We start from the raw sequence: 229,327 nt of genomic DNA, 5'->3' as shown, positions 1-229,327 counted from the left end.
TCGGGATCGAGGTAGCGTCCGCCCTCGGTGACCGGCCGCATGTCGTCGTCGAGCTCGTAGAGCAGCGGGATGCCGGTCGGGATGTTGAGCTGCGGGATGTCGGCATCGCTGATCCGGTCCAGGTGCTTGACCAGCGCGCGCAGCGAGTTGCCGTGCGCGGCCACCAGCACGGTCTTCGTGCGCAGGTCGGGCACGATCTCGTCGTACCAGTAGGGCAGCATCCGGACCACCACATCGGCCAGGCACTCGGTCAGCGGCCGGGCCTCCGGCGGCAGCCCGGCGTACCTCGGATCGTCGAACTGGGAGAACTGCGCATCGGGCTCGATCGGCGGCGGCGGGGTGTCGTAGGAGCGGCGCCAGATCATGAACTGCTCCTCGCCGTACTTCTCCCGGGTCGCCGACTTGTCCAGGCCCTGCAGCGCGCCGTAGTGCCGCTCGTTGAGCCGCCAGGACCGCTTGGTGGGGATCCAACTGCGGTCGGCGGTGGCGAGGGCGGCGTTCGCGGTGGTGATCGCCCGCTTCAGTACCGACGTGTGCACGACATCGGGCAGCAGATCATTCTCGGCCAGCAGCTCGCCGGCGCGGATCGCCTCCGCCCGGCCCTTGTCGTTGACGTCGACGTCCACCCAGCCGGTGAACAGGTTCTTGGCGTTCCATTCGCTCTCGCCGTGGCGCAGCAGGATCAGCTTCGCGGTCATGGACGGAGCCTAGCGAGACCGCGGTCTGCGCCGGCATCTGGTTGTTCGCCCCGCGGGACGGCGATCGCGACCGCGACCAGGGCGATGCCGAGGCCGGCGAACTGCGGCAGGTCGGGCCGCTGACCCAGCATCAGCCAGGCCCACAGCACGGTCACCGGCGGTGTCAGGTAGAGCAGCGTGCTGGTCACCGTGGCGCCCAGCCGGCGCAGGCAGGCGAGGAAGGTGGCGTACCCGCCGATCCCGGAGATGATCACCAGCCAGGCCAGCGCGCCGGCCAGCCGCGGACCGGGCTCGAGCGCGAACTCGCCGGCCGCGAGGGCGTAGGCGGTGAAGACGCCGGCCGACAGCACCACCTGGATGCACAGCCCGGTGAGCAGATCGGTACGCGGCCGCCAGCGCCGCTCCAGCAGCGCCGCGCCCGACAGGCCCGCCAGAGCGACCACGGGCAGCGCCAGCAGCCAGCCGGGCCCGCCGACCCCGCCGACGGTGATGGCGACCGCGACCAGACCGAGCCCCAGGCCGATCATCATCCGCGGGCCCAGCCGGTCGCGGAAGGCGACGGCGCCGATCACCGCCACCAGCATCGGCTGCAGCGCGCAGACCAGCGCGACCGTGCCCGCATCCACCCCGGCCGAGGAGGCGCCGAAGACCGCACCGAGGAAGATCACGTGCGCGAGCAGGCCGAGCACGCCCTGCTGCACGAGTTCGGACGGGCGCACGCGCACGGCGCGCGGCGCCACGATGGCGACCAGCAGCGCGGCGGTGATCAGATAGCGCCAGGCCAACAGACCCGCGGGCGGCGCGAGACCGGCCGACCACGCCGCCCCCACGAACCCCGAGCTCCAGCAGACGACGAACGCGGCGGCGAGACAGATGCGCTTCACGGTCGGAGGTAACCATACCGGTCTGTATACTCGCAGTGCACCCACGCCACCGGAGGCATTCCATGATCGACGCCGTCGCGCTCGCGCCCCCACCCGTCGCGGACAGCACGCCCGCCGGCGAGCGCGTGCTCGCCACCGCCGGCGACCTGTTCTACCGGGTCGGGATCAACCGCGTCGGGGTCGACCTGATCGCCGACACCGCGGGCGTCACCAAGCGCACGCTCTACCAGCGCTTCGGATCCAAGGACGGGCTGGTGACCGCCTATCTGGACCGGCGACGGCACCGCTGGCAGACCCATCTGCTGTCGGAGCTGGGCACCGCCGACGATCCGGCCGTCGCGGTACGCACCGTGTTCGCCACCGCGGCCGCGTGGGCCCGCGACAACCCCCGCGGCTGTGCCTTCGTCAATGCGTGGGCCGAGATCTCGGCCAGCCCGGAGCATCAGGCCCTGGCGGTGATCCGGGAGGAGAAGCGCTGGATGCGCCGGCTGTGGCGACAACTGCTCGGCGACGACCGGCTGGCGGAGTCGGTGCATCTGCTGTACGAGGGCGCCCAGACCCTCTACACGATCCTCGGCGCCCCCGGCGCCTTCGACGACGCCGCCCGGGCCGCGCTCGAGTTGGCGGGGGCTCGGAGCTGACGCCGGGCCGCGGTTGCCATGATGTGGCCATGGACGAACAACGACTGGCCGTGGTCACCGGGGCGAGCAGCGGGATCGGCGAGGCATCCGCGCGGTCGCTCGCGGCCCTGGGCTTCCGGGTGATCTGTGCGGCCCGGCGTACCGATCGGATCGCGAAGCTGGCCGAGGAGATCGGCGGCCTCGCGGTCGAGTGCGATGTGACGTCCGACGGTGACGTCGAGCGGCTTGCCGAGGCCGTCGGCGAGCGCCTCGACCTGCTGGTCAACAACGCCGGCGGCGCGCTCGGCCAGGAGCCCGTCGCCGAGGCCGACCTCGACGCCTGGCAGACGATGTATGCGACCAATGTGTTGGGCACCGCGCGGGTGACCAAGGCGCTCCTGCCGGCGCTGCTGCGCGCCGAGGGCGAGATCATCTTCGTCACCTCGGTGGCCGCCGACGCCGGCTACGAGGGCGGCGCAGGCTACTGCGGCGCCAAGGCCGCCGAGCGCTCGATGGCGCAGTCGATGCGGCTGGAGCTGTACGACCAGCCGGTCCGGATCTGCGAGCTGGTGCCGGGGATGGTGAAGACCGAGGAGTTCTCGCTGACCCGCTACGGCGGCGATCAGGCGAAGGCCGACAAGGTCTATGCGGGCGTACCCGGACCGCTCGTCGCCGAGGATCTGGCCGAGTGCATCGCCTGGATCGCCACCCGGCCGAGGCACGTGAACATCGATCGGATGGTGGTACGCCCGCGCGCGCAGGCCGCCCAGCACAAGGTCTACCGGGTGAGCTGAGGCCTCACTGCTGGCGTCGGCAGACCATGTCGCCGACCTTGGTCGGCAGGTCGTCGCCGGTGACCTTGATGTAGTAGTTGCGCCACTGGTTGAACCAGTCGAGATTCGAGGTCTCGGTCCAGCCGCCGGAGCGCCAGATCATGTTCGCCAGCTCGGCGTCGTTGGGATACCTGAGGATCCGCAGGGCCTCGGCCTCGGCGGGCTCGTTGAAGGTCTCGTCCAGCCACCGTGGGTTGTCCTTGAGCACCCGCTGGAAGTCGGCGAGCCGGGGGGCGCTGCCGAGTTCTGGCCGGTCGATGCCGCGCTTCTTCAGCGACGCGGCCAGGATGGTCGCGGCGTCGATCCGAACCTGCTGCAGCTCGCCGGCGTTCAGGCTGAGGACCGCGTTGTAGGAGCCCGGCGGGATCTCGGCGCGGTCGTCGCCGTAGGCAAAGTTGTAGTTCTCCACCTCGTCGGCAGACAGCCCGGTCTGGCGGAACTGGAACCGGGACTTCTCGGGTACGCGGGCGCCGCTGGCGTCGTACTCCTGGACCTGGGAGTAGGTGTCGGGCCCGACGCGGCGGGTCACCTCGTCGACCTGGCGCCCGTCGGAGTACACGGTCACCAGCACCGAGTGGTCCTCACCGTCGGTGGTCGACTTGGCGCCCTGATCCCCCGCCTTGACCTGGACGCCGTTGCGGCGCGCGTACTCCGACCCCATCACCTGCGCAATGTTGCTGACGCCCGGCTCGTCGCTCGTCGGCAGCTTGCCGCCGAAGACGGCTGCGTTGTAGGCCCGGCGCCCCTCGGGGGTGCCGAGGTCGAACTCGGCCTGCCGCATCGCCTTGTCGGTGACCTTGCGGCTGTCGAACAGCCCGAGGTTGTAGCTCGGCGTACCGAAGCCCAGGGAGACGGCCTGCTCGACGAAGTCGGTGCTGCCGACCATCACACGGACCTTGTTCTCCCCCGGCTTGCTCGGCGGCAGCTTGGTCACCGCCACCGTGGCGCCCGAGCCGGAGCCGTCGGTCTCGTTCGCGACCAGACCGCGGTAGGCGGCGCTTGCGCCGACGGAGGTGTAGAACTCACCGTCCAGATTGACCGTGCCGCCCGGCGGGATGTTGTCGGGATCGAACGGGTTCGGCGGGATCCCGTCGGTCAGGTTCGGGGTCGAATCGGTCGGGCCCGAGTATCCGTAGGTGGTACGCCGGCCGGTGTTGAAGTCGAGCTTGACCCCGACCTTGCCCAGCTCCGCGGCCTTCTCCGCGCTCACGCCGCGCTGCCCCTCCAGCACGATCGACATCTTCTGCGAGTTGGTGGCGTCGCCCTCCACCTTGGCCGGATCGATCTTCACCGTGATCGACGTGGAGTCCTTGATCGGTCCGCGCCTGGCCGGCTTCGGCGTCAGCTTGACCTCACCCGGCGGCAGGCCGGGCCTGGTGGAGCCCTCCGCGGGCCGGCAGACCGGGCTGCGCGGCGGGACGACCTTCGGCGGATCCATCGGCGGGCTGTTGCCGTCCGGACGCCGGTCGCGGGGCCGGTCCCGATCATCGGGCGGCTGGGCGCCCGGGGGCTCACCGGACGGCGGCGGGGCCACTGAGGAGTCGGGCGCGCAGGTGGGCGGCTCGCCGCCGGCGGCCTGCGCCATGGCGCCGGTGGCGCGGCAGTAGAGGCCGGCGAGCGCGTTGCTCGGGCCACCGATCATGGTCAGCAACAAGACGACCACGAGCCCGGAGGCGGCCACCATGCCGACCGCCTCCAGGCTCGCCGCGCCGGAATCGGCACGAGACGACGCCGTGTGGTTGCGATCCTTGATCATTCTCGCCACCACACCCCTCCCGAGACGCATCGCCCTCGCCGAAGATAGGGCACGGCCGCGGGTACAGGACAGGGCCAGCAACGGAATTGGGCCGGAATTGGGCCCAGCATGGGGTCCCCGGGCCCACCGCGCCCGCGGGCGGGGTCAGTCCTTGGGCCTCAGATGCTCGAATGCGGCGAGGTTGAAGGTGGGCTCGCCGCGGTCGAGCCGCCAGCGCCACTCCTTGCGGATGGACTCGGCGAAGCCGAGCTCGAGGATGGTGTTGAACGAGTCGTCGGCGGTCTCGGCCAGCTCGCCGAGCAACGCGTCCACTGCCTCGGGGGTGACCATCGCGAGCGGCAGGCTACCGATCAGGTGGATGTCGCCCAGCCGGTCGGTCGCGAACGCGATCCCGCGCAACCGCAGATTGCGCTGCAGCAGCCAGCCATAGGTGCCGGCCAGGTTCTCGTCGGGGCGACGGGCGACGAAGGCGCGCGCCTGCATCGAATGCCGGCCGACGACCAGCGCGACCTCGGTCTTCAGCTTCCGGGTCCCGGGCAGCGTGACGGTGAAGCCGCTCTCGGTACGCCCGGACTCCAGCTCCAGGCCCGCCAGCGCGGCCGCGATGGCCTCCGCCGCCGCCGTCATCGCTGCCGTTTCGGTCACGAACGCAGGCTAACGCGACCGGGCGGCTAACATGTGCAGGCCCCGACGGGACGCGCACAGGCTGGAGGACCATTGAGCATTCGTCTGGCAATCGCCGGCGTCGGAAACTGCGCCAACGCCCTGATCCAGGGGCTGAGCTACTACGCCGACGCCCGCGACGAGGACTTCGTGCCGGGCCTGATGCACACGCGGCTCGGCCCGTGGCGGGTCCGCGACATCGAGCTGGTCGCGGCGTTCGACGTCGTGCAGGGCAAGGTCGGCGCCGACACGGCCGAGGCGATCTGGGCGCCGCCGAACGACACCCTGCGCTTCGCCGACGTGCCGCCACTCGGGGTGGAGGTGCTGCGCGGGCCGACGCTGGACGGGCTCGGCCACTACTACCAGGGCACCGTCGAGGAGGCGCGCGGCGAGTCGGTCGACGTGGCGCGGGTGCTGCGCGAGACCGGCGCGGACGTGTTGATCAGCTACCTGCCGGTCGGCTCGGAGGAGGCGACCAAGAGCTATGCCGAGGCCGCGCTCGACGCGGGGGTGGCATTCATCAACGCGATCCCGGTGTTCATCGCGAGCGATCCGGCGTGGGCCAACCGATTCCGCGAGGCCGGCGTACCGATCATCGGTGACGACATCAAGTCCCAGCTCGGCGCGACGATCACCCACCGGGTGCTGGCGCGGCTGTTCGAGACCCGCGGGATCCGGATCGACCGGACCTATCAGCTCAACGTCGGCGGCAACATGGACTTCAAGAACATGTTGGAGCGCGAGCGGCTGGAGTCGAAGAAGCTGTCCAAGACCCGGGCCGTGACCAGCAATATCGACATCGACCTGCCGGCCGACGATGTGCACGTCGGCCCGAGTGATCATGTGCCGTGGCTGACCGATCGCAAGTTCGCCTTCGTCCGGCTGGAGGGTCGCGGGTTCGGCAATGCGCCGGTCAGCCTGGAGTACAAGCTGGAGGTCTGGGACTCGCCGAACTCGGCCGGCATCGTGATCGACGCGGTACGCCTGGCCAAGCTCGCCCGTGATGCCGGGCTCGGCGGCCCGATCGATGCGGCGGCCTCGGCATTCATGAAGTCGCCGCCGATCCAGCTACCGGACGATGTGGCTCATGATCAACTGGAGAAGTTCATCGCCTCGGCGAGCTGAGTCACTGCCCGGTGTGGACCTCGGCGTGCTGGGGCCGGTCGTCGGTGTGTGAGCGTACCTGGCCGAGGAAGTAGAGCATGATCCCGACGAAGCAGGCCGCGGAGACGACGAAGGACATCTGCAGCGAGCCGAGGGCGTCGGAGACCGCACCCTGGACGACCGGGATCACCGCGCCGCCCACGATGGCCATCACCAAGATCGCGCCGCCGGTCTCCTGGTAGCGCTTGTCGGTGATCGTGTCCAGGGTCTTGCCGAAGATCGTCGGCCAGCCGGGCCCCATCAACAGATTCGACCCGACGACGAACCAGATCGCGATCGATGCCGGCCCGAAGGCGGCGATCAGCAGGATCACCGCACCGATCAGGCAGTAGATCACCAGCACCCGGGATGCCGAGAACCGTGCCATCAGGAAGTTGGCGGGCAACTTGCCGACCAGGAAGCAGATGAACCCGATGATCATGAAGTTGGTCGCGTCCCGCTCGTTCATCCCGGGATTGAGCACCAACGCCAGCCGGATCGTGAACGACCACACCGCCGTCTGCAGGCCCACATAGAGGAACTGGGCGGCGATGCCCTTCCAGTACGCCGGCTTGCCGGCCAGGTAGCGCAGCGTGGCGCCGAGGCCGGCCTGGTCGCGGGCCGCGGCGTCGTCGCGCGGCTTCGCCTTCGGGTAGGAGGTGATCAGGAACAGGATCAGCAGGCAGACCAGCACGACGAGGATGTACTTGTAGGGCAGCAGAGTGTTCTGCAACAGCGCCTCGCCGAGCGCCTGCCGCTCCTGCGGTGATCCGGCGGCTTCCAGTTGCGCCTCGATCGAGTCACCCGAGCTGAAGATCAGGTACTTGCCGAGCAGCACGCCGAGCAGGTTGCCCACCGGGGTGAACGTCTGGGAAATGTTGAGCCGCAGGGTCGAGGACTCCTTCGGCCCGAGCATCGAGGAGTAGGTGTTGGCGCTGGTCTCCAGGAAGCTCAGCCCGACGGCGATCGCGAAGATGCAGAACAGGAACATCCCGTAGGTGGCGAGCGTGCTCGCCGGGAAGAACAGCCCGCAACCGATGATGTAGACGCCGAGCCCGATCAGCACCCCGACCTTGTAGGAGGTCTTGCGGATGATCCGGGAGGCCGGGATCGCGATCAGGAAGTAACCGCCGTAGAACGCCGACTGGACGAAGGCGCTCGCGGCATCCGTCAGCGAGAAGACGTGCTTGAACTGCGCGATCAGGATGTCGTTCAGGCCGGCGGCGGCGCCCCACATCGGGAACAGCATCGACAACAACAAGAACTGGAACCACGGCGTCCGATCCAGGTACCCGGAGTCGAGCTGCTTCGCGGGGTTCTTGATCAACATCGATGTGTCCTCTCGGTACCTGCGCTGGCCGACCGAGCCATTTGACCACATGTCCCCAGCACCACCGCACGGGGCGCGGGTCAGTCGGACAGGAAGTCCCGCATCAGCGGTCCGGCATCGCGGGCGCCGGATCGGCCGTCGGCGACGAAGACCGCGACCGCCAGGTTGTCGCGGGTGGCGACCAGCCAGGCGTGCGTACCGACCGGATCCGCGCCGTACTCGGCGGTGCCGGTCTTCGCGCCGACCTCGCCCGGCAGGTCATCCAGCATCCGGGCGCTGCCGTCCGTCACCACCGAGCGCATCAGGCCGCGCAGGGTGTCGGCCTCCTTCGCGGTCAGCGGCCGCGCGGGCTCGCCCAGCGGCGGCACCTCGGCGTCGGTGATCAGCCGCGGGGTGACCCGCTCACCGGCCGCGACCGACGCTGCCACCGACGCCATCCCGAGCGGCGTGGCCAAGACCTCACCCTGGCCGATCATGGCCACTGCCTGATCGAGCCCGGGCCCGGTCGGCGGCGCCTCGCCGAGCCAGAACGGGTAGCCGAGGTCGGCATCGTGATTGAGTCCGAGCGCCTCTGCGGCCGCCCGCAGATCGTCCGAGCTGATCTTGGCCGAGGCGTTGATCAGCGCGGTGTTGCAGGACTGGGCGAACGCCTCGCGCAGGGTGATCGTGCCGAGCGCCGACTCGGGGTAGTCGGAATAGTTGCCGATCTTTCGGCCGTCGATGCTCGCCTGCCGTGTGCACTCGACCGGACTGTCCGGGCTCAGCCCGGCGCGGAGCAGGGCCAACACCGTGACGATCTTGAAGGTCGACCCGGGCGGGTAGCGGCCCATCGTGGCGGTCGACTCTCCGTCGCCGCCCGGGCCGGAGGCGGCCACCAGGATCTGTTGATCCGACGGCCGGATCGCGACGATCGCGGATGCGCTGTCGGTCTCGGCCAGCAGTCGCTCGGCCCTGGCCTGCAGGTCGGCATCCAGGGTCACCTTGAGCGGCTTTCCGCGCGCCGCCTCGGCGGTCCACAGCTCCGGCCCGTCGGCGATCCGCAACGAGGTCTCGGGAACACCCCGCAGACGTTCGTCGTAGCGGCGCGACAACCCGGAGAGCCCGACGATGTCGCCGGCATCGATCCGGCCCTTCGACTCGGCGACGATCTCGTCGGTGGCCGGCCCAACGGTGCCCAGGAGGGGCCGGGCGAACTCCCGGGTCGGGGCGAGATAGGCATCGTCGAGCTCGATCCGCCCGCCGCGGATCTTCTCGATCCGGGCCGCGAGGGCGTCGGACACATCCTCCTCGCGCAGCACGATCGCCTCGACGAAGGCCTTCGGGCCGGCGGCGCGCAGCTTCTTGACGAAGGTGTCGGGGTCCACGTCGACGGCCCGCGCGAGGGCGCGCGCGGAGTCCTCCTGGGCGTCTGCGTCCACGCTCGGCTTGTCGATCCCGATCCGCTGCACGGTCCGCCTGGTGATCAGCTCGGTGCCGGCGCGGTCGACGATGGGGGCGCGCTCGGCGGCGGACCGGCGTACCTCGAACCGGTCGGAGGTCGCGGTCAGTTCGGGATGGAACTGGGGCATCTGGAGGTTGGCCCGCCACATCTTGCCGTCCTGGATCAGGTCGGCCCGTGTCGAGTAGGTCCACGGCTGCGCGCCGGGCACCACATCCCACGACCAGTCCAGTCGCACCGCGGTCCGGGTGCTGAACGCGCCATAGGGATCGATCTGGCCGACAGTCACGGTCGGGAAGGCGCCCGCGGCGCTCATCACGAGTTCGGGGTACGCCAGGGCTGCTGGCTCGGACTCGGCGGTGAGCGGCACCTCGCCCCAGACATGTCCGGCGGACAGATAGCTCGCCAACTGGGCGGCGACCTGCCGCGGATCGCTCTCGGGCTCGGGCGCGCTGCATCCCGCGACCGCCAGTAGCAGCGCGACGAGACCCGCCAGCACTGCGGGCGCGCGCCGCACGGGGACGAGCCGCGGGGGGACAACGGGGATCCTCACGAGCGCACAGTCAACGCCGCCGGGTGTTCGGGGTCCAATACCGCGGCGGGATGGGTCAGCCGCGGAGTGCATCGACGGCCAGCCGGCCGGCGTGGCCGATGGCGAACTCCGCCTCGAGTTGCACCGAGGCCGGGATGCTCGACCGGGTCAGGGCAACCACGGCGACCCGGTCCGGTCCGGCCTCGACCACCCCGGCCTCGTGCCGCAGATCCAGGAAGGTGCCCGTCTTGGACAGCACGCGCACCTCGTCGCTGGCCAGCTCGACGGCCAGGCGGTGTCGGGTGAGCTGGTGGCCGAGAGCGGCGCGAAGCCGCGCGCAGGCCGCCGGGGTGGAGATCCGATCGGTCCACAGCCGGTCGAGCAGATCCAGCAGAGCGCGGGCGGTGCCGACATTGGCGCGGTGCGGGTCGAGCTCGCCGATCAGGTGACCGCCGCCCGGGGTGGTGGCTCCCGCGGCGAGGCCGAGCCCGACCTCGGCCACGGCGCCCGACATGCCATAGATCGCCCGCATCGGGTGGCGCAGGACGATCTCGGCGAATCCGAACCCGGCCAACCGCTCGGTCACCGTCTCGATCCCGATACGTTCCAGCAGGGCGTCGGTCGCGGCATTGTCGCTGACGGCGAGCGCCAACTGCATCAGGTCCTCCGCGGCCACCCGGCTCGGGTGCCGGAACAGCGAGACGCCGGTCGGGCCGCTGGTCGCCCGATCGGGGTCGAGCTCGAACGGCTCGGCCGGGTCGAGTTCGCCCCGCTCGAACGCGTCGTGCACCACCACCGCCAACGGCAGCTTGATCACCGAGGCCAGCGGCCAGGCGATCCCGGCACCGAAGCCGAGCTCCGCGCCGGTGTCGAGATTGCGGGCGAGCAACGACCCGCTGAGCCCCGCTGCCGCCCAGTCCCGCTCGATGTCGGCGATCAGGGCGGCGTGCTCACGCAGCATCGCGCCCCCTGACCCGTCCGCCGAGCCCGGACGCGAGCCGGCCCAGCAGGGCGGCTCGGTCGCCGGCGGTCAGCTCGGCCGGGCCTGCCAACCGGTAGCCACGGGCGAGGTCGAGGCGCCCGGGCGGCGACCAGGCGAGCTCCTCGCGGTCGGCCTCGGCGGCGCTCGCCACCACCACGTCGCCGCGCTCGTGCACGCGGGTCCAGGCCTCCGCGGCGGGTGTGGAGATGATCAACTGGTCGGCGCGGAGCCCGGCGGCGAAGACGGCATCGCGCAGCCGGTCGCGGACCGCCGGGACGTCGTCCTCGGCGAGCAGGTGCAACGCCCGTGGCGGGTGGGCGCGCTCGCGTACCGGCCGACGCAACTGGTCGAGGAAGAACGCGCGCGGGGTGCCGGCCGGGCTGTGCTGCGCGATGCCGAGTGGTACGCAGATCTCGGCACCGTCCGGCGCCACCGGGACCAGCGCCAGGTGCGCCGAGCCCGCCTGCAGCAGCTCCGCCCGACCGGCCGGATCATCGGCCACGAAGACGACCTCGCGTCCGGCGAACCCGCGCCGGATCGCGGCCCGGGCCCGGGCGGTGACGCCCGGCGGGACGCCGAGCACCAGCACCGGCCCGTCGTCGGCGAACAGCCGCTCGATCCGGTCGGCCCGGGCCAGTAATTCCTGGGCCAGCGGCTGCAGCCGCTCCCCGTCGGGCGTCAGCTCGACGCGCCGCGACGTGCGGATCAGCAGCGGTACGCCGAGGCGCTCCTCCAGCCCCGCGATCCGCCGGCTGGCGACCGGCTGCGGCTGACCGCAGCGCTCGGCGCCACGGGTGAAGCTGCGCTCGGCGGCCACCGCGCAGAAGCTGCGCAGCGATTCCAGCAGGTCCATGCGGGCAACAATACGGTTCGCGCATGAATGGCGGGGTGGCTGTCTTGGCGTACCCGCGCACCCTCCGGCCACGCTGTCGATCATGGAACCGAACGAAACCAGCCCAGTCCGATCCACCCAGATCGCGCGCCGGACGGTGCTCGCCGGCGCTGCGGCAGCCGCCGCTGCCGCCGCGGTCGGCGGCGCAGGTGCACCGGCGGCCGTCGCCGCGGGCTCCCCGATCGCGGAGCTGGAGGGCCGCTACGACCGCCGGATCGGCCTGTACGCCGAGAACCTGCGCACCGGGCGTCGGATCGCTCATCGACCGGACGAGCGCTTCGCGATGTGCTCGACGTTCAAGCCGTTCGCGGTCGCCGCGGCGCTGGACGGGCGCCTGGTCAGCCCGGACCCGAAGTTCCTGCAGCGCCGGGCGTACTACCCGCCGTCGCTGGTTCCGGACGGCCTGTGGGCGCCGCGGACGCGGGAGTGGCTGGAGCGTGGCTATGCCCCGACGATGGCCGAGATCTGCGAGGCGTGCACCCGCGAATCCGACAACGGAGCGGCGAACCTGCTGCAGCAATACATCGGCGGCCCCGGCGCGGTGACCCGGCTGTACCGCGATCTCGGTGACCGGGTCAGCGTGCTGGAGCGCTGGGAGCCGGAGATGAGCGACTGGGATCCGTCATCGATACGCGACACCAGCACCCCGCGAGCGATGGGCAACAACTACCGCGAGCTGCTGCTCGGGCGTACCCTGCGGCGGCGGATCCGCGATCAGCTCACCGAATGGTTGCTCGGCAATCTGACCTCCGACAACACCTTCCGCAAGGAGCTCCCGGTCGACTGGCGATTGGCGGACAAGACCGGCTCCGGCGGGGACTACGCGACCAGGAACAACATCGGCATCGCCTGGACCGGCACCGGCGTACCGATCGTGATCAGCGCGATGACCAGTTCTTCCGACATCGATGCCGAGACCCTGGACGCGCCGCTGGTCGACATCATGCGCCTCGTGGTACGAGAGCTGGGCTGATCATGGAACAGATTGCTCGGATCGAGGAGCGCTACGACCGCAGGATCGGCCTGTACGCACAGAATCTGCGCACCGGTGCCACCGTCGATCATCGTGCCGACGAGCGGTTTGCCATGTGCTCGACCTTCAAGACGCTCGCCGCGGCAGCGGTGCTGGACAACCGGTTGATCTTCCGCGATCGCCTGATCATGGACCGGCGCCAGCACTTCCCGCCGTCGCTGGTGGACGGAGCCGGGTACGCCGCGGTGATGGCGGCCTGGCTGGAACAAGGACACGTGCCGACGACTGCCGAGGTGTGCGAGGCGGCCGTCGCCGATTCGGACAACGCGGCCGGAAACCTGCTGTTGCAACTGATCGGCGGGCCGGGTGCGATCACGGCGCTGGCGCGTGACCTCGGCGATCGGGTGACGGAACTGACGCGGTGGGAGCCAGCGCTCAACGAGTGGGCACCCGGCGACCTGCGCGACACCACGACTCCGCGCGCGATGGGCGAGAACTACGGGCAGTTGGTCGCCGGGCGGGCTCTCGGGGGGGCCGCCCGGCGCCGGCTGACCGGTTGGCTGTTGGCGAACCGGACCGGAGCGGACGATCTTCGCAAGGGCCTGCCGGCGGGCTGGCGGCTCGGTGACAAGACCGGCAGCGGGGCGTACGGCACGCGCAATGACGTCGGGATCGCCTGGACGCCGGCGGGCGTACCGATCGTGATCAGTTGCCTGACGAATGCCGATTCGGCGGACGCCGAAACCCGCAAGGAGCCGCTGGCCGAGGTCGGCCGGCTGTGTGCGGAGCTGCTGGGCTGACGCCGAGACGGGCGCCCGGCGGTGCGCCGGGCGCTCGCTAGCATGGCCGCATGGCTCGAGTACGGACGCTTGCGCTCGTCCTCGCCGGCGGTCAGGGCAGCCGGATGGACGTCTTGACCCGGGAACGGGCGAAACCTGCCCTGCCGCTGGCCGGCAGCTTCCAGTTGATCGACGTGGCGATGTCGAACCTGCACCACAGCGGCATTGACGACGTGTGGCTGGCGGTGCAGTACCAGGCGCGCTCGCTCGACGATTCGGTCGGCAATGGCCGGCCGTGGGATCTGGACCGGACACGCGGCGGATTCCGGCTGCTGCCTCCCCAGGAGGGCGATTCGGCGGTCGAGGACGGTTTCGCGACGGGCAATGCCGATCAGTTGTTCCGGCTGCGCAGCGAGATCACGGCGCACGGCGCGGAGGAGGTGATCGTGCTGAGCGCGGACCATGTGTACCTGACCGACTATGCCGACGCCCTGGCGACCCACCGCCGCAAGGGCGCCGGGTGCACGATCGTCACCTACGACCTGGGCGCCGACCTCGGCATCGAGGAGGCGAGCAACCACGCGACCGTCGAGTCGAACCGGCTCGGCCGGGTGACCGACTTCGCCTACAAGCCGGAACGGCCGAGCACCGGGGTGGTCGCCACCGAGGTGTTCGTCTACGACACCCAGGTGCTGGTGGACACGCTCGGGGACCTGCACCGCGAGCTCGATGGTCGGCAGGAGGACGAGGACGACTCGGGTCTGGGCGACTTCGGCGAACATCTGGTGCCGCGGCTGGTCGAGCAGGGCCGGGCGTACGAGCACCGCATCGGCGGCTACTGGCGTGATCTTGGTCGGCCGTCGACCTATCTGACATCGCACCGGGATCTGGCGCGCGATGATCATGGCGTGCTGAATCGCACCGACTGGCCGCTGCTGACGCGACAGATCCCGGCGGCCCCGGCCCGGTTGTCCGGCGGCGCCCGGGTCGACGAGTCGCTGATCAGCGGCGGTTGCCAGGTGGACGGTGAGGTACGCGGGAGTGTGCTCGGGCCGCGGGTGCGCGTCGCGGCGGGCGCGAGCGTGCGAGATTCGGTGATCTTCGCCGACTGCGAGATCGGGCCGGATGCGGTGGTCGAGGCAACGATCATGGACACCGGGGTACGCGTCGGCGAGCACGCCCGGATCGGCGGTGAGCCGAGTCGGCCCGACAGCCCGGATGACGACGAGATCACCCTGGTCGGTGCGGACACGACCGTGCCCGCGGGCGCGGAGGTGGAGGCCGGAGCGCGACTGGAGCCCGGCACCAGCCGGGTCGGGGGCGAGTGAGGTGTCGCAGTGGTTCACCGACGCGTTCCGGGCCGAGTATGACAAGCAGTCCGACGAGATCGGCCGGTTCAATCTGGCGGTGTTCGGCAAGACCGGGGTGGGCAAGTCCACGCTGATCAATGCGGTCTTCGGTGAGCCGGTGGCCGCGACCGGCATCGGCGAGCCGGTGACGAAGGACTCACATCTTTATCTTGATCGGCGTGGGCGCCTCGGCATCGTGGACACTCGCGGGCTGGAGATCGGCCGCGACGACAAGACACTGGCGGCCGATCTGTCGAAGTTCGTGAAGGAGTATCGACGCAAGCCGATCAACGAGCAGGTGCATGCGGCGTGGTACTGCGTACGACCGATGGATCGACGATTCGAGGAGTCCGAGGCGCAGTTCATCCGCAATCTCGTTGATCACGGACTGGGCGTGATCTTGGTGTTCACCCAGGTGCCGTCACGCGACGGGGTGGTGCATCCGGACGTGATCGAGCTGGCGCGCCGGATCGAGCAGCTCCGGTTGCCGATCTTCGGCGAGCGGCCCGTGTTCACCAACGCCATGAGGGATCCGTTCACGGGTCAGCCGGCCTTCGGCTTGATCGACCTCGTCCAGGCGACCTTTCGCATTGTGCCGGAGGCAGCACATGCAGCCCTCGTCGCCGAACAGCAGGTGGACCTTGCGTCGAAGGCGCGCGAGTCGCACAAGACGATAGGGGCGGCAGCGGCCGGCGCGGCGGCGGCCGCGGCGACGCCGATCCCGTTCTCGGATGCGGCGGTGCTGGTGCCCATCCAGTTGGCGATGATGGGTCGGCTCGCGATCATTCACAAGCTGCGGTTCGACCGCGCGGCCATGCTGGCGGTCGCCTCGACCGCTGCCGCGACCACCGGTGGCCGGGCGGCGGTGACCGGGCTGTTGAAGTTCATCCCCGGGGCCGGCACGATCGCCGGCGGGGCGATCGGCGCCGGGGTCGCGTCGACCTTCACCTTTGCCATGGGACAGGCCTGGCTGGTGGTCTGCCAGCGGGCCGCATCCGGGAATCTGCCGATGATCGGCGGGGTCGTCGATTCCGATGCCGTACGCGAGGTCTTCCTCGGCGAGTTGGGCAAGCGGATGCCCAAGATCAGGCGGGAGTAGCCGCGCGTTTCTTGCGTTCTTGGCAACCCTGCTGAACAGCGGGGCTTGGTCATACGGTCCCGCTATCTTGCAGACATGACTTCCGGAGGCGCTGAGAAGGAAAAGCCCCTGAGTTCCACCCGTGCACTGCACGACCTACTCCGTACTGTTCGGGCCGAAGCCATGCAGGGCGGACGCTCTGTACTGGAGGCTTGGTCAGGAGCGCTCGGGGTAGGGCACGGATCGCCGGAGTTCGTCAGGGGCCACATACGAGCAACCGACCTGTTCAGCGAGATGCTTGCCGAACTCGACACCTTGGACGAGCCCGCCAAGCGCCGCTATGAGTCACGGCTGTCGATTTGGTGGGATGCCCTCGTCGAGCCAGCCGGGTGGTCAGAGCCGGTCCCCAATCGGGACGACCCGCTCGATCACCTCGACTCCATGGCCGACATCGTCGAGGCGCAGAGCGTCGAGCTCCGCACGGCGGCACAGAAGCTCAGGGATGCCCTTACCACGGCTCGCAGGATCGTTGTCCAGGCGGTCAACGACGGGGAGGTTGAGGAGTCCGCCGGCTCGCGGCTCATCGACTTGATCGATCGCCTCCTGCATGAGATCGATGATCCCCAGAAAAGCGTATTCCGCCTGAAGGATGTTGCCGCGACGTTCTTGGGCGATCTCCAGATCTTCCTCATCCGTTACCCACAGGCCGTTGGTGTGTTGTCCCGAGTAGTAGGAACGGTCATTGTCGGAATCACGGTCCTGATTGACCCGGTCGCGGCCGCTGGCCTCGCGAGCGCCGTCGCGGCTGGGTCATGGACTGCCGACAGAATCCTTGCGAGCGCCGAGCCAGTAATGCCCAAGGCATTGGAGTCGGGCGCGACGAGGGAGCTCGAGTCCGGGTCAGGCGACAGCGAGGAAACCGACAGCTAGTCCCAGTCCAATCAACGACCCGTTGCATCCTGCTGGTGCGACCGGGACATCTGTGGGCACTCGAACTGTCAGTCGGTTCGCGGCGTCGACGCCGCGAGCAGCCGCGAAGCACTTGCTGTGAACAACGCGATTCGTTGCGCGGGAGATTGTCAGACCTCCTCCCTAGAGTTGGTTTCATGAATCGGGGGGCGATGAGCACGGCGGGCGCGCTGCTCGGCGCGGTCGCCGACCTGCGCCATGATCAACTTCGCGCCGAGGCCGATATCCTCGACGCTGCCGCCGAGTGGGCCGTGCTGCATCCCGACCTCGATGATCAACCGGCGACCCTGTGGTCGCGCGGCGAGGACACGCTGATCCCGCTGGCCGGCGCCGGCGCCCCCGGGGTCGACCCCGCGTGCGTCGCCGAGTTCGCGGCGGTCCTCGGCGTCACGACCGAGTCCGGGCAGCGACTGATCGGCGACGCGCTGGAGCTCCGCCACCGGCTGCCGCTGCTCTGGGCCGACGTGCAGGCGCTACGGGTGCCGGCCTGGCGCGCCCGCACGGTGGCCGAGGCGACCCGCGCGCTGCCCCCGGCCGCGACCGCCTACGTCGACCGACAGGTCACCGCGGTCGCCGGCAGGATCGGCCATGCCCAGCTCGCCCGGCTGGTCGCCGCCGCGACGGCGCAGTTCGTCGCGGCCACCGAGGATCCGGCCGGCGGCCACCCGGACAACGCCGGCGGCCGCGACGACGACCTGTTCGTGGAGGTCGAGTGCGATGTCACGGGCGTCGACGGCCGGGCGTATCTGTCGGGGACGCTCGAGCTTCCGGACGGCCTCGACCTGGCCGCCGCGCTCAGCGCGGGCGCCGAGGCCCAGCGGGCCTGGGGATCCGACGCCCCGCTGCACGCCCGCCGCACCCGCGCCCTCGGCGACCTCGCCCGCCGCCAGCCCCTGCTCGATCCCTCCCATTCCGACCCGGCCGGCGACCCCGACCAGGCTCGACCGGCGGATCCGGACGGCGCCCGACCGGCGGGGCGCACGATCGTGCTGTACGCCCATCTGAGCGCCGACGGCGCGCGGGCGCCGTTCGGGCCGGTCGGCCGGCTGGGCAACACCGACTCCCCGATCACGCCGGATCAGGTCCGCGGCTGGTGCGCCGCGCCGGGCACGACCGTCGTGGTGAAGCCGGTGATCGACCTGAACCGGCCGCGGACGTCACCGCGCTACGCGATCCCCGATCCCATCCGCGAGCAGGTCATTCTGCGCGACCCGACGTGCGTGTTCCCGTGGTGTGCGAAGAACAGCCTGCGCGCCGACATCGACCACATCACGCCCTGGCCGCACGGCCCGACGCACACCGACAACCTGGCGCCGCTGTGTCGCCGCCATCACCGCCTGAAGACGCTCGCGGGTTGGCGCTACCGCCGCCTGCCCCGCGGCGGCTACCTGTGGACCAGCCCGAACGGGTGGACCATCGTCCGCGACCGCACCGGTACGCGGCCCGCCCGGCGCCCACCCGAGCGGCCACCGCCGGACAGCGGCTGATCGATCCCGGCGACCCCTGCTTGTCCGGCAACCCCTACTTCTCCGGCAACCCCTACTTCTCCGGCAACCCGTCCCGATCGGCCCACTCGAGCAACGGCTCGATGGCGAACGGATGATCATCGATGCCCGCATGCAGATCGCCGAGCTCGGCGAAGCGCCCCGGCATCGTGAGCACCGTGAAATCGTCCGGCTCGGCGTCGCCGACCTCGTCCCAGGTCAGCGGCGCCGAGACGGTCGCGCGCTGGTTCCCACGCACGGAGTAGGCCGAGGCGATCGTGTGGTCGCGGGTGTTCTGGTTGTAGTCCACGAACAGCTTCGCCGGATCGCGATCCTTGCGCCACCACGTCGTCGTCACCTCCTCGGGCAGCCGCCGCTCGACCTCGCGGGCGAACGCGAGCGCGGCCCGGCGTACCTCGGCAAAACCATGATCGGGATCGATCCGCACATAGACGTGCATCCCGTGGCCTCCCGAGGTCTTCGGCCAGCCGACCGCTCCCAGCTCGTCCAGCACCTCGTGCGTCACCTCGGCCGCCCGCAGCACCCGCGACCACGGGCACTCCGGCCCGGGGTCAAGATCGATCCGCCACTCATCCGGGCGCTCGACATCGGCGCGGCGCGAGTTCCACGGATGGAACTCCACCGTCGACATCTGTACCGCCCAGATCACCTGCGCAATCTCCGTCACGCACAACTCATCGGCCGTCCGCCCGAAGCGCGGAAAGAACAGCTCGACCGTGTCCACCCAGTCCGGCGCGCCCTGCGGCAACCGCTTCTGGTGCACCTTCGGCCCCGACAACCCCTTCGGGAAGCGGTGCAGCATCGTCGGCCGCTCGCGCAACGCGTTCACGATCCCGTCGCCGACCGACAGGTAGTAGTTGGCGAGATCCAGCTTGGTCAGCCCGAGCTCGTCGAAGTAGACCCGCTCCGGATTGCTGATCCGGACGGTACGCCCGCCCGCCGCCAGCTCGATCGCCTGACCCATGCGATCACGCTACCGAGGGTTGACCCCGAGATGCCCGCTGGCTAGCTTCGCAGAACGGCCCGATCCGGGCGCTCCCCCAGAAGGAGGTCGGTCGACGATGACCACCTTGACCCGTCCCGCCCGCCTGTTCGCGGCCGCTGTCCTGGCCGGGGCGCTCGCCCTCGCCACGGCCGCCACCCCGGCCCGGGCCGCCGATCCGGCGACCCGCTGGGCCGACGCGACCCTGCGCCGGATGAGCCTGGAGGAGAAGGTCGGCCAGCTCTTCGTCAACTATGTCTACGGCGCGAGCGCCGACGCCGCCGACAGCCGCAATACGGAGCGCTACGGCGTCGCCACCCCCGCCGAGGTCGTCGCCAAGTACCGCCTCGGCGGCGTGATCTACTTCGCCTGGTCCGACAATGTCGCCGACCAGTCCAAGATCGCCGGCCTGAGCAACGGCCTGCAGCGCGCAGCCCGCGACGCCAGCCCGCGTACCGACATCCCGCTGACCATCAGTACCGACCAGGAGACCGGGCTGGTGGCCCGGATCGGACCACCGGCGACCGAGTTCGCCGGTGCGATGGCGCTCGGTGCCACCCGCGATCCCGAGGCCACCCGCACCACATACGCGATCACCGGCCGCGAGCTGCGCGCCTTCGGCATCAATGCCGACTACGCCCCCGACGCCGATGTCAACGTCAACCCGGCGAACCCGGTGATCGGCGTACGCTCCTTCGGCTCCCGCCCCGACCTGGTCGCCGAGCACGTCCCGCAGGCGATCGCCGGCCTGCAGAACGCCAAGGTCAGCGCCGCCGCCAAGCACTTCCCCGGCCACGGCGACACCAATGTCGACTCCCACACGGGATTCCCGGTGATCAACCACACTCGCGAGGAGTGGGAGACCATCGACGCGCCGCCCTTCCGGGCCGCGATCGAGGCCGATGCCGACATGATCATGACGGCCCACATCTCGGTGCCGGCACTCGATCCCAGCGGCGACCCGGCCACCTTGTCCGAGCCGATCGTCACCGGCATCCTGCGTGATCAACTCGGCTACGACGGAGTGGTCGTCACCGATTCCCTCCGGATGGATGCGGTACGCCAGAACTATCCCGACGCCGAGGTGGCGGTGCGGGCCATCGAGGCGGGCGTGGACGTGCTGCTCGACGCGAACTCGCCCGACGTCCAGTACCGGGCGGTGATCGATGCCGTCCGCTCCGGCCGGCTCACCGAGGAGCGGATCGATCAGAGCGTCCGGCGGATCCTCGCCATGAAGTTCGAGCGCGGGGCCGTCGCGATGTGGCAGACCAATCCGAACCTGCGCGATCGCGTGGTCGGCACCGCCCGCAATCTCGCCACCGCCCAGGAGATCGCCGACCGCAGCATCACCCAACTCACGGACGCCGCCGACCTGGTGCCGCTCGGCGCCGGGCGCACGCTCGTCACGGGCGCCGGAACGGCCCCGGTCGATTCCCTCACCCGGGCGCTGCGCGACGGCGGCGCGGACGCCGAGGCCCACGCGACCGCGACCAACCCCGATGCCGCCGCGATCACCGCCGCCGTCGAGCGCGCCCGCACCGCCGGCCGGGCCGTGGTGATCACCAACAACACCAGGGCGAACTCCGGTCAGGCCGCGCTGGTCGACGCGCTGAACTCGGCCGGCGTACCGGTCGTGGTGGTCGCGGTCGGCGTGCCCTACGACATCGCCTACCTCGACACCGAGAGCTATCTGGCGAGCTATTCGCGCAATGATGTCGCCCTGCGCTCCGTCGCCCGGGTGCTCACCGGGCAGGTCGACCCGTCCGGTCGGCTGCCGGTCGACATCCCGTCGGCCGACGACCCGGACGAGATCATCTACGAGTTCGGGAGCGGCGAATGAGCCGCCGGCTGGGCGTGCTCGCCGCCCTCGCTATGGTCCTGATCATGGTTCCGAGCAGCCCGGCGAGTGCCGCCGACGGTGCGGCCCGAGGGCGCTTCGATCGCCCGCAGGACGGCTTCGCGCGGCCCACCACCTCGCTGGGCGAGAGCACCCCGCAGCGGATGCGGCTCGACCCGGCGCCGATCGCGGAGGCCTGGCGACAGGTGCAGTCCTATGCCGAGGCGCAGCCGGACGGCCGTCCGCGCTACCCCGGCGGCGTGCTCACCTACGGCTATCAGGGCAAGATCGTCTTCTCCGAGGCGTTCGGCGAGGCGGTGCGCTACGGGCCCGGCCAGACGGTGCTGCCGGCCGACCAGCGGATCGCCACCCGGACCGACACCATCTATGACCTGGCCTCGATCTCGAAGCTGTTCACCTCGATCGTGGTGCTGCAGCAGGTGGAGCGCGGCCGCGTCGACCTGGACGCCGCGGTCGCCGACTATCTGCCCGAGTTCGCCGCGAACGGCCCGGACGATCCCGATGGCAAGGCCTCGATCACGGTACGCCAACTGCTCACCCACACCTCGGGGCTGCCTCCCTTCCTGCCGCTGTGGCGTGATCAACCCGATCCGGACAGCCGGCTTCGAGCCGCCCTGACCGCCAAGCTGAGCAACCCACCCGGCAGCACCTACACCTACAGCGATCTGAATCTGATCGCACTCGGCGAGCTGGTGCACCGGGTGAGCGGCAAGACCCTTGATCGACTCGTCGCCGACGACATCACGGGCCCGCTGCGGATGACCGACACCGGATACAACCCCGACCCGTCGCTGCGTCCGCGGATCGCGGCCACCGAGGAACAGCGCGCCCCGGACCGCGGCGTCGTGTGGGGCGAGGTGCACGACGAGAACGCCTGGAGCCTCGGTGGCGTCGCCGGGCACGCGGGCGTCTTCTCCACCTCGGCCGACCTCGCCCGGCTGGCCCAGGCCATGCTGAACGGCGGCGTCCTGGACGGCCGGCGGATCATGCAGCCCGAGACCGTCGAGGCGATGATCACCAACGAGAACACCGGGTTCCCGGGAGACGATCATGGGCTGGGCTTCGAGCTGAACCAGCACTGGTACATGGACGGACTGTCGGGCCCGCGTACCGCCGGACATACCGGCTACACCGGAACCTCGCTGGTGATCGACTTCGACAGCCGGTCGTTCGTGATCTTGCTGACCAACCGGGTCCATCCGTCCCGCGAATGGGGCAGCGTCAACCCCGCGCGCACCGCCGCAGCCCGCGGGCTCGCCGATGCCCTGGCGGTGCGCGCGGTCGCCGGCAAGCGCGCCTGGGTCTCCACCCGGCCGAACAACGCGGAGACCTCGCTGCGCCTCGCGGTGCCGGCGGGCAGCACGGAACTGCGCTGGCAGAGCCTGGTCGACCTCGAGCCGACCGACCCGTTGATCATGGAGACCAGCCGCGACGGCTCGACGTGGCAACCGCTGGCGTACCGGCTCGGCGACGACGAGGTCGACGGCGAACTGACCGCGTCCACCGGGCGCACCTGGCGCGCGGGGCGGGCCTCGCTGCCCGCGGGCACCACCGCGGTCCGCTGGCGCCAGACCTTCGATGCCAGTGCGGCCGGTCGCGGCGTGTTCGTCGACGATGTCCGGATCGGCGCGGGCGCCTCCGCGCGGCCGATCGATGAGTCCGATCCGGCCTGGTCGGCCGACGGCTGGCAGATCACGGACCGCTGACCGCAGGTGACGAGCACATCTCGCTGCGAAGAACCCCCCTCACGCCCACGGGATTCTGGATACCGTCACCCCATGGCGGTTCGCACGATCGGCGGGCGAAGCCGCGGACTGCTGGGCGCACTGGCCGCGGCGGCGGTGCTGCTGGCCGGCTGTGCCCCGATGGGTCCGACCACCGGCACCGAGTTCGGCGAACGCTCCGTCGACGCCCGCACCCCCGGCCGGGGCGGCAGCGCGCAGGTCGCACTGGCCAGCGAACCCGACCTGCTCGACCCGACGCAGTCCTCGACCCTGGTCGCCCGTCAGGTCTTCGCCTCGATGTGCGAGAAGCTCTACGACTACGACGAGTCGATGACGATCGTGCCGCAGCTCGCGACCGAGTTGCCGCAGACCTCGCCCGACGGGCGCCAACTCACGGTGTCCGTGCGCCGCGACGCGCGGTTCGCCGACGGCACGCCGCTGGACGCGGCCGCGGTCAAGAAGTCGCTCGACCGGCACCTGCAACTGGAGTCCTCCAGCCGCACCGCGGAACTGGCGAGCGTCGAGGAGGTGACCGTCCGAGACCCCGGCACGGTCGTGCTCTCGCTGAGCCAACCGGATGCGTCCCTGCCGAGCGTGCTGGCCGACCGCGCGGGGATGATCATGTCTCCGCAGGCGCTCGATCGGCTCGGCGAGGACTTCGGTACCGAACCCGTCTGCGTCGGTCCGTTCGCCTTCGTCAGTCGAGCGATCGGCGACCGGATCGTGCTGCGCCGCGATCCCAATTACTACGCCGCCGACGAGATCGCCCTGGACGAGGTGATCTACCGGGTGATGACCGACTCCTCCGTGCGGTTGGCCAATCTCCGCTCGCGCGATGTGGTGGTCGGGGACCAGATGGCGCCGGTCGACGTGCTCTCGACGAGCGGCGACGGCGAGCTGCAGCTCTTCCGGAGCCCGTCGTTCGGCTACTACGGCCTGACCGTCAATACCCGCACCTCGGGCGGGCCGGCGCCCGGCGCGGTGGTCGACACCCCGCTCGCCACCCGCCCGGAGCTGCGCACCGCGTTCGCGCTGTCGCTCGATCGGGCGCTGATCAACAAGATCGCCTTCCAGGACATGTACGCCCCGGCCTGCGGGCCGGTGCCGCCTGCCAGTGCCTACGCCGACCCCGACCTGGTCTGCCCCGGTCGCGACCTCGAGCGGGCCCGCCGGCTGGTCGCCGAATCGGGTCTGCCGACGCCGGTGTCGGTCGAACTCAGCATTCCCAACACCGCCAACGATCTGCGCACCGGGCAGATCATCCAGGCGATGGCGAACGAGGCCGGCTTCGACGTCCGGCTGCGCGCGATGGAGTTCACCAGCCTGCTCGAAGCGGGCAAGAACGGGGACTTCGAGATGTTGCTCTCCGGCTGGTCCGGGCGCGTCGACCCCAATGGCAACATGGCCTCCTTCCTCCGCTCCGGCGCACCCAACAACTACGGCGGGTACGCCAATGACGAGGTCGATGCCCAGCTCGCCGAGGCCCTCACCATCAGCGATGTCGGAAAGCGGCGCGCGGCGTACCGGGCACTGCAGGAGAGACTGGCCGAGGACCTGCCGATCATCTACCTGTTCCGCCCCTCCAGTCTGGTGCTCGCCAGCAACCGGCTGGCCGGGCTGCGGGTCTATGCCGACGGCCTGATCCGGCTGCGGGACGCGGGGTATGCGACATGACCGTCACCGCACCGCCCGCCACCCAGCCGTCGGCGACCCGGCCGAACGCCCCGCGCGGCCGCGCGCTGCGCCATCTCGCCGGTCGCGCCGGCCAGGCGCTGGTGACGATCTTCTTGGTCAGCATCGCCGTCTTCGCGGGCATCCGGGCGATCCCGGGCGACCCGGCCCTGGTGCTGGCGGGCGAGGACTCATCCCCGGAGGCCATCGCCGCGATCCGCGAGCGGTACGGCCTGGACGATCCGCTGCCGATCCAGTACCTGAACTGGCTCTCCCACGCGATCCGCGGCGACTTCGGCACATCGGTCCGCACCGGCGAGCCGGTGATCGAGGCGGTCCTCGCGGCGCTGCCGGTGACCCTGGAGCTCGCGCTGCTCAGCATGCTCTTCGCCACCGCGATCGGCGTCGCCGCCGGCGTCGTTGCGGCCGTCGAGCGCGGCCGCCCCGGCGAGTGGCTGGCCAACGGCGCCGCCCTGCTCGGCCTGTCCATCCCGAACTTCTGGCTCGGCATCCTGCTGGTGCTGATCTTCGCGGTCGGGCTGCGCTGGTTGCCGGCATCCGGGTTCGTCCCGTTCACCATCGACCCGCTGGAGAATCTGTCCCGGATGATCATGCCGGCCTTCGTGCTCGGCAGCGGTCTGGCGGCCGTCGTCATGCGCCAGACCCGCTCGGGCATGCTGGAGGCGCTGTCCGCAGACTATGTGCGTACCGCGCGCGCCAAGGGGCTCACCGGCCGCGCAGTGGTGCTGGACCATGCGCTGCGGAACAGCCTGATCACGGTGGTCACCGTGCTCGGCCTCAATCTCGGGCAGTTGATCAGCGGGGCGGTGGTCACCGAGCAGGTGTTCACGCTGCCCGGCTTCGGCAAGCTGACCCTCGATGCGGTCTTCACCCGCGACTACCCGCTGATCCAGGCGGTGGTGTTGATCACCTCGGTCGCCTATGTGGTGATCAACCTGCTGGTGGACGTCTGCTACACCCTGCTCGATCCGCGGATCCGGGTCGGTGGTGTGTCGTGAGCGGCATCGTCACGCCGGCCCGCCGCCGATCGCGCGCCCTGAGCCGTCTGCGCGCCAACCCGCTCGCGGTCGCCGGCGCCGTCGCGGTCGGGGTCTTCGTGCTCGCCGCACTGGCCGCGCCGCTGCTCGCCCCCTATTCCCCGATCGCCCCCGATTTCGACGCCGTCCTCGCGCAACCCTCGCTCGCCCACTGGCTCGGCACCGACGATCTCGGCCGCGACCAGCTCTCCCGGATCCTGTTCGGCCTCCGTGCCTCGCTGCAGGTCGGGCTGCTGGCGGTGATCGGCGCCGCGGTGATCGGCATCGCGACGGGCATGTTCGCGGGCTACTACGGCGGCGTGATCGACATGATCGCCTCGCGGCTCACCGATGCACTGCTGGCATTCCCGTTCCTGATCCTCGCGGTCGGGTTGGCGGCGATCCTCGGCCCCTCGCTGACCAATGCCACCCTCGCGGTCGCGATCTCGCTGGTTCCCGCGTTCTTCCGGGTGGCCCGCGGCGAGGCGCTGCGGCTGCGCGGCGGGGAGTATGTGCAGGCCGCCATCGCCAGCGGCTCGCGGCCGGTCACCGCACTCGCCCAACACGTCCTGCCCAATGCCGCGTCGGCCCTGATCGTGCAGACCACCATCGCCATTCCCGGCGCGATCCTCGCCGAGGCCGTGCTGAGCTTTCTCGGTCTCGGCGTACAACCGCCGACCCCGTCGCTCGGCACCATGCTCTCCGCCGCGCAGTCCTTCCTCTACCCGGCGCCGTGGATGGCGGTCTTCCCCGGTCTGGCGATCGTCGCGCTCACGCTGGCGTTCAATGTGCTCGGCGACGGGGTGCGGGATGCGCTCGACCCGAAAGGAGACGGCCGATGACCGGCCCGGTGCTGCGCGTGCGCGACCTCGACATCACCTTCCGCAGCGAAGGCCGCACCGTGCACGCGGTCCAGGGGCTCGGCTACGACCTCGCGCCGGGCGAGGTCTTGGCGGTGGTCGGCGAGTCCGGCTGCGGCAAGTCGATCAGCGCCCTGTCGGTGCTCGGCCTGCAACCGCGTACCGCGACCGTCACCGGATCGGTACGCCTGGGCGAGGTCGAACTGGTCGGCGCGTCCACGGCGACGCTCCGCGACATCCGCGGCGATCGGGTCTCGATGATCTTCCAGGAGCCGTTGTCGTCGCTCAATCCCGTGCTGACGGTGCGGCGCCAGCTCACCGAGGTGCTCCGGCGCCATCGCGGCCTGTCCGGTACGCGGGCCCGCGAGCGCGCGATCGAGCTGCTGGGGCTGGTCGGCATCCCGGCACCGCGGCAGCGGATCGACCTCTACCCCCACCAGCTCTCGGGCGGCATGCGGCAGCGGGTGATGATCGCCATCGCCATCGCCTGCGATCCCGAGGTGCTGATCGCCGATGAGCCGACGACGGCGCTCGACGTGACCGTGCAGGCCGGCATCCTGACGCTGCTGGACCGGCTGCGCGCCGAGCTGGGCATGGCGATCGTGTTGATCACCCACGATCTCGGCGTGGTCGCCGACATCGCGGACCGGGTGCTGGTGATGTACGCCGGTCGCGGCGTGGAGACCGCGCCCGTGGCGGAGCTGTTCGCCAACCCCGAGCACCCGTACACGAACGGCCTGCTCGGTGCCGTCCCGCGGCCCGGATCGGTGGCCGACCGGCTGGCCGAGATCCCCGGCACGGTGCCCGCGTTGGCGGTGCAGCCCGACGCGTGCACCTTCGCGGATCGTTGCCCGCGCGCCGCCGACGACTGCCGGGCCGCCCGACCCGCGCTCGCCGGCCCGGGCGAGCATCTGGTCGCCTGCTGGCACCCGATGACGAACGCGACCGCGGGAGCGCAGCGATGACCGGTTCCCCCGCGCTGGAGCTGTCCGGGCTGACCCGCCACTTCGGCGCGGTCCGCGCCGTGGACGGCATCGACCTGGTGGTCGCCGAGGGGGAGATCCTCGGGCTGGTCGGCGAGTCCGGGTCCGGCAAGTCGACGGTGGGGCGGCTGGCCGTGGCGCTGGACCGGCCGAGCGCGGGCACGGTCCGGGTGCTGGGGACCGAGCTGACCGGCCTGCGCGGTGGGCGGCTGCGCGCCCTGCGGCGACGCTTCCACCTGGTCTTCCAGGACCCCGCCTCCTCCCTCGATCCCCGCCAGACCTGCGCGACGATCGTCACCGAGCCGCTGCGGCACCACGGCATCGGGACGCGCGCGGAACGCCGGGCCCGGGCCGCCGAGCTGTGTGGGCGCGTCGGCCTGCGCGAGGACCTGCTGGATCGCTACCCGCACGAGCTCTCCGGCGGGCAGCGGCAACGCCTGTCGCTCGCCCGGGCGCTGATCCTCGATCCGGACCTGATCGTCGCCGACGAACCGACCAGCGCGCTCGACGTGTCCGTACAGGCGTCCGTGCTGAACCTGCTCAAGGAGCTGCAGCGCGAGCTCGGCTTCGCCGCGCTGTTCATCACCCACGACCTCGGCGTGGTCGAGTACCTGGCCGACCGGGTCGCCGTGATGTATCTCGGCCAGCTCGTCGAGGTCGGCCCGACGGCCGAGCTGACCGCCGACCCGCTGCATCCCTACAGCCAGGCCCTGACCGCCGCCGCCCCCGTACCCGACCCGGTCGAGCAGCGTTCCCGCGAACGGATCGAGATCTCCGCCGACCTGCCCGACCCGGCCGATCCCCCGAGCGGTTGCCGATTCCGCACCCGCTGCCCGATCGCCGTGGCACGGTGCGCGACCGAGGTGCCGGAGCTGCGCGAGGTTGCGCCGGGGCGGTTCGTGCGCTGCCATCTGGTGACCGACGGTGCGGCGCCGGTCGCGCTCACGCCGGCCCGCGCCACGTGAGACGCTCCCCCTACCCGATCTGTCCCCCACCCGATCTGTCCCCCACCCGATCTGTCGAGGAGACGCCCGTGGAGTTCACCACCCGCCCCACGCTGGAGGGCACGTTCGGCATGGCCACCAGCACCCACTGGCTGGCCACCGCCACGGCGATGTCCGTGCTGGAGCGCGGCGGCAACGCGTTCGACGCCGCCACGGCCGGCGCCTTCGTGCTGCACGTGGTCGAGCCGCACCTGAACGGGCCGGGCGGCGACGCCCCGTTGATCATCAGCGAGCGCGGGGGCGCCCCCGAGGTGCTGTGCGGTCAGGGCGTGGCGCCGGACGGCGCGACCATCGCCCACTATCGCGACGAGCTCGGCCTGGATCTGGTGCCCGGCACCGGTCCGCTCGCCGCCGCGGTGCCGGGGGCCGTCGAGGCCTGGCTGGTGTTGTTGCGCGATCGGGGCACCTGGTCCCTGCGGGATGTTCTCGACCACGCGATCGCCCTGGCCAGCGACGGACACAGCCCGGTGCCCGCCGTCGGCGCGACCGTGGAATCGGTACGCGAACTGTTCACCCAGCACTGGCCCACCTCGGCCGAGGTCTGGCTGCCGGGCGGGGACAGCCCGCGGAACGGCGCCCTGCTCCGCAACCCGGCGCTGGCCCGGACCTGGCAGCGGCTGATCACCGAGGCCGAAGCGGCATCGGCGGACCGCGAGGCCCAGCTCGACGCCGCGCTGCGGGTCTGGAAGGAGGGCTTCGTGGCCGAGGCGATGGTGCGGACCGCGCGTACCCCGGTCATGGATTCGACGGGTACGCCGCACGCCGGCGTGCTGACCGGCGATGATCTTGCCCGACCCCAGGCGGTCTGGGAGCGACCCGCCGCCGTCGACTACGGGCCATGGACGGTGCACAAGTGCGCGGCCTGGTCCCAGGGCCCGTCGATGTTGCAGCAGTTGCGGCTGCTCGGCGACTGCGAGCCGGCCGATCTCGGCGCATTCGATGCCGCCGTCGTGCACCGGATCGTGGAGGGCGCCAAGCTGGCGTTCGCCGACCGCGACGCCTGGTACGGCGATGCCGCCGAGGTCGACCTCGCCGGGTTGCTCGCGCCGGGCTATGCCCAGCAGCGGCGGATGTTGATCACCGATGCCGCCAGCCGGGAGTTCCGGCCGGGTACGCCGGACGGCCGCGAGCCCGTGCTGGCCGAGCACCTCCGCCGCGTCGTCGCGGGCGAGGTGCGCTCGTCCGCCGCGGGGGGCGCGGGCGAGCCCACCGTGCAGAGCCACGCCGCGCCACGCGCCGACGCGGCCGGGCAGACCGGGGACACCTGTCACATCGATGTCGTCGACCGCTGGGGCAACATGATCGCGGCCACCCCGAGCGGCGGGTGGCTGCAGTCCAGCCCGGTGATCCCGGAGCTGGGTTTCCCGCTGGGCACCCGGTTGCAGATGTGCTGGCTGGATGCCGGCCTGCCGAATTCGCTGACCCCGCGCCGGCGCCCGCGGACCACCCTCTCGCCCAGCCTGGCCAGCCTGCACGGCGAGCCCACCCTCGCCTTCGGTACGCCGGGCGGCGACCAGCAGGACCAGTGGAGCACCAGCTTCTTCCTGCGGGTCGCCGCGACGCAGGCGCGTACCTCCGCGCTGGATCTGCAGGGCGCGATCGACGCCCCGAACTGGCACACGGATGCGCTGATCGCCTCGTTCTGGCCGCGCGGCTACCGGCCGGGCTCGCTCGTCGTCGAGGCGAATGCCGACGCCGAGCTGGTCGCGGGGCTGCGGGCGCGTGGTCACGACGTGACCGTGGGCCCGGCGTGGTCGGAGGGCCGGCTCAGCGCCGTGTCCCGCGACGCCGCGACGGGGCTGCTGCGCGCGGCGGCCAATCCCCGCGGGATGCAGGGCTATGCGGCCGGGCGGTGAGCCGGCGCGGATCAACCGAGCGCCTCGCTACTCCTCTCTCCGGGAAGCCAAAGCGGACAAACACGTGTGGTCGTCGTCCAATGTTTCACCGACACCAATTCTCGATTTCACTCATGAGAATGTTGCGAAGCTTGCCCGTCGAGCCCTCGAGAGCGCTTCCACGCCTTTACCGACGAAGTTCCTGGGCGCGGCTCACGAGGTCATTGCGGAGTCGATCCGCCCCGTCTACTCCGTGAACGAAGAACTTCCCGCATCCAGAGTGATCGGGCGCGGCTTCGGGTCGTGCAGTCAGCGACTGGCCATCCTGGAAGCCGTGGCAAGGTCGGCAGGGATTCCGACACGGGCACGGGGATTTGTTGTCCGCGGCGAGTTCTGGCGACCACGTTTCCGGGTGCCTCGCGTGCTGATGCCGCGCGAGGTGCTGCTCTGCTGGCCAGATTTCTGCATTGATGATCAGTGGGTGACGTGCGGTGAGATCTTCCGTGGGCCGGAAGACCCGTGCGAGACGCCTGCCTTCACCAACTCCGGGCCGGAGACGCTGTTCGAAGCCATCCGAAACCGCCAGGTGAGCTGGACGAAACCCGGCACCGGCAGCGCCACCGGAGATCTGAGCGCGTGGGTCATCCGCGATCTCGGCACCTTCCCGAGCCGCGACGCACTGTGGCAGGCACACAACCAGACCTTTGACGGAGTCGTCCTGCCGATTGTCGACGCCGCGCTGATTCTCGGCTCGCGGGCCGCAGGCTGGGCCAGGCGCGCACCGTCACCGGGGAGCCGCGGGCGGCGCCACCCGGTCAGTCCGACAGCCCCGCGCCACCCTGCACGGGCCGGTTGTTGCCCGCCGCCCGAAGGGCCAGGGTGATCGCCTCCGCGCGGGGCCACAACTGTGCCTCGGGCAGCACGTCCGGCCCGCACGAGCGCGAGCCGAGTCCGTGCACGTCGGCATCGACGAACAGCCAGGTCCGCTCGGGCGCCGGCAGTTCGTGACGGTGCGCCGCGGCAGCCACCTGCTGCGGTGTGTGCCGGGCGATCGTGAAGCCGGGCAGCCGGCCGGCCTCGGCGTACGCCTCCACGGTCAGCGCCCGCCCGGGGCCGCTGAGCGTCAGCTCGCGCAGTCCGGCGCGGTGCCCGCTCTCCTGGGGGCGGGTCGGGGCGAAGTTGAGTTCGTCGATGCCCGCGGCGAACCGACCGACCCGCACGGCGCGCCGGCTGTCCGGCCACGATTCGCCCGGCCCGGTGCCGAACCATGCCGCCTCGTCCAGCTCCGCCGGCAGCCCGAACCGCAGCCCGATCCGCGGCCAGGTGCAGTCCCAGTCGCTGGACGGCGTCACCTCGGCGCGCAGCATCAGCCGGTCGTCGGCCCACCACCAGCGACAGGTCAGGTCCGCATAGGCGCGGGTCGCCGCGGCGCCGACGCGATAGGTGGCCACGATCCCGTGTGCCGCGGCCCGGAACTCGACCAGTCGGTGCTTCAGCCGGTCCAGCCCGCGCTCGGCCCAGCGCTGGGCAGATGACGGGCCGGGTACGCCGTCACCGCCGGTGGTGGCCGGGTCGGCCAGCTCGAAGGAGCCGAAGATGGCGCCCCGGTCGTTGTCGGTCGGCGCGCGCCACAGCTCGAGAATCGGCCCGGTGACGGCCAGCTCGCCCAGGGCCGTGAGCAGCCCGGTGGCCGGGTCGAACTCGGCGGCCCCGAGCGGCGCGTGCTCGGTCGAGGTCGGGTCGAACTGCGCCGGGCGTGGCGCCTCGCGCGCCGGCACCGTCAGCGGCCACTGGCCCTCCGCCACCGGGTGTCCGGCGCCCGCCCACGGCTCGTCGGCGGCCAGCTCGGCGCGTACCCGCAGCCAGCACTCGCCGCCGGGCCGCGGCGCGAGCACCGTCTCCGGGAGCGTCACGGACACGGATTCGCCCGGCCCCGCCGCGGGCACGGCCACCTCGGCCTCGACCGGGTCCCCGCCGTCCAGCTCGCTGCACGCCACGAACCGGAGATGATCAAGCCCGCGGGTGTGCTGCCGGTTGCGGACGGTGAGCACCCCGTCGGCGACGGTCAGCGAGACGGGCGCGTTGACCGCGGCGAACTCGGCCAGACCCGGCGACGGTACGCCGTCGGAGCGGACCAGCCCGTCCAGGACGAAGTTCCCGTCGTGCAGCTCCTCGCCGAAGTCGCCGCCGTAGGCGTACCACTCGCCCCGTTCGTCGCGTCGCCGCAGACCATGATCACGCCATTCCCAGACGAAGCCGCCGTGATAACCCGGGTACGCCTCGACCAGCTCGTCGTAGACATCCAGCGCGCCGGGGCCGGTGCCCATCGCGTGGGCGTACTCGCACTGCAGGAAGGGCATCGCGCGCACCCGTGCCGCCTCGCCGGCGGTGCAGCCGGGCAGCGGTCCGGCGCCGAAGATCACCTCCACCTGCCCGGGGCTGGCATACATCCGCGAGTAGAGGTCGGTGTAGGCGCCGGTGCGGTCGCCCTCGTAGTGGATCGGCCGGCCGCCGTCGCGGCCGCGGGCCCAGTTGGCCATCGCTGCGAGGTTCTCGCCGGTGCCCGACTCGTTGCCGAGCGACCAGATGATCACCGACGGGTGGTTCTTGTCCCGCTCGACGGTGCGCGCGATCCGGTCCAGCAGCGCGCCGCGCCAGCGGCCGTCGTCGCAGGGGTTGTCCCGCCAGCCCAGCAGCTCGAAGCCGTGGGTCTCCAGATCGCATTCGTCGATCACCCAGAAGCCCAGCTCGTCGCACAGGTCCAGCAGGTCCGGGTGCGGCGGGTAGTGTGAGGTCCGGATGGCGTTCACATTGTGTCGCTTCATCATGATCAGGTCCGCGCGGGCGGCGTCGGGATCGAACACCCGGCCGCGATCGGCCAGCACCTCGTGCCGGTTGACGCCGCGGAAGATCACCTGTCGCCCGTTCACCGACAGCCGATCGCCGTCGATGCGTACCGTGCGGAAGCCGACCCGTTCGGTCAGCGTCTCGCCGGCCGCGGAGATGATCACCTGATACAGCCGTGGCTCCTCCGCGCTCCAGGGTTGCGCCGGCGCCGCCAGGTCGATCGGCTCACCGGGACCGGCGAGCTCCTGGCGCAGGCCCAGCTCGGCGATCTCGACCGTGATCGGGTACGCCTGGGCCGGCGCCGACACCTCGCCGGTGAGCAGGCCCATCCCGGTTCGATGATCGAAATCGGCGCGCAGGAAGACGTCGTCGATGCCGCCCACCGGGCGCTGCAGCAGCGTCACATCGCGGAAGATCCCCGGCAGCCACCACTGGTCCTGGTCCTCCAGGTAGCTGCCGTCGGACCACTGGTGCACCCGCACGGCGAGCACGTCGGTCCGGCCGCCGGCGACCAGCGCCTCGGTGACGTCGAACTCGATCGGCAGTCGGCTGCCCTTGCCGACGCCGATCTCGATCCCGTTCAGCCAGACCCGGAACGCGGACTCGACCCCGTCGAAGCGCAGGATCGCGCGGCCCGAGCCGACCCAGTCGGGCCGATCGAAGCGCAGCCGGTAGTCGCCGGTCGGGTTCTCGTCCGGCACGTGCGGCGGGTCGACCGGGAACGGGAACGCCACATTGGTGTAGGCGGGGTGGCCGTAGCGCCCGTCGCCGTGCAGCACCCAGTGCGTGGGCACCGGCAGGCTGTCCCAGGCGGTGTCGTCGAAGTCGGGCTCGGCGAAGCCGGTCGGCCCGTCGGCGCGGGGGGCGTACCGGAATCGCCAGGCCCCGTTCAGGCTGGTGGATTGCGCATCGCTGTGCGCCCGGGCGCGCGGCGGCAGCGCGCCCCGGCCGGGGGAACGATCGGTGAGGTATTCCGGAGTTGCCACTGACACCCATTCATCCAACCACGCGCGGCACGCCGCGCCTCCAATCACGCGCGGCCGGTTGCCGATCAGCCGTGCCTCGCGCAAACTTCGGCTCGTGTCGCCGACCGCCCTCGCACCGCCGCCCGCGGCGCCGACCGGGCAGCCCGCCCGTCGTCGGACCGAGGCGTTGGCGATCGCGCTGCTGGCCGGCCTGACCGCAGCCGCCGTCGCGGTGTCGGTCGGCTGGCTCGCGCCGCGACCGGCGGCGGGCCCGTTCGAGGAGTTCCTGGCCGCTGACGGGGCCACCACCCCCGTCGTCGCGGCGAACGGCAGCGGCGACACCGCGGTGCTCACCCAGACCCGGCCGACCAATTGGTACGAGCTCGGCAACACCCTGGCGCCGGCGCTGCTCGACGGGTTGAGCGCGCCGGACCGGGGCGACCGGCTGCTGGTGGCCCGGTTCACCGCGCCCGGGGCCGACGGGCCGACCGAGCTCGGGTTCTCCTTCGGCGAGGAGGTACGCCTGCTCTACCTGAGCGCCCCGGTCGGGCGGGTTGCCTATGCGCCGAGCGTGCCGCTGTTCACCGCGGCCACCCGGCGCGGCGAGACCGTCACCGCCCGCACCGAGCTGAGGACCGAGCTCGAACCCGCCGCGGCCGACCTGCGGGTACGCAACGAGCCGGCGCCCGGCCGGCCCGGGTGCACGAGCGCGGTGCTGACCCCGGAGGGCGGCGACGACCAGCGCTACACGTTCTGCCCGCGGGACAGCCCGGGCGGCGCGGGCCTGGTCGGGATCGAGTACGGCGGCGCCGACGAGGTGACCGGGTGGGTCGCGGCCGCGGGCCCTCGACCGGCGGTCTCGATCGGGGGGCGAGATGCTGCGGCACTGCCGGACTGGGCCCCCGCCGCGGGGACGGGCAGCGCGGCGGAGGTGGTCTGGTACCGCGCCGCGGCCGAGTTTGGACAGATCGTTCCGGACGTCCGCCGTCCGCTGGCGCCGGTCGGAAACCGTTGGCTGCTCGTCGGGCCCCGCGAGCTGATCGTCGCCGACCCGATGCCCGCCGCGGCCACCCGGGCGACCGACGGCGACCGCCTGGTCACCGACTTCGTCACCCCGGGCGGCTGGGTCACGGCGGCGGCCCGGACCGCCGGCCTGGTCGTGACGGCGACCGACCGCGGGGAGCTGTCGGCCCGCACGCTCGCCGGGGAACCGGTCTGGTCGCGGCGGACCGACTCGCCGATCAGCGAGCTGCAGCCGAGCGGGGACGCACTGCTGGCCACCGGGGCTCGCGGCGGCGTCGAGCTGATCGATGCGGCCACCGGGGCAACCCGCTGGCGGACCGCGACCGGCCGGCTCGACGCCGCACCGGTGGTCGACGACACCCGCATCGCCGTGCTGGACAACGGCACGCTCGTGCTGTTGTCGGCGGCGGACGGCGAGCAACTGTGGACCGTGCGCGATCGCACCATCATCGGCGTGGCCCTGTTGCCGGGCGGGGTCACCGTGGCGGCCGCCGGCGACGGCACCGTCCTCGGCCTCGGCGCGGACCGCGCCCTGCTCTGGTCGCAGTCGCTGCCGGAGCCCCCGCAGACCGTCGCCGGCGGGGGCGACCTGGCCGTGCTGGGCGGCCCGGACGCCACGGTGGCGCTGCGCGGCGACGGATCGACCGCCTGGCAGCAACCCGGCGTACTCGGCATCGCCGCCGGCCCCGGCTGGACCGCGCTGGCCACCGACGGCCGGGTGCTGGTGCTGGACGATGCCGGCGCGCCGGTGCGCGACCTCGCGCTGCCGAACGACACCACCCCCAGCCAGGCGATGACCTTCGGCAGCGGCCCGGACGGGCTGCTGGTGACCGGGTCCACGCGCGAGGACGACACCCGGGAGCTGTGGTGGATCCGGTGAGCCCGCGGCGCACAGGCGTCGGCGGGCTGGTGGTCGCCCTGGTCGATCGCGTCTTCGTCGAGCCGGTACGCCAGGGCGCGCCGCGGGTCCGCGACTGGGCGCCGGGGATGCGCGCGATCGGGCTGCTGGTCGCGATGATCATCGTCGCCGCCCTGGCCGCGGTGTCGCTGGCCGAGACGGAGCTGCTGCCCCTGCGCGGCTCGGCGTCCGGGTTGGCCGTGCCGCTGGGCCCGCAGTTGGTGCTGTTCGCGCTGACCGTGGTGCTGGCGCTGGCGCAGACGACGGCCCTGCACGCCCCGCTGCCCCTGGCGCTGGCCCTGTGGGGCTTCGTCGGGGCCGCACTGACGGTGATCGCGGCGCTGCCCGGTCACGTCTGGCCCGATCCGGTCTCGGCCGCCGGGCCGGTGACCTGGCTGGTGTTGGGCGGCCTGGCCGTGCTGCGCCGTCGGGCCGCGCCGCGTTGGTGGGAGTTCGTGGCGGTCTGGGCGCTGGTCCTCGTCACGACCTATCTGCCGCTGGCGCTCGCGGCGGCCCGGATCGCCGACGGTCAGGCGCGTCCGTCGGCGGGATCGGTGCAGATCCTCGCGCTGGCCGCCGCCTCCGCCGCGGTGCCGGCCGCCCTGCTGGCGGGGGCATCGCTGGCCGCGGTCGCGTGTTCGCTGTGCCTGTGGGTGGTGGAGCTGGGCACCGCGCGAGCGCGGGCGGCGGGCCGGCCCGGCCGGGTGCCGCGCGGCCTGGTCGTGGCCACCGCCGTGGTGGCGGTGGCGGCCGTGGGCGGTGCCGGCTGGCAGCTCGTGGCCGGGTCGCTGGGCTGGCTCGACGCCGCGACCGGCCTGGCCTCGGCCGCCGCGGTGCTGCTCGCCATCGCGATCGGCTGGGCGCTGCTGGACGCGCTCGCCGACGAGCGCTCCCCCGCCTCCACCGGCGTCGGGCAGCTGATCGACCACCTGCCCACCGTCGCGTGGCCGGCCGCGGTCGCGCTCGGCGCGGTGTCGGCGGTGCTGATCCTGCCGGTGGTGATGTTGGCGACCTGGCAAGTCACCTGGGCCGCCGTCCCGTTCAGCGACACGGTGGCCGGGGTCCTCACGGTCGTCTCCGCCAACCCGACCCTGGTCGGCTCGATCGGCGCGGTGGCGGCGGCGGTGATCTGCATCGGCCTCGGCCTGCGACTGGCGGTGCGCGGGGTACGCGGTCCGGCCGAGCTGTTGTTCGCCGTGGGCGTCGTGCAGGCGCTGCTGCAGTTCGGTGAGGTCTCCTCGTTCCGGATCGAGCCGGCCGCGGTCGGGTTGCTGGCCGGGCTCGTCGTGGCAGCGATGTTGATCATCACCGCCACGCGCGGCCGGCTCACCGGCCCGGTCGCCGAGGCGTACCTGACGGCGCTGCTGATCACGGTGGCGATCGCGAATCTCGAACTGCTGGCCGATCCCGTCGGGACCGTGCTGCAGTCGGTCGGCGGGGTGGTCGCGGTGCTGGCGCTGTTCTGGACGGTGCTGACCTCGGGCGATCTCGCCAACGGCGACTCCCCTCGCTTTCCCCGTTCCTCCCGGGTCATGCTGGTGCTGGCGAATCTGCTGGTGGCGGTGCTGCTGGTCGCGGCCACCACGCTCACCACGAGCACCGGGAACACGACCAGCTTCGACGGGATCGTCAGCTCCGGGGCGCGCGATCTCGGCGTACCGCTGCTGCTGGTCGTGCTGGCCTCCGTGCTGGCGGCGGCGCTGCGCGGCGCGGAACCGGGCGAGCCCGCGGCCCCGGTAGACTCGCCCGGTCATCCGCCCCACTTCCGACGGAGCCCGCATGCCCAACGACCTGTCCACCGCGCCTTCCGAGGTACGCCGCAGCCGTGACGATCTGCGCAATGTCGCAATCGTCGCGCACGTCGACCACGGCAAGACCACCCTGGTCGACGCGATGCTGTGGCAGTCCGGCGCCTTCCGCGACAACCAGTCCGTCGACGACCGGGTGATGGACTCCGGCGACCTGGAGCGGGAGAAGGGCATCACCATCCTCGCCAAGAACACGGCGGTCGAGCACCGCACGCCGGCGGGCGATTCCGTGACGATCAACATCATCGACACCCCGGGCCACGCCGACTTCGGCGGCGAGGTGGAGCGCGGGCTGGAGATGGTCGACGGTGTGGTGCTGCTGGTCGACGCCTCGGAGGGCCCGCTGCCGCAGACCCGGTTCGTGCTGCGCAAGGCGCTGGCGAAGAAGCTGCCGATCATCGTGGTGGTGAACAAGGTGGACCGGCCCGATGCGCGGATCTCGGCGGTGGTCGAGGAGACCTACGACCTGTTCATGGACCTGCTGGACGACGACGCCGCCGACGATGCGCTGGACTTCCCGGTGGTGTTCGCGTCGGCGAAGGCGGGGCGGGCGTCGCTGACCCAGCCGGGCGACGGCGATATGCCGGACAGCGACGATCTCGGGCCGCTGTTCGCGACGATCCTCGATCACATCCCGGCGCCGTCCTATGTCGAGGGCGCGCCGCTGCAGGCGCACGTGACGAACCTGGACGCCTCGCCCTATCTCGGCCGGCTGGCGCTGTGCCGGGTGGTCGCGGGCGAGCTGAACCGCAACCAGCTCGTCGCCTGGTGCCGGGCCGACGGCAGCGTACGCAACGTCAAGCTGAGCGAGTTGTTGATCACCAAGGCGCTGACCCGCGAGCCGGCCGACCATGCGGGCCCCGGCGACATCGTCGCGATCGCGGGCATCGACGAGATCACCATCGGCGAGACGCTGTCGGACCCGGAGAATCCGCAGCCGCTGCCGTTGATCACCGTCGACGAGCCGTCGATCTCGATGACCATCGGCATCAACACCTCGCCGCTGGCCGGCAAGTCGGGCAAGAACCTGACCGCGCGGCTGGTGAAGGCCCGGCTTGATCAGGAGCTGATCGGCAATGTCTCGATCCGGGTGAACCCGACCGAGCGTCCCGACACCTGGGAGGTCCAGGGCCGCGGCGAGCTGCAGCTCGCGGTGCTGGTGGAGACGATGCGACGCGAGGGTTTCGAGCTGACCATCGGCAAGCCCGAGGTGGTGACCCGCGAGATCGACGGGAAGCTGCACGAGCCGGTCGAGCGGCTGACCATCGACGTGCCCGAGGAGCACATGGGCACGGTCACCCAGTTGCTCGGCACCCGCCGCGGCCGGCTGGAGCAGATGATCAACCACGGCACCGGTTGGGTACGCCTGGAGTACCTCGTGCCGGCGCGCGGGCTGATCGGCTTCCGCACCGAGTTCCTCACCGAGACCCGCGGCACGGGCCTGATGCACCATGTGTTCGAGGAGTACCAGCCGTGGTTCGGCGAGTTGCGCACGCGGCCCACGGGCTCGCTGGTGGCCGACCGTTCCGGGGTGGTCACGGCGTACGCGCTGTTCAACCTGCAGGAGCGCGGGACGATGTTCGTCGCGCCCGGGGCCGAGGTCTATGAGGGCATGATCGTCGGGGAGAACTCGCGGGCCGACGACATGGATGTCAACCCGACCAAGGAGAAGAAGCTCACCAACGTGCGCTCCTCCACCGGCGAGGAGCTGGAGCGGCTGATTCCGGCGCGGTTGCTGAACATGGAGCAGGCGCTGGAGTTCTGCCGCGGCGACGAGTGCCTGGAGGTCACCCCGGACGGGGTACGGATCCGCAAGACGCTGCTCGCGGCGAACGACCGGTCGAAGGCGCGCAACCGCGCCCGCGGCTGATCAGGCCCAGCCGCAGCGGCTGGTCTCGGCGCGCAGGGCGGCGCGCTGGGCCGGCCGGGCCTTGCGGTAGCGGGCCCGCCCGGCGGCGGTGATCTTGACGAAGATGCTGCGCCGGTCCTGCGCGCACATCATGCGCTCGACCAGCCCGTCGCGCTCCAGCCGCGCGACCAGGCGGGACAGGGCGCTCTGGGTGAGGTGGCCGTTCTCCGCGAGCTGGCCGATCCGCAACTGGCCGCCGTCGGCGCCCGCCAACTGCTCCAGCGCGTCGAACTCGCTGCCGCTCAGCCCGTGCTCGGCCAGGGCGCGATCGAGCGCGCACGCAACCCGGTGGTACTTCGCCATCAGGTCGTGCCAGATGGTGGCCAGCTCGTCATCGTCCTCACAGCGGGCGTCGACGACCCGTCCGGCGGCGGCATCGATCGACATGCCGGCGATGCTACCACGGTCCCGCCAGATATTTGTTCACGCATTTGTTACTTGCGCATCTAATGCATATGCATAGAGTGTCCTTCATGACTGCTCCCAGGACGTGCTCCGTCGACGCCACGCCGCCGTCGATCCCGGCAACCGATCCGGACACCTCGAACACCTTCGCCATCACCAGCTCCGCCGGCTGGACCTCACGGACCTGGCTGCTGCTGGTCGTTCTGTGCGGCGCGCTTTTCCTCGACGGGCTCGACATCTCGATGGTCGGCGTCGCCCTGCCGTCGATCCGGGTCGCCCTCGGGCTCGACCCGTCCACCCTGCAGTGGCTGGTCTCGGGTTACGTGCTCGGGTACGGAGGCCTGCTGCTGCTCGGCGGGCGGGCGGCCGACCTGCTGGGCCGGCGGCGTACCTTCCTGGTCGCCGTCGCTGTGTTCGGCATCGCCTCGGTGATCAGCGGGCTGGTCTCCTCGGCGGAGTTGATCATCGCGCTGCGCTTCATCAAGGGTGTCGCCGCGGCGTTCACCGTCCCGGCCGGCCTGTCGGTCATCACTACCACCTTCGCCGAGGGCTCGGCGCGCAACCGGGCGTTCTCGATCTACAGCGTCTGCGGGGCGAGCGGGTTCTCGCTGGGTCTGGTCTTCGGCGGGCTGCTGACCGAGGTCGACTGGCGTGCCACGCTGCTCTTCCCGGGTCCGGTGGCGATCGTGCTCACCGTGCTCGGTCTGCTGGTCATCCCGCGGGCCGCGTCGAGCGCCTTCCGCCTCGCGCACTTCGACCTGCTCGGGGCGCTCACCTCGACCGGGTCGCTGCTGCTCCTGGTCTACGCCGTCGTCAACGCGCCGCACGCCGGCTGGGCCGCGCCGTCCACCATCGCCATGCTCGCCGGCGCGGCGCTGCTGGCCGTCGCCTTCGTGATCATCGAGCTGCGCCACCCGCACCCGCTGGTCCGGCTGGGCATCCTGCGCTCGGTGCTGCTGGTGCACGCCAATCTGACCGGCTTCGTGATGTTCGGCGGCTACGCCGCGTTCCAGTTCCTGGTCACGCTCTATGTCCAGGAGGCGCTCGGCTGGTCGCCGATGGCGATGGCGCTGGGCTTCCTGCCGGCCGGGATCCTGGTGGTGGCGTCGGCGACCAAGATGGACAAGGTGCTGGGCCGCGTACCGACCGTGGTGTTGATCACGCTCGGGCTGGCATTCTTCTCCGCGGCGTACCTGCTCTTCCTGCGCACCGAGCCCGGGATGAGCTACTGGAACTTCCTGTTCCCGACGATCCTGCTGCTCGGCGCGGGCTTCGCGGTGCTGTTCCCGGCGATCAACTCCCAGGCGACGGCCGGGGTCGCGAGCGCCGAGCAGGGGCTGGCCTCGGGGCTGCTGAACACGTTCATCCAGGTCGGCGGCGCGGTGATGATCGCGGTGGTCACCGCGATCGTGGCGAGCTCCGGTGCGGGCGCGGCGGCGGCACCCGGCCGGCTGCTACCCGGGATGCCGACCGCGATCGCCGTGGTGATCGGCCTGACGCTGGCCGGCCTCGCCGCGACCGGCGCGGTGCACCTGCTGCGCCGCCGCGCGGTCCGGGCGTGACCGGGCGGGTCAGCCGCCGACCCAGCGGGCCATGAACTCCGCGGCCCGGGCGTTGCCGGCGGCCTCGTCGGGCAACTCGTCGCGGGTGTCGGCACGCCAGTGCGCCAGGCGTTCTGCGAGCTCGTCGCGGATCTCGGCGTACCGCTCGTCCTCGGCGAGATTCGTTGTCTCGTAGGGGTCGTCGGCGAGGCGGTACAGCTCGCGGCGCGGGCGGGGCGCGCGGGCCGACTCGTCCAGCGCGGCCGCGCTCGGGCTCTCGGCGATGTCCAGCGGGAGCGCGATCCGCGGCCGTTCGGCATAGCTCTCCCGGTACGCCCAGTCGCCGGTCCGCACGGCCCGCATCGGGTCATAGTCGTCGTGATAGGTGCGCTCGGTGAAGATCGACTCGCGCGGCGCCGGCGCGTGCTGCGGGTCGCGGATGCGATCGGCGTGGGAGACCCCGCTGACCTCGTCCGGGATGGGTACGCCGGCCAGGCCGAGCATCGTCGGCAGCAGGTCGACCCCGGAGAACAAGTCGTCGCGAACGGCCGGCGCGATGCCGGAGGCTCCCGGCGGGCGGATGATCAACGCGATCTCGGTGCCGGCGCCAGCCAGGGTGGATTTGGCGCCGGGGAAGGCAATCCCGTGGTCGGTGGTGATGATCACCCAGGTCTTGTCGGCCAGACCGGAGGCGGCCAGCCGGTCCAGCAGGCGGCCGATCGCGGCGTCCGCGCGCTCCAGCGCCCCGTACATCCCGGCCAGGTCGTCGCGCACCGCCGGCACGTCGGGCAGGAAGCCGGGCGGGCGGATGGTGTCCGGATCGACCGGCTCGTAGTCGTCCCAGGGCCGGTGCGTCTCGAACATCCCGGCCACCAGCAGGAACGGCTGATCGGGCGCACGGTCAGCATGATCATCGAGCCAGGCACCGGCGCGCTCGACGACCCAGTCGCAGCGGTCGTCGCCGGTGTCCCACTCCGCGTAGCCGAGCGTGGCGGGGTCAAGACTCTCGTGTTGCATCCCGAACAGCGCCGTGGCGTACCCGTGCTCCCCGAGGATCGCCGGCATGGTGCGCACGCCGGGCGGGTAGCCGAAGCCGTGGTGGGCCAGGCCGTCCATGCCGACCTCGTGCGGATAGCGCCCGGTGAACAACGACGCGCGGGCGGGCGAGCAGAGCGGGGCCGTGGAATGGGCATCGGTCCAGCGGATGCCCTGCGCGGCAAGGCGATCCAGCCGAGGGCTCCGTGCGCCGACCGCACCGTAGCTGCCGAGCTGGCGGCCCAGGTCGTGCAGATGGACGAACAGGAAGCTCTCGGCCGGATCGCCCATCGATCAGGCCTGGCGGTTGCCGGTGTCGGTGTTCGGGTCGATCTCGTCGGCCAGCTTCTCGGCGCGCTCGGCGGCCTCGTCGGCCGCCTGCCGCGCGTCGGCATCGGCGGTCTCGGCACGCTGCTCGGCCTCGGCCTTGCCCTCCTTGGCGCCCTCGCGGACGCTGGTGGCGACCTGCTCGCGGACCTGGTCGATCCGCTCGCGCCCGCGGCCGGCCAGCTCGTCGAAGGCCTCCATGAACTTCTCCAACTGCTCGCGCAGGGTGTCCGGCAGCGCCTTGATCTGCTCCGGGGCGTCGTTCAGCGCCTTGCGCAGCCGGTCGGCCTCCTCCTGGCGCTTGTTCTCCCGCTCCGAGGCGCGCTGCTGGCGGGCCTCGCCCGCCGCCTCGGCCTGCTTGCGGATCTGCTCGGCGACCGCATCGGCGAGACCCGCGAGGGCGTAGAGGCTCTTCACACCGGCGTCGGCGATCTGCGCCGAGGTGGCCTTCAGGTCCTCCTTGACGTCCTCGCTCGGGCTGCCCGTGTCGGCCGCCGCACCGCCGCCTGTCGGGTCGGTGCTCGCGTGATCGGCGCTCGTCTGATCGGTGGTCGGAATGTCGCCGGCGGCGTGCTGCGGTCCGGACTCATACGGCCCGGTCGGCTCGCTGGTGTGCTCCTGGTTCGGATCTGAGGTCATGATCAACTCCCTTGCTCGGTCTGCGGGACAGATGCTGGTTGGGCCTCGGCCGGTCGGCCGGAGGCGTTGAGCTGCACGAACGCGGAGTAGACCTCGACCAACGCCTGCTTCTGGCGTGGGTTGAGCTGCTGGTCCGACGCGATCACCGTCACCACGTCCAGCGGAGCAGCGGCATCGTCGGGGTCGAGGATTCCGGCACGTACATACAGCGACTCCGCGGACACGCGGAGCGCTTTGGCGAGCTGGGCCAAGACCTCGGCCGAGGGCTTGCGCAGTCCGCGCTCGATCTGGCTCAGGTAGGGATTGGAGACCCCGGCCTGTTCGGCGAGCTGCCGCAGGGACAGCTCCGCCGACCTGCGTTGCGCCGCGATGAACTCCCCGAGGGAGCTGACATGCTCCCCCAGTTGCTCGCTCACCTTCGGCCGCGCAGGCATGGCCCCATCCTGCTAGCTGTAGCTAGCACTTTCAAGGGGCCCAGCTAGCAATCCTCAGGTCGCGGCCGGCCCCGAGGCGCCGAAATCCAGCCGGGTACGCGGCACGGTCGAGGTGATCGTGCTGCCGTCCTCGCGCTTGCCGGCCACCATCGGCAGGGTGCCGACATTGCCGCCGATCCGGTTGCCCTGCCCGTCGAGGGGGACCTCGCGGGGCGCGCCGGGCTCGACGGTGATCTTCTCGCCGCGCACGGCCAGGCGTACCGGCTCGCCGTCGGTGACGGTGAAAACGATCTTGTCCTGGGAGAGCTCGACCAGGATCCGCGAGTCGTGCCAGCGCAGCCGGAAGGTGAGCCCCTCCCACTCGCTCGGCAGCCGCGGGTCGAAGGTCAGGTCGCCCCCGAAATCGCGCATCCCGCCGAAGCCCGCGACCAGGCAGGACCAGATGCCGCCCGCCGATGCCACGTGCACGCCGTCGCTGGCATTGCCGTGCCGATCATCCAGATCGACGAACAGCCCGGCATAGAAATAGCGCAGCGCCAGCTCGTGATAGCCGACCTCGGCCGCCACGATCGACTGGACGACCGCCGACAGGGTCGAGTCGCCGGTGGTGATCGGGTCGTAGTACTCGAAGTTCGCCCGCTTCTCCGCCTCGGAGAAGTAGTCACCGCGCAGGTACATGGCCAGCACCACATCGGCCTGCTTGAGCACCTGGAAGCGGTAGATCACCAGCGGGTGGTAGTGCAACATCAACGGGCGTTGATCATCGGGCGTGTGATCAAGATCCCAGACCTCGCGCTCAAGGAAGTGCAGGTCCTGGGGATGTACGCCGAGCTCGGGATCGAACGGGACGAACATCGCGTCCGCGGCCCGGCGCCAGGAGTCCACCTCGGCATCGGACAGGTTGAGCTGCCGGGCGATCCGCTCGTAGGCCTCCGGATCGCGCTCATGGATGGCGGCCAGCACCTTCGCCGCCGCGTCCAGGTTGAACATCGCCATCACATTGGTGAACAGGTTGTCGTTCACCACGGTGGTGTACTCGTCCGGGCCGGTGACGCTGTGGATGTGGAAGGACTTGTCGCCGTTGGCGCGCCAGAAGCCGAGGTCCTCCCACAGCCGGGCGGTCTCGACCAGGATCTCCGCGCCCTCCCTGATCATGAAGTCCCAGTCCTGGGTGGCGGCGAAGTAGCGCATCAGCGCATAACTCACGTCGGCGTCGATGTGGTACTGCGCGGTCCCCGCGGCGAAGAAGGCCGACGCCTCCTCGCCGTTGATCGTCCGCCACGGATACAGCGCGCCGAGCTGGGCCAGCTCACCCGCCCGCTTCCGCGCGGCCTCCAGCATTCGGTAGCGAAAACGCAGCGCATTCCGGGTCACCCGCGGGGTCGTGTAGGTGAAGAACGGCAGCACATAGACCTCGGTGTCCCAGAAGTAGTGCCCGCCGTAGCCGGAGCCGGTCATGCCCTTGGCCGGTACGCCCTGGGTCTCGGCCCGCAGCCCCGCCTGCGCGAGCTGGAACAGGTTCCAGCGCACGGCCTGTTGCACCTCGGGCTGGCCGTGGATGATCACATCGGAGCGATCCCAGAAGCCGTCCAGCAGCTCGCGCTGCCGCTCGAACAGGCTCTCCACACCGTCCACGCGTACCCGGTCCAGTGTCCGCCGGCAGCGGTCGACCAGCTCGCGCACCGGAACGCCGCGCGAGGTGTGGTAGGTGACCACCTTGTCCAGCTCGATCGGTACGCCCTCGCGCGCATCGACCCGGAACACCGACTTGGCCGAATCGTCCTCGGCCTCGGAAAAGATCTTGTAGCTGTTCTCGGTGCGGATCAGGTGCTCGGCGCCGACGGCCAGGGTCATCTTCGACTCCGCGGTCCGGTAGCCGAGCAGCAGCCGGGTCTCGTTGACGACCTCCTTGAACTGCGGCTCCAGCACCCGACGGTCGAAGCTCTCGGCCTTGCGCGGGTCCGTGCCCTCACCCATCGCCGCCGACCGGACGTGGTACTCGTCCTTGCCGTCCTGGCGGTTCAGCACCTGGCTGGAGATCACGATCGGCGCGTCCCCGTCCAGCAGCTCGACGGTCATGGTCATCAGCGCGACATGGCGCTCGGCGAAGGAGACCATCCGTCGGGTCCGGATGCGTACCCGCTTGCCCGAGCCGGTACGCCAGATCAGCTCGCGGGTGAGCATGCCGTCGCGGAAGCTGAGGACGCGGGAATACTCCTCGAGATCGGCGTCGGCGAGCAGCAGCGGCTCGTCGTCGACGTAGATCTTCATCACCTTGGTGTCCGGCACGTTCACGATCGTCTGCCCGACCCGCGCCAGGCCGAAGGCATCCTCGGCGTGCTCGATCCGCCAGGTCTCGTGGAAGCCGTTGATGAAGGTGCCGTGGGCATAGGTGTCGCGGCCCTCGACCGGCGTACCCCGCATCCCGAGATAGCCGTTGCCGACGGCGAACAACGTCTCGGTCACGCCGAGGTCCTCGCCGCTGTAGTAGTCCTCGACCAGCCCCCACTCATCGACCGGGAACCGGGTCCGGTCCATCGGGTCGAGCGCCGGGGGCGGCGTGTGCGGGGAGGGGTACTTGTGCATCGCGGGTTCTTTCGCGGTGGTGGGTTGGCGGGAAGTCGATGGTGGCGGCCCGGCGGCGCTGCCCGGGCGAGCGTAGCCCCGCTGTCAAGCCGCCCGGTTCACTGTCGGGGCAGGAGTTCGGCGAGGTCGGCGACGACGACATCGGCCCCGGCATCGGCCAGCGCCTGAGGCCCGGCACCGCGGTCCACCCCGACGACGTGGGCGAAGCCGCCGGCACGGCCGGCGCGGACCCCGGAGATCGCGTCCTCGAAGACCGCCGCACGGGAGTTGGGTACGCCGAGCTGGCGCGCCGCATCGGCGAAGGTGTCGGGCTCGGGCTTGCCCGGCAGGCCGCGCTCGGCGGCCACGATCCCGTCGACGATCACCTCGAAGCGGTCCAACAGCCCGGCGGTGGCGAGCACGTCGCGGGCGTTCTTGGACGAGGAGACGATCGCGGTCCGCGTACCCTTCTTGGCCAGCTCGTCCAGATAGCGCACCGATCCCGGATAGGCCTCGATCCCCTCGTCGGCGAGCACCTTGGTGAACAGCGCGTTCTTGCGGTTGCCGAGGCCGCCGATGGTGTCGGCCTCCGGCGGGTCCTCGGGGCTGCCGTCGGGCAACTCGATGCCCCGGGCCTGCAGGAAGGAGCGAACCCCCTCGTAGCGGGGCTTGCCGTCGACGTAGTCGTAGTAGTCCTGCTCGGTGTAGGGCGCCTGGCCCGGGCGGGTGGCGAGGAACTCGTTGAACATCTTGTCCCACGCCCGCATGTGCACCACCGCGGTCGGCGTGATCACCCCGTCAAGATCGAACAGCACGGCGTCGACATCGTCGAGATTGAACGAGTGCTCGGTCATGGACCCACCCTAGGGGCGCGGGCCGGATCGTCGCGCCACCGGCGCCGGGGATGTTCCACTCGGCGAGACGCGGTGCCGACCCGATCCCGCAACGGCGCGGTTCGGCGCGCGCGACGCCGAGCCGAGAGGAACCTCCGACGCGCGCTTGCCGGGCAGGGCTAGGTTCGGGTGTGGATGCTCGCGACGGCTCGGGAGGTGCGATGCGGCGACGCCGGGGGCTCACCCCGCTGTGGGACTGGGTTGCGTTCGGCGCGATCATCGGCGCCGTGGCGGGGTTCGTCGTGGCGCTGGTCGCGCAGCTCCCGCTGCGGGACGTGTTCTTGTGCCGATACGTCGCCACGCCCGACGGGGCGGTGTCCTACCAGTGCGGGCCGTGGACCGGGCTGATCCCGGCCGTGCTGGCGATCATGGCGATCGGCGCGGTGATCGGTGGCCTCGTCGCGGCCCGGCGCCGACGGCGGCGCGCCGCGGAGCTGGAGCGCGAGCGCGCCGAACGCAAGCGCTCGGGGAGGCGCGGGCGCCGCTGAGCTCAGGTCAGGGTGCGGGTGAGCTGCCAGCGCAGGATCGCGCGCACGCGCCGGCGGTCGTAGGCGGCCGGGTCGTGCAGCGTCGCGACGGCCAGCCCATCGAGCACGCAGGCGAGCGCCTCCGCGGGCACGGCGGTGGCACTCACCCCGGCCGCGGCGAGCAGGCGCCCGGTGAACTCGCGGATGCCGCCCGCCATCTCGGTCGCGAGCCCGCCGATGTCGTCGTGCACCCGCGCATGCTCCAGGAAGGCCTGCCACAGCGCGGCCTCCTGGCGCCGCTCGGCATCGAGCGGGACCAATTCCTCGAGCATGTCGATGGCGATCTCCCCGCGCCGTGTCGCCGCGACGTCGGCACGGAGGCCGTCCGCATGCCGAAGCAGCCGGGCCGTCACCCGCTCCTGGAGACGGCCGACCGCGCCCCGCAGCAGCTCGGTGTGGCTGCCCACGTAGTGCCGCACGGAACCGACGTTCAGGCCGGCCTCGTTGGCCACATTGCGCAGCGAGGCGGCGGGTACGCCACCCCGCTCCACCAGCCGGAACACCGCCTCGTGGATGGTGGCAAGTCGCTCGTCCGCGTCGACGATCTTCGGCATCTGCTTATTGTGTCACGCCTGTGCTACGTTGCCTTCTATCTCATTTGTGATAAATAACGCTGAGAAGGAGACCCCATGGCTGACCGGATCCACGGGCTCGACATCGCCCGCGGGATTGCCATTCTCGGCACGCTGGGCACCAACATCTGGATCTTCAGCCACCCGGCCGGGATGCTCGGCTACCTCGGCTCGCCCACCACACCGGGCGCCCCGGCCTGGCAGGCGACCGCGGAGCGGGCGCTGCAGCAAGTGGCCAACGGGAAGTTCCTCGGCCTGCTGACGCTGATGTTCGGGATCGGCCTCGCGATCCAGGCCGACGCCGCCGCCCGCCACGGTCGGCGCTGGCCCGGCAGCTATCCGTGGCGGGCGGCGCTGCTGTTCCTCGACGGGGTGCTCAACTATCTGCTGGTGATCGAGTTCGACGTGTTGATGGGGTACGCCGTGACCGGGGTGATCGTGGCATACCTGTTGGCAACGAGCCCGCGCACGCAGCGTACCTGGATCCTGATCATGGGCGGCCTGCACCTGCTGTTGATCGGCTGGCTGTCGGCCGCCTTCGTGTCGGGGGTCGCGTCCTTTGGCTCGACCGCGTCGATCGACCCGAACCCCTACCGCGACGGCAGTTGGTGGGATCTGGTGGCGTTGCGGATCGACAATGCCGTGATCTTCCGGTTCGAGCCGGTGTTGATCGGCTTCGGCAGCATCGCGCTGTTCCTGATCGGCGCCAGGCTGTATCGGGCGGGCATGTTCGACCCCGAACGCGGATCCCTGCGCCGGCGCTGCATGATCATCGGAGCGGTCGCTCTGGTGGCCGACCTGACCCTCGGGATGATGGGAACCGGGTGGCTGCCGCTGACCCGCTGGGTGCTGGCGCCGATCGCCGCCGTCGGGCTGCTCGGCCTGATCGCCGAGCTGACCACCGGGCGGTCCCCCGGCTGGATCGGGCGCCGCCTTGCCGACCTCGGCCGGGTGGCGCTCAGCGGCTATGTGCTGCAGAACGTGATCGCCTCCGTCGCGTTCTACGGCTGGGGTTTCGGCCTCAACTCGATGCCGCCGGCCTGGCGATTGCCGGTGACCGTCGTCACCTGGCTGGCGATCTCGGTGATCATCTGCACCCTCGCCCATCTGTGGCTGCGGCGCTTCGAGCGGGGTCCGCTGGAGTGGCTGTGGGCCCGCGGGTACGCCGCCCTCACCACCCGCCGCAGGCCCGACCCGGTTGACGCGCGCTGACCTTGCCCCGATCGGGCCGGCTACAACCGCACCCGCAGCTCGCCGACCGGCTCGCCATGCCCCAGCACGGGCACGGCGAGCTGGGCGTCGAGGGTGGCATTGGCGTACCCCAGCTTGCGCAGGGTCGCCGCCATCAGCGGCGCCCGGCCGCGGAAGGATCCGTCGTCGATCTTGAGCGCCACCCCCCGGCCGTCGGGCAGCCCGACCGCATAGACGGCCTCGGCGCCGGCCTTGCCGACCAACCCGCGGATCGCCCGGTGCAGGGCGGCCTCGTCGCGGCGGGTGCCAGAGGCCCACTCCGGGTACGCCCGGAACGCCTCGGCGAGCTTGCGTTCCGGGCCGTCGGCGGCCGCGGCGGTCCGACCGAAGGCGCGGGCCAGGCCGGTCAGCGAGATCGCGAACAGCGGGGCACCACAGCCGTCCACGGCCGCCGGCCCGACCGGTTCTCGGGCCAGCTCCGCGATCGCGGTGGCGATCGCCACCTGCAACGGATGGGCGGGATCGCGGTAGTTCTCGATCGGCCAGTCGTTGATCACGCAGGTCCTGATCATGGCCGCGTGCTTGCCCGAGCAGTTCATCGCGATCACCTCAGGGCCGTGGCCCGCCCGGATCCATTCGATCCTGGCGTCGTCGTCGACCGGCCAGTCCGGGATGTTCTGCAGCACCTCCGGCCCCAGGCCGACGCCGGCCAGGATCTGCCGCGCACCCTCCCGATGGAAGTCCTCACCCGAGTGCGATGCCCCGGCCAGGGCCAGCAGCTCGCCGTCGAGATCAAGCCGGCTGCGCAGCATCCCGACGGCCTGCATCGGCTTGCTGCTGCTGCGCGGGTACATCGGCTCGGCGACCGGGCCGGCCGACCATTCGACCGCACCGCCGGGCGCGGTGATCACCACCCGCGCACGATGCTCGCTCTCGACAAGATCGTTTCGGACCACCTGGACGACGACCGGGGCAGACTCACTTCGCATCTGGCGAAGGTAACGCATCACCGATCAGAGCCGCGCCCGCACGTGCAGGCCGACCTCGGGGTCGACCAGGACCTGCTGGGCAGCGCTGATCTCGCCGGCGGCGAGCGTCGCATCCACCGGCACATTGCGCTTGATCAGTCCGAGCCCGATCGGCCCGAGCTCGTGATGGCGTACCGATGAACCGACGAAGCCGACCGTCTTGTCGCCCAGGGTCAGCTCCGCGCCCCGCTCCGGGAGCGCATCGACGCTGCCGTCCAGATGCAGCAGCACCAGTCGTCGGGGCGGGCGGCCGAGCGTGTGCACCCGCGCGACGGTCTCCTGCCCGCGGTAGCAGCCCTTCTCCAGGTGGGTGCCGAGCAGTCCGATCTCGTTCGGGATGGTGCGGTGATCGGTGTCGACGAAGACGCGGGGTACGCCGGCGGCGATCCGCCGTGCCTCGTAGGCCCAGGTGCCGGCCCGCTGCTCGGGCTGATCCAGGTAGTCGGACAGATGATCACGCGGGACGAACGACTCATAGCCGCCGAGCGAGTCCTCGCCCGATCGGGTGATCCGGCCCGCGGGCGGCGTACCCGGCTGCCAGACGATGCCGAGCTGTTCGGTGCGGTCGGTCACCTCGACGCGCAGCATGAACCTCATCGATTCGAGGAAGGCGACCAGATCACCGACCCGGCCGGGCTCGGTGTGGGCCCAGACGGTCTCGCCGTCATCGACGAGCTGCAGCACGTGCTCGATGTGCCCGGTCGGCCCGAGCAGCAGCGCGGTGCTGGACTCGCCCGGTTGCAGGCCCTCGAGATGCTGGGTGCTCAGCGAGTGCAGCCAGCTCAGCCGATCGGGGCCGGCGATGGTCAGCACGCCGCGGTGGGACAGGTCGACGATGCCGCTGCCGGATTCCAGCAGGCGCTGTTCGGCACCCGGGTCGCCGTAGTGCCACGGCACCCCGGCGTCGGGGCCGTCCTCGGCGATCACCGCGCCCATCAGTTGCTCCGGCGCTGCAGCCGCGCCCACATGTAGGCCTGCAGCGGCACCTCGGTGGTGGCCTTGTCCCAGGTCCACAGCAGGTCATTCTCGACATTGCCGTAGAGCCGGCTGCCGCCGGTGACGGGCTCGGCGTCCTGGGTGCGCATCACCGCATCCGTGGCGAGTTCGATCTTGGCGCCGTCGACCTTGCCGTACCAGATCTCGGCGTACCCCTGCGGATGGGCGAGGACCAGATCGACATTGCCGTTGCCGCCCGGCAGCCAGAACCCGGTCTCCATCGACAGCGGCCGGACCGCCTTGCCCTCGTCGTCGGTCTCGAAGGTCTGGGACAGGTAGTGCAGGTAGTCGCCGCCGTTGTGGGAGATGTCAACCTGTTGGCCGTACTCGAAGTCTCCGGTGCCGGGCCAGGTGCCCTTGCCGGTGCCCTCCCAACGGCCGATCAGCCAGGCCAGCGGCATCAGGTCGGGATTGAGGTTGTCGGGAATCTCGAAGGGCACGGGTCGGCCTTCCTCACTCGTCGCTCTCGGTCGGTGTGCGGAAGGCCCCGATCAGGAGGCGGACCAGCACCACCAGGATGATGATCGCCACCGCGCCGGCCGCCCCGGCCAGGAGCCAGGCGTGAACCACGGGCGCAGTTGGCATCACCCCACTGTAGCCAGCCCACGCGGCGCTAGCCTCGCGAGCGTGCGGGTGGTGGTGCAGCGGGCGAGCCGGGCGAGCGTGCGGGTGGGCGCGGAGGTGGTCGGCGAGCTGAACGGACCGGGGCTGGTGGTGCTGGTCGGGGTCACCCACACCGACGACGCGGCCACCGCGCGGGCCCTCGCCGCGAAGGTCTGGCGGCTCCGGATCCTGCGCCAGGAGACCTCTGCCGAGCAGGTGGGCGCGCCGCTGCTGGTGATCTCGCAGTTCACGCTCTACGCCGACACCGCCAAGGGCCGCCGCCCGTCGTGGTCGGCAGCGGCCCCGGGCCCGGTGGCCGAGCCGCTGGTGGCGGAGTTCGTCGCCGAGTTGCGACGGCTCGGCGCCACGGTCGAGACCGGGCGGTTCGGCGCCGAGATGGCCGTCGAGCTGGTCAACGACGGGCCCGTGACCCTGGTTCTGGACGGCTGACCGCACTTTCCTGGCCGGGAGCTCCGGTCCGTCCCAGCCGAGGCCCGCCGCCATGCGACATCCACCTCAAGGTGCAAAGCTTCTGCCCAGAAAAGTGCGGATCCACAGGGCAATCCGACCCCGTGATCTGTCCACAGATCCTCGCCCGAGTCACAGAACCGCGCCCGTGAAGCCCATGTATGGGCATGCACCCATTACTGAACGACGCCCTTGCCGACCACGGCTTTCTCGCCATCGCCGATCATCCGGACCTGCGCGATGTGATCAAACGCGCCAGCCGAGCGGGAGCACTGCAGCGCCTCCTGCCGGGCATCTGGGCCCCGCCCGGCACTCTCCACTGGGCGTTGTGCGCTTCGGCCCTGCATCGATTCGATCCCGATGCCGTACTCACCGGCGCCACCGCATTGGCGATCCTGCGACAAGACGCGCCGACCTTGCCTCTTGCCGTGGCGGCGCCCCGGCACCACGCCTCGAACGCCATCGCCCGATTCACCCGTCGACAGGTACCTCCGGAGCTCACCGCCCGCGGCGGGGGCCCGGCGTGCACCGTGCCCGCACTCACCGCCGTCGACCTGGCTGTCGGCGACGGGGGCGACGCGATCGACCAGGTCCTGCGGATGCGACGTGCCACCTTGACCCAGATGTGGCTCGCCTTCGAGACATGCGGGCGTCGGCACGGCGATCCCGTACGCCGCGCCGTGCTCCGAGCGTCCCGTGCCGAGCCATGGTCGCGAGCCGAACGGGTCGCCCACGCGATCCTGCACGCCGCCGGCATCACCGGCTGGACCGCCAACGCCGGGATCGAAGCCGGCGGTTCGCGCTACTACGGCGACATCGTCTTCCCTAAGCGCCGGGTGGTCGTGGAGATAGACGGGTGGGAGCACCACCGCTCGTGGGAGGCATTCGAGCGCGATCGGACCCGCCAGAACGCCTTGGTGCTCGCGGGGTGGACGGTCCTGCGCTTCACCTGGGCGACGCTGACCGGCCAGCCCGATCTGGTCGTCGAGCAGATCGTGGCCGCACTTTCCTGACCGCGAGCAGCCACTGGAGTGTCGCTCCGGGCGACACGGCGCGGCCCCGCCCGACAGCGTCAGCGCTCCCCGTCAGAAAAGTGCGCTCAGCCGCCCGCGAAGGGGGGAAGCACCTCGGCGACGACGGGGCCGGTCAGTTCGGCATCCAGATCGGCCGACCGGCGTCCATCGACCAGGATCGAGCTCAGGCCAACGATCCGGTCCAGCTCGGGCCCGCGGTCCAGCCCGGCCAGCGCCTCGGCGACCGAACGCGCACCGACCGCGATCTCGGGCGTGCCCGCGGCCGCCCGCGCTGCGGCCCAGAACCGGATCGTCACCTGATACATGCCATTATCCTGTGCCACGGTCGCCGGTCGATGCCAACTGAGGAGGTGCGGTGGCGCAGATCCTGCTGCTCGCGAAGCACCTCCGCGACGCGAACTCCGTCGACATCCTGCCCGCGCTCGGCCTGCTCTCCCACCAGATCCGTGTCATTCCCTCCGACGCCTCCCAGCTCGCCGAACTCCCCTCGGCCGATCTGATCCTGCTGGACGCGCGCAGCGACCTGGTCAACGCCCGCGCCATGTGCAAGCTGCTGTCGGGCACCAATCAGGCGCCCGTACTGGTGATCATGACCGAGGGCGGCCTCGCCACGCTGGCGGGCGACTGGGGCTTCGACGACTTCGTGCTGGCCGACATCAGCCCGGCCGAGCTCGACGCGCGGGTTCGGCTCAGCCTGTCGGCGAGCACCGCGGACGAGGTGATCTCCTCCGGCGGGATCGAGATCGACGAGTCCGCCTATGCAGCACGCCTGAACGGTCGCGCGCTCGACCTGACCTACACCGAGTTCGAACTGCTCAAGTACCTGGTCCAACACCCCGGACGCGTGTTCAGCCGCGAGCAGTTGCTGTCGGACGTGTGGGGCTATGACTACTACGGCGGCACCCGGACCGTCGATGTGCACGTGCGCCGCCTGCGCGCCAAGCTCGGGCCGGAGTACGAGCAGATGATCGTCACCGTCCGCAATGTCGGCTACCGGCTGGCGATCCGCTAGCGCCCGAGCCGCGCCGACCCATCGAGCAGCCGTCGGAGATGGGCCGGCAGCGTGCCGGGCGGCCCCGCCTCCCGCAGATACTGCACCGCCCCCGATGCCTGGGCGGCGAGCAGCCCCAGCGCCGCCAGCAGCCACAGCCAGAAGCCGAACCACACGGGACCGTCGGTGTTCATCGACACCAGCAGCGCGAACAGCCCGAGCAGCGCCACCAGATAGGACAGCAGGTGCGCCGCCCACGAGGCAGTACGCCACGACCACACCCCGTCGCCGCCGCGTCGCACCCGCCCCCACAACCTGAACTGCAGCCCGACGATCGCCGTCATGGCGACCGTCGCCGCGATTGCCAGCCACGGCCACGAGAAGGCATAGCCCGCGGCCGAGAACAGCGGCGCGACCAGCGCGGCGATCACCGACCCGACGGCCAGCACCAGACCGACCAGCGTCGCTCGGCGATTGCGCTCGGCCTGGCCCGGCTCGACCGCCGGCTGCTCGGGAACCGACCGGACGGGGTCGGGCTGTGATTGCGCGTTCGACATCGCAGCACAGACTAGTCTTGCCCGGTGACCGAGCAGCCCGTCGCGACCGTGCGCCCCCCGGATCCGGAGGCGGTACGCCGACTCGTGGCCGCGGCCACAGCCACCGACGGCACCCCGCCGCTGAACGAGGCGGCGCTGCGCGCGCTGACCCACCCGGACGGCGAGCGACATGCCACCCTCGCCGACGGCGACGAACTGCTCGGCTACGGCCAGCTCGCCGATGATCATGTCCAGCTCGTCGTGCACCCCCGGGTGCGTCGGCGCGGTCACGGCACCGCCCTGCTCCGTGCCCTCGCTGGTGATCGCGATCCGCGCGAGCTGCGCTACTGGTCCTTCGGTGATCAACCCGCGGCGCGGGCGTGGGCGCAGCGAGCCGGGCTGATCACCGAGCGGGAGTTGTTGATCATGGAGCGCTCGCTCACCGATCCCCCACCGGACGCGCCGGAGGTGCCGGCCGGGGTCAGCCTGCGCGGTTATCGGCCCGCGGACGCCGACGCCGTGATCGACATCAACGCCCGCGCGTTCGCCCATCACCCCGAACAGGGCGCGATGGATGCCGCCGATCTCGCCTCGCGGATGGCCGAGCCCTGGTACCGCGACGAGGATCTGCTTGTCGCCACCCGCGACGAGCGGTTGATCGGCTTCCACTGGACCAAGCGCCACGATGCCGAACTCGGCGAGGTCTACGTGCTCGCGGTCGACCCCGACGCCTCGTCCGGCGGCGTCGGCCGGGCCCTGCTGGGCGCCGGCCTCGCGCATCTGGCCGGCCTCGGCCTGCGGCGCGTCATCCTCTATGTGGAGAATGATCAACCGCGCGTTGTCGACATTTATCGCCGGGCGGGTTTCGTGGTCGCCCACCGCGATGTGGTTCTCGCGGCACCGGAGCCATCCGCGCCCTGATCGGACCGGGCCCGGCCGCGCGCGGTCGGCTACCTTTGATCACGACACCATCGGCAGGCAGAGACGCCCCGGAAATGTCGACACAGTTGAAGGGAGTCGAGGTGGCAGCCGGTCTGGAGCCGCGCACCGAAGAGTCGGAAGCGGGCACCTTCCTGCCCGATGATCGTTTCGCCGATCGGGAACTGTCCTGGCTGGCGTTCAACAACCGGGTGCTCGACCTGGCCCGTGACCGCGCGCGGATCCCGCTGCTGGAGCGCGCGAAGTTCCTGGCGATCTTCTCGGCCAATCTGGACGAGTTCTTCATGGTCCGGGTGGCCGGCCTGAAGCGCCGGATGGCCGCCGGGGTCGCGGTGCCGGGCGTGTCCGGCGTACTCCCCCGCGACCTGCACCGAGCGATCCTCGAACGCACCCGCGAGCTGGTCGGCGAGCAGTCGCGGGTCTTCGTCGAGCAGGTACGCCCGGAGCTCGCCGGCCACGGCATCGAGATCCTGCGCTGGGACCAGCTCCGGGCACCGGAGAAGGACCGGATGCGGACCCTGTTCGCCGAGCGGATCTTCCCCGTCCTGACCCCGCTCGCGGTCGACCCGTCGCATCCCTTCCCCTACATCTCGGGGCTGTCGCTCAACCTGGCCGTGCTGCTCAAGCACCCGACCACGGGCGCGCGCCAGTTCGCCCGGGTCAAGGTGCCGAACATCCTGCCGCGGCTGGTGGCCCTCGGCGACGGCCGGTTCGTCCCGCTGGAGGACGTCATCGCCCGGCACCTGGACCAGCTCTTCTCCGGGATGCAGGTGCTGCAGCACCACATGTTCCGGGTGACCCGCAACGAGGATCTCGAGGTGGAGGAGGACGACGCCGAGAACCTGCTCTTCGCGCTGGAGAAGGAGCTGCTGCGGCGCAAGATCGGCCGGCCGCCCGTGCGGCTGGAGGTCGAGGACGACATGGACCCGAAGATGCTCGAGCTGCTGATGGGCGAGCTCGACATCTCCCCCGAGGAGGTCTTCTCGGTGCCGGGGCCGCTCGATCTGACCGGGCTGTTCGGGCTCGGCGGGTTGGATCGCGAGGAGCTCAAGTACCCGGCCTTCCTGCCCTCCACCCACCCGGACCTGGCCGAGGTCGAGACCGCCCAGCCGGCCGATCTGTTCAGCGCGCTGAAGCGCCGCGACGTGCTGCTGCACCACCCCTACGACAGCTTCGCGACCAGCGTGCAGCGGTTCATCGAACAGGCCGCCGCCGACCCGCACGTGCTGGCGATCAAGCAGACCCTCTACCGCACCTCCGGCGACTCCCCGATCGTGGACGCGCTGATCGAGGCGGCCCAGGCCGGCAAGCAGGTGCTCGCGGTGGTCGAGATCAAGGCCCGCTTCGACGAGCAGGCCAACATCGCGTGGGCCCGCAAGTTGGAACAGGCCGGCTGCCACGTGATCTATGGCCTGATGGGCCTGAAGACGCACTGCAAGCTGTCGATGGTGGTACGCGAGGAGCCGGAGGGGCTGCGGCGCTACGCCCACATCGGCACCGGCAACTACAACCCCAAGACCGCGCGGATGTATGAGGACATGGGCCTGCTCACCGCGAATCCGATCATCACCGAGGACGTGGCGCGGCTGTTCAACCACCTGTCGGGGATGACCCAGGAGGTCAACTACCGCCGGCTGCTGGTCGCCCCGCACGGCATCCGGCAGGGGCTGCTCGCCCAGATCGAGGACGAGATCGCCAACCATCGCGCGGGGCTGCCCGCGGGCATCCGGTTCAAGGTGAACTCCCTGGTCGACGAGGCGATCACCGATGCGCTCTACCGCGCGTCGCAGGCCGGCGTACCCGTTGATCTGTGGGTACGCGGCATCTGCACGATCCGCCCCGGCGTGCCCGGGCTGAGCGAGACCATCCGGGTCCGTTCGGTCCTCGGCCGGTTCCTGGAGCACAGCCGGATCTTCTGGTTCGCCGCCGGCGGGCGCCCGCGGGTCGGGATCGGCTCGGCCGACCTGATGCACCGCAATCTCGACCGCCGCGTGGAGACGGTCGTGTCGCTGAACAACTCCGCCCACGTGCGCCGGATCGAGGAGCTGTTCACCCTCGCCTTCGACGACGGCACCGCGGCGTGGCGGCTGGTGGACGAGGAGTGGACCGAACGCACCCACGACGACGCCGGCGAACCGCTGCTCGACCTGCAGGAGCACCTGATCGAGCAGGTCGCGCGGCGCCGCGTCAAGGACGGCTGAGGTTGTCCGGATCGGGCCGGAAGATCCTGGCCGCGGGCGCCGCCGTCTTCGACAGCTCGGGCCGCGTCCTGGTGATCCATCGCCCCGGTCATGCCGACATCACGCTGCCCAAGGGCAAGCTGGAGCGCGGCGAGCATCCGGCCGTCGCGGCCGTCCGCGAGGTCGCCGAGGAGACCGGCGCGATCGTCGCACTGGAGGCCCAACTGCCGACGGTGCACTATCCGACGCCCGCCGGACCGAAGTCGGTCGACTGGTGGCGGGCGAGGCTGCTCGAGCAGAGGCCGCGTACCCCCGACGACGAGGTCGACCGCGCGTGGTGGCTGAGCCCGGCGGAGGCGGCCCGCGAACTGACCCACGACTCGGACCGGCAGACCCTGGCCGCGGCGCTGGCGGCCGGCCCCGGCCCCGCCCTGATCGTCCTGCGGCACGGCAAGGCGCTGGCCCGCAAGGCCTGGGACGGCACGGACCTGGCCCGCCCGCTGGCCCCGGCGGGGCAGCGCCAGGCCGACACGCTGGCGGACGTGTTGGCCGCCTACGGGGTGCGCACCGTGATCAGTTCGCCCGCCGAGCGCTGCGTGGCGACGGTACGCCCCTATGCCAGCCGCCACGGGCTCCGGATCGCGCTTCCCGCCGGTCTCACCGAACCCTGCGGGGAGCGGGATCCGGCACAGGTACGCCGGATCGTGGCCGACGCCGCCCGGGAGGCGGCCCGCACCGGCCGGGCGGTGGTGCTGTGCGGCCACCGGCCCGTGCTGCCCGACATGTTGCGCGCGGCGGGGCTGCCGGAGGCGGCCCTCGTCCCGGGCGAGCTGCGTACCCGGAATCTGTCCGCCGACCCCGCGTCCAGCGGGCCCGCGGAGCGTGATCCCTCCGGTATCGGCCGTTAACCCGCGGTTCACCCAAGGCGCACGGTCGCGTCACGGCGGGCGCTTAGCGTCCGAATCGGAAGTCAGCCGCCGGCTGAGCCATGAATCCGAAGGGATACCACTTATGAAGATGCGTGTGGGCGCCGCCGCGCTTGCCTCGGCGGCACTCCTGCTGTCGGCCTGCGCCGCGAACGAAGGCGGCGGTACGCCGGGTGGGGACGCGGGGGGCGGCAGCGCCCTCTCCGGCACCCTGGCCGCCGCGGGCGCCTCCTCGATGGCGTCGGCCCAGGAGGCCTGGGTCGCCCAGTTCCAGACCGCCAACCCGGACGTCACGGTCAACTACTCCCCGGACGGTTCGGGCGCGGGTCGTGAGGCGTTCACCGGTGGCGGCGTCGACTGGGCCGGTTCGGACCGCGCGATGAAGCCCGAGGAGGTGGCTCCGGAGGCGCTCGCCAGCTCGCGTTGCGCCGAGGGCAGCTCGGCGATGAACCTGCCGGTCTACATCTCCCCGATCGCGCTGATCTACAACATCGAGGGCGTCGACAGCCTGCAGTTGGACGCTCCGACCATCGCGAAGATCTTCAAGGGTGAGATCACCAAGTGGAACGACAAGGCGATCGCCGACCAGAACCCGGGCACGACGCTGCCCGATCTGCAGATCACCGCGGTGCACCGCGCGGACGACTCGGGCACCACCGAGAACTTCACCGACTACCTGAACGCCGCCGCCCCCAAGGTGTGGGACGCGGAGCCGGACGGTGAGTGGCCCTACAAGGGTGGCGAGGCCGCACCGCAGACCTCCGGCATGGTCGATGCCGTCACCAACGGCACGGGCACCATCGGGTACGCCGATGCGTCTCGCGCCGGTGACCTCGGCGTGGTCAAGGTGAAGGTCGGCGACAAGTACCTGGAGTACTCGCCGGAGGCCGCCTCGGCGATCGTCACCGAGTCCCCGAAGGTCGAGGATCCGGGCCTGTCGCCGAACGACCAGTCGATCGAGATCGACCGGAACGCCGAGGGTGACGTCTACCCGATCGTGCTGGTCTCGTACGCGATCGCGTGCGACCAGTACAAGGACCCGAAGACCGCCGAGCTGGTCAAGGCGTACCTGTCCTACATCGCCTCGCCCGAGGGTCAGCAGGAGGCGGTGAAGTCGGCCGGCATCGCGCCGCTGTCCGACGAGACCTCCCAGGCTGTCGCCACCTCGCTGCAGGCCATCAAGTGAGCATCGCGGGCGCCTCGCGTACCATTCCCGGGTGCGCGAGGCGCCCGCATGCACTCCCCGTCCCCAGCACGGCCGTGGATCGGGCCCGACCGACTGTCCGTCTTGTAGGAGAACAATGAGCAAGGTGACACCGGCCGCGCGCGCAGCCGCAGATCCGGCCCCGAAGGACCCCATGGAACCCGGCACCGTCACACCTCCCACCAGCAGCAAGCCGGTCAGCCGACTGGGCGACACCGTCTTCAGCGGCCTGGCCACCTGGTCCGGCATCATCATCCTGGTCGTGCTCGCGCTGGTCGCGGCGTTCCTGCTCTGGCAGGGCGCCCCGGCGCTGATCGCCCCGGCGGAGGAGCTGCCCTACGGGTCGTTCTGGCCCTGGGTCGGGCCGCTCGTCTTCGGCACCGTCTGGGCGGCGTTCCTGGCGCTGGTGATGGCCGTCCCGGTGTCGATCGGGATCGCGCTGTTCATCAGCCACTACGCTCCCCGCCGGCTGGCCGCCGGTCTCGGCTACGTGATCGACCTGCTGGCCGCGGTGCCGTCGGTGGTCTTCGGCCTGTGGGGGATCAGCGTGCTCGCCCCCGCGCTCCAGCCGGCCTACTCCTGGCTCGCCGACAACCTGGGCTTCATCCCACTCTTCGCCCCGCCGGCGTCCGGCACCGGGCGCACGATCTTCACCGCCGCCGTGGTGCTCGCGGTGATGATCCTGCCCATCGTCACCGCCCTGAGCCGCGAGCTGTTCCTGCAGACGCCACGCCTGCACGAGGAAGCGGCGCTGGCGTTGGGGGCCACCCGGTGGGAGATGATCCGTACCGCCGTGCTGCCCTATGCCCGGCCCGGTCTGGTCTCGGCCGCCATGCTCGGTCTCGGCCGGGCGCTCGGCGAGACGATGGCCGTCGCCATGGTGCTCTCGCCGGCGCTGCTGATCTCGTTCGCGCTGCTGCAGCCGACCAACCCGAACACCATCGCCGCGAACATCGCCCTGAGCTTCCCCGAGTCCTACGGGCTCGGCGTCAACCAGCTCATCGCCAGCGGCCTGGTGCTGTTCGTGATCACCCTGGCCGTCAACATGATCGCGCGCTGGATCGTCAGCCGGCGCAAGGACTTCTCGGGAGCCAACTGATGGCCGTCACCACCGCACCCCCCTCCTCCGACCCCTCGCAGGCGCCCAGCCTGACCGGCAACCAGTTGCGCTGGCCCGTGCTGGTCGGCATCGGGATCGCCAGCCTCGTCCTGTCCGCCGGCATCTGGGCCGCGGCCGGCAGCCTCAGCCCGGTCCGCACGATCATCGTCGCGTGGCTGCTGTTCGCCATCGGCACGGTGGTCGCCTCCAGCGTCGTCGAGGGCGGCCGCAAGGCCAAGGACCGGTTGGCCACCGTGCTGGTCAGCTCGGCCTTCGTGCTGGCGCTGGTGCCGCTGATCTCGCTGGTCGTCGCGACCCTGACCAACGGCCTGGCGCGCTTCGACGCGGAGTTCTTCACCTATTCGATGCGCAGCGTGGTCGGCGCCGGCGGCGGCGCCGTGCATGCAATCGTCGGCACGCTGTGGGTGACCGGGATCGCCACCCTGATCTCGGTGCCGATCGGCCTGCTCACCGCGATCTACCTCGTCGAGTACGGGCGCGGCAACCTGGCCCGGGCGATCACCTTCTTCGTCGACGTGATGACCGGCATCCCCTCGATCGTCGCCGGCCTCTTCGCGTACTCGCTGTTCGTGATCTTCCTCGAGCCGGGCACCAAGACCGCCATCGCGGGCTCGGTGGCGCTGTCGGTGCTGATGATCCCGGTCGTGGTCCGGGCCACGGAGGAGCTGCTGCGGCTCGTGCCGAACGAGCTGCGCGAGGCGTCGTATGCGCTCGGCGTACCGAAGTGGCGGACGGTGCTGCGGGTCGTCCTGCCGACGGCGCTGGCCGGCCTGGTCACCGGCGTGATGCTCGCCATCGCCCGGGTGATCGGTGAGACCGCGCCGCTGCTGGTGGCCGCGGGCTTCACCCAGTCGCTGAACAACGACCCGCTGGACGGCCCGATGATGACGCTGCCGGTGTTCGTCTACCGCTCCTATGTCGACCAGGGCAGCGATGCCGCGGCGTACCTGGAGCGGGCTTGGACCGGCGCGCTGACGCTGATCCTGATCGTCATGTTGTTGAACCTCGCGGGCCGGGCGATTGCCGCGCGCTTCGCGCCGAAGGGCCGCTGATCATGCCCGCCATCCCCCTGGGTGAAAGGAAAGTCCGTTGAGCAAGCGCATCTATGTCGAGGACCTGAACGTCTACTACGGCAAGTTCAAGGCCGTCGAGGACGTCAACCTGAAGATCGAGGCGCGTACCGTGACCGCCTTCATCGGGCCTTCGGGCTGTGGCAAGTCGACCTTCCTGCGTACCCTGAACCGGATGCACGAGGTGATCCCCGGCGCCTACGTCGAGGGCAAGGTGCTGCTCGATGATCACAATCTGTACGGGCCCAAGATCGATCCCGTGCAGGTCCGCCGCCAGGTCGGCATGGTCTTCCAGCGACCGAACCCGTTCCCGACGATGTCGATCAAGGAGAACGTGCTGGCCGGGGTGAAGCTGAACGGTGCGCGGATGTCAGGCAAGGCGACCGACGAGCTCGTTGAGCGGTCGCTGCGGCACGCGAACCTGTGGAACGAGGTCAAGGACCGGCTGAACCTGCCCGGCTCGGGCCTGTCGGGTGGCCAGCAGCAGCGCCTGTGCATCGCGCGTGCGATCGCCGTGCAGCCCGAGGTGATCCTGATGGACGAGCCCTGCTCCGCGCTCGACCCGATCTCCACTCTCGCCATCGAGGACCTGATCGGCGAGTTGAAGGAGAAGTACACCGTGGTGATCGTGACCCACAACATGCAGCAGGCGTCGCGGGTCAGCGACCAGACGGCGTTCTTCAACCTCGCCGCCCAGGGCAAGCCCGGCCGCCTGATCGAGGTCGGACCGACGGAGAAGATCTTCTCCAAGCCCGAGGAGCAGGCCACCGAGGACTACATCACCGGCAAGTTCGGCTGAGCCGGCACCGTCCCTTCGCACGCACACGCCCGTCGGTCTCCGGCGGGCGTGTTTGCATCTGCCCTGCCGATTGAGCCCGCGGATTCACCGGCAAGACCGCGGCACGCGGACGTTCGGCTCGATCCGGGTACGCCCCCGGGCCACCTACACTGAACCGCGTGAGTGGCCAGGCAGGGTGGTATCCCGATCCCGGGGGTCAGCGCGGCATGTTCCGATACTGGAACGGCTCCGCATGGTCCCACGAGCTGTCGCCGGACCCGGGTGCGCCGCCGCCCGGCCGAGGCGCCCCTGCCGGTCCCCCGCCGGCCCAGCGCGGCGCGTTCCCCGGCCAGCAACAGCCTGGCCAGCCCCAACCCGGCCAGCCGATGCCGGGCCGGGCGCCCACGGCGTACCCCGTCCAACGCCCGCGTTCCGGGGTGTTGTGGTGGGTGCTCGGCGGCGGACTGATCCTGGTGTTGATCATCGCCGGGGCGTTCATCCTGCCGGGCCTGTTCGGCTTCCGCGAGCAGCCGGGGCTGCCCGGCGGGCCCGAGCCGGATATCCCCACGCCGACCAGCGTCTGCCCGCCGTTCCCCAGCGAGGCGCCGACCCAGGCCCCGCAGCCCAACGACGGTCGCGTCCATGCCGGCAACATGTCCTACCCGACGCTCGGCTCCCCCTGGTCGTCGCCGGCGCCGGACAACCGGGTGCCGTTCGGTCGCGACACCCAGTACCAGTCGGTGACGATCGAGGCCAACTACGACGGGATGAGCAGTTGGGTCGCGTCCGTGCTGATCGCGGAGCTGGCAGCCGGTGACGGCTTCTTCTCCCCGGAGCAGGGTTCGGAGATCGTGGTCAACTGCATCGTCGGATCGTTCTACGGCGATGCCGAGGTGACCCGCGACGACCAGGTCAATGAGGCGCGGACGGTAGACGGCCGCGACGCGTGGCTGGTGGAGTCCCAGCTCAGCTTCGACATCCCCAACCTGAAGACCAAGGGCGAGCGGTTGATCGTGTTGATCGTGAAGACCACCGACACGACCTCGGCGCTGTACTACGCCTCGATCCCGGACACCTCACCGGAGCTGCTGGAGCCGGCCCGGCAGACGATGGAGCAGTTGCGCGTCGACTGAGCCACGGGCTCAGTTCCCGGCGGCGGGCGGGGTCGGCAGCGGACGTCCCGGACGGCAGTTGGCCCGGCCGACCTCGGACTTGAGCTCCAGCACCCGGGCGGCCTTGTCGGGCAACTGATTGGCGAAGGCTTCGTCGGAGACGGCGCGCTGGCGTACCCCCTCCATCATCGCCGCCAGGGTGTCGGGGTCGGCGGTGATCACCAGGTCGCCGCCGGCGCCCAGGAAGGCCGCCCCGCGCTCCACCACGGGCTCGGTCGCGGCCGCCTTGGCCACTCCAAGATCATCGGAGACGATCACGCCCGACCAGTCGAGCTGGATCCGCAGCATGCCAGTGATGATCTTGCGCGAGTAGACCGCCGGGGTGCCGGGATCGAGGTTCTCATAGACCGCCGACGACACCATCACCGAGTCGAGATTCTCGTATCCGACGAAGTCGCGCAGATCCTCCTCGGTGGTGGTGGAATCCACCACCTCCCCCTGCAGATCCGTGTTCCCGACCACCCGCCCCAGTCCCGGGAAGTGCTTGGTGGCGGTCGCAATCTCGGCCTCGTCCATCCCGTTGATGAACGCCTGCGCCTTCTGGCGTACCTGCGCGGGATCGGAACCATAGTCGCGATCCAGCGCACCGATCGGCGTATTGGTGTCCTTGTTGTCCGCCGGCACCACATCGGCAACGGGCGCCAGGTCGTAGTCGATACCCGCCTGGCGCAGCGCCTCGCCCCACTGCCGGGCGTTGACGGTGAGCTCATCGTCCGACATCGCGGCCTGCGCGCTGGCCGACGGCATCTCCGGGAATCCCTCGCCCTGCAGGCGTTGCACCCGGCCACCCTCCTGGTCGGCCGCGATCATCAACTCGACGCCGCCGGGCTGACGCGAGTCCCCGCGCAGGGAGGAAGCGATCTCGCTCACGCCGGCGACCCCGGCCTCGGAATTGCCGAGCAGCAAGACATTCCCGACCCCGGTGTCGTCGAGCAGGTTCGCCGTCGCCGGATCGATCTTGCCGCTGCCGATGTCGACGCCGACCATGAACAACTGGGCGATCTGCTCGTTGCGGCCCATCGCGTCGACCAGGTCCACGCACAGCGGCTCGGTCGGGGTGCTCGGGGCGAAACTCGGTGTCGTCGGCACCGACGGCTGCGGGCCCGGGGCGGGCGGAGGGGGCGTACAGGCGGTGAACAGCGCCGCACCCGCGAGACCTGCGGCTAGCAACCGCGTGGTGTTGATCATCGGTCACCGCCGAGGGGCAGCGCCAACAGCGCGTTCTCGACCACCTCGGTGAGGGCCGGGTGGATCCAGTACTGCCCGCGGGCCATCTCGCGGGCCGGCAGGCCGAAGGTCATCGCCTGCACCAGGGGCTGGATCAGAGTCGATGCCTGCGGGCCCATGATGTGACAGCCGAGCAACTGGCCGCCATCGGGATCGGCGATCAGCTTCACCAGGTGATCGGTGTCCTCCAGCGCCCATCCGTAAGCGACGGCACCGTAGTCCTGGATCGCGATCACATGCGGTACGCCGCCGCCGACCGCGTCCTGTTCGGTGAGCCCGACCGAGGCGATCTGGGGATCGGTGAAGATCGCGTGCGGGATGAATCGATGATCGGATTTGATCAGGTCATCCGGATGCAGCAGGTTGTGCTTCACCACGCGGGCCTCGGCATTGGCCACATGCTTGAGCTGCCACGGCGAGCAGACGTCGCCGAGCGCGTACACACCCTCGGCGGTCGTGCGCTGGTAGTCGTCGACGATCACATAGCCCGCATCGTCGACGTTGACACCGCCGGCGGCGGGATCGAGCTGCGCCGAATTCGGCGCGCGACCCGTCGCGACCAGCACGATGTCGGCCTGATAGGTGTAGTCCACGCCGTCCGCGTCGCGGGTGATCACGGCGGTACGCCCGTCCGCCCCCTCCTCGCAGGCGACGATCTCCTGATTCAGCCGCAGGGTGACCCGCTCGGCCGTCAGCTCGGTGAATCGGCGCGAGATCGTGATGTCCTCGGCGCGCAGCAGCGCGTCGGACCGGCTGATCTGGGTGACCTTGGCACCGAAGGCGGAGAAGATGTGGGCGAACTCGGCGGCGACGAACCCGCCGCCGATGATCACCACGCTGCCGGGCAGGTCGGGGATCCGCATCACCGTGTCGGACGTGTGTACGCCGGGCAGGTCCATCCCGGGCACATCGGGCAGCACGGGGCTGCTGCCGGTGGCCAGCACGATCTCGTCGGCACCGAACTCCTGGTCGCCGACGCGCAGCCGCTTCGGCCCGACGAATCGCGCCTCGCCGTCGAACAGCGTCAGGTTGTCGGCCTGCTGGCGCCACTGCTTGCCGCCGGCCGAGATCGGATCGATCCGGCCGAAGATCCGGTCCCGGATCTCGCCGAAATCGACCCCTTCGCGACGCAGGTCGACGCCCAGTCGCGCGGCGGTCGCCGGCGAGGCCGCGAGATCGGCGGGCAACACGAACATCTTCGTCGGGATACAGCCGACGTTGAGGCACGTCCCGCCGAAGACTGGGTTCCGCTCGACCAGGGCGACCGTCCGGTCCGCGAACGCTTCGTCGACGATCGTATTTCCCGACCCCGATCCGATGATCGCCAGGTCATAGTGGTCGCGCGGCCCGAGCATGGGCCCCATCGTTCCATGCCCGATCAACGCCTGCCGCGCACGGTCGCCGCGCGGCGCGCCCGCGCCTGGTGGGGTTGGCGGCGGACCGGAGGCGACGCGTACCGGGCGTGTGGCGCGGAGGGGTCGCCCGGCTCGCCGCGCGCTGTTGCGCGTGCCGGGCACCCAGGATCTGGTGCCGTCGTCACGATCCCGGGTGCGGCGTGGGTCCCGGATAGGGTCGGGCCATGACGGCGCGCTCGGTTGGCGGCGAGACCTCACAGACCCTCGACCGCGGGCTCGCGGTGCTTGAGCTGCTGGCCCGCGCCGACCGCACCGGCGGGTGGACCGTCACCGAACTGGCGGCCGAGCTGGGGGTCGGGCGGCCGGTGATCTACCGGCTGGTGGCCTCGTTGGGCGCGCACGAGCTCGCGGCCCGGGGCGAGGACGGCAGGATCCGCCTCGGCCTGGGCGCCGGCCGGATCGCGGGCGCCGTGCTGCCGGTGCTGCGCGCGACTGCCATGCCGGTGCTGCGCGCACTGGCCGACGACCTGGGCGTGACCGCGCATCTGACCGTCGCCGAGCACGATGCCGCCTACGCCCTCGCGGTCGTCGAGCCCCGGGTCGCCGATCTGCATGTGGGCTACCGGGTGGGGACGCGGCATCCGCTGGACGCCGGCGCCGCCGGCCGCGCGATCATCGCGGGCCGGGAGGCCGGGTGGTCCGAGCCGCAGCCGGAACCCGTGCGGACCAGCGGGGAGCTGCAGCCGGGCGCGCACGGACTCGCCGCCCCCGTCCTCGGCCTGCCGGGGATCGAGGCGTCCGTCGGCGTGGTGGCGCTCACCGAGCTGGATCGCCCGGAGTACGCCGCGCGCGTCCTCCGCGCCGCCGACGACCTCCGCCGCGCCGCGGGCTGAGCCGATCCGCCGGTTTGAGCCCGTCGAGTCACCGCCTGTCCAGCCCGTCGAGACCCCCGGCCGGTCGAGCCCGTCGAGATCCCCCGGCCGATCGAGCCCGTCGAGTCCACTCCTATCGCCGATACCGACCACTCGCCCCAGTTCTGGCCGCCACCGCACCCTCAAACCCGCCGAAACCCCGACCAGTGGTCGCTTTCGGCACGAGATCTCGACGACGCAAGGCCGGCGACGCAAGGTCTAGGAGGCACGAGGTCTAGGAGGCGCGAGGGGCGCCGGCACCGCTTCCTCGCCTGCCCCACCAACGCAGGCCCGACCAACGCAGGCCCACCGGGCCGAGCCCACGCCAGCCGCCAATACCGACCACTCGCCCGAGTTCTGGCCGCCACCTTAGCCGCAAACCCGCCGAAACCCCGACCAGTGGTCGCTTTCGGCACGAGATCTCGGCGACGCAAGGTGTCGGCGGCGCGAGAGGGCGCCGGCGCGCCGACGGATCGTTCACCCTCACGGTGATCGCCCCCCATCCGCCCCGGATCGGGGGTCTCGGCTGTGGCTGGTCAATGCCGCGGGTAGTGCGTCCGCGATCCAGGGCCAGATCAACGGCCAACCCGGGATCTACCTCTACGCCGGAGACTCCCTCGACCTTGTCTACGCCGACCCGGAACTTGGCTGGCGGATCTCCACGCAGAGCTTCGGCTCCCTCAACCGCTGGTCGGCGGACCTGGGAGACCTTACCGCCGATCCCGGCGGCGCCAACCCGGTCTACTGCCGCGGCGACCTCTGATCTCCGCCCGGCCGGCCGTCCCGACCGATCCCCACCACAACGCACAGGCACCGAGGGACCAGAGCAGGCGGACGGGCGAGACACCACCTAACGCGCACTCAGGTATGCCTCCAGGGCATCGCGCATGATGGCCGCTTCGGTCCGATGCTCGTCTCGAGCGGCTTGGGCCAGACGGTCCTTGATCGGCTGCGGCACGCGGAACGCGACCTGCGGCGAATGGACTCGCCCGCCGGTCAGCGACGGACGGCCGCGACGTGCACGGTCGATGGCCGCTTCGCCAACCTCGGCGGCTCGCGCTTCAGTGAGTGGCTGCCCGGCGTAGGTGTAGTCCTCGGTGTCGAGGTCGACGTCGCCGGCGTCGCGGTAGGGCTGGCCCTTGGTGATCATTGCTTCCTCCTGAGTGCGGTGGGCATGGCGTGCAACACGAGCAGGGATCATCGTGCCGGGGTTCTTCACGTCGTCGGTTTCAACGGCGGCGATCTCCAGTTCGACGTTGCGGTCGTCGGCGCCGATCCCAGACGTGGAGTTGTTCGCCGCGGTCGTTGGTCTCGGTTGAGACGGGCGGCAGGTTGTTGATCACGTGGGAGGTGTGGGCGCGGCCGACCTTGTGCTTGCGGGCGGCCTTGGTGAGCTACATCTCCATGAGTCAATTATGCACGACACAAACCAATTGTGTCAACCACAAAGGTGAGTTCGGGCAGCCCTCTCCGTCTGGGAACTCGGCGCCCGCCAGGTCGAGCAGCCCGCCCGGGCGAGACCCGTGCCTGCCAAGATGGGTGGGCCGGACCCTCGCTAGCTCCAATAGCGAGGGCCCGGCGCCCCGCCTGTACGTGGGAGGTGCGATGCCGAGCCTCACTACGGCCGATCGACCCGCCGCGTCAAACAACTCGCCGCCACCATCCGCGCCCGCCGCGAGCCGTGCTGCTATTGCGGCCAGCCCATCGACTACCAGCTCCCGCACAACGACAGCGCAGCCTTCACCGTGGCACACACCCTCCCGGTCGCCACGCACCCCCACCTCGCCGAGGACCCCACCAACATCAAGGGCGCGGCGCACCGTTCGTGCAACAGCTCGGCCGGCGCCCATACAGGACCGCCCGCCCTCGCCCCTACCTCACAGGACTGGTGACCAGATGAACCGCTACACCGCAACCGGCGCGATCAACGACGCCGCCTTCGGCAAGGCCGTGGTCCACGTCGCCCCCAGTTGGATGCAGACAGCCCATGCATTCAACGCGCTGGTCGCCGCTGCCCGCCGTACCGACTTCCCGGTCCGCGTCCACCGCGCACGCGGCAAGGAGCGCATCGACATCGGAGCAGGGAGCGTCCGCATGGACATCGCGGCAGACATCACCGGAGGCGCGCGCGCCGAACTGGTCCGCCCCGATTGACCCCCCGAAAAAATCCAGCCCGCCCCCAACGGCCAACTGACCGGCTCCTTCCTCGCTTGCCCAACGTAGTGATCTCGACCAGCGTGACGAGACCGGGTCAGGGACGTTCGACGGCGGCATGGACGAGCGGCAGCGTCCGCGTACCCAACAACTCGGCGAGCGCGATCACGGTGGAGGTCCGCACCACCAGACCGTCCGAGACGACTTGGTCGATGACGCGTTGCAGGTCGGCATTGTCGCGGGCCACCACCCGGGCGAAGACGTCACCGTCACCGGTGATGGTGTGCACCTCCAGCACCTCCGGAATCCCGGCCAGATGCCGGGTCACCCGGTCGTGCCCGTCGCGCTGAGAGATGGCGAGCGTGCAGAATGCCATCACCCGGTAGCCCAGGGCGGCCGGCGAGATCGTCGGCGCGAGGCTGGCGATCACACCGCGCTCCATCAGCCGGTCCAGCCGCGACTGCACCGTCGCCCGCGCCACCCCGAGGGTCCGCGAGGCGCCGAGCACACCAATCTGCGGTCGTTCGCAGAAGAGGGTGATCAGCCGGCTGTCCAGCTCGTCGATGCCGCGTTTCATGACCGCAAAGTGTATAGACGCAGCGCCTTTGTGCCTAGCATTTTGCGCACCGTGATCACATCGAGTCCGAGTGGTTGCCCAGTGACACGGACACCCCGACAGTTTGTGCCATGACTGACACGCTGAACCTCACCCCGGACGAGCGCGACGCCGAGCTCGACCTGAACCAGCTCAAGCAGCTCGTCGGCCTGGTCGAGTACGACGCCGCGACCGACCGCTTCCCGGTGACCGGCTGGGACGCGATCGTCTTCGATGTCGGCAATGCCACCATGACCGCGAACTACTACCAACTGGTCTGGGGCATGGACCTCGTCGCCTATGCGGGGCCCGAGACCGGTCAGCGTGACCACAAGTCCTTCGTCCTGAAGTCCGGCTCGATCCGGTTCGTGATCAACGGCGCCGTCGATCCGGACTCGGTCCTCGCCGATCATCATCGCCGGCACGGCGACGGAGTGATCGACATCGCGCTCGAGGTTCCCGACGTCGACAAGTGCATCGAGCAGGCCCGCCGCGCGGGAGCCACGGTGCTGGTCGAGCCGCACGACGCCTCCGACGAGCACGGCACCGTGCGGACCGCCGCGATCGCCACCTACGGCGAGACCCGGCACACCCTGGTCGACCGGAGCCGCTACGACGGCCCGTATCTGCCGGGCTACCGGCCGGCCGAGTCGAGCCGGGTACGCCGGCCAGGCGAGCCGAAGCGACTCTTCCAGGCCCTTGATCACATCGTCGGCAATGTCGAGCTCGGCAGGATGGACGAGTGGGTCGGCTTCTACAACAAGGTGATGGGCTTCGTGAACATGGCGGAGTTCGTCGGCGACGACATCGCCACCGACTACTCCGCGCTGATGAGCAAGGTCGTCGCCAATGGCAACCACCGGGTGAAGTTCCCGCTCAACGAGCCAGCCGTCTCCAAGCACAAGTCGCAGATCGATGAGTACCTGGAGTTCTATCGAGGCCCCGGCGCCCAGCATCTGGCCGTCGCCACCAACGACATCCTCGCCACCGTCGACGCGCTGCGCGCGAACGGGGTCGAGTTCCTCGACACCCCGGACTCCTACTACGAAGACCCCGAGCTGCGCGCCCGGATCGGCGAGGTGCGCGTGCCGATCGAGGAGCTGCAGTCGCGCGGCATCCTGGTCGACCGCGACGAGGACGGCTACCTGCTGCAGATCTTCACCAAGCCGCTCGGCGACCGGCCGACCGTGTTCTTCGAGCTGATCGAGCGGCACGGCTCGCTCGGCTTCGGCAAGGGCAACTTCAAGGCGCTGTTCGAGGCGATCGAGCGCGAGCAGGAGCGCCGCGGCAATCTGTGAGGCGTACCCCGCTGGTGTTGCGCGTCAGGTGATCACCAGATAGACGATCGCGGCAATGCCGATGATCACGATCAGGATCCGCAGCGCCAGCGGGGGAAGCTTGCGTCCGAACTTCGCGCCGAGCAACCCGCCGACGATCGAACTCACCGCGATGATCGCCACGACACGCCAGTCGACCGGCGCGACGAAGGCATAGATCACGCCGGCGACCAGATTGACGATCGCCGAGAGCACGTTCTTGATCCCGTTCAGCCGCTGCAGTGGCTCGCTCAGGAACAGGCCGAGCGCACCGACCAACATGATCCCCTGGGCGGCGGTGAAGTAGCCGCCGTAGATGCCGATCAGGAAGATCAGGAAATACACGATCGGAGAGGTACGCCGCGGCGTCGCATCCTCACCCTGTCGCTTCTTGGTCCAGCGCGAGATCAGCGGCTGCAGGGCCACCAGCAGCACCGAGAAGCCGATCAGGAACGGCACGATCGCCTCGAACCAGGTGTGCGGCAGCAGCAACAGCAGGGCGGCGCCGCAGATCGCGCCGAGGAAGGACGCCACGCCGAAGCGGATGATCCGGGAGCGCATCCCGGTCAGCTCGTGCCGATAGCCCCAGGCACCGGTCATCGAGCCGCTGATCAGCCCGATCGCGTTGGAGGTGGTCGCGGTCACCGGCGGATAGCCGAGCGCCACCAGCGCGGGGAAGGTGACCAGGGTGCCCGAACCGACGACGGTGTTGATCGCGCCGGCCCACAGCCCGGCCAGCGCGATCAGGACGATGTGTTCGATTGGCACCGGCCCAACCTAGGGGATCGCCGCCGCGGCGCTCACCCGGAGGTACGCTCGCCCGGCGCCCGCACCCTCCGAGCCTCCCGCCCGCCTCAGCGGGCCGGCAGGATCGTCCCGCTGACCTCGCCGAGGCCGATCCGCGCGCCGTCGGGGCCGGGCGCCCAGCCGGTGATGGTGACGGTGTCGCCGTCGGCGAGGAAGCTGCGGGTCTCGCCGCCACCCAGCTCGATCGGCTCGGTGCCGTTCCAGGCCAACTCGAGCAGGCTGCCGCGCTCGCCCGGCCGGCCGCCGGAGATCGTGCCCGAGGCGAACAGGTCGCCGGGCCGGATCGAGGCGCCGTTCACGGTCAGGTGGGCGAGCATCTGCGCCGGCGACCAGTACATCTCGGCGTACGGCGGCCGGCTGACCACCGTGTCGTTGATCCTGACCTCCAGCCGCAGGTCGAGGCCGAACAGCCCCTCGCCCCGCAGGTAGTCCAGGGGTTCAGGCTCCTGTGCCGGCAGCGGCACCCGGGCGTACCGCAGCGCCTCCAGCGGCGTCACCCACGGGCTGATCGAGCTGGCGAACGACTTGCCGAGAAATGGCCCGAGCGGCACATACTCCCAGGCCTGGATGTCGCGCGCCGACCAGTCGTTGAACAGTGCCACCCCGAACAGATGATCTTCGGCGGCGGCGACGCCGACCCGCGAGCCCAGCTCGGTACGCCCGCCCACCACGAAGCCCAGCTCGGCCTCGATGTCGAGGCGGACGCTCGGGCCGAAGACCGGCGCCGGGTCGCTCGGCGCCTTGCGCTGACCGACCGGCCGGGCGATCTCGGTGCCGCTGACCACGACGGTGCCGGACCGGCCGTGGTAGCCGATCGGCAGGTGCTTCCAGTTCGGCGTCAGCGCGTCGGCATCCGGCCGGAAGATCGAACCGACGTTCGTGGCATGGGCCTCGCTGGCGTAGAAGTCGACGTAGTCGCCGACCTCGATCGGCAAGATCAACTCGACCTCGGCCAGGTCGAGCAGGTGCGGCTCGATCTCCGCGCGCCGCGACTCGTCGGCGAACGCGGTGATCAACCACGCGCGCGCCGCCCGCCAGGTCTCGGGATCGGCGGCCAGGAAGGCATTCAGGCTGGGGTACGCCCAGGCCTGCGCGAACGGCGTACCCTCCGCCGCCCGGGAGGCATCGAGCACCCGATCGCCGATCCGCACCCCGACCCGGGGCTCCTGCCCCGGCGCGCGGAACACCCCGTAGGGCAGGTTGTCGACGCCGAAGAGATCGTCGGCGGGCAGGTCGAGCCAGGTCTTCACGAAAGCTCCTCAGGGGTGGGGATCAGGTCGAGCCGACGCAGCGCGCCGATCGGGTCGGCCACCTCGCAGCAGCCGTAGGAGGTGAATCGCGCGCGCACCGCGCCGGCACGCTCGGCGCCCAGGCCGGCCACCTCCGCGGCCAGCGCGCGGGCGTCCTCGCCGACGAGCGCCTCGGCCACATCGCCGCCGGTCAGCGCGGCGTCAACCGCCAAGATCAGATTCAGGAAACCGAACTCGTGGGTGCCGTCCGGCAGCAGGCGGTACGCCGGGTGGTGCAGCCCGCCGGTGAACTTCACCGTCGCGCCGCTGCCGACGGTCGCGACCAGGAACCGGGCAACCTCGCTCGCCGGGGGAACCGCGTACGCGGGGGTGGCGCCGAGTCGCAACTTCGCCCTGGCGCCGGCCGCGGCCAGCGCCGGCACGTGCTGCAGGTCCTCGGCGGCGATCTCGACGGCAAGCGGTACGCCGAGGTCGAGGCCACGCCGCCACTCCGAGTCCGCTGCCAGCTCGATGCCCGCCAGGGTGTGCACGGGCGAGCCGGCCGCCGCGCGGGCGGCGCCCAGCACCTCATCCAGGTCGGCGCCGGGCCGGCCGATCACGCCGATCGCCAGTGGTTCGGGGGCGGCGAGGGCGTCGGCGACCAATGCCGGCGGGAGCAGCAACGGCCCGACCAGCGCCGCGTCCGCCGTGCCCTGCCGGGCCAGCCACGCTCGTACCGCCTCGGGCCCGGGATGGTTGCCGGGCGGGAACACCGCGGCATCGTCCAGCAGCCTCGCGAAGAGGACGTCGTCCGGCGTTGACATGGCGCTCACGCTACTGCATCCTGACCGCGAAATCATTACAGCTTCGTCCGATTACCGGACACCTGCCGGGACCGGGCGATCACCCGAGGAGGGCGCCGTGGCCCACTACCTGACCCAGGGAGCCGTGCCGCCGAAGCGACACACCCAGCACCGCACGCCCGAGGGTGCCCTCTACTACGAAGAACTGATGGGCGAGGAGGGGTTCTCGTCGGACTCCTCGCTGCTCTACCACCGGGCGATCCCCTCGGCGCTGGCCGAGGTCACCGCATGGGACCTCGGCGACGCTCTCGCCACCACCCCGAACCACCCGCTCAAACCGCGCCACCTGCGCCTGCACGACCTGTTCGAGGTCGGCGACGACGGACCTGCCGATGATCATGACGTCGTCACCGGCCGGCGGCTGGTGCTCGGCAATGCCGACGTCCGGATCTCCTATGTGGTGGCGAACCGGCCGAGCCCCTGGTACCGCAACGCCATCGGCGACGAGTGCCTCTTCGTCGAGCGCGGCCACGCCCGGGTGGAAACGATCTTCGGCGCATTCGAGCTCGGCCCCGGCGACTACCTGATCATCCCGCGCGCAACCACCCATCGCTGGCTCCCGCGTACCCCGGAATCCGACGGGTACGCCGAGCCCCTGCGGGTGTACGCCATCGAGGCCAACTCCCACATCACGCCGCCGAAGCGCTATCTCAGCCGGTTCGGCCAGCTTCTCGAGCACGCCCCCTACTGCGAGCGTGATCTTCGGCTACCGGCCGGCCCGCTGCTCGCCGAGGACATCGGCGCCGACCCGGCCGAACCGACCGAGGTCCACGTCAAGCACCGCGGCAACGGCCCGTCCGGCATCGTCGGGTCGATCCACACCCTGCCGCAGCATCCGCTGGACGTCGTCGGCTGGGACGGCTGCCTCTATCCGTACGCCTTCAATGTCGCCGACTTCGAGCCGATCACCGGGCGGGTACACCAGCCGCCGCCGGTGCACCAGGTCTTCGAGGGGCAGAACTTCGTGATCTGCAACTTCGTGCCGCGCAAGGTCGACTACCACCCGCTGTCGATCCCGGTGCCCTACTACCACTCCAACGTCGACTCCGACGAGATCATGTTCTACGTCGACGGCGACTACGAGGCGCGCAAGGGCTCCGGGATCGGCAAGGGCTCGATCTCCGTGCATCCCGGCGGCCACCCGCACGGGCCGCAGCCGGGGGCGTACGAGAAGTCGATCGGCGTCACCGAGTTCGACGAGCTGGCCGTGATGGTCGACACCTTCCGCCCGCTGGAGCTGGGCGAGGGCGGCGCCGCCGCGGACGACGGGGTCTATGCCTGGAGCTGGGTCGGCGGCCGGTCCTGAGCGCGCCGCGAGGTGATCACTCGTCGACGTGGCTGACGATGTTGATCACGTTCCCGTCCGGATCCCGGACGAAGAACCGGCGTACCCCCCACTCCTCGGTGGTCAGTGGGTGGACGATCTCCAGGCCGAGCCGGCCCGCCTCCTCCCAGGCCAGATCGATCTTGTCCCCCACGTGGACCGAGATCACCGAGTCCTCCGTGGCTGTGGCGTCGCGGCTGACCAGTTGCACCGACGCGCGGCCGTCGGGGGTCTGCAGGTTCACCACCCAGCCCAGGTCGAAGGCGTCGACGTCGAGGCCGAGGAAGTCGGCATAGAAGGCTCGTGATCGGGCCGGGTCGCTCGTCGGCAGGTTCGCCACGATGCCGGTCGCGCGTACTCGATTGTTCGCTGTCGTGTTGTCGCTCATGGCCCCACTGTTCAACGATCCGGGGCCGCCTGCGTGGACATTTGGGCGCTCCGGCCGACGGATCGGCCGACGCTTCGGCATCTGCGCCCAGGGCCGCCGAAAGTTTCCTGTCGAGCGATTCATCTGGTGATCCGCGAGCTGTCGACGGTGTTCGTGGCGCATGTCACAGTGACCCGTCGTATCAGTGTGCGGGCGCCCGCCCGCTTGGCAAAGGAGCCGACAAGACATGACCGCTGCACCGTCCGCCGAGCGGGCATCGCACGACGCGGCGACGCCCAGCTCGCCGCTGTCCGCGCTGTGGAAGCGCCAACTCCCGCACTATCCGTCGAACGGCCGGCGCTACCTCTATCTGGGCGTGACGGTTCTCGCCACGATCATCTTGTACTACGAGCTCTACATCCAGGGCGCGGTCGCGACGCAGGTGATCACGGCCTTCGGGATGTCGTTCATGCAGTTCGTCTATGTCTCCGTGATCGGCAACTTCGTCGGCGCGTTCGGATCGCTCGGCGCCGGGCTCGCCGACCGCTGGGGGCGCGCCAACCTGGTGGTGGTCGGGCTGTTCATCACCGCCGCGATCGTCCTGTTCGCGTTGCCGCATGCGGGCAGCGCGGTCGTCTACACCTTCTGGTTCGCGGTGCTGAGCATCGTCGAGGGTGTCATGCTGGTGGCCACTCCGGCGCTGATCCGCGACTTCTCGCCGCAGCTCGGGCGGGCCAGCGCGATGGCGTTCTGGACGATGGGCCCGGTGCTCGGCAGTCTCGCGGTGACCATGATCACCAGCAGCACGCTGGGCGTCCTGCCGAGCTGGCAGACCCAGTTCTACCTGTGCGGCATCATCGGTCTGGTCGTCGCGGTGATCGCGGCGTTCACCCTGCGCGAGCTGTCGCCGGCCCTGCGCGACCAGTTGATGGTCAGCCTCCGCGACCGCGCCGTGCTCGAGGCGCGGGCGCGCAACCTGGACGAGACGAAGCTGCACCGCAACACCTGGCGGCAGATGCTGCGGCTGGACATCATCGGCGCGGCGATTGCCGTCAGCCTGTTCCTGGTCTTCTACTACATCGCGGTCGGCTTCCTGGTCGTCTACTTCGCCTCGATCTTCGGCTACTCGGAGTCCCAGGCGAACAGCCTCGCCAACTGGTATTGGATCGCGAACGCGGTCGGCATCTTGTTGGCCGGCGTGATCTCGGACAAGTTGTTGGTACGCAAGCCGTTCATGCTGGTCGGCGCCATCGGCAGCATCGTCACGCTGTCGATCTTCGCGATGCGGTCGACCGACCTGTCGACCTCCTACGACACCTTCCGGATCCTGTTCATCGTCACCGCGTTCTTCGCCGGCGTCGCGTTCTGCGGGTGGATCGCGTCCTTCACCGAGACCGTGGAGCGGCACAACCCGGCCGCGACCGCGACCGGCCTGGCGGTCTATGGCTGGATCATCCGGACCACCATCACGATCACCTTGATCGCGTTCGGCTTTGCGCTGCCGGCGACCACGACCCTGATGGACAAGGGCACCCGGGTGGCGGAAATCGCTGCGGTGATCGCCCCGGAGACCCTGGCCGAGCTTGCCGCCAACCCGGCCGACAAGGAGGCCGCCGCCGCGGCGATCGACGACCTGATGACCGTGCCCGACCCGAAGACCGGGCAGCCGCTGGCCTCCACCGTGGAGGAGGCGACCGAGGAGCTCACCTACTTCGGCGAGAATGCGGCCGAGGTCACCCAGGCGGCCAAGGACAGCCCCGGCCAGTGGCAGCGCTGGTGGTGGATCTCCGTGCTCTGCCAGGTCGTGTTCATCCCGTTCATCTTCGTGATGAACGGCCGATGGCGACCATCCCGGGCGCGGCGCGACGTCGAGGCCCACGAGGCCGCGATGGACATCGAACGCAAGGCGCTGGAGGAAGAGGAGGCGGCCAAGTCCTCCGGCAACACGAACGACTGAGCCCGGTCACGGGGCGGTCCGCGCGACAGGCGTGCGCGATGCCGCGAGCGAGGTCAGGATGCGTACCTGATCTCGCGCCACCGCGGACCGCCCCGGGTGCAGCACCACCAGCCGCTCGGCGATGAGCTCGCGCAGCCGCCGGTCGTCGGGGGGGCGGGCGATCGGATCGGTGAACAAGAACCTGGCCAGGTTGCCCTCCGGTTGCGCGACCAGCTCCGCGCCGCCCATGCCGCGGAGTGAGCGTGCCGCTGCCCTAGGCTGCGCTTCATGGACTTCGCTCTCGTGACCGGCGCCAGTGGCGGCCTCGGCGAACACTATGCGCGCTATCTCGCCCGCCGCGGCAACAACCTGATCATCGCGGCCCGCAGTGCCGAGCGGCTGGGCGAGCTGGCCGAGGAGCTGGCAACCGCGCACGGCGTACGCGTCGAGCCCGTCGCGGTCGACCTCGCCACCGCGGAGGGACGCGAGCAGCTGGTCGCACGGGCCGCCGAGCTCGGCCATGTGCACACCCTGGTGAACAACGCGGGCTTCGCCACGGTCGGTGAGTTCGCCGATGTCGACCCGGCCCGGATGGCCGACGAGATCACGCTGAACTGCGTCACGCTGACCCTGCTCACCCGTGCCCTGCTGCCGGCGATGATCGACCGCCGCGCCGGGGCGGTGATCAACATCGCCAGCACCGCGGCGTACCAGCCGATCCCGACGATGGCCGTCTACGCCGCCACCAAGGCCTACGTACTCAGCCTCACCGAGGCCCTGTGGTCCGAACTGCGCGGCTCCGGGGTACGCGCGATCGCCGTCTGCCCCGGGCCCACCGAGACCGGCTTCTTCGCCGCCGCCGGCGACGACTCGCTGATGTCGCGCAGGCGTACCCCCGAACAGGTCGTGCAGAGCACCTTCCGCGCCCTGCACCGCGGGGCCCCGAGCGTGATCGACGGCGCCGCCAACTCGATCATGGCCAACCTGGCCAAGCGGCTGCCGAGCCGGCTCGTCCTGCCGGTCTCCCAGCGGGTGATCCGGTACTGAACCCGGACGCACCCACCTGCCACGGATAGCGGTACGCCCGGCCGGCCGGGAACCGGCATGTACGCCCGCGCATCCGCGAACCCAACCGGCACCCGCGGACGATACTCAGCCCGCACCTGCTGACTCAGCCCGCGGATAGAGGTACGCCCGCGCGGTCAGATGGCGACCGTCACATGGCGTAGGAGTGGAGTCCCGACACCAGCAGGTTGATCCCGACGAAGTTGAACCAGAAGGAGATCGCGCCGATGATCGCGATCACGGCGGGCACCACCGTGCGCCAACCGGCGGTCAGCCGAGCGTGCAGATAGCAGGCATAGATCACCCAGGTCACCAACGCCCAGGTCTCCTTCGGATCCCAGCCCCAGAACCGGGCCCAGGCGTACTGCGCCCAGATCGCCCCGGCGGTGATCGTGAACGTCCACAGCGGGAAGGCGAAGGCCAGGCACCAATAAGAGATCCGGTCCAGCTTCTCCGCCGATGGCAGCCGCGACAGATAGCCCTTGGCCCCGCCCTTGGCGTCCGCGCGCCGGCGGAGCAGGTAGAGGATCGAGGTGATCGCGGCGATGTTGAATGCCGCGGCACAGATCGCCGCCGCGCTGATGTGGAACTCGAACCAGACCGACTGCAACGCCGGAATCAGCGGGACGATGTCGACGTAGAACCAGGTCACCGTCGCGCCCAGCCCCAGGGTGAGCAGCAGCGTCACCGGCAGTCCGAGGAAGGTCATCTTGTAGCGCAGGTTCAACACCAGGTAGAACACCGCGACCACGAGCATCGCCATCGAGCAGAACTCGTACATGTTGGACAGCGGCAGCCGCTGCGCCGCCACCCCGCGGGTGATCACCCCGGCCAGCACCAGCGCGGTCGCTATCAGGCTGAGCGCGAGGCCCATCCGACCGAACTTGCTGGTCCGCTCCTCCGCACCGGCCGGTTCCGGACCCGGGTCGTCGCCGCTGTCCGCCTCAGCACCCGGCGCGGAGACCGTCTCGCCCGCCCCGCCTCCGGCCGCGACCAGCGCCGGCTCCCGCAGGGCGGCGGTGCGGCGCTGCCGGCGTACCCCCGCCGACGCCCACTCGACGGCGTGCAACATGGCAGCGAACAAGAACACCACCGCGGCAGTGATCGTCGCCAGATAGGAATACTCCGCGATCATCGTTCTTCCTTCCCGCCCTCATCCTGCAGTGCGGCCCGCACGGCCGCCAGTTCGTCATCGATGTCGGCCCGACCACCGACGCGGTCCAGGCCCGCGACCTCGACCTCGGCGGGCCCGTCCCCGCCCGCCCGGGCGCGGACCCAGATCCGCCGCGGCCGGACGAACAGCGACACGCACAATCCCGTCACGGCCAGCCCGATCGCCCCGAGCATCCCCACGGCGGCGGGGGTACGCGAATACTGCAGCCGCACCCAGCGCGTCCAGCCGTCGAAGGAGATCCGGCCCGCGCCGTTCGGCAGGTCGTAGAACTCGCCGGGCTTCAACCGCAGCCGCAGCGGTTCGCCGTCGGCGCTGCGGAACTGTTCCAGGCCGGTCGGGTTGAGCTGGTAGACGTTCTCCGGGATGCCGGTCTCCACGACCGGGGGCCCGGACCACGCGTTCAGGAACAGTTCGGGTGAGTAGGCGTCCGGGAAGACCGAGCGCGGGCCCGCCTCGTCCACCGTCGCCGTCGGCAGGAAGAACCCCTGGAAGGCCAGCCGCTGCGGGCGGGCATCGGGGACCTTGATCACCCCGGCCGAGGTGAAGTTGCCGTCCTGGGGCAGGAAGATCACCGGGCCGGAGTAGCCGACATTGCCCCGGGCATCGGTGACGGTGACGATCGGGGCGTACCCGTAGCCGAGCAGGTGGACATCGATGCCGTCGATGGACAGCGGCTTGTTCACCTCGATCGAGGCCTGCCGGGGCGGTTCCCCCGGCCCCTCGATCACCGTGGTGTCCGCGCGGAAGGACAGTGGGCGGCCGGCGGTCGCGGGGTCCAGCCCGTACCTGACGTCGAAGCCGTCGACGCGCACGGTGAACGGCGGCAACTGGTCGGTGCGGAACAGCGCGCCGGCGCTGACATCGTCGTAGAAGCTCAGGTTGTTGGAGAAGCCGCGGCCGATCAGCGTCGCCGAGGTGCCGCGAAAACCCCACAGCACGCTGATCGCGACCGTGACCAGGATCAGCACCAGCGCGACGTGGAAGACCAGATTGCCGGCCTCGCGCAGATAGCCGCGTTCGGCGCTCAGCTCGTCACCGCGCCGCAGCACGCGGAACCGCTTCTTCCGCAGGTACGCCTCCGCGCGCTCGAGTGCCTGCGGGGCATCGGTCACGGTGCCCGCCAGATGCCCGGGCAGGCGGTTCAGATTGCGCGGGGCACGCGGCGGCTCGGCGCGCAGCGCGCGGGCGTAGGTGCCGATCCGCGGCACGATGCAGCCGACCAGCGAGATCAGCAGCAGCAGATAGATCGCGGAGAACCACGGCGAGGTGTAGACCGAGAACATCCCGATCGCGTCGTAGAACGCCCCGAGCTGCGGATTGTCGGCGATGAACTGGTCCACCTCGAACGGGCGGATCGAGCGCTGCGGCACGAACGAACCGGGGATCGCGGCGAGCGCGCCGAGGAAGAGCAGGGCCAGCGCGGTCCGCATGGCGGTCAGTTGGCGCCAGATCCAGCGCACCCAGTCCACCAGCCCGAACTTCGGGCCGGTCGGCGCGCTGCCGACCCGTTCCGGTGCGTCGACGACCATCAGATCACCGTCATCCCGAACGCGCCGACCCATTGCCGGACCAGGCCGAGCAGCCAGCCCCAGACGCCGCTCACCATCAACACCCCGATCGCGATCATGGCCACACCGCCGATCCGCTGGATCAGCCCGCTGTGTCGGCGCAGCCAGGCGACGGAGCGGTTGAACCTGGCGAAGGCGAGGCCGGCGATCACGAACGGTACGCCCAACCCGAGCGCGTAGATCGCCGACAGAGCGGCCCCGCGTACCGCCGAGGCCTCCGTATAGGCCAGCGTCAGCACCACCGCCAGGGTCGGCCCGATGCACGGGGTCCAGCCGAGCCCGAAGAGCACCCCGAGCAACGGCGCGGAGGCCAGCCCGATCGCGGGCACCCGGCTCAGCCGCAGGTCGCGCTGCCCGAACGAGACGAATCCGGCGAAGATCAGCCCGACGATGATCATCACCACTCCGAGCACGCGGGTGAGCGGGTCGGCGAAGCGCTGCAGCGCCAGCCCGACCCCGCCGAAGGCGGCTCCGGCGCTGACGAAGACGAAGGCGAAGCCCGCGACGAAGAGCAGGGTACCGACCAGGATGCGACCGCGCGGCGCCTCTCCGCGGACCACCTCGCTCGCCGACATGCCGGAGGCATAGGACAGATAGCCGGGCAACAACGGCAGCACGCACGGCGAGAAGAAGGAGACCACCCCGGCAAGCAGCGCGATCGGCAGGGCGACCAGCAGGCTGCCCTGCGCGAGCTCCTGGGCGATGGCGCCGAGCTCCATGATCAGCGCCCCGCCGCGGTGTCGTCGATCAGTCCGACCAGGGTCGCCTTGGTGGTCGGACCCAGCACCCGGGCGGCGATCCTGCCCTCGGCGTCGATCACCAGGGTGCTCGGGATGCCGTTCGGCGGCAGGGTTCCGGCGAAGCTGACCACCGCGACGCCGTCGCCGTCGAAGATCGACGGGTAGTTCAGCCCGAACGCGCGCTGGAAGGCAAGGGCGGCCTGCGGGGCCGGGTCGCGCGTATTGATCCCGATGAACTGCGCCCGGTCCTTGGTCGCTGCGGCTGCCTCGACCAGCTCCGGCGCCTCCTTGCGGCACGGCGCGCACCACGAGCCCCAGACGTTGATCACGATGATCTTGCCGGGATAGTCCGCGGTGGAGATCGGCTTGCCGTCGAGCGTGGTGCCGCTCACCACGGGCGCCGGCTCCCGCTGGCCCGGCGGCACGCGGGTCAGGCCGGGCTCGGCGGAGACGAAGCCGGTCGTGCCGGAGCCCGACGAACAGCCGACCAGCAGCAGGGCGGCGGCGACGGCGAATGCGGCGGCGCGGGAAACGATCGCGCTCATCAGGCTCCCGCGACGAACTTCCGCCGGGAACGCTTCACCGGCAACAGATCGGCGGCCGGCTCGGCATAGCTGACCGCGGCGATCCGGCCGTCGCGCAGCACGAAAGACGTGATCGAGGCCAGGCTGGTCTCGCGGCGGCGCGGGTCATGCACCAGCCGGCGGCCCTCGGCCGCGCTGCGGGCCATCCAGATCGGCAACTGGTGGGAGACGATCAACGCCTGCCCGCCGGGCCCGGCGGCGTCGGCCGCGTCACGGATCGCCGTCCGCATCCGGGCGACGATCGAGCGGTACGCCTCGCCCCAGGACGGGCGCAGCGGGTTGCGCAGGTGCCACCACACTCGCGGGTCGCGCAGCGCGCTGGCGCCGGCGGAGAACACGCGACCCTCGAGTCGGTTGGCCGCCTCGATCACCCGGTCGTCGGTGACCACCCGCAGGTCGGGGCGCAGGGCGGCGATCGGCGCCATGGTCTCCTGGGCCCGCTCCAGCGGCGAGCTGCGCAGATGGGTGATCGGCCAGTCGGCGGTGTGCTCGGCGACCCGCTCGGCCATCTCCCGACCCCGCCCGGACAGGTGGTAGTCCGGCAGCCGGCCGTAGAGAACGCCGTCGGGATTGTCCACCTCGCCGTGCCGGACGAGGTGGACGACGACGCGATCGCCGGCATCAGTCATGATCATTTCCTTGCTTCGGCTGGGGGTCCTCGGCGGCCCGGGCGGCCGCGCGAGCGGCCTCCGGCAGGGCGGTGATCACCTTGTCGATGGCCGCGTCGTCGTGCGCGGCCGACAGGAACCACGCCTCGAAGGCGCTCGGCGGGAGGTGGACCCCCGCGTCGAGCATGGCGTGGAAGAACGCCGCGAAGGCGGCGGTGTCCTGACCGCTGGCGCCGGCATAGTCGACGACCTCGTCGGCGTCGGTGAAGAAGACGCTGAACATGCTGCCGGCGGACTGCACGAGGTGGGGTACGCCGGCGCCGCGCAGCGCCTCGGAGACCGCCGCGCGGAGCTGGTCGGCCCGGGTCCCGAGGCCCGCATAGACCTCGTCGGTGGCCAGCCGCAGCGTGGTCAGGCCGGCGGCGGCCGCCACGGGATTGCCGCTCAGCGTACCGGCCTGGTAGACCTCACCGACCGGCGCCAGGTGGCCCATCAGGTCGGCCCGGCCGCCGAATGCGGCGCACGGGAAGCCGCCGCCCATCACCTTGCCGAAGGTCATCAGGTCGGGCTCGACACCGTCCAGCCCGAACTGCCCCGAGCGGGAGACCCGAAACCCCGTCATCACCTCGTCGGAGACGAACAGGGCGCCGTGCGCGCGGGCGGTCTCGGCGAGGAAGGCGTTGAAGCCCTCGGCGGGCGGGACCACGCCCATGTTGCCCGGGCTCGCCTCGGTGATCAGCGCCGCGATCTCGGGCCCGTGCTCGGCGAAGGCGGCGGTGACGGCCGCGCGATCGTTGTAGGGCAGCACGATGGTGTCGGCGGTGGTGCCCGCGGTGACGCCCGGCGTACCCGGGATGCCCAGGGTGGCCAGGCCCGACCCCGCGGCGGCCAGCAGCGAATCGGCATGCCCGTGGTAGCAGCCGGCGAACTTGACGATCTTGTCCCGCCCGGTGATCCCGCGGGCCAGTCGCAGCACGCTCATCGTGGCCTCGGTGCCGGAGTTGACCAGCCGGGCCTGCTCGACCGGCGTCCGGTCGACGATCTCGGCGACCAGGTCGATCTCGGCCGGCGTCGGCGCACCGTAGCTGGTGCCGCGGGCGGCGGCCTCGGTGATCGCCGCGACCACCTCGGGGTGGGCGTGACCGAGCAGCATCGGCCCCCAGGAGCAGATCAGGTCGACCAGCTCGTTGCCGTCGGCATCGGTCAGGTACGCCCCGCTGGCCGAAGTGATGAAGCGCGGCGTACCGCCCACGGAGTTGAAGGCCCGGACCGGCGAGTTCACGCCGCCGGGGATGACCCGGCGCGCAGCATCGAAGAGGGCTGCGGAGCGCGCGGTCATGGTCCCCATTTCTACGCGCTGTAGTGGAAAACGCCAAACCCGGCAATGACACCGGGCATCGGCTTCAGCGATGCGCGTCGGTGAAGGCCAGCAGGTCGGCGAGGACCTCGTCGCGATTGGTCTCGTTGAGGATCTCGTGCCGAGCGTCGGGATAGGTCCGGGACTCGGAGTCGTCCGGCGCGATCTGCTCCCAGCCGGCCCGGGTGGCCTCGATCGGGACGAGCTGGTCGTCGGCCCCGTGCAGCCAGATGGTGGGGACGCGCAGGCGGCCGCCGTCGTTGATCCGGTCCAGCGAGGTCTGCAGCGCGTCGAGCATCGGCCGCTTGAACGGGCCGTGGTAGACGAGCGGATCCTCGGCATAGGCCCGACCGATCTCGGGGTCGCGCGACAGGGTGTCCGGATCGATCGGAAGGTCGGGGATGTCGTCGACCCCGCGCAGTTGGTCCAGCACCGGCCAGGAGCCGAGCACCGGCCCGGTCAGCGCGGCGGCGGCGATGTCGTCGGGATGCAACTGCAGGTAGCGGGCCGCGATCATGCCTCCCATCGAGTGGCCGATCAGCACCACCGGCAGCCCGGGGTGCTCGGCGCGGGCGGTCTGGACCAGGCTGCGGACATCGCCCACGACGGCGTCGAAGTCATCGATCACGGCCCGATCCCCGGAGGACTTGCCGTGGCCCTGGTGGTCGACCCCGTAGACGGCGGCGCCGTGTTCGGCCAGCCGCCCGGCGACCCATTGGTAGCGGCCCAGGTGCTCGCCGTAACCGTGCACCAGGACCGCGATCCAGGTCGGTTCGTCGCCGTTGTGCCAACGGTACGCCGTGAGCTCCCCCGCATGCCCGTGCTGGCTGAACTCCATCGTTGCCTCCCCGTCGCGGCCGCGCCGGGCGGAGACGCGCCGCGCCCGGCGGGGCCCACGCTAGCGGGCCCGCGCCGGGCGCGGTGTGCGAAACGCTCAGGTCAGCGGCTCAGCGGTCGAAGCGCGCCCCGGCCGGGTTGGAGCCCATGGCCAGCAGGATCAGCAAGATGATGCCGCCGACGAAGGGGATCAGGCCGATCAGGATGAACCAGCCCGACTTGTCCGTGTCGTGCAGCCGGCGCACGGTCACGGAGAGATTCGGGATCAGGATGGCGAGGTAGATCAGACCGAAGATCCCGGAAACGGCAACCGCGGCCGCGGGCATCGCACCGTTCGACATCGCCTCGGCGTTGGTCGCCCCGGTCGCGGTGAGCAGAATGTTGAAGAGGATCCCGAGGAGGAGGATCGCGAGGAACACCCACCAGTACTCTCCGCGGCTGGCGCGCCCGGTGAACACGGCGTACTTGGCGAAGAAGCGCTTGATGGCGGCACCGAAGCCGATGCCGTACCACGGGAGAGCGAGGTTGCCCGGATCGCCGGTGGTGGCGGGCACGTCGCCGCCGGTGTAGCCGCCGTATGCCTGGCTCATGGTTTGTTTCTCCTTGATTGTCGGGACGTCTGGACAACGGTAGAGCGCGCCGGGGTCACCGGCGCCGGGCGTCAGCGCCAGGTCTCGGGACCGCGGCCCGGATCGCCTTGTCCGGGCTCGCCCTGCCCCGACTTCCCGTAGCCGGACTGGCCCGAGCCGTACTGCCCGTAACCGGACTGGTTGTAGTCCGCCGGCCCCGACTGCCCGTAGCCCGACTGACCCGAGCCGTACTGGCCGTAGCCCGACTGCCCGTAGTCCTGCTGCTGCCCGTAACCGGTCTGCCCGTAGTCGGGCTGCTGCCCGTAACCCGGCTGCTGGTCGTAGCCGGACTGGGCGTACCCCTGCTGGGCGTAGGGATCGCCGCCATACTGCGAGATCGCCCGGGTCGCGCCGACCGGATCGAACCGCGTACCGGCGGGATGGGTCGGCAGCAGGCCGAAGACGATCGGGGCGATGCCGCCGACATAGGGAATCAGGGCCAGCAGGTACAGCCAGCCGGACTGGTTCGCGTCGTGCAGGCGCCGGATGGTGAGCCCGATGCTGGGCAACACGTTCGCCAGGGCGAAGAGGATGAGCAACCCGAAGCCGAGCACGGCCCCGACCGGCATGTCGTCGGAGCTGCTGCTGTTGGCGGCGCCCACCGCCAACCCGATCATCGCCACGACATACAAGACGGTCATCACGACGCCGATGAAGAGCATCACCCACCAGAACTCGCTCTGGCTGGCGCGCCCGTTGAAGTTCACGTAGTTGCCGTAGTAGCGCTTGACCGCGTCCACCGGACCGATCCCGTACCAGGGCAGGTCACGGGTGCCCGGATCGCCCTCCGGCTTGAAGGGTGCCGACATCCCGTAGCCGGACGGCGGGTAGGCGGGCTGGGCCGGGTAGGCCGGCTGCTGCTGGTAGCCCTGTTGGCCGGGCTGTTGCCCGTAGGGGTCGAACTGCTGACTCACCGATTCCTCCAGATTGCGTGGAACGACACGAACACACTAGGCGCGCGGGGGTCCGCTCAGGGGCGATTCCGCAGGGCATATTCCAGCGCCCAATAGGTCAGGATGATCGAGGCGCCGGACCGCCGGATCGACAACAGCGTCTCGTCGATCGCGCGTTCGCGATCCAGCCAGCCGTTCGCGGCGGCCGCCTCGATCATGGCGTACTCGCCGGAGATGTTGTACGCCGCGACGGGCACGTCGACGTGGTCGCGGACCGCGCGGATCACATCCAGGTACGCCAGCGCCGGCTTGATCATGACGATGTCGGCACCCTGTTCGAGATCGAGGTCGACCTCGCGCAGCGCCTCCCGGGCATTCGCCGGATCCTGCTGGTAGGCCAACCGGTCGCCGGTCAGCGAGGAGTCGACGGCCTCGCGGAAGGGGCCGTAGAACGCGCTGGCGTACTTCGCCGAGTACGCGAGGATCACCGTGTCGAGATGACCGGCGGCATCCAGCGCCGCCCGGATGGCGCCGACCTGGCCGTCCATCATCCCGCTCGGGCCGACCACGTGGGCGCCCGCATCGGCATGCCGGACCGCCATCTGCGCATAGAGCTCGACGGTCGCGTCGTTGTCGACCCGGCCGTGATCATCGAGCACCCCACAGTGGCCGTGGTCGGTGAACTCGTCCAGACAGACGTCGCTCATCACCAACAGGTCGTCGCCGACCTCCTCGCGTACCTCGCGCAACGCGACATTCAGCACGCCGTCGGGGGCCAGCGCACCGGATCCGGTGGCGTCCTTGTGTTCGGGTACGCCGAAGATCATCATCCCGCCCAGGCCGGCCTCGACGCAGCGCCGGGCCTGCGCCCGCAGGCTCGCCATCGTGTGTTGGACGACGCCGGGCATGGACGAGATCGGCCGCGGTTCGGCCGCACCCTCGGCGACGAAGGCCGGCAGGATCAACTGCTCGGGCCGCACCGCGGTCTCGGAGACCAGCCCCCGCAGCGCCCGGCTGGTCCGCAGCCGGCGCGGCCGGATCGCCCCTTCCATGATCAGCGACTCGTCCATGATCAACGGCGGCGCTGGCGGCTGCTGCGGACCTCCGACGGCCGCAGCACCGGCTCGCCGTCGGCCACCAGCGCGTCGCGCCGCTCCGCCGCGAAATTGGCCAGGGCATCGGCCAGTTCGATCGCCGACGGCTTGCCCGCCATCACGTCGACGGCCAGCCCGTGCTCCTCACAGGTCTGCGCGGTGGCCGGGCCGATCGCGGCGATCACGGTCGACGGATGCGGCTTGCCGGCGATGCCGACGAGATTGCGTACCGTCGAGGACGAGGTGAAGACGACCGCATCGAACCGGCCGGTCTTGATCGCCTCGCGGACCTCCGGCGCGGGCGGCGCGGCCCGGACGGTGCGGTACGCCGTGATGTCCTCCACGGCCCAGCCGAGCCGGGTCAGCCCGGCGGTCAGCGTCTCGGTCGCGATGTCGGCTCGCGGCAGGAAGACGCGGTTGATCGGGTCGAGCACCTCGTCATAGGGCGGGAACTCCGCGGCCAGCCCGGCGGCCGACTGCTCGCCGGCCGGCACCAGATCGGGCTCGATTCCCCAGGCCTGCAGCGCGGCACCGGTGGTGTTGCCGACGACGGCGACCTTCAGGCCGGAGAAGGCGCGGGCATCCAGGCCGTAGGACTCGAAGCGCTCGCGAACCGCCCGGACGGCATTGGCGGAGGTGAACACGATCCACTCGTAGCGGCCCTCGACCAGCCCGCGTACCGCCTTGTCCATCTGCAGCGGGCTGCGCGGCGGCTCGACCGAGATCGTCGGCACCTCCTCGCTGTGCGCGCCGTAGGTGCGCAGCCGGGTGGTCATCGGGCCGGCCTGGTCCTTGGTCCGCGGAACCAGCACCCGCCAGCCGAACAGCGGCTTGGTCTCGTACCAGGACAGGTCCTCGCGCAGGCTGACCGCCGGCCCGACCATCACATGCACCGGATCCTCGGGATCGGTCCCGGCGTCGGCGATCGCGGCCGTGATGTCCTCGGCGAGCTCGGAGAGCACGCTGGTGATCGAGTTCTGCTTCGTCGAGCCGCCGTCGAAGGTGACCAGCACGGCGTCCTCGCCGGGTCGCCCGGCGGCCAGTGCCGATTCCGCCAGTTCGGCGACCAACCCGGCGACGGTGGAGACGACCATCGTGCCGGTCGTCGACCACTGCGCGGCCTGGGTCTTGGTGATCTTGTCCGGGGCGGAGGCGAAGTGGATGCCGCCGGCGTGCTGCATGGCGATGCCGGCGTACTCCGGCACGGCGGTCAGGCTGGACACGCCCGGGACCACCTCGAAGTCGATGCCCCCGCGGACACACGCGGCCGCCTCGTCGGCGATACCGCCGTCCAGGAAGGGGTCCCCGGCGACCAGCCGGATCACCCGCTTGCCGCCGGTGGCCAGCTTGAGCACGGTCCGGGCCCGCGCGGACGGCGGCTGGAGCTTGCCCGAGGGCTGACGGCCGACAACGGTGACGGCGATGTCGTCGGCGACCGTCACGGAGGGGTGGTCGAGGATCGCGCGCAGGTCGTCGTGATCGAGCACGACGGCATCGGCGTCGGCGATCGCGGCGACCGCGCCGAGGGTCAGCAGGTCGGGGTCGCCGGGACCGGTGCCGACGAAGATCACCCGGCCGCGGGCCGGCGGGGCCAGCGCGGCGTGGTCGGTGCCGGCCTTGGCCTTGCCGCGCGACGGCGTACCGTTACGGCCGTTCGCGGTCGAGGAACTCCTCGTCTGCTTGCGCGCCGCGGACCGGGAACCGTTCGAAGCCGCCTTGCGGGCCGTGCTGGTCACTTCAGGTCACGCTTCCTTTCGCCCGCCGGGAGGTCTCAGACCTCGCGCCGGATCACGGAGTTGGCCGGTCGAGTCGAGCCAGCAATTCGCCCGCAAGTGTTGCCCCCAGGGCGGTTGCCTCGCCCGCCGGCGCGGTGCCGTCGACCCGCAGGAGCGGATCGGCCGGGGCCGCCTCGTCGAACGTGCTCGGATACGTTCTCCCAATTACGGCGGCGAGAGTCAAATCGGGCCCACTATCACGCCGCCTGATGAGACTCGCGAGCACCCCCACCGGCGCCGTGCATCCCGCCTCCAGCGTCGCCAGCAGCGCGCGTTCGGCGCCGACCCGGGCGCGGGTCTCGGCATCGTCCAGTCCGGCGGCGGCCGTGGCGGCGGCGGTGCCGGGCGCCGCCTCGACCGCGAGCGCGCCCTGGGCCGCGGCGGGCAGCATCACCTGCGGCGACAAGATCTCGGCGGGTACGCCGGACACCTGCGCCCCGTCCTCACCCTCTGCCAGGTCCAGGCGGTCCAGGCGGCGCAGGCCGGCGGCCGCGAGCAGGGTCGCCGCGAGCTCGCCGTCGCGGACCTTGCCGATCCGGGTGTCGACATTGCCGCGGATCGGCACGATCTCGAGGGTGATGCCGCGCCCGGCCGCCCAGGCCGCGAGCTGTGCGGCGCGGCGCGGCGATCCCGTGCCGATCCGATCCCCGTCACGCAGCTCTTCCAGCCGGGCGCCGACCAGGACATCGCGCGGGTCCTCGCGGGCCGGGTGGGCCACCACCTCGAGTCCGGGCTCGGGGACCGTCGGCAGGTCCTTGGCGGAATGCACGGCGAGGTCGATCTCACCGTCGCGCAGAGCCCGGCGTACCGCCCCGGCGAAGACGCCGGTGCCGCCGATCTGGGTGAGTTCGCGTGGGTCGGTGTCGCCGTGGGTGGTGATCCCGACCAGCTTGGTGGCGATCCCGCGGTCGGCGAGCCGGTCGGCGACCCAGCGGGCCTGGGCCACGGCGAGCGGGGAGCGGCGGGCGCCGATCCGCAGCGTCCGGTCGGTCATCGCGGCGGGGGTTCTGCGTCGCTGACGGCGCGTACCGCGTCCGCATCCAGTGCGAACAACTCACGCAGCGCGCCCGCGTAGTCCATCTCCGCGGTGTCGGTGGCGAGCTGGCGGACCCTGACCGTCGGCTGGTGCAGCAGCTTCTCCACCACCCGGCGCATCGCCTGGGCGACCTCGGCGCGCTCGGTCTCGCCGAGACCACGGGTCCGCGCGTCGAGGCGGGCCAGCTCGGTGTCGAGGATCTCGCCCGCCATGGTGCGGAGCGCGACCACGGTCGGCGTCACCGCGGCCGCATGGCGGGCGGCGAGGAAGTCGCTGACCTCGTCGGCGACCAGGCGCTCCGCGTCGGCGAGCTCGGCATCGGAGGCGGTGTCGAAGCCGCCGTGGGCCAAGCTCTCCAGGTTGATCAACTCGACCCCGGGCAACTGCGCGACTGCCGGGTCGATGTCGGCCGGCAGGCCGAGGTCGATCGCATGGCGGACGGCGCTGCCGGCAAGATCATCGGGGCGCAACAGCGGATCGCGGCCGCCGGTGCAACTGATCAGCACGTCCGCCTCTGCGACGGCGGTGCGCAGCTCGGAGAGCGCGAACACCTTGCCGGCAACGGATTCCGCAAGGTTCTCGGCCTTGCTGCGGGTGCGGTTGACCAATCCGATCTCGGCGCCGCGGGCGTAGGCGGTGCGGGCGGCCAGGGAGGCCATCGCGCCGGCGCCGACGATCAGGACCCGACGGCCGGCGACGGTCGGCACCCGGTCGAGCGCGGCCGTGATCAACGATCGGCCGGCCGAACCGGCCGACGTCTCGTGCTGGACCCGCTTGCCGACGCGCAGGGCCTGCTGGAACAGGGCGTTCAAGGCGGTGCCGACCGTTCCGGCCTGCTGGGACTCGGTGAGCGCGGCCCGTACCTGGCCGAGGATCTGCTGCTCGCCGCGGACCATCGACGCCATCCCGGAGGCGACGGAGAACGCGTGTTGCACGGCACGCTCGTCGTAGGAGACGGCGCAGGCGTCCTGCAGGCGGTGCAGGGGTACGCCGGAGACGGTCGCGAGCGCGGTCGTCACCTCCTCGAGGCCGCCGTGGAACTTCGACACCGCCGCATAGATCTCCGTGCGGTTGCAGGTGGACAGGACCAGCACCTCGTCCACGAACTCGCTGGCATACACCTCGGTGGCGAGCTTGCCGCGGGCGGGCGCGTCGAGGGTGAGCGCGGAGAGCAGCTCCACCGACGCGGTGTGATGGGAGGCGCTGAGGACGAGGACGCTCATGGCTTCGGCACGCTCACGTTCTGGCTCGGTTCGACCTGGCTCGCCGCGACCGGCGGCAGGCTGGCGGTGATCGGTTCGACGGCGGTACGCGAGGCGGGGCCGCGCCGATGGTGGTAGGCGAGGATCTGCAGCTCGGAGCCGAGGTCGACCTTGCGTACCGTCACGGAATCGGGAACGGACAGCGCCGCCGGCGCGAAGTTCAGGATGCCCGTGATGCCGCTCGCGACCAGCCGGTCGGTGACCGACTGGGCCGCCTGCCCCGGCGTCGTGATCACGGCGATGCTCGCCCCGGTCTGGGCGATCAGCTCCTCGAGCGCGGACTCGGGCGCGATCGGCAGGCCCTCGACCCGCTCGCCCGCCAGCGCCGGATCCGAGTCCACCAGGCCGACCACCCGGAAGCCCCGGGACGAGAAGCCCGCGTGGTTGACCAGCGCGCGGCCGAGATTGCCGACGCCGACGATGATCACCGGGACATCCGGGCCGGCGCCGAGATGCTGGTCGAGCTGGACCAGCAGGTACGCCACGTCGTAGCCCACCCCCCGGACCCCGTAGGAGCCGAGATGGGAGAGGTCCTTGCGCAACTGCGCCGGGTTGGCGCCGGCCGCCTCGGCGAGCTCATTGCTGGAGACGGTGGTGACGCCCTGGTCGGACAGCCGGGTCAGCACCCCGAGATAGGCCGCGAGTCGGGCGACCGTGGCATCCGGGATGTGCGCATCCGGCTCGCTCACCCGGCGCCTCCTCGACCTGCTGACGTCACCCGGGTCATGGGCACCGGGCCGCTTGCCATGTTATGACCTTGTGAACGCGGGAACAAAGCAGGGCGCCCTGTCCCCCCGCCGCAACCGCGAACCGAACCGGCAGATGCGAACGTTGCACCACCCGCGGCTGCCGATCGAGCCCGCGGCTGCCGGATGAACCCGCACCTGCCGGTTGAACCCGCGGCTGCCGATCGAGCCCGCGGCTGCCGATTGAGCCCGCGGCTGGCACCAACCCGCCCCAACCGCGAACCGAAACGGCAGATGCGAACGTTGCACCACCCGCGGATGCCGCTTGAGCCCGCGGCTGGCGATCGAGCCCGCGTCGTCAGGGGCCCAGTGCGGCGCGCAGGCGGGCGGGGTCGACCCGCCAGTAGTCGTGCTGGGTCCCGTCGACGAAGGTCACCGGGACCAGATCGGTGAAGCGGTCCGCGAGCTCGGGGTCGGCGTCGATGTCGGTCTCGGCGTACCGCTCCCCCAGCTCGGCGCACACGTCCCGGACGATCGCCAGGGCGTCCTCGCACAGGTGACAGCCGACGCGCGTGAAGATCTCGACCCGGGGTGCCTCGCTCACGTTTCGCGAGGGTACGCCGGGCGCCGCCGGGTCAGGTGAAGGGGTTCCCGCGTTCGGCGAGCAGGACGTGCAGCCGGCTCTGCACCAGCTCCCGCACCCGATCGGTGGTCTCGAACACGGTCGACGGGTCGTCGGCGTCGGCCGGATCGAAGGCATCGCCCGGGAGCGGTTCACCGAACTCGATGATCCACTTCGACGGCAACGGGATCATCCCGAGCACCCCGAGCCACGGGAAGAACGGGGTGACCGGCAGATAGGGCAACCCGAAGGCGCGCGCCAGGGCCGGCGCGCCGGTGATCATCGGATAGATCTCCTCGGAGCCGACGATCGAGACGGGCACGATCGGTGAGCGGGTACGCATGGCCGTCGCCACGAACCCGCCGCGCCCGAACCGCCGCAGCCGATAGCGATCGGCGTACGGCTTGCCGAGTCCCTTGAATCCCTCCGGGAAGACGCTGACCAGCTCGCCCGTCTCGAGCAACCGGGTGGCATCGGGCTGGCAGGCCACGGTCGCGCCGATCCGACGGGCGAAGTCGTGGCTGAACGGGGTGCTGAACACCAGGTCAGCGGCCAGCACCCGCGGATGTCGCCCGATCGCGTCGTGCACCACCGAATGCAGGACGAGCGCGTCCAGCGGCAGCGCTCCGGCGTGATTGGCGACCAGCAGCGCGGAGCCGTCGCGCGGCAACCGGTCCAGCCCGCGCACCTCGACCCGGAACCACTTCTCGACCAGCGGCCGCAGCATGGGCAAGAAGAACTGCTCGGTGAACTCCGGGTCGAAACCGAAGGTGTCGACCGAATAGTCGCCGGACATCCGGGTACGCGCGAAGGCCAGCAGGTCCTCCCGCGACCGCTCCCACTGCACGCCGAGCTGCGTGGCGATCGCGGCGACCACCCCGAGCGGGTCGTCGCCCAGCCGGGCCAACTCGGCCGGCGGATGGTCGGCGACGTGTTCGGCGAGCCGCTGCCCCGCACGGACCAGATCGACCACCAGCTCTCCGAGGTCGCCCGGTTCGTCGACCGGCCGGGTGCCGTCGCGCTCAGCCATGGCCCCCATCGTTCCACGCGCCCGGCCGGCGCGTCCGCCCCGCCGCCCGGGCGAAATCGGCGACGGCCTCGCGAGAGCTGTAGCGCGGTCGCCAACCTGCCGCCCGGAGCGCGGCCGAGTCCAACACGGCGGGGCTGGCGAGTGCCTGCACCTGGGCCGCAGTGCTGCAGGTCAACCCGAGCCGGCGTCCGATCCCGGCCGCCAGTGGGGCCAGCGGCCCGGGCAGGGCAAGATCCCGCCGGCCGAGAATGATCAACGCCTGGCCGAGCGTGATCACGTCGTCGGGTGCCACGTTGTAGACGCCGTCCAGCTCGCCGCGCACGGCAAGATCAAAAGCCCGCTGCGCGTCGACCGGATGGAGGAACTGCAGCCTCGGCTCGAATCCCGCCACGCTCGGCACCGTGGCCTGGGTCAGATGGTCGGTCAGCGCCGTACGCACACCGGCCCCGATCAGGGGCGCGGGACGCAGGATGGTCAGCGCCACATCGCTGCGCCGCTGAGCAAGATCACGGGCATAGGACTCGATCTCCAACGCATCGCGCCCGTGTGCGCTCAGGCGTACCCGGGCCGACGGGATCGGCATCCCGCCCGAGCGGGCGCCGGCTGCCCCGGCGAGGTTCTCGGTGAAGACGGCCGGGGCGAGCGGCCCGGCCGGGTACACCTCGGGGCTCGAGGCCAGCACGACGCGCCGGATGCTCGGCGCGCGGTGCGCGGCGGCGAGCAACTGCATCGCGCCGATGACATTGGCCTCCTTGACGGCCGCGCGCTGGCCGCCGCCGACATGGCCGTGGCCCGTCGAGCCGTCGGCCGTGGCCAGGTGCACCAGGGTGTCGACATCGTTGGCGGCCAGCACCCGCCGCATGGCGGGGCTGCGGATGTCGACGCGAATCGTCCGGATCTCCCGGGCAGGGCCCGCGGGTGCGGCCAGATCGGCGCCGATCACCTCGACATCGGGCAGCCGCGACAGGGCGCGCGCGCAGGCCAGCGCGGCGGGACGCGCGACTCCGGTGACCAGGACTACCCGCGACATGGCCGCCCGCGAGGGGGAGTTACTTGCCGGCGCGGCGGCGCTGGATGCGGGTGCGCTTGAGCAGCTTGCGGTGCTTCTTCTTCGCCATCCGCTTGCGGCGCTTCTTGATCACAGAACCCACGTGGAGCCTCTTTCGTATCTTCGATGTGCGGGGTACGCCGGGATCGGCGCGCGCCGCAGGGTCGGTGTCGGCTGCCGGTGCCTCGCGCCGGGGTGCCCCGGGCGTCGGCGCCGACCGGCCGATGCGCAAGCGTACCCGCGCCCGGCGCGGATCGCCCAATCGCGGGCCGCTCTCAGCCGGCCGCGGCGGAGCGTCGCGCGCGATAGGCGGCGACATTGACCCGGTTGCCGCAACCGCTCTCGCAGTAGCGTCGCGACCGGTTGCGGGACAGGTCGGCGACCACGCCGGAGCAGTCATCGGCGGCGCAGAATCCGAGCCGGTCCCGCTCGCCGGCACGCAACACATCGGTCATTGCCATGGCAAGTTCCACGGCGATCCGGGCGGCCAGGGGGCGATCGGCGGCGGTGGCGTGGATGTGCCAGCCGAATCCGTCGTGGCGGGTCAGTTGCGGGAGCGCGGCGTACTCGGCCAGCACGGCGTTGACCCGCTCGACCAGCAGCTCCTCGTCGTCGACCCAGAATCCGCGCAGCACGGGTCGCAGCGCGCGGACCTCGCGCAGTTCGGCGTCGGTGGCGTCGCGCCGACCGGTGAACGGGTGCTGGGCCAGGAAGGCGTCCAGGTCGTCGAGGTCGGTCAGCGTGTCCGGCGGTTCGGCGGAGTTGACCAGCGCCGCGCCGGCCCGCAGCGCGAGCATCGTGTCGTGGGCGAATGTCATCGGTCCTCCTCGCCGCCCCAGCGTACCCGGCGACAGGGGCAACCCGCCCATTGACTCATGACCGGCGGCCGCCTAGCGTTAGCAGTCAACAACGGTTTTGCTCCTGACATCCGGCCCCGAACGAGACGAGGTGACCATGCGTGCGGCGTCCCCACACCCCGCGACCTGGCTGGTCGTGGCCCTGGTCTCGGCGGCCGGCTTCGGCACCGCGGGCAGCTTCGCCTCCGCGCTGATGGAGGCCGGCTGGACGCCCGCCGCCACGACGACCGTCCGGCTGGCGCTCGGCGGCCTGCTGCTGGCTCCGATCGCGGCCTGGCAGCTCCGCGGCCGGTACGCCACCCTGACCCGGCACTGGCGGACGATCGCCGCCTTCGGCCTGATCGCCTGTGCCGGCACCCAGTTGCTGTTCTTCCTGGCGATCACCCGGCTGCCCGTGGGCATCGCGCTGCTGATCGAGTACCTGGCACCGGTGCTGGTCGTCGGGTGGACCTGGGCGACGACGCGGGTCCGGCCGGGCGTGCTGGTCGGCGTGGGCACGCTGCTCGCGATCGCCGGCCTGCTCGGAGTGATCGACGTGTTCGGTGAGGTACGCGTGGACCCGCTCGGGGTGCTCTTCGGGCTCGGCGCGGCGGCCTGCCTGGGCGCCTACTTCGTGATCTCGGCCGACAGCCCGGTCGAGCTGCCCCCGCTGACGCTGGCCGCGGGCGGGCTGCTCGTCGGCGCCGCCGGCGTCGGCCTCGTCGGCGCGCTCGGGCTGCTGCCGATGCGTGCCTCACTGGACCCGGTGACGATCGCAGACACCACCGTTCCGGCCCCCGTGTCCGTGCTCGGGCTCGGCCTGCTCGCGACGGCGCTGGCGTACCTGACCGGGATCATCGCCACCCGGCACCTCGGCTCGCGGCTCGCGTCGTTCGTCGGGCTGACGGAGGTGCTGTTCGCGGCGGCGTGGGCGTGGTTGCTACTCGGTCAGTCGCTGCGCCCGACCCAGCTCGCGGGCGGGGTCGTGATCATCGTGGGCGTGTTACTGGTCCGCCTCGCGGAACCGCGGGCGCGCGAGACTCCGGTCGACGTTCAGCCGACGTCGTAGTACGCGCCGCGCAGGTAGGCGTCGACCGCCGTCTCGGGGACCCGGAAGTTGCGGCCGAAGCGGACCGCCTCGAGCTCGCCCGCATGGATCATCCGGTAGACCGACATCTTCGAGACCCGCATCAGCGATGCGACCTCGGCCACCGTGAGGAACTTGGCATTGATGCCACTCACGGGCTCACGGTCAGTCATCGGCTCCCCCTGGGTGCGTGGTCCGGATTGCATGCTCGTCGTGCAAGGCGGGCAGAGCCGGAACGACTCGGTCTGCAGGCGTGAGCCTAGTGGCCCGTGTGAACAGATGGAAGAGGAAAGATCACAGATTCGTCACGAACCGGCGTGTCTGCGCGATTCAGAAGACGTCCGGGTCCAGGCCGAGCTCCGGGAAGACCGCTCGGCGGGTCGCCAGGATCGCCTGATCGACCCGGCTCGACGGGTCCAGCCCCTCGGTGATCGGGGTGAACTCCGGCGCCGGATCGCCGACGGTCGCCGGCGGCGGGCCGGAGCGCTCGCGCCAATCCTCGGGCAGCCAGCCGCTCGGCAGCGGCGTCGCCGGGTCCACCTCGACGTCGGCGGCCACCCCGAGCAGTTGGGCCCAGGCCTGCGGCAGCACCCACGGCATCGCGTACCCGCCGCCGCCGGTGATCACCCACCTTCCGTGGGCGTACCGCTCGGCCAGTTCGGCCAGCCGCCGATAACTGGCCACCTGGCCGCCCAGGGTGAGCTGCAGATCGGTCAGCGGATCGGCGGCGTGGGAGTCGCAGCCGTGCTGGGTGATCAGGATGTCGGGCGCGAAGGCCTCCAGCACCGGCGGCACGACCGCCTCGAAGGCCCGGAGCCAACCGGCATCGCCCACCCCCGGCGGCAGCGCCACGTTCACCGCCGACCCCTCGGCGCCCGAACCGCCGGTCTCGGTCGGGTAGCCCGTGCCGGGGAAGAGGTACGCCGGGGACTCGTGCAGGCTGACGGTCAGCACACTCGGGTCGTCGTAGAAGATCGCCTGCACCCCGTCGCCGTGGTGGGCGTCGACGTCGACATAGGCGATCTTCTTCGCACCGGCCGACTGCAGCCAGCGGATCGCCACGGCGATGTCGTTGTAGACGCAGAACCCGCTGGTGCCCATCGGCATCGCGTGGTGATGTCCGCCCGCGATGTTGATCCCGCGCGCGACCTCGCCGCTCCAGACCGCGCGCGCCGCCTCGGTGGTCGCGGCGCTGATCCCGGCGGCGATGTCGTGCATCCCGACCACGAGCGGGTTGTCCGGCGTACCGATCCCGAAGATCGTCGAGGTCCGATCCGCCTTCACCGCGGCGATGTAGAGCTCGTCGTGCACCGCACGCAATAGATCCTCGTTCGCGGCCGGCTCCGGCGCCACCTGGAGTTGATCAAGGATGCCGAGCTCGCGGGCGAGCGCCAGGGTGAGCTGGACCCGGCCCGGCCCCATCGGATGGTCCGGACCGAAGTGGTAGCGCTCCAGATCCGGGGAGTGGATCAGCCGGGCGACCATGATCAGGATCCCGGTTCGGTGCGGCCGAGCTCGCGGCTGCGGTCGCGGGCGGCCTCGATCGCGGTGATGAAGGCCGCGCGTACCTTGTGGTCCTCGAGCTGGCGGATCGCCGCCGCGGTCGTTCCGCCGGGCGAGGTGACCTGCTCGCGCAGCACCGTCGGGTGCCCGCCGGACTCGCGCAACAGCTTCGCCGAACCGAGCATCGTCTGCACGACCAGCTCCGTCGCGGTCACCCGCGGCAGGCCGAGGTGCACGCCGGCCTCGATCATCGCCTCCACGACGAAGAAGAGGTACGCCGGTCCCGAGCCCGAGATCGCCGTCACCGCGTCCTGATAGGACTCCGGGACCGTGACGCTGCGGCCGATGGCATTCAGCAGCTCCTCGACGCGGGCGACATGCGCGGCATCGGCGTACCGACCCGCGGAGATGGCCGCCATGCCCTCGTCGACCTGCGCGGGCGTGTTCGGCATCACCCGCACCACCGGCTGGCCGTCGGGCAGGCCCGCCTCCAGCCGGGCGGTAGGTACGCCCGCGCACAGCGACACCAGCATCGCGCCGGGGCGGATCCGGCCGGCCAGCTCGGCGAGCACGGCGTCGGCGTCCTGCGGCTTGACCACCAACACCACCGTCTCGGCCTGTCCGGCGGCGTCGAGGCCGGCGAGCGCCTCGATCCCGTGCCGCTCGGCCAGCTCGGCGCGTCGTTCGGGGCTGCGTTCGCTGGCCAGGATCCGCTCGGTCGGCCAGCCAGCGCGCAGCAGGCCCGAGATCAGCGTCTCCCCCATCACGCCGCCGCCGACGACGAGCAGGCGATCGGTCACGCCGAGACCCGGGCGGCGATCAGCTCCGCGATCTGCACCGCATTCAGCGCGGCACCCTTGCGGAGGTTGTCGTTGGACACGAAGAGCACCAGCCCGCGGCCCTCGGGGGCGGACGCATCGGTGCGGATCCGGCCGACATAGACCGGGTCGGCGCCCGCGGCCTGCAGCGGCGTCGGGATGTCGGACAGCTCGACGCCGGGCGCGCTCGCCAGCAGCTCGGTCGCCCGGGCCGGGTCGATCGCGTCGGCGAACTCGGCGTGGATGGCGAGGCTGTGCCCGGTGAAGACCGGTACGCGAACACAGGTGCCGGCGACCGGCAGGTCCGGGATGTGCAGGATCTTGCGCGACTCGTTGCGCAGCTTCTGCTCCTCGTCGGTCTCGCCGGACCCGTCGTCCACGAGCGATCCGGCCAGCGGCAGCACGTCGTGGGCGATCGTCCGGGCGTACTTCTCCGGCGCCGGGAAGTCGATCGCCGAGCCGTCGAAGGCGAGCGGCGTCGGATCGGGCGCGGCCGCGAGCTGGGTCGCCAGCTCGGCGACACCGGCGCCGCCGGAGCCGGAGACCGCCTGGTAGGTGGCAACGACCAGCCGGCGCAGCCCGGCCGCGTCGTGCAGCGGCTTGAGCACCGGCATCGCGGCCATCGTGGTGCAGTTGGGGTTGGCGATGATGCCCTTCGGAGCGACGTCGATGTCGGCGCCGTTGACCTCGGCGACCACCAGCGGCACCTCGGGATCGCCGCGCCAGGCCGAGGAGTTGTCGATCACGGTCGCGCCGGCGGCGGCGACCTTGGGGGCGTACTCCAGGCTCATCGTCTTGCCCGCGGAGAACAACGCCAGGTCGAGGCCGGTGAAGTCGGCGGTCGCGGTGTCCTCGACGAGCACCTCGCGGTCGCCGAACGGCAGCGGCGTGCCCGCCGACCGGGCCGAGGCGAAGTAGCGGATCTCGTCGACGGGGAAGTCGCGCTCCGCGAGCAGCGTACGCATCACCCCGCCGACCTGACCGGTGGCACCGAAGACTCCAACACGCATGGGCACGAGCCTACGTGCTGGGCGAGCGCGGCGCCTCCTCGTTCGGCGGCCGAGACCCGGCGGCGTGGATCAGAGCACGACGGTGCTGTTGCCGTCGCGGAAAACCCGGTCCTGGCAGTGCCAGGTGACCGCGCGGGACAGCACGGAGCGCTCCACCCCGGCGCCCTTGCGCCGCAGGTCGGCAACCGTGTCCTCGTGCGAGGCGCGTACCACGTCCTGCTCGATGATCGGGCCCTCGTCGAGGTCCTCGGTGACGTAGTGCGCCGTGGCGCCGATCAACTTCACGCCGCGCTCCTTGGCCCGTTGGTAGGGATTGGCGCCGACGAACGCCGGCAGGAAGGAGTGGTGGATGTTGATCACGGGTACGCCGACGCGCTCCAGGAAGTCGCCGGACAGGATCTGCATGTAGCGGGCCAGCACCACGAGGTCCACCTGGCCGTCGAGCAGCCGGAGGTGTTCGGCCTCGGCGGCCGCCTTGTCGCCGCCCACCGGGACATGCACGAAGGGGATGCCGAAGCCGCGGACGTCGTCGCCGAGATCGGGGTGGTTGGAGATCACCAGCGGGACGGTCATCTCGATCTCGCCGCGGCGCTGGCGCCAGAGCAGGTCCAGCAGGCAATGATCGGACTTCGAGGCGAAGATCGCCACGCGCTTGCGTTCGCCGGCATCGACGAGCCGTGCCTGCATGCCGAGGCCGCCGACGATGCGCCGCTCGATCGCGTCGGCCACCTCGTCGCGGCGCCGGGCCAGCTCGGGCAGGTAGAACACCGTCCGCTGGAAGAACCGGCCGCCCGAGCGGTCCGAGCTCGCCTGGTGCAGCGCGACGATGTTGCCGCCCAGCTCGGTGATCAGGCCGGAGACGGCCGCGACGATGCCCGCCCGGTCGTCGCCGGAGACGACCAGCCGCGCGTGGTCGACCTGCTCGGCGCCCGCGGTCTCCCCTGCCATGCCCGTGCCCTTCGTCTTGTTCGTCTTGTTCGTCTCGTGCGCCCGGCGTCCGGATCGGCGGGTCGCTCGGATCGTAGGCGCCCGGGCCGGCGCGGGGCGAACAGGTCCGCGATGCGGGGTCGATCGTCGCGGTCGCGGCGCACCAATCTGGCGCTCGCGCGCCTTCCCGCGGCCTGCGACCGCGCGGTGGCGCGGGATCGATCGGCCGGCCGGTCCGCGAGAGTCAGGATGGTGCGGAGCCGGGGCGCCGAGGCCCCGATATCCTGCCCGCGATGCCTGCTCAGTTGCTTTCCGGCCGCCCCGTCGCCGATGCCGTCTTCGCCGAGATCCGCCCCCGCATTGCCGCCCTGCGCGAGGCCGGTCATCCGGTCGGGCTGGGCACCCTGCTCGTCGGTTCGGACGACGCCTCGGCCGGCTACATCCGGATGAAGATCGACAAGGCCGAGGAGCTGGGCATGACCGCCCCGCACATCCACCTCGGCGACGACGCGAGCCAGGCCGAGGTCGAGGATGCGGTACGCGCGCTGAACGAGGACCCCGAGGTGACCGGCGTACTCGTCCAACATCCGACCCCGCCGCAGATCGACTTCGAGGCCGCCATGCTGCGCGTCGACCCGGACAAGGACGTCGACGGCCTGCACCCGGTGAACATGGGCCGGCTCGCGCTCGGCATGCCCGGCATGGTCGCGTGTACGCCGGCGGGGATCGAGCGCCTGCTCGCCCACCACGGGATCGAGGTCTCCGGACGCGATGTCTGCATCCTCGGCCGCGGCACGACGCTCGGCCGGCCGCTCGCCCTGCTGTTGTCGCAGAAGCGGCCGACGGCGAATGCGGCGGTGACCGTGGTGCACACCGGCGTACCGGACTGGGCCGAGCACACCCGCCGGGCCGACATCGTGATCGCCGCCGTCGGCGTGCCGGGGATCGTCCGGCCCGAGCATGTGCGGCCGGGTGCGGTGGTCGTCAGCGGCGGAGTGCGGTACGCCGGGCGCAGGCTGCTGCCCGATGTGGACGAGTCCGTCGCCGAGGTGGCCGGCGCGATCACCCCCCGGATCGGCGGCGTCGGCCCGACCACCATCGCCATGTTGTTCAAGAACTGCGTGGACGCCGCGGAGCGGTTGGCCGCAGGCGGTGCGTAGAGCCGGGACAGGCCGGCGCCGGGTCCACCCGATCGCCTGCTGATCACGAAGTCGGACAACGCCGTCGAGGCCCACGGGAAACGCGGAGCTATCCCGCGTGGCGACGGTGTGCCGAACGATCGGGCTGGCATAGCATCCTGCCCGTGGGCGACGACGATGCGCTTGAACGCCGCTCAGTCGTGGCGGGAGCACATGGCGGGGTGGTGCCCTTCGCCCGAAGCTGGGTTCTCTCGCTCGGGCCTCCCGCGATCTTGTCCAAGTCGATCGGCTCGTTCTGGGTCCAGCGGGCGCTCGGCCCCGCCGCCTTGTGGCACGATCCGTGCCTCGAGGTCCGGGTCGCAGGAGATCACGACCGCGGGATGGCACTGCTCGGACTGGCCATCGATCCCGACCTCACCGATCAGACCGACCTGATCGACCGCCTGTCGGCGGCCTGGCACGCGGGCAGCCTCGATGATCATCTGGACCGCCTCAACGGCCGCTATGTCTGTGCGTACTGGAACGCGGACGGCTTCTGGCTCCAGTCGGACGCGGTCGCCATGCGCGGGATCTACTGGCACGCACACGAGCCCGTCGCCGGCGGCAACCCGCGGTTGGTCGCCGAAGCCGTCGATGACGTGCGTCCCTCCTACTACGGCCAGCGGGAGACCTCACCCAAGGTGTGGACCACGCCGGGACGGCGCACCCAGATGCTGAATGTCTGGCGCCTCGGCCCGAACGTGGAACTGGAGCTCCGCGGCCGGACGGCGAGGCGGGTCGGCCCCGTGCCCCACACGCCATCCACGGTCGACGACGCCGCCGACAAGGTGCGGGACGAAGCGGGCCGGTTCCTTGATCAACTGTGCCGCACGGAACGGCCGATCGTCGCCTCGCTCACGGCGGGGTTCGACAGTCGGGTCACCTTGGCACTGACCAGACGCACGGCGGAGCGGATGTCGTGGTTCACCTACCAGCTCGAGCGGCCCACCATGCAGGCCGACGTGGACCGTGACGTGACCGTGGCGACCGAGCTGGCGGCGCGATTCGGGCTCGATCATCGGGTCCTGGACCTGTCCGATTCCTGGCCGACGAAGGCGCAAGCGGCCATCTTCGCGAGAAACACGCATCGCCAACACGGCCGACAGGTGTCGGTGAAGTACGCGGCGACGTTCCCGCTGGACGCGATCCACGTGCGGTCGAACCTCTACGAGCTCGGCCGTTTCTACTACGGCGCGTTCCCGATCGACGCACCGATCGCGGAATGGATGGCGACCCGCTTGCTCAAGGGGCGGTCGGTCGACGCCTCCGTCATCGCCGACTACTCCGACCAGTTGCACTTCTCCGACTACGCCGCCGTGCCCGAGGAGTACGCGGTGCAGGACATGTTCTACTGGGAGACCCGCCTGGGCGGCTGGATGCAGAACATGCTGATCGAGTCCGACGTCGCCTTCGACACCGTCATCCCGATCAATTCGCGTCGAATCATCCGCACCCTGTTGTCCGTGCCGACGAAGCAGCGTGCCGAATGGGAGACCTTCCACGCCATCATCCGCGGCGCGTGGCCCGAGGTTCTCGAGCACCCGATCAACGGACGTCGGATCTGATCCCCGCGATCGTGATCGATCGACGCCGGGGTCACAGCCAGTCGAGGTACGGCGCGGCGAGGGCGTACCCGACGAAGGAGGCGATGTCGAGCAGGGTGTGCGCGACGACGAGCGGGCCGATCCGCTTCCAGCGGTAGTAGAGCAGCCCGAAGATCAACGCCATCAGGAAGTTCGCGACGCCCTGCCCGAATCCCTGATAGAGGTGGTACCCGCCGCGGATCACCGCGGCCAGCAGCCACATCTGCCACCACGCCCAGCCGAGCTGGCGGGCCCGGATCAGCAGGTAGCCGATCATCACGACCTGCTCGAGTACGCCGTTCTGGGCCGCGGCCAGTACCAGCACCGGAATCGACCACCAGGCATCGGACAGGTTCGCTGCGGCGATGGTGGTGTTCAAACCGAGCTGGCGCGCCGCGAGATAGAACCCCAGCCCGGGGATGCCGATCGCAGCGAAGATCAACACGCCACGACTGAGATCGAAGCCGGGCCGACGAAGATCAAATCCCAGCGCGCGGCGCGGAGTCATGCCCCAGACCATCGGTCCGGCACGGAAGACCAACAGATAGAGCACCAGCGCCACCGGCGCCAGCGCGAAAATGATCTGGGCGAGCTGATAGGCAAGATCGAGCCACGGCCGGTCCGGGGTGATCGCCTGGTTCATCGACGTCGTCTGCTCCGACAACGCCTCCGGCCGGGTCAGGCGCTCGATCAGGTTCAGGACGGCATAGGTCGCCGAGCGTCCGAGCGACAGCGCCAGGACGATCGCGATCTCGATGCCGAAACCGCGGGTGGCGCGATCGTCAGTTGCGGTCAACGAGGCCCCGCACGAAGAGCCCGAGATTGGCGGGCTTCTCGGCCATCCGGCGGACCAGATAGCCGTACCAGTCCGTGCCATAGGGCACATAGATCCGCATCCGGTGGCCGAGCCCCGCCAGCTTGGTCTGGGCATTCGGGCGTACCCCGCGCAGCATCTGGAACTCGAAGTCGTCGTTGCCGCGACCGGCGCGCTGCGCGATGTCCTGGGCGACCGCGATCAGCCGCGGCGAGTGGGTGGCGACCATCGGATAGCCCTCGCCGTACATCAGCACCTTCAGGCAGCGCACATAGGACAGCTCGACATCGCGTTCATCGGGGTAGGCCACGGACTCCGGCTCGGCATAGGCGCCCTTGCACAGGCGTACCCGCGAGCCGGCGTGGGTCAGGTCGCGGCAGTCGGCCTCGCTGCGCCGCAGGTACGCCTGGATCACCGCCCCGGTGTCGGGAAAGTCGGCGCGCAACTCGCGCAGGATGCCCAGCGTCGAGTCGGTGGTGGTGTGGTCCTCCATGTCCAGGGTCACCGTCGTGCCCGCCTCCCGGGCGGCCTGACAGATCTGGCGGGCGTTGTCGAGCGCGACCTTCTCGCCGTCCCGACCGAGGAACTGTCCGATGGCCGACAGCTTCAGCGACACCTCGACCCGATCGGCGATGCCCGCCTCGGCCAGGGCGGCCAGCGCGCCGACATACTCCCAGGTGACCGCCGCGGCCTGCCCCAGATCGGCGGTGTCCTCGCCCAGATAGTCCACGGTGCCCAGCAGCCCGTCGTCGGTCAGCCGCCGACACACCTCCACCATCTGCGGTGTCGTCTCGCCGGCCACGAATCGATCCACCACCGACCGGGTCATCGGCAGCCGGGTGGCGATATCGCGCACACCCTTCGCCCGGGACAACATGATCAGAAACTGGTTGGCCACCTCAGTCCTTCCCGGCCGGGCCCGCGGCCTGTGTCGTACTCGGCCACGCGCCGACCGGCGGATGCTAGCGCGCGGCGGGAACCTTCGGGGGTGCACCCGCCGCGAGATGGGTACGCGTGAACGCCAGCGCCTCGCCGAGGTCATTCTCGCGCTGCTCGCGGCTGCCGCTGCGGCGGGTGTTCACCTCCAGCACCACCTGCCCGGCGTACCCCTCCGCGGCCAGCAGTTGCAACACCCGGTCGGCCTGCTGGTCGCCGTGCCCGGGCAGCAGGTGCTCGTCCTTGATCGATCCGCGGCCGTCGGTCAGGTGCACGTGCTGCAGCCGCGGGCCCCAGGCGCGGGCCAGCTCGACCGAGCTCTGATGGGCGGTCGAGGCGTGCGACAGGTCGAGTGTCAGGTGATCGAAATCGTGGTGGGTCGGATCGAAACCGGGCTTGTAGGCCTTGAACTTGCGGCCGCCGTGCAGCCCCTGTTTCGGCGCCCGCCACGGGTACATGTTCTCGACGCAGAACTTCACGCCGGTCTCCTCGTGCAGCTCCCGAACCCCACGAACGAACGTCTCGGCGTACCCCCGCTGCCAGCGAAACGGCGGATGCACCACGACCACGTCGGTGCCGAACCGCTGCGCGGCGCGCGCGGATCGGCGCAGCTTCTCCCACGAATCGGTGCCCCAGGTGCGGACGGTGAAGATCAGACAGGGCGCATGGATCGACAAGATCGGCACCTGGTGGTAGTCGCGCAGCCGCTCGACCTCGTCCTCGCTCACCGACGCGGCGTCGATGCCGACCATGATCTCCACGCCGTCGTAGCCGAGCCGGCCCGCCAGCTCGAATGCCGTCGCGGTGCCCTCGGGGTAGACCGAGGAATTGGAGAGCCCGACCGGATTCGGCCGGCGCCGGGGAACCGAACCGTTGCCCGCGGCCGTGGCCGGTGCCGCACCGTCCGGGGTTGCCGCGGTGTCGCCGGCGCTGTCCGGGCCGTAGCTGTGGCTCACCGGTCCAGACTAGCCCGCACCGTTGGTCAGGTGATCCATGTGCCGCAGCAGTACGCCCTCGCGCAGCGCCCACGGGCACAGCTCGAGCCGATCCACGCCGGCGAGGTCCATCACGGCGTCGGCCACGACCGCGCCGGCCAGCAGTTGGCCCGCCCGGCCGGCGGAGACGCCGGGCAGCTTGGCCCGCTCGGCCGGCTTCATCTCGGCAAGCCTGGGCAACCACTCGGCGAGTTCGGCGCGATCCAGGAACCGCGGCACGAACGGCCCTTCGCTGCTCGGCGCCGCTCCGGTCAGCCGCCCGAGGGTTCGGAAGGTCTTCGACGTGCCGACCGCACGGTCGTAGGGGCCGCGCCGCGACAGATCGCCGATCACCGCCCCGATCCCGGCCCGCACGTGGCGGCGCATCCCGGCCAGGTCAGTGCCGAACTCCCGGGTCAGCCGGCCGGCACCGAGCGGCACCGAGAGGGCGATCTCGGGGTCCTCGTCGGGGCCGCCGGCGATCTCCAGCGAGCCGCCGCCGATGTCGAAGACGGCGAGCCGTCCGGCCGACCAGCCGAACCACCGGCGTACCGCGAGAAACGTCACCCGCGCCTCGTCCCGGCCGGTCATCACCTCCAGGTCGAGCCCGGTGCGCCGGCGTACCGCCTCGAGCACCTGCTCACCATTGGTCGCCTCCCGGATCGCCGAGGTGCAGAACGCGAGCAGGTCGGCGCAGCCGGAGTCCTCCGCGCGTCGCTGGGCCTGCTCGATCGTGGCGACGAGGGCGTCGACGGCGGCCGGGGCGATCCGGTTGTCGTCATCGATGTGCTCGGACAACCGCAGCACCCACTTGTCGGAGGCCGCCGGGGCGGGCGCACCGCCGTGGCGCGCGTCCACCACAAGAAGATGCACGGTGTTGGAACCGACATCGAGTACGCCGAGCCGCATGGCCGCTCACCCTAGCGTTGATCATCGGCGACGGTGCTGGACACCGTTACGCTGGCCGGCATGCCCGAGGTGTCGTCCAACTTCCCCCGCGCCTTCGTCGAGTTCGCCGACCCGGCCGATGACGAGCAGGTGTTCCGGTGCGACCTGACCTGGCTGACCTCGCGCTGGAACTGCATCTTCGGGCAGGGCTGTCCCGGGATCTATGCCGACGCGCCCGACGTCGGGTGTTGCACGCTCGGCGCGCATTTCGCCGACCGCGACGACGAGCGGCGGGTGGCGAAGGCGGTGAAGCGGCTGACACCGGAGTTGTGGCAGTTCCGCAAGGAGGGCAGGCGCGGCGGCTGGGTCGAGGAGGAGAAGTCCGACGACGGCTCGGTCGAGCGCAAGACGCGGGTGGTGGACGGCGCCTGCATCTTCCACAACCGCCCGGGTTTCCCGGCGGGCTCGGGCTGTGCGCTGCACCTGCTCGCGATCGAGGAGGGCCGCAGCTTCGTCGAGACGAAGCCGGACGTCTGCTGGCAACTGCCGATCCGCCGGCAGTTCCGCGAGGTCGAGCGCAATGACGGAACCTCCTACACCGAGGTCTCGATCGGTGAGTACGTCCGCGAGGGCTGGGGTCCCGGCGGCCACGACCTGGACTGGTACTGCACCTCGAACACCGAGGCGCACGGCGGCAAGGAGCCGGTCTATCTGGCCAATGCCGACGAGCTGACCGAGCTGATGGGTTCGCAGGGGTACGCCGAACTGGTCGGGCACTGCGAGCGCTTCGAGGCCGCCCGCGGTGCCGGGATGCGCCATCCGGCCACCGTCCGGCGCCGCTGATCGGCCCGGCCGGCGGGCACCGTCGGGCGCCGCGAGAACGTGGCGCGTATCACATCGCTCCGCCGGCTCGAAGCGACCCCGGAAATCTGGCCGAAACGTTCCCGGCCACAATGACGGTCATGCGTGTGGACCATCTTTCCTTTGCCGCCGGTCCGGACGGTCTCCAGGCCACGGCGGATCAGCTCAGCAAGACACTCGGCACCGACTCCCGAGACGGTGGTTTCCACCCGCGGTTCGGCACCCGGAACCGGCTCATCCCGCTGACCGACTCCCGCTACGTCGAGGTCGTGGAGGTCCTTGATCATCCGGCGGCGGAGAAGGCGCCCTACGGCCAGATCGTCCGCGCCCGCTCCGAGCTCGGCGGCGGCTGGATCGGCTGGGTGGTCTCGGTCGACGATCTCTCCCCCTTCGAGGACCGGCTCGGCCGTGAGTCCGTGCCGGGCAGCCGCCACCTGCCGGACGGCCGCAAGCTGGAGTGGCGCCAGATCGGCGTCAAGGGCACCCAGGCCGACCCGCAGTTGCCGTTCTTCCTGAGCTGGTTGAGCGAGGCCTCGGTGCTGCCGAGCGCGCTGCACAGCGAGGTGAAGCTGATCAAGCTCGACATCGCCGGCGATCGGGCGCGGCTGGAGGACTGGATGGGCGGCCCGGTCGACTCGTTGATGGCCGATCTGGAGATCGACTGGGTCGCGCCGAACGGGCAGCCCGGGATCCTGGCCGCGCACTTCGAGACCCCTGCCGGGCCGGTCCGGCTGTGAGCGGAGTCCGGATCCGGCCGGCGATCGCCGCGCTGCCGCCCTACCGCCCGGGCAAGCCCGCCCCGCTCGGGCCGGGCGGGGTGTCGTGGAAGTTGTCCAGCAACGAGAATCCCTATCCGCCGCTGCCGGGAGTGCTCACCGAGGCGCATGCCGCGCTGGAGCGGATGAACCGCTACCCGGACATGGCGAATGTCGACCTGACGGCGGCGCTCGCCGAGGATCTTCGCGTCGCGCCGGACCAGTTGGCGCTCGGCACGGGGTCGGTGTCGGTGATCGGACACCTGGTCGGCGCGGTGTGCGAACCGGGCGACGAGGTGATCTTCGCGTGGCGGTCGTTCGAGGCGTATCCGATCACGGTGCTGAGTCACGGCGCGGTGCCCGTGCAGGTGCCGCTCGGCCCGGGAGCCGTGCATGATCTTGACCGAATGCGCGAGGCGATCACCGACCGGACCAGGGTGATCATGATCTGCACGCCGAACAACCCGACGGGTCCGACGGTGCCGCAGGCCGAGTTGGAGGCGTTCATCGCGGATGTCCCCGATCACGTGTTGATCATGATCGACGAAGCCTATGTCGAGTTCGTCACGGACCCGAAAGCGGCGCGCGGGCTGGAGCTGGCCGAGCGCTACCCGAATGTGGTCGTGCTGCGGACGTTCTCCAAGGCATACGGCCTGGCCGGCCTGCGGGTCGGATTCTGTGTGGGTACGCCGGAAGTCGCCGCGGCGGCGCGGGCGCTGACCCCGGCCTTCTCGGTGTCCCTGCCGGCCCAGGTCGCCGCGGCGGCATCGCTGGCCGCGAAGGCGGAGTTGTTGGAGCGGGTGACGGCGATCGTCGCGGAGCGGGAAACGCTCGGCGCCGGCCTGCGCGATGCGGGCTTCGAGGTCCCGGACAGCCAGGGCAATTTCGTCTGGCTGCCCGCGGGTGAGCGGACCGCCGAGTGGGGCGAGACGTTCACCGCCGCCGGGATCATGGTCCGCAGCTACCTCGCCGGCGATGCGTTCGACGGCATCCGGATCACGGTCGGCGAGCCCGAGGCCAACCGGCTCGCCGTCGAGGTGGCCCGCACGCTGCCGCGCTGACCGGGCGAGACGAGCACGGCCGGTATCGCTACTTGGTCTGGTTGGGATGCCGAGTGTGCACGTTCTCGAGCACGACGGTGCGCTCGGTCACGAAGTACCAGATCCGCGCACCTCCGGAGAGCTCATATTGTCTGCGTTGGTGTGCCCGGCCGTCCCGCTCGATGTCGGCCAGCGCACCCCTCAGCGGGTGCATCGTGGGCGTGATCGCGTTCGGGTCCCGGACCAGGTCATCCCAGGCTTCCGCCAACCTGTTGCGCTGGTTGGCCAGCAGCGCCTGCCACCCGCGCTCGGCCTGCCGCGTGCCGAACACGATGGCGTACTCGGTGGTCCGAACCGGCCTGGGGACCGCGCCCTTCCTTCCCACGTCGGCCCCTGCTCAGGGCCGCTCGACCGGCAAGGGCTCGGCGAGCCAGTCGAGTTCCGTGGCGCGCAGGCCTTCGGCCAGGGCAATCGCGGTGGATCGCCACGAGGCCAGCTCGGCTACGGCCAGATGCGCGCGTCCCGTCGCGAACGCCGCCCTGGACGCCTCGACCAGAGCTCCGGCGCACCGCTCCCGATCGTCCGCATCGAGGGCGAGCATCCAGTCGAAGCGCTCGGCGAACCGATCCCCGAGCGAATCTTCGCCGGCGCGGGTGGTGATCGCGATGATCTGCCCGGCCAGGGCGAGCAACTCATCGCGCTCGTCGGACTCGTCGGCAGACATCAGCACCAGCGGTCGCCCATCGCGACGGGTCACCTCCACGGGCGCGTCTTCGGCCGCGTCGAACACGGGCGCGGGATGACGGGACAACTCAGACGACTGGAACATCTTGCGGCGACCGGACATGGCATCACCTTACTTCAGAACACAATCAGAAGATGAATCGCATCGGGGCCAGCGGGTCATGACGCGCGTCGCCGCCCCGGGAAGCCGAGCTCCTCCATCGCCTCCATCACGGTGGCGACCGGCTTGATCGTGATGCCGAGGCGCTCGTCGCGGTGACCGCGGCCGGGCGGCAGGTCGAGGCTGGCGGGCACGATCGCGGTGTCGAAGCCGAGCCGGCCGGCCTCGGCGATCCGCCGCTCGAGCCCGGGCACCCGGCGCAGCTCGCCGGCCAGCCCGATCTCGCCCAGCGCGACCACCCGGCCGACCCCGACCGGCGCGGCGTCGACGTAGCTGGAGGCGATGGAGACCGCGAGCGCGAGGTCGGCGCTCGGCTCGGTGACCCGCGCCCCGCCGACCGACGAGGCGTGGCAGTCCTGGTTGTGCAGCGGCATCCGGCAGCGCTTCTGCAGCACCGCCAACACCATCGCCAGGCGCTGCCGGTCCAGGCCGGCACTGACCCGGCTGGGATTCTGCTGCGGGGTCGGGGTGACCAGCGCCTGGACCTCCGCCAGCAGCGGCCGGCGGCCCTCCATGGTCACCGTGATCGCCGTGCCGGGCACCGCCACCGACTGCGAGACGAACAGGCCCGAGGGATCGGGCACCTCGGCGATCCCGGCGTCGACGAGCTCGAAACAGCCGACCTCGTCGGCCGGCCCGAAACGGTTCTTCGAGGCCCGCACCATCCGGAAGCCCGAGTGCCGGTCGCCCTCGAACGCCAACACGACGTCGACCAGGTGCTCCAGCAGCCGCGGACCGGCGATACTGCCGTCCTTGGTGACGTGACCGATGATCAGCACCGCCATCCCGCGCGACTTGGCGATCCGCACCAGCGCGCCCGTCACCTCGCGGACCTGGGTCACGCCGCCGGGCGAGCCGTCGGCATCCGGCGTACCGATCGTCTGCACCGAGTCGACCACCAGCAGGCTCGGGTCGGTCTGCTCGATGTGGCCGAGCACCGTGCCGAGATCGGTCTCCGCGGCCAGATACAGCTCGTCGGCGAGGGCATCGGTACGCCCCGCGCGCAGGCGCACCTGCGCCGCCGATTCCTCGCCCGAGACATAGAGGGTGCGCCGCCCGGCGCGCGCCCAGCGCGCCGCAACCTCCAGCACCAGCGTCGACTTTCCGACGCCGGGCTCTCCCGCGAGCAGCACGACCGCCCCCGGCACCAGGCCGCCACCGAGCACCCGGTCCAGTTCGCCGACGCCGGTCAGCGCCCGGGCCGACCCCTCGCTCGGCACCCGGGCGATCGGCACCGCGCCCGAGGTGGGCGCCTGGGCGCGCACCTCACGCAGCTTCGGTGCGCCGACCTCCTGCACGCTCCCCCACGCCTGGCACTCCCCGCACCGACCGACCCAGCGCACGGTGGCCCACCCGCACTCGCTGCACCTGAAACCCGGTTTCGCCGCTGCCTTCGCCATGGGTTGCACCCTAGGTCGTGCCACCGACATCGCCGGCCGCTCGGCGCGCCGGGCGCCGCGTCAGTCCTTGATGGCGCCCTCGGAGATCCCCGCCACGACGAAGCGCTGCAGCACGATGAACCCGATCACGATCGGCATGGCGATCACGGTCGACACCGCCATCAGATTCGTCCACTGGGTGCCGAACTGTGCGATGAAGCGGTTCAGTACCACCGTGACCGGCTGGGTGGCGTCGCTGGTGGCCAGGGTCAGGCCGAAGACGAACTCGCCCCAGGTCATCACGAAGGTCAGCGTCGCGACCATGATCAACCCCGGCCGGACCAGCGGCAGCCCGATCTGCAGGAATGCCCGCCACCCGGTGCAGCCGTCCAGCATCCCGGCCTCGATCAGATCCTGCGGAATGCCCAGCATGTACGGCCGCAGCATGATCACCGCGAACGGCAGCGCCAGGGAGGTGTTCGCGATCACCAGTCCGGCGTAACTGTCGACGAGCCCCCATTCGCTGAAGATCGCGAACATCGGCAGCGCGAGGCTGATCGTCGGCAGCATCTGCGCCAGCAGCATCAACAAGATCACCGCCCCGGCGGCGCGCAATCTGAAACGGGCCAAGCCATAGGCGGCGGGCACGGCCAGCAGCAGGGTCAGCACCAGGGTCGGCACGGTGATCGCGATGGAGGACCGGATCCCCTGGAGCACCGCCTCGTTGTCCAGTACCGCATCGACGTAGGCCTGGGTCGTCGGGGGGTTCGGCACCAGGGCCGGCGGGATGGCGAACACGTCCTCGCTGCGTTTGAGCGACGTGGCGACCATCCAGTAGACCGGCACCAGGTACACCAGCGCGACCAGCAGTCCGACGACCTGCACCACGCGGGCGCGCATCATCGGACGTCCTCGCTACGGGTGGCGCGGAAGTAGAGCAGCGCGAGCACCGTCGGGATGATCAGCATCAGCGTGTTGATCGCGGCGCCGCTGCCGAGATCGAAGCTCACGAACGCTTGCTGGTACGCCATGATCGGCAGCACCGTCGTGGCATCGCCCGGGCCACCGCGGGTCATGATGAAGATCGTGTCGAAGGTCCGGAAGGTGTAGATGAAGCCGAGCAGCGCGACCACCAGGGTCACCGGGCGCAGCAGCGGCAGCGTCACGGCGAAGAACCGCCGGATCGCCCCGGCGCCGTCCAGCGCGGCTGCCTCGTGCAGGCTCGCCGGGATGCCCTGCAGTCCGGCCACCAGCAGCAGCATCGCGAAGGGCGCCATCGTCCAGGCCGTGGCGATGATCACCGCGAGCAGCGCGGTGTCGGGGTTGCCCAGCCAGAAGACGGGGGCGCGGATGATCCCGATCCGCAGCAAGAGCTCGTTGAACAGGCCGTAGGAGCCGTCGAGCAGCCATCGCCAGACATTGGCGCCGACCACCGACGGCAGCACATACGGCAGGAACAGCATGGCTCGGATCAGGTTGCGGCCCGGATAGGGGCGCTGCAGCAACAACGCCAGTGCCATCCCGATGATCAACATCAAGACGATGGTGCCCAGGGTGTAGATCAGCGATGTCCGCAACCCGACCCACAGGCTGCCGTCGGCCAGCACCGTGGCGTAGTTGGCGGCGCCGATGTAGGAGAGCCGACCCGCGACGAAGTTCTGCATCGTCGCGTCGTAGAGGCTCAGGCTGACGTTGTAGTAGAGCGGGTAGATCGTGGTGGCGGCGACGAACAGCACCGCCGGCGCCAGGTAGAGATAGCGGCCGAGCCCGCGCGTTCGCGGCCGCCTGCGGCGCTCGGGCACTGCCGGCGCTGTGCTGGTCACCGCAGACCTCAGGCCAGCGCCTTGTCCACGGTCGCCTGCGCCCGCGCGAGCGCATCCGCCGGGGAACTGCTACCGGAGAGGGCCGCCTGCAAGGCGCCCTGGGCCGCGGTGAAGATCTCGGCGGATGCCGGCGCGGTCTCCTCGTCCGGCGCCCAGGCGACATCCAACTGATCCACGAAGACCCGGATCGTCGGGTCGGACCACTGGGGGTCCTCGGCGGTGTCCGAACGCACCGGCAGCTTGTTGCGTTCCGGCAGGTATTCGTTCATCACCTCCGGTCGCTGCAACCAGGTGATCAACTCCCAGGCGGCGTCGGGATTGCCCGAGTCGCGGGTGATCGTCAGATTCTCCGCGGAGAGGAAGGACACCTGCTCCCGATCGGCCGGCATCGGAGCCACCCGCAGGTCGACGCCGGCTTCGCGCAGCCCCGACAGGTAGGACGCGCTGTTGATCATCATTGCCGCCGTGCCGTTCTGGAACTGGGTCGTGACATCGTCCTCGATCCAGGTCAGCACGCCCTCGCTCACCGCCCCGGACTCGACCATGCCGCGCAGCGACTCCAACGCCGCCAGTCCGGCCTCGGAGTCGAGCTTGCGGATGTCGCCACCCGCGGCCAGGAATCGCAGGATGAACGCGGTCGAGCCCTCGACGCCCTCGATCCCGCTGAACGCGAGCCCGCTCACGCCGTCCTTGGCGACCGAGCCGGCGGCGCGCTCGACGTCGGACCAGGTCTCGACGCCCGCATCCGGCAGCAGCTCGTTGTTGATCCACAGCGAATAGGTGTCGGCCACGTGCGGGACGGCGTAGGTCGCCCCACCGACCTGGGTCGTGGCCCACGGGCCGCTGAAGTACTGGTCGCTCTGCCCCCATGTGTTCACCCGGGAGGACACGTCGGTGATCATCTCCGACTGGGCGAACAGTGCGGTGTCGAAGGCATTGACCAGGGCGATGTCCGGCAGCCCGGCGGCGGTGGCCGCCTGCAGCAGCGTCCGGTTGAAGTCACCGAACGGGATCAGCCGGGGCGTGACCTGCACCCCGGACTCCTCGCTGTAGCGCGCCAACAGCTTCTCCAGCGGCGCGGTCGCCCCGCCGCCGTAGTAGTGCCAGAAGGTCAGCGAGCCATCGCCCTCGCCGGCGGGCGCCGGGGCGCTCCCGCCCCGCGGCGCGCAGGCACCGAGTGCGCCCGCGGCGGCAGCGCCGAGGGTGGCGGCGAGCAGGGTGCGTCGAGACATGGCAGACAACGGCATCGGGTTCACGTCAGACTCCTTCGGTTGGCGTGGTGATCAGGCGCGCAGTGCGCGCCACAGGTCGGCGACCTGTTCGCGTTGGGGTGCACCGAGGCCGCGGTGCGGAGGACGGGGCTCGCCCATGGCGTACCCGCTCAGGCGGAGCAGTTCCCGCAGGCCGGGCATCACTCCGACGCCGACGAGCGCGGCGACCAGGTCGGTGACACGGTCCTGCAGGGCCCGGGCGGTGGACAGATCTCCGGCGCGGTACGCCCGGAGCAGCTCGGTGTACAGCCCGGGGGCGACGCCGAACGTCGAGCCGATCGCGCCGGCGGCGCCGGCCACCAGGCCGCCCAACAAGACCTCGTCGTGGCCGTTCCAGACGATCAGCGAGCCGCCGCGCAGCCGGGTCAGCCGATTCAGCGTGTAGAGGTCCAGTGAGGTGAACTTGACGCCGGCCACCGACGCCGGAGCGACCATTTCGGCGAGGAACGCCAGGTCGAACTCGACCCCGGACCGCTTCGGGAAGTAGTAGGGGATGAACGGCACCGGCGCCGCGTCGGCCACAGTGGTGAAGTAGCCGAGAAGTTCGGCGCGCTCCAACGGGATCGGCGGTGCGATCGCGGACACGGCGCTCGCGCCCGCGTCAGCGGCGGCCTGGGCGAGTCGAATCGTCGAGGCCGTGTCCGGCGTACCGACATGGGCGATGACCGGCACCTGACCCCCGCATTCGGCGGCCACCGCCGCGATGCAGGCGACGCGCTCGTCGTGGGTCTGCATGATGCCGTCGCCGGTGCTGCCCCCGACGTAGAAGCCGTCGACGCCGGCGTCCAGCAGGTCGCGGGTCAGCGCAGCCAACACGCGCAGGTCGGGCGCACCGTCCGCGGCGTACGGCGTCGGCAGCGCCGGAACGATGCCCTTGGCGCGATCCAGCGGGGCCGGAGCGCTCACGAGGCGTCCTCCCCCGACGTCATCTCGGTCACCCGGGCCTGGATGTCGGTGAAGTGCTCGTCCATTGCCCGGACCGGGTCTCCGTCGCCCCGGAGCGCGCGGACGATCGCGCGGTGCCGCTCGGCGAGATCGTCATAGCGCAGCGGCGGGAGCTCTCGGCGCATCCGGGTGCTGAGCTCCCAGAAGGTGTCGAGCACGTCCAGCACCAATCGGTTGCCGACGACCACATAGAGCGCCCGGTGAAAGCGGCGGTCCTGCTCGGGGAAGGCACGGCCGGCCCGCTCGAGGGCATCCATCTCGTCGACGATCGCGTCCAGCTCGGCCAGTTTGTCGTCGGTCAGCTCGGCGGCGACCCGGTCGATCAGCCCGCGCTCGAGGGCCGCTCGCAGCTCCAGTAGTTCCTTGAGCTCTGCTCCCGAGGCGATGGCCCGGTAGGGCAGCATCCGGATCACCGGATGCAGCGAGAAGGCCTGCACGAACAGTCCCTTTCCCGCGCGGGCCTCCAGCACGCCCATCGACTGCAGGCTCCTGGTCGCCTCGCGCAGCGACCCTCGGCTGACGCCGAGCCGGACCGCCAGCTCGCCCTCCGGCGGCAGCGCGTCACCGGCCCGCAGCCGCTCGTCGGCGATCAGCTCCAGGAGCTGGTCCTGGACGGCCTCGAACAACACCTTCGTCACGCCGTGAACCTATCACATATCTGACAGGTCAGACAGGTCAGACCGGCCGGTCGCCGATTCCGTCCGGGGCGGACCTGATCCGCTGCTACGTTCGATCGCGTGGAGACCCCCGACCCCGAGACGCTGCATCGATATCTGGCGATGCTCGCGCCGGGTACGCCGCTGCGCGACGGCATCGAACGGATCCTCAAGGGCCGCACCGGCGCACTCATCGTGCTCGGCCACAACCGCGCGGTGGACCAGGTCTCGACGGGCGGGTTCAGCATCGATGTGTCCTTCACCCCGACCAAGCTGCGCGAGCTGGCCAAGATGGACGGCGCGATCGTGTTGTCCGGGGAGGCCGAGCGGATCGTCACCGCCGGCGTGCACCTGATGCCCGACGCCTCCTACCCGACCGAGGAGACCGGGACCCGGCATCGCACCGCCGACCGGGTCTCCCAGCAGACCGGCAAGCCGGTGATCACGGTCTCGGCGGCGATGTCGACGATCACGCTCTTCCTGCGCGGAACCACCCGGGTGCTGGAGCGCAGCGAGGTGCTGCTCGCCCGGGCCAATCTCGCCCTGCAGACGATGGAGCGCTACCGCGCCCGGCTGTTCGAGCAGACCAACAAGCTGTCCTCGCTGGAGGTGCAGGACCAGGTCACGGTCAAGGACGTGACCTTCGTCGCCCAGCGGCTGGAGATGGTGCGCCGCCTCGACGCCGAGACCGCGGCCTACGTGATCGAGCTCGGTACGCTCGGCCGGCTGCTGGAGATGCAACGCCAGGAGTTGACCGGTCGCCTCGACGAGCTGGGCGACCTGCTCGAGCTCGACTATTCCGATCCGGAGCACCGCATCCACCTGGACGGCCTCACCGAGCTGTCCGCGGCCGACCTGCTGGAACCCGTGCAGGCCGCCCGCGCGCTCGGCTTCGGCGGGAATGATCATCTCGACACCCGGGTGAGCACGCACGGCTACCGCCAGCTCGCCCAGATCAACCGCCTGCCGACCTCTTTCGCGAGCCGACTGATCGATCACTTCGGCAGCCTGCAGGAGCTGTTCGCCGCGACGATCAACGACCTGTTGGCCGTCGAGGGCATCGGCGAGCAGCGGGCCCGGGTGATCCGGGACGGGCTGGTCCGGCTGGCCGAGTCGGCCTACGCCGACCAGATGGACTGACCACCGGAGGACCGGCGCCGTCTGCGAGGCTGTTCGGGTGTCCCGATTCGCCGCCCTGCGACGCATACCCGCGACCTGGCTGGTGATCGCCGGGATCTGCTCGGTGCAGCTCGGCGCCGCGCTCGGCAAGGGCCTGTTCGGGGTGACCAGCCCGGATGTGATCGTCTGGCTCCGGCTGGCGACCTCCGCGACGCTGCTGCTGCTCATCGCCCGCCCCGGGCTCTCTCGGCGTACCGGTCGGGACTGGCTGCTCGTGCTGGCCTTCGGCGCCTGCCTCGGCACGATGAACTGGGCGATCTACCAGAGCTTCGCCCGAATCCCGCTCGGGCTGGCGGTGACCATCGAGTTCCTCGGACCGCTCGGGGTCGCCCTGATCGGCTCGCGACGGCTGCGGGACGTGATCTGGGTCGTGCTGGCCGCGACCGGTGTCGTGCTGCTCGGCTTCGGCCCGGTCCGGCTCGACCCGATCGGGGTGGGGTACGCCGCACTCGCCGGCGCGTGCTGGGCGGGCTACATCCTGCTCGGCGCCCGCCTCGGCCGCGGCTGGTCGGGGCTGTCCGGGCTGACGGTGGCGAGCGCCTTCGCCGCGCTCGGGATGACCGTGCTGGTGACCGTCCGGGGCGAGCTGACCGAGCTGCAACTGTGGGTCGTCGGCATCGGCATCGCGATCGGCATCCTCTCCTCGGTGATCCCCTACTCGTTGGAGATCACCGCGCTGCGGACCATGCCACCCAAGGTCTTCGGCATCCTGATGAGCCTCGAGCCGGCGGCCGCGGCCGTGTTCGCGCTGGCGCTGCTGGGCGAGGTGCTCGGCGTGATCGAGTGGGTCGCTATCGCCTGCGTCGTGGCCGCAAGCATCGGCGCCACCCGATTCTCTGGCCGATCGAAGTCGATATAGGTATAGTTCGCTCGCCGGTCCCGCGCAGTGTGGCGCGACGGACGGAGGGGGCTCGACATGCGGATGATGCGGGTGGCCGCGATCGCGCTGGTCTGTGCCCTCGTTGCGACCGCCTGCGGCACCCGCGGGGCGCGAAATCCGGACGACAACACGCTGCTGGTCTGGTCGATGGAGGTCCAGCCCGACCGGATCGAGGCGACCGAGCGGGTCTTTGCGCGGTTCACCGAACGGACCGGCATCAGCGTCGATCTCGTGCCGGTCGAGGACGCCCAGGTCGGCCAGTTGCTGGCCTCCGCCGCGCTGGCCGGAGAGATGCCGGACGTGATCACCGCGCTGCCGCTCGGTCTGGCCTGGTCCTTCGCCGAGGACGAGTTCCTGGACACCGCGGCCAGCACGCGGGTGATCGACTCGCTCGGGCCGAAGACCTGGACCGATTCCTCGCTGGCGCTGACCCGGCGCGGCCAGGAGCAGATCGTCGTCCCCAGCGACGGGTACCCGATGCTGCTGGCCTACCGCACCGACCTGTTCCGCGAGGCCGGCCTGGTCGCCCCGACGGACTACGCGAAGGTCCGCACGGCGGCCGAGCGGCTGACCGGCGGCGGCCGGTTCGGGATCTCGATCGCCACCGACGCCTCGGATGCTTTCACCCAGCAGACCTTCGAGATGCTGGCGCTCGGCAACGACTGCCAGCTCGTCGACGACGCCGGGGCGGTCACCCTGGACAGCCCTCAGTGTGCCGCGACGATCGAGCTCTACGACCAGCTCGGCAGGGACTTCTCCCCACCCGGCACGCAGAGCGTCGACAGCACCCGGGCCAGCTATTTCGCCGGACAGTCGGGGATGATCTTGTGGTCGTCGTTCCTGCTCGACGAGCTCGCGGGCCTCCGCGACGATGCGATGCCGAGCTGCCCGGAGTGCGAGGAACGGACCTGGCTCGCCCGCAATACCGGAATCGTGCCGCTGGTCAGCGGGCCCGATGCCGCCGGGGACGCGGCACCCTACGGCGAGGTGACATCGTGGGCGATCACCAGCCAGGCCTCGTCGGCCGATGCCGAGGAGCTGGTCCGGTTCATGCTGACCGACGGTTATGCCGGTTGGCTGGACATGGCGCCGGAGGGCAAGGTGCCGGTACGCCTCGGCGAGCCCGACGATCCGCGCCGCTATCTCGACGCCTGGGCCGACCTGCCGGCCGGCGTGGACACCGAGCTGCCGCTGCGCGAGGTCTACCCGCCCGAGGTGATCGATCAGCTCGTCACCGGATCGTCCGAGCTCGACCGGTGGGCGCTCGCCCAGGGCCGCGGCGATGTGCTCGGTCCGCTCAGCGCCGAACTGCCGATCAGCCGGGTGATCGCCGACATGACCAGCGGTGCGATCGGTCCCGCCGAGGCGCAGCAACAGATGCAGGAATCCGTGGTCGAGATGGCGGAGCGCTGAGATGGCGAGCGTGGCGGCGGCTCAGCCAGGCGTACCCAGCCGGAAGGCGATGGCCCGGCAGGAGCGCCGGGACGGGCTGACCATGGTTGCGCCGATCGTGTTGATCATCACCGCGATCATCATCGTGCCGATCGCCTGGACGGTGGTGCTGTCGTTCCAGGAGGCCCGCTACGCCGATGTCGCCCGCAACGGGATCTTCAACCGGTTCACGCTGGGCAACTACATCGCGGTGTTCACCTCGCGCGGGTTCTGGGTGTCCCTCGGCACCACCGTGGTCTACACGATCGCCACCACCGCCGGCTCGATCGTCCTCGGCCTGATCGCCGCACTCGCGTTCCGGTCGCGGTTTCGTGGCCGCGGCCCGCTGCGCGCGCTGATGCTGCTGCCCTATGTCGCGCCCGTCGTCGCCGCGGCCTTCGTCTGGCAGGTGATGTTGCACCCCCAGTTCGGGATCGTGAATGCCGTGGGCACCCGCCTGCTGGGCTGGGAGTATCCGATCAACTTCCTCGGTACGCGACCGCTCGCCCTGCTCACGGTGATCGCCTTCGAGATCTGGCGCTACTTCCCGTTCGCGTTCATGTTCCTCGCGGCCGCCCTGACCGGCCTGAACCGCGAGCTGGAAGAGGCGGCCGCGGTCGACGGCGCGACCCCGGTTCAGACGTTCTGGTACGTGATCTTGCGGGCGCTGCTTCCGACGATCGCGATCCTGAGCCTGCTGCGGCTCGTGATGACCTTCAACAAGTTCGACGACATCTATCTGCTGACCGGCGGCGCGGCCGGGACCCAGGTCGCCGCCGTGCGCGTCTATGACCAGCTCGTCGGATCGAGCGACATCGGCGCGGCCAGCGCGAATGCCGTAGTGCTGGCGGTCTTCCTCGCGGTCGGCCTGGTGATCTTCCTGCGGGCCTCGCGCCGGAACGAGAGGCAGCCATGAGCAGCGTGCGCTTCCAGGAGCGTGCCCTGCGGGTGGCGCGCTGGCTGGTGATCGTTTTCCTGGTGCTGGCGGCAGTGTTCCCCTTCTACTACATGCTCGTGCTGAGCTTCGTGCAGATCGAGGAGCTGCAGCGCAATCCGCTGCGGATCTTCCCCGACCTCGCACAGTTGACCACCGAGACCTATCAACAGGTGCTGGCGCCGGAGTCCGAGGACGGCTACGGCTTCGGCCTGTTCATGCGCAACTCGGCGGTCGTGGCGATCGGCGCGACCGTGCTGACCATGGTGTTCGCGATACCGGCGTCCTATGCGGTGTCCCGGCTGGACTTCTTCGGTCGCCGGCAGGTCTCGGCGCTGTTCCTGGCCGTTTACTTCTTCCCGACGATCATCATCGCCGTGCCGATCTTCGTCGGCTTCCAGTTGATCGGACTGGGCTCCAGCCTGTTCGGACTGATGATCGCCTACATCGCCCTGACCGTTCCGGTCTCGGTGCACATGTTGCGCGCCTATCTGTCCGGCATCCCGAAGTCGATCGACGAGGCCGCGCTGATGGACGGGGTCAGCCGTTGGCAGTTGATCACCCGGATCATCGTGCCGCTGGCGATGCCGACGATCATGTCGACCGCGCTGTACTCGTTCATGATCGCGTGGAACGAGTTCTTGTTCGCGCTGCTGTTCCTGTCGGCCCACCAGGACCTGTGGACCGTCTCGCTCGGGCTGACCCGGCTGGCCGACGGCCAGGAGGTCTCGCGGACCGTGCTGATGGCCGGCAGCGTGCTGTTGACGGTGCCCATCGTGATCCTCTACGGCATCGCCGAGCGCGCGCTCACCGAAGGACTCACCGCCGGCGCCGACAAGGGTTGATCGGGCCGGGCCTGATCACGGCAGGGCGTACCGCTCGCCGACCCGGACCACCAGACCGTCGGCCAGCAGGCCCGCCAGCGCGCGCTCGCGCTGGACCGCTGCCGGCCAGGCGAGATCGAGCCGTTCGCCGACGACGGGCTCATCGGCATCGCGGAGCACGGCGAGCAGCGCACCGCGGCACTGGCGGTCCGTCCCGGCGTAGGACTGCCCCCGCCGCGGCGGGGCGTTGTCGGGCCGGCCGGCGGCCAGCCAGGCACAGCGGTCGGCCACCGGGCAGCGGCCGCACGCCGGGTTCCGGGCCGTGCAGACGATCGCACCCAGCTCCATCGAGGCAGCGGCCCAGCGCGCTGCGCGCGCCGGATCGGCAGGCACGAGCTGCTCGGCCAGGTCGCGCTCGGTGGCGGTCTGGTGATTCGGCGGGTACGCCGTCGCGCCGATCACCCGGCCCAGGACCCGGCGGACATTGGTGTCCAGCACCACGTGCCGACGGCCGAAGGCGAAGCTCGCCACGGCGGCCGCCGTGTAGGCGCCGACCCCGGGCAGCGCGAGCAGCGCCTCGTGATCATCGGGCACCTCGCCGCCGTGCCGCTCGGTGATCGCCACGGCCGCGGCGTGCAGCCGCAGCGCCCGGCGCGGGTAACCGAGCCGGCCCCATGCGCGGATCGCCTCGCCGGCTGGCTCGGCCGCCAGCGCCGCGGGCGCCGGCCAGCGCTCCAGCCAGGCCGACCACGGGCGGAGCACCCGCGAGACCGGCGTCTGCTGCAGCATGAACTCCGAGACGAGGACGCCCCACGGGGTCCGATCGGCGGCGCGCCATGGCAGGTCCCGCGCACTCTCGGCGTACCAGTCGAGGATGTCGGGTACGACTTCGGGACGTTTTGCCACGCGGCGAGTGTGCCACCGCACCCCGCTCACGTAGCATCGTCGCGGCGCCATCGGGGGTTGGCGTACCCAGACGACCGACAGGGACCACACACCAGGGGCGAGACGATGAGTGACAACGAGGGGCTGTCCCTGATGGACGACCGCGAGGAGGAGCCGCGACGTGCCGCGGCGGACGCCGAAGGCGGTGGGGAGCGGCGCCGGCGAGGCCGTCCGCTGCTGATCCTGCTGGTGATCGCCGGTGTGCTGGTGCTCGCGGTCGGCGCGGTCGCGGCGTACTACGCGGCAACGCTGCGCGGCGCGACCAACAACTTCGCCCGCGAGGACATCCCGAACTACCCCAACCGCCCGCCGGCGACCTCGCCGAACCCGGACGGCTCGGTCGCGCGCAACTATGTGCTGATCGGAACCGACAAGGGATCGGTGTCGCCGGACGACCCGGGCCGCAGCGACGCGCTGCTGATCGCCCACATCCCGGCCGACCGGTCCAAGATCTACCTGATCTCCATCCCCCGCGATCTGTACGCCGAGATCCCGGGGCGCGGCAAGGAGAAGATCACCCACGCCTACGCCTATGGCGGTATGGGGCTCAGCGTGCAGAGCGTCGAGAAGCTGTTCGACCTCCGAATCGATCACGCCGCCAGCATCGACTTCCAGTCCTTCAAGGACCTGACCACCGCACTCGGCGGCATCGAGGTGCAGAACGCGAATGCCTTCCAGCGCAGTGTCGGGGGCGTCAACTGCGACTTCCCGGAGGGGAAGATCACCGTGCAGGGCGACTGCGCCCTGGTCTTTGCCCGGGAGCGGAAGAAGCTGCCGGACGGGGCGATCAGCCGCGATGCCAACCACCGGGCGGTGTTGCAGGGGATCATGAAGAAGACGATGAGCCCCGAGACGTTGATCAATCCCGGGCGGTTCGCGCTGGTGGTGGACACGGTCTCGCAGTACGTCACGGTCGACCAGGGCTTCACCTCCGACCAGATCACCCAACAGGCCATGGACTACCGCGACCTGGCGGGACAGAACAACTCGATGGTCTCGCTGGAGGCGCCGATCACCGGCTTCGGCCGGGACCCGCGTACCAATGCCAGCATCGCGTTGCCGGACGAGGAGAAGATGGCCGAACTCGCGCAGGCGCTGCGCGATGACAAGGTCGACGAATATGTCTCCAAGTATCCCGAAGGGTGACGCCCGGGGTGACCGCTCGCCGAGCACAGGGGCAGGCATCACGCAACCTCGGAAGGCTCAACCTTCACTCGAGCCCCACCCGTCACACGGGTGGACTATCGGGCCCGGCGCTGGTTAGCCTGCGCGCGGGGTAAGGGACGAGGGTTGGAAATAGGGGGATCGGGTTCTCGGCCGGCTTCGGTGATGGTTGCTCGCGTCTGCACGACGGGTTGTTAACCGTGTGGTCATCAAAGCCGCCCATGCTCCATGCGCGACAGCGAGGAGATTCCGATGACCGCTCGAATCATGACGATCTACGGTACGCGTCCCGAGGCCATCAAGGTGGCGCCCGTGATCCGTGCCCTGGAGGGCTCGGGCAAGCTCGATTCCGTCACCCTGGTGACCGGCCAGCATCGCGAGATGCTCGACCAGGTGAATGACTTCTTCGGCATCACGCCCGACCACGATCTCGACGTCTTCGCCCAGGGCCAGTCGCTGAACGAGCTGATGGGCAAGATGTTCACCCGGCTCGACCGCGTGCTCGCCGACGACCGCCCGGACGCCGTGCTCGTGCAGGGCGACACCTCGACGGTGGTGGCCGCCGCCCAGGCCGCCTTCCACCAGGACATCAAGGTGATCCACCTCGAGGCCGGCCTGCGCAGCGGTGACCTGTTCTCCCCGTTCCCGGAGGAGGCCAACCGCCGACTGGTCAGCCAGTTGGCCAGCCTGCATCTGGCGGCCACGTCGACGGCTCGGATGAACCTGCTCCGCGAGGGCACGAGCGAGGCGACCATCGCGGTGACCGGCAATACCGTGATCGATGCCTTGTTGCAGGCCGTGCGGGCGGAGGCCCCGTTCGAGGACGAGCGGATCGCGGACGCGGTCGCCCAGGGCCGGCCCATCGTGCTCGTCACGACGCACCGCCGTGAGAACTGGGGCAGCGCGATGGAGGGCGTCGGCCGGGCGCTGCGCCGGATCGCGCTGGAGAATCCGGAGTGGATGATCGTGCTGCCGGCCCACCGCAATCCCTTGGTACGCGAGGCCGTCCTGCCGCAGGTGACCGATGTCGCGAATGTGATCATCTCCGAGCCGCTGCCCTACGACCAGTTCACCCATCTGCTGTCCGCGTGCCGGATCGTGCTGACCGACTCCGGCGGCGTGCAGGAGGAGGCGCCGTCGCTGGGCAAGCCGGTGCTGGTGATGCGGGAGAACACCGAACGCCCCGAGGCCGTGGTCGCCGGCACCGTGCAACTGATCGGCACCGACGAGCAGCGCATCGTCGACGAGGTGTCGCGGCTGATCCATGATCAGCGGTGGTACGACGCGATCGCGAATGCAGTGAACCCCTACGGCGACGGCCGGGCGGCCGACCGTACCGTCGCGGCCATCGAGCATCTGTTCGGGCTCGGCGATCGCCTCCCGGACTTCGGGACGGACGAGACCGGCACCGCAGCCGCACCCGTTGACGAAGAGGTCGCCGAAGCGCTGTCTCCGACCGATCTCGCAAGCCTGACCGCAATCCCCGCAGGAGCGAAGTGAACAAGCAGACCGTCGCAGTCATCGGCCTGGGCTACATCGGCCTCCCGACCGCCGCAATTCTGGCCAGCAAGGGCCATCGGGTGATCGGGGTCGACCTCGACACCGAACGGATGGACGCGGTGAACCGCGGCGAGCTGCCATTCGTCGAGCCCGGCCTGGAGACGCTGCTGTCGGAGGCCGTGTCGTCGGGAAACCTGACCGCCCAGGCAGACATTCCGGAGGCTGATGCCTACATCGTGGCGGTGCCGACGCCGCATGACGATGCCCACCAGGTCGACATGCGCTACATCGACGCCGCGTCGAAGTCGCTGGCGCCGAAGTTGGGGCCCGACGCCCTGGTGATCCTGGAGTCCACGACCGCCCCGGGAACGACCGAGCGGATGGCCGACGTGATCCTTGCCGAGCGGCCCGACCTGTCGGCGGACGGCTCGCAGGACCGGCCGATCGTGCACTTCGCGCACTGCCCGGAGCGGGTGCTGCCCGGCCGGATCATGGTCGAGCTGACCACCAACGACCGGGTGATCGGTGGGGTCACGCCGAAGGCGGCCGAGCTGGCCCGCGACCTGTACGCCTCGTTCTGCGAGGGGCAGATGCCGCTGACCGATGCGCGCACCGCGGAGATGGCCAAGCTCACCGAGAACTCCTTCCGCGACGTGAACATCGCGTTCGCCAACGAGTTGTCGATCATCTGCGACCGGCTCGGCATCGACGTCTGGGAGCTGATCGAGCTGGCCAATCTGCATCCGCGGGTGAACATCCTCCAGCCGGGGCCCGGCGTCGGCGGCCATTGCATCGCCGTCGACCCGTGGTTCATCGTGTCCTCGGCGCCGGACGAGTCGAAGTTGATCAAGCAGGCGCGCCTGGTCAACGACTCCAAGCCCGACATCGTGATCGACAAGGTGGTCGCTGCGGCCGACGGTGAGAGCAAGCCGGTGGTTGCGGCGCTCGGCCTGGCTTTCAAGCCCGACATCGACGACCTGCGCGAGTCGCCCGCCCTGGACATCACCCGCCGCCTGGCCGAGAAGCTGCCACACGCGACGATCCTCGCCGTGGAGCCCAATGTGCACGAAATGCCGGCCGCGCTGCGCGATCTGGACAATGTCGAGCTCACCGATCTCGACTCGGCGCTGGACCGCGCGTCGGCGATCGCCATGCTCGTTGATCACTCCGAGTTCAAGGCGGTCGACCGCGCGAAGCTTGGCGACAAGCCGGTGATCGACACACGCGGCGTCTGGCGCTGAGAACCCGGCCACGCGGTACGCCATGACCGTCGCCGGGAGACGGTGGGTGGTGCACCGGCTCGCCGCGGCCGCGATTGCGGCGAGCCTGTTCGGCGGCTGCTCCGCCCTGACCCCGACCCCACCCGCTACCGTCCCACCGACTCCCGCTGAGCCGTCGGCAACCCCGTCGCCCGATCCGTGGGCCGAGCTCGAGGACTTCGCGCCCGGGCTTCGGCCGGCCGGCACTCCTGTCGACACGTCGAGCGGTGAACCGGCCGGGGCGAAGACCATCACGATCGAGCTCGGCGCGGGCGACGATCCGCCGGGCACCTTCCGTCGGACGAGCGTCGGCCTGTCGTTCGAGGCCAGCGATCTTGCCGATCCACGTTGGGAGCCGGGCTCGTCGAGCCTGGAGACGCTGGTCAAGGCGTTGCGGAAGCCGTCGCTGCGCTTCGGCGGGAACTCGGTCGATCGAAGGGTGTGGTGGACCTCTCGAGGCGAGCCCGCTCCCGAATGGGCCGAGGTCACCATCGGTCCGGACGACATGGCACGGCTCGGGCGGTTCGCGGACGCCACCGACGCGACCGTCACCATGGCGCTGCCGCTCGGGCATTTCGATCCCGATCGGGCGGCCGACATGGCGAAGTACGCCCGGCGCGCGCTGGGTGAGCGACTGGTCGCCGTTGCGATCGGCAACGAGCCGAACGGCTTCCGGCTCGAGTCGCAGCCCCAGTACCGCATCCGGGGCAGGGGTTGGTCCCCCGAGAAGTGGGTGGACGAGGCACGGAAGTACGAGCAGGCGATCCACAACCAGGTGCCCGACCTTCCCCTGGCCGGGCCCGGCGCCTACGACGCGCGCTGGCTGCGCGCCTTCGCCGATGCGGAGCTGACGAACACCCGGGCGCTCACCCAGCACTGGTATCCGCTGTGGTCGTGCCCGGGGCGGAAGGGCGACACCGACGCGGATGCCGCCCCATCGGTGGACAATCTCGCGTCGCCGGACCTGCCCGATCGGACGTCCTCGACCCTCGGTGTCGGTGCCGAGATCGCCCGGGACAACGATCTGCCGTTCTGGATCGAGGAGATCGGCCCCACCTCGTGCCCGGGCACCGGCGAGACCTCCCGCACCGGCGCTCAGGCGCTGTGGACCGTCGAGATCGCGCTGCAGGCCGCGGGTCTCGGTGCCGACCGCCTCAACCTTCACTCGAGCCTCGCCAGTTGCCGCGGGGGGCCGCCGATGAGCGTCGTCTGCGGTGCCGACGGATCCGTCGACAACGATCCCCGGGTCGTCGGCCGCTCGAACTACCTGGCGCTGCTGTTCGCGGGCCAGGTCCGGGCCGGCGAGCTTGTGCCCGTCCGGGTGTCCGGGAGCGAGCGAGTTCGCGCCTATGCGACGCGGTCACGCAGCGGGGTTGACGTCGTTGTCATCGCGATGGACGAATCTTCGGCGAGGTACGCCGTCAGGTGGCGCGGCGACAAGGATCTGAAGGTCAGCCAGATCTCGCGGCTGGACAGCGGCGGCCTCGCCGCTCGCGACACCGCCCGGCTCACGCTGCTCGGTCCGACAAGGGACAGCCCGACCCGCCTTTCCGGCGGCACTGCAACGCTGATCCGATTCGATGTCGTGGACTGATAGCCAGCCGCAGATCACGCGTCGCACCCGGCGAACATGATAGAAATGGCAGCAGACATACGCACGGCCGTAGGAGACTGCATGGCGTCGGACCCGCTGCGAACGTTGATTCTCACGAAGATGGGAATCGGCGTATTCGACCCCCTCTGGTGGAAGGCAAGACTCGCGCTTTTCGATGCCATCACAGCCGCAAGCGTTTCGCGTTTTATCGGTCGCCGATTCAGGTGGACCATCCTGTTGGACGGCGACCTCGCCAACCCAATTTTCGACAAGATCGTCAAGATCGTCGAACGCCACGGCCTCGCCGAACATACCAATTTTCAGTTCGTGACCAGCAATGCGTACCTGGGTTCTGCCATGCGCGACGGTGTGCGAAGCTACTTCGGCCCGTCGCGCCGAGGATTGGTCCAGATTCTGGACGACGATGATGCCACCTGCCCCGAACTCCATGATCGACACCTGGCCGAGATTGACCAGGCATTCAAGCACGTGCAGGTGGTGACGACATCGACCGGTACAGCCATCGACGCTCCGAAGAACGTCGCCGGGACGATCGGTCTGACCACGTTTCCGTTCAACACGACCTTCTACGGGAACGCCGGGCAGGTGTCCAGCGTCATGCGCGTGGCGCACACCACATGGCTCGCCCGGGCTCAGGCCGCAGGGGGCCGCGCCACGACAATCGAGTCCGACCGCGCACTTTGGCTGTACCTCTACCACGGGCAGGGCGACGGACCATACGAGCATCGATCTGAGCGGCTCCGCGCGTCACCCGACTACGGCCCGTTGACTGCTGAACTCCTGACATCGTTCGGAATCGATGCCGATGCATTCCACGCAGCGATCGAGATGAGCCGGAGTGTCCCACCCACGCTGGGCCTGACCTGGCGCCGGACCCAACCGCAGCAGCTCGAGCTGAGCGACCTCAAGGATCGCGCGACCGAGGTGAAGAAGAAGCTCGTCGACATCAACAGTCACCTGTTCGATGACCAGCGCCCGTTCTTCTACCTGCTGTCCCCGCGCCCACGGACATCGGTACGCGCGGGAAAGATCACGATCAAGGGCGTGGGGCTGCCCGGATCCCGGATCGAGTTCTGGCTCGCCGGAAAGCGCGACCCGAAGCTCTACCGGTCAACCACGTGCGACCCGGTCACCGGCGAGTGGAGCATGCAGACCACGCTGAGCGCAGCCACCTGGAGCGCCTCGTTCCGGCAACTCGTGGGCGACGAGATCGCCAACCGCATCGACTATCGCCTCCACGTCGTCGCCCGTGACCGGGCGTGACCTCACGGCCGCCACGAGAGTGCACAACCGCCCCCCTTGGCCTAGTCTGCTACTGCTCAGCGCCGTCGGAAGCCTTCTCCGCGCGCCGCTCTCAGCCCAACCATGGAGTCAGATGAACCCGCACGAGTCCACGACGGCGACGGCAGCGACTCCCGACGGCGAACAGGTCGGTTCGGTCAAGCAGATCGAACGGGCGCTGATGGTGAACTGCTCACTGTTGTCGCGCCGCCTGTCCGAGGCGCAGTCGAGCCGCATCGAGTTGCTGTCCTTGATCGCCAAGCAGCACGATGACATTTCGCGACTGAGCAAACGGCTCAAAGCACTCGAGCGCCAGGTAGCGCGCTCGACCCCCTTGGAGAAATCCAAGCTGGGCCGGCTGCAGCGCAGGGTCTGGCGACTACGTACATCGCTCCGGAGAGGCGGCAAGGCTTGAAGCCCAACGAGGCCAGGCGACGGATCACAGTTCTCGAGGATCAGCTCGACCTTCTCAAGGATCCGGAGTCGTTCTACAGTTCACGGTACTTTCGCGACGCCATTGACACGGGCAGCGCCGGGCTGGTTCGTGCGGCGACGCACGGCCAGTACTTCGAGCGGTACGACCAACTGGCCTCCCGCCCCACGCTGCTCGACGAATACGCAGCGCAACTCGGTGAACTTCCCGATTCCAACGGGCAGCGCTGGTTCGAGCCGCTTTCCTACACCATCGGTATCATCTGTGATGACTTTCTCTATGCCAGCTTCGAAGGTTCGGTAGGGCTGATCCGGATCACTCCGGAGAACTATCAGGAAGCGGCCGAGCGGTGCGACCTGCTGCTCGTCACCACGACGTGGCGTGGAATCGACAAGGAATGGCTGCTGCTTGGCTCAAAGGGAAGCTATTCTTGGCGACGCCTTAACGACCTCGTCATTCCCGAGTTTCGGCGCCACGGCAAGCCTGTGGCGTACTACTCGAAAGAAGATCCGCCCAACTACACAAAGTTCTTGCACCTCGCCCGCCTGTGCGATTTTGCGTTCACCTCCGCCGCGGAGTGCGTGGCGAAATACGAGCGAGACTGCCCCAACCTCGCGTCGGTGAGCGTGCTCCCTTTCTCGGTTTCTGCGAAGCATCACAACCCCGTCGGCAGCAGGGTAGTACGTATACCCGAGGTTCTCTTCGCCGGAAGCTGGCACAACCGGAAGTACTCAACGCGCCGAACGCACGGCATGCGCATCCTGATGGGCGTCGACGACTCGGTCCGCGATCTCTGCATCGTCGACCGAAACTCTGGCGAACGACGCCTCCGCTATGCCTTTCCTGAGCAGTTCCTGCGTAACATCAATCCAGCGATCGCGCACGATGTGCTGCTACGCCTGCAGAAGGCGACCGAGATCAGCATCAATCTCAACTCGGTGCCGGCGAGCGACACGATGTTCGCCAATCGTGCCATCGAGGTTCAAGGCATGGGCGGCTGCCTGATCTCGTCCTACAACAAGGGCCTCAACAGCCTGTTCCCGAATGTGTACATGCCCGACACCCGCGCCGACACCCGAGACCTCATCGACACGATGACCGATGACGTCTTGCGGACCACGCAGATGCAGGGAATCAGGAATGCCTACAGCGGCAACACCAACTTCGACCGGATGGCCTTTCTGTGCGCGACCGTGGGCCTCACCGTGGCTCAGCGCGACGTGGTGATCGGCGCGATCGGTGACCCCGCCGTCACGGCCGGATTCCTGGACAGCCAGATCACCACGGATCCCACGATCGAGTTGCGCGCGTTCCCCGACGAGGCGGCGGCCGCCGCCGGCGGCGCCGTCGCGATCACCGAGCCGGACCCCGCTTGGCGGTATGCGCCGTACTTCGTCCAGGACCTCGCCAATGCGTTCAAGTACGTCAATGCGGACCGGATCAGCGCCCCGATCGACTTCGCCGGACCGATCGCCAACCCGGTCGAACACAACTTCGGGCCGGTCGAGCAGGCACCTGCCGCCAGTCTCACCTGGCTGGCGGGCGGTCGAACCGCCACCGGCTACACCGTGCAACGCGGCTTGGTCGAACAGGCAACACCGGTCCGCGTCAGCACGGGTTCGGCCGCCGCGCGCCCGCTGTTGTCGGTCGTCGTGCCGATCTACAACAACGGGCGCCACCTGGAGTACAAGTGCCTGGCCTCGCTGCGACGGAGCTCGATCTTCGACCGGATGGAGGTGATCCTCGTCGACGACGGTTCGTCCGACCCGCAGACGGTCGCCGTGGTGGACCGCCTCGAGCGAGAGCTGCCGAACGCCGTCGTCCACCGCAACCCCGTCGGCGGCTCGGGGAGCGCGTCGCGGCCACGCAATCAGGGACTCGAGCTGGCCTCCGCGCCCTATGTGACCTACCTGGACCCCGACAACGAGGCGATGAACGACGCCTACGCGCGGCTGGTGGAGCTGGTCCGCGAGAACGACACCAACTTCGCCATCGGCAACATGCTTCGCTTCAGCACGTCGCGCAAGATCATCAACAACGTCGTCTACCTGAGGCAGGTGCTGCAGCGCGACGAGAACTGGCCCAATGTGTGGCACGTCCCCCCGGGCGTGTTGGAAACCCTCGAGTTCCGTCCGATGAGCATCCAGGCGCTCGTCGCCGACACCGCTTGGCTGAAGTCGCTGCGACTCGAACAACCGGTGGGCGGCGTCGGGCAGGACACCTACTTCTTCCAGCAGATGATCCACTACGCGCAGCGGATCTCGATCTTCGACGACCCTGTGCACGTGTACTTCGCCGGCGTTGCCAACTCGACGGTGAACGCGATCGGGGCCAAGTTCTTCCGCAAGTACCTCCCGCTCGAAGCAGCGAGAGCGGATTGGCTGGTGCACAACGGCCTTCTCGATGCCTACAACGACAAGCGGCTCGAACAGTTCACCCGGGGCTGGTACCTGCAGAAGTTCAACGAGGTGCGCGATGACGAGCGGGCCGAGGCATTTGCGCTGTTGGAGCAGATTCTCGCCATGTACGGCAAGTCGAGCTGGAACGATCCCGCGATCGCCACGCGCCTGGACGAGTTGCGCGCTGAGCTCGCAGAGGCACCGGTGACGCAAACCGAGGGAGCCGACCTTGACTGACCCGACGTCTGCCGACGCACTCCGCCCGGACGATGATGCCTTCGCCGAGGACGAGTCGCTCGCCGTCGATCAGGCTCCGGAGGACGACGACCTGCCCGACGACGAAGTGTTCCCCGACGATGTCGTCGCCGACGAGGGATTGCCGTTCGAGCAACCGCCCGGTGACGAGGCGTCCGCGGTGCCCATGCCATCCGCCCCGGACGAGGATGAGGAGGAGGTGCCTCCGCCGCCACAGGTGTTCATCGGGGAGCTTTCCACGCGCCCCGTCGCCGATGGTCGGCTGGATGTCCGGATCGGGGGAACGGTGGTACGTACCCTGCTCGTGCTGAGACCCGGCTCGGACCGCCTCGCCGTCTTCGCCAACGGCGCGGTGCGGCTGTCGACAGCCAAGAACCCCGACGAGATCTTCCAGCGCAGCTCGTGGGCCGACCAGATCGACGCCAATTGCCTGTTCCTCTCCGACTCCACCGTCAACCGCGCAGCACGCATCGGTCTGGGCTGGGGTCAGGGCAGCGCGGCAGAGTTCTTCCTGACCGCCGCCAGCTCGGTCATCCGCAACTACGCGGCGGCCATCGGGGTCGAGCGTCCCGAGCGCCGGCTCTACTACGGGTCCTGCGGCGGAGGATTCCAGAGCCTGATCCTGGCGGGACTCGATCCGGGCAGCCGAGTCCTGGTGAACAACCCGCAGATCGTGTGGACGAACTACGTCGGCACCAAGGAGGTGTCGAGGGTTCTGGACACGGTCTATGACGGCCTGTCCAAGGCCGAGTTCGCCGCGGCGTACCCGGACCGGGTCTCGCCGACCTCGCTGTACACCCTGCTCGCGCGGGTGCCCGAGATCACCTATCTCGTGAATGCGGCCAGCCGCAGCGACATGACCCGCGACGTCCGGGCGCTGCAGGCGAGCCTGACCCGGATCGCCCCGCACCTGACCGCGCCGCTGACGCTCCGCTATTACTGGGACAAGGCGGCCGGCCACAGCCCGCTCGGCAAGGAGCAGACGATCCGGGCGATCAACGACGAGCTGCGGCGGTTGGAGGGAGACAGCGATGCACAGTGAACTGGCCCCCGCGCCCGGATCAACGAGCACCGTCTCCGCACTGCTGGATGCTCATGAGTCGGCCTCCGACGGCGATCAGTTGTGGACCCGCGCCAGCGCGGTGGTCCGCGAGCACGCGGACACACTCGTCGCCCGGCAATTCCTGCTCGGGCTGCTCGAGCACTCCCCCGACCCGAGCAAGGCGGTGTTCGCACACACGCTGTTCCACCGCGAGGGACTGTCGCTGCTCGCCCAGATCGCCGCCAGCGGCGCCGACGTCGCGAACGCACCCAAGGACTGGCAGCGGCGCGCACTTCGCAAGTCGTTGGAGGCTGTTCCGGCGACCGCGCCGCCGGTTCTGGTGAGCGCGTTCGCCGCCGAGCCGTCCGCCGCGTGGGCGCCGCCCGACGCCCTGGTCGTCCCCGGGCTGGCCGGCGCGGCGGACGTGAGTGCCGGCGCGCTGGCCGTCGTACAGGCATTCGTCGCACAAGCCGGCGAGGATCATCCGGGCCTGTCGTTCGTCTGGTTCCACGACCATCCGCCCGGATCGGTGGCCGAAGGCTCGATCCGGCTCGCCGCGGCTCTGGTGAACGCCGCGGTCGTCCGGGTGCGCTCGGCCGAGGCCGGAGAATCGGCCGGGGATGCCACGACCGCCAGCGCCTGGCACCCACCGGTGGAGTTGCTGGTCGACGCGAACGGCATCGATGAGTTCCGACTGCTCGACATCCCCCGTCGCGCGCCGGAGCTGCCCGTGACATTCCCGTCCGGGCCGCTGACCAAGGACCAGGTCGTCCGATATGCACTCGCCTTCCGGTTCGCCCGGCTGACCGAGCTGCTGGCGCCGCTGAACATGGCGGTGTCGAGTTGGCTGGCGGGCGTGCTGGCTCCCGTGGAGCCCCATCTGTACGGCGACACGTTCTGGACCGAACTGGAGTTCGCGCTGCGCTACCGGTACCGCGCGACCTGGCTTCCGGACGCGCTGTGGCGCTGGACGGTGGCGCTCCAGACTGCCGGGTACTACGCCTTGTCCATCCGTGCGCTCGACGCGACCGCGGGCAAGGCGGGCTCCACCTACTACGAAGGCCGCAGGGTCACCGCCTACTACGCGATGGGCGACTACGAGAACGCGCTACGGGTCGGGCGCGCCGCGGCCAGCCTTCCGACCAGCGCCAAGGCACTCGTCGGCGCCGCCCGGGCGGGCCGGTCGTTGATCCGCTCCCTCGAGCGCAGCGGCGAACCGGCCACCGAGCAGACGCCGGCCGAGCCGCGCCCGATGCCGGTGGAGGGGCGCGTACTGACGATCCTGCACGCCTCGGAACCACACCAGAACGGCGGGTACGCCGTGCGCGCCCAGGGGCTGCTCAGCCAGTTGCGCGCCAGCGGCTGGGACGTTGTCGCGCACACCCGGCCCGGCTATCCCTACGATCTCGCCCGGCACAACCACCCGCTGCCGGAGGACGGCGTGTCCGACGTGGACAACGTGCGCTACCGCCACTCCGACGCCTTCCGGCGCTCCTCGGGCCGCGAGGAGGGCTACATGGTCGCCTCGATCAACCACTACCGCGAGATCATGCTCGCCGAACGCCCGCAGGTGGTGCACCTGCGTTCCACGTACCTCACCGCGATCCCCGGCCTGATTGCCGCCAAGCAGTTGGGCATCCCGACCATCTATGAGGTGTCGGGCCTGTGGGAGCTGGTCTACGAAGGCGAACGCACCGCGCGCATGGAGGGCAAGCGCGCCCGGGCGACCAGGCTCGAGACCCTCGCCGCGCAGCATGCCGACAAGGTCGTCACGCTGACCGATGCGATGCGCACCTTGATCATCGAGCGCGGGGCGGACCCGGCCAAGGTCGCCCTGCTTCCCAACGCGGTGCCGGCCGAGCTGTTCGACGACGACCGCCCGGCCAAGATTCCGGACCAGGTGCTCGCACTCCCGCCCGATGTGCCGGTGATCGGTTACGTCGGCTCGTTCCCGCAGTACGAGGGGCTGGAGATGCTCGTTCCCGTGCTGCGCCGGCTTCGCGACGAGGGCCACCAGTTCCGGGCGATCCTGGTCGGCGACGGCTCGGTGTGGGGATCGGTACGCGCCGCCGTCGACGAGCTGGAAATGAGCGACTGGGTTTTGCTGCCCGGGCGCGTGCCTCACGACGAGGTTCCCGGTTGGTACGCCGCGATCGACATCGCACCGTTCCCCCGCCTGCGCAATCCCGCCACGGTGGCGGTCTCGCCGATGAAGCCGTTCGAGGCGATGTTGGCGCGCAAGGCCGTCGTCGTCTCCGATGTCCCCGCGCTGGCGGAGATCGTCGGCGAGGATCGCGGGCTCACCTTCACGGCGGGCTCGGCGAGTGAGCTGACCGCCGCCCTGCGCCGGCTGCTCACCGATCGCGAGCTACGTGCCCGGGTCGGCGATGTCGCCCACGACTGGGTCCGCACACAGCGCACCTGGGACCGGGTCGCGCAATCCTTCGAGGGTTACCTCCGCGAGCTCATGCGCGGCGGGGAGGAGACGAGATGACCAAGGTCGGCCTGGCGTTCGGGCACGCGGCGTCGAACTATGGCGATATCGCGATCAACGAGGGTGTGCAGGCGATGTGCGCGGCGAGCGACGATCTCGACCTGCATCGCGTGGCCGTGCTTCGGCTGCGCGACGCGTACTCCGATGCGTTGTTCGACTCGCTGCGTGACGGTTCGGCGGGCGTGCGGGTGATCATCACCGACGACGACGCCGATGCCGAGGCGGCGCTGCTGGCGCGCTACCTGCGCGAGCCCAGCGCGTTCCTCTCCGACGCCGGCTTCGACGATGTCGATCTCGTCGCACTCAACTCCGGCGAGCACCTCTTCGAGGCGGAGAACGGGGCGAACACCCTCGATCTGATCTGGCGCGTCCTGCCGGCGATCGCCGCGGCCGAGGCGGGCCTGGCCGCCGTTCAGATGCCGGCGACGGTCGGACCGTTCCGCACCGCTTTCGGCACCCAGATCATCGAGACCCTGCGCGCCGCGACCCAGCTGTCCACCCGCGAGGACAACTCCTTCGACTACCTGGTCGATTCGTTCGGCGCCGAGCCGGCCCGGTTGCTCGACCCGGCCTTCTTCTGCGACGCGTCCGGGGAAGGCGAGCCGACCCGGACCGGCAACGAGTTTCCGGCCCGGGTCGGGCTCGTGCTGCGGCTGGAGAACTTCGGCCTCCGGGCGGGCAAGCAGCGCAGCGCCCAGATCAGCGCCCGGATGCGCACCAGCGGGCATCGCGACAGCAAGGCGTTCGGAGCGTTCCGCGACATCGCCCGGCGCCTGGCCGAGCGGGGCACGCAGATCACGTTGATCGTCCAGACGATGGCCGACCGCGGGCTCACCCAGAACCTGCACGACGATCTGGCGGAGCAGTTCCCGGACCAGATCCGGGTCGCGGATCCGGGCAGCCTGCACGGCTTTCGACGCGTCCTCGGAGAGCAGGAACTGGTCATCGCGTCCCGCTTCCACGCCTGCATCCTGGCGATCGCCGAGGGTGTGCCCGCCATCGGGACCTACACCCCGAGCCACGGCCCCAAGATGCCGGGCCTGTACCGCAGCCTCGGCTTCCCCGAAGGCGCGGTGATCATCGGCGACCGGATCGCCGAGAGCGTGGGCGAGGAGGTGTTGGCGGTGCTGCCCGCGGCGATGGACGGTTTCGCGCGAGTGCAGGGTCGCGTACAGGAACTGAAGGCGGACGCGGTCGGCTGGCTCGATCGTCCCGAGACTCGCAGGCCCCGGGGGGCCGGACCGCTGGCGGACGATCGACTGGCCCTGATGCACGAGCTGCTCCGGTTCAGCGCAGCACGCAGCGACGACGATCGGGACCAGAAGCTCCGGTCGATGCAGCGCCGGGTCCGGACGCTCGAGGATCGGGTGGACGTGCTGCAGGCGCTCGCCGGTTCGCCGGCTCAGTCGTCCCCGGCGGGCTCCGCGCCGTCGGCCGACTGATCGCCGAAGTTCCGCCCACATCGACCGGGTGCGCGAAACGCACTCACGGCAGGTACGCCGCCCGGAGGTCGAAGGCGACCTCGGCGTCCTCGTCGGTCTCCACGGTGATGATCACGCGATCTGAGTTCAGCAGATTCTTGTGGGCCTCGGACACGAACGTCGCGGTGAGCTCGCCGGGGCGGAGCGAGAAGGCATGCTTCTTCCTCGACGACCCGTGGCCCGCGGGCACCTTCCACCACCATCGGCCGGTCTCCTCCTCGCCCGCCTTGGCGGTCACGACGACGCGCTTGGCCGCGTCGAAGTCCCGGAACTCGAAGGCCAACCGCAGCGCCTCGAGCCCCTCGACGGGGAACGAGATCTTGTCGTAGGGCGAGACGCTGCAGGCCACGAAGTACTCGTCCTTGACGGCGACCGCATCGGGCACCAGTTCGAAGCTGGCGGCCGGGACGGGCACGAAGTCCCGGGTCCGCGACAGTGGCACCGCCGAGCTGACCGCCGGCCGACGCGCCGCCTCGGCGACGCGCTCCGACCGCTCCGGCGAGCGCGAGACCACGACGAACGACCAGACGTTGGCCAGCGGCTCGACGTGGTGCACGTACAGGCCGGCCTGTTCCACCATGCTCTTCAGCCGGGCCACATCGAACACCGTCAGATGTCCCCAGATGTTCTCGATCCGGCCATGCAGCGGCACCGAGAACACCAGCTCGGCGCCGTCGGGCAGCGCATCGGCCAGCACGCGCAGCGCGCGCTCGGGGTCAGGCACGTGCTCAAGGACCTCACAACAGATGACCAGCGACGCTCCCGCGGCCTCGACCCGCTCGCGCGTCAGGTCGAACAGGTCGCCGATCTCCAACTGGATGTCGGCGTCCTCGAGGCCGTTCGCGGCGAAGAGCCGGCCGCACCGCCCCACGAACGTGTCCACGAGGTCGATGCCGTGGTAACTCGCGACGCCCACACCGCGGAGCAACTGCGCGGCCAGGTAGCCTTGGCCGAACCCGACGTCGAAGATCCGGTCGCCCTCGCGCGCGAAGTCCATCGTGCGGCGGTAGCGCAGCTTGTTCGCCTTGCTCTCGTGGCTCTTGAGCGACATCCCGGACGGGTGCTTCAGCTCGACCAGGTTCTCCTCCGCGTAGCGGTACCACAGCTCGTTCTCGTGCCCGAGCGCCAACCGGATCGCGCCGGTGCTCAGCCGCTCGTGCATGTCGACCAGGAGCCACCCGGATCGCACGGCCGCCGCCTCACCCGGGTCGCTCACCTCGCGCTCGCGCGGCGGCTCGGCCAGCTTCCGCGGGTGCAGGACGCGGGCGTAACGCCCCGGAATGCCCCACGACGGCTTGGCCGGCTCGCCACCCGGCCGTGGGGGTGTGTCGACTCGGTCAGGAGCGTCACCGCTGATCACCATGCCGACAACCTAGGGCGTCCGCACCGGGTTCGCACAGGGTGTCTGGCGATCAGGCCTTCGAGGACGCCGCGACGACGTCGGCATTGGCGAGGATCTCGGCGTCGGCGGCGTCCCAGGTGTGCCGATGCACGGTGCCGATTCGTCGCTCGAGCACGAAATTGAACCGATCGGCCGAGTAGATCCGGCCGCCCGCGGCGCCGACCGCCCGCAACATCGCGGTGTCCTCGCCGCGCCCGACCTCCGCGAACGGGTGCTCCGCGAGGACCGATCGCGTCGTCACGATCGTCGGCCCCATCACCAGATCGGTGAACTTGTGCTCTCGCTCCGGGAAACGCAGGGCGGTCAGCTCCCGACCGGCCAGGTGGACGTAGTGCGCCTGCTTCCCGACGACGTCGGCCCCGGAGTACGCGAGCGCGAAAAGTTGATCACGCAGGTAGTGCGGCCCGTAGTCATCGTCGTCGTCGATCTTGGCGACGACCTCGGCGTCGGCGATTCCCCGGAGCTCGTTCAGGCATCGCCCCAGCGGCCACTCCGCGGGCCCGACGACGTGCCGCAGGTTCTCGACTCCGAACTCATCGCGCAGCCCGGCCAGGCCGTCGGCGGGATCGAAACCGTGGGTGAGCAGGCACAACTCGACCTCCACGTCCACGAGGCCGGCGACCGTCTCGAACACGTGCCGCAACTGGTGCGGGCGGTTGGTCGACACCAACAACGAGACCGGGGGGAGCGCGACCCGCGGAGCCGCCACCCCGGCGGCGGTCAGCACGTCGTCGACACGATGTCCGTAGGTGTGCTCGGACCAGATCCGGCGCTGGGCGGCGTGCACCATCCGGTCGCGCAGCTCGGGGCTGCGAACCAGGGCCCGCAGCATCCACTCGGCGTCTTGTTGATCATCGACCTGGATGACCTCGTCACGCGGGAAGAAGTTCTCGATCGCCGGGGACGGGGTCGAGACGACAGGCGTACCGCAGGCGGTGATCTCGAACACCCGCCGGGCGCACATGGACGGCGAATCGACCACCGAGTTGACGTTGAGGAAGACCTTGAACGCCCGGTACGCGCTGAGCATCTGGCGATAGTCGAGCGAGCCCACGACCCGCTCGTCCAGGGGTGACGGGAACTGATAGCGCTCGTCGCCGCCGAGATAGCGGGAGAAGATCTCCAGCCCGTGCGCCATCCGTGGGCTGACCCGATCGGCAGCGCCCAGCAGCAGGTCCATCTGCTCGCGCCGCTCCGGGTACTTGTGAGCGAAGTACATGCCGCCGAAGCCGATGTCGCGGCTGGCGTGCCCGGACCTCGGCCGGATCGGGTTGTGGATCGCGGGCTGCACCGCGAACGGGAGGACCCCGACCCGGTCGTGACCGAGATCGCGGCGGTAGTCCGCCAGCCGATTGCTGTCGGTGGTGAAGACATGATCGAAAAGCCGGGCGCTGGCCAGGAAGTCCGCATAGTGCACGGGGTCTTCCTTGTTCCAGAAGACGGTCGGTACGCCCGCGCCGCGCAGCGTCTGGACGAGCTCGACGAAGGCGGGCCGCGGCGCGCTCGTGCCGGTCAGGTGGTACTGCCAGGCGTCACCGTTGCCGTGCCAGGCGGACTCCACGAACAACAGGTCGACGATCGGCCGGTCTCCGTCCAGGGTCAGCTCGCGCCAGTCCTCCGGTGTGATCTCGACCTGCTCCCACTCGTATCCGAGGGCGAGCCGGGTGAAGTCGTCGGCGATCACCGCGACCCGGACACCCCTCGCGGGTGCACGCTCGGGCAGGGGCCACTCCGCGTACTCGATGCCGGCGGTGCCGGATCGGACCGAGTCGGGTCCGGCGCTCAGGCGGCGCCTCAGGTAGCGCCGCCACTGACCCGGGCCGCCGTGTCGCAAGTGCCACAGCTGACGACGCAACTCATCCAGCGCCACCGAACCTCCCTCACACACGCACGGGCCCGAGCGGCCGAACCTATCGGGGCGGCGTCCGGGTTCGCACCGCCCCGCTGCTGCGCATATCCTAAGCGCGGTCCCGACCGGTCAGGAGCAGTCCGTCCCATGCGCATCCTGTTGCTGACGCAACACTTCCCTCCCGAGGAGGGGCCGCACGCGTACCGGTGGGGCTGGCTGGCGCGGCGCTTCGCCGAGCTGGGCCATCGGGTCGACGTGGTCGTCCCGCGCTGGCGTTCGGCAGGTGACGACGGGCGCCACCCCGACCGCGACCCCGGCGACGGCATCACCGTGCACGAGACCACCGCCCGCATCCGCGGCCTGCGACTCACCCGACGGATCGCCAACGAGCTGCTGACCGCCGCAGCGGCATACCGCCTGGCCCGGCGCGAATGCCCCGACCCCGACGTGATCATCGGGACCGTCCCGTCGCTCCCGACGTTGCCGGTCGCGGTCGCGCTGGGCCGCCGCGCGCGCCGGCCCGTGGTCGCCGAGATGCGCGACGCCTGGCCCGATCTGGTCCAGGAGTGGCAGACCTGGGGCGACACCGGCACCGCGACCCGTGCGCGAACGCCGGCGGGCGTCGCGGCCTCGTTGATGGGCGTCGGGGCGCCCCTGGTGCGGCGGGCCTACTCCGCGCTGCAACGCGGGGCCGACCTGATCGTCACCACCACCGACAGTTGGGCGCGCGTCCTCGGCGGTCGACGGATGCCGCCGATCACCGTGATCCGCAACACCAACATGGCGATCAAGGAGCGGCTGCCGGCACCGCCGCCCCGACCGGGCAACTCCCTGCAGGTGCTGTACGCCGGCAACATCGGGCGCGCGCAACACCTCGCCACCGCCATCCGTGCGGCGTCGCTGTGCCACCGCGCCGGCGTACCGGTGCGGCTGCGGATCTTCGGCACGGGCGCCGAGGCCGAGGCGATGCGTACCTTCAACCACCGGCTGGGCGAGCCGGCGGAAATCTTCGACCGGGTCCCGATCGATCAGGTCGCCGAGCACTACGACTGGGCGGACACGGTGCTGATCAGCCTGCGCGCCTGGGAGTCGATGGGCTGGTCGGTGCCCTCCAAGCTCTACGAGGCGCTGAGCAGCGGCCGGCACATCACCGTCTCCGCGCCCGGCGAATCCGCCGAGATCGTCTCGGAGACGGGTGCCGGACATGTCGTCCCGCCCGAAGACCCGGAGGCACTCGCCGAGCTCTGGACCACGCTCGCCAACGACCGGTCGCTGCTGGACACGGGCAGCCGCGGACCCGAATGGGTCGCCGCACATGCCGACCGGGACGAACTGCCGCGGCGCTACCTGGAGGCGCTGCGTAGCGTTGCCGATGGCCGCTGACCGGCGGCACCGCGCCGGCGATCTGGTTCTCATGGGCCGGACGGCGCTGGCGCTGGCCGTCGAGGATCCGATGCATCTCGTCGTCCAGGGGGCGCGACGATTCCTGCCCCGAGCGCGCGGTTCCTGGGGTCCGCGACGCGGGCTGGGCGGCGCGCTCGCCGCCTTCGTCCAGGACCGGCCGGCCGACGCGCGACGCATTCTTTCCGGGGTACGCCCGCGCGCCCGGCCCGCCCGGGCCCTGCGGGATCTGCTGGCCGTCGAGCTCGGCGTACCGCTCGGGCCCGGAGCCGGCCGCCGCGCGCGAGCCCGCGCCGCCTGGCAGCGCGGCGCCATGACCGAGGCGGTCGAGCTGTTGGGCGGCACGCGGCGCAGCCGACTGCGGACGCGGATGGAGTCCGAGCTGGGGTTGATGCGCCCGAGATCCCGGCTCGCCCTCGGCCGTGCGACCCCTGCTCGACCGGCGGGTGGCGGGGTGCTGGCCGTGCTGACGAATGCGCAGCCGCACACCAACAGCGGGTACACCTTCCGGTCCCAGCACGTGTTCGACGCGATCGCGGCGAGCGGTCGACGGGTCGACGCGGCGACGCGGATCGGCTACCCGGCGACGATCGGCCGCCCCGGTAGCGCGATCGACTGGCGGATCGGCGGGGTCAACTATCACCGCCTCCCGGCGTTCGGCCTGCCCGCCGCGCTGGACCAGCGGCTCGCCGCGCAGGCCCGGCAGCTCGTGGCGCTGATCGCCGAGCATGATCCGGCGATCCTGCACACCACCACCGACTGGACCAATGCGGTCGCCACCGCGGCGGCCGCCGACGCAACCGGCCTGCCCTGGGTGTATGAGATGCGCGGATTGTTGGAGCTGACCTGGCTCGCGTCGCGCCCGGCGGCGTACCGGGAGGATGCCGAACACAGCGAGCGGGTACGCCTGCTCCGGGCCCGCGAGGCCGACCTGGCGTCGGCCGCCGACGCAGTCGTCGCCTTGTCGATGACGCAGCGCGCCGACCTGGTCTCCCGCGGCGTACCGGCCGACGCGATCACCGTGATCCCCAACGCCGTCGACGAGGCGGTGCTGGCCCGGCCGCCGGTCGAGCCCGCGGACGCCCGCGCCGCGCTCGGCCTGCCGCGCGCCGGGCTTTGGGTCGGCTCGATCACGTCGGTGGTCGGCTACGAGGGTCTCGACGTGTTGATCGACGCGATCGCCGCCGCCCGGGCGGCGGGGCTCGACGTGCGCGGCGCGATCGTCGGCGACGGGGTGTCGCGCCCGGAGCTGGTGGCAAGGGTGGACCGGCTGGGGTTGGGTGAGCACGTGCTGCTGCCGGGGCGGGTGCCGCACGCCGAGGCGCTGCGTTGGTACGAGGCGCTGGATGTCTTCGCGGTGCCGCGCCGCGACACCCCGGTCTGCCGAATGGTCACGCCGGTCAAGCCGCTGGAGGCGATGGCGCTGCGCCGCCCGGTGATCGGCAGCGACCTGCCCGCGCTGGCCGAGATCATCGGCGGGGCGGGTACGCTCGCGCGCCCGGGCGATCCCGCCGATCTGGCGCGGGCACTGGGCGAGCTTGCCGATCCCGACGAGCGCGACCGCTATGGTTACGCGGGTAGGCAACTCGCGCTACGGCGTACTTGGCAGGCCGCAGCACAGACCTACGGCGACCTGTACCGAACCATCCTGGGAAAAGATGCCCGAAGCTGACATCGTTCGGCCCGACCTGGCGACCGATCCGCCTCGCCGGTCCGCAGGCGCGGCGCCCATCCTTCTCCCGGTCGGCGGTCGGCCGCCGTTGGGCGTCTACATCGCGCAGTTGATCCAGCGCTGGCCGTTCGCGCTAGCGCAGGCGCGGGCACAGACGATCACCGCGAACGGCAGGATGCTCCTCGGCAATCTGTGGCTGATTCTGCAGCCGTTGTTGGACGCGCTGATGTACTACCTGATCTTCCAGGTGATCCTCGGCGTCAGTCGCGGCATCCCAAACTACGTCGGCTACCTGCTGATCGGCGTGTTCATGTTCGGCTATACCGGCCGGGCCATGAACCAGAGCGCCGGCATCGTGTCCAGCAACAAGGGCCTGATCCGCGCCTTCGCCTTTCCCCGCGCGGCGCTGCTGATCGGCTTGGCCGCGCGCAACCTGTTCAGCACGATCCCGACCCTGATCGTGTTGCTGGTCATCCTGATCCTGAAGCCTCCCCAGGCGTACCCGACCCCGCTGTGGCTCCTGTTCCCGGCGGTGATCGCCATCCAGACCGTGTTCAACCTCGGTCTGAGCTTCATCGTTGCCCGGATCACCGACGCGATACCGGACCTGCGCAAGATCATCGGCTTCGTGACCCGGCTGTGGTTGTTCGTCTCCTGCGTCATGTTCGGGCCCGAGCGCGTGCTGCGACTTCCTTACGGCGAGATCATCCTGAACATCAATCCCGCCTTCCAGGTGCTCGACATCTCGCGCAAGTTGTTGATCTACGACACGATGCCCGAGCCGCGGTCGTGGATCATCCTGGCGGCGTGGTCGGTCGTCTTGTTCCTGATCGGCTTCGTCTACTTCTGGCGGGGCGAGGTGAACTATGGCCGAGCGTGACGTACGCCTGCACCGCACCGTCGAGGTGGACAACGTCAAGGTCACCTACAGCAGCCGGACCACCTCGCTTTCCCAGGTGGCCAAGCGCCACCGGATCCGGGCCCGGATCGGTCGGACGTTCGGCATCTCACCCACCACCCAGGTGCACGCCGTCAAGGGGGTTTCGTTCGCCGTGCACGAGGGCGAGCAGGTCGGGATCATGGGCCAGAACGGCTCCGGGAAGAGCACCCTGCTGCGCATCATCGCGGGCGTGGAGCCGCCGACGAGCGGTGAGGTTCGTTCGACCTCGACTCCGGTGTTGCTGGGGGTGAACGCCGCGTTGATCAACTCGCTGAGCGGTGAGGGCAACATCCGGCTCGGGCTGTTGTCGCTGGGCATGTCGCCGCCGCAGGTCCAGGCTCTGATGCCGGCGGTGGCCGACCTCGCGGGCATCGGCCCCGCGTTGAAGCGCCCGATGGGCACCTACTCCTCCGGCATGGCGGCGCGGCTGCGGTTCGCGATCGCGGCGGCGTACAACCCGCACATCCTGTTGATCGACGAGGCCCTCGGCACCGGCGACGCGGCATTCGCGAACCGCAGCCAGAAGGTGATCGAGCGGCTCCGGGAGAGCGCCGGAACGATCTTCCTCGTCTCGCACGCGGCGAAGACGGTCGAGGACACCTGCACCCGCGCGATCTGGTTGCACAACGGCGAGATGATCGCGGACGGGCCGGCGCGCGAGACCGCGCGAAAGTACCGCTGGTGGGCGCACAACATCGCCCAGGACAAGCCGGAGGTGGCCGACAAACTGCTCGCCGATGCCCGGGCGCAGTTCGCGGCCGAGCAGGAGATCGAGGCGTGACGCGCACCTTCATCATGGGCTCGTGCGTGTCCCGGGACACATTCGAACACCTGCCGGAGCGGTTTCGCCTGGCCGGTTACGTCGCCCGCCAGTCGCTGGTCAGTGTGGGCCGCCCGGTGCCCGATTCGACGCTGCCGTACGCCGAACTGGACAGCGCCTTCCAGCGCCGGATGCTCGCCGGTGACCTGGCCGGGAATGCCATTGATCAACTGGACGCCGCGGGCACCGTCGACCTGGTGCTGTGGGACCTCACCGACGAGCGGCTCGGCGCCCATCGTGCGGGGGACGGGTGGTTCACCCGGACCATCGAGGGCATCGGCGCCGACTTCTACCCGGCCGGACTGCCGCATGTCGCCTACGGGACCGATGAGCACTTCGCGGCCTGGTCACGCGCGCTGCCCCGTTGGATCGGCGCCCTGGCCGACCGCGATCTGCTCGGGCGGACCGTCTTCCTGCAGGTGCCGTGGGCCGCGATCACCACGGAGGACCATCCCACCCCGGTCAGCTTCGGGCTGTCGGCGGAGGCGGCGAATGCCGCGACGTTTCGCTATCAGCGCGCGATCATGGACGCCGCGCCGGAACTGACGATGATCCGTCCGCGGGACCGGGTCCGCGCCCGCCCGGGACACCAGTGGGGCCTCGCGCCGTTCCACTACACCGAGGACGTCTACCGCGACCTCACCAACCAGTTGGATGCCCTGACGCGCTGACCCGGGTTCAGGGAGTCGGCGCCACCATCTCGTCCGTGGCCCCGGGCTCGCCCGGGCCAGCCCCGCCGGTCTCACCGGTGCCGGGGTCTCCGCCGCCGTCGCCCGGGTCCGGATCCCCGCCGCCATCGCCGGGACCGGGATCGCCGCCGCCCGGGTCCGGGGCGCCGCTGCCATCACCGGAGCCGCCGCCGTTGCCCGAACCGCCGTCGCCGTTGCCGGAACCGGAGCCGCCGTCACCATTGCCGGAGCCACCGTCGCCGTTGCCCGAGCCGCTGCCATTCCCCGAGCCGCCGTCACCGTTGCCCGAACCGCCGCTGCCCTTGTCGTCATCGGAGTTGCTGTCGCCGCCACCGTTGTCGGACCGCTGGGAGTCCGGCTGCCGCGGCCGCGGCGCGGGCTCGTCGTAGTCGCCCTGGCCGCCGGAGCCCGTGCCGGAATCGGCATCCGCCTCGTCGTCGCCCCCGCCCGAGTTGTCCGAGGTCTGGCTGGGGCTCGGAGTCGGGCTCGGAGTCGGGGTGGGAGTCGGGGATTCGCTCGGCGTCGGCGTCTCGCTGGGGGTCGGTCGCGGGGACGGCGTCGCGACGACCGCCGGGATCGGCGCCGCCTGGCCGAGACCGAGGCCGAGGGCCGAACTGGCGACGAGCATCGCGAGCCCCACGCCGATCAGGCCGACCTGCACGGGGCCCGGACGTCGTCCACCCTTCGCGGCACGGCGCGCCCAGGTGAAGATGCCGAGCCCGAGCGGGATGATGGCGAGCATCAGCAACGCGAACCAAGGACCGACCAGCCACCCGCAGGCCGCGGCATAGGCGACCAGCGCGAGAAGACCCGGCGCGATCTTCCATCCCGAACCGCGTGCCAGGACGTCAGGGTTGGCGAGCCGGTCGAGGATCTCGTCCGCCTCGTCCCTCGTCTCCTCCGTCACGGCCCTCCCCGTGGTTGATCCCCGATCCGAAATCCCGGCGATTCTACCCCAGCGACCCTCAATCTCCGATCGACAGTCGCCCGGGCCGTAGGCTGACCGGCGTACCCGAACGGCCGAGAGGACCCCGATGACCCCCGATCCGAACCACACCTGGCTGATCACCGGCGGCGCCGGCTACATCGGCGCGCATGTCGTCCGCGCGATGCGTGACGCCGGCCTCGGCGTGGTGGTGCTCGATGACCTGTCGAGCGGGTTCGCGGCGTTCGTGCCCGACGGCGTACCGCTCGTCCGCGGCAGCATCACCGACACCGATCTGGTCCGCGACACGCTGCGCGAGCACGACGCGGCCGGCGTGATCCACATCGCGGGTTACAAGTACGCGGGCGTGTCGGTCGAGCGGCCGCTGCACACCTACACCCAGAACGTGACCGGCACGGTCAGCCTGCTCCAGGCGATGGCCGACGAGGGTGTCGACAAGATCGTCTTCTCCTCCTCGGCGGCCACCTACGGCACCCCCGACACCGATCTGGTCACCGAGCAGACGCCGACCCGGCCCGAATCGCCCTACGGCGAGTCGAAGCTGATCGGTGAATGGCTACTGGCCGACGCGGCGCGGGCGACGGGGCTGCAGCACACCTCGTTGCGCTACTTCAACGTCGTCGGATCGGGTACGCCGGAGATCCACGACGCCTCCCCGCACAACCTCTTTCCCAAGGTGTTCGAGGCGCTGCTCGCCGGGCGTACCCCCATGATCAACGGCGACGACTACCCCACCCCCGACGGCACCGCGGTCCGCGACTACCTACACGTCGCCGATCTGGCGCAGGCCCACGTGGTGGCGGCCCAGCGGCTGGCGGCCGGTGATCAGCTCGAGCCGGTCTACAACCTGGGCAGCGGCACCGGCTCGTCGGTGCGCGAGATCATGACCGCGATGGCCCGGGGCACCGGCATCGACTTCACGCCCGAGATCGCGCCGCGACGCCCGGGCGACCCGGCCCGGATCGTCGCCAGCGGCCAGCTCGCCGCCCGCGATCTGGGCTGGAAGATGCGCCACACCCTCGATGACATGGTCGCCAGCGCCTGGGCGGCCGCCGAGGCAGCAAAGTCCGCGACCACTTCCTGAGGTTTGTACCGACGTTTGCGTCACTATTGACGCAGACGTCGGTACAAACACTTGCCAAACCACGGACGAGAAAGGGCCCCGCGGAGCATCAGCTCCGCGGGGCCCTCCTCGCGCTCGGTGATCAGGCCGACTGCTCGCCCTCGTCGCCGCCGGAGCCCTCCAGCTCCACCGGGGGGCTGTCCGGCAGCTCGCTGCGCGGATTGCCCGTGAAGGTGAACGGCTGGTCCGACTGCGGGTCGTCGACATCGACCACGACGATCTCGCCCGACTTCAGCTCGCCGAACAAGATCTTCTCGGCCAGCACGTCCTCGACATCGCGCTGCAGCGCGCGGCGCAGCGGGCGTGCACCCAACACCGGGTCGAAGCCGCGCTTGGCGACCAGCTCCTTCGCGGCCTGGGTGAGCTCGATGCCCATGTCCTTGTCCTTCAGCCGGGTCTCGATCTCGGCGACCATCAGGTCCACGATCCGCTCGATGTCGGCGGGCGTGAGCTGGTGGAAGACGACGATCTCGTCGATCCGGTTCAGGAACTCGGGACGGAAGTGGGTCTTCAGCTCGTCGGCGACCTTGGCCTTCATCTTCTCGTAGCTGGACTCCTCGTCCCCCGCGCGGGAGAACCCGAGGTTGACCGCCTTGGAGATGTCGCGGGTGCCGAGGTTCGTGGTCATCACGATCACGGTGTTCTTGAAGTCCACCGCGCGGCCCTGCGCATCGGTCAGCCGGCCCTCGTCGAGGATCTGCAGCAGCGAGTTGAAGATGTCCGGGTGCGCCTTCTCGATCTCGTCGAAGAGCACCACCGAGAACGGCTTGCGCCGCACCTTCTCGGTCAACTGGCCACCCTCCTCGTACCCGACGTAGCCGGGCGGGGAGCCGAACAGCCGCGAGGCGGTGTGCTTCTCGGAGTACTCGGACATGTCGAGCGTGATCAGCGCGTCCTCGTCGCCGAACAAGAACTCGGTCAGCGCCTTGGTCAGCTCGGTCTTGCCGACGCCCGAGGGTCCGGCGAAGATGAACGAGCCGCTCGGCCGCTTCGGGTCCTTCAACCCGGCACGGGTACGCCGGATCGACCGGCTCAGCGCCTTGACGGCGTCGTGCTGGCCGATGTAGCGCTTGCCGAGCTCCTCCTCCATGTGCAGCAGCCGGCTGGACTCCTCCTCGGTCAGCTTGAAGACCGGGATGCCGGTGGCGCTGGACAGCACCTCGGCGATGGTCTCCTCGTCGACCTCGGCGACCACATCCATGTCGCCGCTGCGCCAGGCGCGCTCCTTCTCCTCGCGCACGCCGATCAGCTTCTTCTCGTCATCGCGCAGCGACGCGGCCTTCTCGAAGTCCTGCGCGTCGATGGCCGCCTCCTTCTCCAGGCGTACCGTCGCGATCTTCTCGTCGTACTCGCGCAGGTCCGGCGGCGCCGTCATCCGACGGATCCGCAGCCGGGCACCGGCCTCGTCGATCAGGTCGATCGCCTTGTCCGGCAGGAACCGGTCCTGGATGTAGCGGTCGGCCATGTTGGCCGCCGCGGCCAGCGCCTCGTCGGTGATCGTCACCCGGTGGTGCGCCTCGTAGCGGTCGCGCAGGCCGCGCAGGATGTCGATCGTGTGCCCGATCGACGGCTCGGCGACCTGGATCGGCTGGAAGCGGCGCTCCAGCGCGGCGTCCTTCTCGATGTGCTTGCGGTACTCGTCGAGCGTCGTCGCGCCGATCGTCTGCAGCTCACCGCGGGCCAGCATCGGCTTCAGGATCGAGGCCGCATCGATCGCGCCCTCGGCCGCGCCCGCGCCGACCAGCGTGTGGATCTCGTCGATGAACAACACGATGTCGCCGCGGGTCTTGATCTCCTTGAGCACCTTCTTCAGGCGCTCCTCGAAGTCGCCGCGGTAGCGCGACCCGGCCACCAGCGCGCCCAGGTCGAGCGTGTAGATCTGCTTGTCGCGCAGCGTCTCCGGCACGTCGCCGCGGACGATCGCCTGGGACAGGCCCTCGACCACGGCGGTCTTGCCGACGCCGGGCTCGCCGATCAGCACCGGGTTGTTCTTGGTACGCCGGGACAGCACCGTCATCACACGCTCGATCTCGGTCTCCCGGCCGATCACCGGGTCGAGCTTGGCCTCGCGCGCGGCCTGGGTCAGGTTGCGGCCGAACTGGTCGAGCACCGTCGAGCTGGAGGGGGTCGAGCCGGACTCGGCGCCGACGCCGGCACCCACCGGGCCGCCGCCCTCGGCCTTGCCGCCCTGGAAGCCCGACAGGAGCTGCAGCACCTGGTTGCGGACGCGATTGAGGTCGGCGCCGAGCTTGACCAACACCTGCGCGGCGACGCCCTCGCCCTCGCGGATCAGGCCCAACAAGATGTGTTCGGTCCCGATGTAGGTGTGATTGAGCTGCAACGCCTCACGCAAGCTGTATTCGAGCACCTTCTTGGCGCGCGGCGTGAAGGGAATGTGGCCGGTCGGGCTCTGCTGTCCGTGGCCGATAATCTCCTCGACCTTCTCCCGGACCGCCTCCAGCGAAATCCCGAGTGACTCGAGCGCCTTCGCGGCAACACCCTCGCCCTCGTGGATGAGACCCAACAGGATGTGTTCTGTTCCGATGTAGTTGTGATTGAGCATGCGAGCTTCGTCTTGAGCCAGCACGACGACCCGTCGCGCCCGGTCGGTAAATCGCTCGAACATCTGGTCTCCTCATCGGTTGCCGGGGGACTTCCGGCCCGCCCCACTCGGCGGCGGCCCGGTCCCGGCAGCGTACGAACAGTCTAGTGAGCGCTCCGGTCCGCCGAAGTGTTCCCGGATGCCGGAGCCGTTCGCCCTTGGCGCAATCGCGACCGGGCGCGCCCGCGGGCGGTCGGTACGCCAAACGGCCGGCCCCTGTCCGGGACCGGCCGCCGTGGCGTACCAACTGCTCAAGAGCTCCAACTGCCAAAGACTGTGCGCCGCCTCAGTGCGCGCGGTCGTAGGCCTCCTGGATCTCGGCGGAGATCCGCCCGCGGGCCGAGACCTTCATGCCCTGGGCCTGGGCCCATTCGCGGATCTCGCCGGCCCGCGAATTCCGCGAGCCGGACGATGCCGTCGAGCGGCCGGTGCGGCGACGCCCGCCGGTCCGCCGACCATGGGCAACCCACGGCGCCAAAGCGTCGCGCAGCTTGCCAGCATTCTTCTCCGAAAGATCAATCTCGTAATCGACGCCATCGAGACCGAATCGCAAGGTCTCGGCGGCCTCGCCGCCGTCGATGTCGTCTTCGAGGATTACCTGCACACGCTGAGCCATCTTTTCCTCCCCATCTCGGAGCCCCCCGAGATCGTTTGTCCGCGGCAAACATAACACGCGTCATCCGAACCACCACAAATCGGAAGGTACGCAAAAACTCCCGCCCGTTGTGGGCGGGAGCTATTGCTGAATTGGGTCGACGGGCTCAGGCTTCGCGGGCCCGCGGCTGCTGCGCCGCTTCGCGCTCGGCATCCTTCACCGCCGCCATATTGGCAACGGTCGGATGCTCCTCGTCCCCGTCCTCGTCCGTCGCCGGCGCGGCCGCGATGGCCAGCACGGCACCGGCCGGCCCGGGCTCCTCACCGCGCATTTCGGCGAGCTCGGCTTCCTTGGCGACGAGCGCGTCCTGCAGCGCCTCGAGGTTGGCGATGCGGTCGGCGAGCTCGATCTTCAGCGCCGTGTTGTTGCCGCGCAGGCCGGAGACCTCCGACTGCAGGCTGCCGATCCGGCGCTTCAACCCGGTGATCTCCTGGTGCGCCCGGCGACGCTGGTCCTCGAGGCGGTCATTGCTCGCCGCCAGCTCGTCGTTGTAGGCCGACATGGTGTCGAGCACCTCGCGAGCATCCTTGCGCTCGGCGCTGCGGGCGGCGACCTCGGTCCGGATTGCCTCGCGACTCGCGTCGGCCGAACGCTTCAGGGCCGCGCGGGCCTGCCGGGCAGCGAGCCAGAGGGCGGCGGCACCGGCGATGATCGCGATCGCGACTCCGGCCCGGACCACCCAGACCTCCCCGATCGCGGCGACGGCGGCCAGGATCGCGCCGGCGGCAAGGACGACCAGCGCCGTCCATCGGATGGCTGCGGGGGCACTGTTGCGTGGTGTGCTCACGAGTGCATTGTGTCACGTGATTCACCGAACGACAGCGCGACTCGGCCTCGTGCGGGCTCAATTTTCCTGATTGTTCGCTGAGTCGTCATCGGGTACGCGGCAGGCCCGCTCCAGCACCAGCCCGGCGATCATGATTCCCACTCCCCCGACCACGGCGACCAGCGAGGTGATCACCCGAAGTCGCGGGGCCGGTGCGGCAATGGCGCCCAGCGACAGCAGCGCGAACACGAGATAGCCGCCCGCCAGCAGCGCCCCGGCGAGGGCGGCGGACTTGCCCAGCGCCAGCAGGGCGACGGCACGCTCGGGCTCGACCGGCCGCCGATCGGTCCGCAGCCGCCGCCACGCGCCGATGGCGATGGCCGCGACGCAGCCGGCGATCGCCAGCAGCGCGACCGGGCCGGCCCACGACAGTTGCAGGGGTACGCCGGTGATCAGCTCGGCGAGCTTGCCCAGCGCGAACGCTCCCGCCCCGCCCAGCACCGCGGCGATGATCAGCACCCGCGTGGACGTGGGCTGCAGCCGGCCGCCCTCCGGGCCCGGCTCGGGCCCGCCCGGTGCCGAGCCCGGGTCCGTCATCTCAGCGATCCAGCTCCACGTCGTCGAGCCGGCGCACCCCGGAGGCGTCCAGCGACGTCAGCAGTTCGGCGATCGCACCGTGACCGGGCAGCTCGCCCGCCGGCTCGATCTCGGCCCACGGCACCAGCACGAAGGCGCGCTCGTGCGCGCGCGGGTGCGGCAGGGTCAGGGTGTCGTCGTCCACTCGGTCCTTGCCGACCATGATCAGATCCACGTCGAGGGTGCGCGGCGCGTTCTGCTCGTCCTCGCGGGACCGGCCGAACGCGTCCTCGATCGCGTTGGCGCGTTCCAGCAGCGTGCGCGGCTCCATCGTGGTGTCGGCGATCACCACGATGTTGTAGAAGTCGGGATCGCCCTCCCCGCCGCCGACCGGCGTCGTCTCATAGACCGACGATATGTCGACCACCCGCAGGTCGGGCGTGTCCTCCAGCGCCTGCACCGCGCCGGAAAGAGTCGCCTGCCGGTCCCCCAGGCTGGAACCCAGCGAGAACACCACCTGTCGGATGGGCTTCATCCCGCTCAACGTGTCGGCGTCGATCGCGAAGGGATTGGGGCTGGTCATCGATCGGCACTCCTCTGAATCGTGACGGCGACGTCGGTCACCGGCACCGGCATGTCGACATCCGGTTTGTGGACGGTCACCGAGACCCGGCGTACCCGGGAATCGGCAAGACAACTCGCCGCAATCCGCGCGCCGAGAGCTTCCAGCAGGTCGAGCGGCTCGCCTTCGATGTCTGCCACCACGGCCTGCGCCAAGCCAGCGTAGTCGATCGTGTCGGCAAGATCATCGCTCGCGGCGGCCGGCGAAAGGTCCAGCCAGCAGGTCACATCGGCGACAAATCGCTGCCCGTCGCGGCGTTCGTGCGGATGGACGCCGTGGCGGCCGAAACCGGTGATCCCGCGCAGCTCGATCCGGTCGGCGAGCGCCGGGTCGGCGACGAAACCGGTCACTGATCACCTCCTGGTCGGCCGGGCGTCCCCGACCCTAGCGGAGCCCGCCGCCACGGCCCGAGGCGGCCGTTCGCCACGCCTGCCCGACCGCCACGGCGTCGCGGTGCTCCGCGACCGTGTGCGTCCGCACCCCCCAGATGCCGCGTTCGGCGAGCAGTGCGGTGATCGCGGCGGTGGCGGCATCGCGCTCGGCCGGCGGCCGGTCGCCGGCGCGGTCGGCGAGCAGCGTACCCAGGAAGCGTTTCCGGGAGGCGCCGACCAGCAGCGGGTGACCAAGATCGGCAAGGGCGTCGAGGTGGGTGAGGAGTTGCCAGTTGTGTTCGGCGGTCTTGGCGAATCCGAGCCCGGGATCGAGGATGATCAACTCACCGGGGATGTCGGCGGCGAGAGCCGCGTCGCGGCGGCGGGCGAGCTCGTCGCGTACCCGGGCAACGACGTCGTCGTAGTCGGCCAGATCGGCCATCGTCGCCGAGTGTCCCCGCCAGTGCATGCAGATCAGCGGTACGCCGAGATCGGCGACCGTCGGCAGCATCGCCGGATCGGCGAGGCCGCCGGAGACATCGTTGACGATCCGCGCGCCGGCGGCGACGGCGGCCCGCGCCACCTCGGCGCGCATGGTGTCGATCGAGATCGGTACGCCGGCCGCGGACAGCTCGCGGATCACCGGCAGGACCCGGCGCAGCTCCTCGGCCGGATCCGCGCGGGTGGCGCCCGGGCGGGTGGACTCGCCGCCCACGTCGACCAGGTCGGCCCCGTCGGCGGCCAGGCGCAGCCCGCGCTCGATCGCCCGCGGGTGGTCGAACCACATGCCGCCGTCGGAGAACGAGTCCGGCGTGACGTTGACGATGCCCATCACCCGGGTCGGGCCCGGTGTCAGCAGCGGATCGAGGCTCGGCACCCGGGCATTGTGTCCCGAGTCCGGACGCCGGTCGAGCCGGGGCGCGCCGCGGCGTCGTGCGGATGGGCACCGGTTCTGCGAACCGTTCGCCCGGCGGTGCCCTACGGTGTCGCCATGGGCGAGATGCTCCGGGTGTATGCCGCATCGGCGGCGGAGGTGCGCTCGCTGGTGCTGCGGGCCGGCGAGAGCAAGGCCATCGCGGAGCGGCTCGCCGCAACGGTCCGGCCACACCTGGACGACGATGTCGCGCCGGGCGTGCTCGACGAGCTGCTGTCCGGCGAGCGCCTCGAGGCCGGCGAGGACCCGACGCCGCGCTGGCGTGCGCTCGAGACGGTGATCGCCGCCACGGCCTGGGCCGCCGGGGCGACCGGCCCGTACAACCGATCGTGGCTGCCCGACTTCGACCGGCAGCTCGCGCGCGGCGGCGTACCGGCCGACCTCCGGCTGGAATCGTTGATGGAGCTCGCCGGGTTGCCCGGCCTGGACCTGCGCCGCGCACCCACCGGCGCAGCGACCGGGCTGCCCGCCGCGGCGGCCGACCGGCTGGTCAGCACCTGGGCCGCGGCGCGGGAGCGGATGACCGAGCCCGATGTCACCGACGACGTGCTGGCGGTGGCCCGCCAGGTCACCCCGCTGGCCGAGCGCGCCGCGGCCCTCGGCCGCCCCGCCCCCGATCTGATCCTCGTCTTCGGCGGTGCCGGGCCGCACGCGGAGCTGGGCCGCCCGGAGCGTTGGGCCGATCACGTACGCCGGGCCGCGTTCGAGCCCGAGCGGCTGGCCGGCGTACCGGAAACGGAGCTCGGCACCTACGCCTTCGCCGACGGCCCGGACCGGCAGTACATCCTGCAGTGGCGGTTCGCCAACGGCGACGTGTCCGCGCGCTGGCAGACCCGCGACGCCGCCCAGACCTGGGACGGCCAGCTCGCCCCGGCCTGGGGCGCGCAGTTCGAGCAGGCGATGGCGGCCACGCGGTTCCCGACACCTCCGGCGGCCCCCGGCCCCCGGAACTTCCTGCTCCGGTTCGGCGCCGTCGACACCGGCCGCGAGGTCGTCAGCGATGTCGACGCGACCCGCGCCGACCCGGCCTGGGCCCGCGTCCTGGGCCTGCTGGACGGAGCCATCGCGACCCTGTGCGGGCGCGAGGTGAACGGCGCCCGCGGCGACCGGAGCTGGCTCGAACCGCTGCAGTAGCCGACGGTTCCCGCGACCGGGTACGCCCGGACTAGCGTCGGCCGTGGATCAGCGCGAGCGCCTCGGCGCGGGTGGTGGCATCGCGCAACTGGCCGCGCACCGCACTGGTGATCGTCTTGGCTCCGGGCTTGCGGACGCCGCGCATGGTCATGCACAGGTGCTCGGCCTCGATCACCACGATCACGCCCCGCGGCTGCAGCCCCTCGACGAGCGCGTCGGCGATCTGGGTGGTCAGCCGCTCCTGCACCTGCGGCCGCTTGGCATACAGGTCCACCAGGCGGGCCAGCTTCGACAATCCGGTGATCCGGCCGTCCGGGGCCGGCACGTAGCCGACATGCGCCACCCCGGTGAACGGCAGCAGGTGATGCTCGCAGACGCTCCACAACTCGATGTCGGTGACCAGCACCAACTCGTCGTGGCCGAGGTCGAAGGTGGTGCTCAGCGCCTCCTCCGGCTCGGCGCCGATCCCGGCGAACATCTCGACATAGGCCCGGGCGACCCGCCCCGGGGTCTCTCGCAGGCCCTCGCGGTCGGGGTCCTCGCCGATGCCGATCAGGATCTCGCGGACCGCGGCGACGACCCGCTCGTGATCGACCTGCCCCATCAGTTCACGCCGGTCGGGCCCTGCGGGCCGCCGCTGCCGGGCGGGCCGGGCGGGCCCGGCTGCGGACCGGGATAGGGACCCGGGTAGCTCGGCCCCGGGTGGTCGCCACCCGGCGCGCCGCCGCCGATCCCGTGGCCGGGCGGCAGCGGGGCGCCGGCCGGCACGTGCTCGATCTCGGGCTGCACCGGCCGCGGCGGCGGCTGCACCGGCGGGATGTCGCTCGGCTGCCGGTCCTCCGAACCGGTCCAGGCGGGCCGGGTGGGCCAGCGCCGCAGCCGCTCGAACACCGCGGCGACCTGGGCCTTGTCCAGGGTCTCCTTCTCGAAGAGCTGGCGGACCAGCTCGTCCAGCACATCGCGATTGGCCTCCAGCACCCGGAACGCCTCGTTGTGCGCGGTCGAGACCAGGTTGGCGACCTCGGCGTCGACGATCGCCGCGATCTGCTCGGAGTAGTCGCGGCCCCCGCCGCCGCCCATCTCGCGGCCGAGGAAGGGCTCGTGTTCGCCCGAGCCGAGACGGATCGCGCCGAGCCGCTCGGTCATCCCGTACTCCGTGACCATCGCCCGGGCCACCTTGGTGGCCTTCTCGATGTCATTGGACGCGCCGGTGGTCGGGTCGTGGAAGACCAGCTCCTCCGCGGCGCGGCCACCCATCATGTAGGCGAGTTGATCAAGGAGCTCGTTGCGGGTGTTGGAGTACTTGTCGTTGTCCGGCATCACCATCGTGTAGCCCAGCGCCCGCCCGCGCGGCAGGATCGTCACCTTCTGCACCGGGTCGGTGCCGGGCATCGCGGCGGCGACCAGCGCGTGGCCGGCCTCGTGATAGGCCGTGATCAACTTCTCCCGGTCGTTCATCAGCCGGCTGCGCTTCTGCGGGCCGGCGATCACCCGGTCAATGGCCTCGTCCAGGAACTCGTTGGTGATCATCTGTCGGTTGGACCGCGCGGCCAGCAGCGCCGCCTCGTTCAGCACATTGGCAAGATCAGCACCGGTGAATCCGGGGGTACGCCGGGCCACCGACGCAAGATCGACCGCGTCCTCGATCGGCTTGCCCTGGGAATGCACCTGCAGGATCCGGGTACGCCCGGCCAGGTCCGGCGCCTCGACGGCGATCTGCCGGTCGAAGCGGCCCGGCCGCAGCAGCGCCGGGTCGAGCACGTCGGGCCGGTTGGTCGCCGCGATCAGGATCACGCCGCCGCGCACGTCGAAGCCGTCCATCTCGACCAGCAACTGGTTCAGGGTCTGCTCGCGCTCGTCGTGGCCGCCGCCCATGCCCGCGCCGCGGTGCCGGCCGACGGCGTCGATCTCGTCGATGAAGATGATCGCCGGCGCGTTCTCCTTGGCCTGCTCGAACAGGTCGCGCACCCGGGAGGCGCCGACACCGACGAACATCTCGACGAAGTCGGAGCCGGAGATCGAGAAGAACGGGACCTTCGCCTCGCCGGCCACGGCGCGGGCGAGCAGCGTCTTGCCCGTCCCGGGCGGCCCGTAGAGCAGCACGCCCTTGGGGATCTTGGCGCCGACGGCCTGGAACTTCGCCGGCTCGGACAAGAACTCCCGGATCTCCTGCAGCTCCTCGATTGCCTCGTCGGCGCCCGCCACGTCGGAGAAGGTGTTCTTCGGGGTGTCCTTGTTCGCGACCTTGGCCTTGGACTTGCCGAACTGCATCACCCGGCTGCCGCCGCCCTGCACGGAGTTGATCAGGAAGAAGAACAGCACGCCGATGATCAGCAACGGCAGCAACCACGGCAGCACGGCGGTGAAGAAGTTGGGCTGCGGGTTCGTCACCCGCCAGGTCTGCAGCGTACCGTCGCTGACCCGCTGCTCCAGCCGCTGCACGATCTGGTCGGCCTGCCCGCCGACCCAGTTCGTCTTGATCTTGCGTGGCTCCGGCCCGGCCGTGGTCACCCGGATCTCCTGCTCACCGTTGATGAGCTCCACCTCGGCGAGCGGCTCGGGCGAATTGATGATCTGCACGACCTGGGAGGTCGGCTGTTCCTCGAACCCGGTGGCCCGGCCGGCCAGATCGAACACGATGACCAGCGCCAGCAGGGCGAGCAGGATCCACAGGATGGGACCCCGGAACAGCTTGGAAAGATTCATGGGCAGCCTTGACGGTGACGGGTGAGCACCACGAGACTACCCGGCCGCGCGGGCCCGACCCGCATCGCTTCGCCCACGGCTGACAAGAGTCGCGGCGGGCGATCCGGCCCGGGTCAGGAGTAGACCTCGGGCTTCAGCGTGCCGAGGCCGGTGTAGTTGCGGTAGCGACCGTCGTAGTCCAGCCCGTAGCCGACGACGAACTCGTTGGGGATGTCGAAGCCGACGTACTTCACGTCGACGCTGTTCTGCAGCGCCTCCGGCTTGCGGAACATGGTCATGATCTCGAGGCTGTTCGGCTCGCGCGAGCGCAGGTTCGAGACCAGGTAGGACAGCGTCAGGCCGGTGTCGATGATGTCCTCGACGACCAGCACGTCGCGCCCGGAGATGTCGGTGTTCAGGTCCTTCAGGATGCGCACGACGCCGGAGCTCTGCGTACCCGACCCGTAGGAGGAGATCGCCATCCAGTCCATCGTGCAGTGGGTACGCAGCGCGCGCGACAGGTCGGCCATCACCATCACGGCTCCGGTCAGCACGCCGACCAGCAGCGGGTCGGAGTCGGCGTAGTCGGAGTCGACCTGCTCGGCGAGTTCGCGCAGCCGCTCCTGGATCTGCTCGGGGGTGTAGAGCACGTGTTCGATGTCACCGGAGATGTCGGAGATGTCCACGAAGGCTCACTCTGGCACAACCTGCAGCATTCCGGCACTGCGCCCGATCCGCAGCCCCGGGACCTCGACGAAACGCTGCCCGGACCAGTCGGTGACGAGCCGGTCGACGGCCGCGATGTTGGTCGCGGACAGGTCCGCCGCGCCCCGGCGCAGCAGCCAGGCCCGCAGCATCCGCCGCCGGATCGCGGGGTGCTCGCCGGCGAGCAGCGCGACGGGCAGCACCTCGATCTCGGCCAGCTCGCCCGCCCGGCCGCCGAGCAGGTCCTCGTCCTGGGCGAGCTGATCGGCGGTACGCGCGAGCGCCTCGGCCACCCCGGGCCCGAGCTCGGCCTCCAGGACGGGCAGGACGCGGGTACGCACCCGCACCCGGGCAAAGCTCGGGTCGGCATTGTGCGGGTCGTGCCACGGCTCGAGCCCGAACTCGGCGCAGGCGGCCTCGGTCTGCGCGCGCCGCAGGCCGAGCAGCGGGCGGCGGTAGGGCCCGCGGGCCGCGGGCATGCCGGCGAGCGAGCGCGTCCCCGAGCCGCGGGCGAGGCCGAGCAGCACCTGTTCGGCCTGGTCGTCGAGGGTGTGGCCGAGCAGCAGTACGCCACCGCTCAGCGCGAGCGAGTCCTCGAAGACCCGGTAGCGGGCCCGTCGCGCCGCGGCCTCCGGCCCGCCCCGTCCGCCGGTGCCGGTGACCCGGGCGAGCAGGATCTCCAGCCGCGGGGGTCCGCCGGGGGCGTCGGCCAGCGGCCCGTCGGCCTGCCAGGCGCGGAGCTGTCGGCGTACCGCCTCCGCGACGGCGTCCGAGCCCGGGTGCAGGCCGTGGTCGACGATCAGCACCCGCAGCTCGCGGACCGCATGCGCGGCGGCCGCGGTCAGCGCGAGCGAATCGGGGCCGCCGGAGCAGCCGACGGTGACCGGGCCGGGCTCGCCGTCCAGCCCCGCGCGGACCGCCTGCACGACCGCCAGCGCGTTCGGTCCGAGCGCCCGGCGAGCCATGCCGACCATTGTGCCGCCCGGCCTCGCCTCAGTTCCGGCCGACCGGATCGCGCGGCAGGATGCGGGCTGCCAGCGCCAGCGCCGCGAGCACCAGCACCAGGCTGACCCCGTACGCCGCGGCGGCCCCCGCGGCGTAGCCGGCGACGCCCGACACCGCGAACAGCACGGTGCCCAGCACGGCCACCCCGGTGGCGCCGCCGATCTGCTGGGTGGCGTTGAGTACGCCGGAGGCCGAGCCGGTCTCGGCCTCGTCCACGCCGCCGATGATCACATCGAAGATCGGGCCCATCGCGGCTCCGGACCCGATGCCGGTGATCAACAGGCCGGGCGCGAGCCACCATGCCTGCAGGGCCGCGCCGCCGAGCAGCAGGGTGGCGGCCAGGGTCGCCTGGCCGAGACCCGCCACGGCGAACCCGGCGAGCAGCCGGGAGCGGCCGGAGACCAGCTTGCCCGAGCCCTTGAGCCCGACGATCATGCCGACGGCCTGCGGCAGCATGGCGAGCGCCGAGAACAGCGGGGTCAGCCCGAGCCCGATCTGGAACAGCACCGCCAGGACGAACGACGAGGCCATGAAGGCGGTGAAGAAGAACATGCTGATCCCCAGGCCGCCGGTGAAGGCGATCTTGCCGAACAGCGACGGCAGGACCAGCGGATCGCGCCCGGCCGCGGAGCGCCCGCGCTGCTGGACCACGAAGATCACCACGGCAAGCGCGGCGGCGCCGAACAGGGCGAAGCACCACCACGGCCAGCCGAGCTCGGGCCCCTCGACCAGGGGGAAGACGAGGCAGACCATGGCGAGCACGCCGAGGGCGCAGCCGAGGTAGTCGATGCCGAGCGTGCGGTCGGGCCGGGACGCGGGCAGGAAGCGCGTACCGATCAGCAGGCCGGCGATGCCGAGCGGGATGTTGATCGCGAAGATCGCGCGCCAGCCGAGGCCGAACAGGTCGGCGCTGACCAGGGCGCCGGCCAGCAGCGGCCCGGCCAGTGCCGACAGCGCCATGGTCACGCCGAACGCCCCGAATGCCGCGCCCAGGCGCTCGCGGGGGACGACATCGCGGATCAGCCCGAAGCTCTGCGGCAACATCAGCGCGCCGAGCAGCCCCTGCACGCAGCGGGCGCCGAGCAGCACGTCGAGACTGGGCGAGAGCGCCGCGATCAGCGAGGCGGCGACGAAGCCCGCCATGCCGATCAGGAACAGCCGCTTGCGTCCGAATCGGTCGCCGAGCCGGCCACCGATCAGCACGCCGCCGGCCAGGGCGAGGGTGTAGCCCGCGGACAGCCACTGCAGCCCGGCGGGCGTCCCGCCGAGGTCGCGCAGGATCGGCGGCCCGGCGACGGTGGTGACGAGGGTGTCGAGGAGGTCGAGGATCTCGCCGAGCAGGATGCCTGCGAAGGCCAGCCAGAACACGGCGCCGAGCCCGGCGCTCCTGGCCGACGTGGCCTGCGGCCTCGGCGGTGCCGATCGGCCGGGAAGCTCGTCGTTGGTCAGGGAATCTGTGGTGTCGGATGCGTTCATGGGATTCTCCGGGTCGACGTTTCCTAACGTTGTTAGGTTGACGCTCATCACTATGCACCTAACAGCGTTAGGAGGCAAGTACGATGTCGGTCATGGCCCGAGAGACCCGCGAACCGGTGACGCGCGACCGCATCGGCCGCGTCGCCCTGGCCGTGATCGACGCCGAGGGCACCCGCGCCGTGACCATGCGGCGGGTCGCCGGCGAGCTCGGCATCCAGGCCCCCAGCCTGTACGCCCACGTCACCGGTCGCGACGAGATCCTCGGACTCGCGCATGCGGTCGTGATGGCCGAGGTCGGCCCATTCCGGGGCACGGGCGACTGGCGGGGCGATCTCGAGGACTACTACCGGCGGATGCACCGGGTGCTGGTCGCCCACGGCGACATCGCGTCGGTGCAGTTCGGCTCGATCATCACCACGGAGCGTTCCCTGGCGGCCTTCGAGCAGACCATCCGCGCGCTGGTCGACGCCGGCCTGCCGAGCGGCATCGCGGCGGCCGCCATCGAACGGCTCTCGCTGTATGTGACCGCCGACGCCTACGAGCAGTGGGAGTTCCGCCAACGCGGCGGCGATCCGGCGGCACAGGCCAGCGAGTTGATCTCCGAGGCGGCGCCCGGGCTCGCCGAGCTGCTCGGCGACTTCGACCTGGGCGAGCACGGGCCGTTCGGGTTCGGCCTGGAGTTGATCATCGCCGGAATCGGCGCCCTCGCCGACCGCGCGGCCGACTGATCAGGCACGCGGCAGGTGCCGCATCCGATCCAGCCACAGCTTCGGATCGGCGATCTCGGCCGCGCCCGGCAGGGTGTTCGGCGACGTCCAGACGTGATTCAGCCCGGCCATGCCGACCTCGGCCAGCACCGCTCGGCAGAAGGCCGCGCCCTCGGCGTACTGGCGCATCTTCGCCTCCATGCCGAGCAGTCGTCGGGCCAGCCCGGACCAACCGCCGGCGCTGCGACGCGCGTCGAAACGGCGCCGGATGGTCGCGACGGAGGGGACCACCGCCGGACCGACCTCGTCCATGATCACGTCGGCATGGCCCTCGACCAGCGACATCACCGCGATGATCTGGTCGAGTTGGCGCTGCTGGCGCTCGTCGGTGACCAGATCCAACAGGGAACCGGTCGCGCCGGCGCCGCGGCGTACCCGTTCCATGATCATGGCGATCATGGACGCGTCGACGTCGATCCCGTCGAGGAAGGAGCGCAGCAGCCCGCGCAGGTGATCGGCGAGCCACGGCGCGTGGGCGAATTGCACCCGGTGGGTCTCCTCGTGCAGGCAAACCCAGAGCCGGAAGTCCGCCGGATCGACCTCGAGCCGGCGCTCGACGTGCACGACATTCGGGGCGATCAGCATCAGCCGGCGCGGACTGCCGAACGGGTCGAACTGTCCGAGCACCCGCGTGGACAGCCAGGCCAGCATCGCGCCGACCTCGACGGCCGACAGCTTCGCCACCAGGCCGCCGGGCTCGCCGTCGCCCTCGCCGAGCAGACCGCGCAGCGTCGCCAGATTCGCCCGCAACCAGCCCGGCCGGTCGATCACCACCACCGGCGGATCGCCGGCCGGCACCCGCAGGCCGGTGGTCTCGCCGACGTGCGCGCCGGCCCGCCCGGCCGCGTCGCGCAGCTCGGCGACCACGGCCCGCGCCTCCGCGGCACCGAGTGCAGGTCCCGGTGGAACGAGCCGCAGCGCCGTCGCCAGCGCCGCGTCGTAGTCGATCGCCCCGGCGATGTCCATCCGTGCTCCGTTCGGCGCAGTCCGCCCGCGTGCGGTTCCGCGGGCCGGGCAAGAACGGGGTACGCCGAGGCGTACCCCCGGCCAACCTAGCGACAGCCGCAACCGGCCAGCGCGGCGGACATCTTCTCCAGCCAGGTCCGGTTGGCGTAGTCGTTCTGCACGGCGTCGTTGTTGACCATGAACGCGAAGACCAGCAGGGTCCCGTCGCGGGCCACCACATAGCCGGCCAGCGTGTGCACCTGGCGCAGCGTGCCGGTCTTGGCACGCACCTCGCCCCGTCCGGCGCTCGTGCCGTCCTCGACGAAACGCTGGCGCAGCGTGCCCTCGGCGCCGGCCACGCTCATCCCGGTCAGCAGGCTGCGGAACTTCGGGTCGCCGGAGACGCCCAGCCCGAGCGCGCGGGTGAGCACCTCGGTCGGCAGCCGGTTCTCCCGCGACAGCCCGGATCCGTCGCGCATCCGCACGGCATCGGACCAGGCGCCGAGCGGGCGCAGCACCCGGGCCGCCGCGGCCTCCCCGTCGGCGAACGAGCCGTCTCCCCCGCCCGCGACGGAGACCTGGCGGAGCAGGATCTCCGCGGCATTGTTGTCGGAGGTGCTGATCACCCGTTCGACGATCAGCGCCAGCGGCATCGACTCGACCCGGGCGATCGCCTCGGCCCCATCGGGGGCGGCGCCGGCGGCGACCTTGCCCACCTCGATCCCGCTGCCGCGCAGGGCCTTCGCGAACGCGTCGGCGGCCTCCTTCGCGGGATCGCCGGGCCGCGTACCGTCCGACCGCACACCGCCGTCCAGCCACAGCGCGCTGATCGGAGTGACCTGGTCGCGATAGCCGTCCGGCCAGGTCTCGTTCCACGCCGGCCCCGCGAACAGCGACGTGTCGAAGTCCAGGTCGACCTTCGTCGCCCCCGCCGCCTTGAGCGCCTCGGCGGTCTCACCGGCGAGCTCGCCGATGCTGCCGCGGTCGGTGCGCGGGTCGCCGCCGGCGAGATAGGGGTCTCCCCCGCCGACCAGCACGATCCGGCGCGGCGGTGCGGGCGTTGCAGCGGGAGTGGCATCGGCGGCCGGCTCGGCGCCGTCGCCCAGCACCACCGACGTGGCGAACCGGTGCTCGGGCCCGAGCGCGCCGAGCACGGCCGCGGTGGTCAGCAACTTCAGGGTGGACGCCGGGATCATCGGCCGGTCGCCGTCTGCCGCATACACCTGCTCGCCGGAGCCGGCATCGATCACCACCGCGCCGGTCTGGCCTCCGGTACGCCCGGCGGCCGCCAGCCGCTCGCGTACCCGATCGGCGTCGGGCGGCCCCGCGGGGGTGACGGCGGGCAGCACCGGATCCGGGGTGGCCGCCGCGGACGGGCCGGGCGCCGCCTCGTCGAAGAGCGTCGGCGCCACGGTCGGCGCACCCCGCGGGGCGACCAGGCCGGCGGCGCGCGCGGCGCCCTGGATGCCGGCCGGCAGCGCACCGGTCGCGAAACCGACCAGCAGCGCGATCGCGAGCACCGAGGCGGCGGCGAGCGACGCGGCGCGCAGGGCCCAGCGCCCGGCGGATCGGGTGGCGGGATCGGGCACGGCGGTCCTCTCGGGTGCGGCGCGACGGGCGGGCGCGGGGCTGATCACCGCGGCCGCCATTCTGCGATAGCACAGTCGGCCCGCTACTCTCGAGCCGGAGACCAGAATGGTAGAGAAAGGTTACGGGTGACCGAAGAATACGAGTCCAGCGAGTCCGACGAGCAGCAGGCTCCGCCGACGGCGATGACCTTCGATGTGACCATCGAGATTCCCAAGGGCACCAAGAACAAGTACGAGCTGGATCACCAGACCGGCCGGATCCGGCTCGACCGGACGCTGTTCACCTCGACCCAGTACCCCTCGGACTACGGATTCATCGAAGGGACCCTCGGCGAGGACGGCGACCCGCTCGACGCGCTGGTGCTGGTGCCCGAGCCGACCTTCCCCGGCTGCCTGATCGAGTGCCGCGCCATCGGCATGTTCCGGATGAAGGACGAGGCGGGCGGCGACGACAAGGTGCTGTGCGTGCCGACCGCCGACATCCGCCGCAACCACCTGCGCGATCTCGACGACATCCCGGAGCTGGCCCGGCTGGAGATCGAGCACTTCTTCACGGTCTACAAGGACCTCGAGCCCGGCAAGTCGGTCGAGGGCGCGCACTGGGAGAACCGCGAGTCCGCCGAGGGTGAGATCCGCAACAGCGTCGAGCGGGCCAAGGGCACGTCCTTCGAGCACAAGCACGTCAACCACTACTGAGCGGCGCTGCGATGGACGGCTCCGGCTCGGCCGGGTCCGGTGACCGGCCGGGCCTGCCCGTCCGGACGCTGGCCCTCGTCGGGATCGGCGGCGCCGCGGGCGTGGTCGCCCGGCAGGCACTGAGCACGCTCGGCGACCCGACCCTGGTGGTCGCCGCGATCAATGTGGTCGGCGCCTTCGGGCTCGGTCTGCTGGTCGGCGCGCTGCGTGATCACCGGGCTGCGGCGTGGGCGCTGCCGCTCGCCGGCACCGGCTTCCTCGGCGCCTTCACCACCCTCTCGGGCATGACCGGCCTGTTCGCGGCCCGCCCCGACCCCTGGTTGCTGCTGTTGATCATCGGCCAGGTGGTTCTCGGTGTGATCGCGGCCTGGGGCGGGCTGGAGGCCGGGTTGCGACTGCGCGGTCGGGGGCGTTGATGGCGTTCTGGATCCTGCTGGCCGTGTGTGGCGCATTCGGCGCGATCTGCCGGGCGATGCTGGACGCGCGCTTCGCGAGCGATGATCCCGGCGTACTCCCCCGCGGAATCCTGATCGCCAACCTGCTGGGGAGCCTGATCTTCGGCGCAGCGGCCGGGATCTCGGACCTGAACGGCTACTACCTGCTGACCAGCGGTTTCTGCGCGGCGCTGACCACGTGGTCGACGTTCTCGCTGGACAGCGCGCGGTTGCTGCGCAGCGGGCGCCACCGACTCGCGTTGATCAACATCGCGCTGAACCTGATCGGCGGCTGGCTGGCGGCGCTGGTCGGCATGGGGCTGGCGGTGATCATCTTCTGATGCGGTACGCGATGCTGCTCTCCCCCTCGGCGAACCGGGCCTACGGCGAATCGGTCGCCGAGCTGGCCGCGGCCGAGCTGGAGATCTGCCGGCCCGAGGCACGCGAGGTGCACACCCGGGCGATCGGCGGGGTGGACTATCTGATCTTCGATCTGGAGGACGTGCCGAGCCGGCTGTCGGGGACCTTCGCCATGTTCGCCCTGCTGCCGGACGATCTGTTGCGCCCGGTGACGCTGGAGCGAGACGGCGTACTCGACGAGGACCTGGTGACGATCCCGAAGTACCAGGGCAAGACCAACGAGCAGTTCACCCGGCTGCTGCTCGACGTCACCCTGGCCGCCGTCGACCGACCGCCCGGCCCGCGCAGCGTGCTGGACCCGATGTGCGGGCGCGGCACCACGCTGACGACGGCCTGGCGGGCCGGTCACGATGCGGCCGGGGTGGAGGCGGACCCGAAGGCCGTGGAGCAGTTCTCGGCCTTCCTGCGTACCTGGCTGCGGCGCAAGCGGCTCAAGCACCGGGTCGAGCAGGTTCCGGTACGCCGAGAAGGCCGGTCGCTGGGCAAGAAGCTGGAGGCGACGGTGCGGCCCGAGGGCGCGCGGGAGCTGTCGCTGACGGTGTTCACCGGTGACACCCGCGACTCGGCGGCGCTGTTCGGCAAGCGGCGGTTCGACGCGGTGGTGGTGGACGCGCCCTACGGCGTCGTGCACGGGTCGAGCACGGGCCGCGACCGGGAACGCTCGCCGGCCACCCTGCTGGGCGAGGCCGTCGGGGTCTGGGCGGGACAGTTGCGGGCCGGCGGCGCGCTGGGCATCTCGTGGAACACCCACGGGTTGCGGCGCGAGGACCTGGCCGGCCTGGTCGCCGCCGCCGGTCTCGAACCGCAGGACCACGGCCCCTGGCGGCGCCTCGCCCATCGGGTGGACGCCTCGATCCGGCGCGACGTGCTGGTGGCGCGCAAGGCCTGACCCGCCCGTCGCACCCGCCCGATCGGGCCCACATAGGCTCGGGCCATGGCACGACTGCACCTGCTCCGCCATGCCAAGGCCGCGGAGTTCTCACCGGGCCGCACCGACCATCAGCGGCCGCTGACCGAGCGCGGCCACGCGCAGGCCGCGGCGCTCGGCGAGTACCTGCGCGACTCCGGGATCCGGATCGATCAGGTGCTCTGCTCGACCGCCACGCGCACCCGCGAGACGCTGGCCGGACTGGGGCTCGGCGCGCCGGTCGAGTTCAGCGACGCCGTCTACCAGGCCTCACCCGACGAGCTGCTGGCCGAGATCGCCGCCATGCCGCCGGGCTCGCTGCTCGTCATCGGCCACGCGCCGGGCATCCCGGGCCTGGCCCACCAGTTGGCCGGCCCGGGCTCGGACCCGACCGCCCTCGAGGCGATCGACGGCCGCTACCCGACGGCGACGCTGGCCACCCTCGACACCGACGCCGATTGGGCCGGGCTCGACGCCGCCCGGCTGACCGGTGTCCGGATCGGCTGATCACGCGCCGGCGAGCAGCTCCAGGGTCCGCTCGCGATCGGGAACCCGGTCGGCGGGCGCTTCCGCGCTCGCCCCGGCAATCGGGTTGATCATCACCTCGTCCACCCCGTAGCGCTCGGCGAGGTCGGCGATCCGGGCCCGGACCTGCTCCGGCGTACCGATCAGCCACGACTGCGCCATCGACTCCGCGAGCGGCGTGTGCGCCGACGGGATCGCCGTCAGCAGCGCCTCCTCCACGCTCAGTTGCGCGCGCAGCGGCTGATTGGTCCGCAGGGCGATCATCGACAGCAACTGCGGCCGAGCCAGGCGTACCGCCTCCTCCTCGGTCTCCGCGACGACCGCATTCACCGTCAGGAACGTCTGCGGCTCCGCCACCTCGCCCGGGGTGAACAGCGAGCGGTAGAGATCGAGCGCCTCCCCGGTGCCGCGGCCCGCGAAGTGGTGGGCGAACACATAGGGCAGGCCGAGCTTGGCGGCCAGCCGCGCGGAGTAGTCCGACGACCCGAGCAGCCAGACCGGCGGGGCGGTGCTGGCGCTGGGCGTGGCGCTCAGGTGGTACGCCCGCCCGGCGAGGTCCAGGCTCACCCCGCCCGGCTGCAGCCAGGCGATGACGTCGTTGACATAGGAGTCGAACTCGGCGACGGCCTCGTCACTGCGCCCCTGCCGCAGCGCGTAGCTGGTCACCGGGTCGCTGCCCGGCGCCCGCCCGATGCCGAGGTCGATCCGCCCGGGGTAGGCGGCCTCCAGCAGCGCGAACTGCTCGGCGACGACGAGGGGCGTGTGGTTGGGCAGCATCACGCCGCCCGACCCGACGCGGATCCGTTCGGTACGCGCGGCGATCAGCGAGATCAGCACGGGCGGGTTGGTGGCGGCGACCGCCGGCATGTTGTGGTGCTCGGCCACCCAGTAGCGCCGGTAGCCGAGCCCGTCGGCGACGCGCGCCAGCTCGGTGCTGGCAGCGACCGCCTGGCCGCTGCTCTGGCCCTGCCGGACCGGGACCAGGTCGAGAACGGACAGTGCCGGAGAAAGTTCGCCCATGTCGGGAACAACCATCCTCCCCGTTCGTTATTCCAAGCAAGGAATCCCCTCCGTCGGAGTCCCCCACTCCGACACCCCTTGCGGGGCCCGCCCGAAGGATCGGGACGTCACTCGGGCGGGCCCCACCCCTTTCCTTCCTTCCCCCTCCTTCCCGCCCCCTTCTTTCCCGCCGGATGCACCGTTGCGCGGCCCGGGTGCGCGCAGGCATTACGGTTGGCGAAGCACTCGGACCGGTACGCACGGAAGCGGGAGGCCCAGCCAGATGACCCAGCCGAATCAGCCGAACTCGCCCTGGCCCCAGACGCCCTGGGGCGATGACGGACCGGCGGCTGGTCGGCGCGCCCTCCAGGACCCGGCACAGCCGCCGCGCCCCGACGACCAGCCGCGTTCGCAGGACACGCCGTCGCGGGCGCCGGGGGATCGCTCGCCCCGCTCGCACGCCTGGCCGCCCGGCCCGCAACAACAGCCCCAGCAGCCGGCGCCGCCCCGCCAGGGTGCGCCGTGGCAACCGGGGCCCCAGCAACCCCGGCACGTCGCGCCGGGCCCGGTCCCGCACCGGCAGCCCTCGCCGCCGGACCCGTCGCCGACCCCGTCGCCGCGGCACGGCTTCGACCAGGCGCCCACCACGCCGGTCGGTGAGCCCGATCCGCCGCCGCCCTCGCCGTTCGGCCCGCCCTCCCGCCAGCCGCAACGACCGACCGCCGAGCCGGCCGCACGCCGCGGATTGTTCGACCGGATCGCCGATGCCTTCGGCGGGGGGCGTCGCCGGCGCGAGGAGGAAGAGGCCCAGGCCCGCGCCCTCGCCGACCAGCGCGCCGCCGAGCAGCGCCGGCGCGAGGCCGAGGCCGCGGCCGCCCGGGAGGAGCGTCGGCGGGTGATCGATACCCCGGTCGATCATCACCTGATCACCGTGTCGTCGCTCAAGGGTGGCATCACCAAGACCACCATCGTGCTCGCCATCGGCACCGCGCTGGCCCTGCACCGGCGCGATCTGGTGCTGGCGATCGACGGCAATGCCCATCGCGGTACGCTCGCCCGCCGGCTCGGCGAGGAGACCGGACTGACCGTTCGTGATCTTGTCGCCGACGCCGAGGATGTGCGTACCGCCAAGGACTTCCGGCGGTTCACCTCCCAGGCCGCGAGCCGCTTCGAGGTGCTGGCGTCCGAGCCCAACCCGGCCGAGGCGCAGGGCTTCTCCGCCGAGGAGTACGCCACCGTCCTGGACATCGCCAAGACCTTCCGCAGCGTGATCATGACCGATACCGGCACCGACCTGACCCTGCCGCTGATGTCGGAGGTCTACGGCAATACCGACACCCTGGTGGTACCGGCGACGACGGCCCATGACGGCGCCGACCTGGCCTGGGAAACGTTGGACTGGTGGGAGGAGCACGCCGATCCGGCCCTGGTCCGGAATGCGATCGTGGCGATCACCCAGATCGAGCCGTTCTCGCTGCCGCCCGCCGAGCAGATGCCCGCCGAACGGATCGCCGAGCTGCGCGCCGCGTTCATCCGCCGACAGCGTCAGCGCGAGGCCGAGCTGACCGAGCGATTCGCCGGCCGGGTCGGTGAGGTGATCTTCGTCCCCTACGACCCGTCGCTGCACGTCGGCGGCCTGTTCGCCTGGGATCGACTCTCCCCGGAGACGGCCGCCGCCTACGAGGACCTGGCCTACGCCGTCGCCCGCCGGTTCGCCGCCCGCGACTGACGGCATACCGCACACGATCGAGGGGGACCCGATGACCGAGACATCCGGTACGCGGGGCCTGTCGCACCGGCTGGTGCCGATGCGCGGGCGCGATCCCGAGGAGCCGCACCGCGCCGCGACCCCGTTGGAGCTGCTCTTCGACCTGGTCTTCGTGGTCGCGGTGGGGATCGCGTCGTCGACATTCGCGCACTCGCTCGGCGAGGCACACTGGGCCTCGGCGATCCTCGCCTTCGCGTTCGTGATGTACGCGATCGTCTGGGCGTGGTTCGGCTGGACGACATTCGCATCCGCCTTCGACACCGACGACTGGCTGTACCGGTTGTTGACCATGCTGCAGATGTGCGGCGTGGTGGTGCTGGCGCTCGGCGTACCGCCCGTGTTCAGCTCCCTCGACGCCGGCCAGGTCGTCGACAACCGGGTCCTGGTGCTCGGCTACGTGATCATGCGCATCGCGATGGCGCTGCAATGGCTGCGGGTCAGCCGCGGGCCCTACCGGCGGGTCGCGCACACCCACATCGCGACCATCGTGATCGCGCAGGCAGGCTGGATCCTGACCGCGATCCTGCCGCTTCCGCTGCCGGCGCTCCTTGCGCTGATCGCGGTCCTGTACGCCGTCGAGCTGGGCGGCCCGGCGCTCGCCGAGCGGCGCCAGGCAACCCCGTGGCACGCCCATCACCTGGCGGAACGCTTCGGGCTGCTGACGATCATCATGCTCGGCGAGTGCGTCGTCGGCACGATCGCCGCGGTGAGCGCGGCGGTCGGCGAGCAGGGCTGGACGCTCGATGCCGCGCTGGTCACCTTCGCCGGGGTCGGTCTGACGTTCGGCATGTGGTGGATCTACTTCATCGTGCCGCACGCCGAGACCCTGGAGCGGCGGCGCGGCGCGGCGATCCGGTGGGCGTACGGCCACTTCGCGATCTTCGCCCCGATCGCCGCGGTCGGCGCCGGGCTGGACGTCGGCGCGTACGAGATCGAGGGCAAGAACGTGATCGGACCGATCGAGTCGATCCTCACCGTCGCGGTGCCGCTGGCGATCTATCTGATCGTGCTGTTCTGGTTCTACCGGATGCTTTCGGGGTCCTCGGGCCCCTACGCCTGGATGCTGGTCGGCGCGCTCGTGGTGATCGCGGCGGCGGTGGCGATCGTCGCCGCGGGCGTACCGTTCACCGTCGGGCTGGCCATCCTGACGCTCGCGCCGGTCGTGGTGATCGTCGGCGACGAGGTGATCGGGCACCGCCACCGCGAGGCGCACGTGGCCCGGCTGGAGTCCTGAGCCGGTCGATTCGGCCCACTCGCCGGCGCCGATCACTACCGTGGGCACATGGACCTGCCCGTGATGCCGCCGGTGAAGCCGATGCTGGCCAAGCCGCAGAAGACGATCCCGGCCGGCATGGCCTACGAGCCGAAGTGGGACGGCTTCCGGTCGATCATCTTCCGCGACGGCGACGAGGTGGAGATCGGCTCGCGCAACGAGCGGCCGATGACCCGCTACTTTCCCGAGGTCGTCGAAGCGGTACGCCGCAACTTTCCCGAGCGCGCGGTGATCGACGGCGAGATCGTGATCATCGACCCCGACCGCGACGGCCTGGACTTCGAGGCGTTGCAGCAGCGGATCCACCCGGCCGAGTCCCGGGTGCGGCTGCTGGCCGAGCGCACGCCGGCCGGCTTCGTTGCCTTCGACCTGTTGGCGCTGGGCGATCGCGACCTGATGGGCGAGCCGTTCAGCACCCGTCGGGACCTGTTGGAGCAGTGTCTCGCCGACGCCCGGCCGCCGATCTGGGTGACCCCGGCGACCGATGATGTCGAACGGGCCCGGGACTGGTTCGACCGCTTCGAGGGCGCCGGCCTGGACGGCCTGATCGCCAAGTCGCCGGGCGGGGCATACCAACCCGACAAACGCGTGATGACCAAGATCAAACACGAGCGCACGGCCGACTGCGTGGTCGCCGGATATCGCACCCACAAGAGCGATCCGGAGGCGATCGGCTCGCTGCTGCTCGGCCTCTACGACGACACCGGGAGCCTGTCCAGCGTCGGCGTGATCGGCGCGTTCCCGATGGCCCGGCGGCGCGAGCTGTACGCCGAGCTGCAGCCGCTGGTGACCAAGATCGAGGATCATCCCTGGAACTGGGCCGCCGAGCTGATGACGACCGATTCCGGCGCCCGCTCGCCGCGCAAGTCCGAGGGCAGCCGGTGGAATGCCGGCAAGGATCTGAGCTTCACGCCCCTGTCGCCGGATCTGGTGGTCGAGGCGCGCTATGACTACATGGAGGGCACGCGTTTTCGGCACACCGCGCAGTTCGTCCGCTGGCGGCCCGACCGCGACCCCGCTTCCTGCACCTTCGACCAGCTCGAGCGCCCGCTGCGCTTCGAGCTCGGCGACATCCTGCCGCCCGGGTGATCCGGGCGTACCGGCGTACCGGCCGAAGGCGTAGCCTCGGGCCTGCGACCGCGCCGGACCTGACCCAGCCGGACCCGACCTAGGAGAGATGGAATCGTGAAACTGGCCAACCTCGGCGGACGCGCCGCGCTGATCACCGGCGCCGGCCGAGCCCTGGACGTGCACGCGGCGAGCGACGGGCGGTTCGGTCCCGAGCCGGCCGGCATCTACGACGCGTGGCCGGAATTCGTCGACTGGACGCGCGAGATCGGCGCCGGCCGCGATGACCAGGCCGTCGAGTTCGATCCGGCCGAGCTGGGCCCGCCGTCGCCGCAGCCGCGGCAGATCCTCGCCATCGGGCTGAACTACGCCGAGCATGCCACCGAATCCGGCTTCGACTCCCCCACCGGCCTGCCGCCGGTCTTTCCGAAGTTCCTCAGCGCGCTGTCGGGCCCGGTCACCGAGGTGGCGCTGCCGGAGGGCGGCAATACCGACTGGGAGGTCGAGCTGGTGGCGATCATCGGGACCGAGGCCTCGGCGGTGTCCGAGGAACAGGCGTGGGACCATGTCGCCGGCCTGACCGTCGGCCAGGACCTGTCGGAGCGGGTGATCCAGCTCGCCGGTCCCGCGCCGCAGTTCGGCCTCGGCAAGTCCTATCCCGGCTTCGCCCCGACCGGGCCGTGGCTGGTCACCCCCGACGAGCTGCCCGACCGCGATGATCTTGCCCTGCGGGCCGAGCTGGACGAGGAGGTGGTCCAGGACGCGCGTACCCGCGAGTTGATCGTCTCGGTGCCCGGGTTGATCGCCGGGCTGTCGAAGATCATCACCCTCTACCCGGGTGATCTGATCTTCACCGGTACGCCGTCCGGGGTCGGCCTCGGCCGCGATCCGCAGCGCTGGATCCAGCCCGGCCAGACCCTGGTCAGCACCATCGAGGGCATCGGCGAGCTTCGGCAGCGTTTCACCTGAGCATGTCGTGGCCGTACTGATCGACCGGCCGATCTGGCCCGCGCACGGGACGCTGTTCTCCCACCTCGTCTCCGACGCCTCGCTGGCGGAGTTGCACCGCTTCGCCCACCATGCCCGGGTGCCGGCCCGGGCGTTCGACCGCGACCACTACGACGTTGCCGAGCATCGCCATGCCGAGCTGGTCGCGGCGGGGGCGGTGCCCGTCGCGGGCGGTGAGCTGGCGGCCCGGCTGCGGGCGTCGGGGTTGCGGGTGACGAAGCGGCAGCATCGGGCGCAGGCGCAGCAGCGGCGTACCCGGTTGTCCGAGCAGTGGCAGCGGCTGCTGCCGGACCGGGCCGCGCTGGGCGGCGAGCTGATCGACCGGTGGGCCGAGCCGCGGCGGCGCTATCACGACCAGCAACACCTGGCCGAGTGCCTGGCCGCGGTCGATGAGCTGTGGCCGGGGCATCCGCGGACGCTCGGGCTGGCGGTGTGGTTCCACGATGCCGTCTATCTCGGCATTCCCGGTTCGGACGAGGAGGCCTCCGCGCTGCTCGCCGAGCGGCGGCTGGCGGGTGTGGTGAGCGAGGACGAGGTGGCCGAGGTGGCGCGGCTGGTCCGGTTGACGGCGGGCCACGACCCGGAGCCGGGCGACCGGGCCGGGGTGACGCTGAACGATGCCGACCTGAGCATCCTCGCCGCGCCGGCGGATCGCTATGCGGGCTATCTGGCCGGCGTCCGCGCCGAGTATCACCAGCTCACCCCGGAGGTGTTCGCCGCGGGACGGCGGGCCGTGGTCGCGGGCCTGTTGGAGCGGCCGGTGTTGTTCGGTACGCCGGCCGGGCGCGAGCGCTGGGAGGCGGCGGCCCGGGACAATCTCACCGCCGAGCTGGCCGGAGAATTCTGATCGGGTCGGCGGGGGCAGGTCTGCAAGGATGAGGGCATGGCTGAGCTCAAGGACCGGATCCGCGCCGACCTGACGGCGGCGATGAAGCAGCGCGACAAGCAGACGACGACCGTGCTGCGGTCGGTGCTGACGGCGATCGGCACCGAGGAGGTCTCCGGCGAGGCCGCGCACGAGCTGACTGTCGAGGCCGAGCTGGCGATCGTCAATCGTGAGGTACGCAAGCGCAAGGAGGCCGCGGAGGGATTCGCCTCCGGCGGGCGCGAGGAGCAGGCGGCGGCCGAGCTCGCCGAGGCCGAGCTGCTCTCGGCGTACCTGCCGACCCCGCTGACCGACGACGAGCTCGCCGCGCTGGTCGAGGCCGAGATCGCCGCGGTCACCGAACAGCTCGGCGAGCGGCCGACCATGAAGCAGATGGGCCAGGTGATCAAGGGCGTGAATGCCAAGGCGCAGGGCCGGGCCGACGGGTCGGCCGTCGCCGCCCGCGTACGCGCCGCGCTCTCTTCCTCCTCCTGACTCGCGATTGTTTCCGTAGTTATGCCCGCTCTGGACGTGTCAGAGCGGGCATAACTGCGGAAACAATCGCGGGTTAGGGTCGGTGCATGAGCGAACGGCCCACCCGGATCGGAATCCAGCTACAACCCCAGCACGCCGACTATCCCCAGATCCGCGATGCCGTGGCGCGGGCCGAGGACGCCGGCGTCGACATCATCTTCACCTGGGACCACTTCTTCCCGCTGACCGGCGACCCGGACGGCAAGCACTTCGAGTGTTGGACGGTGCTCGGGGCGTGGGCCGAGCAGACCTCGCGGGCCGAGATCGCCGCGCTGGTGACCTGCAATTCCTATCGCAATCCCGACCTGCTGGCCGACATGGCCCGCACGGTCGATCACATCAGCGGCGGGCGGCTGGTGCTCGGGATCGGGTCGGGCTGGGCCGGGCGCGACTACGAGGAGTACGGCTATGAGTTCGGTACGCGCGGCAGCCGCCTCGACGACCTTGCCGAGGCACTGCCCCGGATCGAGCGGCGATTCGAGGAGTTGAATCCCCGGCCGACCCGGAAGATCCCGATGCTGATCGGCGGCCAGGGCGAGAAGAAGACCCTGCGGCTGGTGGCGAAGCACGCCGACATCTGGCACAGCTTCGCCGATCTTCCGTCGCTGCGGCACAAGCTCGGCGTGCTCGACGAGCACTGCGCGGCGGTCGGCCGCGATCGGTCGGAGATCGAGATCTCGGTCGGCGTGAACGCGCGCGGCCGCGACGGCCAGCCGATCGGCCCACCGGACGAGAAGGCCGATGCGTTGCACGATGCGGGCGCGCGGCTGTTCACGATGGGTGTCGGAGGCCCGGACTACGACCTCGGCGGCCTCGAGCGCTGGATCGCCTGGCGCGATCAGCGCAACGCCTGAGCGGCGTCACCCACCGGCCGGCGCGACCTACCCGACGGCCTGCGCCGCCTTGGCGTCGCGCTCCTTGGCCTGCGCGATCTCCTCGGCGCGGTCCTCGGCGGCCTCCTGGGTCAGCCGGGCGCCTTCCTCGGCGTCGCGGGTCAGGTTCTCACCGGTCTCGGGATCGAACAGGTGCACCCGCCGGGTGTCGACCCAGATCGTGCCGGTCTTCCCACCCTTGAGCCGGCTGTTGGCATCCAGCGACACGACCACCTGCACGTTCAGCTCGTCGGCGTCGAGGTCCTTCGCGAGCTCGTCGAGCACCTTGCGTACCCCTTCCTCGGGCTCGAAGGTCAGGTACCCGTACTGCTCGTTGCCGAGCCATTCGGTGTGCGTCAGCTCCGCGGAGAACTCCGACCCGTGCTGTTTGAGCGCCGCATCGGCGAAGGCGGCATCCTCGAACGCCTCCGGGCGTACCCCCAACATCACGACGCCGCGTCCGCGCCCCTTCTCGGCCTTCTCGGCCGGAATTTCCCAGTCCCCCAAGGGGGTACGCGCGACGGTGCCGTCGATCTCGGCCGGCAGGAAGTTCATCGACGGCGAGCCGATGAAGCCGGCGACGAAGAGATTCACCGGCTGCTCGTACAGCTCGCGCGGCGACGCCACCTGCTGCAACACCCCGCGCTTCAGCACGGCCACCCGGTCACCGAGCGTCATCGCCTCGGTCTGATCATGGGTCACGTAGACACTGGTGATACCCAGCCGGCGCTGCATCTGGGCGATCTCGGTACGCATCTGCCCGCGCAGCTTGGCGTCCAGGTTCGACAGCGGCTCGTCGAACAAGAAGGCATCCGCTTGCCGGACGATCGCCCGGCCCATCGCCACCCGCTGCCGCTGGCCGCCCGACAGATTGCCGGGCTTGCGGTCGAGATGCTCGGTCAGCTCCAGCGTCGCCGCCGCGCGGTTGACCCGGTCGCGGATCTCGTCCTCGGACAGCTTGTGCTTGTTCAGTCGCAGCGGGAACGCGATGTTCTCGAAGACCGTCAGGTGCGGGTACAGCGCGTAGTTCTGGAACACCATGGCCAGGTTGCGATCCCGCGGCGCCTTCTCGTTCACCCGCTGGCCGTTGATCATCAGATCGCCGGACGTGATGTCCTCCAGGCCGACGATCATCCGCAACAACGTCGACTTCCCCGAACCGGACGGCCCGACCAGGATGATGAACTCCCCGTCGGGGATGTCGATGCTGACGTCGTTGATCGCGGGAAAGCCGTCCCCGTACTTCTTGACGAGATTGTTCAGCTCGATCGATGACACGATGGCATTCCTTCCTAGCCCTTGACGGCGCCCTGGGTGAGACCCGAGATGATCTGCCGCTGGAAGAGCAGCACGAGAATCACCACCGGGATGGTGACGATGATCGCGGCGGCCGAGATGGCGCCGGTCGGTTCCTCGAACTGCGACGCCCCGGTGAAGAAGGCCAGCGCCGCCGGCACCGGCCGGGCGGCCTCGGTCGAGGTCAGCGAGATGCCGTACACGAAGTCGTTCCAGGCGATGAAGAAGGCGATGATCGCGGTGGTGAACACGCCGGGTGCGGCGAGCGGAACGATTGCCTTCCGGAAGGCCTGCCAGGTCGTCGCGCCGTCGACCTGGGCGGCCTGCTCCAGCTCCCACGGGATCTGCCGGAAGAACGCCGCCAGCGTCCAGATCGAGATCGGCAATGTCAGCGACAGGTAGGGAATGATCAACCCGGGCCAGGTGTCGTAGAGCCCGATGCTGCGCCACAGGTTGAACAGCGGCGTGACGATGGAGATCACGGGGAAGATCGACACGGCGAGTGCGGTGGTCAGGATGATCCGCTTGCCGGGGAAGTCGAGCCGGGCGATGGCGTACGCGCAGAGGGTGGCCAGCACGACCGCGATCAGCGTCGACAACAGCGTGATGCCGATCGAGTTGCGCAGCGCGGTGAGGAACAGGCTCTGCGCATCGCCGACCAGGATCAGCTCGTAGTTGTCCAGCGTGCCGCCACTGGCCGGCAGGAAGCCCGGCGTGGTCAGGTCGCCCGAGGACTTGAACGAGGTGGCGAGGATCGAGGCCACCGGCCCCAGCGCGTAGACCAGCACCAGGACGGTGATCACGGCCCAGCCGATCTTGACCCGGGTAGGCATCAGTTCCCTCCCCTGCTTCCGGCCAGATCGACCTTGAAGACCTTGATCGCCAGAAAGGCGATCAGCAGTACGCACAAGAAGAGCAGCACGGAGATCGCCGACCCCATGCCTATCTCCAGTCGACCGATCGAGGTCCGGTACGCCAACAGCGACAAGACCTCTGTGTTGTTGGCCCCGTTGGTCATGATGAACACATTGTCGAAGATCCGGAAGGCGTCGAGCGCCCGGAACAGCACCGCGACCATGATCGCCGCCTTCATGTTCGGCAGGGTCACCTTGCGGAACAGCTCCCAGCGGGTCGCGCCGTCCACCTTGGCCGCCTCGGTCAGCTCGCCCGGCACCTGGGCCAGGCCCGCCAACAGCAGCAGCGAGATGAACGGGGTCGTCTTCCAGATCTCGGAGGCGATGATCACGAAGATCGACGTGCCGAACTCGGCGAACCAGTTCAGGTCCGGCGAGATCCCCGGCACCCAGGCGAACCACTGGTTGACGAAGCCTGAGTTGATGTCGAAGGCGTAGAACCAGGCAAAGGCGCTGACCACGGTGATGATGCCGTAGGGCACCAGGATTGCGGTGCGCAACAGGCCGCGGAGCTGCTTGATCGCGCCGTGCATGACCAGCGCCAGGGCGAAGCCGAGCACCAGCTCGACGGCCACGGTGATCACCGTGATCAGCAGCGTGACCAACAGGTCGCGCCACCACACCCAGTCCGACAGGATCACCGCGTAGTTGGCCAGGCCGACGAACTGGCGCTCGTCGGGCGCGGTCAGCCGGAACCGGAACAGCGATTCATAGATCGCCTGCAGGATGGGGTACGCCGTGACCAGCAGCATGATCACGAATGCCGGTCCGGCGAGCAGCCAGCCCAGGCGGGCCTCGGCCCGCGCCCGCTCGCTCATCGCCGGCTTGCCTGTCGCCGCCTGGCTGCTCACAGCAATCGCTCCCCTCGCAGGACGGCCGTGATGAACTCCTGGGAATCGCGCGGTGTCGTCGCCGGGTCGACATCGGCCGGCGGGGTCCAGGTCTGCTGGATGCCCGTGGACACCTCGTTGTAGTAGGGCGTCTGCGGCCGCGGCACCGCGATGTCGAGGGAGTCGCGGATCGTCGGGGCCATCGGGAACTTCTGGCGTACCTCCGGATCGTCGAACGCGGCGAGGGCGGACGGCGGATTGCCGTTGGTGACGAAGTACTCCGCCTGGTTCTCCGGCGAGACCATGCACTCGATTGCCCGGTAGGCAAGGTCGGGATGCGTGCTGCGGGCACCGACCCCGAGGTTGATCCCGCCGAGCGGTGGAGCGGTCTCGCGATCGGGCGAGACCCGCGGGTAGAGCGCCCAGCCGATGTCGTCGACGACGGCCTGGTCGAGCGAACCGTCCTCGACCGACCCCTGCATCGCCGGCCAGACGAAGTTGTAGTTGACCATGAACGAACCGCGGTCGGACTGGAACAGGCTCATCGACTGGTTCTCGTCCATCGTCGGCAGGCCCGGACCGCCGAGCCCCTCGCGGCCGATGGTGCTGACGATCCGGGCGGCATCGACACCAGCCGGGCTGTCCAGGCCGAGCTGGATGTCGCGGGCGTTGGCGTCGGGATTGACGATGATCTCGCCGCCGCCGGAGGCGATCAGCGCATTCACCCAGACCGTCATCGACTCGGCCCGCGCGCCCTGCACCGCGAGCTCCTTGTCCTGGGTCTGCGCTGCCTGGATCAACTGGTCCCAGGTCACCGGCTGGCCCAGATCGAGCCCGGCCGCCTCCGCGACCGACTTGCGGTACCACAGGATCTGGGTATTGGCCCAGAACGGGACGGTGACCAGCCGATCGTTCCAGGTCGCGCCGTCGAGTGCGCCCTGCACGACGCCGCGGGTGGTGCGCTCGGCGACGTCGGGCGGGACCGGCGCGAGGAATCCCGGCTCGGCCAGCTCCGGAATGTAGGGCGGGTCCAGGCTCATGATGTCCATGCTCGGGTCGCCCGCGGCGAGTCGGCGGGCGAGCTGTTCGCGCTGGCTGGCCGCGTCGTTGGGCAGCAGCGAGGTCTCGATCCGGTACGCCCCGCCGGCCTCGGCCGTGCACTTCTCTGCGAGCGCGGCCTGGCCGCCGTCGTCGGGATTGATGTACCAGGTCAGGGTCGGCGGGCCGCCGTCACCGGCGCACGCGCCGAGGCTGAAGCTGAGGGCGGCGAGCGCCGCGACCGCCCCGAGGCCCCTGGCGCGCCGGCCGGTTCGTGCTGCGCGCGCACTCGCCCCACGATCGTTGCGGACATCTGTCAAGACGATCACCCCGCTGCGATTCAGGTCGACTCACTGAATCGAGCGTCCCGCGGATGAGACGATAAAGCAACCGTTGGGGCGGGATCCGGGCGGCGTCAGCGCCGCGGGGCAAGCAACCCGGACCGGCGTACCGAGTCGAACGGCCTCGCCACGACGTGGCCGCCCAGCAGCGCGATCAGTACCGACGATCCGAGGAAGAACGGCAGGTACCAGCGCCAGGCCGAGGCCAAGGCGCCCGGATCGCCGGCGGCGAGTGCGCCGGTCGGGACGGCCAGCAGCGCGGTCAGCAACCAGGTGACGAGCGCGATCACGGTGCCCGTACGGCGATGCTCCGATCGACGGGACCATCGCCGGATCGCGGCGGTGAGCAGCACGCCGATCGCCAGCGAGGCACCGACGAAGTAGAGCGCGACCATGAGTCGGCGGGCATCCGGTGAATGACCGCCCGCGAAGATCAACAACCCGGGGGTAGTCGCTGAGAGCGAGCCGATCGCCCAATGGACGGCAAACCGACGCATGATCGCACCCTTCACCCGAACCGTGCGGTGCGGGCACTTTGATCATGGTCGCTGCGGCGCTCACGATCAAGCGTGAGCGGTGTCAGGCTGGTGCCATGACCGCTTGCTGACCTCCGACGCGCGTGGGCCGAAGTCCTTCGAAGGCGCGGCCGGACTCAGCCGTCCTGCCCCTCGACCAAGATCGTCACCTCATGATCGACGGGGAAGTTGACGCTGTTGGCGATGAAGCAGTCGGCCGAGGCGGGGCCGTGGGCCGCGATGGCAGCATCCACCATGGAGGCGTCGGCGACGGTGACCACCGGGTGCAGCACGACCCGCTCGAAGCACCCGCCCGAGCCTTCCTGGGTCATCTCCCCGTGGGCGCGGTCGGCATAGGCCGTCACCACGACGCCGGTCAGCACCGCGCGATGGAAATAGCTCAGCATGTGGCACTGCGCGAGCGCCGCGACCAGCAGCTGTTCCGGATTGTGCCGCTCGCGATCACCGCGGAACGCCGGATCCGCCGTACCGGCGATGTCGGGCAGCCCGTCGACCCGAACGATGTGCTCGCGCCCGTAGTCGCGATGCCCGGTCGTGCCCGCACCCCGGTTGCCCGTCCACTCCACCTCGACGTCGTAGCTGTGCCGCACGGCAGAAGGCTAGCCGGGAGAGGCGGTGTGGACGCTGGAGCCACCTACCGGAATCGAACCGGTGACCTACGCTTTACGAGAGCGTTCGACGGCTGGCGCCGCCGGGTTCGAGGTCGACGGGAGCTTGCTGACACGCGGGCCTGAGCGCGGGAGGTTGACGGGTGAATCGAGCAGGTCGGGGGCACAGTGGGGACACGCCCGGTGATGCGCCACGGGCTGGTTCTGCGGCTGGCAACCGGTCCGCACCCCGGCGAGTGTCTACTCATCCAGGAGAACCGCACGTAGGCCCGGACCTACGTCCCTGCGACAACTTGGGCGACTCCCGCTTCCGACACGCCGTCACTGGTCTGTGTATAGGTGTAGTCGCCGAGCTGGCGACGCTCACAACGAACAAGGAGTGGCGCGAGCCGCGGCGGTCACTCCGCTGAAGCGTCGAGGTGCGAAGATCTTCGCCATGGCACTGAGCGACCGCTGGTCACGGAGGCGTATTGGCATTGCGCTCCAAGCGGGCGGTGTGATTGCCACGGTGCTTCTCGCATTCGTGTCCAACGTCCCCGAACCACCGTCGGGCTTCTGGCAAGCAGCACTCGCACTCAGCGGCATCGCTTGTCAGGTTGGTGCAGCTTTCACATGGAACGGCGTCGGGAAGCCGAGCAGCGATCTCGCACGACGAGCGGTCGGCCGGCTCTCGCGCGCAACGCTGCGCTCCACGGCGTTGACGAGCACTCTTGAGGAACTTTACGACGATCTCGGGAAGGGCAGCCAGTATAAAGGGCTTATCGGCAAGGTTTCCGTCATGGCCAGTCAATCCGAGGAGACCTTCCTTGATGCGATCGAAGATTGGCGAACGTTCCAGCCAGAACTCGTAGCCGAACTTATTGGACCAGAGCCCATTCCGGAAGGAAAAAACACGGATGACTGACAGTCAAATCCAGGCCAAGGTTGCTGCAATCCTCAGTGATCGCGAACTCGTCCTCAACGTTGGAACCGAGTCGAGCGTCACTGAGGGAATGAAGTTCAAGATCCTCAATCGCAACGGTGTCAATATCAAGGATCCGGACACTGGCAAGTCGTTGGGATCCGTGGAGCTGGTGAAGACTGTCGTAAAGGTGGTCAAAATCGAAGGGCCACATCTCTGCATCGCTCGCACCTTCCGCAGGACTCGTGGGACGCCTGGCGCCCTCGGCGATCTCGCTGGCCTACAAGGGCTGACGAGGAGCCTATACGGACAACCCTCCCGAGAAGAGACCTTTGAAATCAAGAAAGGCAGTACGCTAAATAAGGAAATTTCCGCGGAAGAAAGCTACGTCAAAATCGGGGATCCGGCAATCGAAGTAACCGGTGATGCATATGATGATTTCGTCGGATAGCGAGCCCATATGTGCGAGTATCGCGTCCGCGACGCAGCATTTCTCGTCATTGTCGGCCGATCAGCCGCGAGCGGGGGCGAACAAGCGGCGGCTCGACATTCGGTCGACTCACTCGCTCCTCGACATGGCGTCACCCGCGTCTTCTAGGCTTACCTCATGGAGATTGATGAAGAGAGTTCACATCCCCACGGGCTGAGGCAGGCGGAAAGCCTTACGCTGCGGGAAGCAGAACGGGCATACGCCGCCGCGGCGTCTGCACTGGGGCACCCATTTGAAGCGCGAGCAGCGTTTGCACCTCAAGGGAGGCTGGTTGTGACGCTGTCACCGGCGGACGACCCGATGTGGCCAAGCAGCCCCGAGGAGGCATTGCGCTTGCGCAAGGTCGCTACTGCGTGTGTTCGGGCGATCGAGGCGCTAGCGACGGACGATCCGAGCCTGCACGGCTACCTTCCAGATCCCGAACGGAACGAGCAGGGCGTCTGGACTTGGAGGTGGGAGGCGCCGACGGATGGGCCCACCATCGTTGCGCAGTGCTGTGCCGACCCTGTGCGCAACGAGCGATGGGCAGCTGCGGAGTACGACCGTCTGGCACGCGAAGAGCGCGGGCTGGACGGGAGAGAGTGAGGACCGGCCCGCAGCGCGCAGCGGAGCGGAGCGCGAGGACACGGACCGCAGCGGTTCGCCGAGCGGAGCGAGGCGCTTGATCTAGTAGGGCGGGATTCGGCAACCGTGCGAATCGGGTGACGGCGCTGGCGGCTCCGGTGGAGTGAGGGGGCGCGAGATGTCACACGAGATTCGGGATGCGGAGTTGCTTGCTCGGCGTGCGCATGCGGGTCGGCGGCGCCGGGCTGACTCGGGTCGGGTGCTGATCCGAAGGTGGTTCAGCGCGTCTTGGGACACGCGTCCGCGTCCATGACGATGGACATGTACGGCCACTTGATCGACCAGAACCTTTGGTCCGCCGCCAGCCGGGTCGGGGACACCTCGGGGACACGGTCGCAACCGGGAGGTTCAGTGATCGAGCTGACCAACGGAGAAACAGCGCTCTGACTAGGGGCGACGTTGTGGAGCCACCTACCGGAATCGAACCGGTGACCTACGCTTTACGAGAGCGTCGCTCTACCGACTGAGCTAAGGTGGCGCGGCCTGCGGCCGGTGCATGACTATAGCGGCTCGGGCGCGCCCGCCACGAATCCGCCCGGCGTGCGTACCGACGTTTGCGTCAGGTATGACGCAAACGTCGTACAGACGGCCGTCACTCCTTGCAGACCGTCTCCCCCTCGGGGATGCGGTCGCGGAAGTAGTTGACGACGGTACGCCCGACGCACGAGCTGCGGCCGTAGGCGACGTGCCCCGCCCCCTCGAAGGTGACCAACCTGCCGACCCCGAGCTGCTTGGCCATCGTCACGGCGTTCTCGTACGGCGTGGCCGGGTCGCCGGTCGTACCGACGACCAGGATCGGGCGAGCGCCCGTGGCGGGCTCCAGCGGCCCGGGCGCGGGGACGGCCGGCACCGGCCACGACGGGCACGCGTAGTCCGGGCCCATGAACCTGCCCGCCCAGGGCGCCGCCGCCGCGGCCTCGGCCGCCTTCGCGTCGGCTCCGGCGTACCCTTCATCGGCCTCATCCAAGCAGCGGATCGCCGGGAAGGCCTTCATCAGCGACCCGAAGGACCCGTCCTCCTCGCGCTGGTAGTAGCCGTCGGCGAATGCCAGCATCAGCTCGCCGTTGCCGCTGCGCGCATCGGCAATGCCTTGCGCGAGATAGGGAAACGCGGTCTCATCGGCATACAGCACCGCGGAGATCCCGGTGACCAGACCGGTCTGGGTCAGCTCGCGCGAGCCGGCCCGGATCGGGCGGGCGTCCGCCTGCTCCGTGAGCTCGGTGATCGTGGTTCGCACCTGGTCGGGATTGGCGCCGAGCTGACAAAGCTGCTGCTGACCGACGCACCAGTCGACGAAATTGCCGAGGGCCCGCTCGAAGCCCTGGGCCTGGCTGACCTCCTCGTCGCCGGTCACGTCGACGGCGCCGTCCAGCACGAGCCGGCCCGATCGCTCGGGGAACAGCTCGGCGTAGCGGGCGCCGACCTGCGTGCCGTAGGAGGCGCCGAAGTAGTTCAACCGCTGGTCGCCCACGATGCCGCGCAACATGTCAAGATCACGAACGGTGTCCTCGGTCGAGATGTGTTGCAGCAGCGCGCCCGACTGCGCCAGGCAGGACGCGCCGAGGTTCACCTCGGCCTGCATCAGATCGGTCCGCTCGCCCTGGTCGTCGGGGGAGGCGTCCTGGTTGATCAACATCTGCAACGCCGCATCATCACAGCGAACCGGCGTGGAGTCGCCGACGCCCCGAGGATCCCAACCGACGATGTCGTACTGCTCGAGCCCCTCGCGGGAGAAGCTCGTCGCATAGTCCGTCCCGTCGCCGCCCGGGCCGCCCGGGTTGACGAAGATCGTGCCCAGCCGCGGCGACTGGCTGGCCGGCACCTTGAGCAGGCTCAGGGTGATCGCCGTGGGCCCGTCGGGGCTGCCCCAGTCCAGCGGCGCCAGCACGGTCGCGCACTGCCCGCCGTCGCAGGACTGCCAGGCGGGCCGCTGGGTCTGCCAGGCTCCGCCGGCCAGCTCCTGGGGCCGCGGCACCATCCCCGGCGGGGTGACGTCCGGCACCGGCTGCAGGGGGCGGCCGTCGGGATTGATCTGATTGGTACGCGGCGGCGTGGACGCCGAGCTCTGCACGAACACCACGCCGCTCAGTGCCGTCCCGACCACCAGCACCACCGCGGCGGTGACGGCTACCGCCGCGACGACCGCCCGGAACAGTGGCGAACGGCGGGGCGTGGATTCGGACGCGGCGCTCACCCGGCCAAATCTATCGACCGGGACAACCGCGGCGCGCCGCACGCATCACCGCGCGCCCCGCTCACCGCTCGTCGGCGGCATTCTCCTTGGCCCGGCGCCGGCGGGCGCGGAATCCGCCGTCGATGCCCCAGCGACCGCCGCCCACGCAGAGGAACAGGATGCCCACCGCTCCGAGCAGGAGCTCCAACTCGCCCGCCAGCTCGTAGCCATTGCTGAACGGGAAGGTCGTCCACTTCACGAACACCAGCGCGCCGATGCCGATCAGGGCCACGCCGAGGCCGGACAGCCGGACCAGCAGGCCGAACAGCAGCGACAGCGCGATCAGCACCTCGCTGATCGCCAGCACCAGGGCCATGATCTCCGGGTACGGGATGACCGTGCCCGCCAGCATCGTCTGCACGTCGGTGATCGCCATCAGCTTGGCGACGCCGTGCAGCCCCATGATCGCCGCGACGACCAGCCGCAGCAGGAACAGGCCGAGCGACGCGAGGAACCTGTCCGTCGTGCGGGCCGAGCGACCGGCGCCGGCGGCGGGCGCCACCGCTTCGTCGCCGACGACGACCGGGGGCGGTGTGCGCTTGCCCAGCGCCTCGTCGCGGGCGCGGCGGCGCTCCTCCCAGTCGGTCTCCCCGGCCGCAGTGCCGGCGGCGAGGGGCATCACCTGGGTGCCCTCGGACTCGCGGTCGCGGAATACCGCCATGGTCTCGGTCGGCTCGGAGTCGGCATCGCGTCCCGCCTCGTCGCGGTAGAGGGGCTTACGGTCGTCGGGTCGCCGCTCGGTGAGCAACTCGGTGCGCTCGCCGTCGGCGGGATCGTTGGAAGTCACCTCGGTCGCCTCCCCGTCCTGTGCGGACCCGGCGGGCCGGGTCTCGGTGGATTCGTCGGTCCTGTCGTCCGCAGTCGCGTCCTTGGCGTCCGCAGTCGTGTCCTTGGCGCCCGCAGTCGTGTCCTTGGCACCGGAAGTCGTGTCCTTGGCGTGCCCGGACCTGTCCTTGCCGGGCGGGTCGACGAGTTCGGTCGCCTGCTCATCGGCAGCGGCCGGCCCCGGCGCCTGGGACGCAGGCTTCGCCTGGTTGTCGTCGGCGTGGCTCGATCGGCGCATCGCGGACGAGCCCGACCGCGACGGTTCCTCGGGCGCGCGCTCGTCGCCGGAGTCACTGCGATCGTTCGCGTCATCGGACCTGGTGGCCACGAGCCTCTCCCTTCACCTGTGTCACACGGGATTCTCGCACCGCCAACCCCCGTGACGGCGTATCGACACGGCGTTTCGGCCCGCCGGACTCAACCCTCGCCGTCGGCCTCGACGATCGCCACCAGCATGGCCTCCGTGGCCAGCAGCGGCGGCACATTGGTCTCCAGCGCCTCCCGACAGGCCAGCAGCGCGTCGATCCGGCGCAGGGTCGCCTCCGGGCGGGTACGCCGGGCGAGCGCCCCGATCTCTGCCGCCAGCTCGGGGTTGATCAGCTCGACCCCCGAACCCGTCTGCACGCTCAACACGTCGCGGTAGTACGCCGTGAGCTCGGTCAGGGCCCGGTCGAGCGCGTCGCGCTGCAGCCGTTTGCCACGCGCCTTCTGCTGCTCCTCCAGCTCGCGCAGGGCCGCCGTCGCCGAGCGATTGCGTACCCCCTTGGTGCCCATCCCGAGCGCCTGCTCCAGCTCGGCGCGCTCCTTGCCGTCGAGCTCGCCGGTGATCTGGGCGGCCTCCTCCGCAGACGACTTCACCAGCGCCTCCGCCGCCTCCAGGCACGCGCCGAGCCCCCGCAGCCGGCCCGGGATCTGCAGCACGGCGCTGCGCCGCTGCCAGGCGTCGGCACTGCGCGCCAGCACCCGCGCCCGGCCGATGTGGCCCTGGGCGGCCCGGGCGGCCCGGGTGGCGGTCTCGGCATCGATGCCGTCGCGGCGCTGCAACAGGTCGGCGACCGCCGCCGGGGTCGGGGTGGTCAGGTGCAGCAGCCGCGACCGGGACCGGACGGTGGCCACCACATCCTCGGCCGTCGGCGCGCAGAGCAGCCAGACAGTGCGCGACGCGGGCTCCTCGATGCTCTTCAGCAGCGCGTCGGCGCCGCGCTCGGTGATCCGGTCCGAATCCTCGATCACGATCACCTGGTGGCGCCCGACGGACGGGCTCATCGATGCGCGCCGGACCAGGTCGCGGATCTCATCGACGCCGATCGACAACAGCTCCGTGCGGACCAGCGTGACATCGGGATGCGCGCCGCTCAGCGCCGTGCGACAGGCCCGGCACTCGCCGCACCCGGCCGGGGTGCGCTCGCACTGCAGCGCCGCGGCGAAGGATTGGGCAACATTCGACCGGCCCGAACCGGGCGGGCCCGTGATCAGCCAGGCGTGCGACATCGCGTGCGGGCCCCCGGCGACGGCGCGACGGAGCACCGACACGGCGGCCTGCTGACCGACCAGGTCGGACCAGACCCCGGTCAACGGCTCGGCCCGCGCGACGCCGACGTCCGTGCTGGGAGCGCTCACGGGTCCAGTCTGCCCGCCGGCTCGGACAACAGCTCTGCCAGCCGCCGCCACACCTGCTCGGCGATCTGCTCGCGCGAGCGCCGCGCGGGCAGCACCAGATAGTGCGCCGGGTGCGCGGCGGCGAGGGCGAGGAAGCCCTCGCGTACCCGCTCGTGGAAGGCATCGCCGGCGGCCTCGATCCGGTCCTTGTCGGCCTTCGCGCCGACGCCTGCGCCCGGCTCCAGGTCGAGCAGCACCGTCAGGTCGGCGCGCAGCCCGTCGGTCGCCCAGGCCGCGACCGCGGCCACCTCCTCGGCGCGCAGCACCCGGCCGGCGCCCTGGTAGGCCAGCAACGAATCGACGTAGCGATCGCTGACCACGACCTCGCCGCGCTCCAGCGCCGGCCGGATCACCTCACCGACGTGCTGGGCCTTGTCGGCGGCGTAGAGCAGCGCCTCCGCGCGCGGATCGAGATCGCCCGTCGTCGGGTCGAGCAGCAACTCGCGGATCCGCTGGCCCGCGGCGGTGCCGCCGGGCTGGCGAGTGACCACGTGCGGTACGCCGGCGTCCGCCAAGCGCTGCGCGAGCAGCTTCTGCTGCGTCGACTTGCCGACGCCGTCGCCGCCCTCGAAGACGACGAACACCCCGCTCACGCGAACCGCTCCCGCGCCCGGCCCCATTCCCGCAGGAACTCGTGGCGGGCATGTCGGACGACGATGCGCGCCCGCTCGTGGGCCCGGCCGGCCTCGAAGGCCTCCGCCGGGCTCAGCTCCTCGACCCGATCGGTGATCGCCGGCGGCTCGCCGACGCACTGTTCGAGATCGGCCATCAGCCGTTCGGTACGCCGCCGCAGCCGCGCCGCCCGCTTCGGGCGTACCAGCTCCGTGATCGTCGAGCTGTGGATGAGTTGATCACCGGCGAGCAGTGCCGCGCGCCAGGTAGCGTCCGGCCCGTCGGCACCGAGGACGTCGCAGGCCTCGACGAAGTCGGCCACCACCCGCTCCAGCAGCGCGCCGAATGCGTCGCCGGCCGACAACGCTCCCGAGGTGTCGATCCCGCCCACCACCCGGGGGGCGCGTACCTCGCGGACCAGCGCGTCCAGCAACCCGAGATAGCGCCCGCTGTTGATCAGCGCGATCGCATCCAGCTCCGCGGCGTCGTCGAGCCGATCGGCCAGCGATCGCCACTCAGCGACGCCGGCCTGATCATGGACAAGCAGCGGGCCGAGGCCACGCAGCTCGACGGCCAGGGCGCGGAGCTGTTCGGCCAGGTCACGGGCGGCCCCGGAGCCGCCGCGCAGCGCCAGATCGGCGGTCATGATCATCCGCAGCCGGCCGGCCAGGATCGCCGTGATCGCCGCCTCGGCGGGACAATCGCGCTGCCAGGCCGTCGGCGCAGGGAAGTCGGTGTGGCCGGTCGCGGGAGAGCCGATCCGCTGGGCGATGCTCGGGAACTCCTCCACCACGGTGCCGCCGGCGAAGGCGAGCATCTCGCTCACCCAGTCCCGCTGGGCAGCATCGATCCCGTCGCCGGTCAGGGTGCCCTCGCGGTAGCGCGAGGTGATCACGCCCGCAGTGCGTACCGTGACCAGTTGATCATGTAAGACACCGAGTCGGGTCTCGCCGTCCTCGCCGGCACCGTGCAGCGCATAGGTCCACCGGTCGTACTCCAGCGCGGCGACCGGGCCGAGGGCGGCCGAGCGGCGGAACGGTCGGACCAGCGCGGCGAGCTCGGTCGGCAGGTCGCCGTCGGCCATCGGCTCGACCCGCTCCCCCGGCAGCCAGGGCGCCCAGTCGGGTGCGGCGAGGAACCAGTCGCCGCGTCCATCGGCGACACGGTGGGCGAGCAGCACCCCGGCGCGCAGCAGGCGATGATCGGGGGTGTCCAGCACGGTCAACTGAGTCGTCGAGCGCCGCCCGGCGCCGCGCAGCACCAGCACCCGGTCGATGCCGAGCTCGGGGTTGATCAACCGCGGCGCGCGGGCGGTGAACGGCAGCTCGACCCGCAGTTTCACCGCGGCCGGCGCCGGGGTGGTCATGCTCAGCTCCCGCCGGCCGACGATCCGGACCGGCCCGGGCTCTTCTTGGCCGTCGCCTTCTTGGCGGTCGCCTTCTTGGCGGTCGCCTTCTTGGCCGTGGACTTCTTCGCGGTCGACTTCTTGGCGGCGGCCTTCTTGGCCGGCGCCTTCTTCGCGGCCTTCTTGGCGGGACCCTTGGCACGCTTCTCGGCGAGCAGTTCGACGGCCCGCTCGGCGGTGATCGTGCCCACGTCATCGCCCCGGCGCAGCGTCGCGTTGTACTCGCCGTCGGTGACATAGGGCCCGAAGCGGCCATCCTTGATCACCATCGGCCGGCCCGTGTTCGGGTCGGCGCCGAGCTCCTTCAGGGGCGGCTTGGCGGCGGCCCGGCCGCGGCGCTTCGGCTGGGCGTACAGCGCCTGGGCCTCCGGCAGCGTGATCGTGAAGATCTGCTGCTCGGTGTCGAGGGAGCGGGAATCGCTGCCCTTCTTCAGATAGGGACCGTAACGCCCGTTCTGCGCGGTCACCGTCTCCCCGTCGATCTCGCCGACGACCCGCGGCAGGGACAGCAGCTTCAGCGCCGTCTCCAGATCGATCGTGTCGATCTCCATCGACGCGAACAGCGAACCGGTACGCGGCTTGACCCCCTTCGGGGCATCCTCGCCGAACACCTCGGTGACGTAGGGGCCGAACCGTCCGTTGCGCGCCACGATCGGGGTGTGCGTCTCCGGGTCCAGGCCCAGCTCGCGCTCCTCCCCCATCGGCCGCGCCAGCAGCTCGCGCGCCTTCTCGACCGTCAGCTCGTCGGGCGGAAGATCATCGGGAACTGCGGCGCGGTTGCCCTCGGCGTCCTCGACCATCGTCCCGTAGCGGCCGACCCGCACGCTGAGCCCCGAGTCAAGATCACCGATGCCGAAGGTGCTGATCTTGCGCGCATCGATGTCGCCGAGCTCGGTGGTCAGCGCCTTCAGCCCCACCGCATCGCCGCCACCGAAGTAGAACTCCGACAACACCGCGACCCGGTGCGCGTCACCCTTGGCCACCTCGTCGAGGGTGTCCTCGAGCTCCGCGGTGAAGTCGTAGTCGACGAGCTGGGTGAAGTGCTCCTCGAGCAGCCGGGTGACCGCGAAGGCCAGCCAGGTCGGCACCAGCGCCGAGCCGCGCTTGAACACGTAGTCGCGTGCCGTGATCGTCCGGATGATCGAGGCATACGTCGACGGCCGGCCGATCTCCAGCTCCTCCAACTTCGCGACCAGCGACGGCTCGTTGTAGCGGGCCGGGGGCCGCGTCTCGTGACCGGCCGGGGTCACCTCGACCGGTTCGACCACCTGTTCGGCGACCAGTTGCGGCAGCCGGCTCTGCTGATCGTCCGAGGCGCCGTCGTCGACGGATTCCACATAGGCCTTCAGGAATCCGTGGAAGGTGATCGTCCGGCCGGATGCGGTGAGCAGCGCGTCGGGCGCGTCGTGGCGATCACCCGTCGCCAGCTCCAGGCGTACCGGCTGATCAAGGTCGGCGCGGATCCGCACACTGATCGTCTCGCCGCGCGCATCGGCCATCTGGGAGGCGATGGTGCGCATCCAGATCAGCTCGTAGAGACGGAACGCATCGCCGGACAGACCGGTCTGCGCGGGGGTGCGGAAGCTGTCGCCGGCCGGTCGGATCGCCTCGTGCGCCTCCTGGGCGTTCTTCACCTTCGAGGAGTAGATCCGCGGCTTGTCGGGCAGATACTGCTGCCCGAAGAGCTGGCGGACCTGGTCGCGCGCCGCGCCGATCGCGCTGTTGGACAGATTCACCGAGTCGGTACGCATGTAGGTGATGTAGCCACCCTCGTACAGATCCTGGGCGACCGACATCGCGCGCTGGGCGGAGAAGCCGAGCTTGCGGCCGGCCTCCTGCTGCATGGTCGTGGTGCGGAACGGCGCATAGGGCCGGCGGGTGTAGGGCTTGGCCTCCACGCTTCGCACCGAATGCGGGGCGGTACGCAGGGCCGCCGCGGCGGCAGTGGCCGAATTCTCGTCCAGTTGCAGCAACTGGGCGCCGGTCAGCCGGCCGCTCGCGTCGAAATCGCCGCCGCGGGCGATCCGGCGACCGCCGAGCTCGGTGACCCGGGCGGTGAACTGCCGCGGCTCCGCGTCGGCGCCGGCATCCAGCAGCGCGTCGAGATCCCAGTAGGACGCGGTCCGGAACGCGATCCGCTCGCGCTCGCGGTCGACGACCAGCCGGGTCGCCACCGACTGCACGCGGCCGGCGGACAGGTTCTTGGTCATCTTGCGCCACAGCACCGGGGAGACCTCGAAGCCGTAGAGCCGGTCCAGGATCCGGCGGGTCTCCTGGGCGTCGACCAGGTCCATGTCGAGATCGCGGAGCTGGGTCAGCGCCTCCCGGATCGCGGACTCGGTGATCTCGTGGAAGACCATCCGCCGGGTCGGCACCTTCGGCTTGAGCTGGCGCTGCAGGTGCCAGGCGATCGCCTCGCCCTCGCGGTCACCGTCGGTGGCGAGCAGCAACTCGTCGGCATCGGCAAGCGCATTGCGCAGAGCGGTGATGGTGGACTTCTTGTCGGCCGGGACGACGTAGATCGCCTCGAAGTCGTGGTCCACGTCGACGCCGAGCCGCGCCCACGGCTGACCCTTGTACTTCGCCGGGAGCGAGGACGCATTGGTCGGCAGATCGGAGATGTGACCCCGGCTCGACTCGACGATGTACTCATCGCCGAGAAAGCCCGCGATCTTGGTCGCCTTGGTCGGCGACTCAACGATCACGAGGGTCCTGGTCGCTCCGTTTGCCACGTCTTCCTCTCCGATCGCGCACCCCAGCGGCGGGGCCGCACCGCCGAAGCGTACCGGAGGCGTCCAGCGGGCCAAGCCCGTCGGATGCCTCAGCCGCGCAGGAAGCCGTCGACGATCAGGCCGCGCAGCCGCGGGGTGAGGTCGGTACGCAGGGCGCCCGCGTCGGCGTCGAGCAGCCGGGCGACGGCATCGACGATCACCCCGAGCGGCAGGTCGCCGTCGCAGGCACCCGCGACCGCGGCGAGCGCCGTGTCGGTCCGCACCGCGCGGCGCAGCCCGGCCCTGCGGCGCAGCAGCAGATGCTCGGGATCGGCGGCCCCGGGCCGGCCGATGGTCTCGGCATCGACATCGGGTGCGATGGTGAAGGTACGCCCGAACAGCTCGGCCTCGCCGAGCTGGGCCACCGGCGCCGCGTCGAGCCATTCGGCCAACGCACCGCCGACGGGCTGCTGGACCGCGTGCGGCCAGGATTCGATCGCGATGTCGGAGGGCGTGGCGTCGTCGATCCGGCGGATCGTGATCCAGCCCATCCCGACGGCGGTGATGCCGAGCTCGGCGAAGTAGTCGAGCCAGCGGGCATAGGCATCGGCATAGCCCGGCGTACCGAACAGGCCGGCATCGGTGAGCCAGAGCTCGACATACTCATAGGGGTCCAGCAGCTCCCGCTCGATGATCAGCGCCCGGACGCCGGTGGCGGGCAGCCAGTCGCGGAGCCGGCCGGCCCAGTCGCCGTCACGCTGGTGCGCCCAGTTGCCGAGGATCTGCAGGGTGCCGCCCGGGGCCAGGTGCTCCAGCCCGGCGGCGATCACCTCGCGGACCAGCTCGTCCCCGGTGCGGGTGGCCTCGCGGTAGGTGAGGCGGCGGTCGTCGTCGGCCGGCGGGGCGATCACATAGGGCGGGTTGGTGATGATCAGGTCGAAGGTCTCGCCGGCGACCGGTTCGTACAGATCGCCCTCGCGCAGATCCACCGCCACCTGGTTGAGCGCGGCGGTCCAGGCGGCCAGCCGGATCGCGCGCGGATTGAGATCGGTGGCGACGATCTCGTCGGCGTGCGCGGCGAGGTGCAGCGACTGCACGCCGCAGCCGGTGCCCAGATCGAGCGCCCGGCCGATCGGGCGCCGGATGGTGAGCTGTGCCAGCGTGGTGGAGGCCGAGGAGACGCCGAGCACGTAGTCCGGACGCATCGGGCCGGCCGGTCCGTCGAGACCCGGGGTGAGATCGGAGACGATCCAGCGCGGCTGCTCGTCGTCGGTGGCATATGGCCGCAGGTCGATCGCGGCGCGGAGGCCGTCGGGGGCGCGGCGGACGATGTCGAGAGCGAGCAGGGTCTCCGTCAGACCGGGCAGCGCCCGGTCGACGTGCTCGGCCGGTGCCGGCTGCTGCAGCAGGAACAGCCGGATCAGCGTGGCGAGCGGGTCGCCGGCCTCGCCGAGCGCGCGCCGGGCGGGCATCGTCTGGTTGCGCCCGAGGCCGGCCTGCCCGGCCTCGCCGATCCGCCGCAGCACGCCGTCGACGGTGTAGCCGGCGGCCTCGAAGGCCTCCCGGAGCCGCTTCACGGGAAAGTCCATGCGCCAACCGAAGCGGATGCGCGCCGGTCGGGCAAGCGGGCGGCGGTGGAGGTGGCGGGTCGGCTCGCGCCTCCCGGGTGGACTCGCGGGTGCCGGGTCGGCTCGCGCCTGCCGGGTGGACTCGCGCCTGCCGGGTGGACTCGCGCCTGCCGGGTCGGCTCGCGCCCGGGATGTGTCATCGGCCGAGCGGACGGCAACCTCGCCGAAACCGACCACTCGCACGGGTAATGGCGAAGATCGGGCCAGAGCGACAGCACAAACCCGGGCGAGTGGTCGCTTTCGGCGCGAATACGCCCAACCCGCCCGCCACAACCCCGGCGAGTGGTCGCTTCCGGCGGGGTGCCGAGCGCGCCCGCCAGTCCCAGGCCCGCCGCCACAACCCGGGCGAGTGGTCACTTTCGGCGCGAATACGCCCAACCCGCCCGCCACAACCGGGGCGAGTGGTCGGTTCCGGCGGGGATATGCCGAGCGCGCCCGCCAGTCCCAGCCCGTCCCCACAACCGGGGCGAGTGGTCGCTTTCGGCGCGAATACGCCCAACCCGCCCGCCACAACCCCGGCGAGCGGTCGCTTCCGGCGCAGTAGGCCGAGTCCGGCCGCCGGCCACAGCCCAGTCGCCACAACCCGGGCGGGCGGTCACTTCCGGCGCGAATACGCCCAACCCGCCCGCCACAACCGGGGCGAGTGGTCGCTTTCGGCGCGGATACACCCAGCCCGGCCGCCACAACCGGGGCGAGTGGTCGCTTTCGGCGCGGACAAGCCGAGCCCGGCCCGCCACAACCCCGGGCGGGTGGTCGGGTGCGATCAGGAGGTGAGTACGTCGCGCAGGTCGTCGACGACGGCGGGATCCTCGATGGTGGAGGGTACGACGGCGTCCTTGCCGTCGGCGATCTCCCGCATCGTCTTGCGCAGGATCTTGCCCGAGCGGGTCTTCGGCAGGGCCGCGACCACATCGACCCGGCGCAGCGCGGCCACGGCGCCGATCTCGTCCCGGACGAGCTGGACCAGTTCGGCGGCGAGTTGATCAGGCTCGACCGACTGCCCCTCCTTCAACACCACGAACCCGCGGGGCACCTGGCCCTTCAGCTCGTCGGCGACACCGATCACCGCACACTCGGCCACCGCGGGATGGGTGGCGAGCACCGCCTCCATCGCCCCCGTGGACAGGCGGTGCCCGGCAACATTGATCACGTCATCGGTGCGGCCGAGGATGGTCAGGTAGCCGTCCGCGTCGATCACGCCGCCGTCGCCGGTGGAGTAGTAGCCGGGATAGGCCTTCAGGTAGGAATCGATCATGCGTTGCGGGTCGCGCCACACCCCCGCCAGCGTGCCCGGTGGCAGCGGGAGCCTGATCGCGATCGCGCCCTCGGTGTCCGGGCCCACCCGCTCGCCATCGGGGCCGAGGACCGCGACGTCGTAGCCCGGCACCGGGACCGACGGCGAGCCCGGCTTGATCGGCATCGGCTCCAGCCCGCGCAGGTTCGCCGCGATCGGCCATCCGGTCTCGGTCTGCCACCAGTTGTCCACCACGGGTACGCCGAGCTTCTCCCCCGCCCAGGTCAGCGTGTCGGGATCCGTCCGCTCACCCGCCAGGAACAGCGTCTGCAGGCTGGACGTGTCGTGCGCGGCCACCAGCTCGGCGTCGGGATCGACCTTGCGGATCGCCCGGATCGCCGTGGGTGCGGTGAACAGCGCCTTGACGCCGTGCTCGGCGACCACCTTCCAGAAGGCGCCCGCGTCGGGCGTACCGACCGGCTTGCCCTCGTACAGCACGGTCGTCGCACCGGCGATCAGCGGGCCGTAGACGATGAACGAATGCCCGACGACCCAGCCGACGTCGCTGGCGGTGAACATCACCTCGCCCGGCCCGATGTCGTAGATGGTGCGCATCGCGTAGGCCAGGGCGACCGCGTGTCCGCCGTTGTCGCGGACGATCCCCTTCGGCTTCCCGGTGGTGCCGGAGGTGTAGAGGATGTAGAGCGGATCGGTCGCGGCGACGTCGGCCGCCGGAGCGGGCTTGATCGCGGTGGAGCGCATCAACTGGGCGAAGTCGAGATCGCGACCCTCCTTGAGCTCGGCGGGCGCCTGTTCGCGCTGCACCACGATGCAGTGCTCGGGCGCATGGTCGGCCCGTTCGAGCGCCTTCTCCAGAATGGGGTGGTACTCGACGACGCGGCCGGGCTCCAACCCGCAGGAGGCGGAGATGATCACCTTCGGCTCGGCGCCGTCGATCCGGGCGGCCAGCTCGCTCGGCGCGAACCCGCCGAAGACCACCGAGTGGATCGCCCCGATCCGTGCGCAGGCGAGCATCGACATCACGGCCTCGGGGATCATCGGCTGGTAGATGATCACCCGGTCGTCCCGCTCCACGCCGAGCGCGCGCAGCACCCCGGCGAGCTTGGCGGTGTGCTCGAGCAGTTCGGCGTAGGTATAGGTACGCCGGGCACCGGTCATCGCCGAATGCTGGATCAGCGCCGGCGCATCGGCGCCGCCGTTGATCACGTGGCGGTCGAGGGCGTTGTAGCAGGTGTTCAGGATCCCGTCGGCGAACCAGCGCGGCACCGGCTCCTCGTCGGTCAGCACCTGCTCGGGCGGCCGGAACCAGTCGATCGCTCGGGCCTGCTCGCCCCAGTAGCCCCGGGGATCGGCCAGGCTCTGGTCGAACTCCTCGCGATAGCCCATCGGTACGCTCCTCTCGCCCGGCCCGGTCCGGGCGTCCGGCCGGGTGTCAGTCCAACCGGCGGGCCGGGGTCTCGTAGTCGATCTCGACATCGACCTCGACCACGTCGACCTCGGCGACCGCACCCTCGCCGGCTCCGCCGCCGGGGCCGACCGGCGGCGATCCCTGGTCGGAGTCGTCGGCGATCGCGATATCGCGGCGGCTGGAGATCACGACGGCGACGATGATCACGGCCAGCGCCGCGAGGGCGATGGCGTACCGGATCGGATTGTCCTGACCGGCGAGCGCCGAGAGCCCGACCACGGCGGGGGCGATCAGCAGCGCCACCAGGTTCATCACCTTGATCAACGGGTTGATCGCCGGGCCAGCGGTGTCCTTGAAGGGGTCGCCGACGGTGTCGCCGATCACGGTGGCCTCGTGGGCGGGGCTGCCCTTGCCGCCGTGATAGCCGTCCTCGACCAGCTTCTTGGCGTTGTCCCAGGCACCGCCGGAGTTGGCGAGGAAGACCGCCATCAACGTGCCGCAGGCGATGGTGCCGGCCAGGTAGCCGGCCAGCGCCGGTGCCCCCAGGCCGAAGCCCACCGCGATCGGGGCGAAGATCGCCAACAGGCCCGGGGTGGCCAGCTCGCGCAGCGAGTCCCGGGTCACGATGTCGACGACGCGCCCGTATTCGGGCTTGCCGGTGCCCTCCATGATCCCGGGGATCTCGCGGAACTGGCGGCGTACCTCCATCACGACCGCGCCGGCCGCCCGACCGACGGCGCTGATCGCCAGGCCGGAGAACAAGAAGACCACCGATGCGCCGACGATGATGCCGACGAGGGTGGACGGCACGTACACCGCGGCGCTCTCGACGAAGGCGGCATAACGATCACCGAGCACCTTGCCGATGGAGTCGGTGTAGGAGCCGAACAGCGCGGTCGCGGCCAACACGGCGGTGGCGATGGCGATGCCCTTGGTGATCGCCTTGGTGGTGTTGCCGACGGCGTCCAGGTCGGTCAGGGTCTGCGCGCCGGCGCCGTCGACCTCGCCGGACATCTCGGCGATGCCCTGGGCGTTGTCGCTGACCGGCCCGAAGGTGTCCATCGCGACGATCACGCCGACGGTGGTCAGCAGGCCACAGCCGGCGAGGGCGATGGTGAACAGGCCCGTCACGCCGACCCCGCCGAGCAGGAACGCGCCGAGCACGCCGGCCGCGATCACGAGCGCGGTGTAGACGGCCGACGACAGCCCGAGCGAGATGCCGGACAGCACGACCGTGGCGGCGCCGGTGAGCGAGGTCTTGCCGACGTCACGGACCGGGCGCTTGTCGGTGCCGGTGTAGTAGCCGGTCAGCGCCAGAATCACCACGGCCAGCAAGATCCCGATCAGCACGGCGCCGAAGGCGACGACCCGCGGGTCGTCGATCGGCCCGGCGAACTCGGTCACGCCGAGATCGGCGAAGCGCGCCGGCAGATAGGTCCAACAGGCGATCGCGGTGAGGGCGGCCGAGACCAGCGCCGAGAGGTAGAAGGCGCGGTTGATGGTGGTCAGGCCGCTGACTCCCTGCCGCGGCCGGGTCAGGAAGACGCCGATCAGCGCGGTGATCACGCCGATCGCCGGGATGATCAGCGGGAAGACCAGACCCTCGGAGCCGAAGGCCGCCCGGCCGAGGATCAGCGAGGCGACCAGGGTCACGGCATAGGACTCGAACAGGTCGGCCGCCATGCCCGCACAGTCGCCGACGTTGTCGCCGACGTTGTCGGCGATGGTCGCGGCATTGCGCGGGTCGTCCTCGGGGATGTTCTGCTCGACCTTGCCGACCAGGTCGGCGCCGACATCGGCGGCCTTGGTGAAGATGCCGCCGCCGACGCGCATGAACATCGCGACCAGTGCCGCGCCGAAGCCGAAGCCCTCGAGCACGATCGGCGCATCGCCCCGGAAGATCAACACGACGAGCGCGGCCCCGAGCAGGCCGAAGCCGACGGTCGCCATCCCGACGCAGGCTCCGGTGCGGAAGGCGACCCGCATGGCGTCGGCCGGCTTGTCGGTACGCGCGGCCTCGGCGACCCGGACGTTGGCCCTGACGGCGAGCCACATGCCGAGATAGCCGATCATGGCCGAGGCGAAACCGCCGACCAGGAAGGCCGCGGAGCGCGAGATCCGCAACACCCACTGCATCCCCGGATCCTCGGCCTCGGCGGGCAGCGCCAGCAGCAGTACGAATGCCACCACCGCGAAGACGCCGAGGGTGCGGAACTGCCGGGCCAGGTACGCCGCCGCGCCCTCCTGCACCGCGGTGGCGATGGCGCGCATGCCCGGTGTGCCGTCGGGGGCGCGAAGCACCTGCCCGCGGAACACCAGGGCCATCGCGATGGCGATACAGGCGATCACCGCCACGACGACCACGATGGTCAGGTTGGCGCCCTCGAGGACTGCGATTCCCGGCTCCACGTCGACCTCCCCTGGCCGGCCACGTTGCCGGCGTTGGTGTTGAGCTGTCTCCTGGCCCCCAATGACTGGTCCGGAGTATAGGAGTCACAGCCTGCCGCCGCTGTGACCGAAGTCACGCGGCGGCAGGCACGCAGTCTGGCGCATGGCGCGGCCGGCCACAAGCTGGGTCGCCGCGTGCCGTCACGGTGGCGCGGAGGCGGTCTCCAGCCGGCCGGCGTGGGCGGTGGCGACGATCTCTCGCGGCAGGCCGGCGAACGGTGCGCGGACCGCGACCGCGACCCGCACCGAGACGACGTGGTCGACCGAGTCGCCGGCCATCGAGCAGTCGAGCAGTCGAACCGCATTGACGCTCGCCGCCCGCTGGGCGGCCGCGCAGGCGTCGCCGCCGGCCCGGACGGCGATGGCGCCGGACAGCGCGACCGCGTCCGCGGCGGCCCGGGCGCGCGCCTGCGGGATGCGGTAGCCCGTCGCCACCGCGAGGGCGGCGGCGAGCATCAGCGCGACGATCGTGGCGGCCAGCAGCAGCATCGTCCCGGAGCCGCGCTCGTCGCCCGCGCGACCCGGCCGGCCCCTCATTCGCCGGGCTCCAGCAGCACGACCGAGCGCGCCCGCAACGAGACTGCCGGCGCCGCTTCCAGCGGCCGGTAGTCCAGTCGCACCGTGGTGACGACCTGGCCTCCCTCGCGCACCGTCTCCACGCTGGCCCCGCGCGGCGCCCGGCCGCGCGCCCGGTCGGCGGCGGCGCGGTCGCCGCGGGCCTCCTGCCGGGCCACCTCCGAGGCCACGTCCGCACACCGCACCTGCTGGGTGAGGCCGCCGATCAGCCACGCAATGGCGACCGCGACCAGGATCACCGCGAGCGTGCCCAGCGCGATCTCCGCGGTGACCATGCCCCGCTCGCCACGAGCGGGCGGGCACGACCCGGACGAAAGCGGTGTCGCATTGCCTCGGTGCGGGATCATCTCGCTGCCTTCCGTCGTGGTGGAACGTCGCGCGCCGGTGTGGGCGCCGCGACGAGTTGCCGCGGGGTCGCCGTCGTCGGCGCCCCGCGGCTTCGCTCGCTCAGGGACGGGTCGTCGGCGGCGCACCCGTGCCGAACGGATCGAGGCCCGTGAAGAGCCCGATCAGCCAGATGATGAACTCGACGAGCAGCCGCTGCACATTGGGATCGGTGAGCACCTTCAACAGCACCCCGGCGAACGAGACAGCCGCCACCGTGCCCACCGCGTACTCCGCCGTGCTCATGCCACGCTCGTCGCGCTGCGGGCGCGGGTGGACGGCCACCAGCTCCCCTCCGGCCGCGGGACGCTCACCGACGACGTCGGCGACGCCGTCGGCCCCGCGGTTGATCTTCTCCGCTTCGTTGATCATGATCTTCCTTCCCTGATGTCCCCGGACCCCGGGCGCCATCGCCGCGCCCGGCGCCTGACCCGATCGGGTCGTTCAGACAGTCGGATCCGGGCGGGGTGTTTTGTCGCCGGTGGGTGAATCTGTGGATGACCGGGGGCGGTTGCCGACCTGTGGACAACGCCGCGGTCGGTGCGGACATCGCGATCGGTGGCTGACGGGAGCGGGTGATCATCCGCACGGTCGCAACGCCGGGCCGGCCGATCTCCGGCGCCGCCCGATCAGGCGGGCAGCAGCATCATCACGGCACCGGCCACGATGGGCACGACACCGATCAGGAAGAACGCCGGCAGGAAGCACAGCGCCACCGGCAGGACCGCGCGCACGCCGGCCGTGCGTGCCCGCTCCTCGAGCGCCGCCCGGCGATCGGCGCGGGCATCGTGGGCGTGCTGGCCGAACAGCTCGGCGAGCGGTGCGCCGGACTCGGCCGAACGAGCGGCATCGCGGGCCAACCGCCCGAGCTGATCATGGTCGGCCAGCGCGCGCCAGGCGGCGGCATCGCCCTCGCCCAGCTCCAGCCGGGCGGTGACCCGGCCGAGCTCGCGGCCCAGCGGCCCCGGCAGCAGTGCCGTCACCCTCGGCAAGGCGCGGCGCAGCGGCAGCCCGGCCGCCAGGCAGCTCGCGAGCAGGTCGAGCGCGACGGGCAACTCCAGCACGATGCGATGACGTTCGCGCGCCAGGAAGGCCGGTTCGAGGCGGCCGAGGGCGACGATGACGGCGGCGGCCACCAGGCCGCCGACCGCCAGTCCGGGAGCCGCGCCGAAGCCCGACGCGAGCCAGGCCGCGACCGTGCCCGCTCCGACACCGGCCGCGAGCCTGGTCGGCAGGACGATCCGCGGCCCGCCGGCCGCCGTGGCGTCCGAGACCGCCGGTCGCAACCGGCCGCGTGCCCGGTCGGGGGCCGGGACGCCGAGCCACAAGAACGCACCGACGGCAGCGGCGGCGACCAGCCAGCTCGCACTCATGTGCCCTCGCCCCCACCTGTCGGCGCCTCGTCCTCCCCGGTGCCGGCAATCCGTTCGCTCCACAGCACGCCCGCCACGGCGAGGATCACCCCGGCGAGCAGGCACGCCTGCCCGGCCAGCGTCCCGGTCAGGAAGCCGAGCGGGTCGCCACCGACCGCGAAGCCGATGGCCAGCCCGGCCGCCGGAAGCACCGCCAACAGCCGGCCGGTCAGCCGGGGCGCGGCCAGTTCCGAGCGCACGGACCGGTCGAGGTCTCGCGCCTGCCGGACATTCTCCGCGATCCGCTCCAACAACGGCCCGGCGGGCGCACCCAGGCTCGTGATCAGCGACCACGCGCGTGCCAGATCGGCCAACCCGGCCGCCCCCGGCGCGCGGGCCGCCGCGAACAACACCCGAACCGGATCGCCGCCGAGCCGCGCGGTCGCCGCGGCGGGCCCGAGCACCGCGTACTCCGCCGCGGCGTCCTCCAGTGCGCTGCCCGGCATGGCGCCGCTGCGCAGATGCTGCGCGATCACCTGACAGGCCTCCGCCACCTGGTCGCGACGGGCGGCGGCACGCCGGGCACGAAACTGAGCGCGCGCCACCAGCACGACCGCCGCCACCACCAGCACCGCCGACAGCGACAGCAGCACCGCGCCGGGGCCGGCGGCGGCGTACCCGGCAACCATGATCACGGGTGCTGCGATCCCCAACCACCGCCAGCGGCCCGCTCGCCGCACGCGGCCCGGCAGCGGTGCCGTGAGCCGATCGGTCGGCGCCCGCGCGCCGCACCAGCCGATGGCTGCGAGCGCGGCCGCGAGCGCCGCGAGACCGACCAGCACCGGGCTCATCGGCCGAGCACCCGCTCCAGCCGGGCGCAGCCCGGGCCGCGCCGCGCGCCGGTGTCGTCGAACAGCAGCGCCGGCTCGGCGCGGACGAACTCGCCGTCTCGCCGCGCCACGCTGATCTGGGCCACCTGCCGGTGTCCGCTCGGCCCGCGGCGGATGTGCACGAACACCTCGACCGCGGAGGCCAGCTGCGCGTGCACCGCATTGCGGTCCAGGCCACCCAGGGCGGCCAGCGCCTCGATCCGGGCCGGCACGTCGTCGGCGGAGTTGGCGTGCACGGTGCCACAACCGCCCTCGTGGCCGGTGTTCAGGGCGGTCAGCAGATCGCAGATCTCGGCACCGCGGGCCTCGCCGAGCACGACCCGGTCGGGCCGCATCCGCAGCGCCTGGCGGACCAGGACGGCGAGCTCGACGGCACCGATCCCCTCGCCGTTCGGTGGCCGGGCCTCGAGCCGCACACAGTGGGGATGGTCGGGGGCCAGCTCGCGGGAGTCCTCGACGATCAGCAACCGCTCGCGGTGCGGCACCAGTCCGAGCAGTGCGGCGAGGAGGGTCGTCTTCCCCGTACCGGTGCCGCCGCTGACCAGATACGCCACACGCACCGCGACGACCTGCCGCAAGACATCGGCCGCCACGGGATGCAGCGAGCCGCGCTCGACCCACTCGTCGAGGGACAGGTGGATCCGGGACGGCACGCGCAGGGACAGGCAGGTGCCCGGCGCGGCGAGCGAACCAAGCACGGCGTGCACCCGGACCCCGTCGCTCATCCGCGCGTCCACGTACGGGCTCGCGTCGTCGAGCCGGCGCCCTGCGGATGCGGCGAGTCGGGCCGCCAGGCGCCGGACGTCGGCATCGGAACCGAACCGGATGGCGGTCTGCTCCAGCCCCGATCCGCGGTCGACGAACACCTGATCCGGACCGTTGACCAGCACATCGGTCACGCCCGGCTCGCGGAGCAGGGCATCGAGCGGGCCGGCACCGAGGGTGTCGCGGCGCAGCTCGGCGACGGTCTCCAACACCGCGCTGTCGGTGACCGCCATCCCGCAGCGCCGCATCGCCGAGGCGACGTCGGCGGCCGTGGGGGCACGCCCCAGCGTGGCCAGATCAGGCCGGAGTCGATCAAGATCAACGGCGCTCACGGGACCGCCCCGATACCGGCGGCGAGTTGCTCGACCCGCCGCCGCCAGCGCCGCCCGGCAGCGCCGAGCGGCCCGGCGCCGTGCTCGATCCCCGGCCCGAGCTGACGGTCCTCCGGCACCGACCCCAGCCACGGCGCACCCAGCAGTTCGGCCACCTGGCGACCCCCGAGATCGCTCCACGGCCGCTCACGGGTGATCACACGCACCGCGGCCGATCGCCCGAGCCGCTCGCCGGCGCGCCGCGCCGCGGCGACGGACCAGACATCGCAGCCGGCCAGCAGCCACACCTCACCCGCGTGACGCAACACCTGCTCGGCCAGCGGCCCGCCCCCGCGACCAAGATCGACGATCACCGCGTCGTGTCCGCGAGCGGCGGAGCGCAGGACCGCGGAAACCGCCGCGCCGTCGGGCTCGCCCGCGCCCGACCGACTGGCGGCCAGCACACCGACGCCCTCACGGCGCGGCAGCTCCCGACCAAGATCGGCAACGAAGCCGCGCGCCGTCGCAAGCCGGTCCCAGCGCCAGCCGGGCTCCTGCTCCACACCGAGGACAAGATCAAGACCGCCACCGTCCGGGTCGGCGTCGATCACGATCACCGATCCGCGCGCGGCCAGACCCTGCGCCAGCCCGACGGCCAGGGTGGACGCGCCAACCCCGCCGGAGCCGCCCGCGATGGCGAGCACCGAGGCGCCGCCGGACTCGACGACGCCGTCTCCGGCGAGCACCGAGCTCAGCCACTCCACCCCCGCGGGCAGGGCCAGCGTGGTGGCCCCCAGAGGCTGTGACCACCCGCACAGTGCGGCGCGATCCGCCTCGTGGCCGAGCAACACCACACCGGGCCGCCGGGGCAGCAACTGCTCGGTCACCCCGCGCGCCTGGTCCAGCCCCACCAGCACCGACGGGCTGGCGTGCCACAGGCGCCGCGCCGCGCCCGGCTCGTCGACGACGGCCGGCTCGACACCGGCCACGGCCGCGGACGCCAGGACTTGATCAAGCAACAGCGGATCGGCGGTGATCACCAGCGGATCGGCCTCGGCAACACCCATGTGACCACGCTGCGGCGCCCGTCAACCGGGCACCAGACCCGCCGCCCGATCTGTGGACAATTCGACGCAATCCGTTGCCTGTGGACAATTCACAGCGATCGGGGTCTTCCCTTCCGGGCGGCGGAGGGGTACAACTGGTGCAAGGCCTTCACAACGGAACAGGTACCCACGCGGCGACCAGAACCATCCATGGGTTGCTGAGTTCCGAGGCTTGCCTCGGCCAGCATTGATGAACTGCACGCATGGTCACCTCGGTTCCCATGTGCGGGGCGGCGCCCGTCGTGAGACGGGCGCCGTTTCTTGCGCGAGCCCGGCTTGACCTCCCGTGACACGCCAGCTCCGGCGTACCGATGAATCAGCTCCGGTGAGTCAGTTCTGGCGTACCGGCGACACCTCGACCCCGTGGGCGAACGCGTCCGCGCAGTGCAGGATCCACGCGCGTACCCCGGTCCCGCCGGCCGCATAGCCGGCCAGCGCCGCGTGGTAGCTCGCGCCCGCGGCCAGATGCCCGGCCTCGGGGACCAGCACCCCCGCGGGGTCGAGGCCCGACCCGATCTGCACCAGCCGCTCGGCGGCGCGCGCCACCAGGCCACTGCCCGGCCCGAACGCGCGCGTGCCGGCGATCTCGGCGTGGACCACCGCGCCGAGCACCAGGGCGGGGGCGGCGGTGCGCCCGGCGATCAGCGCGTACAGGTCGGCCATCCGGCCGGCCGCGGGACGTTGCAGGCGCCCGAGGGCATCGTCGTCCAGCACCCCACGCGCGGCGAGGGTGTGCAGCCGTGCCAGCACCCGGCCGGGCTCGCCGCGAAACTCCGCGGCCAGCCCGACCAGTTCCGTGCTCAACCGGACCGATCCCGCCGTCCAGTCGCGGCCGTCGTCGGCCTCGATCGCGGCCGACGCGCGGGCCGCAGCCAACAGCGCGCGCGCCGAGACCTCCGGCGAGATCGCGCGCAGGCCGCGGTCCCGCAACACGGCGTCGGCGGCGTCGCGGGCGGACGCGACCGCGGACGGTACGCCCTCCGCGCGCGCGAGCCGCCCGAGCGGGTCGTCGGTCGTCGGGCCATCGGTGTGAGCCATCGCGCCGAGTCTGCCAGCCCGCCTCCGGGGTCGGCGGACGACTAGGGTTTCGGCATGAGCACCCGGCCTACCCCCTTCGGAGCCGACAGCGTCCGTTGGGCCCTTCCGCACGAGGGGATGCGGGTGCTCGCGCTGGGCCGGCTCGGCGGCCTGGCAGAACTCGCGTCGGCTGCCGGTTGCCTGGTCACCGCGCTCGAGGGGACCGCCGCCGAGGCCCAGCGGATGGCCGGACGGGTGAACGGCGGGGCGGTCCGGGCCAGCGACGAGGACCTGCCCTTCGCCCCCCACACCTTCGACCGGGTGCTCATCGGCGAGGGTTTCGCCGCCGGCCGTTCCCGCGCCCGCGCGCTGCCGGAGATCGCCCGGGTGCTGCGCGCCGGCGGCCGGGTCGTGCTGGCGCTGAACAGCCGCGACGACACCGTGCCCTGGGTGAAGCGGTTGGCGCGACTGGTCCAGCAACTCGACTCCACCGCGATGCGCGGCGACTACGGCACGGACGCGATCGAGGCGATCGAACGCAGCGAGCATTTCGCCCCGGCCGAGCACCGGACCTGGCGCAACTGGGTGCCGATCGACCGCCGCGGCCTGCTGGACATGGTCGCCAGCCGGCCGACGGTGCAGCGCCAGCCCGAGGCCGAGCGGGACCGCGTGCTCGGCGAGATCGCGGCGCTCTACGACAGCAGCGCCCGCGTACCCGATCCCCTCCTACTCCCCTTCCAGACCGTCGCCTGGGCGGCCACCGTCGACCATTCGCGGCTGGATCTCAGCCACGTCACCGAGAGCGTGCAGATCCGGATCGACCACTGAGCGGCTCGGCGACGGCGGGTACGCGACCCAGGTAACGGAATCACAACGAACCCGCGAGCCGACATACCGACCGCCGATCGGGGCATGCGATGCTGCCCGGGGCCGACAGGGCTTCCCCGGGGCCGACAGGAGGGTCGACGATGACTGATCCGGCATACGAGGCGGAGAGCCCGCGCGAGCATCAGGCGTACCAACGCATCGCCGAGAGCGCGGAGTTTGCCACTCTGCGCAAGCGATATCTGTCCTTCGTCGTACCGGCCACGGTGGTGTTCATGGCCTGGTACATCCTCTACGTGATCTGCAACAACTGGGCCCGCGGCTTCATGAACACGCCGGTGATCGGTCACATCAACGTCGCGGTGGTCTGGGGCCTGCTGCAGTTCGTCTCGACCTTCGCCATCGCGGCGCTGTACGCCAACTACACCAAGAAGAAGCTCGATCCGCTGGCCACCGAGCTGCGCGAGGGCTTCGAGCGGGAGGTCGAGCGGTGAACACCAGCAGCATGCTGACGATCGGGCTGTTCCTCGCCGTCGTCGCCCTGACCATCGGGATCACGATCTGGGCCTCGCGCAACACCAAGGGCGCTGCGGACTACTACGCCGGCGGTCGCGGCTTCTCCGGATTCCAGAACGGCCTGGCCATCGGCGGCGACTACATGTCCGCGGCGTCGTTCCTGGGCATCTCCGGCGCGATCGCGCTCTACGGCTACGACGGCTTCCTCTACTCGATCGGCTTCCTGGTTGCCTGGCTGGTGGCGCTGCTGCTGATCGCCGAGCTGTTGCGCAACTCCGGGCGCTACACGATGGGTGACCAGCTCGCCTACCGGATGCGGCAGGTGCCGGTGCGTACCGCCGCGTCCGCCTCCACGATCGTGGTGTCGATCTTCTATCTGCTGGCCCAGATGGTCGGCGCCGGATCGCTCGTCGCCCTGCTGCTCGGCGTGACCGGCAACCAACTCCTGCAGAACATCGTGATCGTGATCGTCGGCGCACTGATGATCATCTATGTCACCTTCGGCGGGATGAAGGGCACCACCTGGGTGCAGATCGTCAAGGCCGTGCTGCTGATGATCGGCTCTTTGTTGATCACGATCCTGGTGCTGGCGATGTTCCGGTTCAACATCTCCGACCTGCTCGCCGCCGGCGCGGAGAATGCCGGCAAGGGCGAGGCCTTCCTGCAGCCCGGCCAGCTCTACGGCAAGGACCTGGTCGGACAGTTCGACTTCTTGTCGCTCGGCCTGGCCCTGGTGCTCGGCACCGCCGGCCTGCCGCACATCCTGATCCGCTTCTACACCACGCCGACGGCAGCCGCGGCGCGCAAATCGGTGCTGTGGGCGATCGGTCTGATCGGGGCCTTCTACCTGATGACCCTGGTGCTCGGCTTCGGCGCCGCCGCGCTGCTCGACACCGGTGACGGATCGGCGGTACGCAAGTCCAGCGGCAATGTGGCATCCCCGCTGCTCGCCGAGGCCGTCGGTGGTGGCCCCGGCAGCATCGGCGGCGCGGTGCTGCTGGCCCTGATCTCCGCGGTCGCCTTCGCGACCATCCTGGCGGTCGTGGCCGGCCTGACGCTGACCTCGGCGACCTCGGTCGCCCACGACCTGTACGCGACGGTGATCAAGAAGGGCCGGGTCAGCGAGGGCCAGGAGGTACGCGTGGCGCGGATCGCCGCCATCGTGATCGGCGCGATCGCGATCGGTCTGGCGCTGCTCGCCCAGGGCCTGAACATCGCCTTCCTGGTGGCGCTGGCCTTCGCGGTCGCCGCGTCGGCGAACCTACCCGCCCTGCTCTACAACCTGTTCTGGAAGCGGTTCAACACGCTCGGCGCGGTGTGCAGCATCTACGGCGGGTTGATCATCACCGTCGGCCTGGTGATCTTCTCCCCGGTCGTCTCGGGCTCGGAGAAGTCGCTGATCCCGTGGGCGGACTTCGCCTGGTTCCCGTTGAACAACCCGGGTCTGGTGTCGATCCCCGCGGGCTTCCTGCTCGGTTTCATCGGCACGATGCTCGGCAAGGAGTCCGCCAGCGAGGAGGGTTACGCCGAGCTGTCGGTGCGCTCTCTCACCGGCGCCGGTGCCGAGAAGGCCGTCAAGCACTGACCGTCCCGCCCCGTCCCGGCCCCGCCGGGCCGGGACGGACTCAGCGGATCCGCTCTCCGGACCGGGAATCGAAGAGGTGTACGCGGTCCGGGCGCGCCCCGAAGCGCACGGTGTCCCCGGGCCGCCAGTCGACCTCCGGCGGGGTCTGTACCAGCAGCGGCTGTTCCACTCCCCTGACCCGGACCGACGCCTGACCGAACTCGAGCAGGTCCTCGAAGTTGATCACGGCACCGCCGAGGCCGCCCGTGGCGTCGTCCCCGAGGACCTGGGTGTCCTGGGGACGCAGGCCGACCATCACGGTGTCGCCGAGCCGGGCATCGACCGCCGCGGTCTCCAGCACCCCGTCGCCGACCCGGACGGCGAGCCCGCCGTCTGCCCTGACCACCTCGCCGGCGAACATGTTGATCGCCGGCTCGCCGACGAACTCGGCGACGAAACGGTTGGCGGGGTCGTCGAAGACCTCGTCCGGCGTACCGAACTGCTGGATCACGCCCGCGTCCATCACCGCCATCCGGTCGGCCAGGCTCAGCGCCTCCAACTGATCATGGGTGACGACGATCGTCGTGTAGCCGAACTCCCGCTGCAGGAGCTTCAGCTCTCGCCGCACCCGCTGCCGGGCCGAGGCATCGAGGTGCCCGAGCGGCTCGTCGAGCAGCAGGACCGGGGGCTTGCGGATCAGCGCCCGGGCCAGCGCGACTCGCTGCTTCTGCCCGCTGGACAGCCCGGCCGGGCGTTGGTCGAGCAACTCGGTCATGTCCAGCCGCTTCGCGATCTCGTCGACCCGCGCGTCGGCATCGGCGACCTTGCGCGCCCGGAGCCCGTAGGCGAGATTCTCCCGCACCGTCAGGGGCGGATACAGCGCGTAGCTCTCGAATCCCACGCCGACATTGCGCTTCCCCGGTGGCAGGTCACCGACCGAACGCTCGCCGATCAGGATCTCGCCCGACGTCACCGTCTCCAGCCCGGCGATCATCCGCAGCGTGGTGGTCTTTCCGCAGCCGGACGGGCCGAGCAGGGCGATCAGCTCGCCCGGCGCGATCTCCAGATCGATCGACTTGACGGCCTCGAACGACTCGCGACCGCGGCTGGCATAGATCTTGCGCAGCTTGTTCAGCACCAGCCGCTGCGGCGCGACACCCGATCCGGTCGCCCGCGACGTGACCGCCGTGCTCATCGTGCCTCCTTCGCCGGTCGCGGCGCCGCCGCCCCCAGCCGCTCGGTCTCCTCGCCGTCCCCGCCGGCGGCGAAGACGTGTACCTGGTGCAGCGGGACGCGCAGGCGTACCTGATCTCCCTCGGCGGGCCGCAACTCCGCGGCGTCGACGACGATCAGGTCGGTACCCGCGACATCGACGGTCAGTTCGATCTGCCGGCCGAGCCGCTCGGCCAGGCGTACCCGACCGGTCAGCTCGAGCGCCTCGCCAGGGCCCTGCTCGCCATGATCGACCTGAATCTCGCTCGGACGGAGCCCGAGCCGCACCCGATCACCCCGGCCGAGATCAAGATCGGCACCGGGCGTGAAGCTCGAACCCAGGGTCGAGATCCGACCGTCGCTGACCTCGGCGTCGACGATGTTGATCTCCGGCTGGCCGAGGGCCTTGGCGACGAAGGTGTCCGCCGGCGTGCGCCAGACCTCGGCCGGGCTGCCGATCTGTACCAGCCGTCCCGACCGCAGCACCGCGATCCGGTCCCCGAGCGCCAACGCCTCCTGGTAGTCGTGGGTGACATACAAGGTGGTGGTGTCGGACATCTGGCCGAGCGACTTCAGCTCAGCCCGCATCGCGGCCCGCAGCTTGGCGTCGAGGTGGGACAGCGGCTCGTCCAGCAGATAGATGTCGGCCGGCCGGACCAGCACCCGGCCGAGCGCCGTGCGCTGCCGCTGACCGTTGGACAGCTCGCGCGGCAACCGTTCCAGCAGGTGATCGATGCCCAGGGTCTGGGTCACCGCGGCGATCCGGTCGCGCTGTTCGGATTCGGAATAGCGACCGGTACGCCCGGAGCGCAGCGGCGAGGCGAGGTTCTGCGCCACGGTTCGCTGCGGGTAGAGGGCATAGGACTCGAACGCCATCGCCACATTGCGGTGGTAGGGCTCGATCCCGGTCATGTCCCGGCCCGCGATCTCGACCGTGCCCTCGTCGGTCTCGACGAGGCCGGCGATGCCCTTCAGGGTCGTCGTCTTGCCCGCCCCGGAGGGCCCCAGGATGACGAAGAACTCGCCGTCGCCGACGGAGAAGTCCACCCCGTCCACCGCGGCCGTCTTCCCGTAGTGCTTGCGCAGTCCGCGCACCTGCAAGGTTGCCATCAGCTCTTCACCGCCCCGAAGGAGAGTCCGCGAACCAGGTAGCGCTGGATCGTCAGTGCGAGGATCAGCGGCGGGAGCGCCCCGAGCAGGGCCGCGGCCGCCGTGAGGTTGTAGTACGCCTGACCGCCGCCGCCGAGATAGCTGGTGATGGCCACGGTGACCGTCGATGCGGCGGAGTCGGCGAGGATCAGCGGGAACATGTAGTTGTTCCAGGCGAAGATGAAGGCCAGCAGCGCCGCGGCGGCGATGCCGGGCCGCACCATCGGCAGCGCGATCATCCAGAACGCCCGCAGCCGGGTGTAGCCGTCCAGCAGGGCCGCCTGCTCCAGATCCTCGGGCAGGTCGGCGAAGTAGGACCGCAGGATCCACACCACCAGCGGCATGGTGACGAGCTGCAGCACCCAGATCATGCCGACCGAGGTGTCGAACAGCCCGATCTGGTTGTAGATCACGAACAGCGGCACGATCACCATCAGCTCGGGCGCGAACCGGAAGGACAACATCGTGAACATCAGGTCGTCGCTGCCGCGGAACTTCCAGCGCCCGGCCGCATAGGCCGCCGGAATGCCGATCAACAGCGACACCAGTACCGCGCCGCCGCAGTTCAGCAGGCTGGTCAGGATCGCGGTCTTGAAGTCGACGCTGGTCAGTTCGGTGCCGCGGTCGGTGAGCACGGTGACGAAGTTCTCCAGCGTCGGGGAGAACACGAAGTAGGTCGATGTCTGTTCCGCGGGCGTCTTCAGCGCCAGCAAGATCATCCACAGGATCGGGAACAGCGCGAAGACGAACCAGGCGATGATCGCCAGGTCGGCGACGATCCCGCCGCCGGTGATCCGACGCTGGCCGGGTTTGAGCTCTCGGGTTGCCATGATCACTCCTCCGCCCCGGCCGCGCGGCGCTGGGCCTTGCCGAGCACCGACACCAGGTAGCGCGCGGTGATGAAGACGATCACCCACAACAACAGCATGTAGGTGCTGCCGCGGGAGTAGTTCTGGAAGATGATCGAGTCCTCATAGGCCCCGATCTGCAGGGTACGCGTGGCGATGCCCGGGCCGCCCGCGGTGAGGACGTAGATGTGGTCGAAGACCTTCAGGCAGTCCATGAAGCGGAAGATCACGGCGACCAGGATGTAGGGCCACATCATCGGCAGCATGAGCCGGCGGAAGGAGTACCACCAGCCCGCACCGTCCACGTCCGAGGCCTCGAACGGTTCGCGTGGCAGCGACCGGATCCCAGCCAGCACGAGGATCGCGACGAACGGCGTGAAGATCCAGACATCGACGATGATCGAGGACCACAGCGCCATGTCGCGGCTCAACCAGTCGAAGGACGAACCGAGCCCCAGCACGTAGTTCAGGACGCCGAACTGCGGGTTGAACATCAGCTTCCAGATCACGCCGGCGATCACCGGGGCGATCATCAGCGGCAGGATCAGTACCCGCTCGAAGATCCGCCCGACCAGCGAGGACCGGTTCAGCAGCAGCGCGATGATCACGCCGAGCACGGTCTCGACGACGGTGGCCACCACCGCGTAGGTCAGGGTGATCCGGACCGACGCCCAGAAGTCGGTGTCGCCGAGCACGGAGACGAAGTTGGCGAATCCGATGAACCGTGGGTCGGGGTTGGCCGCCGAGTAGTTCAGGAACGCATAGATGGCCCCGAGCACGAACGGGTAGAGGATGCCGATGACGACCAGCACGGCCGGCACAGACAGCAGGTAGGGGCGCATCCGGCGGCGCCAGCCGGGGACCGGCGTACCGGAATCGCCGGCACGGCCGGATCCGGCCCGATGATCATCGGGCGATCCGGTGTCGGGCTTTTCGCCCGCGGGGGCAGTCATCGTCGACTCCCTTCCATGGTTGGGTCGGCGCGCGGCCGCTCAGACGTTGACCTTGGAGGCGGCGGTCCGGGCGAACGACTCCAGCCGTTCGACCGGATCGCTGCCGGAGTAGATGTCCTGGAGGGCGACCGCCCAGCCCTGGGTGGTCTCGAAGAACTTGGTCTGCGGGGTGAACTGGATGGTCGAGGAGTCGATCACGGTCTCGAACGCCTCCAGATAGCCGGGGAACGCGCCGAGGGTCTGCTTGAAGGCGCCGTCGAAGACCGAGGCCCGGGTCGGGTCGGCGAAGGCGGAGCGGGTGGCGGCCGACATCGCCTCCTTCCCGGTGGCCCACTGGATGAACAACCAGGAGGCCAGCTTGTTCGGCGAGGCCGAGTTCATCGCCAGCGACCAGGTCCACAGGTTGGTGGCGTAGCTGCCGCCGGGGCCGGCCGGCCCCGGGTGCCAGGCCAGGTTGCCCGCCTCGGCGCTCGCGCCGGGCAGGTTCTGCGGGTAGGTCGCGCTGTCGGCGTCGTAGACCATCATGGCGCTGCCGTTGCCGAGGTCGCGGGTGCAGTCGGGGTACTCATAGGTCGTCCAGGACACGGGCCCGGCGAGCTGGGCCAGCTCGACCCACTGCTTCTGGAACTCGATCGCCTCGGGCGTCGCCATTCCGGGCCGCAGCGTGCCGTCGACCACCTCGTAGTCCTTGGCGCCCATCCGCGAGTACTGGGTCATGAAACCCGGGTGGATGGTCGCCCACGACTTCGAGCCGCGGAACGAGACCCCGTAGTGGCCGTTGGCCCGATCGGTCAGGTCGACCGCGAGCTGCCGGAAGTTGTCCCAGTCGTCGGCGGGCTTGATCCCACGGGAGTCGAAGAAGGCTTTGTTGTAGCAGATCACATTGTTCTCGAAGCCCCACGGGATGGCCCACTGGCCGCCCGTGCCGAGCGGTGAGCCGAGCCGGAAGTCCCACGACGTGGCGCGGCGCAGTCCCTCGTAGATGTCTTCGAAGTCGTACTCCGCACTGGTCGCGGCGCTGTTGTCGATCCAGGGGCGCAGATCCTCCAGCCACCCCGGCGGCCCGTACTGCCAGATGAAGTAGGCACCCAGCATGAACACGTCGGGGTTGCCGGCGCCGCCGGCGAGGGCGGTGTTCAGCTTGGTGAAGTACGCCGACTCCGGCACCAACGTGACCTCGACCTCGATGCCGGTCAGCTCGGTGAACTCCGCGAGCAGCGGCTGGAAGGCCTGCTGGTAGGGGTGCGGGGTCTGCAGCAGGCGGATGGTCTGGCCGCTGACCTTCTTCCAGTCGAATCCGCCGGTGACGGCGGCGGCGCCGTTGGGATGGTCGACGCTACCGCCGATGCCGCAGCCGGCGAGCGCGCCGGGCAGCGCCGCCCCCAGCCCGGCGAGCCCCGCGGCCCGCAGCACATTGCGGCGGGTGATGGTCACGGCTGACCGCCCGGGATCAGGCTGACCTTGATCGACTCGCGTCCGGAGTCGACCAGGTCGATGCCGCGCTTGAACTCGGTGATCGGCAACTGGTGGGTGACGATGTCGTCCAGCGGCAGTCGGCCCTGCTCCACCATCCGGATCGCCGCGGGCCAGCAGCGCGGACCGAGATGGGCGCCGAGAACGTCGAGCTCCTTGTCGTCGGAGATGATTGACCAGTCGACGCTGACGTCGTCCTTGAACACCGAGTACTCGACGAATCGGCCGAGCTTGCGCAGCAGGTTCAGGCCCTGCGGCACCGCCGACGGGTGTCCGGTGCCCTCCAGATAGACGTCGGCGCCGTAGCCGTCGGTCAGCTCCTTGATCTTCGCGACGGCGTCCTCCTCGGCGATGTTGATCGTCATCGTCGCACCGGTACGCTTCGCCAGCTCGAGCTTGCGCTCGTCCATGTCCAGGGCGATGATCTCCGCCGGGAACTTCGCGGCGGCACCGGCGATCATGCCCAGGCCGATCGGGCCGGCGCCGGCAACCACCACCACGTCGTCGAAGGTGATCTGGGCCCGCTCCACCGCGTGCAGGGCGCAGGAGAGTGGTTCGGTGAAGGCGGCATGCGCCGCCGGCAGATCGGAGCTGATCTTGTGCACGATCGACCGCTGCGGGTAGACCATGTACTCGGCCATGGCGCCGTTGAAGTGGCGGAATCCGAACATGTCGTGCACCTGGCACATGTGGTAGTTGCCCGTCGTGCAGTAGCGGCACTCCCAGCAGGGGACGATCTGCTCGCCGACGACGCGGTCGCCGACCTCGACCCCCCAGTGCTCGCGCGCGGCATCGTCCAGCTCGACGACGGTCCCGGTGAACTCGTGGCCGGGAACGACCGGGGTGACGATCCACTGCTCGCGGTTGGCGTCGCCCCAGAACTTCGCGGCGCCGTGGTAGCACTTCAGGTCCGAGGCGCAGATGCCGACTGCTTCCACCTTGACCAGGAGCTCGCCCGGTCCGCGGGTCGGGACCTCGATCTCCTCCAGCCGGTAGTCCTCCGGCCCGTAGCAGACGACCGCCTGCATGGTCTTCGGCAGGGTCGCCGTCTGCTGCTCCTGCGCGCTGACTCCGTTGTCCATCCGAGAACTCCCTCGACGCTGGGTGGGTTGATCAGACCGTAGCCAGGCTCCTGCACCAATGTCCAGAACATTGGTTCAGGCAATCTTGCCGGCGGAACGGATGTTCACACCGAGCGGTACGCTCCGCCCATGGCGCAGCGTCACAAGCCCCATGCGCGGCACGTCCCCACCGAGCGGCAGCCGACGCGCTTCTCGCCGTCGCAGCTCTACGAGGCGGCCCGGCTGTACTGGAACGAGGACGCGACCCAGGCCGAGATCGCCGAGGCGCTCGGCACCAGCCGCCCGACGGTGAGCCGCCTGCTGGCCGAGGCCAGGGAGGCCGGCATCGTGCACATCGAGATCCGCAAGCCGAGTGCCACCGGCCTCAGCGCGCTCGCCCGCGAGCTGACCCGCTGCCTCGGCATCCGCTCGGTCCGGATCACCCCGCCCGGCAAGGGCCTGCCCGCGGGCCGCGTACTCGCCGGCGCCGTCGGGGAGGCGCTGCGCGATGCCGGCCTCGGTCGCGGCGACGCCCTGCTCGTCTCCTCCGGCTCGACCGTCCACGGCGTCTCCCAGGAGGCCCTGCCGAACCTGCCGGGCGTACTCGTCGCACCCACCGTCGGCGGCCAGAACGAGATCGACTCCTCCTACCAGACCAACGAGATCACGCGACGGGTCGCGGTCAAGATCGGCGGCACACCGGTGCTGCTGCACGCGCCCGCGCTGCCCGGCCCGGAGCTACGGGAATGGTTGATCAAGGACCCGCAGGTACGCCAGGTGCTCCGGCTGTGGAAGACGGCCAAGTGCGCATTGTTGGGCGTCGGGGCGCCGCCGCTGACGCGCACCTCGCTGCCCTCGGTGCTGCCGACCGATCCCGTCACCCTGCGCAATGCCGTCGGTGACATCTGCGTACGCCCCTACGACTCCCAAGGCACCCCGATCCCCTTCCCCGGTTCGGATCGACTGATCGCGATGGACCTGGCGGCGTTGACCAAGATCCAGCACACCATCGCCATCGCGATCGGCGAGAACAAGATCACCAGCATCCGGGCGGCGGCCCGGGCGGGTTATTTCAACACCCTCGTCACCGACGTCGACACCGCCAATGCGCTGCTCGGCTCGTGCCCCGAACCGGACTGACGTCGCCGATCAGTCGTCGAAGGCCGACTCCTGGTGGCGGGCCAACACGTGCACCAGGTCGCGGGTCGCGGGATAGAGCTCGGTGTAGATGTCGAACAGCTCGGCATAGGTCTCCCGATTGGCCGGATCGGGTTCGATCAGCGAGCCGATCCGGGTCCAGTCGGTCTCCGGCGGCACGATCTGCGTCCCGATAGCCGCCAGCAGCGCGTCGCCATAGCTCGCGCCGATCGTCTGCTCCGGAAGCTCCTGCGGCCGGCCGAGCACATCGCTGACGATCTGCGTCCACAGCCCGCCCTGGGTGCCTCCGCCGACGGCGACCAGCCGCCCGATCGGGCGCACCGGGTCGTCGAGGAAGTCGACGATCTGACGGATCCCGTAGGCGATCCCCTCGTAGGCGGCGCGAAAGAGATGTCCGCGGGTGTGCCGCAGGGTGAGCCCCGCGATCACCCCGCGGGCACGGGAGTCGAAGATCGGCGTCCGCTCGCCCGCGAAGTAGGGGAGCATGATCAATCCGTCGGCGCCGGGCGGTACGGCGGCCGCCTCCGCGACGAGCTGCTCGAACGGCACGCCACCGGTCAGCTCGGCAAGCCAGCCGGTGAGCGAGCCGGAGGTGGCCATGCCCGCGGCCAGGGTGTACTGGCCCGGGTCCACGCCAGCGGTCGTCCACAACATCGGGTGCACCGATCGTTCGGGCAGCACCTGCACGAAGAACATCGTCGAGCCGTACATCAACATCAGGTCGCCGGGATGGCGTACCCCCACCGAGAACGCCTCGGACCAGGCGTCGATGGTCCCGGCGGAGACGGGCACGCCGGCGGGAACCCCGGTCGCCCGCGCCGCCTCGTCGGTGACCGTGCCGACGACCTCGTGCGGCCAGACCAGTCGCGGCGGGGTCAGGTGGCCGATGATCTCTGCGGACCAGTCGTCGGCCCAGGCGTGCGCGGCCAGGTCGTAGAGCGGATCGTTCTGGCTGGCGGTGTGGTGATCGAGCACGTAGGCGCCGGTCAGCCTGGCCGCGGCCCAACTGGAGGAGTTGTACCAGCGCCGGGCCCGGGCGAACGTCTCCGGCTCGTGCCGCGCGACCCAGGCGATCTTGGGCCCGACGGCCTGGGTGCTGAGCGCCTTGCCGGCACGCTCGACGATCGCGTCGGCACCGAACCGCTCGGTCAGTTCCTCGATCTCGGCGGTCGCGCGCATGTCGATGCCGTAGAGGATCGCCGGCCGGACCGGGCGATCGTCGGCATCGGTCAGCAGCAGACACGGCCCGACGCCCGAGACACACATGCCGGCGATCCGGGCCGGGTCGACGCCGGCGACGAGCTCGCGGCACACCTCGACCAGATCACCCCACCAGACGGTCTCCGCATCGACCTCGGCCCAGCCGGGCCGCGGGAGCTGCATCGCGTGCCGCCGGGACGCCGTCGCCACGATCTCGCCGTCGGGAGTGGTGAGCACCCCCTTGGTGCTCGCCGTGCCCATGTCGACGCCCAGTAGCAACTTGTCCACGTCCAGCATTATCGCGGCAACCGATCCCCGTGTGGCGTCTCGTCGCCGACACGGCTCACCGGGTTGGGGTGACCGAGCGGTCGATCAGCCCCGACGGTCGGCGCGGTAGCGGTCGGCCCAGCCGGTCAGATCGGCGCCACGGATGGCCGCGGCGAGCAGATCGGGGAAGGCGTCGGGCGTACACGCGAATGCCGGTACGCCGAGCGCGGCCAGTTCCGCGGCGAGATCATGATCATAGGCGGGCGCGCCGGAATCCGCGAGCGCCAGCAGGGCCACGCACTGCACGCCCGAATCCCGCAGCTCGCGCATCCGGGCCAGCAACTCGGCCTCGTTGCCGCCCTCGAACAGATCGCTGATCAGCACGAAGATCGCGCCGCGCGGGTTGGTGATCAACTCCGAGCAGTACGCGACGGCGCGGTTGATGTCCGTGCCGCCGCCGAGCTGGGTACCGAACAGCACGTCCACCGGATCGTCCAGCAGCTCGGTCAGGTCGACGATCTCGGTGTCGAAGGCGACCACCGAGGTCCGCACCGAGCGGATCGAGGCGAGCACGGAGCCGAGGATCGACGCATGGACGACCGATTCGGCCATCGATCCCGACTGGTCGATGGCCAACACCACCTCCCGCTGCACCGCGAGCGAGCGCCGCCCGTAGCCGATCAACCGCTCGGGGATGATCGTCGCGTGCTCCGGCTGGTAGTGGCGCAGGTTCGCCCGGACTGTGCGATTCCAGTCGATGTCGGCGTGCCGCGGCCGCCTGGTACGCGAGGAGCGGTCCAGCGAGCCGCGTACCGCCGCCCGGGTCCGCTCCCCGAGCCGCTTCTCCACCTCCTCGACGACCCGGCGTACCACCTGCCGCGCGGTCGCCCGCGACTCCTCCGGCAGCGCGTCCGACAGCGAGACCAGCGTGGCGACCAGGTTCACGTCGGGCGTGATCGAGTCCAGCATCTCGGGCTCCAGCAGCAGCCGGCGCAGGTTCAACCGCTCGATCGCATCGCGTTGCAGCACCTGCACGACGGTGTTCGGGAAGTAGCCGCGGATGTCGCCCAGCCAGCGCGCGACCCGCGGTGCCGACGACCCCAGACCGGCCTGGCGCCGCTGACCCGCCTCCACCGGCTCACGCGCGTCGTAGAGCTGCCCGAGCGCGGCGTCGAGCCCGCCGTCGGCGCCCGCCAGCTCACCGTCGCCCCCGGTCACCAGTCGCCAGCGGCGCCGCCGCTCGGCATCGGCGTCGCTCACGGTCCACCCCCGATGATCATCTTCACCGTTGCCAACACGCCTCCGGCGTGATCAGGATCGACCTCCGTGTCGGCGCGGGCCGCGGCCGGCTCGGCCAGCCGGTCCGCGACGCGGTTCAGCTCGCGCCGCTCGGCCGGCGCGAACCGCCCGAAGGTACGCCGAAGCATCGGCAGGGTCTCGACGAAGTCGTCCTCGCCCAGCTCGGCCAGCCACGCATCCAGCACCCGCAACAGCCGCTCGTCGTGGATCAGCAGCAGCGGCCCGCCGGCCAGGAAACCCTCGGCCCACAACGCCTTCTCGGCCGCCGGCGTACCGATCGACAGCGCCGCGTGCAGCCGCCTCGCCGCCTCCTCGCCGTCGATCCGCCCGCCGTCCAGCAGCATCCGCACCACCCGCCCCGCGATCCCGGCGGGCAGGTCGGCGCGGCCGAGCAGGGCGGCCAGGGCGGCGTACCACTCGACGTCCGCGCCGGGCAGCAGCGCGACGACGCGATGCACCCGGTCGATACGTTCCCGGGCGTCGGCGGCCGCGTCCTCGGCCAGGCCGGCGAGCGCGGCGCCCAGGCCCGCGCACGCCCGCGACAGCAGCGCGCGCGCCACCCGCGCCAGCTCGGCGGTGTCGGTGCCGCGGACCGTCCCGTAGCGCTGCGCCTCGGCGAGGGGGACCACCGCGTCCAGCAGGTCGGCCACGTCGTTGGTCCGCGCGGCGCGCGCGTCCAGCTCGCGCAGCAGGGGCGGCAACACCTCGGGCAGCTCGGCCGTCAGCGCCGCCGCGATGGCGCCGGTGATCGACGCGAGGGTGTCGGTCCGCCGCAGCAGCCGCGCACCGGCCGCGCCGGCCACGGTCGTCCCCCACAGCGACGCCTCGACCAGCCGTACGGACAGCTCGGGCCGCCAGGCGATCAGCCAACCCTCCTTGAAGGTGCCGAGGCCCCCGGTCGCGATCGGCTCGCCCCAGTCGATGCCGAGCACCACCAGGCGGTGCAGCAGCACCGAGCGGCGCCGGTCGAGGTCGCCGCGCAGGTCGAGCACGATCTCGCGCTCCTCCGCGGCCGGCTTCAGCCGGGCGGCGCGCGCGGCGGCCCGGAAATCGGCCTCCAGCGGCACCGTCGGCGCCCCGTCGGGCACCGTTCCGAGCTGTTCGCCGATCACCGCCTCGCGAAGCACGATCCCGGCCGCCACCTCGCTGCCCTCGCAGAGCACCGAGCGGACCGCGTCGCCGACCTCGGCGAGCCCCGCCAGCGGCCGGCCGCGCAGGGCGGCGAGCGAGTCGGCCAGGCGTACCGCCTCGATCACGTGCGCGCTGGAGGTGGGCAGGTCATGATCACGCAGTACGCCGGCCGCGCGGGTCATCCACCGCTCAACGACCCGGTCGGGGGCGGTGAACAGGTGGTGGTACCAGCCCGGCGACTCCACCCCGGCGCCGTAACCGGAGTACAGGCCGAGGCGCGAATGGGTCCACGGCACCCAGGCCAACGTGACCTTGGCCTTCGGCATCCCGCGCAGCAGTTGGTTGTCGCGGGTGGCCGGCGGCAGCTTCCCGCTCAGCGCCGGCGCGTGCCAGGCCCCGCAGACCACCGCGATCGGGTCGTGTCCCTCCTTGATCACCGCACGCAACATCTTGCGCATGTGCGCCTCGCGGCGGTCCTCGGTGAGCTGGTCCTCGGGATCGCGCTCCGGTGGCGCTGCCTCCCGGACCGCGGCCATCGCCTCGGCCACCGCATCGAACGGGTCGCCGTCGGCGCGGGACTCGATCACGTCGTCCCACCAGCGTTCGGGATCGTCGTAGCCGCCGGCCCGGGCGAGCACCGCGATCGGGTCGGTACGCCAACCGCTGCGCCGATGATCATCCACACCATGATCATCACCGGGTTGATCATCACCGGGTTGATCATCAACGGGCAACGCTTCCGGTCCCGGCGCGGGATCGGCCAGCACGTTCGCGGCGGGCAGGTCCATGAACCGCACACCGGCGCCGTTGCGGACCGCCCAGGACAGGGCCTGCCACTCCGGGGAGAAGACCGCCAGCGGCCAGAACGCCGCCTTCGACGGGTCGTCATTGCGGTAGCCGAGCAGCGCCACCGGCGGCCGCAGCTCCTCATCGGCGACGAACCGGACCAGCGCATCGGCCTCCGGCGGGCCCTCGATCAGCACCACCCGGGGCTGCAGCTCCGCCAGGGCGGCCCGCACGGCGCGCGCGGACCCGGGCCCGTGGTGGCGTACCCCCAGGACCCGGATCCGCGGACCGGACTCGGCCATCAGCCCACCTCGCGGCAGGCCCAGTAGAAGTCCTTCCAGCCCTGACGGTCCCTGACCACCGTCTCCAGGTATTCCGACCAGGCCACCGCATCGGCGACCGGGTCCTTGATCACCGCGCCGACGATGCCGCCCGCGACATCGGCCGGGCCCAGCCGACCGTCGCCGAAGTGCGCGGCCAGCGCGAGGCCGTTGGTGATCACCGAGATCGCCTCGGCGGTGGACAGCCCGCCCGACGGCACCTTCAGGCTGGTCCGGCCGTCCTCGGTCAGGCCGCCGCGCAGCTCGCGGAAGACCGTCACCACGCGGGCGATCTCCTCGCTGGCATCGGTCTGCGGCAGGTCCAGCGTCCGGCCGAGATCGGTCACCCGGCGCGCCACGATGCCCACCTCGGACTCGGCATCGGACGGGAGCGGCAACACGACGGTGTTGAACCGGCGGCGCAGCGCGGAGGACAGCTCGTTCACGCCGCGGTCGCGGTCGTTGGCGGTGGCGATCACGTTGAATCCCTGTACCGCCTGGACCTCGGTGCCCAGCTCGGGCACGGGCAGCGTCTTCTCGCTGAGCACGGTGATCAGCGCGTCCTGCACATCGGACGGGATCCGGGTCAGTTCCTCCACCCGCGCCAGCCTCCCCTCGCGCATCCCCGTCATGATCGGCGAGGCGACCATCGCCTGCTCGGTCGGGCCCTCGGCGAGCAGCCGCGCATAGTTCCAGCCGTAGCGGATCGCCTCCTCCGCGGTGCCCGCCGTGCCCTGCACCAGCAGGGTCGAGTCGCCGCTGATCGCGGCGGCCAGGTGTTCGGACACCCAGGACTTGGCGGTGCCCGGTACGCCGAGCAGCAGCAGCGCGCGGTCGGTGGCGAGGGTCGCCACGGCGATCTCCATCAGCCGGCGCGAGCCGACGTACTTGGGCGTGATCACCGTGCCGTCGGCCAGCTCGGTGCCCATCAGGTAGTCGACCACCGCCCACGGGGACAGCCGCCACCCGGCGGGCCGTTCCCGGTCGTCGGCGCCGGCGAGGGCGGCGAGCTCGTCGGCGTAGGCCTGCTCGGCATGCGGCCGCAGGATGTCGGTCACGGGTTCCCTCCGGGTGGCTGGGGTTGCTCGAACGATGTCGTGGGATCGGGCCGCGCGAGCTGGCGCTCGATCGTGCCGCGCAGGGTGAGCCGCTCGGCGGCGCGACCCCACGCGCTGCGGCCGGCCGGCCCGGGCGCGTCGAAGGACTGGCCGCGGGCGAAATCGGCCGCTTGGCCGATGTCCTCGCCCGGCAGCCGCAGCGCCCACAACTCCCAGGCCGCGGCGGGCACCGGCCGGCTGCCGCGGGAGCGCTCGGCGAGCCAGGCCGCGACCCGGCGGGACAGGTCGCCCGGCCACCACGCGGGCCAGTCGGCGAGCGCCTCCAGCGCCTGGGCCGCCGGCAGCGTGGCGAGCGCCCGGAGCACCCGGTCGGCGCGCTCGTCCTCGGGCAGGAAGCGCCACAGCCGCCAGGTCTCGGGCAGCGTGTTGGCCCGCGGCGTCTCGGCGGCCAGTTCCGCGCGGGCCGCCGCGGCCGCGCGCTCGGCATGGCCGGGTTCGAGCCGGGCGAGCAGCTCGCGCGCGCCCTCGGCGACGGCCCGGCTGCGGTCCTGCGCGGCGGCCTGCACCAGCTCGCGATCGCCCGGCCCCAGCCCGTCGGCGAGCGCGTCGATCAGGCCGGCGCGGTGCCGCGGCGAGAAGTCCGCCAGGCTGGTCGCCAGCAGTTCGCGGGCCGCGGCGGGTTCCGCTGCTCGGCGACGGGCGAACCAGGCCAGCGCCTCGGCCGGCTGGGCGCCGGCGGGCCACCCGTCGGCGAGCGGCGCGACGAGCCGGCGCCAGTCCGGATGCTGCCGGGCCAGCCACCGACCGCCCTCGCCGAGGACCGGTTCGAGCGCCGCGGCGAGCTCGGCATCCGGCGCCCCGGCGCGCGGCGTCCGCGCCCGCTCCAGCAGGTCCGGTACGCGCACCGAGGGCAGCACGCGCCCGCTGCGGGCCACGGCCGCGAGCGCGATCAGCAGCAGGCCGCGGTCGTCGGCGACCCGCTGCAGGACCTGATCGGCGGCGGGCGGAATCACCGGCCGCGTCTCGGCCGCGGGCGGTGCCGGCGGCGTCACCCGCGCGATCACCGGCGCCGCCCTGCGCGCGGTGTCCAACATCGCCGCGGCATCGAGCAGCCGCTCGGCCACCTCGCCGGTGCCGGGGCGTACCTCCTCGGGAAGGTCGTCCAGACCCGGATCGCGGGCGGCGACACCCAGCGTCGCCGCGGCGGCCAGGTCGGCGTACCCCGTCACGGTGCCGCCCGTCACAGCGGACGCACCCGGCCGTCGACGATGCTGCCCGGCGCCAGCCCCGCATCGGACCATTCGCCGAAGAGCGTGACCCCGACGCCGGGCGCGAGCGCCAGCAGCCGCCACAGCACCTCCTCCGGCCCGGTCAGCGGCACCGCCGCCCCGGTCTCGTCCACGAGCGCGAAGCGGCGATCCTCGACGCCGACCAGGCCGGTGACCAGCGCCGGGTGCTGCCGGGTCCACGGGTCGGCGGCAAGCGCGTCGGCGTAGGCGCGGGCGGCGCCGGCCGCGTCGTCGCCGCCGATCCGCCAGCCCTGCACCGGCTCGGCGCTGCCGTGCGATTCGCCGAGCAGCGCCCGCAGCGGCGGTCGGCCCGGATAGAAGTGCAGGTCGGCGTCGAGCGCGGTGCCGGGCAGCAGCGGCATCTCCCACGGGGCGCCGTTGGCGGAGAACAGCAGCACCACTGCCCAGCGATCGGTGCGCTGGCCGCGCAGCCAGACCCGGCGGGTGGAGACCTGTTCCTCCTCGAGATCGCGCACGCCGAGCGCGACCCAGCGATCGCGGACCGGCTCGGTGGCGAGCACGTCGGCGCGCGGCACGGTGAACCCGATCCGGGCGCGGACGGTGGCGGCGAGATCGTCGGGCAGCTCGTCGATCCGGGCCCAAGCGCGGGCCAGCAGGTGCAGACCGGCCAGCTCGCCGAGCAGGCGCTCGGGCCAGCCGGGGCCGGAGGCGATCACCCCGGGCAGCCGGCGCAGCCAGTTGGCGACGCCGCTGGCCTGGGCGTCGATCATCCGCGCGGCGACGGGTTCGGCCCAGCCATAGGGGTCGGTCGCCGCGCGGGCCAGTCCGCCGCGAATCTGGTCGGCGAGCCAGCGGTCGAGCTCGATCAGCCCGCCGGTGACGCGGTCGGCGCGGCGCTCGGCGCGCTGCCGGGCCGCGGCGAGTTGTTCCGGGGTACGCCCGGACGCCTCGGCTTCCGGGCCCGTGGCTCGTTCGGCGAATCCCGCGCCGGCGGGCGGGCGTACCGATCCGTCGGGATTCACCTGACCCTGCGCCCACAGGAACAACAGCCCGAGCGCGTGCTTGCAGGGGAACTTCCGCGACGGGCAACTGCACTTGTAGCGCGGCCCGGCGGTGTCCACGCTCACCCGATACGGGGTACGCCCGGAGCCGCGGCACTCACCCCAGAGCAGGTCCTCGTCCACGCCCACGCCCTGCCAAGGTCCCGGGCTGGCGAGCCGTCGACCGGCGACCTCGGAGGCGGAATCCGGCGCGGCGGCGACCACCCGGTCCACACTCCACCGCTGCGCCACGGCGCCCAGCGTAGGCGAGCCGACCGACGCCACGGAGCGGTGAGCCGAACGCCGGCGGGCCCGGCCACCAGGTGGCCGGGCCCGCCGGTTCGTGCGGTGAGCTGCTCAGGAACCGTAGACCGCGCGCACGCCCTGGCCGTCGAGGCTGGTGAACGACAAGGTGTTGCTGGTGCCGTTGCACTGCGGGTAGTGCATCACCGAGTCCGAGTCGTACGGCGTCAGCGGGCGCCAGTTGTTGTCCTCGAAGCACACGCCGGACTCCGGGCGGGTGTGCTCGTGCCGGAAGCCGAGGATGTGGCCGAACTCGTGGCCGAGGATGTTGCCCGGCGAGGGCACGGTGGAGCGGAAGGTGTCGGACGCG

The 229,327-nt window shown here is 70.8% G+C and carries 211 protein-coding genes and 1 tRNA gene (2 of these 212 running past the window's edge); 88 read left to right on the top strand and 124 right to left on the bottom strand.

The annotated features are described in order from the left end of the window. Both GGQ54_RS10765 and GGQ54_RS10760 read right to left on the bottom strand, forming a co-directional pair. Positions 1-698, bottom strand: the 5' portion of a protein-coding gene (locus GGQ54_RS10765) for a phosphoglyceromutase (RefSeq protein ID WP_179445386.1). Its footprint begins 49 nt before the window's first position; the window shows 698 of its 747 coding nt (coding positions 1-698); its start codon is at positions 696-698; its stop codon lies off the left edge, out of view. Next, positions 695-1,582, bottom strand: a complete 888-nt coding sequence (locus tag GGQ54_RS10760; RefSeq protein ID WP_179445385.1) for an EamA family transporter — start codon at positions 1,580-1,582, stop codon at positions 695-697. The genes GGQ54_RS10765 and GGQ54_RS10760 overlap by 4 nt, the downstream gene beginning before the upstream one ends. 62 nt (positions 1,583-1,644) lie before the next feature. On the opposite strand from GGQ54_RS10760, the gene GGQ54_RS10755 reads away from it, so the two are divergent. Further along, complete coding sequence (locus GGQ54_RS10755; RefSeq protein ID WP_179445384.1) at positions 1,645-2,223, top strand: TetR/AcrR family transcriptional regulator; 579 nt, start codon at positions 1,645-1,647, stop codon at positions 2,221-2,223. A 29-nt stretch (positions 2,224-2,252) separates the two neighbouring features. Next, a complete protein-coding gene (locus GGQ54_RS10750) occupies positions 2,253-2,996 on the top strand; it encodes an SDR family NAD(P)-dependent oxidoreductase (RefSeq protein WP_179445383.1) in 744 nt (247 codons plus the stop codon). Positions 2,997-3,000: 4 nt separating this feature from the next. On the opposite strand, the gene GGQ54_RS10745 is transcribed toward GGQ54_RS10750, so the two are convergent. Together GGQ54_RS10745 and GGQ54_RS10740 are read right to left on the bottom strand one after the other, a co-directional pair. Further along, positions 3,001-4,791 carry a hypothetical protein gene (locus tag GGQ54_RS10745; RefSeq protein ID WP_179445382.1) on the bottom strand — a complete coding sequence of 597 codons (1,791 nt, stop codon included), beginning with the start codon at positions 4,789-4,791 and terminating at the stop codon, positions 3,001-3,003. A gap of 144 nt (positions 4,792-4,935) precedes the next feature. Next, the gene (locus GGQ54_RS10740; protein WP_343045933.1) at positions 4,936-5,436 is read right to left on the bottom strand and encodes a type III secretion system chaperone family protein; all 501 of its coding nucleotides are present in this window, start codon (positions 5,434-5,436) and stop codon (positions 4,936-4,938) included. A gap of 72 nt (positions 5,437-5,508) precedes the next feature. Here GGQ54_RS10740 and GGQ54_RS10735 point away from each other — a divergent pair, with 72 nt between their 5' ends. Continuing rightward, positions 5,509-6,579: an inositol-3-phosphate synthase gene (locus tag GGQ54_RS10735; protein ID WP_179445381.1), complete on the top strand. Its 1,071-nt coding sequence runs from the start codon at positions 5,509-5,511 to the stop codon at positions 6,577-6,579. 1 nt (position 6,580) lies between these two features. Here the strand turns inward: GGQ54_RS10735 and fucP are convergent, their stop codons facing one another. From fucP to GGQ54_RS10715, 4 genes are all read right to left on the bottom strand, one after another. Then, complete coding sequence (gene fucP, locus GGQ54_RS10730) at positions 6,581-7,927, bottom strand: L-fucose:H+ symporter permease (RefSeq protein ID WP_179445380.1); 1,347 nt, start codon at positions 7,925-7,927, stop codon at positions 6,581-6,583. Between the two features lie 80 nt (positions 7,928-8,007). Then, a complete protein-coding gene (locus GGQ54_RS10725) occupies positions 8,008-9,918 on the bottom strand; it encodes a penicillin-binding transpeptidase domain-containing protein (protein ID WP_179445379.1) in 1,911 nt (636 codons plus the stop codon). 55 nt (positions 9,919-9,973) lie between these two features. Further along, entirely contained in the window at positions 9,974-10,858 is an 885-nt protein-coding gene (locus GGQ54_RS10720; RefSeq protein ID WP_179445378.1) for a serine hydrolase, read from the bottom strand. Beyond that, positions 10,848-11,732 (bottom strand): LysR family transcriptional regulator, encoded by an 885-nt coding sequence (locus GGQ54_RS10715; protein WP_179445377.1) that lies wholly within the window; start codon positions 11,730-11,732, stop codon positions 10,848-10,850. The genes GGQ54_RS10720 and GGQ54_RS10715 overlap by 11 nt, the downstream gene beginning before the upstream one ends. Positions 11,733-11,814: 82 nt before the next feature. On the opposite strand from GGQ54_RS10715, the gene bla (GGQ54_RS10710) reads away from it, so the two are divergent. The 6 genes from bla (GGQ54_RS10710) (at position 11,815) to GGQ54_RS10685 (ending at position 18,406) form a co-directional block, all read left to right on the top strand. Then, the gene (bla, locus tag GGQ54_RS10710) at positions 11,815-12,744 is read left to right on the top strand and encodes a class A beta-lactamase (protein ID WP_179445376.1); all 930 of its coding nucleotides are present in this window, start codon (positions 11,815-11,817) and stop codon (positions 12,742-12,744) included. Positions 12,745-12,746: 2 nt separating this feature from the next. Further along, on the top strand, positions 12,747-13,544 hold the full coding sequence (gene bla / locus GGQ54_RS10705) for a class A beta-lactamase (RefSeq protein WP_179445375.1): 798 nt from the start codon (positions 12,747-12,749) through the stop codon (positions 13,542-13,544). Positions 13,545-13,594: 50 nt separating this feature from the next. Further along, entirely contained in the window at positions 13,595-14,851 is a 1,257-nt protein-coding gene (locus GGQ54_RS10700; protein WP_179445374.1) for a glucose-1-phosphate adenylyltransferase family protein, read from the top strand. 1 nt (position 14,852) lies between these two features. Then, positions 14,853-15,971 carry a GTPase family protein gene (locus tag GGQ54_RS10695; RefSeq protein WP_343045932.1) on the top strand — a complete coding sequence of 373 codons (1,119 nt, stop codon included), beginning with the start codon at positions 14,853-14,855 and terminating at the stop codon, positions 15,969-15,971. Between the two features lie 75 nt (positions 15,972-16,046). After that, entirely contained in the window at positions 16,047-16,880 is an 834-nt protein-coding gene (locus GGQ54_RS10690; protein ID WP_179445372.1) for a hypothetical protein, read from the top strand. A gap of 176 nt (positions 16,881-17,056) precedes the next feature. After that, a complete protein-coding gene (locus GGQ54_RS10685; protein ID WP_179445371.1) occupies positions 17,057-18,406 on the top strand; it encodes an HNH endonuclease signature motif containing protein in 1,350 nt (449 codons plus the stop codon). A 52-nt stretch (positions 18,407-18,458) separates the two neighbouring features. Here GGQ54_RS10685 and ligD read toward each other — a convergent pair whose 3' ends face one another. After that, positions 18,459-19,388 carry a non-homologous end-joining DNA ligase gene (gene ligD, locus GGQ54_RS10680; RefSeq protein WP_179445370.1) on the bottom strand — a complete coding sequence of 310 codons (930 nt, stop codon included), beginning with the start codon at positions 19,386-19,388 and terminating at the stop codon, positions 18,459-18,461. Between the two features lie 97 nt (positions 19,389-19,485). On the opposite strand from ligD, the gene GGQ54_RS10675 reads away from it, so the two are divergent. From GGQ54_RS10675 to GGQ54_RS10635, 9 genes are all read left to right on the top strand, one after another. Further along, positions 19,486-21,246, top strand: coding sequence for a glycoside hydrolase family 3 protein (locus tag GGQ54_RS10675; protein WP_179445369.1), 1,761 nt, complete (start codon positions 19,486-19,488; stop codon positions 21,244-21,246). Further along, positions 21,243-22,970 (top strand): serine hydrolase domain-containing protein, encoded by a 1,728-nt coding sequence (locus tag GGQ54_RS10670; RefSeq protein ID WP_179445368.1) that lies wholly within the window; start codon positions 21,243-21,245, stop codon positions 22,968-22,970. The genes GGQ54_RS10675 and GGQ54_RS10670 overlap by 4 nt, the downstream gene beginning before the upstream one ends. 72 nt (positions 22,971-23,042) lie before the next feature. Continuing rightward, positions 23,043-24,662, top strand: a complete 1,620-nt coding sequence (locus GGQ54_RS10665) for an ABC transporter substrate-binding protein (protein WP_179445367.1) — start codon at positions 23,043-23,045, stop codon at positions 24,660-24,662. Beyond that, positions 24,659-25,678 (top strand): ABC transporter permease, encoded by a 1,020-nt coding sequence (locus GGQ54_RS10660; protein WP_179445366.1) that lies wholly within the window; start codon positions 24,659-24,661, stop codon positions 25,676-25,678. The genes GGQ54_RS10665 and GGQ54_RS10660 overlap by 4 nt, the downstream gene beginning before the upstream one ends. Then, complete coding sequence (locus GGQ54_RS10655) at positions 25,675-26,538, top strand: ABC transporter permease (protein WP_343045931.1); 864 nt, start codon at positions 25,675-25,677, stop codon at positions 26,536-26,538. The genes GGQ54_RS10660 and GGQ54_RS10655 overlap by 4 nt, the downstream gene beginning before the upstream one ends. Continuing rightward, the gene (locus GGQ54_RS10650; RefSeq protein WP_179445365.1) at positions 26,535-27,521 is read left to right on the top strand and encodes an ABC transporter ATP-binding protein; all 987 of its coding nucleotides are present in this window, start codon (positions 26,535-26,537) and stop codon (positions 27,519-27,521) included. The genes GGQ54_RS10655 and GGQ54_RS10650 overlap by 4 nt, the downstream gene beginning before the upstream one ends. Then, positions 27,518-28,504: an ABC transporter ATP-binding protein gene (locus tag GGQ54_RS10645; RefSeq protein WP_179445364.1), complete on the top strand. Its 987-nt coding sequence runs from the start codon at positions 27,518-27,520 to the stop codon at positions 28,502-28,504. The genes GGQ54_RS10650 and GGQ54_RS10645 overlap by 4 nt, the downstream gene beginning before the upstream one ends. Before the next feature lie 68 nt (positions 28,505-28,572). Next, the gene (locus tag GGQ54_RS10640; protein ID WP_343045930.1) at positions 28,573-30,399 is read left to right on the top strand and encodes a gamma-glutamyltransferase family protein; all 1,827 of its coding nucleotides are present in this window, start codon (positions 28,573-28,575) and stop codon (positions 30,397-30,399) included. 64 nt (positions 30,400-30,463) lie between these two features. After that, complete coding sequence (locus GGQ54_RS10635; protein WP_179445363.1) at positions 30,464-31,261, top strand: transglutaminase domain-containing protein; 798 nt, start codon at positions 30,464-30,466, stop codon at positions 31,259-31,261. On the opposite strand, the gene GGQ54_RS10630 is transcribed toward GGQ54_RS10635, so the two are convergent. Then, positions 31,194-34,211, bottom strand: coding sequence for a glycoside hydrolase family 2 TIM barrel-domain containing protein (locus GGQ54_RS10630; RefSeq protein WP_343045929.1), 3,018 nt, complete (start codon positions 34,209-34,211; stop codon positions 31,194-31,196). The two genes, GGQ54_RS10635 and GGQ54_RS10630, sit on opposite strands and share 68 nt — an antisense overlap. A gap of 94 nt (positions 34,212-34,305) precedes the next feature. Between GGQ54_RS10630 and GGQ54_RS17635 the strand changes: the two genes are divergently transcribed. Genes GGQ54_RS17635 through typA form a run of 3 tightly spaced genes read left to right on the top strand, consistent with a single transcriptional unit; the run spans position 34,306 to position 39,789 of the window. Beyond that, positions 34,306-36,093, top strand: a complete 1,788-nt coding sequence (locus GGQ54_RS17635; RefSeq protein WP_179445361.1) for an outer membrane protein assembly factor BamB family protein — start codon at positions 34,306-34,308, stop codon at positions 36,091-36,093. Next, the gene (locus GGQ54_RS10620; protein ID WP_179445360.1) at positions 36,090-37,940 is read left to right on the top strand and encodes a hypothetical protein; all 1,851 of its coding nucleotides are present in this window, start codon (positions 36,090-36,092) and stop codon (positions 37,938-37,940) included. Before GGQ54_RS17635 ends, GGQ54_RS10620 begins: the two co-directional genes overlap by 4 nt. Next, positions 37,891-39,789, top strand: a complete 1,899-nt coding sequence (typA, locus tag GGQ54_RS10615) for a translational GTPase TypA (protein ID WP_179445359.1) — start codon at positions 37,891-37,893, stop codon at positions 39,787-39,789. Before GGQ54_RS10620 ends, typA begins: the two co-directional genes overlap by 50 nt. On the opposite strand, the gene GGQ54_RS10610 is transcribed toward typA, so the two are convergent. After that, positions 39,790-40,215 carry a MarR family winged helix-turn-helix transcriptional regulator gene (locus GGQ54_RS10610; protein ID WP_179445358.1) on the bottom strand — a complete coding sequence of 142 codons (426 nt, stop codon included), beginning with the start codon at positions 40,213-40,215 and terminating at the stop codon, positions 39,790-39,792. 86 nt (positions 40,216-40,301) lie between these two features. Here GGQ54_RS10610 and GGQ54_RS10605 point away from each other — a divergent pair, with 86 nt between their 5' ends. Continuing rightward, on the top strand, positions 40,302-41,795 hold the full coding sequence (locus tag GGQ54_RS10605) for an MFS transporter (RefSeq protein WP_218843821.1): 1,494 nt from the start codon (positions 40,302-40,304) through the stop codon (positions 41,793-41,795). A gap of 9 nt (positions 41,796-41,804) precedes the next feature. Here GGQ54_RS10605 and GGQ54_RS10600 read toward each other — a convergent pair whose 3' ends face one another. From GGQ54_RS10600 to GGQ54_RS10580, 5 genes are all read right to left on the bottom strand, one after another. Beyond that, entirely contained in the window at positions 41,805-43,100 is a 1,296-nt protein-coding gene (locus GGQ54_RS10600; RefSeq protein ID WP_179445356.1) for a sulfatase family protein, read from the bottom strand. A 3-nt stretch (positions 43,101-43,103) separates the two neighbouring features. Then, on the bottom strand, positions 43,104-43,775 hold the full coding sequence (locus tag GGQ54_RS10595; protein ID WP_179445355.1) for a hypothetical protein: 672 nt from the start codon (positions 43,773-43,775) through the stop codon (positions 43,104-43,106). A gap of 2 nt (positions 43,776-43,777) precedes the next feature. Continuing rightward, positions 43,778-44,209, bottom strand: a complete 432-nt coding sequence (locus GGQ54_RS10590; protein ID WP_179445354.1) for a helix-turn-helix domain-containing protein — start codon at positions 44,207-44,209, stop codon at positions 43,778-43,780. Positions 44,210-44,263: 54 nt separating this feature from the next. Continuing rightward, a complete protein-coding gene (locus tag GGQ54_RS10585; protein ID WP_179445353.1) occupies positions 44,264-46,795 on the bottom strand; it encodes a glycoside hydrolase family 65 protein in 2,532 nt (843 codons plus the stop codon). Between the two features lie 98 nt (positions 46,796-46,893). Next, complete coding sequence (locus GGQ54_RS10580) at positions 46,894-47,628, bottom strand: HAD family hydrolase (RefSeq protein ID WP_179445352.1); 735 nt, start codon at positions 47,626-47,628, stop codon at positions 46,894-46,896. A gap of 200 nt (positions 47,629-47,828) precedes the next feature. Between GGQ54_RS10580 and GGQ54_RS10575 the strand changes: the two genes are divergently transcribed. Continuing rightward, complete coding sequence (locus tag GGQ54_RS10575) at positions 47,829-48,155, top strand: hypothetical protein (RefSeq protein WP_179445351.1); 327 nt, start codon at positions 47,829-47,831, stop codon at positions 48,153-48,155. Positions 48,156-48,157: 2 nt separating this feature from the next. Here the strand turns inward: GGQ54_RS10575 and GGQ54_RS10570 are convergent, their stop codons facing one another. Beyond that, positions 48,158-48,748, bottom strand: a complete 591-nt coding sequence (locus GGQ54_RS10570; protein WP_179445350.1) for a TetR/AcrR family transcriptional regulator — start codon at positions 48,746-48,748, stop codon at positions 48,158-48,160. Positions 48,749-48,823: 75 nt separating this feature from the next. On the opposite strand from GGQ54_RS10570, the gene GGQ54_RS10565 reads away from it, so the two are divergent. Continuing rightward, the gene (locus tag GGQ54_RS10565; RefSeq protein WP_179445349.1) at positions 48,824-49,978 is read left to right on the top strand and encodes a DUF418 domain-containing protein; all 1,155 of its coding nucleotides are present in this window, start codon (positions 48,824-48,826) and stop codon (positions 49,976-49,978) included. Positions 49,979-49,998: 20 nt separating this feature from the next. Here GGQ54_RS10565 and GGQ54_RS10560 read toward each other — a convergent pair whose 3' ends face one another. The 4 genes from GGQ54_RS10560 to GGQ54_RS17395 are packed head-to-tail and all read right to left on the bottom strand — an operon-like array spanning position 49,999 to position 52,566. Then, entirely contained in the window at positions 49,999-50,946 is a 948-nt protein-coding gene (locus tag GGQ54_RS10560) for an asparaginase (protein WP_246292612.1), read from the bottom strand. 24 nt (positions 50,947-50,970) lie between these two features. Further along, positions 50,971-51,921 carry a CAF17-like 4Fe-4S cluster assembly/insertion protein YgfZ gene (ygfZ, locus tag GGQ54_RS10555; RefSeq protein ID WP_179445348.1) on the bottom strand — a complete coding sequence of 317 codons (951 nt, stop codon included), beginning with the start codon at positions 51,919-51,921 and terminating at the stop codon, positions 50,971-50,973. After that, entirely contained in the window at positions 51,921-52,421 is a 501-nt protein-coding gene (locus GGQ54_RS10550; protein ID WP_179445347.1) for a heme-binding beta-barrel domain-containing protein, read from the bottom strand. The genes ygfZ and GGQ54_RS10550 overlap by 1 nt, the downstream gene beginning before the upstream one ends. 13 nt (positions 52,422-52,434) lie before the next feature. Continuing rightward, positions 52,435-52,566, bottom strand: a complete 132-nt coding sequence (locus GGQ54_RS17395) for a hypothetical protein (RefSeq protein ID WP_281370017.1) — start codon at positions 52,564-52,566, stop codon at positions 52,435-52,437. A 42-nt stretch (positions 52,567-52,608) separates the two neighbouring features. Here GGQ54_RS17395 and dtd point away from each other — a divergent pair, with 42 nt between their 5' ends. Then, the gene (dtd, locus tag GGQ54_RS10545) at positions 52,609-53,034 is read left to right on the top strand and encodes a D-aminoacyl-tRNA deacylase (RefSeq protein ID WP_179445346.1); all 426 of its coding nucleotides are present in this window, start codon (positions 52,609-52,611) and stop codon (positions 53,032-53,034) included. A 185-nt stretch (positions 53,035-53,219) separates the two neighbouring features. Then, entirely contained in the window at positions 53,220-54,065 is an 846-nt protein-coding gene (locus GGQ54_RS10540) for an endonuclease domain-containing protein (protein WP_179445345.1), read from the top strand. An 86-nt stretch (positions 54,066-54,151) separates the two neighbouring features. On the opposite strand, the gene GGQ54_RS10535 is transcribed toward GGQ54_RS10540, so the two are convergent. Next, a complete protein-coding gene (locus GGQ54_RS10535; RefSeq protein ID WP_179445344.1) occupies positions 54,152-54,391 on the bottom strand; it encodes a MoaD/ThiS family protein in 240 nt (79 codons plus the stop codon). A gap of 50 nt (positions 54,392-54,441) precedes the next feature. Between GGQ54_RS10535 and GGQ54_RS10530 the strand changes: the two genes are divergently transcribed. Then, positions 54,442-55,098, top strand: coding sequence for a winged helix-turn-helix domain-containing protein (locus tag GGQ54_RS10530; RefSeq protein ID WP_179445343.1), 657 nt, complete (start codon positions 54,442-54,444; stop codon positions 55,096-55,098). Here GGQ54_RS10530 and GGQ54_RS17055 read toward each other — a convergent pair. After that, positions 55,095-55,634 carry a hypothetical protein gene (locus GGQ54_RS17055; RefSeq protein ID WP_179445342.1) on the bottom strand — a complete coding sequence of 180 codons (540 nt, stop codon included), beginning with the start codon at positions 55,632-55,634 and terminating at the stop codon, positions 55,095-55,097. The genes GGQ54_RS10530 and GGQ54_RS17055 overlap by 4 nt on opposite strands. 24 nt (positions 55,635-55,658) lie before the next feature. Between GGQ54_RS17055 and mshD the strand changes: the two genes are divergently transcribed. The 8 genes from mshD (at position 55,659) to GGQ54_RS10485 (ending at position 64,963) form a co-directional block, all read left to right on the top strand. Further along, on the top strand, positions 55,659-56,534 hold the full coding sequence (gene mshD / locus GGQ54_RS10520; RefSeq protein WP_179445341.1) for a mycothiol synthase: 876 nt from the start codon (positions 55,659-55,661) through the stop codon (positions 56,532-56,534). Between the two features lie 113 nt (positions 56,535-56,647). Beyond that, positions 56,648-58,753 carry an RNA degradosome polyphosphate kinase gene (locus GGQ54_RS10515; protein WP_246293351.1) on the top strand — a complete coding sequence of 702 codons (2,106 nt, stop codon included), beginning with the start codon at positions 56,648-56,650 and terminating at the stop codon, positions 58,751-58,753. A gap of 2 nt (positions 58,754-58,755) precedes the next feature. Beyond that, on the top strand, positions 58,756-59,640 hold the full coding sequence (locus GGQ54_RS10510; protein WP_179445339.1) for an NUDIX hydrolase: 885 nt from the start codon (positions 58,756-58,758) through the stop codon (positions 59,638-59,640). A 103-nt stretch (positions 59,641-59,743) separates the two neighbouring features. Then, entirely contained in the window at positions 59,744-60,844 is a 1,101-nt protein-coding gene (pstS, locus tag GGQ54_RS10505) for a phosphate ABC transporter substrate-binding protein PstS (RefSeq protein WP_179445338.1), read from the top strand. Positions 60,845-60,959: 115 nt separating this feature from the next. Continuing rightward, positions 60,960-61,961, top strand: coding sequence for a phosphate ABC transporter permease subunit PstC (gene pstC / locus GGQ54_RS10500; RefSeq protein WP_343045928.1), 1,002 nt, complete (start codon positions 60,960-60,962; stop codon positions 61,959-61,961). Continuing rightward, positions 61,961-63,034 (top strand): phosphate ABC transporter permease PstA, encoded by a 1,074-nt coding sequence (gene pstA / locus GGQ54_RS10495; RefSeq protein ID WP_179445337.1) that lies wholly within the window; start codon positions 61,961-61,963, stop codon positions 63,032-63,034. Before pstC ends, pstA begins: the two co-directional genes overlap by 1 nt. A gap of 37 nt (positions 63,035-63,071) precedes the next feature. Further along, positions 63,072-63,851 (top strand): phosphate ABC transporter ATP-binding protein PstB, encoded by a 780-nt coding sequence (gene pstB, locus GGQ54_RS10490; RefSeq protein ID WP_179445336.1) that lies wholly within the window; start codon positions 63,072-63,074, stop codon positions 63,849-63,851. Between the two features lie 158 nt (positions 63,852-64,009). Beyond that, positions 64,010-64,963 carry a DUF2510 domain-containing protein gene (locus GGQ54_RS10485; protein ID WP_179445335.1) on the top strand — a complete coding sequence of 318 codons (954 nt, stop codon included), beginning with the start codon at positions 64,010-64,012 and terminating at the stop codon, positions 64,961-64,963. Positions 64,964-64,972: 9 nt separating this feature from the next. On the opposite strand, the gene GGQ54_RS10480 is transcribed toward GGQ54_RS10485, so the two are convergent. Both GGQ54_RS10480 and GGQ54_RS10475 read right to left on the bottom strand, forming a co-directional pair. Next, the gene (locus tag GGQ54_RS10480; protein ID WP_179445334.1) at positions 64,973-66,190 is read right to left on the bottom strand and encodes a glycoside hydrolase family 3 protein; all 1,218 of its coding nucleotides are present in this window, start codon (positions 66,188-66,190) and stop codon (positions 64,973-64,975) included. Further along, entirely contained in the window at positions 66,187-67,584 is a 1,398-nt protein-coding gene (locus GGQ54_RS10475) for a mycothione reductase (protein ID WP_179445333.1), read from the bottom strand. The genes GGQ54_RS10480 and GGQ54_RS10475 overlap by 4 nt, the downstream gene beginning before the upstream one ends. A 224-nt stretch (positions 67,585-67,808) precedes the next feature. Between GGQ54_RS10475 and GGQ54_RS10470 the strand changes: the two genes are divergently transcribed. Then, complete coding sequence (locus GGQ54_RS10470) at positions 67,809-68,477, top strand: helix-turn-helix domain-containing protein (protein WP_179445332.1); 669 nt, start codon at positions 67,809-67,811, stop codon at positions 68,475-68,477. An 868-nt stretch (positions 68,478-69,345) separates the two neighbouring features. Here GGQ54_RS10470 and GGQ54_RS10465 read toward each other — a convergent pair. Continuing rightward, a complete protein-coding gene (locus GGQ54_RS10465; protein ID WP_179445331.1) occupies positions 69,346-69,645 on the bottom strand; it encodes a ribbon-helix-helix domain-containing protein in 300 nt (99 codons plus the stop codon). A 746-nt stretch (positions 69,646-70,391) separates the two neighbouring features. On the opposite strand from GGQ54_RS10465, the gene GGQ54_RS10460 reads away from it, so the two are divergent. Next, positions 70,392-70,649 (top strand): hypothetical protein, encoded by a 258-nt coding sequence (locus GGQ54_RS10460; protein WP_179445330.1) that lies wholly within the window; start codon positions 70,392-70,394, stop codon positions 70,647-70,649. A 97-nt stretch (positions 70,650-70,746) separates the two neighbouring features. Here GGQ54_RS10460 and GGQ54_RS10455 read toward each other — a convergent pair whose 3' ends face one another. Beyond that, positions 70,747-71,226, bottom strand: a complete 480-nt coding sequence (locus GGQ54_RS10455; RefSeq protein WP_179445329.1) for an Lrp/AsnC family transcriptional regulator — start codon at positions 71,224-71,226, stop codon at positions 70,747-70,749. 110 nt (positions 71,227-71,336) lie between these two features. On the opposite strand from GGQ54_RS10455, the gene hppD reads away from it, so the two are divergent. Then, positions 71,337-72,542, top strand: a complete 1,206-nt coding sequence (gene hppD, locus GGQ54_RS10450) for a 4-hydroxyphenylpyruvate dioxygenase (protein ID WP_179445328.1) — start codon at positions 71,337-71,339, stop codon at positions 72,540-72,542. A 24-nt stretch (positions 72,543-72,566) separates the two neighbouring features. Here hppD and GGQ54_RS10445 read toward each other — a convergent pair whose 3' ends face one another. From GGQ54_RS10445 to GGQ54_RS10435, 3 genes are all read right to left on the bottom strand, one after another. Beyond that, on the bottom strand, positions 72,567-73,328 hold the full coding sequence (locus GGQ54_RS10445; RefSeq protein ID WP_179445327.1) for a TSUP family transporter: 762 nt from the start codon (positions 73,326-73,328) through the stop codon (positions 72,567-72,569). A gap of 86 nt (positions 73,329-73,414) precedes the next feature. Further along, positions 73,415-74,617, bottom strand: coding sequence for a fumarylacetoacetase (fahA, locus tag GGQ54_RS10440; RefSeq protein ID WP_179445326.1), 1,203 nt, complete (start codon positions 74,615-74,617; stop codon positions 73,415-73,417). After that, a complete protein-coding gene (locus GGQ54_RS10435) occupies positions 74,614-75,429 on the bottom strand; it encodes a hypothetical protein (RefSeq protein ID WP_179445325.1) in 816 nt (271 codons plus the stop codon). The genes fahA and GGQ54_RS10435 overlap by 4 nt, the downstream gene beginning before the upstream one ends. Positions 75,430-75,517: 88 nt before the next feature. Here GGQ54_RS10435 and GGQ54_RS10430 point away from each other — a divergent pair, with 88 nt between their 5' ends. Beyond that, positions 75,518-76,765 (top strand): homogentisate 1,2-dioxygenase domain-containing protein, encoded by a 1,248-nt coding sequence (locus GGQ54_RS10430; RefSeq protein ID WP_179445324.1) that lies wholly within the window; start codon positions 75,518-75,520, stop codon positions 76,763-76,765. Positions 76,766-76,781: 16 nt separating this feature from the next. Here GGQ54_RS10430 and GGQ54_RS10425 read toward each other — a convergent pair whose 3' ends face one another. Next, positions 76,782-77,171 (bottom strand): VOC family protein, encoded by a 390-nt coding sequence (locus GGQ54_RS10425; protein ID WP_179445323.1) that lies wholly within the window; start codon positions 77,169-77,171, stop codon positions 76,782-76,784. 226 nt (positions 77,172-77,397) lie between these two features. Between GGQ54_RS10425 and GGQ54_RS10420 the strand changes: the two genes are divergently transcribed. Beyond that, the gene (locus GGQ54_RS10420) at positions 77,398-79,107 is read left to right on the top strand and encodes an MFS transporter (RefSeq protein WP_179445322.1); all 1,710 of its coding nucleotides are present in this window, start codon (positions 77,398-77,400) and stop codon (positions 79,105-79,107) included. A gap of 6 nt (positions 79,108-79,113) precedes the next feature. On the opposite strand, the gene GGQ54_RS10415 is transcribed toward GGQ54_RS10420, so the two are convergent. Continuing rightward, the gene (locus GGQ54_RS10415) at positions 79,114-79,335 is read right to left on the bottom strand and encodes a hypothetical protein (RefSeq protein WP_179445321.1); all 222 of its coding nucleotides are present in this window, start codon (positions 79,333-79,335) and stop codon (positions 79,114-79,116) included. A gap of 39 nt (positions 79,336-79,374) precedes the next feature. Between GGQ54_RS10415 and GGQ54_RS10410 the strand changes: the two genes are divergently transcribed. After that, complete coding sequence (locus tag GGQ54_RS10410) at positions 79,375-80,133, top strand: SDR family NAD(P)-dependent oxidoreductase (RefSeq protein WP_179445320.1); 759 nt, start codon at positions 79,375-79,377, stop codon at positions 80,131-80,133. Positions 80,134-80,302: 169 nt separating this feature from the next. Here GGQ54_RS10410 and ccsB read toward each other — a convergent pair whose 3' ends face one another. The 19 genes from ccsB to GGQ54_RS10315 all read right to left on the bottom strand — a co-directional run bounded on the left by ccsB (position 80,303) and on the right by GGQ54_RS10315 (position 97,912). After that, positions 80,303-81,286, bottom strand: a complete 984-nt coding sequence (gene ccsB / locus GGQ54_RS10405) for a c-type cytochrome biogenesis protein CcsB (RefSeq protein WP_179445319.1) — start codon at positions 81,284-81,286, stop codon at positions 80,303-80,305. Then, complete coding sequence (resB, locus tag GGQ54_RS10400) at positions 81,283-82,854, bottom strand: cytochrome c biogenesis protein ResB (RefSeq protein WP_179445318.1); 1,572 nt, start codon at positions 82,852-82,854, stop codon at positions 81,283-81,285. The genes ccsB and resB overlap by 4 nt, the downstream gene beginning before the upstream one ends. Continuing rightward, positions 82,854-83,612 (bottom strand): cytochrome c biogenesis CcdA family protein, encoded by a 759-nt coding sequence (locus GGQ54_RS10395; protein WP_179445317.1) that lies wholly within the window; start codon positions 83,610-83,612, stop codon positions 82,854-82,856. Before GGQ54_RS10395 ends, resB begins: the two co-directional genes overlap by 1 nt. A 2-nt stretch (positions 83,613-83,614) precedes the next feature. Beyond that, entirely contained in the window at positions 83,615-84,169 is a 555-nt protein-coding gene (locus GGQ54_RS10390; protein WP_425487418.1) for a TlpA family protein disulfide reductase, read from the bottom strand. Positions 84,170-84,177: 8 nt separating this feature from the next. Further along, a complete protein-coding gene (locus GGQ54_RS10385; RefSeq protein WP_179445315.1) occupies positions 84,178-84,846 on the bottom strand; it encodes a histidine phosphatase family protein in 669 nt (222 codons plus the stop codon). After that, entirely contained in the window at positions 84,839-86,164 is a 1,326-nt protein-coding gene (gene hemL, locus GGQ54_RS10380) for a glutamate-1-semialdehyde 2,1-aminomutase (RefSeq protein WP_425487400.1), read from the bottom strand. Before hemL ends, GGQ54_RS10385 begins: the two co-directional genes overlap by 8 nt. 64 nt (positions 86,165-86,228) lie before the next feature. Further along, the gene (locus GGQ54_RS10375; RefSeq protein ID WP_179445313.1) at positions 86,229-87,020 is read right to left on the bottom strand and encodes an alpha/beta hydrolase; all 792 of its coding nucleotides are present in this window, start codon (positions 87,018-87,020) and stop codon (positions 86,229-86,231) included. Between the two features lie 109 nt (positions 87,021-87,129). Beyond that, positions 87,130-87,609 (bottom strand): DUF805 domain-containing protein, encoded by a 480-nt coding sequence (locus GGQ54_RS10370; RefSeq protein WP_179445312.1) that lies wholly within the window; start codon positions 87,607-87,609, stop codon positions 87,130-87,132. Positions 87,610-87,680: 71 nt separating this feature from the next. Then, the gene (locus tag GGQ54_RS10365; RefSeq protein WP_179445311.1) at positions 87,681-88,562 is read right to left on the bottom strand and encodes a DUF805 domain-containing protein; all 882 of its coding nucleotides are present in this window, start codon (positions 88,560-88,562) and stop codon (positions 87,681-87,683) included. A 56-nt stretch (positions 88,563-88,618) separates the two neighbouring features. Next, complete coding sequence (gene hemB / locus GGQ54_RS10360; protein WP_218843817.1) at positions 88,619-89,611, bottom strand: porphobilinogen synthase; 993 nt, start codon at positions 89,609-89,611, stop codon at positions 88,619-88,621. Between the two features lie 2 nt (positions 89,612-89,613). Then, positions 89,614-91,230, bottom strand: a complete 1,617-nt coding sequence (locus GGQ54_RS10355; RefSeq protein WP_218844125.1) for a bifunctional uroporphyrinogen-III C-methyltransferase/uroporphyrinogen-III synthase — start codon at positions 91,228-91,230, stop codon at positions 89,614-89,616. A gap of 193 nt (positions 91,231-91,423) precedes the next feature. Then, entirely contained in the window at positions 91,424-92,404 is a 981-nt protein-coding gene (hemC, locus tag GGQ54_RS10350) for a hydroxymethylbilane synthase (RefSeq protein ID WP_179445310.1), read from the bottom strand. Further along, entirely contained in the window at positions 92,401-93,669 is a 1,269-nt protein-coding gene (locus GGQ54_RS10345) for a glutamyl-tRNA reductase (RefSeq protein WP_179445309.1), read from the bottom strand. Before GGQ54_RS10345 ends, hemC begins: the two co-directional genes overlap by 4 nt. Continuing rightward, on the bottom strand, positions 93,666-94,397 hold the full coding sequence (locus tag GGQ54_RS10340) for a redox-sensing transcriptional repressor Rex (protein WP_179445308.1): 732 nt from the start codon (positions 94,395-94,397) through the stop codon (positions 93,666-93,668). The genes GGQ54_RS10345 and GGQ54_RS10340 overlap by 4 nt, the downstream gene beginning before the upstream one ends. 355 nt (positions 94,398-94,752) lie before the next feature. Then, entirely contained in the window at positions 94,753-94,998 is a 246-nt protein-coding gene (locus GGQ54_RS10335) for a glutaredoxin family protein (protein WP_179443517.1), read from the bottom strand. 31 nt (positions 94,999-95,029) lie between these two features. Next, positions 95,030-96,046, bottom strand: coding sequence for a lysophospholipid acyltransferase family protein (locus GGQ54_RS10330; protein WP_246292610.1), 1,017 nt, complete (start codon positions 96,044-96,046; stop codon positions 95,030-95,032). Next, on the bottom strand, positions 96,039-97,076 hold the full coding sequence (locus GGQ54_RS10325; protein WP_179445306.1) for an NAD-dependent epimerase/dehydratase family protein: 1,038 nt from the start codon (positions 97,074-97,076) through the stop codon (positions 96,039-96,041). The genes GGQ54_RS10330 and GGQ54_RS10325 overlap by 8 nt, the downstream gene beginning before the upstream one ends. A gap of 19 nt (positions 97,077-97,095) precedes the next feature. Continuing rightward, a complete protein-coding gene (locus tag GGQ54_RS10320) occupies positions 97,096-97,197 on the bottom strand; it encodes a 30S ribosomal protein bS22 (protein WP_042842924.1) in 102 nt (33 codons plus the stop codon). Positions 97,198-97,369: 172 nt separating this feature from the next. Continuing rightward, positions 97,370-97,912, bottom strand: a complete 543-nt coding sequence (locus tag GGQ54_RS10315) for a CGNR zinc finger domain-containing protein (RefSeq protein WP_179445305.1) — start codon at positions 97,910-97,912, stop codon at positions 97,370-97,372. A 136-nt stretch (positions 97,913-98,048) separates the two neighbouring features. Here GGQ54_RS10315 and GGQ54_RS10310 point away from each other — a divergent pair, with 136 nt between their 5' ends. Then, positions 98,049-98,999 carry an EamA family transporter gene (locus tag GGQ54_RS10310; protein WP_246293346.1) on the top strand — a complete coding sequence of 317 codons (951 nt, stop codon included), beginning with the start codon at positions 98,049-98,051 and terminating at the stop codon, positions 98,997-98,999. Here GGQ54_RS10310 and GGQ54_RS10305 read toward each other — a convergent pair. The 5 genes from GGQ54_RS10305 to purU all read right to left on the bottom strand — a co-directional run bounded on the left by GGQ54_RS10305 (position 98,984) and on the right by purU (position 103,296). Then, entirely contained in the window at positions 98,984-99,190 is a 207-nt protein-coding gene (locus GGQ54_RS10305) for a helix-turn-helix domain-containing protein (protein ID WP_218843816.1), read from the bottom strand. The two genes, GGQ54_RS10310 and GGQ54_RS10305, sit on opposite strands and share 16 nt — an antisense overlap. 157 nt (positions 99,191-99,347) lie before the next feature. Then, positions 99,348-100,502: an acetoin utilization protein AcuC gene (locus GGQ54_RS10300; protein ID WP_179445302.1), complete on the bottom strand. Its 1,155-nt coding sequence runs from the start codon at positions 100,500-100,502 to the stop codon at positions 99,348-99,350. 2 nt (positions 100,503-100,504) lie between these two features. After that, complete coding sequence (gene proC, locus GGQ54_RS10295) at positions 100,505-101,320, bottom strand: pyrroline-5-carboxylate reductase (protein ID WP_343045927.1); 816 nt, start codon at positions 101,318-101,320, stop codon at positions 100,505-100,507. After that, positions 101,317-102,348: an aspartate-semialdehyde dehydrogenase gene (locus GGQ54_RS10290; RefSeq protein ID WP_179445301.1), complete on the bottom strand. Its 1,032-nt coding sequence runs from the start codon at positions 102,346-102,348 to the stop codon at positions 101,317-101,319. Before GGQ54_RS10290 ends, proC begins: the two co-directional genes overlap by 4 nt. Positions 102,349-102,417: 69 nt before the next feature. Next, entirely contained in the window at positions 102,418-103,296 is an 879-nt protein-coding gene (gene purU, locus GGQ54_RS10285) for a formyltetrahydrofolate deformylase (RefSeq protein WP_179445300.1), read from the bottom strand. Positions 103,297-103,568: 272 nt separating this feature from the next. On the opposite strand from purU, the gene GGQ54_RS10280 reads away from it, so the two are divergent. Both GGQ54_RS10280 and GGQ54_RS10275 read left to right on the top strand, forming a co-directional pair. Beyond that, entirely contained in the window at positions 103,569-104,435 is an 867-nt protein-coding gene (locus tag GGQ54_RS10280; protein ID WP_179445299.1) for a bifunctional 5,10-methylenetetrahydrofolate dehydrogenase/5,10-methenyltetrahydrofolate cyclohydrolase, read from the top strand. 143 nt (positions 104,436-104,578) lie between these two features. Next, the gene (locus tag GGQ54_RS10275) at positions 104,579-106,018 is read left to right on the top strand and encodes a hypothetical protein (protein WP_179445298.1); all 1,440 of its coding nucleotides are present in this window, start codon (positions 104,579-104,581) and stop codon (positions 106,016-106,018) included. Positions 106,019-106,049: 31 nt separating this feature from the next. Here GGQ54_RS10275 and GGQ54_RS10270 read toward each other — a convergent pair whose 3' ends face one another. The 4 genes from GGQ54_RS10270 to GGQ54_RS10255 form a co-directional block, all read right to left on the bottom strand. Next, positions 106,050-106,832 (bottom strand): CPBP family intramembrane glutamic endopeptidase, encoded by a 783-nt coding sequence (locus GGQ54_RS10270; protein WP_246292608.1) that lies wholly within the window; start codon positions 106,830-106,832, stop codon positions 106,050-106,052. Then, the gene (locus GGQ54_RS10265; RefSeq protein WP_179445296.1) at positions 106,819-107,748 is read right to left on the bottom strand and encodes a proline dehydrogenase family protein; all 930 of its coding nucleotides are present in this window, start codon (positions 107,746-107,748) and stop codon (positions 106,819-106,821) included. Before GGQ54_RS10265 ends, GGQ54_RS10270 begins: the two co-directional genes overlap by 14 nt. A 64-nt stretch (positions 107,749-107,812) precedes the next feature. Next, positions 107,813-108,742 carry a TIM barrel protein gene (locus GGQ54_RS10260; RefSeq protein ID WP_179445295.1) on the bottom strand — a complete coding sequence of 310 codons (930 nt, stop codon included), beginning with the start codon at positions 108,740-108,742 and terminating at the stop codon, positions 107,813-107,815. 9 nt (positions 108,743-108,751) lie between these two features. Next, positions 108,752-109,669 carry a Ppx/GppA family phosphatase gene (locus GGQ54_RS10255; protein ID WP_179445294.1) on the bottom strand — a complete coding sequence of 306 codons (918 nt, stop codon included), beginning with the start codon at positions 109,667-109,669 and terminating at the stop codon, positions 108,752-108,754. 60 nt (positions 109,670-109,729) lie between these two features. Here GGQ54_RS10255 and GGQ54_RS10250 point away from each other — a divergent pair, with 60 nt between their 5' ends. The 3 genes from GGQ54_RS10250 (at position 109,730) to hisC (ending at position 112,325) form a co-directional block, all read left to right on the top strand. Then, complete coding sequence (locus tag GGQ54_RS10250; protein WP_179446549.1) at positions 109,730-110,491, top strand: DUF3109 family protein; 762 nt, start codon at positions 109,730-109,732, stop codon at positions 110,489-110,491. Between the two features lie 119 nt (positions 110,492-110,610). Then, positions 110,611-111,246 (top strand): VOC family protein, encoded by a 636-nt coding sequence (locus GGQ54_RS10245; RefSeq protein ID WP_179445293.1) that lies wholly within the window; start codon positions 110,611-110,613, stop codon positions 111,244-111,246. Beyond that, on the top strand, positions 111,243-112,325 hold the full coding sequence (gene hisC, locus GGQ54_RS10240) for a histidinol-phosphate transaminase (protein ID WP_179445292.1): 1,083 nt from the start codon (positions 111,243-111,245) through the stop codon (positions 112,323-112,325). The genes GGQ54_RS10245 and hisC overlap by 4 nt, the downstream gene beginning before the upstream one ends. 28 nt (positions 112,326-112,353) lie before the next feature. On the opposite strand, the gene GGQ54_RS10235 is transcribed toward hisC, so the two are convergent. Genes GGQ54_RS10235 through GGQ54_RS10200 form a run of 8 tightly spaced genes read right to left on the bottom strand, consistent with a single transcriptional unit; the run spans position 112,354 to position 119,264 of the window. Next, positions 112,354-112,689, bottom strand: coding sequence for a hypothetical protein (locus GGQ54_RS10235; RefSeq protein WP_179445291.1), 336 nt, complete (start codon positions 112,687-112,689; stop codon positions 112,354-112,356). A gap of 12 nt (positions 112,690-112,701) precedes the next feature. Beyond that, complete coding sequence (locus GGQ54_RS10230; protein ID WP_179445290.1) at positions 112,702-113,151, bottom strand: type II toxin-antitoxin system Phd/YefM family antitoxin; 450 nt, start codon at positions 113,149-113,151, stop codon at positions 112,702-112,704. Positions 113,152-113,207: 56 nt separating this feature from the next. Beyond that, positions 113,208-114,608 (bottom strand): DNA repair protein RadA, encoded by a 1,401-nt coding sequence (radA, locus tag GGQ54_RS10225; protein WP_179445289.1) that lies wholly within the window; start codon positions 114,606-114,608, stop codon positions 113,208-113,210. Positions 114,609-114,668: 60 nt separating this feature from the next. Further along, entirely contained in the window at positions 114,669-115,490 is an 822-nt protein-coding gene (locus tag GGQ54_RS10220) for a carbohydrate ABC transporter permease (RefSeq protein ID WP_179445288.1), read from the bottom strand. Further along, a complete protein-coding gene (locus GGQ54_RS10215; RefSeq protein WP_179445287.1) occupies positions 115,487-116,410 on the bottom strand; it encodes an ABC transporter permease subunit in 924 nt (307 codons plus the stop codon). The genes GGQ54_RS10220 and GGQ54_RS10215 overlap by 4 nt, the downstream gene beginning before the upstream one ends. Before the next feature lie 8 nt (positions 116,411-116,418). After that, complete coding sequence (locus GGQ54_RS10210) at positions 116,419-117,657, bottom strand: extracellular solute-binding protein (RefSeq protein ID WP_246293337.1); 1,239 nt, start codon at positions 117,655-117,657, stop codon at positions 116,419-116,421. A 36-nt stretch (positions 117,658-117,693) separates the two neighbouring features. Then, positions 117,694-118,587, bottom strand: coding sequence for a dihydrodipicolinate synthase family protein (locus tag GGQ54_RS10205; protein WP_179445285.1), 894 nt, complete (start codon positions 118,585-118,587; stop codon positions 117,694-117,696). Then, positions 118,584-119,264, bottom strand: coding sequence for an FCD domain-containing protein (locus GGQ54_RS10200; RefSeq protein ID WP_179445284.1), 681 nt, complete (start codon positions 119,262-119,264; stop codon positions 118,584-118,586). Before GGQ54_RS10200 ends, GGQ54_RS10205 begins: the two co-directional genes overlap by 4 nt. Positions 119,265-119,363: 99 nt before the next feature. On the opposite strand from GGQ54_RS10200, the gene disA reads away from it, so the two are divergent. The 5 genes from disA to GGQ54_RS10175 are packed head-to-tail and all read left to right on the top strand — an operon-like array spanning position 119,364 to position 124,551. Continuing rightward, positions 119,364-120,422, top strand: a complete 1,059-nt coding sequence (disA, locus tag GGQ54_RS10195; protein ID WP_343045926.1) for a DNA integrity scanning diadenylate cyclase DisA — start codon at positions 119,364-119,366, stop codon at positions 120,420-120,422. A 37-nt stretch (positions 120,423-120,459) separates the two neighbouring features. After that, positions 120,460-121,320 carry an EamA family transporter gene (locus GGQ54_RS10190; protein ID WP_179445283.1) on the top strand — a complete coding sequence of 287 codons (861 nt, stop codon included), beginning with the start codon at positions 120,460-120,462 and terminating at the stop codon, positions 121,318-121,320. A 57-nt stretch (positions 121,321-121,377) separates the two neighbouring features. Continuing rightward, positions 121,378-122,754 carry an ABC transporter substrate-binding protein gene (locus GGQ54_RS10185; RefSeq protein ID WP_218843815.1) on the top strand — a complete coding sequence of 459 codons (1,377 nt, stop codon included), beginning with the start codon at positions 121,378-121,380 and terminating at the stop codon, positions 122,752-122,754. A 1-nt stretch (position 122,755) separates the two neighbouring features. Then, positions 122,756-123,688: a carbohydrate ABC transporter permease gene (locus tag GGQ54_RS10180; protein WP_179445282.1), complete on the top strand. Its 933-nt coding sequence runs from the start codon at positions 122,756-122,758 to the stop codon at positions 123,686-123,688. Then, positions 123,685-124,551, top strand: a complete 867-nt coding sequence (locus tag GGQ54_RS10175) for a carbohydrate ABC transporter permease (RefSeq protein ID WP_179445281.1) — start codon at positions 123,685-123,687, stop codon at positions 124,549-124,551. Before GGQ54_RS10180 ends, GGQ54_RS10175 begins: the two co-directional genes overlap by 4 nt. Positions 124,552-124,566: 15 nt before the next feature. Here the strand turns inward: GGQ54_RS10175 and GGQ54_RS10170 are convergent, their stop codons facing one another. Beyond that, on the bottom strand, positions 124,567-125,436 hold the full coding sequence (locus tag GGQ54_RS10170; protein WP_343045925.1) for an HhH-GPD family protein: 870 nt from the start codon (positions 125,434-125,436) through the stop codon (positions 124,567-124,569). A gap of 105 nt (positions 125,437-125,541) precedes the next feature. Here GGQ54_RS10170 and GGQ54_RS10165 point away from each other — a divergent pair, with 105 nt between their 5' ends. From GGQ54_RS10165 to GGQ54_RS10120, 10 genes are all read left to right on the top strand, one after another. After that, positions 125,542-126,621: an LCP family protein gene (locus GGQ54_RS10165; RefSeq protein ID WP_179445279.1), complete on the top strand. Its 1,080-nt coding sequence runs from the start codon at positions 125,542-125,544 to the stop codon at positions 126,619-126,621. Positions 126,622-126,891: 270 nt separating this feature from the next. Further along, positions 126,892-128,139, top strand: coding sequence for a non-hydrolyzing UDP-N-acetylglucosamine 2-epimerase (gene wecB / locus GGQ54_RS10160; RefSeq protein ID WP_218843814.1), 1,248 nt, complete (start codon positions 126,892-126,894; stop codon positions 128,137-128,139). After that, positions 128,136-129,380: a UDP-N-acetyl-D-mannosamine dehydrogenase gene (gene wecC / locus GGQ54_RS10155; RefSeq protein WP_179445278.1), complete on the top strand. Its 1,245-nt coding sequence runs from the start codon at positions 128,136-128,138 to the stop codon at positions 129,378-129,380. The genes wecB and wecC overlap by 4 nt, the downstream gene beginning before the upstream one ends. Positions 129,381-129,402: 22 nt before the next feature. Then, the gene (locus tag GGQ54_RS10150) at positions 129,403-130,992 is read left to right on the top strand and encodes a hypothetical protein (protein ID WP_179445277.1); all 1,590 of its coding nucleotides are present in this window, start codon (positions 129,403-129,405) and stop codon (positions 130,990-130,992) included. An 81-nt stretch (positions 130,993-131,073) separates the two neighbouring features. Beyond that, positions 131,074-132,276 (top strand): glycosyltransferase, encoded by a 1,203-nt coding sequence (locus GGQ54_RS10145; RefSeq protein WP_179445276.1) that lies wholly within the window; start codon positions 131,074-131,076, stop codon positions 132,274-132,276. Between the two features lie 112 nt (positions 132,277-132,388). Continuing rightward, a complete protein-coding gene (locus GGQ54_RS10140; protein ID WP_179445275.1) occupies positions 132,389-132,709 on the top strand; it encodes a hypothetical protein in 321 nt (106 codons plus the stop codon). Then, positions 132,706-135,363, top strand: a complete 2,658-nt coding sequence (locus GGQ54_RS10135) for a glycosyltransferase (RefSeq protein WP_179445274.1) — start codon at positions 132,706-132,708, stop codon at positions 135,361-135,363. The genes GGQ54_RS10140 and GGQ54_RS10135 overlap by 4 nt, the downstream gene beginning before the upstream one ends. Then, the gene (locus GGQ54_RS10130; protein WP_179445273.1) at positions 135,356-136,423 is read left to right on the top strand and encodes a hypothetical protein; all 1,068 of its coding nucleotides are present in this window, start codon (positions 135,356-135,358) and stop codon (positions 136,421-136,423) included. Before GGQ54_RS10135 ends, GGQ54_RS10130 begins: the two co-directional genes overlap by 8 nt. Continuing rightward, a complete protein-coding gene (locus tag GGQ54_RS10125) occupies positions 136,413-138,917 on the top strand; it encodes a glycosyltransferase family 4 protein (RefSeq protein ID WP_179445272.1) in 2,505 nt (834 codons plus the stop codon). Before GGQ54_RS10130 ends, GGQ54_RS10125 begins: the two co-directional genes overlap by 11 nt. Further along, positions 138,914-140,359 carry a polysaccharide pyruvyl transferase family protein gene (locus GGQ54_RS10120; protein ID WP_179445271.1) on the top strand — a complete coding sequence of 482 codons (1,446 nt, stop codon included), beginning with the start codon at positions 138,914-138,916 and terminating at the stop codon, positions 140,357-140,359. The genes GGQ54_RS10125 and GGQ54_RS10120 overlap by 4 nt, the downstream gene beginning before the upstream one ends. 43 nt (positions 140,360-140,402) lie before the next feature. Here GGQ54_RS10120 and GGQ54_RS10115 read toward each other — a convergent pair whose 3' ends face one another. Continuing rightward, positions 140,403-141,761 carry a class I SAM-dependent methyltransferase gene (locus tag GGQ54_RS10115; protein ID WP_179445270.1) on the bottom strand — a complete coding sequence of 453 codons (1,359 nt, stop codon included), beginning with the start codon at positions 141,759-141,761 and terminating at the stop codon, positions 140,403-140,405. A gap of 49 nt (positions 141,762-141,810) precedes the next feature. Then, entirely contained in the window at positions 141,811-143,670 is a 1,860-nt protein-coding gene (locus GGQ54_RS10110; RefSeq protein WP_179445269.1) for a glycosyltransferase family protein, read from the bottom strand. 126 nt (positions 143,671-143,796) lie between these two features. Here GGQ54_RS10110 and GGQ54_RS10105 point away from each other — a divergent pair, with 126 nt between their 5' ends. From GGQ54_RS10105 to GGQ54_RS10085, 5 genes are read left to right on the top strand one after another with little or no spacing between them, the layout of a single operon-like run. Then, entirely contained in the window at positions 143,797-145,032 is a 1,236-nt protein-coding gene (locus tag GGQ54_RS10105) for a glycosyltransferase family 4 protein (RefSeq protein WP_179445268.1), read from the top strand. Continuing rightward, positions 145,022-146,722, top strand: a complete 1,701-nt coding sequence (locus tag GGQ54_RS10100) for a glycosyltransferase (RefSeq protein WP_179445267.1) — start codon at positions 145,022-145,024, stop codon at positions 146,720-146,722. The genes GGQ54_RS10105 and GGQ54_RS10100 overlap by 11 nt, the downstream gene beginning before the upstream one ends. After that, positions 146,709-147,602, top strand: a complete 894-nt coding sequence (locus GGQ54_RS10095; protein ID WP_179445266.1) for an ABC transporter permease — start codon at positions 146,709-146,711, stop codon at positions 147,600-147,602. Before GGQ54_RS10100 ends, GGQ54_RS10095 begins: the two co-directional genes overlap by 14 nt. Continuing rightward, the gene (locus GGQ54_RS10090; RefSeq protein WP_179445265.1) at positions 147,589-148,443 is read left to right on the top strand and encodes an ABC transporter ATP-binding protein; all 855 of its coding nucleotides are present in this window, start codon (positions 147,589-147,591) and stop codon (positions 148,441-148,443) included. The genes GGQ54_RS10095 and GGQ54_RS10090 overlap by 14 nt, the downstream gene beginning before the upstream one ends. Continuing rightward, the gene (locus tag GGQ54_RS10085) at positions 148,440-149,153 is read left to right on the top strand and encodes a DUF6270 domain-containing protein (RefSeq protein ID WP_179445264.1); all 714 of its coding nucleotides are present in this window, start codon (positions 148,440-148,442) and stop codon (positions 149,151-149,153) included. Before GGQ54_RS10090 ends, GGQ54_RS10085 begins: the two co-directional genes overlap by 4 nt. 7 nt (positions 149,154-149,160) lie before the next feature. On the opposite strand, the gene GGQ54_RS10080 is transcribed toward GGQ54_RS10085, so the two are convergent. Then, complete coding sequence (locus tag GGQ54_RS10080; RefSeq protein WP_179445263.1) at positions 149,161-150,078, bottom strand: hypothetical protein; 918 nt, start codon at positions 150,076-150,078, stop codon at positions 149,161-149,163. A 127-nt stretch (positions 150,079-150,205) separates the two neighbouring features. Here GGQ54_RS10080 and galE point away from each other — a divergent pair, with 127 nt between their 5' ends. Further along, entirely contained in the window at positions 150,206-151,201 is a 996-nt protein-coding gene (gene galE, locus GGQ54_RS10075) for a UDP-glucose 4-epimerase GalE (protein WP_179445262.1), read from the top strand. Positions 151,202-151,322: 121 nt separating this feature from the next. Here the strand turns inward: galE and GGQ54_RS10070 are convergent, their stop codons facing one another. From GGQ54_RS10070 to folP, 7 genes are all read right to left on the bottom strand, one after another. Further along, entirely contained in the window at positions 151,323-153,866 is a 2,544-nt protein-coding gene (locus GGQ54_RS10070) for an ATP-dependent Clp protease ATP-binding subunit (RefSeq protein WP_179445261.1), read from the bottom strand. 262 nt (positions 153,867-154,128) lie between these two features. Then, positions 154,129-154,458, bottom strand: coding sequence for a histone-like nucleoid-structuring protein Lsr2 (locus GGQ54_RS10065; RefSeq protein WP_179445260.1), 330 nt, complete (start codon positions 154,456-154,458; stop codon positions 154,129-154,131). Between the two features lie 145 nt (positions 154,459-154,603). Then, positions 154,604-155,284 (bottom strand): intermediate filament family protein, encoded by a 681-nt coding sequence (locus GGQ54_RS10060; protein ID WP_179445259.1) that lies wholly within the window; start codon positions 155,282-155,284, stop codon positions 154,604-154,606. Between the two features lie 57 nt (positions 155,285-155,341). Next, positions 155,342-155,860, bottom strand: coding sequence for a DUF3180 domain-containing protein (locus tag GGQ54_RS10055; protein ID WP_179445258.1), 519 nt, complete (start codon positions 155,858-155,860; stop codon positions 155,342-155,344). Between the two features lies 1 nt (position 155,861). Then, a complete protein-coding gene (gene folK / locus GGQ54_RS10050) occupies positions 155,862-156,422 on the bottom strand; it encodes a 2-amino-4-hydroxy-6-hydroxymethyldihydropteridine diphosphokinase (RefSeq protein ID WP_179445257.1) in 561 nt (186 codons plus the stop codon). Beyond that, complete coding sequence (gene folB, locus GGQ54_RS10045; RefSeq protein WP_179445256.1) at positions 156,419-156,811, bottom strand: dihydroneopterin aldolase; 393 nt, start codon at positions 156,809-156,811, stop codon at positions 156,419-156,421. The genes folK and folB overlap by 4 nt, the downstream gene beginning before the upstream one ends. A gap of 34 nt (positions 156,812-156,845) precedes the next feature. Next, complete coding sequence (folP, locus tag GGQ54_RS10040; protein WP_179446545.1) at positions 156,846-157,664, bottom strand: dihydropteroate synthase; 819 nt, start codon at positions 157,662-157,664, stop codon at positions 156,846-156,848. Between the two features lie 159 nt (positions 157,665-157,823). On the opposite strand from folP, the gene GGQ54_RS10035 reads away from it, so the two are divergent. Next, positions 157,824-158,900 (top strand): DUF7691 family protein, encoded by a 1,077-nt coding sequence (locus GGQ54_RS10035; protein WP_179445255.1) that lies wholly within the window; start codon positions 157,824-157,826, stop codon positions 158,898-158,900. 31 nt (positions 158,901-158,931) lie between these two features. Here the strand turns inward: GGQ54_RS10035 and folE are convergent, their stop codons facing one another. The 5 genes from folE to GGQ54_RS10010 form a co-directional block, all read right to left on the bottom strand. Continuing rightward, entirely contained in the window at positions 158,932-159,504 is a 573-nt protein-coding gene (folE, locus tag GGQ54_RS10030; RefSeq protein WP_179445254.1) for a GTP cyclohydrolase I FolE, read from the bottom strand. Continuing rightward, positions 159,504-161,606, bottom strand: a complete 2,103-nt coding sequence (gene ftsH, locus GGQ54_RS10025) for an ATP-dependent zinc metalloprotease FtsH (RefSeq protein ID WP_179445253.1) — start codon at positions 161,604-161,606, stop codon at positions 159,504-159,506. The genes folE and ftsH overlap by 1 nt, the downstream gene beginning before the upstream one ends. 113 nt (positions 161,607-161,719) lie before the next feature. After that, a complete protein-coding gene (gene hpt, locus GGQ54_RS10020; protein ID WP_179445252.1) occupies positions 161,720-162,271 on the bottom strand; it encodes a hypoxanthine phosphoribosyltransferase in 552 nt (183 codons plus the stop codon). A 6-nt stretch (positions 162,272-162,277) separates the two neighbouring features. Further along, complete coding sequence (gene tilS, locus GGQ54_RS10015; protein ID WP_179445251.1) at positions 162,278-163,255, bottom strand: tRNA lysidine(34) synthetase TilS; 978 nt, start codon at positions 163,253-163,255, stop codon at positions 162,278-162,280. Positions 163,256-163,283: 28 nt separating this feature from the next. Continuing rightward, positions 163,284-164,771 carry an MFS transporter gene (locus GGQ54_RS10010; RefSeq protein ID WP_179445250.1) on the bottom strand — a complete coding sequence of 496 codons (1,488 nt, stop codon included), beginning with the start codon at positions 164,769-164,771 and terminating at the stop codon, positions 163,284-163,286. A 92-nt stretch (positions 164,772-164,863) separates the two neighbouring features. Between GGQ54_RS10010 and GGQ54_RS10005 the strand changes: the two genes are divergently transcribed. Further along, complete coding sequence (locus GGQ54_RS10005) at positions 164,864-165,499, top strand: TetR/AcrR family transcriptional regulator (protein ID WP_179445249.1); 636 nt, start codon at positions 164,864-164,866, stop codon at positions 165,497-165,499. Here GGQ54_RS10005 and GGQ54_RS10000 read toward each other — a convergent pair whose 3' ends face one another. After that, positions 165,500-166,504 (bottom strand): zinc-dependent metalloprotease, encoded by a 1,005-nt coding sequence (locus tag GGQ54_RS10000; protein WP_179445248.1) that lies wholly within the window; start codon positions 166,502-166,504, stop codon positions 165,500-165,502. It abuts the gene before it with no gap. Between the two features lie 86 nt (positions 166,505-166,590). Next, positions 166,591-168,072 (bottom strand): D-alanyl-D-alanine carboxypeptidase/D-alanyl-D-alanine endopeptidase, encoded by a 1,482-nt coding sequence (gene dacB, locus GGQ54_RS09995; protein ID WP_179445247.1) that lies wholly within the window; start codon positions 168,070-168,072, stop codon positions 166,591-166,593. 183 nt (positions 168,073-168,255) lie between these two features. Here dacB and GGQ54_RS09990 point away from each other — a divergent pair, with 183 nt between their 5' ends. From GGQ54_RS09990 to GGQ54_RS09970, 5 genes are read left to right on the top strand one after another with little or no spacing between them, the layout of a single operon-like run. Then, positions 168,256-168,768, top strand: a complete 513-nt coding sequence (locus GGQ54_RS09990; protein ID WP_179446544.1) for an inorganic diphosphatase — start codon at positions 168,256-168,258, stop codon at positions 168,766-168,768. 11 nt (positions 168,769-168,779) lie between these two features. Next, on the top strand, positions 168,780-169,184 hold the full coding sequence (locus GGQ54_RS09985; protein ID WP_179445246.1) for a fluoride efflux transporter FluC: 405 nt from the start codon (positions 168,780-168,782) through the stop codon (positions 169,182-169,184). Further along, positions 169,184-169,543 (top strand): fluoride efflux transporter FluC, encoded by a 360-nt coding sequence (locus tag GGQ54_RS09980; protein WP_179445245.1) that lies wholly within the window; start codon positions 169,184-169,186, stop codon positions 169,541-169,543. The genes GGQ54_RS09985 and GGQ54_RS09980 overlap by 1 nt, the downstream gene beginning before the upstream one ends. Continuing rightward, on the top strand, positions 169,543-170,511 hold the full coding sequence (locus tag GGQ54_RS09975) for a TRM11 family SAM-dependent methyltransferase (protein ID WP_246292603.1): 969 nt from the start codon (positions 169,543-169,545) through the stop codon (positions 170,509-170,511). Before GGQ54_RS09980 ends, GGQ54_RS09975 begins: the two co-directional genes overlap by 1 nt. A 45-nt stretch (positions 170,512-170,556) precedes the next feature. After that, positions 170,557-171,036 (top strand): SixA phosphatase family protein, encoded by a 480-nt coding sequence (locus GGQ54_RS09970; protein ID WP_179445244.1) that lies wholly within the window; start codon positions 170,557-170,559, stop codon positions 171,034-171,036. On the opposite strand, the gene GGQ54_RS09965 is transcribed toward GGQ54_RS09970, so the two are convergent. Next, positions 171,037-172,089, bottom strand: a complete 1,053-nt coding sequence (locus tag GGQ54_RS09965) for an LLM class flavin-dependent oxidoreductase (RefSeq protein ID WP_246292601.1) — start codon at positions 172,087-172,089, stop codon at positions 171,037-171,039. It abuts the gene before it with no gap. 247 nt (positions 172,090-172,336) lie between these two features. On the opposite strand from GGQ54_RS09965, the gene GGQ54_RS09960 reads away from it, so the two are divergent. From GGQ54_RS09960 to GGQ54_RS09930, 7 genes are all read left to right on the top strand, one after another. Next, a complete protein-coding gene (locus GGQ54_RS09960) occupies positions 172,337-173,782 on the top strand; it encodes a MinD/ParA family ATP-binding protein (RefSeq protein ID WP_179445243.1) in 1,446 nt (481 codons plus the stop codon). 31 nt (positions 173,783-173,813) lie between these two features. Beyond that, positions 173,814-175,055: a low temperature requirement protein A gene (locus GGQ54_RS09955; RefSeq protein ID WP_179445242.1), complete on the top strand. Its 1,242-nt coding sequence runs from the start codon at positions 173,814-173,816 to the stop codon at positions 175,053-175,055. 48 nt (positions 175,056-175,103) lie between these two features. Beyond that, positions 175,104-176,183 carry an ATP-dependent DNA ligase gene (locus GGQ54_RS09950; RefSeq protein ID WP_179445241.1) on the top strand — a complete coding sequence of 360 codons (1,080 nt, stop codon included), beginning with the start codon at positions 175,104-175,106 and terminating at the stop codon, positions 176,181-176,183. 96 nt (positions 176,184-176,279) lie between these two features. Continuing rightward, on the top strand, positions 176,280-177,131 hold the full coding sequence (locus GGQ54_RS09945; protein ID WP_179445240.1) for a fumarylacetoacetate hydrolase family protein: 852 nt from the start codon (positions 176,280-176,282) through the stop codon (positions 177,129-177,131). 7 nt (positions 177,132-177,138) lie between these two features. Then, complete coding sequence (locus GGQ54_RS09940; protein ID WP_179445239.1) at positions 177,139-178,017, top strand: DUF4031 domain-containing protein; 879 nt, start codon at positions 177,139-177,141, stop codon at positions 178,015-178,017. A gap of 36 nt (positions 178,018-178,053) precedes the next feature. Next, on the top strand, positions 178,054-178,530 hold the full coding sequence (locus tag GGQ54_RS09935) for a GatB/YqeY domain-containing protein (RefSeq protein WP_179445238.1): 477 nt from the start codon (positions 178,054-178,056) through the stop codon (positions 178,528-178,530). An 86-nt stretch (positions 178,531-178,616) separates the two neighbouring features. Then, entirely contained in the window at positions 178,617-179,423 is an 807-nt protein-coding gene (locus GGQ54_RS09930) for an LLM class F420-dependent oxidoreductase (RefSeq protein WP_179445237.1), read from the top strand. Positions 179,424-179,450: 27 nt separating this feature from the next. Here GGQ54_RS09930 and GGQ54_RS09925 read toward each other — a convergent pair whose 3' ends face one another. The 6 genes from GGQ54_RS09925 to GGQ54_RS17050 all read right to left on the bottom strand — a co-directional run bounded on the left by GGQ54_RS09925 (position 179,451) and on the right by GGQ54_RS17050 (position 184,986). Continuing rightward, entirely contained in the window at positions 179,451-180,719 is a 1,269-nt protein-coding gene (locus tag GGQ54_RS09925; RefSeq protein ID WP_179445236.1) for a sn-glycerol-3-phosphate ABC transporter ATP-binding protein UgpC, read from the bottom strand. A 14-nt stretch (positions 180,720-180,733) separates the two neighbouring features. Further along, the gene (locus GGQ54_RS09920; RefSeq protein ID WP_179445235.1) at positions 180,734-181,570 is read right to left on the bottom strand and encodes a carbohydrate ABC transporter permease; all 837 of its coding nucleotides are present in this window, start codon (positions 181,568-181,570) and stop codon (positions 180,734-180,736) included. Next, positions 181,570-182,502, bottom strand: a complete 933-nt coding sequence (locus tag GGQ54_RS09915) for a carbohydrate ABC transporter permease (protein ID WP_343045923.1) — start codon at positions 182,500-182,502, stop codon at positions 181,570-181,572. Before GGQ54_RS09915 ends, GGQ54_RS09920 begins: the two co-directional genes overlap by 1 nt. Further along, on the bottom strand, positions 182,499-183,848 hold the full coding sequence (locus GGQ54_RS09910) for an extracellular solute-binding protein (RefSeq protein WP_343045922.1): 1,350 nt from the start codon (positions 183,846-183,848) through the stop codon (positions 182,499-182,501). The genes GGQ54_RS09915 and GGQ54_RS09910 overlap by 4 nt, the downstream gene beginning before the upstream one ends. An 86-nt stretch (positions 183,849-183,934) precedes the next feature. Then, positions 183,935-184,357 (bottom strand): hypothetical protein, encoded by a 423-nt coding sequence (locus tag GGQ54_RS09905; RefSeq protein ID WP_179445234.1) that lies wholly within the window; start codon positions 184,355-184,357, stop codon positions 183,935-183,937. 155 nt (positions 184,358-184,512) lie between these two features. Continuing rightward, positions 184,513-184,986, bottom strand: coding sequence for an OsmC family protein (locus GGQ54_RS17050; RefSeq protein ID WP_179445233.1), 474 nt, complete (start codon positions 184,984-184,986; stop codon positions 184,513-184,515). Positions 184,987-185,440: 454 nt separating this feature from the next. On the opposite strand from GGQ54_RS17050, the gene GGQ54_RS09895 reads away from it, so the two are divergent. Both GGQ54_RS09895 and GGQ54_RS09890 read left to right on the top strand, forming a co-directional pair. Beyond that, a complete protein-coding gene (locus tag GGQ54_RS09895; protein WP_179445232.1) occupies positions 185,441-185,908 on the top strand; it encodes a hypothetical protein in 468 nt (155 codons plus the stop codon). Further along, the gene (locus tag GGQ54_RS09890) at positions 185,901-186,356 is read left to right on the top strand and encodes a hypothetical protein (protein ID WP_179445231.1); all 456 of its coding nucleotides are present in this window, start codon (positions 185,901-185,903) and stop codon (positions 186,354-186,356) included. Before GGQ54_RS09895 ends, GGQ54_RS09890 begins: the two co-directional genes overlap by 8 nt. 1,065 nt (positions 186,357-187,421) lie before the next feature. Here the strand turns inward: GGQ54_RS09890 and GGQ54_RS09885 are convergent. From GGQ54_RS09885 to GGQ54_RS09800, 18 genes are all read right to left on the bottom strand, one after another. Then, positions 187,422-187,497 (bottom strand) — tRNA-Thr (locus GGQ54_RS09885). Positions 187,498-187,611: 114 nt separating this feature from the next. Further along, positions 187,612-189,213: an alpha/beta fold hydrolase gene (locus GGQ54_RS09880; protein WP_179445230.1), complete on the bottom strand. Its 1,602-nt coding sequence runs from the start codon at positions 189,211-189,213 to the stop codon at positions 187,612-187,614. 61 nt (positions 189,214-189,274) lie between these two features. Then, entirely contained in the window at positions 189,275-190,405 is a 1,131-nt protein-coding gene (locus tag GGQ54_RS17630) for a DoxX family membrane protein (RefSeq protein WP_179445229.1), read from the bottom strand. An 89-nt stretch (positions 190,406-190,494) separates the two neighbouring features. Beyond that, positions 190,495-191,697 (bottom strand): DNA polymerase III subunit delta', encoded by a 1,203-nt coding sequence (locus tag GGQ54_RS09870; RefSeq protein ID WP_179445228.1) that lies wholly within the window; start codon positions 191,695-191,697, stop codon positions 190,495-190,497. After that, positions 191,694-192,356: a dTMP kinase gene (gene tmk / locus GGQ54_RS17040; protein ID WP_179445227.1), complete on the bottom strand. Its 663-nt coding sequence runs from the start codon at positions 192,354-192,356 to the stop codon at positions 191,694-191,696. Before tmk ends, GGQ54_RS09870 begins: the two co-directional genes overlap by 4 nt. Continuing rightward, positions 192,326-193,714, bottom strand: coding sequence for a hypothetical protein (locus tag GGQ54_RS09860; RefSeq protein WP_179445226.1), 1,389 nt, complete (start codon positions 193,712-193,714; stop codon positions 192,326-192,328). The genes tmk and GGQ54_RS09860 overlap by 31 nt, the downstream gene beginning before the upstream one ends. A 2-nt stretch (positions 193,715-193,716) precedes the next feature. After that, a complete protein-coding gene (gene topA, locus GGQ54_RS09855) occupies positions 193,717-196,485 on the bottom strand; it encodes a type I DNA topoisomerase (RefSeq protein WP_179445225.1) in 2,769 nt (922 codons plus the stop codon). Positions 196,486-196,574: 89 nt separating this feature from the next. Beyond that, positions 196,575-198,053, bottom strand: coding sequence for a DUF7059 domain-containing protein (locus GGQ54_RS09850; protein ID WP_179445224.1), 1,479 nt, complete (start codon positions 198,051-198,053; stop codon positions 196,575-196,577). Positions 198,054-198,855: 802 nt separating this feature from the next. Beyond that, positions 198,856-200,733, bottom strand: a complete 1,878-nt coding sequence (locus GGQ54_RS09845) for an AMP-binding protein (RefSeq protein ID WP_179445223.1) — start codon at positions 200,731-200,733, stop codon at positions 198,856-198,858. A 46-nt stretch (positions 200,734-200,779) separates the two neighbouring features. Beyond that, entirely contained in the window at positions 200,780-203,164 is a 2,385-nt protein-coding gene (locus GGQ54_RS09840) for a sodium-translocating pyrophosphatase (protein WP_179445222.1), read from the bottom strand. Positions 203,165-203,344: 180 nt separating this feature from the next. Then, complete coding sequence (locus GGQ54_RS09835; protein ID WP_179445221.1) at positions 203,345-203,740, bottom strand: Rv3654c family TadE-like protein; 396 nt, start codon at positions 203,738-203,740, stop codon at positions 203,345-203,347. Next, on the bottom strand, positions 203,737-204,054 hold the full coding sequence (locus tag GGQ54_RS09830) for a TadE family type IV pilus minor pilin (protein ID WP_179445220.1): 318 nt from the start codon (positions 204,052-204,054) through the stop codon (positions 203,737-203,739). The genes GGQ54_RS09835 and GGQ54_RS09830 overlap by 4 nt, the downstream gene beginning before the upstream one ends. 172 nt (positions 204,055-204,226) lie before the next feature. Then, a complete protein-coding gene (locus GGQ54_RS09825; RefSeq protein WP_179445219.1) occupies positions 204,227-204,535 on the bottom strand; it encodes a DUF4244 domain-containing protein in 309 nt (102 codons plus the stop codon). Positions 204,536-204,792: 257 nt separating this feature from the next. Further along, the gene (locus GGQ54_RS09820; protein ID WP_179445218.1) at positions 204,793-205,536 is read right to left on the bottom strand and encodes a type II secretion system F family protein; all 744 of its coding nucleotides are present in this window, start codon (positions 205,534-205,536) and stop codon (positions 204,793-204,795) included. After that, positions 205,533-206,366 carry a type II secretion system F family protein gene (locus GGQ54_RS09815; protein ID WP_179445217.1) on the bottom strand — a complete coding sequence of 278 codons (834 nt, stop codon included), beginning with the start codon at positions 206,364-206,366 and terminating at the stop codon, positions 205,533-205,535. The genes GGQ54_RS09820 and GGQ54_RS09815 overlap by 4 nt, the downstream gene beginning before the upstream one ends. Beyond that, on the bottom strand, positions 206,363-207,502 hold the full coding sequence (locus tag GGQ54_RS09810) for a TadA family conjugal transfer-associated ATPase (protein ID WP_179445216.1): 1,140 nt from the start codon (positions 207,500-207,502) through the stop codon (positions 206,363-206,365). Before GGQ54_RS09810 ends, GGQ54_RS09815 begins: the two co-directional genes overlap by 4 nt. Then, positions 207,499-208,548: a septum site-determining protein Ssd gene (ssd, locus tag GGQ54_RS09805; RefSeq protein WP_179445215.1), complete on the bottom strand. Its 1,050-nt coding sequence runs from the start codon at positions 208,546-208,548 to the stop codon at positions 207,499-207,501. The genes GGQ54_RS09810 and ssd overlap by 4 nt, the downstream gene beginning before the upstream one ends. A 369-nt stretch (positions 208,549-208,917) precedes the next feature. Continuing rightward, positions 208,918-209,625 (bottom strand): oxidoreductase, encoded by a 708-nt coding sequence (locus GGQ54_RS09800; RefSeq protein WP_179445214.1) that lies wholly within the window; start codon positions 209,623-209,625, stop codon positions 208,918-208,920. A gap of 54 nt (positions 209,626-209,679) precedes the next feature. Here GGQ54_RS09800 and GGQ54_RS09795 point away from each other — a divergent pair, with 54 nt between their 5' ends. The 3 genes from GGQ54_RS09795 (at position 209,680) to GGQ54_RS09785 (ending at position 212,530) form a co-directional block, all read left to right on the top strand. Further along, the gene (locus GGQ54_RS09795) at positions 209,680-210,432 is read left to right on the top strand and encodes a class I SAM-dependent methyltransferase (protein WP_179445213.1); all 753 of its coding nucleotides are present in this window, start codon (positions 209,680-209,682) and stop codon (positions 210,430-210,432) included. 140 nt (positions 210,433-210,572) lie between these two features. After that, complete coding sequence (locus GGQ54_RS09790; protein ID WP_179445212.1) at positions 210,573-210,923, top strand: DUF485 domain-containing protein; 351 nt, start codon at positions 210,573-210,575, stop codon at positions 210,921-210,923. An 11-nt stretch (positions 210,924-210,934) separates the two neighbouring features. Beyond that, on the top strand, positions 210,935-212,530 hold the full coding sequence (locus GGQ54_RS09785; protein WP_179446539.1) for a solute symporter family protein: 1,596 nt from the start codon (positions 210,935-210,937) through the stop codon (positions 212,528-212,530). A gap of 40 nt (positions 212,531-212,570) precedes the next feature. Here GGQ54_RS09785 and GGQ54_RS09780 read toward each other — a convergent pair whose 3' ends face one another. The 6 genes from GGQ54_RS09780 to GGQ54_RS09755 are packed head-to-tail and all read right to left on the bottom strand — an operon-like array spanning position 212,571 to position 219,226. Continuing rightward, entirely contained in the window at positions 212,571-213,704 is a 1,134-nt protein-coding gene (locus GGQ54_RS09780; protein WP_179445211.1) for an ABC transporter ATP-binding protein, read from the bottom strand. Then, complete coding sequence (locus GGQ54_RS09775) at positions 213,701-214,831, bottom strand: ABC transporter ATP-binding protein (protein WP_179445210.1); 1,131 nt, start codon at positions 214,829-214,831, stop codon at positions 213,701-213,703. The genes GGQ54_RS09780 and GGQ54_RS09775 overlap by 4 nt, the downstream gene beginning before the upstream one ends. After that, positions 214,831-215,700, bottom strand: coding sequence for a carbohydrate ABC transporter permease (locus tag GGQ54_RS09770; RefSeq protein WP_179445209.1), 870 nt, complete (start codon positions 215,698-215,700; stop codon positions 214,831-214,833). Before GGQ54_RS09770 ends, GGQ54_RS09775 begins: the two co-directional genes overlap by 1 nt. A 2-nt stretch (positions 215,701-215,702) precedes the next feature. Beyond that, entirely contained in the window at positions 215,703-216,671 is a 969-nt protein-coding gene (locus GGQ54_RS09765; protein WP_179445208.1) for a carbohydrate ABC transporter permease, read from the bottom strand. A gap of 39 nt (positions 216,672-216,710) precedes the next feature. Further along, a complete protein-coding gene (locus tag GGQ54_RS09760) occupies positions 216,711-218,105 on the bottom strand; it encodes an extracellular solute-binding protein (protein ID WP_218843813.1) in 1,395 nt (464 codons plus the stop codon). Further along, complete coding sequence (locus GGQ54_RS09755) at positions 218,102-219,226, bottom strand: alcohol dehydrogenase catalytic domain-containing protein (RefSeq protein WP_246292599.1); 1,125 nt, start codon at positions 219,224-219,226, stop codon at positions 218,102-218,104. The genes GGQ54_RS09760 and GGQ54_RS09755 overlap by 4 nt, the downstream gene beginning before the upstream one ends. Positions 219,227-219,355: 129 nt before the next feature. On the opposite strand from GGQ54_RS09755, the gene GGQ54_RS09750 reads away from it, so the two are divergent. Beyond that, positions 219,356-220,345, top strand: a complete 990-nt coding sequence (locus GGQ54_RS09750; RefSeq protein WP_179445207.1) for a sugar-binding transcriptional regulator — start codon at positions 219,356-219,358, stop codon at positions 220,343-220,345. Between the two features lie 9 nt (positions 220,346-220,354). Here the strand turns inward: GGQ54_RS09750 and GGQ54_RS09745 are convergent, their stop codons facing one another. The 7 genes from GGQ54_RS09745 to GGQ54_RS09715 form a co-directional block, all read right to left on the bottom strand. Continuing rightward, positions 220,355-221,851 carry an FGGY family carbohydrate kinase gene (locus GGQ54_RS09745; protein ID WP_218843812.1) on the bottom strand — a complete coding sequence of 499 codons (1,497 nt, stop codon included), beginning with the start codon at positions 221,849-221,851 and terminating at the stop codon, positions 220,355-220,357. An 84-nt stretch (positions 221,852-221,935) separates the two neighbouring features. Next, the gene (locus GGQ54_RS09740; RefSeq protein ID WP_179445205.1) at positions 221,936-223,090 is read right to left on the bottom strand and encodes a VWA domain-containing protein; all 1,155 of its coding nucleotides are present in this window, start codon (positions 223,088-223,090) and stop codon (positions 221,936-221,938) included. Beyond that, positions 223,087-225,348: a DUF5682 family protein gene (locus tag GGQ54_RS09735; RefSeq protein WP_179445204.1), complete on the bottom strand. Its 2,262-nt coding sequence runs from the start codon at positions 225,346-225,348 to the stop codon at positions 223,087-223,089. The genes GGQ54_RS09740 and GGQ54_RS09735 overlap by 4 nt, the downstream gene beginning before the upstream one ends. Beyond that, on the bottom strand, positions 225,348-226,424 hold the full coding sequence (locus GGQ54_RS17035; protein WP_343045921.1) for an ATP-binding protein: 1,077 nt from the start codon (positions 226,422-226,424) through the stop codon (positions 225,348-225,350). Before GGQ54_RS17035 ends, GGQ54_RS09735 begins: the two co-directional genes overlap by 1 nt. Next, entirely contained in the window at positions 226,421-227,668 is a 1,248-nt protein-coding gene (locus tag GGQ54_RS17030) for a DUF5691 domain-containing protein (RefSeq protein ID WP_179445203.1), read from the bottom strand. The genes GGQ54_RS17035 and GGQ54_RS17030 overlap by 4 nt, the downstream gene beginning before the upstream one ends. Further along, positions 227,665-228,966, bottom strand: coding sequence for an SWIM zinc finger family protein (locus GGQ54_RS09720; RefSeq protein WP_179445202.1), 1,302 nt, complete (start codon positions 228,964-228,966; stop codon positions 227,665-227,667). The genes GGQ54_RS17030 and GGQ54_RS09720 overlap by 4 nt, the downstream gene beginning before the upstream one ends. 105 nt (positions 228,967-229,071) lie before the next feature. After that, a protein-coding gene (locus tag GGQ54_RS09715) for a zinc metalloprotease (protein WP_179445201.1) crosses the window boundary here: on the bottom strand, positions 229,072-229,327 show its 3' portion. 557 nt of this gene lie beyond the right edge of the window; only the last 256 of its 813 coding nucleotides appear in the window; its start codon lies beyond the right edge, outside the window; it ends in the stop codon at positions 229,072-229,074.

Source organism: Naumannella cuiyingiana (genome assembly GCF_013408305.1).
Classification (GTDB): Bacteria; Actinomycetota; Actinomycetes; order Propionibacteriales; family Propionibacteriaceae; genus Naumannella; species Naumannella cuiyingiana.
Note: the sequence above shows the minus strand (reverse complement) of the source record. Positions and strands in the feature narration are given on the sequence as shown.

Excerpts from the sequence above, each read along its gene's own strand:
- GGQ54_RS10755 (WP_179445384.1), top strand. The coding sequence starts at position 1,645 with ATGATCGACGCCGTCGCGCTCGCGCCCCCACCCGTCGCGGACAGCACG.
- GGQ54_RS10750 (WP_179445383.1), top strand. The coding sequence starts at position 2,253 with ATGGACGAACAACGACTGGCCGTGGTCACCGGGGCGAGCAGCGGGATC.
- GGQ54_RS10745 (WP_179445382.1), bottom strand. The coding sequence starts at position 4,791 with ATGATCAAGGATCGCAACCACACGGCGTCGTCTCGTGCCGATTCCGGC.
- fucP (WP_179445380.1), bottom strand. The coding sequence starts at position 7,927 with ATGTTGATCAAGAACCCCGCGAAGCAGCTCGACTCCGGGTACCTGGAT.
- GGQ54_RS10720 (WP_179445378.1), bottom strand. The coding sequence starts at position 10,858 with ATGCTGCGTGAGCACGCCGCCCTGATCGCCGACATCGAGCGGGACTGG.
- GGQ54_RS10715 (WP_179445377.1), bottom strand. The coding sequence starts at position 11,732 with ATGGACCTGCTGGAATCGCTGCGCAGCTTCTGCGCGGTGGCCGCCGAG.
- bla (WP_179445376.1), top strand. The coding sequence starts at position 11,815 with ATGGAACCGAACGAAACCAGCCCAGTCCGATCCACCCAGATCGCGCGC.
- bla (WP_179445375.1), top strand. The coding sequence starts at position 12,747 with ATGGAACAGATTGCTCGGATCGAGGAGCGCTACGACCGCAGGATCGGC.
- GGQ54_RS10700 (WP_179445374.1), top strand. The coding sequence starts at position 13,595 with ATGGCTCGAGTACGGACGCTTGCGCTCGTCCTCGCCGGCGGTCAGGGC.
- GGQ54_RS10690 (WP_179445372.1), top strand. The coding sequence starts at position 16,047 with ATGACTTCCGGAGGCGCTGAGAAGGAAAAGCCCCTGAGTTCCACCCGT.
- GGQ54_RS10685 (WP_179445371.1), top strand. The coding sequence starts at position 17,057 with ATGAATCGGGGGGCGATGAGCACGGCGGGCGCGCTGCTCGGCGCGGTC.
- ligD (WP_179445370.1), bottom strand. The coding sequence starts at position 19,388 with ATGGGTCAGGCGATCGAGCTGGCGGCGGGCGGGCGTACCGTCCGGATC.
- GGQ54_RS10675 (WP_179445369.1), top strand. The coding sequence starts at position 19,486 with ATGACCACCTTGACCCGTCCCGCCCGCCTGTTCGCGGCCGCTGTCCTG.
- GGQ54_RS10670 (WP_179445368.1), top strand. The coding sequence starts at position 21,243 with ATGAGCCGCCGGCTGGGCGTGCTCGCCGCCCTCGCTATGGTCCTGATC.
- GGQ54_RS10665 (WP_179445367.1), top strand. The coding sequence starts at position 23,043 with ATGGCGGTTCGCACGATCGGCGGGCGAAGCCGCGGACTGCTGGGCGCA.
- GGQ54_RS10660 (WP_179445366.1), top strand. The coding sequence starts at position 24,659 with ATGACCGTCACCGCACCGCCCGCCACCCAGCCGTCGGCGACCCGGCCG.
- GGQ54_RS10650 (WP_179445365.1), top strand. The coding sequence starts at position 26,535 with ATGACCGGCCCGGTGCTGCGCGTGCGCGACCTCGACATCACCTTCCGC.
- GGQ54_RS10645 (WP_179445364.1), top strand. The coding sequence starts at position 27,518 with ATGACCGGTTCCCCCGCGCTGGAGCTGTCCGGGCTGACCCGCCACTTC.
- typA (WP_179445359.1), top strand. The coding sequence starts at position 37,891 with ATGCCCAACGACCTGTCCACCGCGCCTTCCGAGGTACGCCGCAGCCGT.
- GGQ54_RS10610 (WP_179445358.1), bottom strand. The coding sequence starts at position 40,215 with ATGTCGATCGATGCCGCCGCCGGACGGGTCGTCGACGCCCGCTGTGAG.
- GGQ54_RS10605 (WP_218843821.1), top strand. The coding sequence starts at position 40,302 with ATGACTGCTCCCAGGACGTGCTCCGTCGACGCCACGCCGCCGTCGATC.
- GGQ54_RS10600 (WP_179445356.1), bottom strand. The coding sequence starts at position 43,100 with ATGGGCGATCCGGCCGAGAGCTTCCTGTTCGTCCATCTGCACGACCTG.
- GGQ54_RS10595 (WP_179445355.1), bottom strand. The coding sequence starts at position 43,775 with ATGACCTCAGATCCGAACCAGGAGCACACCAGCGAGCCGACCGGGCCG.
- GGQ54_RS10590 (WP_179445354.1), bottom strand. The coding sequence starts at position 44,209 with ATGCCTGCGCGGCCGAAGGTGAGCGAGCAACTGGGGGAGCATGTCAGC.
- GGQ54_RS10585 (WP_179445353.1), bottom strand. The coding sequence starts at position 46,795 with ATGCACAAGTACCCCTCCCCGCACACGCCGCCCCCGGCGCTCGACCCG.
- GGQ54_RS10580 (WP_179445352.1), bottom strand. The coding sequence starts at position 47,628 with ATGACCGAGCACTCGTTCAATCTCGACGATGTCGACGCCGTGCTGTTC.
- GGQ54_RS10575 (WP_179445351.1), top strand. The coding sequence starts at position 47,829 with ATGCGGCGACGCCGGGGGCTCACCCCGCTGTGGGACTGGGTTGCGTTC.
- GGQ54_RS10570 (WP_179445350.1), bottom strand. The coding sequence starts at position 48,748 with ATGCCGAAGATCGTCGACGCGGACGAGCGACTTGCCACCATCCACGAG.
- GGQ54_RS10565 (WP_179445349.1), top strand. The coding sequence starts at position 48,824 with ATGGCTGACCGGATCCACGGGCTCGACATCGCCCGCGGGATTGCCATT.
- GGQ54_RS10560 (WP_246292612.1), bottom strand. The coding sequence starts at position 50,946 with ATGCGAAGTGAGTCTGCCCCGGTCGTCGTCCAGGTGGTCCGAAACGAT.
- ygfZ (WP_179445348.1), bottom strand. The coding sequence starts at position 51,921 with ATGGGCGCGGTGATCGCCGAGGACGGCCCCGACGCCGGGGTGCCGTGG.
- GGQ54_RS17395 (WP_281370017.1), bottom strand. The coding sequence starts at position 52,566 with ATGCCAACTGCGCCCGTGGTTCACGCCTGGCTCCTGGCCGGGGCGGCC.
- GGQ54_RS10540 (WP_179445345.1), top strand. The coding sequence starts at position 53,220 with ATGCACCCATTACTGAACGACGCCCTTGCCGACCACGGCTTTCTCGCC.
- GGQ54_RS10535 (WP_179445344.1), bottom strand. The coding sequence starts at position 54,391 with ATGTATCAGGTGACGATCCGGTTCTGGGCCGCAGCGCGGGCGGCCGCG.
- GGQ54_RS17055 (WP_179445342.1), bottom strand. The coding sequence starts at position 55,634 with ATGTCGAACGCGCAATCACAGCCCGACCCCGTCCGGTCGGTTCCCGAG.
- pstS (WP_179445338.1), top strand. The coding sequence starts at position 59,744 with ATGAAGATGCGTGTGGGCGCCGCCGCGCTTGCCTCGGCGGCACTCCTG.
- pstC (WP_343045928.1), top strand. The coding sequence starts at position 60,960 with ATGAGCAAGGTGACACCGGCCGCGCGCGCAGCCGCAGATCCGGCCCCG.
- pstA (WP_179445337.1), top strand. The coding sequence starts at position 61,961 with ATGGCCGTCACCACCGCACCCCCCTCCTCCGACCCCTCGCAGGCGCCC.
- GGQ54_RS10480 (WP_179445334.1), bottom strand. The coding sequence starts at position 66,190 with ATGATCAACACCACGCGGTTGCTAGCCGCAGGTCTCGCGGGTGCGGCG.
- GGQ54_RS10475 (WP_179445333.1), bottom strand. The coding sequence starts at position 67,584 with ATGCTCGGGCCGCGCGACCACTATGACCTGGCGATCATCGGATCGGGG.
- GGQ54_RS10470 (WP_179445332.1), top strand. The coding sequence starts at position 67,809 with ATGACGGCGCGCTCGGTTGGCGGCGAGACCTCACAGACCCTCGACCGC.
- GGQ54_RS10465 (WP_179445331.1), bottom strand. The coding sequence starts at position 69,645 with ATGATCACCAAGGGCCAGCCCTACCGCGACGCCGGCGACGTCGACCTC.
- GGQ54_RS10460 (WP_179445330.1), top strand. The coding sequence starts at position 70,392 with ATGAACCGCTACACCGCAACCGGCGCGATCAACGACGCCGCCTTCGGC.
- GGQ54_RS10455 (WP_179445329.1), bottom strand. The coding sequence starts at position 71,226 with ATGAAACGCGGCATCGACGAGCTGGACAGCCGGCTGATCACCCTCTTC.
- hppD (WP_179445328.1), top strand. The coding sequence starts at position 71,337 with ATGACTGACACGCTGAACCTCACCCCGGACGAGCGCGACGCCGAGCTC.
- GGQ54_RS10425 (WP_179445323.1), bottom strand. The coding sequence starts at position 77,171 with ATGAGCGACAACACGACAGCGAACAATCGAGTACGCGCGACCGGCATC.
- GGQ54_RS10420 (WP_179445322.1), top strand. The coding sequence starts at position 77,398 with ATGACCGCTGCACCGTCCGCCGAGCGGGCATCGCACGACGCGGCGACG.
- GGQ54_RS10415 (WP_179445321.1), bottom strand. The coding sequence starts at position 79,335 with ATGGGCGGCGCGGAGCTGGTCGCGCAACCGGAGGGCAACCTGGCCAGG.
- GGQ54_RS10410 (WP_179445320.1), top strand. The coding sequence starts at position 79,375 with ATGGACTTCGCTCTCGTGACCGGCGCCAGTGGCGGCCTCGGCGAACAC.
- ccsB (WP_179445319.1), bottom strand. The coding sequence starts at position 81,286 with ATGATCGCGGAGTATTCCTATCTGGCGACGATCACTGCCGCGGTGGTG.
- resB (WP_179445318.1), bottom strand. The coding sequence starts at position 82,854 with ATGGTCGTCGACGCACCGGAACGGGTCGGCAGCGCGCCGACCGGCCCG.
- GGQ54_RS10395 (WP_179445317.1), bottom strand. The coding sequence starts at position 83,612 with ATGGAGCTCGGCGCCATCGCCCAGGAGCTCGCGCAGGGCAGCCTGCTG.
- GGQ54_RS10385 (WP_179445315.1), bottom strand. The coding sequence starts at position 84,846 with ATGACTGATGCCGGCGATCGCGTCGTCGTCCACCTCGTCCGGCACGGC.
- hemL (WP_425487400.1), bottom strand. The coding sequence starts at position 86,164 with ATGACCGCGCGCTCCGCAGCCCTCTTCGATGCTGCGCGCCGGGTCATC.
- GGQ54_RS10375 (WP_179445313.1), bottom strand. The coding sequence starts at position 87,020 with ATGGAGTTCAGCCAGCACGGGCATGCGGGGGAGCTCACGGCGTACCGT.
- GGQ54_RS10370 (WP_179445312.1), bottom strand. The coding sequence starts at position 87,609 with ATGAGCCAGGCATACGGCGGCTACACCGGCGGCGACGTGCCCGCCACC.
- hemB (WP_218843817.1), bottom strand. The coding sequence starts at position 89,611 with ATGGACGAGTCGCTGATCATGGAAGGGGCGATCCGGCCGCGCCGGCTG.
- hemC (WP_179445310.1), bottom strand. The coding sequence starts at position 92,404 with ATGACCGACCGGACGCTGCGGATCGGCGCCCGCCGCTCCCCGCTCGCC.
- GGQ54_RS10345 (WP_179445309.1), bottom strand. The coding sequence starts at position 93,669 with ATGAGCGTCCTCGTCCTCAGCGCCTCCCATCACACCGCGTCGGTGGAG.
- GGQ54_RS10330 (WP_246292610.1), bottom strand. The coding sequence starts at position 96,046 with ATGGCTGAGCGCGACGGCACCCGGCCGGTCGACGAACCGGGCGACCTC.
- GGQ54_RS10325 (WP_179445306.1), bottom strand. The coding sequence starts at position 97,076 with ATGTCGCGGGTAGTCCTGGTCACCGGAGTCGCGCGTCCCGCCGCGCTG.
- GGQ54_RS10315 (WP_179445305.1), bottom strand. The coding sequence starts at position 97,912 with ATGACATTCGCCCACGACACGATGCTCGCGCTGCGGGCCGGCGCGGCG.
- GGQ54_RS10310 (WP_246293346.1), top strand. The coding sequence starts at position 98,049 with ATGCGTGCGGCGTCCCCACACCCCGCGACCTGGCTGGTCGTGGCCCTG.
- GGQ54_RS10305 (WP_218843816.1), bottom strand. The coding sequence starts at position 99,190 with ATGACTGACCGTGAGCCCGTGAGTGGCATCAATGCCAAGTTCCTCACG.
- GGQ54_RS10300 (WP_179445302.1), bottom strand. The coding sequence starts at position 100,502 with ATGGTCGCCCGGCTGATCCACTCCCCGGATCTGGAGCGCTACCACTTC.
- GGQ54_RS10290 (WP_179445301.1), bottom strand. The coding sequence starts at position 102,348 with ATGCGTGTTGGAGTCTTCGGTGCCACCGGTCAGGTCGGCGGGGTGATG.
- purU (WP_179445300.1), bottom strand. The coding sequence starts at position 103,296 with ATGGCAGGGGAGACCGCGGGCGCCGAGCAGGTCGACCACGCGCGGCTG.
- GGQ54_RS10280 (WP_179445299.1), top strand. The coding sequence starts at position 103,569 with ATGCCTGCTCAGTTGCTTTCCGGCCGCCCCGTCGCCGATGCCGTCTTC.
- GGQ54_RS10255 (WP_179445294.1), bottom strand. The coding sequence starts at position 109,669 with ATGCGGCTCGGCGTACTCGATGTCGGTTCCAACACCGTGCATCTTCTT.
- GGQ54_RS10250 (WP_179446549.1), top strand. The coding sequence starts at position 109,730 with ATGCCCGAGGTGTCGTCCAACTTCCCCCGCGCCTTCGTCGAGTTCGCC.
- GGQ54_RS10245 (WP_179445293.1), top strand. The coding sequence starts at position 110,611 with ATGCGTGTGGACCATCTTTCCTTTGCCGCCGGTCCGGACGGTCTCCAG.
- GGQ54_RS10230 (WP_179445290.1), bottom strand. The coding sequence starts at position 113,151 with ATGTCCGGTCGCCGCAAGATGTTCCAGTCGTCTGAGTTGTCCCGTCAT.
- radA (WP_179445289.1), bottom strand. The coding sequence starts at position 114,608 with ATGGCGAAGGCAGCGGCGAAACCGGGTTTCAGGTGCAGCGAGTGCGGG.
- GGQ54_RS10220 (WP_179445288.1), bottom strand. The coding sequence starts at position 115,490 with ATGATGCGCGCCCGCGTGGTGCAGGTCGTCGGACTGCTGGTCGCGCTG.
- GGQ54_RS10210 (WP_246293337.1), bottom strand. The coding sequence starts at position 117,657 with ATGCCGTTGTCTGCCATGTCTCGACGCACCCTGCTCGCCGCCACCCTC.
- GGQ54_RS10185 (WP_218843815.1), top strand. The coding sequence starts at position 121,378 with ATGCGGATGATGCGGGTGGCCGCGATCGCGCTGGTCTGTGCCCTCGTT.
- GGQ54_RS10180 (WP_179445282.1), top strand. The coding sequence starts at position 122,756 with ATGGCGAGCGTGGCGGCGGCTCAGCCAGGCGTACCCAGCCGGAAGGCG.
- GGQ54_RS10175 (WP_179445281.1), top strand. The coding sequence starts at position 123,685 with ATGAGCAGCGTGCGCTTCCAGGAGCGTGCCCTGCGGGTGGCGCGCTGG.
- GGQ54_RS10165 (WP_179445279.1), top strand. The coding sequence starts at position 125,542 with ATGAGTGACAACGAGGGGCTGTCCCTGATGGACGACCGCGAGGAGGAG.
- wecB (WP_218843814.1), top strand. The coding sequence starts at position 126,892 with ATGACCGCTCGAATCATGACGATCTACGGTACGCGTCCCGAGGCCATC.
- GGQ54_RS10150 (WP_179445277.1), top strand. The coding sequence starts at position 129,403 with ATGACCGTCGCCGGGAGACGGTGGGTGGTGCACCGGCTCGCCGCGGCC.
- GGQ54_RS10145 (WP_179445276.1), top strand. The coding sequence starts at position 131,074 with ATGGCGTCGGACCCGCTGCGAACGTTGATTCTCACGAAGATGGGAATC.
- GGQ54_RS10140 (WP_179445275.1), top strand. The coding sequence starts at position 132,389 with ATGAACCCGCACGAGTCCACGACGGCGACGGCAGCGACTCCCGACGGC.
- GGQ54_RS10125 (WP_179445272.1), top strand. The coding sequence starts at position 136,413 with ATGCACAGTGAACTGGCCCCCGCGCCCGGATCAACGAGCACCGTCTCC.
- GGQ54_RS10120 (WP_179445271.1), top strand. The coding sequence starts at position 138,914 with ATGACCAAGGTCGGCCTGGCGTTCGGGCACGCGGCGTCGAACTATGGC.
- GGQ54_RS10115 (WP_179445270.1), bottom strand. The coding sequence starts at position 141,761 with ATGGTGATCAGCGGTGACGCTCCTGACCGAGTCGACACACCCCCACGG.
- GGQ54_RS10105 (WP_179445268.1), top strand. The coding sequence starts at position 143,797 with ATGCGCATCCTGTTGCTGACGCAACACTTCCCTCCCGAGGAGGGGCCG.
- GGQ54_RS10100 (WP_179445267.1), top strand. The coding sequence starts at position 145,022 with ATGGCCGCTGACCGGCGGCACCGCGCCGGCGATCTGGTTCTCATGGGC.
- GGQ54_RS10095 (WP_179445266.1), top strand. The coding sequence starts at position 146,709 with ATGCCCGAAGCTGACATCGTTCGGCCCGACCTGGCGACCGATCCGCCT.
- GGQ54_RS10090 (WP_179445265.1), top strand. The coding sequence starts at position 147,589 with ATGGCCGAGCGTGACGTACGCCTGCACCGCACCGTCGAGGTGGACAAC.
- galE (WP_179445262.1), top strand. The coding sequence starts at position 150,206 with ATGACCCCCGATCCGAACCACACCTGGCTGATCACCGGCGGCGCCGGC.
- GGQ54_RS10070 (WP_179445261.1), bottom strand. The coding sequence starts at position 153,866 with ATGTTCGAGCGATTTACCGACCGGGCGCGACGGGTCGTCGTGCTGGCT.
- GGQ54_RS10065 (WP_179445260.1), bottom strand. The coding sequence starts at position 154,458 with ATGGCTCAGCGTGTGCAGGTAATCCTCGAAGACGACATCGACGGCGGC.
- GGQ54_RS10055 (WP_179445258.1), bottom strand. The coding sequence starts at position 155,860 with ATGACGGACCCGGGCTCGGCACCGGGCGGGCCCGAGCCGGGCCCGGAG.
- folK (WP_179445257.1), bottom strand. The coding sequence starts at position 156,422 with ATGACCAGCCCCAATCCCTTCGCGATCGACGCCGACACGTTGAGCGGG.
- folP (WP_179446545.1), bottom strand. The coding sequence starts at position 157,664 with ATGGGCATCGTCAACGTCACGCCGGACTCGTTCTCCGACGGCGGCATG.
- GGQ54_RS10035 (WP_179445255.1), top strand. The coding sequence starts at position 157,824 with ATGGGCGAGATGCTCCGGGTGTATGCCGCATCGGCGGCGGAGGTGCGC.
- folE (WP_179445254.1), bottom strand. The coding sequence starts at position 159,504 with ATGGGGCAGGTCGATCACGAGCGGGTCGTCGCCGCGGTCCGCGAGATC.
- ftsH (WP_179445253.1), bottom strand. The coding sequence starts at position 161,606 with ATGAATCTTTCCAAGCTGTTCCGGGGTCCCATCCTGTGGATCCTGCTC.
- tilS (WP_179445251.1), bottom strand. The coding sequence starts at position 163,255 with ATGGCTCGCCGGGCGCTCGGACCGAACGCGCTGGCGGTCGTGCAGGCG.
- GGQ54_RS10010 (WP_179445250.1), bottom strand. The coding sequence starts at position 164,771 with ATGAACGCATCCGACACCACAGATTCCCTGACCAACGACGAGCTTCCC.
- GGQ54_RS10005 (WP_179445249.1), top strand. The coding sequence starts at position 164,864 with ATGGCCCGAGAGACCCGCGAACCGGTGACGCGCGACCGCATCGGCCGC.
- GGQ54_RS10000 (WP_179445248.1), bottom strand. The coding sequence starts at position 166,504 with ATGGACATCGCCGGGGCGATCGACTACGACGCGGCGCTGGCGACGGCG.
- GGQ54_RS09990 (WP_179446544.1), top strand. The coding sequence starts at position 168,256 with ATGACCTTCGATGTGACCATCGAGATTCCCAAGGGCACCAAGAACAAG.
- GGQ54_RS09985 (WP_179445246.1), top strand. The coding sequence starts at position 168,780 with ATGGACGGCTCCGGCTCGGCCGGGTCCGGTGACCGGCCGGGCCTGCCC.
- GGQ54_RS09980 (WP_179445245.1), top strand. The coding sequence starts at position 169,184 with ATGGCGTTCTGGATCCTGCTGGCCGTGTGTGGCGCATTCGGCGCGATC.
- GGQ54_RS09975 (WP_246292603.1), top strand. The coding sequence starts at position 169,543 with ATGCGGTACGCGATGCTGCTCTCCCCCTCGGCGAACCGGGCCTACGGC.
- GGQ54_RS09970 (WP_179445244.1), top strand. The coding sequence starts at position 170,557 with ATGGCACGACTGCACCTGCTCCGCCATGCCAAGGCCGCGGAGTTCTCA.
- GGQ54_RS09965 (WP_246292601.1), bottom strand. The coding sequence starts at position 172,089 with ATGGTTGTTCCCGACATGGGCGAACTTTCTCCGGCACTGTCCGTTCTC.
- GGQ54_RS09960 (WP_179445243.1), top strand. The coding sequence starts at position 172,337 with ATGACCCAGCCGAATCAGCCGAACTCGCCCTGGCCCCAGACGCCCTGG.
- GGQ54_RS09955 (WP_179445242.1), top strand. The coding sequence starts at position 173,814 with ATGACCGAGACATCCGGTACGCGGGGCCTGTCGCACCGGCTGGTGCCG.
- GGQ54_RS09950 (WP_179445241.1), top strand. The coding sequence starts at position 175,104 with ATGGACCTGCCCGTGATGCCGCCGGTGAAGCCGATGCTGGCCAAGCCG.
- GGQ54_RS09935 (WP_179445238.1), top strand. The coding sequence starts at position 178,054 with ATGGCTGAGCTCAAGGACCGGATCCGCGCCGACCTGACGGCGGCGATG.
- GGQ54_RS09930 (WP_179445237.1), top strand. The coding sequence starts at position 178,617 with ATGAGCGAACGGCCCACCCGGATCGGAATCCAGCTACAACCCCAGCAC.
- GGQ54_RS09920 (WP_179445235.1), bottom strand. The coding sequence starts at position 181,570 with ATGCCTACCCGGGTCAAGATCGGCTGGGCCGTGATCACCGTCCTGGTG.
- GGQ54_RS09905 (WP_179445234.1), bottom strand. The coding sequence starts at position 184,357 with ATGCGTCGGTTTGCCGTCCATTGGGCGATCGGCTCGCTCTCAGCGACT.
- GGQ54_RS09895 (WP_179445232.1), top strand. The coding sequence starts at position 185,441 with ATGGCACTGAGCGACCGCTGGTCACGGAGGCGTATTGGCATTGCGCTC.
- GGQ54_RS09890 (WP_179445231.1), top strand. The coding sequence starts at position 185,901 with ATGACTGACAGTCAAATCCAGGCCAAGGTTGCTGCAATCCTCAGTGAT.
- tmk (WP_179445227.1), bottom strand. The coding sequence starts at position 192,356 with ATGGGGCCGGGCGCGGGAGCGGTTCGCGTGAGCGGGGTGTTCGTCGTC.
- GGQ54_RS09860 (WP_179445226.1), bottom strand. The coding sequence starts at position 193,714 with ATGACCACCCCGGCGCCGGCCGCGGTGAAACTGCGGGTCGAGCTGCCG.
- GGQ54_RS09850 (WP_179445224.1), bottom strand. The coding sequence starts at position 198,053 with ATGGACTTTCCCGTGAAGCGGCTCCGGGAGGCCTTCGAGGCCGCCGGC.
- GGQ54_RS09845 (WP_179445223.1), bottom strand. The coding sequence starts at position 200,733 with ATGGGCTATCGCGAGGAGTTCGACCAGAGCCTGGCCGATCCCCGGGGC.
- GGQ54_RS09835 (WP_179445221.1), bottom strand. The coding sequence starts at position 203,740 with ATGAGGGGCCGGCCGGGTCGCGCGGGCGACGAGCGCGGCTCCGGGACG.
- GGQ54_RS09830 (WP_179445220.1), bottom strand. The coding sequence starts at position 204,054 with ATGGTCACCGCGGAGATCGCGCTGGGCACGCTCGCGGTGATCCTGGTC.
- GGQ54_RS09825 (WP_179445219.1), bottom strand. The coding sequence starts at position 204,535 with ATGATCAACGAAGCGGAGAAGATCAACCGCGGGGCCGACGGCGTCGCC.
- GGQ54_RS09820 (WP_179445218.1), bottom strand. The coding sequence starts at position 205,536 with ATGAGTGCGAGCTGGCTGGTCGCCGCCGCTGCCGTCGGTGCGTTCTTG.
- GGQ54_RS09815 (WP_179445217.1), bottom strand. The coding sequence starts at position 206,366 with ATGAGCCCGGTGCTGGTCGGTCTCGCGGCGCTCGCGGCCGCGCTCGCA.
- ssd (WP_179445215.1), bottom strand. The coding sequence starts at position 208,548 with ATGGGTGTTGCCGAGGCCGATCCGCTGGTGATCACCGCCGATCCGCTG.
- GGQ54_RS09800 (WP_179445214.1), bottom strand. The coding sequence starts at position 209,625 with ATGGCTCACACCGATGGCCCGACGACCGACGACCCGCTCGGGCGGCTC.
- GGQ54_RS09795 (WP_179445213.1), top strand. The coding sequence starts at position 209,680 with ATGAGCACCCGGCCTACCCCCTTCGGAGCCGACAGCGTCCGTTGGGCC.
- GGQ54_RS09790 (WP_179445212.1), top strand. The coding sequence starts at position 210,573 with ATGACTGATCCGGCATACGAGGCGGAGAGCCCGCGCGAGCATCAGGCG.
- GGQ54_RS09785 (WP_179446539.1), top strand. The coding sequence starts at position 210,935 with ATGCTGACGATCGGGCTGTTCCTCGCCGTCGTCGCCCTGACCATCGGG.
- GGQ54_RS09780 (WP_179445211.1), bottom strand. The coding sequence starts at position 213,704 with ATGAGCACGGCGGTCACGTCGCGGGCGACCGGATCGGGTGTCGCGCCG.
- GGQ54_RS09775 (WP_179445210.1), bottom strand. The coding sequence starts at position 214,831 with ATGGCAACCTTGCAGGTGCGCGGACTGCGCAAGCACTACGGGAAGACG.
- GGQ54_RS09770 (WP_179445209.1), bottom strand. The coding sequence starts at position 215,700 with ATGGCAACCCGAGAGCTCAAACCCGGCCAGCGTCGGATCACCGGCGGC.
- GGQ54_RS09765 (WP_179445208.1), bottom strand. The coding sequence starts at position 216,671 with ATGACTGCCCCCGCGGGCGAAAAGCCCGACACCGGATCGCCCGATGAT.
- GGQ54_RS09755 (WP_246292599.1), bottom strand. The coding sequence starts at position 219,226 with ATGGACAACGGAGTCAGCGCGCAGGAGCAGCAGACGGCGACCCTGCCG.
- GGQ54_RS09750 (WP_179445207.1), top strand. The coding sequence starts at position 219,356 with ATGGCGCAGCGTCACAAGCCCCATGCGCGGCACGTCCCCACCGAGCGG.
- GGQ54_RS09735 (WP_179445204.1), bottom strand. The coding sequence starts at position 225,348 with ATGGCCGAGTCCGGTCCGCGGATCCGGGTCCTGGGGGTACGCCACCAC.